We start from the raw sequence: 226,625 nt of genomic DNA, 5'->3' as shown, positions 1-226,625 counted from the left end.
CGCCAGGCCCAGCGCGCCGGTCACCACCCGGCCGGGACCGGCGCTGCCGGCCCGCTCGGCCAGGTGCAGCCGGTCCTGGAACGCGGGCTCCTCCAGCCGGGTGAGGCCGGGCAGCGCGTTCACGGCCGTGTAGAGCCGGTCGCGGACGAGCAGGCCGACCCGGCGTTCGAACTCGGCCCCGGCGAAGGTCATCACGTACGGGCCCGTCCCGGCGACCGCGGCCAGCGCCAGCAGCGCGGCGACGTACGGCGCCAGGGTCGCCGCCGTCGTGCCCCGCCCCGCCACCTCGTCCAGGACGAGCTTGGTGTACCAGGCGGTGAGCACCGGCGCCACGCCCGTCGCCGCGGTCAGCACGGCCTGCAGCACGACATACCACCGGCCCGCCTCCCAGGCGAGCGCCACGGCCTGCCCGAGCGTCCGCGCCGGGCTGCCGTCGCCCGGCCTCACACCGGCTCCGCGGCCGGCAGCGCGGCGGGCTCGGTGCCCGAACCGCTGATCACGCCGCGTTCGTCCAGAAGGTAGAAGGCGGGCAGCCCGCGCAGCCCGAACGCGCGCCACACCGGCCCCTCCGGCTCCTCCTCGATCACCACCCTGGCCGCCGGTCCGATCCTGGCGGCCAGCTCCGCCACCTCGCCGGGCGTGCCGATGAGCACCGCCAGCACCTCGTCCCGGCGGAACCGGCCCCGGCGCACGTAGTCCAGGAGGCCGGGCAGGCGCTCGCCGCACAGCGAGCAGGCGGGGCTGAAGAAGCCGACCAGGCGGATCCCGCCGGCGTCCACGACCTCGCCGTCGCGCGTCGTGGCCGTGAACGGCGCGGGAGTCGTCCTGGGTGGGAGCACCGGCAGGGGGATGTGTTCCGGCGCGGGCCCGGCTCCGCGGGCGTCCCCGCCGCCGCGGAGCCGGGCGATGAGCGCCAGCACCAGCAGGAGGTTCAGCACGCTCAGCACGGTGACGAAGATGATCAAGTACGTCATCGGAACACGCTCCTGAGGTCGTCGATCTTGATGAGCAACAGCGCCGCCACGGCTCCGGCCAGCCCCGCGACGGCGCTCTGCGCCAGGGCCCCGGCCAGGACCGCCGCCGCCGGAGCACCGCCGGCGACGTACCCGAGGACGCTCACGCCGGTGAGCAGCACGTTCCTGACCACGTGCACCGGCCCCAGCGTGCGCGGCGGGCCGCCGAAGCACAGGCAGGACGCCGGCGTACGCCGGGCCACGGTGAACGCGACGGCCCCCGCTAAGACCGCGCTCACCGCCACGGCCAGGGCGAAGCCGTAGCGCGGCGGCACCGGCGCGACCAGCAGCACGACGACCGCCGACTCGGCCGCCACCACGGCGCCCGCCGCCCACCCGCGCCACCGGCGGCGGACGAGCCCGCCCGCCTCCAGCGACCGCGCGAAGGCGGGCAGGTCACGGGCCTTGCCCGCGACCGCGGCGCCGAACACCACGACCAGGGCGACGCCACATCCGACGGCGAGAAGGTCCATGCGCCGAACCGTAGAAAACCGGCGCCTCGGATTTACTGGCAAGCTTCTTAACTATTTGCCAGTATGTCCACCAGGCACACGGGGTGTCTGCGGCGGGGCGACCGGCAGGAATCGCGGCGGGAATCCATATGAGCTCGGGCGGTGAAGCGCTCCGGCGCAGGCGGGTGGCGGCGGGGTGGAGTCAGCTCGAACTGGCCACCCGCGCCGGTGTAGGCGTGCGCACGCTGCGCGACATCGAGCGGGGACACGTACGCCGCCGGCAGCGCGCCTCCCTGGAACGCCTGGTCGCCGCGCTGCCCCTGGCCGACGCCGACCGGGCCGAGCTGCTGGCCGGCTTCGAGCGCGCCGCGCCGCCGTGGATCGGGGTGCTCGGCCCCCTCGCCGTCCGACAGGGCGGCGTCGAGCTGGACGTCGGCGCGGCGATGCCCCGGGCCCTGCTCGGCCTGCTGGCGCTGCACGCCGGGCGGCCGGTCCCGTCCGACGAGATCGTGGACGTGTTGTGGGAGGACCGGCCGCCGCGCACGTACGACAACCTCATCCACGTGTACGCGGGCCGGCTGCGCGCGGTCCTCGGCAGGGAGGCGATCCGGCGCACGTCCGCCGGCCACCTCCTCGCGCCCGCCGCCGGGTCCCTGGACCTGGCCGCCTTCGAGGCGCTGACCACCCGCGCCGGCACGCTCCCCGACGAGCCCGTGGGCGACGACCTCGCGGCGGCGCTCGCGTGCTGGCGCGGTCCCGTGCTCGCCGGGTCGCCCGGCCGCCTGCGCGAGCACCCGATCGCGGTCGCCGCCGCCAGGACGCGCGCCGCCGCCGCCCTGGCCTACGCCGACGCCGCCCCCGACGCCGGGCCGGAGGTGGTGGCCGCACTGTGGCGGGTGGTGCACGACGAGCCGCTGCACGAGGGCCTGGCCGCCAGGCTGATGACGGCGCTGGCCGAGCAGGGCGAGCAGGCGGCGGCCCTGCGCCTGTACGGCGAGATGCGGGCCAGGCTGGCCGCGGAGCTGGGCGTGGAACCGGGGAACGATCTGCGCCGGGCCCGCGAACGCATCCTCACCCGCCCGCCCGAGGTCCCGGCCGGACGGCAGCCGGAACGGGCGGTGACCGTGCCCGCGCAGCTGCCCGCCGCCGTGGCCGCCTTCACCGGCCGTACCGCCGCGCTGCGCCGCCTGGACGGGCTCCTGGAGGGGCGGCGGGAGAGCGCGGCCATCGCGGTGCTCACCGGCACGGCGGGCGTCGGCAAGACGGCGCTCGCCGTCCACTGGGCACACCGCGCCCGCGACCGGTTCCCCGACGGCCAGCTCTACGTCAACCTGCGCGGTTACGCCGCCGCGCACCCGCTCGGCCCGATCGACGCGCTCGCCCGTTTCCTGCACGCGCTCGGCGTGCCGCCCGAGCAGGTCCCCGCCGACCCGGACGAGGCCGCCGCCCTCTACCGGACGATGCTGGCGGGCAAGCGGGTGCTGGTCGTGCTGGACAACGCCTCGGACCCCGGCCAGGTGCGCCCGCTGCTGCCCGGCGCGGCGGGCTCGGCCACGCTGATCACGAGCAGGGACACGCTGGCCGGGCTGGTCGCGCTCGACGGCGCCCGGGTGCTGCCGCTGCCGGCGCTCACCGAGGTGGAGTGCCGCGACCTGCTCGCCCGGCTGCTCGGCCGCGCGCAGGTCAGGGCCGAGCCGGCGGCGGTGGCCGAGCTGGCCGCCCTGTGCGCCCACCTCCCGCTCGCCCTGCGCATCGCCGCCGCCAACCTGCTCGGCGCGCTCGCGCCCGCCGCCTCCAGGCAGTCCGTACGGCCCGCGCACCGGCCCGTCGCCCGGCCCGTCGAAGGGCCCATCGCTCGGTACGCCGAGCGGTTGCGCGCCGGTGACCGGCTGGACGTGCTCCAGGTCCCCGGGGATGTCGAGTCGGCCGTGCGGACCGCGTTCCAATTCTCCTACGCCGCGCTCACGCCGCCCGCGCGCCGCCTGTTCAGGCTGCTGGGCCTGATCCCCGGCCCCGACATCACCGTCCCGGCCATGGCAGCGTTCCTGGGGACGACCGAGGAGGAGGCCGAGGCGCTGGCGGCCGTGCTGCGCTCGGCGAGCCTGCTGGACGAGCACCTGCCCGGCCGGTTCGCCCAGCACGACCTGCTGAGGTTGTGCGCCGCCGAGTACGCCCGCGACGAGCGGGCCGAGCTGGTCCGCCTGCACCGCCACTACCTCGACCGGGCCGACGCGGCGGCTCGTACGCTGTACCCGCAGTTCCTGCGGCTGCCCATGCCGCCCGCCGCCGAACGGTTCCCCGACCACACGGCCGCGTCCGGGTGGCTCGACGCCGAGTTGCCGAACCTGCTGGCCACGGTGACCCACACCGCCGAGCACGGCCCGTACGAGCTGGCCTGGCTCATCGCCGACACCCTGCGCGGCTACTTCTTCCTGCGCCACCAGGTGGCGGAGTGGCGCACGATGGGCTACACCGGCCTGGCGGCGGCCCGGGCGGCCGGCGAGCGGCGGGCACAGGTCGCGCTGCTGCTCAGCCTGGCCGGGCTGAACGGTTTCCAGGGCCGCCAGCAGCAGGCGCTCGACCACTACGCGGAGGCCATGCGCCTGTCGGAGGAGACCGGCTGGCACGAGGCGCTCACCGCCGCCCTGTGCAACGCCGGCGCCACGTACGCCGACCTGGGCATGCTCCGCGAGGCCGTCGACCACCTCGAACGCGCGCTCGCGCTCAACGAGGCCCTCGCCCACACCCCGGCCAAGGCCGTGAACCTGGGCAATCTCGGCTGCCTCTACCTGGAGATGGGCCGCCTGCACGACGCCGAGACCAGCCTGACCCGTTCGCTGAGCCTGTGCCGCGAGCTGGAGCACCGGGCCAGCGAGGCGAACGGCCTGGCGATCATGGGCGAGGTGCTGCACGGCCTGGACCGGCTGCCCGAGGCCCGCGACACCCTCCTGGCCGCGCTGGACCTGCACCGGGAGATCGGCAACCGCGGCAACGAGGCCGACACGCTGCGCAACCTGGCCGCGGTCGAACGCGACGACGGCAACCTCGGCGAGGCGCTCAGGCTGGCCGTCACGGCGCTCGACGCCTCCCACCAGACCGGGCACCGCAGGCTCGTCGCCGACACCATGAACACCCTCGGCCTGATCCACCTCGCGCTCGGCGACGTGGACGCCGCGCTGGACCACCACGGCCGGGCGCTGGAGCTGGCCAGGGCGGCGGGCAACCGCTACCCGGAGACGAAGGCGCTGCTCGGCCTCGCCGCCGGGGAGGACCTGCGCGGCGCCCGCGAACCGGCGCTCCGCCACGCCGACCTGGCCCTGGCGCTGGCCCGTACCGCCGGGTACCGCCTGCACGAGGGCGTGGCGCTGGCCCTGCGTGCCCACATCGGCGGGGACGCCGGCGACGCGCGCAGGGCCGGGGAGGTGTTCACGCAACTCCGCCTCCCGGCGAAGGCGTGGCGACGCGCCCTCCTCCCCCCGGCCCGCTGACCGGGCGCCGGGTCGGTCCTCCGGGGCTTCGTTGCCAGGGTCACGCGCATGCGATCGAGTCACCTCGCCCGGGACGACGCCGTGGACCTGTTCGAGCGGCGCGGGCTGCCGAAGGAGACGTACCGGAACCGCTCGACCGCCTTCTGGTGCCCGAACTGCTGGTCGCCGGCCTCCCCCTCACCACGCTCTCCTGACCCACGTCCGCGCCGCGACCGCCGTGGTCACGGCCGTCGGAACCGGGCTCTGCCCGGCGTTCCCCGTGCCTCGTCACCGGCCGCGGCGCGGACGTGGGCCTCGCGGACGAAGGTCAGCGCCACGGCGCCCGCGACGGGCCCGGCGGCCAGGGTGGCGAACGCGGCGGAGAAGGAGCCGGTCGACTGGTAGACCGCCCCCACCACGACCGGCACGGTGACGCTGCCCAGTTGCGCCAGAGCGTTCGTCACGCCCGCCGCCGAGCCCGCCAGCGCCGTTCCCGACAGTCCGGGCACCATGGCGATCAGCAACGGCGAGTACAGGTACGCGCCCAGCCCCGCGAACCCGGCCATCACCAGGAACGCCGTCTCCGTCTCCATGCCGCCGAACAGCAGCAGGCAGACCGCGAAGGCGACCAGCACCGCGACCGCCGGGCGTTTGCGTCCCCGTCCGGCCAGGTCCGTGGCCAGGCCGATGACCGGTTTGCCCACCGCGCCCGCCGCCGCGAACACCACGACCACCGTGCCCGCCGCCACCGGGTCGATCCCGCGCCTTGTCACCATGAGGGTGTTGGACCAGGTCACGAAGCCGTACGTGCCCCAGAGCCCACCGAACCCGGCCAGGCCGATCAGCAGCAGGTTCCGGTCGCGGACGAGCCCGCGCAGCGGCGGGCGCGCGGCGGACGGCTCGCGCCGGTCGCGCAGCAGCGTCAGGCACACCAGCGCGAGCCCCATCGACACGATCCCGAACAGGTGGTACGAGGCCCGCCAGTCGTACCACTGGATCAGCCTGGGCACGAGCGCGTTGGCGATCATCGTGCCGAGCGAGGAGGCCATGGTGAAGACGCCCATCGCCAGCCCGCGTTCCCGCTCGCCGAACCAGGACGCGATGAGCTTGACCCCCGCCGCGAAGTCGGCCCCCGCGCAGAGCCCGATCAGCGCCTGGACCGCGATCCCGGCCCCGGCGGACGGCACGGACCCGAACACGATCATGAAGCCGCCGGCCGTGAACAACGACCCCGACAACACCACCCGGCTGCCGATCCGGTCGCCGAGCAGCCCGCCGCCGATGTTGGACAGGACGTAACCGACGTAGTACGCCGTCGCGAACGCGCCCAGCCCCGCCAGCGACACCCCCAGCGCCTCGCCGGCCTGCAGCGACGCGGGCCCCCAGGTGGACCGGTCGACGGAGGTCATGGTGAGCGAGGCCCAGCACAGCAGCAGCACGACCCACCGGCGCGTCGACCGGCCCCCGACGGATGGTGACGCTGAGTAGTCGCTCACACGCGGTCACGCTACAGCCCGCGACCGCGCCCCGCCCCTCGATCCGGACGGAGAGGGCCCGTCCGGCCGTACGCCCGCGAGCTCAGGAGCGGCGCGGGTCGTAGTTCTGGTACTCGAACAGGCGGACGTCGCTCTCCGGCAGCAGGGGCACGCCGCTGCCGGAGTCCAGCACCACCCGGCGTCCCAGGGGCTCGCGCAGCGTGACGTCGATCCGGCCGGTCTTCCCCATGGCGTTGCAGAACTCCACGTCGTCCTCCCGTACGTCGACGTCCACGACCACCGCCTCGGGCGTCTCATGGACGCGGGAGCCGTACGTCGTGTCGCAGGTGCCGTGCAGGTAGCTCAGCCGGAGCCGGGCCGGCGCGCGCAGCTCGTAGGTGCTCACCTCCTGGATCCCGCCCTCCAACGGCCGGGGCGGCCCGCCCATCGCGGCCGGGTCCACCGCGACCCGCCGGAACGACCCCGGCACGCCCTCGACGGTGAAGTCCCACGTGGGGACCCGTACGTCCCCCCGGCTGCTCGGCATCGTGGCCTCCCCCCTGGCCACCGCGATCACCCGCAGCGGCCGGCAGCCCTTGCCGGGTGGGCACTCCTCGTCGGCGAAGGACTTGGGCCTGCTCAGCCCGGCGTAGGCGGCCGTGGCCGGCAGGACCGGCACGCTCAGCGTGCTCCCGTCGGCCCAGCGCAGTTCGGCGGGGGCCGGCGCGTCGGCCGGGAGCCGGGTCTCCAGCTTCCAGGCGCTGTTGATCATGCTCCGCCCGGCCCACCGGGGCACGCGTCCCTGGCCGGGCTCCAGGGTCAGGTTCCGCAGCGGTACGAACCCCTCGACCCAGGGGCCACGCTCCGCCGAACTCCGCCAGTGTCCGGCGACCTCACGGGCACGGTCGGCGAACTCGTCGGCGAACTCGTCGGCGGCGCCCGACGCCCGTAAGGAACCGCAGGCCGCCACGAGCACGGCGAGCGCCGCGACTGAGAGCATCCGCATATCCCGTAGACGCGCGGGCCGACGACACGGTTCGCCCGCCCGCGACCGACACGCTCGGATTCGCCGCGCCGGACGTGCCGTCGCCATGACGCCGAGCGTGCCGTCGCCTTGACACCAGAGGTGCCGTCGCCTCGGCGTCGGACGTGCCGTCGCCTCGGCGGCCGGGCCGCCGGTGATCAGCCGGGCCGGTTGCCGGTGGGGATCACGATCTTGGTCTGCGCGCCCTTGGTGAGGTAGAACGTGGTCCACTTCTTGATCATCTCGTCGAGCAGCCAGGCCGCGGCGGGCACCAGCGGCAGCCCGATCAGCCCCTCCCTGAACTGCACCAGCAGCGGCCAGGCCGTCTTGACCACCGGGTCCCACAGCGGCTCGCGCGGGATGCCGTTCCAGTCGGCCGCCTGGTTGCCGGTGAGGTACCTGGAGAACGCGTTGACGAGGGGCTTGTCGATGCTGCCTGGGCTGGTCAGCTCCGCGAGCATGTTCCGCAGGATGCCGTTCAGCTCCACCCCCTCCGAGGTCGGGCCCATGTTCCTGGGCAGGACGATGTCCGACTGCGTGTAGGAGGTGTCCCAGGTGGCGGGGATGAACTCGTCCCTGATGCCGAGCATGTGCGCCAGCAGCTGCAACGAGTGCAGGTACGCCGTGGACTCGGCGGCGGAGATGCGCACCTTCCACTCGCGCATCCCGCGCATGGAGTACGTCGCCAGCGTGTGCCACGTGACGAGCATGTCCTCCTGGCTGATCGGGATGGGCCCGGACCAGGGGGACGACTTGAGCAGGTGCCGTACGGCCGCGTGCACCAGCCGGGTCTTCACGGCCTCGACCACGGCCGTGCCGCCGGGCCCCCACGCGTTCTGGGGCCTGACCGCGTACGCCAGGACGTTCGTCTTGGCGACCCGGTCCTTCAGGTCCGCGCCGCCGGCCGAGTAGTAGACCGCGCGGGCCTCCTTGGGGATGGCGGTGGCCAGCATGCCGGCGCCGACGATGGTGAGGACGACGATGTAGTTGCCCTTGAGCGCGTGGAAGCGGGACGCGGCGTCCAGTTTGGCCTGGTCGGCCCATGACGGGAGCCGGCGTGCCTGCTCGATGAAGGCCCGCAGGTCGTCCGGCAGCCCGGCGGGCAGGGGCTGGTCGTTGCGGTTCCAGTCGTACAGCAGCCGGTTGACCTCGGGGATGGCGCCGCGGTCGAACAGCGAGGCGAGGAGCGGGTCGGCGACGTCGTCCCAGACCCAGCGGGGGTCGGCGCCGGCGCCGGTGCCGGAGCCGGCGACCGAGCCGGAGGCCGGCCAGGTCCAGCCGTCCGCGAGGGCGTCCGCCTGGGCCGGAGAGGTGATCCCCAAGGCGCCGAGCGCTCCCAGGGCGGTGCCCGAGATCAGTATCTCGCGCCTGCTCAACTCTGCCATGTCCTGCACTCCTTCGAGGTGGGGGTCCCGTTCAGGGCAGTCCTGACCGGCTCGCCGGAGATCCACCGAGCAGGGGGCACGCGTCGGCGTCGTCGCCTGGTCCACGCCTGCCGGGCTCTCCCATGCCGCTTCCTCCTTCTCGTCCGATGCCGAGAAGTGGGTGATACTGAGAAGTGGGTGATACTGAGATACAAACTTTGAGTCCGTGTATCATCATCAGAGCACGTTGTGACGGACATCACAAGACCCGCTCTTGAGGGAGAATCGACCCAGGAGGTGATCGTGGAATCCGTGTTGTCCGGCGTCATGGCGCCCTCGGGCTCGGAGTCGTTGCTGGAGCGCGCCTACGTCGACGCCGTCGAACGTGTCGACGACCTCGACGAGCTGCGGACGCGCATCCTCGACGCGGCCTACGAGCAGTTCTGCCGGATGGGCATCAGACGTTCCACCATGGAGGACGTCGCCCGGCTGGCCAAGGTGTCGCGGATCACCGTCTACCGGCGCTTCGACTCCAAGGACACGCTGGTCGAACACGTGGTGCGCCGGGAGTTCCGCCGCTACTTCGACCAGTTCCTCATCGACATCGAGCAGGCCGGCACCGCGGCCGACCGGGTGGTTCTCGGCTTCGTCAGCTCGTTGCGGGCCATTCGCGGCAATCCGCTGATCGGCGGGCTCATCGTCACCGAGCCCGACCTGCTCGTCCCGTCCATGATGACCGACGGGGGCCGGACTCTGGCCACCGTGCGGCAGTTCGTCGCCGGTCAGCTCCGCCGCGAGCAGCGCGCGGGCAACGTGGCGGCCAGTCTCGACGCCGACCTCGTGGCCGAGATGATGGTGCGCATCTCCACCTCCTTCCTGGCGATCCCCAGCGCCGTCATCGACCTGAACGACGACGCCCAACTGGCCTCGGTGGCCAGGCGCTTCCTCGTGCCCATGCTCGACCCGCCCGGCTGATCCCCCGCTGCTCCCGCCGCGGCTCAGGACAGATGACCGGGCAGGTCGGTGAGGCGTTCGACGCGGAGCACCGTACCGTCCGCCGCCGGTGACGGTCCGCCGGTGACGAAGTCGATGCCGCGGTCCAGCCAGATGCCGGTGAGCCCGGCGAGGGCGGCCGCGTGCACGTCGCTGTCCAGCATGTCGCCCACGTTGACCGCCCGCGCGGGGTCCGTACGCATCCAGCGGCAGGCGGCGGCGTAGGCGGCGGGCTTGGCGGCGCCGAGCTCGGCCGGGGTCAGCACGGCCTCGAAGTATTCGAGCAGGCCGAAGCGGGCGAGCTTGGCACGCTGCTGCCCCGGGTCGCCGTTGGTGAGGACGGCCAGTCGCGGCCCCCGGGGCAGCGCCTTCAGGGCCTCCAGGCACGGCCGTACGTCGGGATAGCTGCGCCAGGACCGCTCGAACGCGGTGAGGTAGCGCTCGGCGATCCAGGCGTCCAGCAGGCCGGGATCCTCGGGGACCGGCTCACCGAGCAGCGGCATGAAGGCCCGCGCCCTGCGCCGGTGATGCTCGGCGAAGGAACACTGACCGGCCAGGTACTCCCGCATGTGGCGCCCCTCCAGCGTCCACCACGCCGCCACGAGCTCCTCCGGCGCGGCCGTCGCGTCCGGCGCGGCCGAGACGATCTGCCCGATCGTCTCCATGACCGCGCTTCGGTGATCGACCAGGGTGCCGTCCAGGTCGAAGAAGATCACGTCCGCCATCGGGCGATCATCTCAGTGGGGCGGGCAGTTCGACGACGATCCGGAGCCCGCCCTCGGGGCGCGCGACGATGGCGAGGGACCCGTCGTGCACCTGGACGATGCTCTTGACGATCGCCAGGCCGAGGCCGACGCCCGCGTGGTCGTCGTCGCGCGTCCTTCCGGTGCCCCGCTGGAACGGTTCGGTGAGGGTGGAGACCAGTCGCGGGGACAGCCTCTCGCCGCTGTTCTCGACCGTGAGCACCACGGTCCCGGGCCGTACGCCGGTCCCGACCCGTACGGTGCCCTGCCGGGGCAGGTTGTGCACGATCGCGTTGTGCACCAGGTTCGTCGTCATCTGGAGCAGGAGCGCCTGCGACCCGGAGGCCGGGGCGACCTCACCGGAGGTCTCGACGGTGACACCGCGTCTTTCGGCGAGCGGCAGCAGCGTCTCGGCGGCCTCCTCCACGAGCAGCGACAGGTCGACGGGTTCGCGGGCGAAGGACCTCCGGTCGGCACGGCTGAGCACGAGCAGCGCCTCGGTGAGGTCGATCGCCCGGCTGTTGACGGCGTGCAGGCGCTCGACGAGTTCGCCGTGGTCGTGCGCCGGGTCCTTGCGGGCCACGTCGAGCAGCGACTGCGAGATCGCCAGCGGGGTGCGCAGCTCGTGCGAGGCGTTGGCGGCGAACCTCTGCTGCTCGGCGACGTGTGCTTCGAGCCGGGCGAGCATGGCGTCGAAGGCGTCGGCGAGCTCGCGGAGCTCGTCCTTGCGGCCCTCCAGCCGGATCCGGTGGGAGAGCGAGCCGTTCGCGGCCACGCGGGTCGCGTCCGTGATGCGGGTCAGCGGGGCGAGCATGCGGCCGGCGAGGATCCACCCGCCCACGAGGCCGAACACCAGCAGGAAGACCAGCACCGTGCCGGTGGCGGGCAGGAAGCTGCGCAGGAGGATGAACCGGTTGGGCACGAATCCCGTGGTGTTCCTGACCGTGTCGTCGGGCATGACCCGCAGGAACACCCATCCGGCCGTGATCAGCATCGCGCCGGCGAGCATGAGGAACCCGGCGTAGCTGAGGGTGAGCTTGAGCCGGACGCTCAACCCGGGCGCCCGGCCCGCGGTCTCCTCCCCCACGTCAGGCGCCGGGTGCCGGATCGATGCGGTAGCCGGCGCCGGGCACGGTGGCGATGATCCAGGGTTCGCCGAGGCGTTTGCGCAGCGCCGAGACCGTGATGCGCACGGCGTTGGTGAACGGGTCGGCGTTCTCGTCCCACGCCCGCGCGAGCAGCTCCTCGGCGCTGACGACTCCGCCCTCGGCGGCGACGAGGACTTCGAGCACGGCGAACTGCTTCCTGGTCAGCGCGACGTACCGGCCGTCGCGGTAGACCTCGCGGCGGAACGGGTCGAGCCGCAGGCCCGCGATCTCCCGTACCGGCGGTCTGCTGTAGGCGCGCCTGCGGTCGAGCGCCCTGAGCCTGAGCACGAGTTCGCGCAGTTCGAACGGCTTGGTGAGGTAGTCGTCGGCGCCCAGCTCGAACCCGGTGGCCTTGTCGTCGAGCCGGCCGGCGGCGGTCAGCATGAGGATCGGCATACCGCTGCCGGAGGCGACGATGCGCTTGGCGATCTCGTCCCCGGAGGGCCCGGGGATGTCCCGGTCGAGGACGGCGATGTCGTAGGCGTTGACGCCCAGCAGTTGCGTGGCGGTGTCGCCGTCACCGGCGATGTCGGCGGCGATCGCCTCCAGCCGCAGGCCGTCGCGGATGGCTTCCGCCAGATAGGGCTCGTCCTCGACGATCAGCACACGCATGCTTCCGAGGCTACGAGCCGGCGCCGCATATCGTCGGCATATCGAAAACCTGATACGTGCTGACAACACCGCGCCGCGTTGACTGGGGGCATGGTTGTCGTCGAACCGGTACGCACGCCCCCGCTCGCCGCAGGACGGCTTTGAAGCAGGCATGCGCGTGCCCGGGCAGGGCCTTCAGCCGCCCTCCGTGACGTGACGGCCTCCCGCATCGATCCCCGTACGACTCCAGCCGCCGACCGAAAGCTCCAGATCATGACGACCTCCACCCGGCAGGGCATCCAGGAGACCGTGGCCGCCAGCGCGCGGAAACTGACCAAGACCTACGGCCAGGGCGACGCCCAGGTGCATGCCCTGCGGGGCATCGACCTCGACCTCCCGCGCGGCAGGTTCACCGCGATCATGGGGCCGAGCGGGTCGGGCAAGTCCACCCTGATGCACTGCCTGGCCGGGCTCGACCAGCCCAGCGGCGGAAGCGTCACCGTGGCCGGCACCGACCTCGGATCGCTCGACGACGACGCGCTCACGATCTTCCGCCGCGAGCACATCGGCTTCGTGTTCCAGGCGTTCAACCTGCTGCCGATGCTGACCGCGGGCGAGAACATCCTGCTCCCGCTCGAACTGGGCGGCCGCCGGGCCGACGACGCGGCGCGGGAGCGCGCGCGCGTGCTCGCCGACGTCCTCGGCGTGGGCGACCGGCTCGGCCACCGGCCCGCGGAGTTGTCCGGCGGCCAGCAGCAGCGGGTCGCGATCGCGCGGGCCCTGATCAGCCAGCCGGACCTGCTGTTCGCCGACGAGCCCACGGGGAACCTGGACAGCACCACGTCGGCCGAGGTGCTGGAGCACTTGCGCCGGTCGGTGCGCGAGCTCGGCCAGACCATCGTGATGGTCACCCACGAGCGGGACGCGGCGACGTACGCCGACTACGTGGTCACCGTGCAGGACGGGCGGATCGCCTGATGCGGACCGTCTTCCTCGCCTCGCTGCGCACCCACATCCGCAGGTACGTCGCGGCGGCGATCGCGGTGGCCGTCGCGGTCGCCCTCGTCGTCGTGGTCGGCGTGCTCACCTCGGGGGCGCAGAGAGGGCTGATGGACGGCCTGGGGGCGCCGTACCGGAATGCCGACCACGTGGTCTCGGCGGCGGTGTGGCCGGCGTCCGAGCTGAACGCGAAGGCCGCGATCGCCTTCACCGAGCAGCACGGCGAGAACGCGGCCGCGACCGGCCGGGCGACGCTGCCGGTCCGCGCGAACGGCCGGCAGCTCACCGGGACGACGGTGGGCCCGATCGCCACCTCGGAGTCGTGGCGCTGGCAGAAGCTCAGCTCAGGGCGTTTCCCCGAACGCGCGGGCGAGGCCGTGGTGGACGTGTACTCCGCCCAGTCCGACAACATCGACGTGGGCGACCGGGTCCGGATCGGCGACGGCTCCGCCGCGGCCGACGTGCGGGTGGTCGGTGTCGTGGAGTCGCCCTCGCCCCCGGCCCAGGCCTCCATGTACGTCACCTGGCCCCAGTTGCTGCGCTGGCGCGACCGCCTCCATGTGAGCGCGGTGGCGGTGCGCGGCGACGTGGGCCGGCTCCCGGAGGGCGCGAAGGCGCAGACGCCGGAGGGGTTCGCCGCGGAGCGGCTGACCTACGTGCAGAACAGGGTGGACAGCCTGTCGGTGATGTTGCTGCTGTTCGCCGGGATCGCGCTCTTCGTCTCGGTCCTGGTCATCGCGAACACGTTCTCCATCCTGTTCGCCCAGCGGCTGCGCGACTTCGCGTTGCTGCGCTGCATCGGCGCGACCCGGCGGCAGGTGGTGCGTTCGGTGCGCCGCGAGGCGGCCGTCGTCGGCGTGCTCGCGTCGCTGACCGGGACGCTGCTCGGCGTCGGTCTCGGCTACGGGCTGATCGCCCTGATCAACGCCCTCGCGCCCACCACCCCGATGGGCGCCGCCGCGCTGCCCACGCTCTGGCTGCTGGGGGGCTTCGCCGTCGGCCTGGTGGTCACCTTGGTCGCGTCCTGGTTGCCGACCCGGCGGGTGGTCCGGGTGAGCCCGCTGGCGACGCTGCGCCCGGACGCCGCCGTGGACATGCACTCGGCCACCGGCCGCGTCCGGCTGGCGCTGGCCGCGATCCTCCTGGCCGGCGGGCTGGCCCTGCTCGGGGTGGCGATGGTCCGGGACAGTACGGCGCTCATGCTGGCGGGCGGCGGATCGGTGTTCGCGGGGGTGCTGCTGTTCGGGCCGGTGGTCATTCCCCGCCTGGTCTCGCTCGCCGGCGCGCTGCTCGGCCCCGCCGGGCGGCTGGCGACCAAGAACGCCGTACGCAATCCGCGGCGGACCGCCACCACCACCGCGTCCCTGCTGATCGGCGTCACCCTGACGACCGCCGTACTCACCGGGATGGCCACGTACCAGTCGTCGCTGGACAACCAGATCGGCCGGGACCACCCCATCGACGTCGCGCTCGCCTCGCCCAAGGGTCCGGTCACCCCTGACCTCCTCGACCGGGTGCGCCGGACCGCCGGTGTGGAGCAGGCCGTTCCGCTGGACGGCGCGGTGGCCCGGGTGGCCGGGCTCGACCGAGCCATCCCGGTCGTCACCGCGAAGGGCGTGGAGCGGGTGGCCCGCGACGGCGGGGCGTTCGCCCGGGTCGAGCCGGGAAAGATCAGGATCGACTCCGGGGCGTTCGGCAAGAACCTGGCTCTGCGGCCCGGCGACCGGGTCACGGTACGGGTCGGCGAGCGGCGTACCCAGTTGCAGGTCTCCATCGGCACCGGCTGGGGCCCGGTGGGCGTGGTCGCGCCCGAGACGCTGGCGACGCTGACCGACGCCCCCGAACCGCGCGCCGTCTGGATCCGCGCCTCCCCCGGCACGGACGCGGCCCGGCTCGGCGGCGCCCTCGACGAGCTGGCGGACCCGGCCGGCGCGACGATCGAGAACGGGTTGCGGACCTGGGAGTCGCTGAACCAGCAGCTCAGCACCTACAGCTGGGCGGCGCTCGGCCTGCTCGGCATCGCCGTCGTGATCGCCCTGATCGGGATCGCGAACACCCTGGGCCTCTCCGTGCTCGAACGCGCCCGCGAGCACGCGATGTTGCGCGCGCTCGGGCTCACCCGCGGGCAGTTGCGGCGGCTGCTGGCGACCGAGGCGGTGTTGCTGTCGGTGGTGGCCACCGCGCTCGGCACCGTGATCGGCCTCGGGTTCGCCTGGGTCGGCTACGAGACGCTCGTGACGCGGGCGCTCAGCGAGGCCACCATGCGGATCCCCTGGACGTCCCTCGGCCTCGTGGTCCTCGCCGCCGCCCTGGCCGGGCTCCTCGCCGCCGTCCTCCCGGCCCGCCGGGCCCGCCGGGTGACCCCGGCCGCGGGACTGTCCCTCGACTGACCTCGGGCTCTCCATGATCGGGGAGCCCGTCGCGGCCCCGGCCATACCATAAGGTACGGTATGTCGTGATCATCTGGAAGGAGATCGTTTCAGTGATGACGACGACGACCGCCGGCAAGGTACGCGGGGTCGACCAGGACGGCATCGCCGTCTTCCGGGGCATCCCGTACGCGCGGAGTCCCTTCGGGCCGCTCAGGATGGCCGCCCCGGTCCCCGCCGAACCCTGGGACGGCACCCGCGACGCCACCGGCTTCGGCCCCCGGCCGCCCCAGCCGCCGATGTTCCCCGGCCTGCCCACGTGGAGCTCCGCCGACGGGCTCGACTGCCTCACCCTCAACGTGTGGTCGCCCGATCCCGGTGGTTCCGGCCTCCCGGTGATGGTGTGGATCCACGGCGGCGCCTACCTCACGGGCTCGGCCGACCTCCCGGAGTTCGACGCGCGCCTGCCGGCGGGCGAGGGCGTGGTGGTGGTCTCGTTCAACTACCGGGTGGGGATGGAGGGCTTCGGCCAGGTCGACGGCGCCCCGCCGAACCGCGGGCTGCTGGACCAGGTCGCGGCGCTGCGCTGGGTCCAGGAGAACATCGCCGCGTTCGGCGGCGATCCCGGCCGGGTCACGCTCTTCGGCGAGTCGGCCGGGGCCGGCTCGATCGCCTGCCTGATGACGATGCCTTCGGCCGCCGGGCTGTTCCGGCGGGCGATCGCGCAGAGCGTGCCCGGCCTGTTCATCACTCCTGAACTGGCCGCCCGCGTCACCGCGGCCGTGCGCGCGCGGCTGGGTGGCGCGTCGCCGTACGAGAGCGCGCCGGAGGCGCTGATCACGGCGGCGAACGCGGTGGTCGCCGAGGAGTTCGCGGCCGAACCCCGCCGCTGGGGGGCGTTGGCGTTCGCGTCGATCCCGTTCCTGCCGGTGGTGGACGGCGACGTCCTGCCCTCGCTGCCGTGGCCAGCCCTGGCCGCCGGCGCCGCCCGGGACGTGGACCTGGTCGTGGGGTTCAACAAGGACGAGTTCGCCCTCTTCCTCGCCTCGGACCCGACGCCGGACGACCTGCTCGGCCACCGGTTCGACGCGGCCCTCGCGACGCTGGCCCCGCCCGGCGCGGACGCGGCCTACCGCGCCGCGCTCCCCGGGGCGTCCGTCCGGGAGTTGTACGGCAGGCTCATGTCCGACTGGCTGTTCAGGATGCCGAGCGCGTTGCTGGCCGACGCGCACGCCGGGCGCACCTTCGCGTACGAGCTGGCGTGGTCGCCCACCCCGCTGGGCGCGTGCCACGGCCTGGACGTGCCACTGACCTTCGGCACCCTGGACACGCCGCTGGGCACGATGCTGACCGGCGGCGCTCCCGAGGCGGAGACGCTCTCGCGGCGCTTCCGTACGGCGTGGACCCGGTTCGCGGCCACCGGCGACCCCGGCTGGCCCCGCCACGAGCCCGGGACGGCCATCACCCACGTCTTCGACGTCCGCCCCTCGGACGTGTCCGACCCGGAGGCGTCGTCCAGGGCGCTCTGGTCCACCACCGGCATCACCGTGACGGGCTGAACGATCATGGCAGGCAAACGCGACTGGCTGGAGACCGGGCTCGGCCTCCTGACCACGGACGGCGCCCGCGGGCTGACCATCGAGCGGCTGTGCGGTGAGCTCAACCTCACCAAGGGCTCCTTCTACCACCATTTCAAGGGCATGACCGGCTTCAAGCGGGATCTGCTCGAACACTTCGAGGCCGAGCACACCACCCGCTTCATCGCCGCGGCCGACAACTCCGGCGAGCACCCCCAGACCAGGCTGAACCTCCTGCTCGACCTCGTCCTGGACGACAAGGGCGGCAGCCAGGATCTGGAGATCGCCATGCGTTCCTGGGCTCTCCAGGATCCCGACGTACGCGCCGTGCAGGAGCGGGTCGACCGGACCCGCGTCGAGTACCTGCGTACCCTGTGGCGCGACCTCGGCGGCCGGGAGTCCGATGTCACTCCCATGGCCAAGCTGCTCTACCTGATCCTCGTCGGCGCCCAGCAGATCATCCCGCCCGTCCCCGCGGCCGAGCTGCGCGACGTCTACCTGCGGGCCCTGCGGCTCGTCCCTCAGGAGAACGGGGATGAGATCTCATGACGGGACAACCCGTGAGCACGGCGGCCCGGTGGGTCCCACGGCTGATGATCGCCACCGCGCTGCTCCACTTCGTCTGGGCCTTCGTCCAGCCGAACGCCTGGGCCGCGATCGCCGCCGACGGCTTCTGGCGCGGCGTCGCCGACACGGACGCCGCCGACTACTCCGCACGCGAGTCGAGCGTGTGGTTCATGGTCTCCGGCGTCGCCCTCCTGGCCCTGGGCACGCTCGCCCGGCACGTCCTCCGCACGACCGGCCGGCTGCCCGCCCAGCTCGGCTGGTACCTGGTGGCCATCGGCCTCGCGCTGTGCGTGCTCTACTTCCCCGTCACCGGCGGCTGGCCGCTGCTCGCGATCGGGCTGCTCAGCCTCGTGGCCGCGCGCCGTACCGGCTGACCGGACGCGAGAGCTGACCGAATCCATGAACAACCTGATCAAGGCCGCCCTCGCTTCGCGCTGCGCTGCCGCGACGTCGTGACGGTGGTGCTGGCGGGCTTCACGTTCACCAACACCTTCCATGCCTACAACCACGCCGTCGATCTCGGCCTGGGCGGCAACGCCTCCGACCCGTGGGTGCTCCTGCTGGTCTCCCTGGTCGGCGCGGCCGGGCTCGTCGCCAGGCTGCGCGTCCTCCGTCACCGCGGCAGGCGCCGGGCCGGCCCGCCGAGGAAGGAACCGTACACATGAACGTCCTGCTCGCCGGTGCCACCGGCACACTGGGCTCGGTCCTGGTCCGCCAATTGCTCGACGCCGGGCACTCGGTGCTGGGCATCACGAGGTCCGAGGCGGGGGCGAGACGCGTCGCCCAGGCGGGCGGCGTCCCCGTGGTCGCGGACGTGATGGACCGGGAGAGCCTGCTGACCGCGCTCGACGGCGTACGGGCGCACGCCGTGGTGCACCAGGCCACCGCGATCAACGGCCTGCCGCTGTTCCACCGCGCCCTCTACGCGACCGACGCCCTCCGCGACCGCGGCACCGCCCACCTCGTCGAGGCCGCGGGGGTGGTCGGCGCGCGCAGGTTCGTCACCCAGTCGTTCTTCCTCGGGTACGGCTACCGCGACCACGGCGACGACCTCGTCACCGAGGACCGGCCGTTCGCGGAACCCGGGCAGGGGGCCTTCGACCCGCACATGCGGTCGATGCGGGCCAACGAGGAGCAGGTGTTCGCAGCCCCGGGGATCGACGGGATCTCCCTTCGCTACGGCATGTTCTACGGGCCGGAGCCGTCCACCAGGAAGCTGATGGACATGACCAGGAAGCGCCTGCTTCCGGTGCCGGACCCCGCGGGCACGGTCTCGCTGATCCACATCGAGGACGCCGCCTCGGCCGCGGTGTCGGCCCTGGAACGCGGCACGCCGGGCCGTCCGTACAACATCGCCGACGATCGTCCCGTCCGCTTCGACGTCTATGTCAGGGCGCTGGCGCGGGCGGCCGGCGCGCCTGTCCCGTGGGCGGTGCCGGGCGGGCTGCTGCGCGCGATGCCGTACATGCACGCGCTCATGGTCGGCACCCGCATCAGGATCAGCAGCGAACGGGCGAAACGCGAGCTCGGCTGGACACCCCGCTACCCGTCCTACCGCGAAGGGCTCGCCACCTGCTGAGCCGCGGCCGTCCGCCCCCTCCGCCGGACGGCACCCGCCCGCTCGGCGTCCTAGCCGCGCTTGGGCCAGATGAGGCCCTGGTCGGTCCAGACGACGCCCTTGTTGCGGCAGAGGCAGAACGGGTGGCCGACGGGGTCGGTGTAGACGCGCCAGCCGTAGCCGTTGGGGCCGATGGAGTCCTGCTTCAGGGACGCGCCGAGGGCCAGGACGCGGCTCTGCTCGGCCTCGATGTCGTCGACCTCGAAGTCGAGGTGGAACTGCTTGGGATGCTCACTGTCGGGCCACCGCGGGGCGCGGTAGTCCTCCACCGGGTTGAAGGCCAGCTCGATCTCACCGAACTGGACACCGGCCCAGTTCTCGTGGCTGCCCTCCTTGATCGGGCGACCCGTCACCTCGGAGTAGAAGGCCGCCAGTTTCATCGCGTCCGGGCAGTCGATGATGAAGTCGGTGAGTCGCAACATCCCGCGATCCTGCCACAAGATCAAATGCCCAGGACTTCGAGACAGGCCCTACCCGAGGAATTCCCGCAGCGACCGTGGCCGGCGGCCCAGGATGTCGGACACGGTCGTGGTCGTGCTCGCCCAGCGTCCGTCCCCGATCTGCGCCATGAGCTCGGCCAGGTCCCGGGCGGCGGGGGCGGGCATGCCGCGCTTCTCCAGGCGCGCGGCGGCCTCATCGACCGGCAGGTCCACATACCGTACGGTCCGGCCGGACGCGCGGGTGAGCTCGGCGGCGATCTCGTCATGGGTGTAGGCCGCCGGCCCGGTGAGCTCGTACGTGGCGTCGGCCCCCACGGGACGCGTGAGCAGCACGGCCGCCACCGCCGCGATGTCACGCGCGTCGATGTAGCCGACCCTGCCCCTGCCGTACGAGCCGAAGATGCGTCCCTCCTCGTCGACGTCGCCCGCGAGGTTCTGCATGAAGCCGACGGGCGCCAGGATCGACCACGGCACCCCCGACGCCTTGAGATGGTCGTCGACCCGTCCGTGCATGCCGAACCCGAGCAGGCTGCCCGACGTCACACCGCGTACGGAGACGGTCACCACCTGCGCCGCGCCCGCGGCCGCCGCGTGATCGACGACCGCCCGGTGGGCCGCCACGAAGCCCGGCCACTGCGCGCTGTTGAGAAAGAGCCTGTCGCCCGGCTCGACCGGAATGCTCTCCGGCCGCTCCAGGTCGCCGACCACGTAGTCGTAGCCCAGCTCCTCGCCCTGGTCCGCACGCCGCACGACGGCTCGCGCCGCGCCGCCCAGTTCCCCGATCAGCGCACGCCCGATCGTGCCCGTCGCGCCCGTCACCACGATCATCACGAACCTCCTGAGTAGAACGTCCCGTTCCAGCTTAACCGGAAGATCGTCATCCACTTAAATCGTCAGGCACTCCGTACCGGGCGGCGAGGGCGGCGGCGCGGTCGCGCAGGGAGGTGCGCAACCACTGCGGGGACAGGGCTTCCGCGCCCATGCCGAGCTGCCACAGCGCCCATACGGCGTGCCGCGCATCCTGGAAGGTCAGCTCCAGGCGCAGCCGGCCGTCCGGGTCGCTTTCCTCGGCGAGGACGGTCAGCGCGGTGCCCACCAGTTCCTCCCGCCGTGCCGGGTCCATCCGCACCAGGACGGTGACCTGGTCGCCACCGGCCCGAAAACGGGTGCTGCGTTCCTGCCAGGCGCGGTCCAGATCGACCCGGTCCGGTCGCTGCGCGGGTTCGGGGAGCTCCTCGGCGGCCGAGATCCGCGACAGCCGGTAGGTACGGTCCTCACCGGACCTCGTGGCCAGCAGGTAGCCCCGGTCCCGTACGGTGACCAGGCCGATCGGGTCCACCGTGCGCCACTGCGGGGCCTGGTCGAGGGCCGCGTACCGGATGCGCAGCCGGTGTCCGGCGAACACCGCGCGCAGGACCTCGGCCGCGACGGCGTCAGGCACCTCCTCGTCCACCAGCCGGCGCGAGAGGAGGTCGGTCTCCGGGTCGATGAGCAACCGCTCGGCCGCCCCGGCCGCGGTGTTCCGGTAGCTGTCGGGGAGCGCGTCGACCACCTTGAGCATCGCCGAGGCCAGCGCCGAGCCGAGCCCGAACCCGTGCGCGCCGCGCCGCGATCCGGCGACCAGCAGGGCCAGGGCCTCGTCGTGATTCAGCCCGGTCAGCTCGGTACGGAAGCCGGGCAACAACGCGAAACCGCCGTGCCGGCCGCGTTCGGCGTAGACCGGGACGCCCGCCGCGGACAGCGCCTCGATGTCGCGCAGCACGGTACGGGTGGACACCTCCAGCTCGCGGGCCAGCGCCGCCGCGGACAACCGGCCGTGCTGCCGCAGCAGCAACACCAGGGACACCAACCGGTCGGCACGCATACGAAAACCCTAAAGGCATATACGACACAAGATGTCGTGATTTGCCGGGAGGCTTGTCCACACGACGACGACGGCGGTCATCAAGCTGTTGGACGTCCTGATGTCGACTATTCGAACGGAGCTGATATGGCAATGGAGCGAACGGCGGTCAACCCGTGGGCGTGGTCGGTGGAGATGGGCTACAACCAGGGCGAACTCGTCTCCGGGAACACCCGGACCCTGTACTGCTCCGGGCAGACCGCGATGAGCAGCGAGGGCAAGCCCCAGCACGCCGATGACATGGCGGCACAGCTGACGCTGAGCCTCGACAACCTGGAGGCGGTGCTCGGCGAGGCCGGCATGTCCCTCGCGGACCTCGTCCGGCTGAACGTCTACACCACCGACGTCGACCGGCTCTTCGAGCACTACGGCGTGCTGGCGGCCCGGCTGGGCGCGGCCGGGGTGGCGCCGTCCACCACGATGCTCGGGGTGACCCGGCTGGCGATCCCCGGCCTGCTGGTCGAACTTGAGGGCACCGCCGTCGCCTGACCCGGCCGGGCGATCGGCGCTTGACCAACCGGACCGCAGTCCGTTAGCTTGGGAGCTCTACTCGGACTGCGGTCCGCTTAACGTCTCGCGGCAGGAGATCGCCCATGCTCAAGAAGATGATCCTGGCCGGCCTGGCCGGCACGGTGGCCCTCATGACACTCGGAACGGCCGGTTCGTACGCCGACTCGCGCCCCGACCAGACCGTCTACCACAGCCACAAGGAAGGAGGCTCGCCCTGCGAGGGGCTTGAGGGATGCACGTTCGTACAGCTGAAGGGTGACCCGAGGACCGGGGCCTCGGAGGCCATGTTCACCCTCAAGGCGGGCACCCCCTTCCCGCCGCACTGGCACACCAGCCCCGAGCACGTCGTCGGGGTCTCCGGGGTCATGTTGTGGCACGTCAAGGGGCGAAAGACGTACCGGGTCGGTGCGGGCGACTACCTGTACTACCCGTCCAAGGCCGTGCACTGGGGCAAGTGCGCACCGGGCGCCGACTGCGTCTACTACGTGTACGACTCCAAGCCCTACGACTTCCACCCCGCCGAACGCAAGTAAGGGAGGCCCGAACCGGACGTGGCCGGTTGTGGACGCCGTCGGCCCGGTGACGGCGGGCGGGGGCGGGTGGATGCTGGGGGACCCGCGGACCGGCCGCGCGTCCGCTCACCCCAGACGGAAAGCACGATCATGGCCATTCCCGGCAGAGATCCCCAGCCCCCGACCGAGCTGACCCGGCTGATCGACGAGGCCGTCGCCCGGACCATTCCGGACCAGAAGAGCGACCCCGAGTGGGCTCTGGCCGGCCCGGACCAGAAGGTGGACTTCGACGCCACCTACCAGGTGGACAAGCCGGGCAGCGAGGTCCCGGTCTGGAGCCTGCGCCCGTACGCCTTTCTGGAGGCTCCCGAAACCCGCCCGTACACGGTCAACCCGAGCCTGTACCGCAACGCGCAGCTCAACATGAACTGCGGTGGTGAAGCGGGCCGAGGTCATCTGGGAGAACAAGGCGGCGACGGTCGAGGACTACCGGTGGGCGGTCGAGATGCTGAGCCATGTCGTCTTCGCCGACCCGCACTACGAGGACGCCCGGCTGCTGGAGGCCGCCTTCCTGGAGCAGCTCGGCTACCAGGCCGAGAGCGGCCCCTGGCGCAACTACTACCTCGCGGCGGCGCGGGAGCTGCGCGTGCGTCCCGTCCCCGCGCCCAAGGGGAAGAAGAAGGAGAAGGAGAAAGTCAAGGCGCACTCGATCATCAGCCCCGACGTGATCGACGCGATGCCGCTGGACATGGTCTTCGACTACATGGGCATCCGGCTCGACGGTCCCGCCGCCGCCAAGGTGCCGCAGCCGCCGTTCATCCAGATCTACGTCACCGACGACCCGACGGTCGAGGGCGCGACGATGGCGCGGCGACGGTCCCGCGGCGGGGAAAACCGGTTGAGCGGCCCTTTCGCGTTCCCCTAGATTGTCTGCCGCCCATCGCAGTGAGGACAGAGGACATACCCGCGTGACCCCGCCTGCTCTTCAGATCTGACACCTTCTTCCGTTCACCTTCAAGCCGGCGTCGCCGCCGGCTCCGCCGGGCTGCCCGCATGCGCCCGGTCATACAGCGTTTGAGGCCGCGCGTAATCGGTCTCGTGTCAGATCTAGAGAGATCATGTCTTCACAACCTCATATCGTGCTGCCCTGGATCGTCCGCCGGACCGGGCTGCCACTGCTGTCGCTGCGGTGCGTGGACTGCCGGTCACGGTCCGCCACCGTCGGCGAGGGCAGGTTCCGCGTCAACGCCAACGGCAAGCTGCTGGACGTGTGGCTGCTGGTCCGCTGCGTGTCCTGCGACCGTACGCGCAAGCTCACCCTGCACGATCGGGCGCCGGTCAGATCGTTCGATCCGGTCGAGCTCGACGGCTACTACGCCAACGATCCGGAGCTGGTGGCGTCCAGGCTGCTGGACCCGCTGCTCGCCCGGCGCAACCGTTTCACCCTCGACTGGAAGGGGGTTTGGCGGCTGGACACGCCGTCGGCCTGGCTCGACCAGGCGTGGCCGGTCCAGGTGGAGGTCACGTTCCAGGATCCGGTGCCGGTGCGCCCGGACCGGCTCATCGCGCGGGAACTCGGCCTCAGCAGGAACGAGGTGCTGCGCCGGGTCAAGTGCGAGATACCGCTGCATCGTCCGACGAGCACCGGGTTCACCTTCATGGTGATCGCCGCCGACTAGCGGGCACGTAGCCGCTGTCGGGCGGGCCGGAGGCGGAGAACCTCCGGCCCGCGCGCGCCCGGCCCGACGAGCGCCGCCGGGGCAAAACGTACTATATTCAGAGAATGGTGAAACTAACCGGCAATCTGCGCCGTCCGGACGCGGAGCTCCGATTCGCCGACAGGGGCGGGGACGGCCCGGCGGTGGTGTTCACGCACGGCGCCGGCATGGACCACACGATGTTCGAGGCCCAGGCAGACGCCCTCGGGCAGGCAGGACACCGTACGGTCCTGTGGGACCTGCGCGGGCACGGCGAGTCCGCGCAGCACCCGGGTGCGCGCTTCACGGCGGCCGGCGCGCTCGCCGACCTGGCCGCCCTGCTCGACAAGCTCGGAATCGACCGTCCCGTGCTCGTGGGGCACTCGCTCGGGGGCAATCTCTCCCAGACGTTCGTACGCCGGCACGCGGGACGGGCCGGCGGGCTCGTCGTCCTCGACTCGACCTGGAACACCGGCCCGCTGAGCGGCGTCGAGCGCCTCGGGCTCGGCCTGTCCGTCCCCATGCTCAGGCTGATCCCGGCCGCCCGGCTGCCCGGTCTCATGGCACGCGCCTCCGCCGTCTCGCCGGAGGCCGTCGCGCGGATCGAGGCGACGTTCAGGCGTATGCCGAAAGCCGCTTTCCTGGACGTCTGGCGCGCGACCGTCTCACTCGTCTCGCCCGACCCGGCCTACCGTACGCCGGTGCCCCTGGGGTTGATCAGGGGGGCCGAGGACCGTACCGGCAACATCGCCGCGGCGATGCCGCGATGGGCACGGGCGGAAGGCGTATCCGAGCAGGTCATCCCCGGCGCGGGCCATGTCGTCACCCTCGACGCCCCGGACGCGACCACGCGAGCGCTCCTGCGCCTGCTGGAACAGTGGCGGCTCGACGAGGCCATCGACGGGGCCCGCGACGGGGCCCGCGACGAGCGGAGCGCCGGGTGATGGACGAGGAGCAGACGCGGTTCGTCGACGCGATGGGCGACACGCTGGCGTCCTGGAACCTGCCGAGGGCCACCGGCCGCGTCTACGGGTATCTGCTGCTGCGCGGGGAGCCGTCCACGTCCGAACGCCTGCGCGCCGACCTCGCGCTCAGCGCGGGGGCCGTGAGCACCTCGACGCGGGAACTGGTCTCCTGGGGGCTGGCCAGGACGATCGCCCAGCCCGGCAGCCGCCGCCTGCTCGTCGAGGCCGCCGGCGGGTTCGAGCAGCTCCTGTCCGCGAGCCACGTACGCGCCCGCGCGTTCATCCGCACCCTGCGCGCGGCGCAGGAGCTCACGGACGACGACCGGGCCGCACGACGCCTCCGGGACGTCACGGACCTCTTCGCCGCGTACGTCGAGGCGGGCGAACAGATGCTCCGCGGACACACTCAGACCTGAGCCCGACCGGTCCGCTCCGGCCGCCGGGATCGCCCTCTCAGCCGGTGTGGAGGACCCGGAACCGGCCGGGCCGCGCCGGGTCCCGTTCGACGACCTGGATCGGCGGCCAGGCCCACTGCCAGACGCCGATGCCGGGCGTACGGGAGAACCGGATCTGCCCGCGGGTGCCCTCGACCGCGACCCGCGGCCAGGCTTCGGCGACGCGATCCCGGTCCGTACCGTGGGAACGCAGCACCTCGGCCAGGACGGCGACCGTGTCGTAGCCCTCGAAGGCGACGAAGGACGGTGATCCGGCCAGCCGTTCGCGGAGGGCCGTCTCGACCCGGGCCCCGAGCGGGCCGAGGCGTTCGGGCAGGTAACGCAGGAACGGGATCGCGGCGCCGTCGTCGCCCAGCAGCTCCGCCCACTCGGCGAACTCCGGCTGCCCGGCCGGCGCGCCGATCAGGATCCCGGCGAGCCGCCGGTCGCGGCGGACGCACTCGACGATCGGGACCGCCGGCTCCGGATGTCCGACCAGCAGAAGGAGGGCCGTCGCGCCGTCGCCGGCGAGTTCGTCGCACACGGCCTCGGGGGTGAGCGTGCCCATGTCGAGTTCGAGGACGGTGCCGCCGCGTACGGCGAGGTGGTCCCGCAGGATGCGGGTCCCGGACGCCCAGTAGACACTCGGCTGGGCGGCCACGGCGATCCGCGTGTGGCCCGCGCCGAGGAGGAAGTCGGCGTAGATCCGCCAGCCCCGGGACTGCGCGGGGGCGAGGCGCGCCACCCGTTCCGTCGGCTGCTCGGTGAGCGCGTCGAGCACCGCCGACGAGCACAGGAACGGCAACCCGAGGGCGTCGGCCCTGGCGGCGGCGGCGCGGGCGACGACGCTGTGGTACTCCCCCGCCACGGCGGCCACGCCGATACCGGCCAGCTCGTCCACTGCCGCCGCGGCCCTCAGCGGATCCGCCGCGGTGTCCCGGACCACCAGTTCGAGCGGCCGTCCGGCGATCCCGCCGGTGTCGTTGACGTCCCGGACGGCCAGTTCGAGGCCGGCGAGCAGGTGCCGGCCCGCCTCGACCCAGCCGGGGCGGGTCAGCGGGGCGAGAGCGCCGATCCGTACAGGTGGTCGGCCGGTCCGGCCCGTACCCGGCGGTGGTGGTGGGGTGTTCATACGTTGGCGTCTCCCGTGTGGTGATTCCTTGCAGTATGCCGCGAAGATCCCTTCTCGGCGGTCACGCTGAAGTGGGTTCCTTCCTCGGCGGTCACGCCGAGGCCGGCCGTTCCGCCGCGCGGTCCGGTGATCGACGGCCCGGTGATCGACGGCCTGGGCACAGGAACGGCCCCTGACCACGATCGTGGTCAGGGGCCGGTCGTTCCGTGCGGGCCTCTTCGGCTCAGGCGACCCGCTCGTCGACGCCCACGGCGCCGACGCCGGAGCCGAGCCGGCCGCAGACGCCCTGCGACTGACCGGAGCCGCCCGGCGCGAGGGTGACCCACTCCCCTACGACGTCCGGCGCCCAGCCGCAGGTGACCACGGCCCGGAAGCGCCAGGTCTGGCCCGTGGGATTGCTGCACATCGCGATGCCGAGGTAGTTGTCGTTGTTGTGCACGAAGGTGTCGCAGTCGAGGACGGTGGCGGCCGAGGCCGGCGCGGTGAACCCGAGCGACAGCAGCGTGACGGCTCCGGCGACCACCGCCGCGACCTGCTTGGTCCTGAGCATTGCCCCTCCTGGAGAAGTAGTTGAATGTCACTTTGCGTTATAGAGCGTACGCAAAGAGTGGCCGGGAGGGAACTCTCCGTACCGCCGGATCGCCGGTCACGCGGTGCCTGCCGCCGACGGGCGTGACCGGCCGCTTCCCGTCCATGGGCGCTCGCCGGGGACGGGGATGGCGGGGGCGAGGTCGTACAACAGTCGTTGTGAACCCCGGTAGACGGCGGTCAGCAGTGGCGGGGCCGCCTCCAGCTCGGCGGCCAGCGCGTCGAGCGCGGCGGGCAGTTCCACGTCCCCGGCCGCGACCGCGACGCAGGCGCAGCCGGGCAGTTCGGCGGCCAGTGGCCGGATGGTCCCGGTGAACAGGGCGGCGACCGGGTCCGGGACCACCTCCTCGCGTACCGCGTCCATGACGAGCGCGGCGACGCTGCGCAACTGGGGGAAGCGGACCGCGGCGGCGAACATGGTCTCGTGCACCAGCTCCGCGCCCGGCCCGGGGCGGGCCACGACCCGCAGGTGCCGCGGGGTCAGCGGGAGCCAGTTCCAGTCGATGGTGTCGGCGTCGGCCACCACCACGTCGTCACGGTCGTCGGTCAGCGCCCGCAGGAGCGCGGCGTCGGCGTGCCCGCACAACAGCAGCGTCGCGGGGGGCAGGGCGCGGTCGGGGGCCGGTAAGAGGGGCGGCGCGGGCGTGAGCCGCAGCCGCATCACCTGCTCAAGGCCGGCCACGTCTCCCCCGTCGCTCCACCGCCGGCCGGAGTGGCCTTTCGGGCCGGGGGTGGGGGCGAGGTCGGCGCCGTCCGGCGCGGGCACAGGACCGTTGCGAGCGGGACCGTTGAGGGGAGGGACGAGCGGGGCTGAGGCAGTTGGAGTCGGGACGGTGGGAGCCTGGGCGGCTGGAGCCGGCGTACGCGGGGTTGGGGCGGTCCGGGCTGAGGTGGGCGGGGTGGAGCCGTTCGGGGGTGGGGTGGGGGTGGGTACGGGGGGTGGGGGCCAGCGGCCGTCGGCGAGCGGGGAGCTTACGGTGGCGGTGGGGACGATGGCCCGGACCAGCTCGGCGGCGTCCTCGCGGGCCCCGCACTCCACGAAGACCTCGGCCCCGCGGGCGGACAGCACGGTGATGGCCTGGTGGAAGTGGACGGTGACCACCATGGCGTTGGCGGTAACGGCGACCGGGTCGTCGTCCGAGGTGAGCATGCGCCGCAACGTCGGCGAGAACACCGGCCAGCGCGCCGCCGCCGCCTCGACACCGCGCAGGCGGCGTCTCAGGCCGGTGGCCGCGGCGGCGACGGCGGGCGTGTGAGCGGGGTGTGGCACCTGAAGCCCCCTACCCATCCAGCCCGGCTGCTCAGCGGCCCTCCAGTTCGGTTGGTCGGTGGTGGTCCAGCCCAGTTGCTCGGCGATTCGTGCCGCGAGCGGCATCATCTCTCGTGGCCCGGACAGTACGCACTGCCGCGGGCTGTTGTCGCAGCCGACCACGAGATCGGGATGGTCGAGCAGGCCGACCAGGTGCCGTCCGCGTACGGCGGACACGCCGAGGGGCATCATCGTGCCGTCCCAGCCCAGTTCGGTCAGCGCGCGGCTGCGTTCGCAGGCCAGGCGCGCGCCGTCGCGCACGCTCAGGACGCCGGCCGCCACCAGGGCCCACAGCTCGCCGAGCCCCTGGCCCACCAGCGCGTACGGCTGGAGGCCCTCCCGTGCCAGGGCGTCGAAGGTGGCTAACGACACCGCCATCAAGGCCAGATAGTGGGCCTCGGGGCCGGGCGGGCGGGGCGCGTCCGGCGTGAGGAGGTACGCGCTGACCTGCGAGGCGCCGTACTCGGCGGCGACGGCGTCGATGTCCGACAGGAGCGCCGGGACGGCCGGCGTACCGGCGGCGAGGGCCGTCAGTGCGCCTGAGGGGGGAATGGCTACGCTGCCCGGGAATACCGCGACGACTTTGCTGCGCATGCAGCCCCTTCCTGGAGCGGGCTTCGCGACACACAAGGAAGGACCGGCATGGGGTACGGCCATGAGCTGCCGTACCTCATCGCCGGCCCGTTCGGCCGAACGACTGATACCGCTCGCACACCATGAGTAGTCGTTCCATCGCGACACGTCACCCTATCGCCGGAGAAACTCGCCTATAGCCGCCCTCACCTCTTGTAATGGCGAAATGCGGCCTTTGCCGCGTTCCTCATAACGGCGATCACCAACCCCCTCCGCCCGCGCGCCCGTATGGCACCGCCCGGAAGGGCGCGCCGGGTTCGGGGGCCGGCGCGGCCTTCGCAGGGGGTCAGCGGGTGGTGATCTCGCTGGCGGACAGGTTGCCCCAGGTGTGGTTGGCGGCCTTGACGACCAGGCGGACCTGGGTGGTCGTGACCGGGGCGGGAAGCGGCACCGAGCGGCGTTCGACCGTGGCGGTGTTGCTCGCCCAGGTGATCGCCGCGCCGGCCGCCTGGGTCACCCAGGCGGAGCCGTTCCAGGTCTGGACGTCGAGGGAGGTGATGCCCTGGCCCTGGCCGAAGTGGGTGGCCAGGGCGACCTCGCCGACCGTTCTGGGGTTGGGGAAGGTGAGGGTGACGGTGCCCGGGTAGGTCACGCCGGTGGACGGGCTGGCCCAGGTGGTGTAGTCCCAGCCGTCGGTGAGGGCGGCGGGGGTGGTGCTCTGGCCGTTGCCGAAGGACGTGGTCACGGTCGCGGCCGGTTCGGACAGGCCCGCGCCCGCGACCCGCTGGACGGCGCCGAGGTCGGGCATGCCCGAGGGCAGGGCCGTGCCGGAGACGTCACGGCCGCCGTCGGAGGGGATCTCCAGGCCCTGCCGCAGGACCGGGGAGGACGCGGCCGGGAGGTATCCGGACAGGTCGGCCAGCGTGGTGGCGGTGCCGGGGGCGGTCAGCAGCGGGTTGCCGGACAGGGCGGCCTTGTCGCCGCCGGGGACCGGGCCGGAGTAGTAGAGGTTGCGGTCGTACTGGACGGCGCCGCCGTCGTTGTAGGGGAGGTTGGCGCCGTTGTGGATGACGTTGTTGCGCAGCCGGATGTTGCTCACCGAGCTGCTCCACACCTTGACCAGGCTGAACGACGCCCGGTCCGGGTGGTTCTGGATGAACGGCGTCAGCGGCACCCAGATGGTGTTGTTGTAGGCGTCGATGTTCCTGGTGTTGGTGGAGAAGGCGAAGACCTGGTTGGCGTCGTTCTGGCTGACGTTGTAGCGGATGGTCGCCTCGGCCGGTCCGGTGCCGGTCGAGACGGCGATGAAGAAGCCGCCCTCGTTGTCGTGGCTGAAGTTGTACTGGACCAGGCTGCGGTGGACGGAGGCGTCGGCGTCGAAGGCGTTGCCGTCGCTGGCCAGGCCCCAGTACTTCGTCCCGGACACCTCGTTGAACTGGACCACGGTGTCGTCGGCCCCGGCCCACCAGATGCCGACGTTGCCGTGGTTCTGGGCGGTCCTGCCGACCCGGTTGCGTTCGATGAGCGCGCCCTGGGCCTGCATGACGGTGATGCCGCCGGCGGAGATGTCGTGCACGTCGTTGCCGCGGACGACGACCCCCGTGCTGGGCGTCCAGGGCCGGTAGTCGGCAGCGGGGATGCCCATGAGGTCGCTCCACAGGGACGTCCAGCCTTCGCGCTGCATCCACTGGGACCAGGTGACGATCCCGTAGGAGCGGGAGTCGGCCACCTCGTTGTTCTCGATCAGCAGGTCCTGGTAGTAGGTGGCGGTGTTCTTGCCCAGCGCGCTGACGATGATCCCGCCCGCGGAGGGGTTGGAGGACTGCGAGCCGGAGGTGGCGCCCTGGATCGCGTGCACGTAGTTGCCGCGCACGGTGATCCGGGGGACGGCGCCGAGGTCGGTCGCGGTGACGGCGATGCCGATGCGCGGCGTGCCGCCCGATCCGGTGTTGGTCACCTCGAACCCGTCGAGGACGACGTCGTGCAGGTCGGCGAGCTTGACGGCCGCGTCCACGACGCCGCCGCCCGCGATGGACGGCCGGGCGCCGGTGCCGTAGGAGGTGAAGGTGACCGGACTGCCGGCCGAGCCCGAGCCGCGCGGCGCCAGGCGGCCGGTCCACTGGCCTCCGGCCTTGAAGCGCACGGTGTCGCCGGGCTGGAAGGTCTGCGCGTTGACCTTGTCCAGGGTGCGCCAGGCGGTGGACGGGGAGTGCCCGTCGGCCGAGTCGTTCCCGGCGGGGTCGACGTAGTAGGCGGTGGCGGCGTAGGCGGGGGCGGGCACGAGGGCCGGGGCCAGGAACAGCGCGGCGCACGGTAAGAGGACTCGGAACACGGCAACTCCTTGGGAGGTGACGGTCGGGCGCCCGAGTTACTAATTAATCAAGGTTTAATATCTTGCCTGAAGAGGGTCAGGTCAAGAGGGAGATCCACGTCGTAGAGAAGCTCGTCCACGTGGTTGAGCGCGTGCCGTACGGCGCCGAGCACCACGGCCTGGTCGGCGAGCGTGGAGATCGCCACGGCGGGCGGTTCGAGGCACAGCGGGTCCAGGTGCCGCCGCAGGGGCTCCATGAGCACGTCGCCCGAGCGCGAGACGCCGCCGCCCACCACCACAAGGTCGGGGTCCACGGTCAGCACGATGGCGGCGATGCCCTCGGCCAGGTCGTGCGCGTACTGCTCGATCGCCCACCGGGCAGCGGGGTCGCCCTCCCTGGCCGCGGCGAAGACCAGCCGGGCCACCTCCTCCGGCGCGGCGTCGGGGGCGAAGCGCGCCAGGTGGTCGGGGGCGCGGTGCCAGCCGATCAGGTGCAGCGCGCCGATCTCCCCGGCCATGCCGCGCCCGCCGCGGTGCAGCTCGCCGCGGATCAGCATCCCGGCGCCGGTGCGTACGCCCGACAACACGAACAGCACGTCGTCGACCTCGCGGGCCACGCCGGCCCACCGCTCGGCCAGGGCCGCGAGGTTGCAGTCGTTCTCCACCAGGATCCGGCAGCGGTAGTCGCGCCGGATCTCGGCCGCCAGGTCCAGGCCCGTCCACTCGGGCAGCCCCACGCACAGGCGGACCGTGCCGGACTCGCTCACGACGCCGGTGGTGCCCACGGCCACCGACAACACCTGGTCCTCGGTGACGCCGGCCTCCCCCAGCGCGGCCGCCATCGTCGCGCGTACGGCCGCCAGCCGTTCGGCCCTGCCGTAGTCGGCGTGGACGCGGGTGAAGCCGAGGCCGACGGCGTTGCCCTCCAGGTCGCTCACCTGGGCGCGGACGCTGGAGGAGCCGATGTCGACGCCGATCACGTAGCCGGTCGCGGACCTGAAGCGGTAGAGGCGGGCGGGCCTGCCCATCTGGCCGGCCTCGGGCGCCACCTCCTCCAGCCATCCCTGGCCGTGCAGCTCCTCGACCAGGCCTTCCACGGTGGGCCTGGACAGCCCGGCGCGGCGGGCCAGGTCGGTGAGCGGGACCACGCCCGCAGCGCGGACCGCCCGCAACGTGGCGATCATGTTGATCCGCCGCAAGCGATGTGCGTCGCTTCCCTGGAGCGCGACCTTCCGCATGGACCCCCCTTGACAGTGCTGCCTGGCGACCAATACAAACAGGGACTAATAAAAACAGCTTTAATTACTAAGTGGCAAGCCGGAAGGACATCGATGTCGGAACCCGACGTCACGCTCGCCGTGGCAGGCGCTGGGCTGCGAAGCATCATCTACGCCCGCCGAGCCCTGACGAGCGGGCGGGCGAGGATCGTGGCCGTCGCGGAACCTGATCCGCGCCGCCGCGCCGCCTTCGCCGCCGAGCACGGCATCGCGCCCGCCAACGTCTTCGCCGACTGGGCCGACCTGCTGGCGGCGGGCAAGCTGGCCGACGCCATCATCATCGGCACCCAGGACCGCATGCACGTCGAACCCGCCGTCGCCGCGGCCGACCTCGGCTACCACATCCTGCTGGAGAAGCCGATGGCCCCGACCGAGGCGGAGGCCGGCCGCATCGCCGAGGCCGCCGAACGCAACGGGGTCCTCCTGGCCGTCTGCCACGTCATGCGGTACACGCGCTACACCCGGGCCCTCAAGTCGCTGATCGACGAGGGCGCCGTCGGCCAGATCATGAACATCCAGCACCTGGAGCAGGTCGGCTGGTGGCACCAGGCGCACTCCTTCGTCCGCGGGAACTGGCGCAACGAGGCGGAGTCGGCGCCGCTGCTGCTGGCCAAGGCCTGCCACGACCTCGACTGGATGGCCTACATCAAGGGCAGTCTGCCGCAACGGGTGTCCTCCTTCGGCGATCTCGTCTACTTCCGCAAGGAGCAGGCGCCGGCCGGCGCCACGGACAACTGCCTGGACTGCCCGGTCGAGGCCACCTGCCCGTACTCGGCCAAGCGCCTCTACCTGGGCTGCCTGGGCGACCCGGAGAAGGAATGGTGGCCGCTGTCGGCGGTCACCACCGACCACACGACCGACGGCGTGCTGACCGCGCTGCGCGAGGGCCCGTACGGCAGGTGCGTGTTCGCCTGCGACAACGACGTGGTCGACAGCCAGGTCGTGAACCTGCAGTTCGCCGACGGCACCACCGCCTCGCTCACCGTCACCGCCTTCGCCGCCCTGGAGCACCGCAAGACCCGCGTCTTCGGCACGCATGGCTCCATCGAGGGCGACGGCGTGCACCTGCGCCTGCACGACTTCCTCACCGACAGGATCACGGTGATCGACACCCAGGCCGGCCCCGGGGCCTCGATGGCCGGCGGCCACGGAGGCGGCGACGACGGCCTGATGGACGCCTTCCTCGACGCCGTGGCCAGCGGCGACCCGACGAAGATCAGTTCCAGCGGTCACGAGAGCCTGGCCACGCACCGCGTGGTCTGGGCGGCCGAGCTCGCCCGCCTGTCCGGCACGGTGATCACTCTCCCCGAGCCCTCCCCCCTTGAAAGGTGACAACCATGACCAACGTCCTCTCCCGGACGACCGCACTGGTGGCGGTCGGCGCGCTGGCGTTCGGCGTGGCCGCGTGCGGCAACAAGAACAGCGGCGCCCCGGCCGGGCAGTCCGAGCAGAAGTCCCTGGTCTACCGCTCCTCCTGGGGCGAGCAGGAACCACAGGCCAAGATCTTCAAGGCGATTCTGGACGACTTCGCCAAGCAGAACAACGTCAAGGTGGACGCGAAGTTCGTCGGCCGTAAGGGCACCGAGAACCTGCCCACCGAGATGGCCGCAGGACAGGGCCCCGACCTGTTCGACGCCGCGACCGACAACCTGCCCGGCTGGCGCGCCCAGAACCTGGCCGCCCCGCTGGAGGACCTGCTCACGATGCAGGTGCCCGGCGAGGGCAAGACCGTCGGCGACGTGCTGCCCGACTCGGTCAGGCAGGCCGCCTCCGACGACAAGGGGATGGGCATCCTCCCCCACACCGTGATCTCCACCGCCGTCTGGTACGACGCCGCCAAGCACCCCGACCTCGGCACCACCCCGCCGCGCAGCTGGGCGGACCTGATCGCCTTCCTCGACAAGGAGAAGGCCGCCGGCCGGACCGCCATCGGCCAGGACGGCACCATCCCGTTCTACAACGTCTACTGGTTCTACTCGGCCTTGGTCCGCGCGAACGGCGCCGGCAGCCTGCTGGCCCTGTCCAAGGACGCCGCCGCCTGGGACAAGCCCGAGGTGCTGGCCGCCGGCAAGCAGGTCGAGCAGCTGACCAAGGGCGGCTACTTCCAGAAGGACCACATGGCCACCAAGTACCCGGCCGCGCAGGACGACTGGGCGCAGGGCAACTCCAGCCTGAACATCAACGGCACCTGGCTGGCCAGCGAGGTCAAGACGAAGACCCCGCCCGGCGCCAAGATCCGCTCCTTCCAGCTCCCGGTCGGCGGCAAGGACTCCGTCGAGGTCGGCGCGCTCGGCTGGGGCGTCAACGTCAAGGGCAAGAACGTCCAGACGGCCAAGGAGTTCCTGGCCTTCGCGCTGCAGAGCAAGTACCTGAGCCGCATCTCCACCGAGGCGCTGAACATCCCCTCGCGCCCCGACATCCCCGCGCCCGACTTCCTCGCCGACGTCCAGAAGGCGATCGCCGAGGCCCCCGCGGTGCACAAGACCTACGACACCCTCGCGGCCGACAAGGCGTACTGGGTCGACCTCCTGCTGCCCCTGGACGACCAGCTCCTGGCGGGCAAGATCGACGCCGCCCAGTTCGTCGCGCAGGGCAAGAAGAAGACCGCCGACTACCTCGCGACCAAGGGCTGACATGGCATACGGCTCCCTCGTTGCGGAGACGGCGCTCCCGTCGCGGGATCCGTACCGCGGCAAGGTTCTGCGGCCGGCGCGGGAACGGGCCTTCTGGCCCTTCCTGCTGCCCGCCCTCGCGCTCTACGCGCTGCTGTTCGTCGCGCCCTCCTTCTACGGCGTGTGGGTCAGCCTGTACCGCTGGGCCGGCCCCGGCGCCGAGATGGAGTGGCGCGGCCTGCGCAACTACGAGGCGCTGCTGCGCAACGGCGCGTTCACGCAGTCGTTCGTCAACACGTTCGTCCTGGCGATCGCCGGCGGCGCACTGGTCTTCGGGATCACGTTCCTGTCGATGATGGCGCTGCGCCACCTGAAGGGACGGGCCTTCATCCGGTCCGTCGTCTTCCTCCCGATGATCATCTCGGCGATCGCGGTCGGCGCCGCCGTCGGGTTCCTGCTCAACCCCGGCGGCGTCGTCAACCAGATCCTCGGCTGGGCCGGCATCGACGGGCTCCCCTGGCTCGGCCCCGACCTGGTGCTCAAGTGCATCATCGGCGGGCTGGTCTGGTCCTCCACCGGCTTCTACATCGCGCTGATGATGTCGGCCGTGGACGGCATCCCGCCCCACCTGTACGAGGACGCCGTCCTGGGCGGCGCGACCAAGTGGGAGCAGTTCCGCCACATCACGCTGCCGCTCACCTGGGACGTGTTCGCGGTCGCCGCCGTGTTGTGGGTGGTCAACAGCCTCAAGGTGTTCGAGATCGTGATCGCCTTCACCACCGGCGGCACGCCCGGCGCCCCGCCGCTGCAGGCCAGGACCGTGGCCGTGCAGCAGTACACGGTGATCACCGGGGGCGGCGTGCCCGAACTGGGCTCCGGCGCCGCCATGGGCGTGGTGGTGACCCTGATCACCATCGTGCTCATCGTCCTGGTACGCCGCATCACCCGCCGAGAGAGCGTGGAGCTGTCATGACGACCGTCCCGGTGAGGCGTCCCCTGGCCCGGCTGGTGGGCGACCTCCTGCTGCCCCGCCTGACGGCGGTCGCCCTGTGGGCCTGGGTGGTCTTCAACCTGGCCCTGGTCGGCTGGGTCGGCCTGCAGTCGCTGAAGACCTCCGGCGAGGTGTGGCTCTCCCCGTTCTCGCTGCCCGCCTCGGCCGCGTGGGAGAACTACGACTCGGCCTGGCAGGCCGGCCAGTTCTCGATCGCCGCGCTCAACAGCGTCGTGCTGACCGCGCTCGGCTCGTTGCTCATCGTCGTGATCGCGGCGCCCGCCGCCTACGCGCTGTCGCGCTCGTCGCGGCGGATCGCCGGTCCGATCACCGGGTTCTTCGCCGCCGGGCTCAGCATCCCGCTGCAGACCATGGCCATCCCGATCGTGGTGGCCAAGCTGTCGCTCTACACGTTCATGGTGGACTGGGTCACCGGCTGGTGGGACAACCGCATCACGCTGCTGGTGTTCGAGGTCGTCCTGTCGCTGCCGTTCGCGGTGTTCGTCCTGACCGGCTACTTCCGGTCGCTGCCCAAGGAGGTCGAGGAGGCCGCCGAGCTCGACGGCGCCGGGCCGCTGACGGCGTTCGTCCGCGTCATCGCGCCGCTGGCCCGGCCCGGGCTGACCACCGTGCTCGTGCTCAACGTGATCGGCCTGTGGAACTCCACCCTGCTGGTCCTGCTCATCACCCCGCTGCCCGAGGAGCGCACGCTGCCCGCGGCCCTGCTCAACCTGTACTCGACCATGCAGTACAGCTCCGACTGGGGCGGCCTGTTCGCCGGAATCGTGATCCTCATCTACCCGATGGTCATCCTCTACATCTGGCTCGGCCGCCGGGTCGTCGAAGGCATGACGGCCGGGATCGGCAAATGACCTGGAAAGGACGCACCCCCTTGCGTGTCATCGTCACCGCGTCGGCCTTAGTGGCCGGACTCCTGGCCGCCCCCTCGGCCCAGGCCGCCACCGGCACCACCTACTACGTGGACGCCACGGCCGGGAACGACGCCGCCGCCGGATCCAGCCCGGCCACCGCCTGGCGCAGCCTGGACAAGGCCGGCGACCTGACGCTGGGCCCCGGCGACCGCCTGCTGTTCAAAGCCGGGCAACGCTGGAGCGGCCGGCTCACCCTGAAGGGCGCCGGTACGCCCGGCAACCCGGCCACGGTCGGCGCCTACGGCCAGGGCGCCAAACCGCTCATCGAGGGCGGCGGGATCACCGGCGCCGCGGTCACGATCAGCGACGTGCACGACTTCGTCGTCGACGGCCTCCAGGTGACCAACACCGACGGCCAGGCCGTCTACCGCACCGGCGTCAACCTGTCCGCCAAGGACTCCGGCAGGCTGGCGAACGTCACCCTGCGCAACCTGAGCATCCACGACGTGGACGGCGCCGGCGGCCACAGCGTCGCCACCGCCGGCCTGCTCGTCTCGATCAGGGGCAACCGCACGCCGACCTTCTTCGACCGGCTCGTCATCGAGAACAACGAGATCTCCGAGATCGGCTCGTACGGGATCATCATGTGGTCCACCTGGTCCCGCCGCAACGGCATGACCAGCCTCTACCCGGCCGAGACCGGCATCCCCGACAGCGAGGTGTCCACGTGGACGCCGAGCACCGGCGTCGCCATCCGCGGCAACCGCGTCCATGACGTGACCGGCGGCGGCATCACCCCGATGCACACCAAGGGCGCCCTGGTCGAGGGCAACAAGGTCGAGCGGGCGGTGACCGGCCGTACCAAGCCGACCGGCGGCAACGTCGGCATCTGGTGGCAGGGCAACGACGATCTCGTCGTCCAGCGCAACGAGGTCAGCGGCACCGGGTTCAACGGCCCCGGCTCCGACGGGCACGGCTTCGACTCCGACGCCGACAACAACCGCAGCCTCGTGCAGTACAACTACAGCCACCACAACGACGGCGGCTTCTTCATCGCCGTCTCCTTCGCCGGCGCGCCCACCCGCGACACCGTGGTCCGCCACAACGTCAGCGAGAGCGACGGCTACGAGGTCTTCGGCCTGTCCACCGCCACCCAGGGCACCGACATCCACAACAACACCGTCTACGCCGACGGCCGGGTGGTCGAGGTCAAGCCGCCGCTGGCCGGCGCCGGCCGCTACCCCCTGGGCAAGGTCGTGCGGATCTACAACGACGCCGCCGGCGTCAAGGTGCGCGACAACGTGTTCCTCAACACGGCCGGCGCCGGGTTCGACGGCAAGAACGGCGCGATCTACGACCACAACCTCTACTGGGGCACGCCTCAGCCGCCGACCGGCCCGGACCACAAGGCGATCGTGGCCGATCCCGAGCTGGCCTCGCCCGGCACCGGCGGCCTGCCCGGCTACCGGCCGCTGGACGGCTCGGCGGTGTTCGACGCGGGCGTGAGCGTGCCCGCCGGCACCGACCTGGCCGGTACGCCCGTCCCCGACGCGGCCCCCGACCTCGGCGCCTACCAGCGGGCCGTCCCGCCGCCCCGGGTGAGCAGCACGTTCACGCCCAAGGGGCACCTGGAGCGGCTGGCCGACCGCGACCCCGCCACGTCCTGGCGAAGCGTCCCCAAGCCGCGTTTCCCCGGCACCGTCGACCTGACGTACGCACTCGACCGCACCTTCAGCACCGTCGAGCTGACCGGCTCGCCGGACATCGAGTACGACGTCCAGACCTCCGAGGACGGGACCACCTGGCAGACCAGGGCGACCGGCGTCAAGGGCGCGGCCACGCTCCCCGCCGAGGTCACCACGCGCCGGGTACGCCTGGTCGTCACCGGCCAGGGCCGCATCCAGATCGACGAGGTACGCCTGGGCGTGCCCGCCGCCACCGGCCCCTACCTGCCGCCCGGCGGCGCGCCCGTGGTCACCACGTCGTTCCCGTCGGCCTCGGCGCTGGACAACCTGATCGACGGCGACCCCGGCACGCCGTGGGCCTCGGCCGCGACCGGGGTCACCTTCCCCGGCGACATCACCGTCGACTACCGCGCGCCGCGCAACATCTCCGAGGTCACCCTGCACACCGCCTGGGCCAAGGGCCAGGGCGTCACGGACGTGTCGCTGCAGACCTGGGACGGCGCCGCCTGGGTGACGCGGGTCGACCACCACCTCATCGACTGGCCCTCCAGCAGCGCCACCGTCGAGACCAGCACGATGCGGCTGCCCGCGCCGGTGTCCACCGACAGGATCCGGCTGATCGTCCACAAGGCGAACCTCGAATGGGGCAACCTCGCCCTCTACGAGATCGCCACCCGCTGACCGGATCAGGAGAACAACGCATGACTCAGGTGCTGTCGGGAGCGATGCACTACTTCCGGGTCCTTCCCGAGCAGTGGCGGCAGCGCCTGGCCATGCTGCGGGCCATGGGCCTGGACACCGTCGAGACCTACGTCGCGTGGAACCTGCACGAACCGCGGCCCGGCCACTTCGACTTCACCGGCCGGGCCGACCTGGGCCGCTTCCTGGACCTGGCGGCCGAGGAGGGACTGTCGGCGATCGTCCGGCCGGGGCCGTACATCTGCGCCGAATGGGACAACGGCGGGCTGCCCTGGTGGCTGCTCGCCGACCGCGGGGCCCGGCTGCGCTGCCACGACGAGACCTTCCTCGGCCACGTCGGGCGCTTCTTCGACGAGGTGATCCCGATCGTCGCCGACCGGCAGGTCACCCGCGGCGGCAACGTGAGCATGGTCCAGGTCGAGAACGAGTACGGCTCCTACGGCTCCGACCGCCGCTACCTGACCTGGCTGGCCGACGGGCTGCGCGAACGGGGCCTGGACGTGCCCCTGTTCACCTCCGACGGCGCGATCGACCACATGCTGACCGGCGGCACCCTGCCCGGCGTACGCGCGACGGTGAACTTCGGCTCCGACCCCGAAGGCTCCTTCGCCGAGCTGGCCCGCCACCTGCCCGGCGACCCGCCGGCGTGCATGGAGTTCTGGAACGGCTGGTTCGACCACTGGGGCGACACCCACACCACCAGGGACGCCGCCGAGGTCGCCGGCCTCCTGGAACGCATGCTCGCCGCGGGCGCCTCGGTCAACCTCTACATGGCGCACGGCGGCACCAACTTCGGCACCTGGGCCGGCGCCAACCTGGGCGGCGACCTCCAGGACGGCGACTACCAGCCGACCGTCACCTCCTACGACTACGACGCCGCGATCGACGAGCGCGGCGCCCCGACCGAGAAGTTCTGGGCGTTCAGGAAGGTGCTGGCCGCCCATCAGGAACGCCCGGTGCCCGAGCCGGAGCCGCTGCCGCCGACGCTCCCGCCCGGCACGGTCGAGCTGACGCAGTCGCTGCGGCTGTTCGACGCGCTCCCGGAGACCGCGGTCCGCTCGGCCCAGCCGCCGACCTTCGAGGAGCTCGGGCTGCCCCATGGCCTGGTGCTCTACCGGGCCACCCTCCCGGGGCCGCGGCGGCCGTACGCGCTGTGTGTGGACGGGCTGGCCGACCGGGCCCACCTGTTCGTCGACGGCGAGCCCGGCGCGGTCCTCGAACGGGACCGGCTGACCGGTGTGCCCGTCGCGGTGCCCGGCCCGTCAGCGGTCGTCGAGCTGCTGGTCGAGTCGATGGGCCGGGTCAACTACGGCCCCCGGCTGGGCGACCGCAAGGGCATCGCCGGCGGCGTGCGGCACGAACGGCAGTACGTCCACGACTGGGAGGCCGTCCCCATCCCGCTGGAGGACGTGTCCGGGCTTCCGTGGGGCCGTACGGGCGCCACGACCGGGCCCGTGTTCCACCGCGGCACGCTCACCGTGGCCGAGCCGCGCGACGCCTACCTCGCCCTGCCCGGCTGGACGAAGGGCTACGTCTGGGTCAACGGGTTCTGCCTGGGCCGCTACTGGGACCGCGGGCCGCAGCGCACCCTCTACCTGCCCTGGCCGCTGCTGCGCGCGGGCGGCAACGAGATCGTCGTGCTCGAACTCGACGGCTGCCGGCAGCCGGTCGTGGAGATCCGGGAACAGGCCGACCTTGGGTAACCCGGCACCGGTCGTCATCCCCCGCCTGCAACAGTGGGACGGCGGCACCGGTTTCCTCCCGGCGAGCAGCCTGGCCAGGGTCGTCGCCGACGACACCGTCCTGCGTGACCGCCTCGTCAGGGAGATCGGGCACGTCGCCGGCCTGACGCTCACCGCGTCCGGCGGGCCGGCGCGCGACGGCGACATCGTCCTGACCCTCGACCCCGCGCCCGCGGGCCAGGCGGGGGGCGTCCGCTTCGCCGAGGAGGGCTACCTGCTCGCCGTCACCTGCGGGCAGGTGCGGATCTCCGCGCCCACGCCCATCGGCCTGTTCTACGGCACGCGCAGCCTGCTGCAGATCCTGCGCACCACCACCGACCTGCCGCTGGGCACCGCCGCCGACTGGCCGGACTACCCGGTGCGGGCCTTCATGCTGGACGTGGGCCGCCGCTTCTTCACCCCCGCCTTCATCCGCGAGCACCTGGCCCTCATGGGCTGGTTCAAGCTCAATGAGCTGCAGCTCCACCTCAACGACAACGGCTTCCTGGCCCCAGAGGGCACCTGGCAGGACGTACCGGCGGGCTTCCGGCTGGTGCCCGACGACCCCGCGCTGGCCGGGCTCGCCTCCACCGACGGCGCCTATGACCGCGCCGACTGGGACTCCTTCGAGGAGACGGCCGCGGCCAACGGTGTCACGCTCGTCCCCGAGATCGACGCGCCCGCCCACGCGCTGGCGTTCGTCCGGTTCCGGCCCTCGCTCGGGCTGGGCGACGACCACCTGGACCTGTCGAAGCCCGCGGCCACGCAGTTCGTCAAGGACCTGTTCACCGAGTTCACCCCCTGGTTCCGGGGCCCGCACGCGCACTTCGGCGCCGATGAGTACCTCGCCGACGAACCCCGCTACAAGGACTTCTTCAACACGATGGCGGCCCACCTGCGCGCCCTGGGCAAACGCCCCCGCGCCTGGGGCAGCCTGACCAGGATGGCGGACGGCGTCCCCGAGGGCTACGACCGCGACGTGGTCATCAACTGCTGGGCCACCGTCTGGTACGGCCCCCACGAGGCCAGGCGGGACGGCTACTCCTTCGTCAACACCAGCGACAGCCTGCTCTACGTCGTCCCGGCCGCCACCTACTACCACCCCGACGGCCTGGACGGCGAACACCTCTACGACCACTGGGCGCCGCACGTCTTCCCCGACGGCCAGAGCGTCGAACCCGGCGACCCGGACCTGCTCGGCGCCATGTCGGCGGTGTGGAACGACATCACCGCGGCGCCCTACACCGAGGACGACGTACGCGCCCTGGTCGAGCCCACCTTCGCCGTCCTGGCCCAGAAGATGTGGAGCGGGGCGGGTGGCCTGCCGTACGCGGCGTTCATGCGGGCCGTCCGGGAGGCGGGCCCGCCGCCGCAGTGAGCGCGGGATCGGCGACCGGCGCGGAAATCGCGTCGACAACGCCGCCGCCCGCCCTCTAGGTTTGCGGGTCATGGCAGACAACCCCGGCGCCGTCCGGTGCGAATGCGGCGCGGCGGCCGGCCCGCTGGGCGTGTGCGTGGACTACTACCACGCGATCCTGTCCGAGGAGCAGGCCGACCCCGTGATGTACCGGTGGCACGCCCCCGTGGTCTGCGCGTACCTGCTGCAACATCCGTACCGAGGTCATGAGAAGTACCTCGACGGGCAGTTCCGGCAACTCCAGCTCCTCCTCGACAAGGGGCTGGACGCGCTGCTGCGCGCGGCCGCCCACCAGATCGCGCGCAACAGGCACGGGAGCCGCGCGGGCTACGACATGGAACCGCTGGCGGCCTACGAACCGCTCCCGCCGGGCGGGCCTCCCCGCGACTTCCGCGCCACGTTCAGCGGACTGCCCGTCAGGGACGGCAGCTTCGTCGCCGACGGCCACGCCGCCTACGGGCGGCACATCGAGGCCGTCGTCCGGGCCACGGTGGAGTCCTGGCGCTCAATGGAGAGCTGAGACCCCGGGGCCCCGCATGGTCCTGAGCTCCCCGAGCAGGTCGCGGATGAGGGCCGAGCCGGTCAGCTCCCGGGTGGTCACGTAGCCCACCCGGCGCTGCGGCGCGCCGTCGCCGAGCTCGGCCACGGCGACCCGGGCGGGCGCGTCCACCGTCGACAGCCGGGGCACGATCGCCGCGCCCAGGCCGTGCCCGACCATCGACATGACCACGCCGTCGTCCTCCACCGTGATGTCGCCCGGCGGGATCCACTCCTGCGCGGCCAGCCAGCGCCGGGTCTCGGCCGAGCAGTTCTCGTGCCAGTCGATCATGGGCAGCGAACGCGGATCCGGATGCCCGGCCGGGTGGGCCAGCACGTACGGCTCCGCGTACAGCTCCCGGCACACCAGGCCGTCCACGTACACCGGCAGGGACACCACGCCCACGTCGGCCCGCCCGTCGGCGACCTCACCGGCGATGCCCCGGCCCAGGTCCGGCACGATGCGCACGTCCACGGTCACCTTCGGGTGCCGCTGCCCGAACCGCACCAGCACGCGCGGCAGCAGATGGAAGGCCGCGCTGCGGAAGGCGGCCAGCCGGATCGTCCCGGCGGCCTGGCCGCGCGCCGCGTTGTGCGCGTCGGCGCGCATGACCTCCAGCAACCGCAGGATGTGCCGGGCGTGGCCCACGGCGGCCTCCCCCGCCGCGGTCGGCCGCGCGCCGCCGCGTCCCCGGTGGAACAGGACGGTCCCCATCTTCTGCTCGGCGGCGCGCAGGGCGTGGGAGATCGCCGACTGCGTCAGCCCCAGCCGTACGCCGGCCGCCGACACGCTGCCCTCGCCGTCCACGGCGACCAGGACCCGGAGCTCGGCGGGGGTGAGATCGTTCATGCGACGGCAACGTATGAAGAGCCTTCATACATTCCGCGTCACGTACGAACCACACCCGCTGGCTGGGCCGATGCGGCGCCTCTAGCGTCTGGCGCATGAGAATCATGCATGCGGAACGACGTGGCGGACCCGAGGTGCTGACCCTGGCCGAGGTGCCCGATCCGGTGCCGGGCCCCGGCCAGACCCTCGTGGACGTCGAGGCCGCCGGGCTCAACTTCGCCGACGTCGAACGGCTCACCGGCTCCTACCTGCCGCCCGCGTTGCCGTTCGTGCCGGGCAGCGAGGTGGTGGGACGTACCGCCGACGGCCGCCGCGTGCTCGCCTTCGCCGAGCGCGCCTACGCCACCAAGGCCCTGGTCGAGGACCCGTTGGAGATCCCCGAGGAGCTGCCCGCCGGGGCCGCGCTGGCGCTGTTGGTGCAGGGGCTGACCGCGTGGCATCTGGTCCGTACGGCCGCCCGGGTCGCCCCCGGCGAGAGCGTGGTGGTCAACGCCGCCGCCGGCGGGGTGGGCCACCTGGCGGTGCAGCTGGCCAGGGAGTCCGGCGCCGCACGGGTGATCGGCACCGCCTCCACGGCCGGCAAACGCGACCTCGTGCTGGAGCTCGGCGCCGACGCCGCGATCGACGGCGCCGCCGACGGTTACGCCGGGCGGGTGATCGAGGCCAACGGCGGCGCTCCCGTGGACGTGGTGCTCGACGCGGTCGGCGGACCGGTGTTCGACGCGGCGCTGCACGCCCTTGCCCCCTTCGGCCGCCTCATCACGTACGGCGCCTCGGGCGGCGCCGACCCCCAGCCGATCGACCCCGGCCTGCTCAGCGAGCGCAGCATCGCGGTGGGCGGCTACTGGCTCGGCGCCCACCTGCGCCGCCCCGGCAGCGACGCCGCCGCCCCGCTGAAGGAACTGATCGAGCTGACCCTCTCCGGCCGCCTGCGCCCCACGACCGGCGCCGAGTACGAGCTCGCGCAGGCCGGCCAGGCCCTGGCGGACCTCGCCGCGCGCCGTACCGTCGGCAAGGTCATCCTGCGCAACCGCTGACGGACATCCCGCCCACGCTCCCGCCGGTGGACGCCGGGTGTACGCTATGACCGAATGACCAAAGGAGTCATAGATATGGCAGTCGCGTTCACCGCCGAGGAGAAGGCGCGCATCACCGGCCTGCTGCTGGACACCGCCGAGGAACTGTTCACCACACAAGGTCTGAAGAAGACCTCACTGGACGAACTCGTCGCCCCGGCGGGCATCGCCAAAGGCAGCTTCTACGCCTTCTTCGAATCCAAGGAAGCCCTCTACCTGGAGATCATGCTCCGCCGCGCCCCACAGGTCGCCGCCTCCGTCACGGCGGCCCTGACCGGCCCCCCCGGGGAGGACGGCCTGGTCGCCGTCATGCACGCCATCACCGACGTCCTCACCGGCGACCCCCTCTACCGGCGGCTGCTCACCCGTCCCGACGAGCTGGAGGCCGTCACCCGGCGCGTCGGCCCCGAGCAGATCGCCCGCGTCGCCCCGCAGATCGTCACCCCGCTGCTCGACCACCTGGCCGAAGGCCAGCGCACCGGCGTCATCGTCGCCGACATCCCGGCCGAGATCCTCGTCGGCGTGATCCGCACGGCCGGCCTCGTCGTCGTCAACCAAGACCGCTTCGGCCCCGCCTACGAGCAGGTGCTCGAAGCCACCGTCCGAACTCTGGCTAGGGGGATGCTCGCATGAGCGCGCTGGACAAGTACGCCAAGATGGCCGGGATGAGCGAAGAGGCGTGGAAGCGCCACGCCAACCCGTGGAGCGTCTGGACCCGCTTCGCCGCCATCCCCCTCGCCATCGCCGCCATCTGGAGCCGGACCTGGATCGGCTGGTGGGCGCTGCTGCCGCTGGCCCTGGTCGCGCTCTGGTTGTGGGCCAACCCGCACGCCTTCCGCCCGATCGACAAGCCCACCGCCTGGTCCTCCCGGGGCATCTACGGCGAACGCCTGTGGATGGAGGACCGCTCCCGCATGCCCGCCGGGTTCGCCGTCGTCCAGCGGATCTGGGTGCTCGGCTCGCTGGTCGGCCTCGCCCTGCTGGTGTGGGGGCTGATCGCCCTGGAGATCTGGCCCACCGTCGTCGGCCCGGCCCTCATCGTGTACGGCCAGCTCTGGCGCATCGACCGCCTCGGCGTCTTCTACGACCAGGTCACGGCCGAACACTGAACCGTCGCGGGTGGCCGGCCGGCCACCCGCGACGGCGCCTTTACGATGTAGATCAACCCTTGAAGCTGTACGCCCGCTCGACCCGGGCGATCTGCACGTCGTAGTACTCGTACCACCGCTCGCGCCCGAGCCGCTGGGCCTCCAGGTGCTCGACGTCGGCCTTCCAGCTGGCGATGGACTCGGCGTCGGCGTAGTAGATCACGGTCAACTCGTGGCCGTCGGCCCTGGCGACGGACTCGCGACCCAGGTAACCCGGCCATTTGGTGCCGAGTTCGACCATCCGGGCCGCCATCTCGTCGTAGCCCTCCATGCCTGTGTCCTTCAGCTTCTGTGTGATGATCACCGCATAGTAGGGAGTTGTAAGTGGCGTCATGCCCCCATGCTACTGACTTCTACCCCGCCGCGATCGTCGCTCCCGGCGTCACCGCGGCCAGTCCCCGGCTCGTCGCGGCGAAGAGGGTTCCGTCCAGTACAGAGGCTCCCCGGTCGCCAGGTCCCAGGCCCACAGCCCGCCGTCGCCGACGACGGCCGCGATGACGGGGGCGCCGTCCGGGAGCCGGGCGGCGGCGAGGGGCCGGAGTGACCCCATGGGACACCGGCCACTGAGGGGCGGACCGGTCGCCGCGCGCTCCCGCGTTTCCGCCGGGCCCGGCTTCCCGGTGACGGACGATCTTGACCTCGGGCCGGGGAGCGGCGATCATCACAGCGGCGGGGGAGAAGGAGGCAGCGACATGCCCGGCGCACCCTTGTACGACTCGATCGGCGGCACGTACACCCTCACGCGGCGCACCGAGCCGCGGATCGCCGCGAGGATCTGGGCCGCGCTCGGCGACGCGCGGACAGTGGTGAACGTCGGGGCCGGCACCGGCTCCTACGAGCCCCCTGACCGTGACGTCATCGCGGTCGAGCCGTCGGCGCTCATGCGGGCCCAGCGTCCGGCCGGCGCGGCGCCGTGCGTGGCGGCCTCCGCGGAGGACCTTCCGTTCGAGGACGGCTCCTTCGACGCCGCGATGGCCGTCAGCACCGTTCATCACTGGCGGGACCCGATCGCCGGGCTGCGCGAGATGCGGCGCGTGGCCCGCCGGGTGGTGGTGTTCACGTTCGACGGCGGCGACGCGCAGTGGCGTCAGCGGTTCTGGCTCATCCGCGACTACCTGCCCGAGATCGCCGGCCTCCTCGCCGGCAAGCCGCCGCTGGCCGAGCTGGCCCGCGCGATCGGAGCCCGTACGGAGCCGGTGCCCATCCCGTGGGACTGCGCCGACGGGTTCTTCGAGGCCTACTGGCGCCGGCCCGAGGCGTACCTGGACGAGCGCGTACGCCGCGGGTTGTCGGCGTGGACCGCGGTGGGGCCGGAGGCCGAGCGGCGGGCGGTGCGCGACCTGCGGGCCGACCTCGACTCGGGCCGGTGGGCGGAACGCAACCGCGACCTCCTGTCCCTCGACGCGGCGGAGCTCGGCCTCCGCCTGCTCATCGCCTGACCCGGCCGGGCGAACCGGGCCTGGCCGGACCGGACGGCCGGTGTAAGGGTCCGGCTACGGTTCGCGCCAGCCCTGGCCCAGGGCCGAGGCCTGCCATTCGCCCAGCCGGTCCCACTCGGACCAGCCGCCGTCCGGCACCCTCTGCCAGATGTGCATCACCGCCGTGTCGTCGCGCCGTACGAACACCTCCAGCCGCCCGTCGGGGTTCATGGCGAGGACCGGGCTGCTGGACAGCCGCCCGCCCAGCGTCTGCCAGTCGGACCAGCCGCTGTTGGGCGCGATCTGCCACATGTGCCACAGCGCGCCGTCCTCGGTGATGGAGAACGCCTCCAACCGGCCGTCGGCGTTGCGTGCCACGGCCGGTTGCCCGGCCAGTCCGCCGCCGAGTGAGGACCAGAACGACCAGCCGTTGTTCGGCCGTGTCTGGTACGTGTGGATCAGCGCGTCGTCGTTGCCCCGGGCGAACACTTCGAGGCGGCCATCGGCGTTCTGGGCGACGGTCATGTCCTGCACCCCCTGCTGAGGAGACCCCGTACGCCTCCCGGCCCCCAGTGAACGCCTCGACGGGACGGGCGGCAAGAGCCCGCCGGCCCTCTTGCCAGAACCGCAAGAAATCGTGCCAGATCGCCGTACGCGTGGTGACACTGAACTCCCATCCACGCAAGGAGCCTCGATGAACGACACCGAAGCGGTCACGTTCTGGGACGGCGTGTACGCGGCCCGGCCACCGGTCACCGACCCGCGCCCCAACCTCCGCCTCGCCGAGACGGTCCCGGGCCTGCCGCCCGGCGACGCGCTGGACCTGGGGTGCGGCGACGGCGGTGACGCGCTGTGGCTGGCCCGCCAGGGCTGGAAGGTCACCGCCGCCGACATCTCGGCCGTCGCCCTCCGGCGGGTCGCCGGCCTGGCCCGTACGCATGGGCTGGACCACCGGCTGGCCACCGTACGGCACGACCTGGGCCGGTCCTTCCCGTCGGGCCGGTTCGACCTGATCTGCGCCCACTACCTGCACACCCCGCACGACCTGGACCGCGCGAGCGTCCTGCGCTCGGCCGCGCGCGCCCTGCACCCCGGCGGACGCCTGCTGGTCGTCGACCACGGCTCGACCGCGCCGTGGTCGTGGGACCAGGACCCCGGCCACCGCCACCCCGGCCCGCACGAGGTGGCCGCGGACCTCGACCTGGATCCGGCGGGCTGGACGGTCGAACGGGCCGACGCGCCCCGCCGGATCGCTACCGGACCGGACGGGCGCACCGCCGAGGTCACCGACCACGTGCTGCTCGTCCGCCGCGCCGCCTGACCCGCCGCCACCACCTTCGATCACCAGGAAGGGACCTTCGTCATGCCCCGCGACACCCCGCCGCCCCGCACCGGACGCACCGAGACCGAGACCCTGCGCGGCTTCCTCGACTACCTGCGCACCTCCGTCGCCGCCAAGGTCGAGGGCGTCCCCGAACCGCAGGTGCGAACCCCGATGGTGCCCTCCGGCACGAACCTGCTCGGCCTGCTCAACCACCTCATCTCCGTCGAACGCGCGATCTTCCTCGGCGAGGAGGTCACCGCCTGGCCGGACACCTTCCGGGCGGCGCCGTCCGACAGCGTGGGCGACGTTCTCACCCGTTATCGGGACACGGTCGCGCGCGCCAACGCCGTGCTCGACGGCTGCGCCGATCCGGCCGCACCGCTCCCCCGGCCGCCCTCCAGGCACGGGCCCGGCCGTCCGGCGCCCAGTGTCCGGTGGGCGCTCACCCACATGATCGAGGAGACCGGCCGGCACGCGGGCCACGCCGACATCCTGCGCGAACTGATCGACGGCACGACCGGCCGCTGACCCCATCCCCTTCCCAGGACAGGAACACATGACCACCGCAACCCGGCCGCCGTCGCGCCGCCGCCTCCTCAGGTCCGCGCGCACGGCGTCGACGATCGTGCTCGCCTTCCTGCTCACACTCGTCGCCACGGCCTGTGCCACACCGGCCGCGAAACCCGGGCCGACGGCGAAGTCCGCCCCCGCCGCCTCCTACGCCGCCGCCACCCAGGACGATCCGGCGTTCAAGGGCGCCTTCCGGCACGAGTTCGCCGACGTGGACGGCGTCCGCATGCACTACGTGACCGGCGGCAGTGGCACACCGGTGGTGCTGATCCACGGCTGGCCGCAGACCTGGTACGGCTGGTGGCCGATCATGCCGGAACTCGCGAAACGTCACACCGTCTACGCGATCGACCTGCCGGGACTGGGCGACAGCACCGGCTCGCCGACCGGCTACGACAAGGCCACCCTCGCCCGGTACGTGCACGAACTGATCGCCGGCCGGCTCGGGATCCGGGACGCCGCCGTCGTCGGCCACGACTTCGGCGCCGCGGTGGCCTTCCAGTACGCCGCCCAGTTCCCCGGCGACACCGGCCGCCTCGGCTACCTCGACCTGCCGCTCCCCGGGCCCGCCGTGGACGCGGCCACGTACCGCACGCTGAGCTGGCACATCGCCTTCCACTCCCAGCGGCGGGCGCCCGAGGCGGTCGTGGGCGACGACGTGCGCGACTATCTGGCGCTGTTCTACCCCCAGGTGGCGTTCGGCGGGACGGCGTTCGGGGGCACCTCGGAGCGGTCGCCGTTCACCGACCGCGAGATCGACGAGTACGCCCGGACCTACAGCCGGCCGCAGGCCCTGTCGGGCGGGTTCGAGCTCTACCGCGCGCTCGACCGGGACGTCCGCGACGCCTCGGCGGCCGCGCCGGTACGCGTCCCGGCCCTGCTCATGACCGCTCAGGGGCAGCTCGACGCGATCCGCGCCACGGTGGCCCCGCGGCTGACCAGGATCGTACGGGCGGTGGACGTGCCGCGCGCGGGGCACTGGCTCGTGGAGGAGAACCCGGCGTTCGTGACGGCGGAGCTGCTGCGCTTCCTCGCCAGGTGACACCGGCGACCCACAATGGCGGGAACGTTCGCGGTCAGCGGGCGGGGGGCACGCGGCCGAGTTTGCTCCAGCCGTCCCAGCCCCGCCGCCTCAGCAGCTCGATCAGCCGGCGGGCCGGTGGCAGGGCGTCGAACGCCAGGCTGTCCATCAACCGGACGAACGGCGGCTCGACGTCGAGGTCGTCGACGTAGTCCTCGCCCTTCTCCGCGGCCAGCCGTGTGATGTAGGCGGCCAGCCGGTCGGCCAGCTCCACCAGCCGCGGGCTGTCCCCGGGCTGGGCGAGGGCCTCGCCCAGGGTGAGGAAGAAGTCGATGAACTTCGGGTCGCCGAGCTGCTCCCGCTTGCGTGCCATCCACTCCGGCACCCGTCCGGGCGAGTGCGCGGCCAGCAGGATCCAGCCGTCGTGTTCGGCCTGGACGATACGTTCGTCCACCCCGAGCGCGCGCAGCCGGTCGAGGTAGGCGACGACCTCCGGCGGCAGTGCCAGGCTGTCCCCGGCGGCGAGCCGGGCCAGCCGTTCGCGGTGCCGCCGCCGCTGCCGGATCTCCTCCCGCAGCCGCCGGTCTATGTCGGCGAGCGCCGCAGCGAACTCCTCCTCGTCGGCCCGCAGCAGCTCCCGTATCCGGGCCAGCGGGACCCCGCTCTCGGCCAGGGTACGGATCCGGATCAGCTCGACCACCGCGCCGGCGTCGTACCTGCGGTAGCCGAGGGCGTCCCGCTCGGGCTCGGGCAGCAGGCCCTTGGCGTGGTAGTGACGCACCGCGCGTACGGTCACTCCGGCGTACGACGCCAGTTCGCCGATCGTCAGCATCGCACCAGCCTCCCAGGTGCCGTTACGAGGCCGTCCGACCGGCCCGGCCCGGGGCGCTCCGGACGAGCTGGGCGATCTCCGGGGCGTGCGTGAAGACCAGCCCGTGGTCGGCCGCCAGCCAGGACGTGGTGATGTGCGGCCGCTGCCGGACGAGCCGTTCGATCCCGGCGCGCCAGTTCCGGTTGAAGCGTTGTGCGATGCCGTCGCCGTCGCCGGCCATCGCGGTCGACATGATCATGCTGATCGGCACGTCGATCGCCCGGTAACGGTCGAGGATGGCGGCCCGGACCACGTCGATCTCGGCGTTCAGCCCGGCGATCTCATCCCCGCTGAGCAGGACCTGACGCGGGGTGCCCTGTCGGGCCTGCTGCCGCGCGGCCAGGTCCGTCCACATCGCGCGCAGCTCCGGCAGGACGTCCGGCGTGAGGAACGGCTCGGGCACGGGGTTCGCCCCGTCGATCAGGACGAGCCCGGCGATGCCGCCGGGATGCGCGGCGGCGAGGTGCACGGCCAGGTCGGCGCCCAGCGAGTACCCCACGAGCAGCGGCGCCGCACCGGAACCTCCCGGCGAGGACAGGACCGTCGCGAGGACCGCGCCCAGGTCGCCGAGGAACGACTGGAAGGAGTAGTCGCCCGCGGCTGAGGAGAGACCGTGGCCCCGCAGGTCGAAGGTCACCACGTCGTGGTCGCGCCGCAGCAGCCCGGCCAGCTCGTGCAGGTCGGCCTGGGTCGAGTTCAGCCCGGGGCACAACACCAGCGGCCGGCCCCTGCCGCCGCGGGACACCGCGATCGTGACGCCGTCGTGGTCGATGGTGAAGTGGTCGATCGTGCAGGGGTCGATCGTGCAGTGGTGGATCGTCATGCCGCCATGCTGGGACATTGACGCTGCGTCAGGGTCAAGCCGGACGGGCCGCCGATTGTGTCGCCGCCGCCCCGTCTGACTGTCGCGGGCGGGGCGGCGGTTGTGAGCGGTCGTGCAGCGGTGGGTCAGCCGGTGTAGGAGATCCAGCCGTACTCGTACTGGGTCCAGCCGTTCTCGTCGCCATCGTGGCGGATGCCGGTGATGACCTGGTTCGCCGGGGTTTGGTACTCATGCCGGTTCTCGTCCGTCACGGTGCCCCAGATGTCCAGCTTGACCACCGTGACCTGGACGTTGTCGATGTAGATGCGACCACACGTGAACGTGGTGTCGCCGTTCTCGTCGCCGCGGTGCCCGCGGCCGATCATCACCTCGTTGGTCGGACACCGCCGCCGCCAGCACGGCGGGCAGAGGCTTCTTGATCATGTACGTGTCCTTCGACGAGATCCTTCGGTGAACGGCATTCATGCTCGCCGTCCCGATTCCGTCCCGTCGTCCGCCTGCCGGATGAGCGCGCGTCCCCCTGAACGCTGATCCAATGCGCCTCCGGAGTTCCTATAGCGGAATTAAAGCGGCGCTGCCTAGATTCGCGGGAGAGCTGCGGGGCCGGTAAATCGACATGGTGCTTCCATACCAATTACTCATAGCATCCGCTGCCTGAGCGTCCGGCGCGGGGGATGGAACGGGATGGCACGCCTTTCGTACGGGGACTCATCCAGGCGGCAGCCGGCCGCGAACCTCTGTCGGAGGCATTCATGAACAGACCTGATGGCACACGGGTACCGATTCGGGACGGTGGCCGCGATCGGCTTGCGGACGGGCCGAATATGTCCGCAGGTCGTGCGTCTTATGGGCTGTCCCGCTGGTCGGAGGGCGTTCGGATGATGCCCGTTCACTGCGTGTAATGATTCTGCAAGCAAACTGCAAGGGGGTGTCCCGACATTCTCTGGCGACTGCCCGTTTGAGAGGCGCCGAGCCGCTCGACGCCCCGCATCTGCCGTGGTCCAAAAGTTGAACACGTCCCAGCCATTCACTCTTCTCGGCGACGGCTGAACGCGACCGCAGCGGGGGCGGTGCGGCCGGTCCGCGTTGTGTTCCCGGCCGTCGTCGCCGTAGTTCGCCCCGATTCCACGTCGCGGCTGCCCATGTCCGGGCCGGGTCCCGATTTGTCATGCGCTGCGCCGCGATTCGGCAGTGTGGTACTTCACAAGGGAGCAGGTTCGTGCAATTTCGCATACTCGGGCCGCTGGAAGTCAGGTCGGCAGAGGGCACGGTCGAGATCAGAGGCGTCAAGCGCCGCGCGCTGCTCGCGGCACTGCTGCTTCATCCCGGTCAGGTCGTCTCGGTCAACCGGCTCGTCGAGACGCTGTGGGAGGAGGCGCCGCGCTCGGCGGCCTCCAACATCCGCACCTACGTCGCCGATCTCAGGGCGTCCCTGGGGGCTCTGCGGGTGGTCAGCCATTCCTCCGGCTACCTCATCCGGGTGGAACCCGGCGAGCTGGACCTGCTGCTCTTCGAGACGCTGGCGGACAAGGGGCGTCAGGCGGCCAAGGACGGGGACGCCCCGGCGGCGGCGATCACGCTGGAACGGGCCGCCGGGCTCTGGCGCGGGGAGCCGCTGGCCGGCATGGAGCTGGGCGCCTGGGCCCAGGCCCGGATCACCCTGCTGGACGACCTTCGCTGGGGCGTGTTGTCGGCCCTGGTGGAGGCGGAGATGGCGCTCGGCCGGTACGAGGAGCTGATCGTACGGCTGCGCCGCATGCTGGAGGAACGCCCGCTGTGCGAACGGACCTGGGCGCAGCTCATGGTCGCGCTCTACCACCTGGGACGGAAGGCGGAAGCGCTGGTGGCCTTCGCGCAGGCGCGCGAGATCCTCACCCGTGAGCTGGGGCTGGAGCCGTGCCCGGAGCTGCGCGAGGTGCAGCGCGGCATCCTGGCGGGCCGCAAGGCCCTCCCCTGGAGCAGCCACCACTACACACCCCCACCCTCCCCCGCCACCCCACCAGGACGCCCACTCCCCCACGGGGTCGCGGGCGGGGCCGGGGCCGGGGTCGCGAGCAGGGCCGGGGTCGCAAGCGGGGGCGGGGGCGCGAGCGCGGCCGCCGGGGGGGCTTCGGGGGATAGCGGTGGGGGCAGGCGGGCGTGTCATCTGTCGCCGGTCGTCGCGGGCCTGGTCGGGAGGGCGGCCGAGCTGGGCGAGATCACCGGCGCGCTCACCCGGCCCCCCGGCGCCCCCGGCGGGGCCGCCGTCGTCGCGCTGTCCGGCTCGCCGGGCGCGGGCAAGACGGTCCTGCTGCTACGCGCCGCCCACGAGCTGGCGCCCCGGTTCGCCGACGGCCGCCTCGACCAGGTGCTCTGCGGCTCGACGGCACACCCCAAGCCCGTCTCGGCCGTACTGGCGGAGTTCCTGTGCTCCCTGGGGGTGCCGCCGCGGCGCCAGCCCGCCGGGGTCGAGGATCGAGCCGCCCTGTACCGGTCGTTGCTGGCCGGCCGCCGTGTGCTGATCGTGCTGGACGACGTCGAAGACGGCGCGCAGCTCCGCCCGCTGCTGCCGGGGCCGGGCGCGTGCCGGGTCCTGGCGGCCGGACGCACACGCCTGACCTCCCTGGACGGCGTACGCCCGGTGCGTGTCGGGCCGCTCGCCGAGGAGTCCGCGATCGAGTTGCTCGGCGACCTGATCGGCGACGACCGCGCGGACCGCGAGCCCGGCGAGGTCCGGCGCATCGCCGCGGCCTGCGCCGGGCTGCCCCTGGCGTTGTGGATCGCGGGGACGCGGCTGGCGGTGCGCCCCTCGTGGCCGCTCGCCCGGCTGGCCGAACGCCTGGCCGACGAGTCGGTACGGCTGAAGGAGCTGGCGATCGGGGAGCTGAGCGTCCAGGCCGCCTTCGCCGCCGGCTACGCCAAGCTGTCACCGCTCGCGCGGCGCGTGTCCTGGCTGGCGGGATCCCTGCCGCCGGAGCAGCCGGTCGTGCTGCCCGGCTCGCCGGACGGGGTGGTGGCCGAGCTGGTCCAGGCCAACCTGCTGGTCCCCGTGGAGGGCGGCTACCGGCTGGACGACCTGTTCCGGCTCTACGTACGCGGACGGGCGGAGACGGGCGAACCACCTGACCGGCCGCACCCGGGCGGACGCCCGACGGCCGTCGGCGCGGCCGTGGGGAGCCGGGGGGAGGCGGACGGCGATGCCTGACCAGAACGCGACCGGCAACCTGTTCCCGGCACAACACCGCATGTGGACCCACGACGACCTGGCCGCGCCGGAGTCGCACGTCGTGGCGGCGTACGAGATCGACGCGGACCTCGACGCCGCCGACGTGGAGCGGGCCCTGACCGCCGTCGTCCGCAGGCAGGAGGCTCTGCGGACGTACTTCCGGGTCCTCGACGGCGATCCCGTCCGGCTGGTGGCCCGCGGGGCCGTCGCCGCCGTGGCGGCGGCCGATCTGTCGGCGCTGGCCGGGCCCGAACGCTCGGCCGAGGTGGCGCGACGGCTCGCCACCGACGCCCGTACGCCGCTCACGCCGACGGCCGCGCCGCTGTTCAGGGTGTCCGTGCTGCGGCTGGACAAGGGGCACGTCGTGTTGTCCCTCGTCCTGCACCGGCTGATCGCGGACGACTTCTGCCCGGGGATCCTGCTGGCCGAGCTGTGGGACGCCCACACCCGCCCGCAGGCCGAGCGGCCGCCCCTGGCCCGCATGACCGACCTCGTCACCGCCGGGTGGGCGGCGCTCCGGGCCGAGCCCGACGACGAGGTCCGGGAGGAGGACGACCCGGGCAGTGTGCTGGTGGCCGGGGCTGTCGTGCTGCTGGGCCGGCTGACCGGGGACGCCGAGGTCGCGGCCGGTGTCCTGACTGCGCGGCGGGAGTTGCCGGGGACCTCGCGGCTGATCGCGCCGCTGGCCGTCCCGCGGGTGGTCCGCGTCGGTCTCGCCGGCGATCCCACCGTGGGTACGCTGCTTCAGCGTGTACGGGCGGGGCTGGCGGTGGCCGGCGACGGGCGGCCGGCGGTCATGGTCGTCCTCGACGACGGCGAGCCCCTGCCACCGGAGGTGCGCCCGATCGCGATCGGTCACGCGGGCCCGCCGACCGTGCGCGGCACCCGCACCCAGGGGACATGGCACCTCCGGCTCGACCACGACGGAACCAGGCTCGGGCCCGTCTCCGCCGACCGGCTCAGGGCGCGGTTGCTCACCGTTCTCGAAGGCATGGCGGCCATGCCCGACGAGGCGGTCTCCCGGCTGCCGATCCTCCCCGACGCGGAACGGCGGCTCCTGCTGGACGACTGGGCCACGGGACCGGCGGCCCCGGCGCCCGCCGGACACGTCCACGAGCTCGTCCGGGCCACGGCGGAACGGCGGCCCACGGCGGTCGCGGTGCGCTCCGACGGCCACGAGCTGACCTACCAGGACCTCGACGAGCGGGCCGACCGGCTCGCGCACGCCCTGCGCTCGCGCGGCATCGGCCCGGAGAGCCGCGTCGCGATCTGCCTGCCGCGCGGCCCGGACCTCCTCGTCGCGCTGCTGGCGGTGCTCAAAGCGGGGGCCGCGTACGTCCCGCTGGACCCCGGGCACCCGCCGGGACGGCTCGCCTTCATGATCGCGGACAGCGGCGCCGAGCTCGTGCTCACCTCGACCGGCCCGGCCGAGCGGCTGCCCGCGAGCCCGAGCAGGACCGTCGTCCTCGACCGCGTCCGGGAGTGGATCGACGGGTTCCCCGCGACGAACCCGGCGGTCGCCACACATCCGGACAACCTCGCCTACATCCTCTACACCTCCGGCTCGACGGGCGTGCCGAAGGGCGTGATGGTGCCGCACCGCGGGCTGGCGAACTACGTGCGGTGGGCCGTGGAGGCGTACGAGGCGGGCGCGGGCGGCGGTTCGACGCTGCACTCCTCGATCGCGTTCGACCTCACGGTCACCTCGATCTACCCCGCGCTGGCCGCGGGCGGCACGGTGACGGTGGTACGGGAGGACGCCGGACCGGCCGCGCTCGCCGAAGCCCTGCGCGAGGGCGGCCACAGCCTGGTGAAGCTGACCCCGGCCCACCTCGAACTGCTGTGTGACCACTTCACGCAGACCGGAACGGACGGGGACGCGGCGGACCTGACACGCAGGCTCGTCGTCGGCGGCGAGACCCTGCCGGGCCAGACCCTGCGGCGATGGGCCGGCCACTCCCCCGGCACCCTGGTCGTGAACGAGTACGGCCCCACGGAAACCGTCGTCGGCTGCTGCGCGTACGAGGTGGCGGCCGGGGACGCCCCCGCCGGGCCGGTGCCGATCGGCCGTCCCGTCGCCGGCACCCGCCTGTACGTCCTGGACGAGAGCCTGCGCCCCACCCCGGCCGGGCTGCCGGGCGAGCTCTACGTCGCCGGGGCCGGCGTGGCCCGCGGGTACCTGGGCAGGCCGGGGCTGAGCGCCGAACGGTTCCTGCCCGACCCGTACGGCCCGACGCCGGGGGCCCGGATGTACCGGACCGGGGACCTCGTCCGGCATCTGCCCGACGGCACCCTCGACTACCTCGGCAGGACCGACCACCAGGTCAAGGTGCGCGGTCATCGCATCGAGCCGGGCGAGATCGAGGCCACGCTCCTGCGCCACCGGAACGTGCGCGCCGCGGTCGTGGTGGTCAGGGAGGACCGGCCGGGCGACCGGCGGCTGGTGGCCTACGTCGTGCCCCGGGCGGACCCGGCTCCGACTGAGGAGCAGCTCGCCGCCCACCTGGGCCGGACGTTGCCCGCGGCCATGTTGCCCGCGCATTACGTGCCGCTGCCCGCGCTGCCGCTGACCGGCAACGGCAAGGTGGACCGCGCGGCCCTCCCAGCCCTGCCGGGCAGCGGGCCGGGGAGCGGGGCGCCGGGGCGGGCGCTGGCCGTGGCGGGCGCGGAGGACCTGGTCGCCGACGCGGCCGTCGAGGACGACCTCACCCCGGTGGGCCTGCCCGTCGCCGACCTGCTGACCCCCAGGCGGATCTTCATCACCGGGGTCACCGGCTTCCTCGGCGCGTTCCTGGCCGACGAGCTGCTGCGCACCGGCGAGGCCGTCCTGCACTGCCTGGTCCGGGCCGCCGACCCGGACCAGGCGTACCAGCGGGTCGAGCGCACGATGCGCGAGTACGGCATCTGGGACGAGTCGTACCGGGACCGCATCGTGGCCGAGCCGGGGACGCTGGAGGAGCCGCGGTTCGGGCTGCCGGAGCGGCGGTTCGACGAGCTGGCCGAGCTCGTCGACGTCATCTACCACTGCGGGGCGAAGGTGAACTTCGTCCACCCCTACCTCTCCCTGCGCAGGGCGAACGTGCTCGGCACCAAGGAGGTGCTCAGGCTGGCGTGCCGTACGCGGGTCAAGGCCGTGCACCACATGTCCACGATCGACGTCTTCGGCCACCACACCGACCGCCTGATCGCGGAGGACGACACCGTGGAGCCCGGGGACGTGACCGGCGGCTACGCCCAGACCAAATGGGTCGCCGAGCGGCTGGTCACGACCCTGGGCGAGCGCGGGCTGCCCGTGGTCGTCTACCGGCCGTGGATCGTCCTCGGGCACAGCCGTACGGGCGCGGCCCACACCACGGACTACACGTGTGTGCTGGTCAAGGGCTGCATCCAGCTCGGCGCGGGACCGGAGCAGGACATGGCGCTGAACTTCATGCCCGTGGACTACGCCGCCCGCGCCGTCGTGCACCTGTCGCGGCGGCCCGAGTCCTTCGGCGGCGTCTTCCACCTCGCCAACCCGGCGACGACGGCGCTCGGCGACGTGTGGGAGTGGGTGAAGGCGTTCGGCTACCGGTTCGAGGTGGTCCCGTTCGAGGAGTGGCGGCTCAGGCTGCGCGACGTCGGCGAGGACAACGCGCTCTACCCGGTGCTGCCGCTCATCGGCGACGAGCCCGGCGAGGACGCGCCCCGCATCGGCACCGCGAACACCGACGCCGCGCTGGCCGGCACCGGCATCGCCTGCCCGCCGATCGACCAGGACATGGGACGGCTGGTCCTGGCCTGGCTGGCCCGCGCGGGGTTCATCGAAGAGCCCTAGAAAACGGCGATATGCGCCGAATGTGCAACCGGGTTGAAGCATCTGTCCCAGATGTCCAGGACAGTCGATGGGGGTGCCCCGCGATGGGTGTGACGTTGCTCCACAGGTTGATCGAGCAGCAGGCCGACAAGAGCCCTACAGCCTGCGCGGTGACCTATCTGGGCGCCGATCTCACGTACGCCGAGCTCGACGCCTGGGCCAATCGGCTCGCCCACCGGCTGCGCCGGCTCGGCGTCGGCCCGGAGACCAGCGTGGCGGTGATCGCCGAACGCGACGTCCAGACGGTGGTGGCGCTGCTGGCCGTGCTCAAGGCCGGCGGCGCCTACGTGCCGATCGACCCGGGGAACCCGGCGCGCCGCTTCCACTACCTGATGTCCGACTGCGGCGCCTCCGTACTGGTGGCGCCGGAGTCGCTGAGCGGGGCCGTGCCGCAGGGCGGGTGGACCACGGTGCTGTCGGACCTCGACCAGCTCCAGGACGAGCCCGCCACCCGGCCCGACAGCCCGGTGCTGCCCGACAACGCCGCGTACGTCATCTACACCTCCGGCTCGACCGGCGAGCCCAAAGGCGTGACCGTCACCCACCGGCAGATCACGCACACCACGCTCGCGCAGTGGGAGCTCGGCCGCCCGGAGCCCGCCTGCTTCCTGCTGCTGGTGTCGTTCTCGTTCGACGCCAGCGCGGTCGGGCTCTACTGGACGCTCACCAGGGGCGGGCAGATCGTGGTGCCCTCGGCGGAGGAGCACCGCGACCCGCGCGCCCTGCGCGACCTGATCGCCCGGCACCGGGTCACCCACCTGGACTGCACGCCGTCGCTCTACTCGCTGATCCACGCCGACGACGCCGCTCCCCTGGCGAGCCTGCACTGCGTGATCGTCGGCGGGGAGGCGTGCCCGCGCTCGCTGGTCGAGCGGCATCACGCCCTGCTGCCCGAGTGCCTGCTCGTCAACAACTACGGCCCCACCGAGACGACCGTGTGGACGACGACGTCCACGCTGAGGCCCGAAGGCCCCGGGGCGGTCGTGCCGATCGGGTTCCCGATCGCCGGCTCGGGCATGCGGCTGCTGGACGAGGACCTGGACCCGGTCGGCGACGGCGAGGTCGGCGAGCTGTTCGTGGGCGGGGCGGGCGTCGCGCGCGGCTACCGCGGCCGGCCGGCCCTGACCGGCGAACGGTTCCTGCCCGACCCGTGGGCGCAGGCGCCGGGCGGCCGGATGTACCGGACCGGCGACCGGGTGCGGCGGCTGCCCGACGGGCAACTGGAGTTCTGCGGGCGGGTCGACCACCAGGTCAAGGTCCGCGGGTACCGGGTGGAGCTGGCCGAGGTCGAGCACGCCCTCGCCACGCACCCCGCGGTCCTGGAGGCCGCCGCCGACGTACGGGTCCTCGGCGAGAGCGCGGGGCTGGTGGCGTGGGTCGCGGGCGAGGCCGACCCCGAGGAGGTCAGGGCGCACGCGGCGGGGCTGCTGCCGGCGCACATGGTCCCCGGCCGGGTCGTCGTACTGGACAAGCTGCCGCGCAACGTGGCCGGCAAGATCGACCGCAGCCAGCTCGCCGACCCGCGGCCCGAGCCCGGGGCGGGCCGCGAGATGACCGCCCTGGAGACCGAGGTCGCCCAGCTCGTCACGGAGATCCTGGGCGTCGGCCGGTTCGGCGTCACCCAGAGCTACTTCGACCTCGGCGCCAACTCCCTGCACCTGGCCAGGCTCGCCCTCGGCCTGTGGAGCCGGTTCGGGGTCAGCGTGTCGATCCACCACCTGTTCGAGGTGCCGCACGTGGCCGGCACCGCCCAGATGATCGAGGCGGCCAGGCGCAGCGAGGCTCCCGCCGACGAGCCCGGCGACCTCGGCGAGGTGCTCGCCGAGACGACGCTGGACGAGTCGATCACCGTGACGCCCGGCCTGCCCGAGGCCGCCTGGGACGTCCCCCGGCACGTCCTGCTGACCGGCGCCACCGGCTACCTGGGCGCGTTCCTGCTCAAGGAGCTGGTCGAACGCACCGACGCGACCGTCTGGTGCCTGGTCCGCGCGTCGTCGTCCACCGAAGGCAAGAACCGCCTGCGCGAGGTCATGCGGCGCTACCTCATCTGGGACGACCGCTACGACGACCGCATCGAGGCCCTGGCGGGCGACCTGGCCGAGCCGCTGCTCGGGCTGGGCGAGGAGGGGTTCGTCCGGCTCGCCGGGGTGATCGACTCGATCTACCACTGCGGCGCCCTGGTCAACTTCGTCTACCCCTACAGCGCGCTCAAGCCCGCCAACGTGGACTCCGTCGCCGACGTCCTGCGCCTGGCCGTCACCGAACGGCTCAAGGCGGTGCACTACATCTCCAGCATCGACGTGTTCCTGCACACCGGGCGGGACCGGCCGTACCTGGAGAACGAGCCGCTGGTGCCGCTGGAGGCGCCCGAGGCGTACGCGCGCAGCAAGTGGGCCGGCGACCACCTGGTCCGGATCGCCCGCGAACGCGGCGTCCCGGCGGCGATCTACCGGCCCGGCATGATGATGAGCCACAGCGGCACCGGCGCCACCCAGACCAGCGACTACCTGCTGCTGCAGATCAAGGGCCTGCTGGAGTTCGGCGTGGTGCCGGACATGGACTACCTGTTCGACGCCATCCCCATCGACTACGCGGCCCGCGCCGTCGCGCACATCTCGCTCCGGCGGGACGCGGTCGGCCGCAACTTCCACCTGTGGAACCTCAACCCCGTGCCCCTGACCGAGGTGTACGGCTGGGTGCGCTCCTTCGGCTACGAGTTCGAGACCGTCCCGCTGGAGACCGCCGTCCAGCACCTGGTCACGCTCGGCCCGGACAATCCGCTCTTCCCGCTGCTGCCGCTGCTGTTCCAGGAACGGGTGCGGTCGGTCCTGCCCGCGTTCACCCCGGAGGTGCTCGGGCGTACCGATCTGCGCGCGGAGTGCGCCAACACGCTGGCGGCGCTGGAGGGCTCGGGCATCGCCTGCCCGCCCATGACGCCCGACCTGGCGCACAAGTGCTTCTCGTACATGGTGGACGTGGGCTTCATGCCCGACCCGGCCGGGCAGCGGGCCCGCCTCGCCGGCCCGCGGAGCCCGCGATGAGCCTGGTGCTGCTCCAGCCGACCCGGCTCCCGCTGCGCGACCGCGACCTGCCCGTCACCCAGGGTTCCCCGGCCCCGCTGCTGCTGGCCAGGCGGATGGCGGGCGGGCCGGCCGCGACCGATCTGCTCGACCGGCTGCGGGCGCTGCCGTCGCCGCCGTCCGGGACCGAGCAGCCGGAGGCCGCCGACAAGGCCCGCTCCTACGTCTACGACGACCGGCTGCGCGAGTACGACGCCTACTTCGGCGTGGTCAGGGCCGGCCGGCACACCGACGGCGTGTTCGCCCGCAGCCTGCTCATCGCCTACCGCTCGCTGCTGGAGGAGGGGCTCGGCGCGGGCACCCGCCTGAGCTGGGCCGACTGGTCGTCCCTGTGCTCGGCGCTGCGGACGATGATCTGCCTGTCCACCGGCGTGGACGCCCGGCCCGCCGCGGTGCCCGAGCCGCCGCTGCTGCGCTGGCACCTGGACCCGCTGCGGCGCTGGCGGGTGGGGCACCACGTGTTCTTCGCGCTGACCCAGTGCGTCATCGTGGCCCTGCAGTCCTTCCAGTCCGCGCTGGAGGAGGCGGACATGGCCGCCGCGCGCCGGAACCTGCGGCTGGCCACGCGCCTGCTGCAGGCCAGCGCGGCGGCGTTCGTGTTCACCGCGGAGTTCAGCGCGAACCAGTACCACGGCGGTGTCCGGCAGTCCATGGAGGCGCCGTTCGTGACCGACGGGTTCAGCGGCCTGCTCTCCCCCGACCACCAGTACCTGGTCAGGCTGTTCGCCCGGCTCCGCCCGGCGCTGCGCGGCCTGCCGGCGGAACTGGCCGCCGACCACCGGGCCTTCGCCCGCGCGCTCGGCACCGTCTACGACTCTCACAAGTACGTGTGCCGCAGGTTCGGCGGCGACACCGGGCCGAGCCTGCGTACCAGTGACACGACCGGGCTGCCCGCCGTGTCCGTGCTGCACGCGCTCAAGCTCGCCAGAACCAGGATCGTGGGGCGTACATGAACCTCGGACCTTCCTTCGCGCACGTCCTGTGGCAACGGGCGCAGGACACTCCGGACCGGATCGCGATCGGCTTCCGGGACGGATCAGGCGATCTCACCTACGGCGATCTGCACCACTGCGCCGCGGTGCTCGCCACCCGCCTGCGCCGGCGGGCCAGGCGCGGCGACCGCGCCCTGCTGCTGCTGCCACCCGGGCCCGACTACGTGACCGCCTTCTTCGGCTGCTTGTACGCGGGCGTCATCGCCGTCCCGACCTACCCGCCGCTGGACGAACGGCAACTCCCCCGGCTCGTCTCCGTCATGGCCGACGCCGAACCCAGCGTGGTGATCACCCAGGCCGGCCTGATCGACCTCGGCCGCGACGGCCTGGCCAGGCATGGGCTCACCACCTCGGCGTACTGGCTGGCGACCGACGAGGGAACGGGCGAGCCGCCCACCTCCACCCCGCCCGCCGGGCGCGCGGACGACGTGGCGTTCCTGCAGTACACGTCGGGCTCGACGAGCACGCCCAAGGGCACGATCGTGACCCACTCCAACCTGCTGGACAACTCGGCCGCGATCCGTACGCTGTTCGGCCACACCCGCGACAGCGTGGGCGTCATCTGGCTGCCGCCGTACCACGACATGGGGCTCATCGGCGGCATCCTCCAGCCCGTCTACGCCGGTTTCCCCGTCGTCCTCATGTCGCCGCTGGACTTCCTCGCCGACCCGAGGGCGTGGCTGGCCGCGATCACCGAACACCGGGCCACGACCAGCGGCGGCCCCAACTTTGCCTTCGACCTGTGCGTCAGGAAGATCCCGCCGGAGCGCCGCGAGGGGCTGGACCTGTCGAGCTGGTCGGTGGCGTTCTGCGGCGCCGAGCCGGTACGCCGGGACACCATGGACCGCTTCGCCGCCGCGTTCGGCCCGTACGGGTTCGCCCGCGAGACCGTCTACCCCTGTTACGGCCTGGCCGAGAGCACGCTGATCGCCACCGGCGGCGTCAAGGGCGCGGGCGTGCGCCTGGACTCGGGCGGCGCGGTCTCGTGCGGCACCGCCATCCCCGGCCACGTCGTCCGTACGCTGCCGCCCGGCGGGACGACGCCCCTGCCCGACGGGGAGGTCGGCGAGATCTGCGTGCGCGGGCCGAGCGTGGCCCAGGGCTACTGGAACGATCCCGACGGCACCGCGGCCACCTTCCCGCCGGACGCCGGCGGGCAGCGCCTCCGCCGCCGCGGCGACCTGGGCTTCCTGCGCGACGGCGAGCTGTACGTGACCGGCCGGCTCAAGGACGTCGTGATCGTCAGGGGCCGCAACCTCCAGGCCGAGGACGTCGAGCACGCCCTGGCCGGCGGCCTTCCCGCGGTCCAGGCGGGGCGGGTGGCGGCGTTCGAGCTGGAGGTGGAGCGGGAGCCGGCCCTGGCCGTGGTGATCGAGCTGACCTCCGGCGACCCGGCCGTCCTCGACGGGCTCGCGGCGGAGGTGCAGCGTACGCTGGTCGCGACCTTCGGCGTACGGGCCGAGCGGCTGGTGTTCACCCGGCGCGGCGCGATCCCCAAGACACCCAGCGGCAAGATCCGCCGCTCGGAATGCCGCCACCGCTACCTCACCGGCACCCTCACCCCCCTCACCACCACCCCGGCCGCCCCCACCCCCCTCGACACCGACGCGGCCGCGCGGGCCGAACGGGCCGCGCGGGCCGAGCTCGCGGCGGAGCTGGCGGCGCTGGCCGCGGTCGTGGTCGGCGTGTCCGGGCCGATCCCCCCGGACCGCCCGCTCACCTCGGCGGGCCTGGACTCGCTGCGCGCGGTCGAGCTGCGCCACGCCGCGCAGGAACGCCTGAAGCTGGAGCTGCCGCTACGCGACCTCCTCGCCGGCGCGACCGCGGACGAGCTGGCCACCGCGGTCGCTCGGGACGCCCTGGTCGACCGCGACGCCGCGGTCGTCCACGCCGCGACGGGCCGCCCCGACGCCGCGGTCGATCGAGCCGTCACGGGTGCCCTGGCCGAATCCGGGGCCCGGCCGCCCGAGGTGGCGGACAGCGGGGCGCTCAGCGAGGGTGAACGGGGGCTCTGGCTGGCCGCCCGCCTGTCGCACGACCCCGACCACTACGTGCTCTCCATCGCCCTCGACCTGACCCACCCCGTGGACCCCGCCCTGCTCAAGGAGTCCTTCGACCTGCTCAGCGCCCGGCACCCGGCGTTGCGCACCCACTTCCCCGAGGTGCTGGGCCGCCCCGAGCGCACCCCGCTCCCGTACGGCCTCACGCTGGACGTCCTCGACCTCGGCGACGTGACGCCCGGCGAACTGGACCGGGTGGTCCAGGAACGCGCCAAGGGCGGCCTCGACCCCATGGCAGGCCCCCTGTGGCGGGCGACGCTCGTCCGGGGGACGGCGGCGCCGGAGGGCGGGGTCCTCGTGCTCTGCGCCCACCATCTGGTCTGCGACGGCTGGTCCCTGGACCTGCTGGCCCGCGAGCTGGGCGAATGCTACGAACTGCTGGCACGCGGTGAACGGCCCGGCTGGCCCCCGGCCGGCGACCCGGCGGACGCGGCGGCCGGGCAGGCGCGCCTGCTGTCCGGCGACCACGGCCGCGAACTGGCCGCCTTCTGGCACGACACCCTGCACGACCTGCCCCCCTCCGCCGCCCTGCCCCAGGCCCACCGGCACCCCACCCCCTCGGCCCCCATGCCCACGGCCCCCACCGCCCAGCACCGCGTACGCCTGGACGGCGAGCTCGCCGGACGGCTGCTCGACCTCGCCCGTCAGGAGGGCATCACGCTCTACACCGCGATGCTGGCCGGCCTCGCCTGGACGTTGTACCGGTACACCGGCGAGCGCCGGTTCCTGCTCGGCATGCCCGCCTCGGGCCGGCTGGACCCCGGTACGGCCTCGGCCGTCGGGTACTTCGTCAACCCGCTCCCGCTGGTCTGCGAGATCGACTCGGACGACGACTTCCGCGCCCACCTGCGCCGCCTCGCCGACGCCGTGGCGGCGGGACAGGCCGGGCAGGAGTACCCGTACCAGCAGATCCTGGAGGAGTGTGTGCCCGCGGAGCGCGCCGCGGACCTCATCCGGATCATGGTGACGCAGCAGCAGGCGCCGAACGGGCTCGCGCCGTCCCTCCTGGACGGGAGCCCGGAGGCGCGGCGGATGGGCGGGCTGGAGGCGCGGCTGAGGTTCGCCGCGCAGCTCACCGCGCCGTTCGAGCTGACCGTGGAGATCGTCGCCACGCCGCAGGGGCTGACGTGGTCGTTCGTCCACGACACCGGCACGCTGGACGCCGCCGACGTACGGGCCTTCGCGCGGCACTGGGAACGCACGCTGGCGGCGGCCGTGGCCGCGCCCCGGCTGCGTCCCGACGAGGTCGACCTCCTGGAGCCCGGCGAGCGGGACCTGCTCCTGCGCGAGTGGAACGCGGCCATGGCGGACGTGGACGGGCCGCCGACGGTGCACGAGGCGGTGCTGGCGGCCGGGCGTACCGACGCGGTGGCCGTACGGGACGAGCACGGCACGCTCACCTACGGCGAGCTGGACCGGCGCGGCGCCGCGCTGGCGGCGGCCCTCGCCGCGCACGGCGCCGGCGGCGAGCGGCCGGTCGCGCTGCTGCTCCCGCGCTCGTCCGGGCTGGTGGTGGCCATGATGGCGGCCATGCGCGCGGGCTCGCCGTACCTGCCGCTGGACGTCGAGCATCCCGACGCCAGGCTCGCGGCCATCCTGGACGACGCCCGGCCCGCCGTCGTGCTGACCAGCCCCGACCTGGCCGCCCGCCCCGCCCTGCGGGGCCGTACGGTGCTGGTGGAGGACGCCGCCGCGGGCGGGGAGTGCCCCTCCGCCCCCGGCCACCCCGACGGGCTCGCCTACCTGATCTACACCTCCGGCTCCACCGGCACGCCCAAGGGCGTCGCCTGCGCCCACCGCGGCGTGCTCAACCTGGCCGCCGACTTCCGCGCGCGGGCGGGCGTCGAGGCGCTGGACCGGTGCGCGTGGTGGACCAGCCCGGGGTTCGACGTCTCGGTGCACGAGGTGTTCACCGCGCTCACCGCCGGCGCCACCGTCGAGGTGTGCCCGCCGTACGCCCGGCACGACGCCGGCGCGCTGGCGGATTGGCTCGCCGAACGCGAGATCACCGGCGCCTACCTGCCGCCCCACCTGCTGCCCGACCTCGCCGCCCACCTCGAACGGCAGGGCGCCCGGGTACGCCTGCGCTGGCTGCTGGTCGGCGTGGAGCCGATCCCCGAACCTTTGCTGCGACGGCTCGTCCGGCTCGTGCCCGGTCTCACCGTCGTCAACGGGTACGGCCCCACCGAGTGCACCGTCTGCGCGACGTTCCACGTGGTGGACCCGGCGGGCGCCGAGCCGGGCAGCACGCCGCTCGGCGGGCCGGTGCGCAACTGCCCGGTCTACGTCCTGGACGGGTTCCTGCGGCCGGTGCCGATCGGGGCGGTCGGCGAGGTCTACGTCGCCGGGCCCGGACTGGCGCGCGGGTACCACGGCAGCCCGGGGCTGACCGCCGAGCGGTTCGTCCCCTCGCCGTTCGCCCCGGGCGAGCGGCTCTACCGGACCGGTGACCTGGCCCGCCACCGCCGCGACGGCGTCCTGCTGTTCGCCGGGCGGGCCGACCGGCAGGCCAAGATCCGCGGCGTGCGGGTGGAACCGGGGGAGATCGAGGCCGCCATGGCCGGGCATCCCGCCGTGATCGCCGCCGTGGTGGAGACCGGCGGCGCACGCCTGATCGGGTACGCCCGGGTCGCTCCCGGCCGGGTCGAGGAGCCCGGCCTCGCCGCCGACGTCACCCGGTACCTGCGGGGCCTGCTGCCCGGCCCGATGGTGCCCGCCCGCGTCGTGCTCCTCGACGAGTGGCCGACGACGGTCAACGGCAAGATCGACCGGGCCCGGCTGCCGCGTCCCGCCCCGACCGAGTACACCGCCCCCGCCGGTACGACGGAGACGGCGATCGCCCGGGTGTGGAGCCGCCTGCTCGGCGTGCCCCGCGTGGGCCGTACGGACGACTTCTTCGAGCTGGGCGGCCACTCGCTGGCCGCGATGCGGATCGCGGCCGAGCTGGCCGGGCTGATGGCGCGGCCGGTGGACGCCCTGCACGTCCTGGACCACCCGACCGTGGCCGAGCTGGCCGTCGTCCTGGACGGGCTCCCCGAGGACCCGGACACCGGCCCGGACGCCGCCCTGACCGGCTCGGCGCTGCTCGACCACGTCGCCGCGCTGCCCACGGAGGCGCTGGACCTGCTCCGCCTGGAGATGGAGGAGGACCGGTGACCACGCTCACCGACGCCCAGCGCGTGCTGCTCGCCCGGATGAGCGCGGCCCCGGGAGAGCGCGAGGGCCTGTTCCCGGTGACGGCGGCGCAGCGCGGCCTGTGGTTCCTGGACCAGCTCGCGCCCGGCGGGACCGCGTACCACATGCCGGCCCTGCTGCGGCTGCGCGGGCCTCTGGAGGAGGCGGCGCTGGAGCGCGCGTTCCAGGCGGCCGTGGACCGGCACGAGTCGCTGCGCACGACGTTCGCGGCCGTGGACGGCCGGCCGTTGCAGCGGGTACGCAGCCGCCGCGAGCACCGGCTCACCACGCTGGACGCCACCGGACGTCCGTTCGCCGAGGTGGTGGCGGAGGCGACGGAGGCCGCGTACGAGCCGTTCGACCTGCGGCGCGGGCCGCTGGTCCGTACGGTGTTGTGGCGGCTCGGCCCCGAGGACCACCTGCTGCTGCTCGCGGTCCACCACATCGTGGCCGACGGCTGGTCGGTCGGCGTCCTGCTGCGGGAGCTGGCGGCCGACCTGGCCGGGCACCCGGCGGCGGCGCGTCCGGACGGCGCCGCCGAGCCCGTGGACCTCGCGCTGCGCGAGGCCGCGACGGCCGTCGACGGCGCGGCGGCGGCGTTCTGGGCCGGGGCCCTGGCGGGGGCGGAACCGTGCGGGCTGCCCGGACGGCTGGACGAGCCGCCGGAGCGGGCGTGCGCGACCGTCAGGGAACCGCTGCCCGCGAGCCTGCCGGAGCGGGTCAGGGCGTACGCGCGCTCGGCCCGCGTCACCGAGCACAGCGTCTACCTGGCGGTGCTGGCCGCCGCCTGCCATCGCATGACCGGGCGCCGGGACGTGGTGATCGGCGTGCCCCACGCCCGCCGGGACAACCCGCGTACGCAGCTCTCCGTGGGCTTCCTCGTCACCTCTGTGCCCGTACGCGTCGCCTGGGCGGGCGAGCCGGGCCTGACCGAGCTGACCGCGCTCGCCGCCAGGGCGCTGCGCGCGGCGGTCGCGCACGCCGACGTGCCGCCGGAGCCGGTGACCGGGCAGGGCGGGACCGGCGGGCGCGGGCCGCTGTTCGACCTCATGCTCACCGTCGATCCGCCGCTGCTGCCCGGCGGGCGGCTCGGCCACCTGGCCGCGGAACGGCTCCCGCTCGATCCGCGGGCGGCCAAGTTCCCGCTGGTGGCCGGGTTCGACCTCGGCGATCCGGCGCTGCGCTGCGAGTACGACACCGGCCGCTTCGACGCGGAGGTCGCCGGGGGGCTGGCGCGTACCGTGCGTACCCTGCTGGAGTCCGGGCTCGCCGCGCCGGACGTTCCGCTGGCCGCGTTCGACCTGATGGACGCCCGGGAGACGGGCGGTGAGCTGGCGCTCGGCCGTGGACCGGCCGCCCCGGACGTGCTGGCCGGGGCCGGGCTCGGCGAGGCGGTGGCCCGCGTCGCCGACCGCGATCCCGGCCGCGTCGCGCTGATCGAGGGGGAACGGCGGCTCACCTACGGCGAGCTGCTGGAGGACGCCGGGCGGCTGGCCGCGGCCGTACGGGCCCGTCTCGGCGGCGACCCGCCGGTGGGCCGTCCCGTCGCCGTCCTCCTCGAACGCGCACTCGACCAGGCGGTGGCCTGCCTGGCGACGGTCCTCGCGGGCGGCCACCATCTGGCGCTCGACCCGGCGCACCCCGCCGAGCACCACTGGGACGCCGTCGCCCGGAGCGACGCCTGCCTCCTGCTGACCTCGTCCGGGCATCTGGACGCCCTCGGCGCGGCGGGTGTGCCCGCCCTCTGCCTGGACCGCCTTCCTCCCGCAGGCTCCGATTCGTCTGTGCCGGCGGGGCATCCCGGGTTGCCGGCCGCCGTCGTGGGCACGGGCGCGCTGTTCACCCACGACGCCGTCGCGCGGGCCAGCGGCTCGGGGGCCCGTGGCGTACGCCTGCACACCGCGCCGGTGTCCTCGCCCGCGGCGCTCGCCGAGTTGTGGGGGACGCTGCTCACGGGGTCGCGCGGCGTGATCCTCGGGCCCGACGACCTCACCCCGGAGGCGGTGCGCGAAGCCGTCCGTACGCACGGGATCACCGACGCGCTGCTCACCACCCGGCTGTCCGGCCGCCTCCGGCACGAAACCCCGGACGCGCTGACGCCGATCACGAACCTCCTGGTCAGCCGCACCGCGCTCACCCCCCACGCCCTGCACGCGGCCGGGTGGAGGCCGCGGGCCGTCTATGGCCCGGCCGACGGTCCCGCCGTGGCGACGGCGGCCCCGCCTCCCCCGCCCGGCCGTGCCGCCGCCGGGGGTGGGGTTCCGTGCGGGCGGGCCGTCGCCGGGGTCGAGGTGTACGTGCTCGACGATCGGATGCGGCCCGTTCCCCCTGGGGCGGTGGGCGAGATCCACCTCGGCGGTCCCGGTCTCCCGCTCGGGTTCCCCGGCAGGCCGGGCCGGACCGCCGAGCGCCTGGTCCCCTCCCCGTACGGCCACGGGCAGCGACTGCTGCGCACCGGCGAACGCGCCCGCGTCCGCCCGGACGGGACGCTGGTCCCGCTCGGCGTGACACCGGAACGCCTGCTGGAGGAACGGCTGGCGGCACACCCGGGAGCCCGCGACGTCGTGGCCGTGGAACGCGACGGCCTCCTCGTCGCCTACGTGGTCCCCGCCACCTCCCCGCCCGCGGCCGACGAGCTGCGCGAGCTGGCGGGCGAGGCCGCCTCGGTCCTGCTGGTGGACCGCGTCCCGCTCGACGGCGACGGTGAGCCCGACCTCGACCTGCTCCCCGTCCCCGAGGCCCCGGCGCGCGCCCCGGCCGCGCCCGCCACCGAGCTGGAACGGCAGGTCGCCCAGGCGTGGGCCGAGGTGCTCGGCCGCGACGCCGCCGGCATCTCCCGTTCCGACGACTTCTTCCGCCTGGGCGGGCACTCCCTGCTGGCCACCCGCCTGGTCGCCCGGCTCGCGCAGCGGTTGTCCCGGCCGGTCCCGGTGCAGCTCGTCTTCGACCATCCCACCCTCGCCGCGTCGGCGCGGGCGCTCGCCGCCGTCCCCGAGCGGGACGCCGTTCCGCCGATCCGGCGGGTGGCCGACCGGGACCTGATCCCGTTGTCGTTCGCGCAGCGGCGGTTGTGGTTCATGCAGCAGTACGACCCGTCCGACTCGCTGTTCAACATCCCGCTGGCGGTCCGGCTGCGCGGCGAGCTGGCCGTCGCCGCCCTGCGCGGCGCGCTCGCGCTGGTCACGTCCAGGCACGAGACGCTGCGCACCACGTACGTCACCGAGGACGACCTGCCGAGGCCCCGGGTGCGGACCGGCCCCGGCCCCGCCCTGGAGATGGCCGACGCCCCGGACGAGGCCGCCCTCGCGCGCCTGCTCGACCGTGCCGCGCGCACCCCGTTCGACCTGGCGGAGGACCTTCCGCTGCGGGCTCTGCTGGTCAGGACGGCCCCGGCCGAGCACGTGCTGCTGCTGGTCGTGCACCACATCGCGTGCGACGGCTGGTCGGTCGGCGTGCTGGCGACCGAGGTCTCCCTCGCCTACACGGCCCTGACCGCGGGACGTGAGCCCGAGCTGCCCGGCCTGCCCGTCCAGTACGGCGACTTCGCCCTGTGGCAGCGCGACCGCATGTCGGACCGCGCCCTCGCCCCCGAGCTGGCGCACTGGTCACGGGTCCTGGACGGCGCCCCGAAGGCACTGGAGCTGCCCGCCGACCGGCCGCGCCCGCCCGTGTTCGCCCATCGGGGCGCGACCCTGCCGGTCGAGCTCGGGCCCGAGCTGAGCGCGGCCGTACGGCGGACCGCCGCGGCGCACGAGGTCACCCCGTTCATGGTCCTGCTGTCCGCGCTGGCCGTGGTGCTGTCCCGGCTGTCCGGCCAGGACGACCTGGTGATCGGCACGCCGGTCGCCGGGCGTTCCCGTCCCGAGGTCGAGGACCTCGTCGGCTGCTTCATCGACGTGGTGCCGCTGCGCCTGGACGTCTCGGGCGACCCGGCGGCCGGCGAGCTGCTGGCCAGGGCGCGGCGGGTGTGCCTGGAGGCGTACGCCCATCAGGACGTGCCCTTCGAGCGGCTGGTCGAGCACCTGAGGCCGGAGCGCGACCTGTCCAGGACGCCGGTCTTCCAGGTGATGCTCGCCCTGCAGAGCGGCGCGACGCCGGGCCTCGACCTGCCCGGCGTCACGGCGGCGCACCACCCGCTGGACACCGGCACGGCCCAGCACGACCTGACGTTCTGGCTGCGCGACGAGCCGTCGGGGATCGGCGGCTTCCTGGAGTTCGACACCGACCTGTTCACCGGGGACACCGCCGCCCGGTACGCGGGCCGCCTGGCCGCCGTACTGGACTGGCTGACCGGCGCGACGCCCGAGCCGGAGGCGCTGACGCCGGACGAGCGCGCGCTGCTGCTGGTTACCGGAACCGGCCCGAATCGTCCGATCCCCACCGGAACCGTCGCCGACGCGGTGCTGGCCTCCGCGCCACCCGACCGGCTCGCCCTGGTGGACGGCGGGGTCGGTGAGAACGGCGGCGGGGACGCGGGGCGGGTGCTGACCTACGGCCGGATGGGTGAGCTGGCCCGCCGGACGGCCGCCGTGCTGGCCGCCCGTGGCGTGCGCCGCGGTGACACCGTGGGCGTGCTGCTGCCCAGGTCGCCGCTGATGGTGCCGGTACTGCTGGGCGTGTGGCTGGCAGGGGCGGCGTACGTGCCGCTCGACCCGGAGTTCCCCCGGCGGCGGCTGGAGTTCATGATCGCCGACTCCGGGGTGCGCGTGCTCGTCGCGGAGTCCCCGGACGCGGCGCCCGTGCCCGGCCTGGACGTCGTGACGCCGGACGATCCGGCCGCCGGGCTCCCCGTCCCTGCGACGGGCGCCGGCGGGCGGGACCGCGCGTACGTGATGTACACCTCGGGCTCGACCGGCCGTCCCAAGGGGGTGGTGGTGCCGCACGCGGCCGTGCTGAACCTGCTGGCCTCCGTCTGCTCCGACCCCGGGCTCGGCCCGGACGACGTACTGGTCGCGGTGACGACGTTGTCGTTCGACATCTCGGTGCTGGAGCTGTTCGCGCCGCTGCTGGCCGGGGCCCGCGTCGTGGTCGCCACGGCGGCGCAGGCGGCGGACCCGGTCCTGCTGGGCGGGCTGATCGGGTCGTGCGCCGCGACCGTCGTACAGGCCACGCCGGCGACCTGGCGCATGCTGCTGGAGTCCGGCTGGCGGGCACGGCGTCCGCTGCGGGTCTGGTCCGGCGGCGAGGCCCTCTCCCCCGAGGTCGCCGGGGCGCTGCTGGCGGCCGGTCACCGGGTCGCCAACCTGTACGGCCCCACCGAGACGACCATCTGGTCGGCCACTGGCCCGGTGGAGGATCCCGCCGCGATCGCGCTCGGCGGTCCGGTGGCCAACACCCGGCTGCACGTCCTGGACCACAACCTGCGGACGTTGCCGGAAGGGGCCGTCGGCGAGCTGTACGTCGGCGGCGCCGGGGTGGCCGACGGCTATCTCGGCCGGCCCGCGCTCACGGCGGAGCGCTTCGTGCCCTCGCCGTTCGCCGCCGGTGAGCGGTTGTACCGGACCGGGGACCTGGTGCGGTTCCGGGGCGGGCGGTTGTCGTTCGCCGGGCGGGCCGACCAGCAGGTCAAGCTGCGCGGGCATCGTATCGAGCCGGGCGAGATCGAGGCACGGCTCGCCGAGCACCCGGACGTCGCCGAGGCCGTGGTCGCCGTGCACGACGACCGCCTGGTGGCCTACCTCGTCGCCACCCCGCCACCGGCCTCCGTGCCGCCGCCGGACGCTGGGCCGCCATCGGCTTCCGCCCCGCCGTCGGGTTCCGGGGTGCCGTCGGTCGCCGGGATGCGGGCCTTTCTCCGCGATCACCTGCCCGAGTACATGATCCCGTCGCTGGTCGTCCCGCTGGACCGCATGCCCCGCACCCTCAACGGCAAGACCGACCGGGGCGCGCTCCCCGCTCCCCCGGACACGGCCGGAACGCCCCGGAGCGCGGACCACGTCGCGCCGCGCACGCCGCTGGAGGCCGTCGTCGTGGAGACCTGGGCGGACGTGCTCGGCCTGGACGCCGCCACGGTCTCGGCCGAGGACGACTTCTTCGACCTCGGCGGCCACTCGATGCTGGCCACCCGAGCGGCCGGGCGGCTGTCACGGGTGCTGGGACGCCCGGTCTCGCTGCGGCGGCTCTTCGAGCACCCCACGCCCGCCGCGCTGGCCGCCTCCCTGGGCTCCGGCGACACGGCCGCCGACCAGCCGGACCGCCCGCCGCTCGCGCCCGTCGCGGACGGCGGCCCGGCCCCGCTCTCGTACGCCCAGGAACGGCTGTGGTTCCTGCACCGGCTGGAGGGACCGAGCCCCACCTACAACCTGCCGGTCGCGCTGCGCCTGTCCGGCCCCCTGGACCGGGCGGCGCTGCGTGCCGCGCTCGGCGACCTGATCGGCAGGCACGAGATCCTGCGCACGATCTTCCCCGACCGCCGGGGCACCGCCTGCCAGATCGTCCTGGACGCGGCCCCCGCCGACCTGGACGTGGTGGACGTGACGGCCGAAGACCTGCCGGCGCGCATGGAGTCGGCGGCCCGGCACGCGTTCGACCTGACCGCCGAGATCCCCCTGCGCGCCTGGTTGTTCGCGACCGGGCCGGGCGAGCACGTGCTGCTGCTGGTGATCCATCACATCGCCGGCGACGAGGGTTCGCTGCGGCCGTTCCTGCGCGACCTGGGTGAGGCGTACCTGGCCCGGCGGGCCGGGCGGGAGCCCGGGTGGCGGCCGCTGCCCGTGCAGTACCGCGACTACGCGATCTGGCAGCGCCGCGCCCTCGGCGACCAGCGCGACCCGGCCGGCGAGCTGCGCCGACAGCTCGACTTCTGGACGGACACGCTGCGCGACCTGCCCGCCGAGCCCCGCTTGCCCACCACCCGGCGGCGGCCCGCCGTGGCCGGCCACCGGGGCGGCTCGGTCGGCTTCACCCTCGACGACGAGCTGCACGAGCGGTTGAGGGACCTGGCCGGGCGGTCCGGCGCCACCATGTTCATGGTGCTCCAGGCCGCGGTCGCCGCGCTGCTCACCAGGCTCGGCGCGGGCACCGACGTCCCGCTCGGCACCGCCGTGGACGCCCGCGGCCAGGAGCAGCTGGACGGCCTGGTCGGGCTGTTCGTCAACACGCTGGTGCTGCGCGCCGACACCTCGGGCGACCCGGCGTTCCGCGACCTGCTGTCCCGGGTCAGGGCCGCCGACCTGGCCGCCTACGAGCACGCCGAGCTGCCGTTCGAGCGGCTGGTCGAGGCGCTCAACCCGGTGCGCTCGCTGTCGGCGCACCCGCTGTTCCAGGTCGCGGTCGCCTACCAGCACGCCGGGCCGCCGCCGCTGGACCTGGCGGGCCTGTCCGTCGAGGTGGCGGAGGTGGGTCCGGTCGCGGCCAAGTTCGACCTCGCCTTCACCGTGACCGCGCTGCCGGACGGCGCCGGGGCGGCGGGCACGCTCGGGTACGCGAGCGACCTGTTCGACCACGACGCGGCGGCGTCCCTGGTGGAACGGCTGCTGCTCCTGCTGCGCGGCGTGGCGGCCGAGCCGGACCGCCCGATCGGCGAGATCGACGTCATGGACGCGGCCGAGCGGCGCAGGCTGCTCCTGGACTGGAACGACACGGCCGCCGACCTGCCCGCCGCCTGCTGGGCGGAGACGTTCGAGGCGCAGGCGGCGCGGCGGCCCGGCGACGTGGCGCTGGTGCTGGAGTCGGAGCGGATGACGTACGGGCAGCTCGACGCCGCGGCGAACCGGCTGGCGCACCTGCTGGCCGAGCGCGGCGCGGGACCGGAACGGCTGGTGGCGGTGGCGCTGCCCCGGTCGCTCGGCCTGTTCGTGGCGCTGGTGGCGGTGCTGAAGACGGGCGCCGGCTACCTGCCGCTGGACCTGGACCATCCGGCCGAGCGGGTGTCGTACATGCTGGCCGACGCCCGCCCGGTGGTGCTGCTGGCCACCGCCGGCACGGCGGGCCTGCTGCCGCCCGGCGGCCCGCCGGTGCTGCTGGCGGACGACCCGGACATCGCCGGCCGCCCGTCGTCGCCGCCCGTCACGCGGCCTCCGACCCCGGGCAACACCGCGTACGTGATCTACACCTCGGGCTCGACCGGCCGTCCCAAGGGCGTGGTCGTCACGCACGCGTCGGTGCCGAGCCTGGTGGCGACCGCGGTCGAGCGGTTCGGCGTGGGCGCGGGCAGCAGGGTGCTGCAGTTCGCGTCGGTCAGCTTCGACGTGGCCTTCTGGGAGCTGAGCATGGCGCTGCTGACCGGCGCCCGGCTGGTCGTCGTCCCGGCCGCGCGGCGCGTGGCGCCCGAGCTGCTGACCGGGTACGTCGCCGAGCACGGGATCACCCATCTGGCGTTGTCGCCGTCCCTGCTGGCCGCGTTGCCACCAGGCTGCGACCTGCCGCCGGACGTGACCGTGCTGACCGGGTCGGAGACCGTGCCCGCCGAGGTGGTGACCCGGTTCGCCCCGGGACGGCGGCTGCTGAACGCGTACGGGCCGACCGAGGCCACGGTGAACTCCACGCTCTGGCCGGCCCCCGAGGGCTGGACCGGGGAGAGCGTGCCGATCGGCGGTCCCGACGTCGGCACCCGGGTCCACGTGCTGGACGCGGGCCTGCGGCTGCTCCCGCCGGGCGTGGCGGGCGAGCTGTTCATCGCCGGGGACGGGCTGGCCAGGGGCTACCTGGGTCGGCCGGACCTGACGGCGGCGGCCTTCGTGCCCGACCCGTTCGGGCCGCCGGGGTCGCGCATGTACCGGACCGGCGACCTGGTCAGGTGGAACGGCGACGGCGCGCTGGAGTTCCTCGGCCGGGCCGACGACCAGGTGCAGATCCGGGGGTTCCGGGTCGAGCCCGGCGAGGTCGAGGCCACCCTGATCCGGCATCCCGACGTACGGGAGACCGTGGTCGTCGCGGACGCGGCCCAGGGGCGCCTGGTCGCCTACGTCGGCACCGGGCGCGTGGACGAGGGCCTGCCGGCCGAGCTGAGGACCTTCACCGGCCGGTCGCTGCCGTCGTACCTGGTGCCGTCGGTGTTCGTACCGCTCGAAGCGCTCCCGAGGGCGGCCAACGGCAAGGTGGACCGCGCCCGGCTGCCCGAGCCGCGCCCGGCGGCGGGCAGGGTGCTGAACCCGCCCGCCACCCCCCTGGAACGGCAGATCGCCGAGGCGGTGTGCGAGGTGCTCGGCGTGGACGCGGTCGGCCTCGACGACGATCTGTTCGAGCAGGGCGGCCATTCGCTGCAGATACCGCGGATCGCGGCGGGCGTGGCCGAGCGGACCGGGGTGGAGATCGCCCTGCGGGACATCTTCCTGGCGCCGACGATCGCCGGGATGGTACGGGCCGTCGCCGGCGCCCGGGATTCGGGGGCGGCGCGGAGCACGCCGATCACGCGGGCCGACCGCCGGACGCGACGCCGCGGGCCGGACCAGTCACAGAACCCGGACCAGTCACAGAACGGGGAGAAGGAGCAAAATGGGTGAGGAATTCCTGTTCCCGCTGTCCTTCCAGCAGGCCCGGCTGTGGTTCCTCCATCAGCTCGACCCCGGGAACGCCGCCTACCACATGCCGGTCACGCTGCGTCTCGACGGCGAGCTGAGCATGGAGACGCTTCGCGCGGCCTTCCAGCACGTGGTGGACCAGCACGAGGCGCTGCGGACCCGGTTCGAGCCGGACACGCAGGTGCAGGCGGTCCTGGAGTCCTGGGCCGTCACGCCGGAGCTGGTGGACCTGTCCGGGCTCGACCCCGAGGCGCGGCGGCGGGAGCTGGACCGGGTCCGGCTGGGCGTGCTGCGGGAGCCGTTCGACCTGTGGTCGGCGCCGCCGCTGCGGGTCGTGGTGGTGCGCCTGGAGCCGCGCGTCCACGTGCTGCTGATCGTGATCCACCACATCGTCTGCGACGGCTGGTCGCTCGGCGTGCTGGCCGCGGAGCTGTCGGCCGCCTACACGGCGCTGCGCGGGGGACGCGCCCCCGAGCTGCCCGACCTGCCCGTCCAGTACGGCGACTTCGCGCTGTGGCAGCGCGAGCGGCTCTCCGGCGAGGCGCTGCGCGAGGAGCTGGACCACTGGTCGCGGGTGCTGACGGGCGCGCCCGCCGCCTTGGAGCTGGCCACCGACCGGCCGCGTCCGGACGTGCCCACGTTCGACGGGGCCCGGGTCGTCCGCGCTCTGCCGGAGCCGGTGGCGCTCGGCCTGGAGCGGCTGGCCCACGGGTGCGGCGCGAGCCTGTTCATGGCGGTCCTGGCCGCGTACGCCGTGGTGTTGTGCCGCCTGTCGGGCCAGGACGCGGTGATCGTCGGCACGGTGACGGCCGGCCGTTCCCGGCCGGAGCTGGAGGGCCTGGTCGGCTGCTTCATCGACGTGGTGCCGCTGCGCGTGGACGTCCCCGCCGGTCTGTCGTGGGCCGGGCTGCTGAGCCGGGTCCGCACGGTGTGCCTGGAGGCGTACGCGCATCAGGAGGTGCCGTTCGAGCGGCTGGTGGAGCACCTGCAACCGGTACGCGACCTGTCCAGGACGCCGATCTTCCAGGTGATGCTCAACGGCCAGGACACCCCGAGGCAGGACCTGAGCTGGCCCGGCGTCGAGGTGACCGGCGAGCCGCCCGAGCCCGGCGTCTCCAAGTACGACCTGACCCTCGACCTGCACAGGAACACGAGCGGGATGCTCCTCGACCTGGAGTACAACCGCGACGTGTTCGAGCCGGCGACCGCGTCCGGCCTGCTGGGGCAGGTGGCGGCGGTGCTGGACCTGATGGCCGCCGCCGCGCCGGACACGCCGGTCGAGGCGGCGCTGACCGGGCTCCGGCCCGCCACCGGCCACCGGGACGGGTTCTCCGGCCGCCGCATCGAGCCGCCCGCCCCCGGATCACGGCCCGGCGAGGGCTCCCGGGTCCCGCCGGACGACGCCGTCGAGGCGCGGGTGCTGCGGTGCGTCCGGGACGTGCTCGGCAAGGAGTGGCTGGGCGTCACCGACGACTTCTTCGACCATGGCGGCAGTTCCATGCTGGCCATGAAACTCGCGCTCGACATCGAGCAGGCGACCGGTTACCGGCTCGTCCTGCGCGACCTCTTCGACGACACCACCGCCAGGGGCCTGGCCGTCAAGGTGCGGGCCGCCACTGCGACGTACGAGTTAGGGGGCCACTGATGTGGCGACACCTGCGGCGGACCCTGGAGGTGGGCGGCGGCGTGATCCTCGCCGCGGCCGTCCTGGTCCCCTCCGCCACCGGCCTGGCGGGCCTGCCCGCTCTGGGGGCGACGCTGAACCCGGGCGGCGGGGTGTGGCGGCCGGCCGCCGACGCCGGGCCCGCCCGCGCCGAGACCGTCTCGCTGCCGGGCCTGAGCGCGCCGGCCACCGTGGCGTTCGAGGACAACGGCCTCGCGCACGTCACCGCGGGCGTCGACGCCGACCTGTTCAGGACGATCGGGTACGTCCACGCCCGCTTCCGGCTGGCGCAGATGGATCTGACCCGGCGCCAGGCCCAGGGCGAGCTGGCCGAGATCGTCGGCCCGGACGCCCTGGAGTCCGACCGGTTCGAACGCGACCTGGGCCTCCAGCGGGCCGCCCGGCGGGACTGGGCGGCGCTGCCCGCCGGTCCGGCCAGGGAGACGCTGACCGCCTACAGCCGCGGCGTCAACGACGCCATCCGCGAGCTGGTCCGCGACCACCGGCTGCCGACGCTGTTCACCGTGCTGGGTTACGAGCCGCGTGAGTGGACGCCCGTGGACAGCCTGGCCGTGCAGCGCCTGGTCGGCCAGAAGATCAGCTTCGACGAGCAGGCCGTACGGTTCTCCTTCGCGCAGAAGGCGCTCGGCCAGAAGGTGTTCGACCAGTGGTTCCCGGTCGTCCCGGGCAACCGGCAGCAGCCGTACGACAAGGGGCCGTTCAAGAAGCTGCCCCTGGAGCCCCTGCCGGTGCGGGCCTACCCGGCCGACGGGGTTCCGGCGGACGGGGCGCCCGGGCCGCTGGGCACGCCGCCGACGACGGTGCCGGCCGCCGCCGTCCACTCCCTGGGCAACAGCAACTCGTGGGTCGTCTCCGGCAGCAGGACCGCGTCGGGCGCGCCCATCCTGTCCGCCGACCCCCATCTGCCCTACAGCCTGCCCTCCATCTGGTACCAGCTTGAGGGCAGCAGCCCCGGCTACCACTTCAGCGGCGTCACCACCCCGGGCATCCCGGTGCCGCTGCTGGGCAAGACCGGCACGTTCAGCTGGGGGCTGACCGCCTCCCAACGCCCGACGACCCTCTTCTACGAGGAGCGGACCGACCCCGCGCGGCCGGGCCAACACTTCTACCAGGGCAAGTGGCAACCGCTGACCTCGGTTCCCGAGCCGATCAAGGTCCGCGGCGGCGCGACCGAACAACACCAGGTCCGCCTCACCGCGCACGGCCCGATCATGCGGGTGCAGGCCAGGGACTACGCCGTGTGGTGGGCGGGCACGCTGCCGAGCGACAACATGAGCAGCATGCTCGCCCTGCTGCGGGCCAAGGACCTGGGCGGGTTCCGGGCGAGCCTGCGCGGCTGGACCACCCCGGCGCTCAACTTCTCCTACGCCGACCGGAGCGGGAACATCGCGATGTTCAACGTCGGCGTCGCCCCGCAGGTGGCCTCGGGCAACCCCGCCCTGCCGCTGGCCGGGGACGGCTCGGGCGACGTCACCGGCTCGATCGCCCACGACGCGCTGCCCTCCTCGGTCAACCCGCCCGAGGGCTACATCGTCTCGGCCAACCAGCGCGAGGCGAGCGGCGACTACCCCTACCAGTACTCCACGTCCTACAACTTCGTGGAACGCGGCTGGCGCGACGGCGAGATCGTCGAGCAGCTCTCCCACCAGGACAAACTGACGCTGGCGCAGTCCGCCGCGCTCCAGAGCGACTGGCACGACAACCACGCCCGCCAGCTCGTGCCGCTGCTGCTCGGCGCCCTGAAGGGGGTCGAGCTGGACCCGTTCGAGCAGCGGGTCGCCGACCTCCTGGCCGCCTGGGACTACACCGCGAGCCCCGACAAGCCGCAGCCGGTGTTCTTCGACTCCTACAAGAACCGGCTCTCCTGGGCGACGTTCCAGCCCTGGTGGACGCACTACAAGGTGCCGCAGGACCCGGACAAGGGGCTGCTCCCCCGCAACGCCGACTCCGGCGCCTGGGCGAACGAGACCCTGCGCGGCACCGTGCTCGGCTGGATCCAGAACGACCCGGACAACGCCTTCTTCTCCCTGCCCGACGGCACCCGGCGCGACGCCACGGACGTGATGCGCGCCGCCTTCCACGAGACGGTCGCCAACGCCCTCAAGAAGTACGGCCCCGACTTCCGCAACTGGACCTACGGCAAGTACGAGTCCGTGTTGTTCCCCAACCTCGCCGGCATGTCCGCGCTGGACCTGGGCCCCTACCCCGGGTGGGGCGGCAACCCGCGCACGCCCAACGTCTCGGTCGGCACCAGGGACGCCGCCGACGGCCGCCCGCTCAGCAACCTGGCGACCGCCGGGGCCACCTGGCGCTTCGGCGTCGACTGGGGGACGGGCCAGATTCAGGCGGTCACCGCGGGCGGCCAGAGCGAGAACCCCATGTCCCCCTGGTACGGCAACGGCATCCCGCTGTGGATGAAGGGCCGCTACTGGCCGGTACTCGAAGGCGCGGCCGTCCAGGGGGCCCGCACCGTGCAGTGGAAGGTGACCTCATGAAGCGCCAGGCTCTCCTCGCGGCGGCCGTGGCCGTCGCCGATCTCGCCGGACTCTCGCTCGGCTGGTGGTGGGTGCTTCCGCTGGCCGGGCTGGTGGTGGGCGCCGCCGCGCCGGTCAGGCGGCCCCTGCCGGCCCTGCTGGCGGCGACGGCCGTCGCGAGCGCCGCGTCGCTGGTGTGGCAGGGCGGCGCCCGCACCCTCGACGCGGCCGACCTGGCCGGTGCGATGGCACTCAACGCCCGGGGGCTCGGCTGGGTGGTCGTCGCCGCCACCCTCGTCTACACCCTGCTGCTGGCGCTGGCCGGCGCGTGGATCGGCGGCGCGGCCAGGCGGCTGGGCGCCGACGTCCGGTCAGGCCGGGCCGCTCGACTCGGGCCGGGAAGCGGCTCGCTGGACACCAAGGAGGACGAACATGTCTGAGACGTTCACCGTCGTCGTCAACCACGAGGAGCAGTACTCCATCTGGCCGGCCGGCCGTCCCTGCCCGGAGGGCTGGCACGAGGTGGGGGTCGTGGGCGAGAAGCAGTCCTGCCTCGACCACATCGAGCGTGTGTGGACCGACATGCGGCCGCTCAGCCTGCGGCGGCACATGGACGGCGTGGCCCCCGCGGAGCCGCAGTGAGCGATGTGCGGCCGCAGGATCTGTCCGCGCCGGGCCTGCTGGCCCCGCTGCGGCACCGCGGCTTCCGCCGGCTGGTCGCCGGCCAGGTCCTGTCCACGCTGGGCGACATGGTGTTCGCGGTGTCGCTGCCGTTCGTCGTGCTGCGCATGGGCGACGCCAAGGACCTGGCCGTCATGCTCACCCTGCTCGGCGTCGGGCGCGTGGCGGGCGCGCCGCTCGGCGGCCTGCTGGCCGACCGGTGGAGCCCCAGGAACGTCATGCTCGTGGCCGACCTGGGGCGGGCCGGGGTGCTGGTCCTGCTGGTCGCGGCGACCGGTCCGGCGGGCGGGCTGCCGGCGCTCGGCGCGGGGATCGTGCTGCTCGGGCTGCTGGAGGGGGTGTTCCTGCCGGCGTACTGGGCCATCATGCCCACCCTTCTCGACGAGGAGGAGCTGGCCGGGGGGAACGCGGTCAGCGAGGCGCTGATGGTGACGGCCGCCATGGCCGGGCCGCTGGTCGGGGGGCTGGCCATGGCCTCGCTGAGCACCGCCGCGGTGCTCGCGGTGAACGCCGCGACGTTCCTGGTCTCCGCCGGGACGCTGCTGGCCGTACGCGCCCGCCGGGCCGCGCCGGCCGCCGCCCCGGCCGGTACGGGCTTCTGGGCGTTCGCCCGCCGGTCCAGGCTGCTGGTCGCGGTGTTGGTCATGGCCGCCCTGTCGCAGCTCACCTCGACGGCCATGATGAACGTGGCGCTGCCGATCTACCTCGACCGGCACTTCGACGACGGGCAGCGCGTCTACGGGCTGATGCTCGGGGCGCAGGGCGGCGGCCTGCTGCTCGGCACCCTCGCCGCCGGCCTGGTGTGGCGGCTGCCCAGGCGCGGCTACCTGGCCCTCGGCCTGCTCGTGGTCGACGGCCTGGTGCTCACGGCGTTCCCGCGGCTGCCCGGCCTGCTCGCGCCGCTGTCGGCGATGGTCGTGCTCGGGCTGGCGGCCGGCGTGCTGAGCGTCGTCGCGCTGACGCTCGTCCAGCGGATCTCGCCCGCCGAGATCCTCGGCCGCGTCATGGCGGCCTTCACCGCGGTCACGATCGCCGCCTTCCCGATCGCGGCCGTGCTCATCGGAGTGATCGTGGCCCGCCAGGGGCCGGAGTCGGCGTTCCTCGTCGGGGGGATCGGCGTGCTCGCCGTCTCCGTGATCGGGGCCGCCCAGCGTGCCATCAGAAACGCGTGAGGACAACAGATGATGATGCTGACCGTGGGACCGCCCCCGCTGCCGCCGCTCGGGCCGCCGTGGACGATACGGCGTGTCTCGCCCGAGGACGGCGACGCCCGGCTGGTGTGGCGCTGGATGAACGAGCCGCACGTGGCGACCGCCTGGGACCAGGCGTGGACCCTGGACAAATGGACGGCCGAGCTGACGGCCCAGCTCTCCGGCGACCACTCGCTGCCCTGCGTGGCCGCCCACGAGGGCCGGGACGTGGCCTACCTGGAGATCTACCGCGTACGACGCGACCGCCTGGCCGCCCTGTACGCCTCCGAGCCCAGTGACCTGGGCGTGCACATCGCCGTCGGGGAGGCCGGCGACACGGGCCGGGGGCTGGGCTCGCTGCTGCTGCGCGCGGTCGCCGACGGCCTGCTCGCCGCCGACCCGGCCGCCGAGCGGGCGGTGGCCGAGCCGAACGTGCTCAACCTGGCCTCGGTCAGAGCGTTCGGCAAGGCCGGGTTCCGGCGGGCCGGCGAGGTGGCGTTCCCGCACAAGACGGCGGCGCTGATGGTCCGGCCGCGCCCCGGACACGGACTGACGGGAGCACAGGGATGAACGACCCCCGCAGCTGCGACGTCGTGGGGATCGGGTTCGGCCCGTCGAACCTGGGCCTCGCCGTGGCGCTGGACGAGCACAACCGCGGCGGCGGGCGGCTGGCCGGCGTCTTCTTCGAACGGCAGGAGGAGTTCACCTGGCACCGGGACATGCTCATCGAGGGCGCGACCGTCCAGGTGTCGTTCCTGAAGGACCTCGTCACCCTGCGCAGGCCCACCAGCGAGTACAGCTTCCTGGCGTACCTGCACGCCAAGGAGCGGCTGATCGACTTCGTCAACCACAAGAACCTGTTCCCCTCGCGCATCGAGTTCAACGACTACCTGCGGTGGGTCGCGGGCCACTTCGCGCACCTGGTGGACTACTCCTGCACGGTCGTCGGCGTCCGGCCGGTCCGGCGCGGCGGGCGCGTCGAGGCGATGGACGTGACGGTCCGCAGGGGCGGGCCGCAGGGGCGGCTGGAGGTGCGCCGGGCCCGCAACATCGTGCTCGGCACCGGCCTGCGCCCGGCCCTGCCCCCGGGCACGCCGGTCTCGGCGCGCGTCTGGCACAGCGACGAGCTGCTGACCAGGATCGCCCGGCTCCAGGGCCCGCCGCCGCGCCGGATCGTCGTCGTCGGGGCCGGGCAGAGCGCCGCCGAGGTGGTGGAGTACGCCCACCGCACGTTCACCGACGCCGAGGTGTGCGCCGTGTTCGCCCGGTACGGCTACAGCCCGGCCGACGACAGCCCGTTCGCCAACCGCGTCTTCGACCCCGAGGCCGTGGACCTGCACTACGCGGCGGGCGAGGACGTCCGGCGGATGATGTCCGACTACCACCGCAACACCAACTACTCGGTGGTGGACACGGACCTGATCGACGAGCTGTACCGGCGTTTCTACCAGGAGAAGGTCAGCGGCCGGCGGCGGCTGCGCATCCTCAACCTGTCCAGGGTCGTGGAGGTGCTCGACACCGGCGACGGCGTGCGCGTCGTCGTCGAGTCGCTGCCGTCGGCCGAGCCAGACGTGCTGGACGCCGACCTGGTCGTCCTGGCCACCGGCTACCGCGAGAGCGACGTCTTCGGCCTGCTGGGCGAGATGGGCGAGCACTGCCTGCGGGACCAGCGCGGCAGGCCCAGGGTCACCCGCGACTACCGCGTCGAGACGGCCGACGACGTGGAGTGCGGCATCTACCTCCAGGGCCCGACCGAGCACACGCACGGCATCAGCTCGGGGCTGCTGTCCAACATCGCCGTGCGCTCCGGCGAGATCCTGCACTCGATCGCCGTACGGTCCGGCCAGAGCCCGCGCCCGGCCCCGGCGGGCAGGAACGGGTCGGCCGCCCAGGCCCGTACGGCCGCGCTGGCCGCCGCCGGGCCGTGGGAGCCGGGAGAGGAGGCATGAGCTTCGGGGTCGTCGCCTTCGGCCAGGCCCTGGGCGAGCCGGTGCCGGTGTCGGTGCTCATGGACGGGCACCCGGGCGACGCGCGGACGGTCCGCGGCTGGGGGTACCGCGCCTTCCACCGGGCCGCGCCGGACGTCGGACTGACGGACCTGGCCGTACGGGCGGGCGGCGAGGCGCTGGACCGGGCCGGGGTCGCGCCCGGTGAGCTCGACCTCGTCGTCCTGGCCGCCGCCGACCTGGCCGAGTACCTGTACTGGGACGCGGCCGCGGCGGTGCAGGCCAGGCTGGGCGCGCACCGGGCGGAGGCGCTGCTGGTCAACCAGGCGTGCGGCGGCGGGGTCACGGCGTTCGACACGGTCGCGGGCCGCTTCGCCACCCACGAGTCGCACGCCACCGCGTTGATCATCGGCGCCAACCGGGTGTGCGAGGAGTACTGCGACCGTCTGTCGGTCAACACCTGCGTCAACGGTGACGGCGCCGCCGCCGCGCTGGTCCGCCGCGGGGCAGGGAGCTGCCGGTGGCTGGTCACCGAGACGCTCACCGACGGCCGCTACGCCGACTTCTACCGGCTGGACGCCGGCGGCTCGGCCCGGCCGTTCACCCCGGCCAGGGCCGTGCCCGCCAGGATCGCCGCGCCCGCCGACCGGCTGCAGGAGTTCTTCGGCGGCGACATCATGGCCATGTTCGACTTCGCCCGTACGACCCTGGCCCGCAACCGCGAGGTGCTGGAACGGGCGTGCGCGCGGGCGGGCGTGACGACCGGCTCGATCGCCCGGATCGTCCACCTGCACGACAACCTTCCGGCCTTCACGGACCTGGCCGGCGAGCTCGGCGTACCGATCGGGCGGACGAACGCGGACCTGGCGATGGCGCACGGGCACCTCGGCTGCGCCGACCAGATCTTCGGGCTCGGCCGGCTGGTCGAGACCGGCGAGCTGGTCCCCGGCGACCTGGTGGCGCTGACGAGTGTGAGCAGCGGCATGCACTGGACGTGCACGCTGCTGCGGGTCTGAAGGAGCCCTTCATGGATGCCGACGATCTGCTGGACCGGCTGAGCGCGCTCGCCCTGCCGGGGGCCGCCGCCGACCTCGCACTGCCCGCGGCGCTCGACGACGAGACGCTTGACGTGCCCGTCCTGGTCGAGGCCGGGCTGCGGATGGCGGACGTGCCGAACGCCCTGCTGCTGCCGGCCGGGCGGCCGCTGCGGGTCGCGATCGCCGCGACGTTCACCGCCGAGGCCGTCGCGCCGCTGCTGCGCGTGCTGCTGCTGCGCGCGGGCATCGCACCCGAGCTGTACGTGTGCCCCTTCGGGCAGGCCGAGGCCCAGCTCGCCGATCCCGGCTCCGACCTGGCCGCGTTCGGCCCGGACGTGACGCTGCTCCTGCTGCACGACGAGGCGCTGCTGCCGGACGACCGCGACCCGGCCACCCTGCGCGCGGCCCTCGGCGAACGGCTGGCGGCGCTGCGCCGGGCCGTGGACGGCTTCGCGGGCCGTACGCGGGGCTCGGTGCTGCTGCACACGGTGCCGTTGTCGCGGCCGGAGCAGCGGGCGGTGATCTCCTTCCGGGACAGGGCGGCGCTCGGCCGGATCTGGCGGGAGCTCAACTGCGAGCTGCTGGAGCTGGGCGAACGGCCCGGCCCGGTCCACGTGGTGGACCTGGAGTCGCTGCTCACGGACCATCCCGGCGGGCTGCGCGACGAACGCCTGCACCGGTTCGCGAGCATGGCCTGGTCGGCGGGCGTGGAACTGCTGTACGCGCGGGAGGCCGCGACGTTCTGCCGGGCGGTCGCCGGGTTGTCGCGCAAGGTCCTCGTCCTCGACCTGGACGGCACGTTGTGGGGCGGCGTGGTCGGCGACGACGGCCTGACCGGGATCGACCTGGGCCCGCTCTACCCCGGCAACGCGTACGTGGAGGTGCAGCGCCGGGTCAAGGACCTGCGGCGGCAGGGGGTGCTGCTCGCGGTGTCGAGCAAGAACGAGCCGGAGATCGTGGATCGGGTGTTCGGCGAGCATCCCGGCATGTTGGTGCGGGCGGAGGACTTCGTGGCGCGCGCGACCGGCTGGCAGCCGAAGAGCGACCAGCTCCGCCACCTCGCCGGGAGCCTCGGGCTGGGGCTGGACTCGTTCGTGTTCGCCGACGACAGCCGGTTCGAGTGCGCGCAGGTGCGGCACGCGCTGCCCGAGGTCGCGGTGGTGCACCTGCGCGGCGACCCGGCCGGTCACGTGCGCGGGCTGCTCGACCCCGACCACTTCGCCGTCCTCGCGACCACCGAGGCCGACCGGGACCGTACCGGGCTGTACCGGGCCCGGTACGACCGGGAGCGCGAGGCGGAGTCGTTCACCTCGGCGGAGGAGTATCTGCGCAGCCTGGGGCTCCGCGTCACCGTACGGGAGGCCGACGACTACATGGTGCCGCGCCTGGTGCAGCTCGCCTCCCGTACCAACCAGTTCGCGATGGTCAAGGGCGCGCACTCCGAGGCCGAGACCGGGGCGTTCGCCCGTTCGGCCGACCGGGTCCTGCTCGGTTTCGAGGTGGCGGACCGGTTCGGCGCCGAGGGCATGGTGGGAGGCGTCTGGATCTCCCGGCGTCCGGGGCACTGGCTGATCGAGAACTTCGTGATGAGCTGCCGCGTCTTCTCGCGTGGAGTGGAGCACGCGGTCCTGCAGAGCGTGATCGACCGGGCGCTGGCGGACGGCGCCGCCCGCCTGGACGCCCGTCTCGTGCCCAGCTCCCGCAACCGCCCGGGGGCCGCCTTCTACCCCTCCGCCGGTTTCGCCCCGGCCGCCGGGGACCGGCTCACGCTGCCGCTCGTCCCCCGCCCCGACCTGCGGCCCGACTGGATCGACCTCGATGAGGAGAGTGCCCGTGCCTGAACCGCTGGACGACCTCACGCGGCTGATCGCCCAGACCACCCGCGAGCGGGGCCGGCCGATCACCGGCGAGTCACGCTTCGAGGGGCTCGGCAACTGGAGCAGCCTGGCCGCGCTCCGGCTGCTCACCCTGATCGAGCAGCGCTGGGGGGTGACGTTCGACCTGCGCGCCTATCTCGCCATCGAGACGGTGGGCGATCTGGCCGAGGCCATCAAGGCGGCCGAGCGGGCGAACCGGCCGGCGCCGGGCGCTCCCGTCCCTTGACGGTGACCGGCGTGCTCGCCGTCGCGCCCGGTCACACCCGCAGCGGGCGCAGCGCGGAGGCCCAGGCGAGGACCTGGTCGAGGACGAGGTTCAGCCGGTCCTCGTGGGCGGCGACGGGCTTGAAGCCGTCCGCGAAGTCGGCCTGGAGCGAGAACCCGACCTGCTGGGACACGGTGGCCACGCTGAGCAGGCCGAGGACGTGCCGCAGGTGCGAGATCGCCCGGGGCGCGCCGTCCACGCCGTAGCCGACGAACCCGGCCACCTTGTTGGTCCATTCCGCGTACAGGTAGTCGAGGGCGTTCTTGAGCGAGCCGGGGTAGGAGTTGTTGTACTCCGGCGTCACGATGACGAACGCGTCCAGCGACGAGACCGTGGCCGACCAGCGCTTGGTGTGCTCGTGCTGGTAATTGCCCATGGCGGGGTGCTCGGGCTCGTCGAGGTTGCCCAGGTCGTAGTCCTTCAGGTCGACGAGCTCGTACTCGGCGTCGCCCCGCTTGACCGCCAGGTCGCGCACCCAGTGCGCCACCGCCTCGCCGTTGCGCCCCGGACGGGTGCTGCCCAGGATGATGCCAACCTTCAGCATGTCGATCTCCCTCAGTCGGTTACGAGAACCACCGTAGGGAGGCCGGTCGAGATACTGAATGCGCTGCTGTCCACCATTTATGCTTCAGCGTCTCAGGTCTTAGACTGGCCGCCATGGATGTGCTGAGCGACGTGATGGCGTTCATGCGGTGCGGGCGTCCGGTCTCGGTCCGCGTCTCGTTCCGTGCGCCCTGGGGGGTGGCGTTCCGCTCGGCGCCCGGGTCCGCCGGGTTCCAGGTGGTGTTGCGCGGGTCGTGCTGGCTCCTCCCGCCGGACGGGGAGCCCGTTCCGCTGAGCGTGGGCGATCTGGTGTTCCTGCCCCACGGCGACCGCTACGGGCTGGCCGACGACCCCGCGCGGCCGCTGGCCGAGTCGGACTGCGCGCCGCACTCGGAGTTGTTCGCCTCGGCCGGCCACGGCGGCGGCGGGGCCGAGACCGTGATCCTGTCCTGCGGCTACCGGCTCGACCTCGACCGGACGCACCCGATCCTGAGCGCGCTGCCCGGCGTGATCCACCTGCCCGCCACGCTCGGCACCCATCCGGAGCTGCGGGCCGCCGTCGAGCTGCTGGCCGCCGAGATCGACAACCCGCGCCCCGGCACGGACACCGTCGTGTCGGCCCTGCTCGACATGTTGCAGCTCTACGTCCTGCGGGCCTACTTCGAGACCCAGGACGAGCCCTGCACGGTGTCGGGCTGGGCCGCCGCGCTGGCCGATCCCGTCGTCGGCCGCGCGCTCGACGCCATCCACCGCGACCCGGCCCGCCGCTGGACGGTCGAGTCGCTCGGCGCCACCGCGGGCATGTCGCGCGCCGGGTTCGCCCGCCGGTTCACGGGCCTGGTCGGGCAACCGCCGCTGGCGTACCTGACCTGGTGGCGGCTGATGAGCGCGGCCCGCCTGCTGCGCGAGTCCGACGCCTCGGTGGCGCAGGTGGCCGAGCGGGTCGGGTACGCCTCGGAGTTCGCCTTCGGCAACGCCTTCAAGCGCGAGTTCGGCGTGGCGCCGGGCCGCTACCGCCGCCAGTCCGCGGCCGCCTGAGCCCCGGCGGCGGCTGCGCAGGTCAGGGCCCCCAGCGGTCCTGGGCGGACTGACGGCGTATCCCGGCGGCTTCGCCGATCTGGGTCCACGAGCGGCCGTCCTCACGAGCCGCGTGCACGGCGGCGTCCAGGTGGCCTCGCGCACGGCGTACGGCCTCGGCCGCCTGGCGGACCGTGACGAGGGTCGGCGGGTCGAGGTGGGTCTCCCACTCGGCGCGTATGGCGACGGCGACGTCGTCCGGCGCGTCGCCGAACAGCAGGCCCTCGGTCAGGGCGTAGATGCGCCGGGCCGCGAAGTCGTGGCGGGCCTTGGCGACCCGTTCCCACAGCGGCCCCTGCCAGCCGCAGGCGCAGTGGCCGCGCCAGCCGATCGCGGTCCGGCCGTCCACGACGTCGCCGCGGTCGAAGCCGATGCGGCCGTCCGATCCGATCAGGTGCACTCTGACCCCGCCGTCGGCCGGTCCGGTGGAGACCCAACCGTCCGGGAAGACCGTGGCGCCCCAGCCTTCGTGCCGCCCGTCGTCGCCCTCCCACCTCATGGCCCGCCCCCTTCCGGAGATCGCCCGGACTCCCCGGGGACTCCATGGTGGCAGGCGATCCCGGCCCTTGCGAGAGCCCGCGAATTACGGCGTCGACCTGGAGGAATATCGGACTCCTCCGCCGTCGTCCGCCCGGGTCGGCGACGCTCAGAAGCGGTAGCGGAGAACGCGTGCTCCCTGCCGCGACACGGCGGTGCTGAGCGCGGTGAGACGGGTCAGCGCGCGCAGCGGCTGCGGGAACCGGGCGACTTCCGGCGCGCGGGTGAGCAGTTGCTCCTCGACCAGTTCGAGCCCCGCGCTCCAGGACTCCGGCTCACGGGCGTCGTCGAAGCCCTGGGCCGCCCTGATGCCGAGCGCCCTGATCGTCGGGTGGTACTTCATCGCCCAGGCGGCGAAGCGGGTGTAACCGTTGATCGCGAACTCGCCCGAGGGGAAATGCCGGGTCAGCTCGCGGGTCATCGCCTGGAAGGAGTCGCCGGGCATGAACGGGAGCAGCCCTTCTGCGACGATGACGGCCGGCCGGTCGTCGGGGACGCCGGCGAGCCAGCCGGACCCGGTCAGGTCGGCGCCGACCAGGTGCGAACGGCCGGGCAACCGCTCGGACCGCACCTCCACCACGTCAGGGAAGTCGACGTCGTACCAGTCGACGTCCGGCGGCGGGTCGCAGCGCCGCATCCTGGTGTCCAGGCCGCAGCCCAGGTCGAGCACCACGCAGCCGGGATGGGCGGCGACGAAGGCGCGTACGACGTCGTCGAGCATCCTGGCGCGCAGCGCGGTGGAGACGACGAGGCTGGGTTTGACCTTCAACTTGCCGAAGTCGTAGTCGATCCGGCCGGCCAACTCGGCGGAGAGCTCGTCGCCGAGGATCGGGCCGGGCAGCCCGGCGTCGAGGGCTCTGGCGTACAGGGTGAGCAGCAGGGTCTCCTGGACCAGCCCGAGTCGGGGTCGCCAGCGGTGCATGGGGTTTCCTTAACGGCGTAGCGGATGGCGGGCCGCGAGGTTCTGCAGCCACGTCAGGGAGTCGTGGGCGGCCTTGATGCGTTCGGCGCGGTGTCCCTCGCCGCCGACGATGCCGAGCCCCTCGTCGGCGATCTCGCCGAACGCGCTCAGGCCGTCGAGCTTGCGCTGGATGACCTTCTGCCACGCGTCGTCCTCGATGCGGTAGTAGGAGGTGCGGTCAGCGGGCCTGCGTACCTTCTTGACCAGGCCGATGGCGGTGAGGAAACGCATGTTCGAGGTGAGCGAGGCCCGGCTGGCCGAGATCGCGTCGGCGATCTGGCCGGCGGACTGCTCGGCGGGATCGCAGATCATGAGCCAGCCGAGGATGCGGCCGGTGATGGGCGGCAGCCCCCACTCCTCGACGCAGAAGGCGGTCACCCGCTCCACCCATCGAAGCAACCGGTCCTGCTGTTCCTCGCCGCTCATGTCGCGTGCTCCTTCGTCGATCGTGTGCCGGCTCACTGTGTCATGGCGGCGACCGTTTCGTAGGCGGGGACCGGGGTGACGGCGGCGAGCGGGGTCCTGCGCAGGTGGAGGTCGAACCAGTCGACCGCGAGCGTCATCGCCTCGTCCAGGCCGGGGCCGGTGTAGAGGCCGAGCACGTCGTACGGCAGCACCTCCAGCCGCTTGGGCTCCCCCGCCCGGTCGAAGGCGCTCTGCGCCTCCTCAAGGATGTGGTACGGATCCCAGGCGCCGTTGGCGATCATCAGCAGCGGTGTCGGGGCGAGCCGGTGGATGAGGTTCTCCGGCGCGAAGGTGAGCAGGTGCTCGACCGAGTCGAGGGTCTTCTCGTTGCGGTAGGTGGGGAACAGCCGGGTGGACATGTCCGGCGCGTCCTTGACGCTGTCGTGGTCCAGTGCCAGGTGCGGCACGCGCGCGCTCTGCCCGCCCTCGTAGCGCCGCTGCCAGTCCTGTCGCAGCTCGTCGCGCAGCGCGTGCAGGCCGGCGCGGCCCATGAGGCGTTCCAGGTAGCGCCATCCGTTCCACATGCTGGGGCTCTGGACGACGACGCACGAGATGCGCCGGTCGAGCACGGCGGCGGCGGCCGGCACCGAGCCGCCGACGCTGACCCCCCACACCCCGATCCGCTCCGGCCGCACCTCGGGCCGGGTCTGCAGGTACGACACGGCGCTGCGGAAGTCCTCCGCCTGCCGCTCCGGGTGGTCCAGCCCGCGGGGCTCGCCCTCGCTGGACCCGACCGTGCGGTAGTCGATGGCCAGCACGGCGAACCCGGCCCGCACGAAGTACGGCGCGAAGACCGCCAGCGCCTCCTTGACCATCACGCCGCTGTGCCCCAGCACCAGCCCGGGAACGGGCTCCCGGGTCGGCGGCAGGTACAGGTCGCCCGCGCAGCGCGTGCCCAGGCTGTTGAACGTCACGTGTTCCACGTGTTTCCGCCTCCTTGTGGCTAGTCATTTCAATCATGACTGAAATAACTAGCAACGTCAATCGACGCAAGGTGTTCCGCACCACGGCCGCACGGATCCCGCCGAGCCCGTACGACCCAAAAAGGGGATAATCCGGACCACGGGAAAGACCTACGACCGGATCGACGGCCGGTTGCGTGCCTTCATCGAGGCTCAGCCCGTCTTCTTCACCGCGACAGCTCCCCTGGCCGGCGACGGCACGGTCAACCTCTCACCGAAGGGGCTGAAGGGCTCGTTCGCCGTCCTGGACGAGCTCACCGTGGCCTACCTCGACTTCGCCGGCAGCAACGCCGAGACGATCGCCCACCTGCGCGAGAACGGCCGCATCACGCTCATGTGGTGCGCCTTCGACGGCCCGCCGAACATCGTGCGCGTGCACGGCCACGGAGAGCCCGTCTTCCGCGACGACCCGCGCTGGCCCGGCCTGATGCGGCACTTCCCGGACCTCGACCCGGCCCCCCACGGCCTGCGCGCGATCATCGTCGTGACGGCCACGCTGATCCGCGACACCTGCGGGTACGCCGTCCCGTTCATGACCTACGACGCCGACCGCCCGCTGCACGGCTCGCGCTTCGCCCGGGAGGACGACGAGTCGCTCGACGCCTACTTCCACAAGAAGGAGCACATCGCGACCAGCATCGACGGCCTGCCGGGCCTGCCCCTCCCGCTGCCGCCGCTCCCCCGCGACGCCTGAGCGGGCGGCGGAGTACGGACCAGGCCGCCCGCGCTCCCGCCGCCGCCGGGCGCCGTCAGATGACGGCGAGCGCCTTGGCGATGTTCCACTCGGCCAGGTCCAGCATCCAGCGGCGGTCTGGGAAGTCGGTGTCCGCGATCCGCAGCGGGCCCTCGATCAGCGAGAGCACCTGCGCGTACCGGTAGAGCTCCAGCCGGCAGGGATCGAGATCGACCGGGCGCAGCGCCGGGTACGCGTCCTCGAAACGCATCCGCAGCCAGGCGTGCTCCCATTCGACGTCGAAGTACGTCAGGCCCTCGAAGTCGATCAGTACGGGTTCGCCCGAGGGCGTGACGAGCACGTGGTCGGGTCCGAGTTCGCCGTGCACCAGCCCGTACCGCCGGCGGGGCGCGACCGCGTCACGGAGGCGGTGTACGTGGGCGGCGATCCGGTCACGCGCCCGGCCCAGCCGGGGGTCACGGGCCGCCCCGGCGTCGAGGTGGGCGAGCGCCCGGTCCATGACGACGTCCTCGGCGCGCCGGGTCCGGGCGACCACGCCGCGGGCGACGTCGGCGACCCTGCCGTAGGCCGGGCCGGACGTGGTGTGCATGCGGCGCAGGGCGTCGCCGAGCGTGGCCAGCGGCAGGGCGGCGGCGGCCGGGTCGCGTTCCATCAGCGCCTCCAGGGTCGTCGCGCCCGCGTCCTCGACCAGCGCGAGAGCGGCGCCGAGGTGGCGGCCGTCGCGGTCGAGCGTCAGCAGCCGCGGCACCCGTACGCCCGCCGCGGTCAGGGCCGCGTGCCCGGCGGCGAACAGGTCCGCGCCCGAGGCGTCGGTGAACGGGTCGTCCTCGACGGCCGGGGACGGCGGCCAGTAGTTCTCGGCGGTCGCCCACAGGTAGAGGATCACGCTGGTCGCGTCGTCCAGGCGCAGCCGGTAGACGCCCTTCTTGCTGCCGCCGGTCAGCCGGTCCAGCGCGGTCAGCCGCCGGTCGGCGCCGAACTGCTCGGCCACCAGGTCGTGCACGTTGTCCGGGGTCAGGAACGCCCTTGTCATGATCACCTTCCGTCGAACCGGCCGACCATGCTGCCCCAACCGCCGGTCCACCGCAATCCCGGGCGACCGCCCCGGCCGTACGTCGCCACGAGCTGCCCGGGTGTACGCCCCCGGCCGCGCTCGCGGACCGCGCCCCCTCCGGGAGGTGGAGATAACTACAGGGAGAGTGGAGGGTCATCCGCAATGGCGGGCGCCGCGCGGTCGGCGAGGCTCCTGTGCATGGCAAACACGTACTTCGCCACGGGTTGGCGGAAATACGGCTGGCTGGCGGCGGGCATCGCGTTCGGGCTCTTCGGCACGAACAGCGAATGGGCGGTCCCGGTCGCCGGCTGGCTGTTCTCCATCGGTCTGATGCGGTTCACCCGGAGCTCTGGGGTGCCGGCCGGGCTCGCGTGCGTCGGCCTGTCGGCGACGGCGACGACGGTCGTCTACGTCGCCGCGGCGGGTCAGCTCGGCGTCCCGCCCATCCTGCTCGGCTGTCTGCTGCTGAGCCTGATCCTGAGCCTCCCGCTGCTGGCCGACCGGCTGCTCTTCCGGCGGCTCGGCCCGTTGGCGGGCACGCTGGTCTTCCCGGCGGCGCGGGTGACGGTCGAGTTCCTGGTGGCGGCGATCAGCCCGCTCGGCACGATCTTCGGGCCGCTGGCCGCGACGCAGTCGGCGAACCTGCCACTCCTCCAGACGGTGTCCGTCACCGGCATCTACGGGATCAGCTTCCTGATGGCCTGGGCCGCCCCGGTCGTCAACCTCGCGCTGGAACACCGGCTCAACTGGCCCTCGATCCGGACCGTCACGCTCGCGTACGGGTCGGTGCTCGTTCTCGTCCTGGCCGGGGGCGGTCTGCGGCTGGCGGTGGCGCCGGCGGCGCCGGAGCTCGTACGCGTCGCCGGGATCAGCGCGTCGCTCGCGGCCGAGAAACGTATGCGGGAGATCGACAACTTCCACACGCCGCGGGTGCTGCCGGAGCAGAAGCCGACGCTGCGCGAGGCGTACGCGGTGCTCAACGACGACCTGTTCGCCCGCAGCCGGACCGAGGCGGACGGCGGCGCGAAGATCGTGGCGTGGGCGGAGACCGCGGCGGTCGTGCTCGGCGAGGACCTTCCGGGTTTCCTGCGCGAGGCGCAGAAGCTGGCCAAGGAGAAGCGCATATATCTGGACATGGGGATCGCGGTCATCCTCGACGGAGAGCCGCGCTCGCGCGACATCGCCGTACTCGTGACCCCCGCCGGCCAGGTGGCGTCGGTCTTCGACAAGGCGCATCCCGTGCCCGGCATGGAGAACCTGCGGCCGGGTGACGGGGTCGTGCCGGTGACCGCGACGCCGTACGGCAGGCTGGCCAACGTCATCTGCTTCGACGCCGACTTCCCCGGCACGTTGCGCACCCGGGCCGACGTCATGTTCGTCCCGGCCAACGACTGGAAGGGCATCGAGCGTACGCACGCCGCGAACGCGGTGTTCCGCGCCGTCGAGAACGGCTACACCCTCGTCCGGCCGACCAGCAACGGCCTCGCGATCACCGTCGACCCCTACGGCACGAGCCTGGCCAGGACGGACTACTTCGGCACCGACCGGCAGAGCATGGTCGTCTCCGTGCCGACCCGGGGCGTCTGGACGCTCTACGGCCTGGTCGGCGACCTGTTCGCCTGGCTCTGCCTGGCGGGCGTGGCCGGGCTGGGCGCGACGGCCGTGCTCCGGCGTACCGCACACCGGGGCTGACCATGGGATTTCCGAAGAAAGGTGCGATGATGCCACCGGCCCGGAACGGGAAGACGAGCACGACGGGGAGACGAGGGGTGAAGGCGAGACTCGCCACGCCGCTGCTGGCGCTGGCCATGATCGGCCTGTCGGTCGCCGGCGTCGGCGCGGCGCTGCTGGTGGTGATCAGCGCGGTGCCGATGGTGGCCGGCGTCGGGGGGCGGGTGTTCCCGCCTGCGGTGTCGCTGCTGCGCACGGTCGCGGACGCGGCCAGGCGGCTGGCGGGCCGCGCGGGTGTGGACGTCCCGCGCCCCTACGCCCCCCGGACGGACGCGCGGGCGCTGCTGCGGGAGAGCGCGACCTGGCGGGACGTGCTCTGGGGGTTCCTCGACCCGATCATGGGCACGTGGGCGTCCGCGCTGGCGCTCGGCATGCCGCTCTACGGCCTGTACGGCGCGGCGGTGCAGCCGTTCGTCTGGCAGGCCAACGCGCGGGCCGGCGGCGCCAACGCGTACGGCGTCATCCACGTGACCTCGACGGCCGCCGCGCTGGCGGCGATCCCGGTGGGGCTGGCGCTGATCGTGCTCGGCCTCTTCCTCGGGCCCCTGCTGTTGCGCGTACGCGCCCGATGGGCCGGCGCGCTGCTCGGGCCGTCGCGTACGGCCGCGCTGGAGCAGCGGGTCGAGACGCTGGTCGAGACCCGCGCGGGCAGCGTCGACGCGCAGGCCGCCGAGCTGCGCCGGATCGAGCGCGACCTGCACGACGGCGCGCAGGCGCGGCTGGTCGCGCTCGGCATGGGCCTCGGCCACGCCGAGCGGCTCTTCGACGAGGACCCGGACGCGGCCCGCGCCCTGCTGGCCACCGCCCGCGAGTCCTCCTCGAAGGCCCTGGACGAGCTGCGCGACCTGGTACGCGGCGTGCACCCGCCGGTCCTGGCCGACCGGGGCCTCGCCGACGCGATCCGGGCCCTGGCACTGGACTGCCTGCTCGACGTCGAGGTGTCCTCCGACCTGACCGGACGGCCGGCGCCGCCGGTGGAGTCGGCCGTCTACTTCGCCGTCAACGAGCTGCTGGCCAACACGAGCAAGCACGCCGGCGCCGCGCTGGTCCGGATCACCCTGCGCTACCGGAACGGCGTGCTGAGCTGCGACGTCGTCGACGACGGCGGCGGTGGCGTCGACCCGGCCGACGGCACCGGGCTGCGCGGCGTCCAGAGCCGGCTGGCCGTCTTCGACGGGACGATCACCGTCGACAGCCCGCCCGGCGGGCCCACCCGGGTGCATCTGGAGGTGCCGTGCGCGATCAGGTCCGAGTAGTCGTCGCCGAGGACCTGTTCCTCATCCGCGACGCGCTCGTCCGCATGCTCACCGAGGCCGGCTTCACGGTCGTGGCCGCCGTCGACAACGGGCCGTCCCTGCGCAAGGTGCTGGCCGAGGAGCGGCCCGACGTGGCGGTCGTCGACGTACGGCTGCCGCCGTCGTTCACGGACGAGGGGTTGCAGGCCGCGATCCAGGCGCGCCGCGAACGGCCCGGCTTCCCGGTGCTGGTCCTGTCGCAGTACGTCGAGCAGCTCTACGCCCGCGAGCTGCTGGCCGACGGCGCCGGGGCGGTCGGCTACCTGCTGAAGGACAGGGTGGCCAACACCAAGCAGTTCATCGACGCGGTCACCTCGGTGGCCCAGGGCGGCACGGCGATGGACGCGCAGGTCATCGCCAAGCTGCTGACCCGTGGGGACGCGCGGGGTCGTACCGCCGAGCTGAGCCCGCGCGAGCGGGAGGTGCTGAGCCTGATCGCCGCCGGGCGGTCCAACACGGCGATCGGTCATCAGCTCGCGATCTCCGCCAGCGCGGTCAACAAGCACATCTCCAGCATCTTCGGCAAGCTCCACCTGCCCGAGTCCGAGGACGACAACCGGCGTGTCCTGGCCGTCCTCGCCTACCTCAACCGCTGACGGCCTCACATTCCGGGGGGCTGTGGCGTCGGTATCTGTGGAGGCGCCGGTCCCACGGCCGGGCGCCCCGTCATAACGGTCCAGATGCCAGGAGGGGCGACATGTCCACGACCCAGGAAGACCGCGACAAGGAGACGTACGACCGGTTCCGCGAGGCCGTCAACAGCGGCGATCTGGAGGTCATCACCAAGGCGATCGACGAGTTCATCCACCCGGACGGGCGGTTCCACACGGCCGAGGGGAACGGCATGACGGCCGTGCAGGCGCAGAAACGGGTGTGGGACGTGCTGCTGCGCGCGTTCCCCGACATCCACGTCTCGGTCGAGGACGTGCTCGCCACGGAAGACAAGATCGTCGTACGGCAGACGGTCACCGGGACCAACACCGGCGAGTACCGGGGCAGGCCCGCGACCGGCAGGTCCGTCACGTACGGCGAGATCTTCATCGCCCGCTTCGCCGACGGCCGGATCACCGACCTGTGGGGGGTCGTCGACCTGTACTCCCAGCTCCAGCAGCTCGGGTTCACGGATCTCGCGGCCTGATCGGCAGGGCCGGGCGGGCGGGCTGGGCGGGCGGGCCGGGTGGGCGGCACGGAACCGCCCGGCCCGGCGCGCGGGGTGGTCAGGAGATGCGCGTCGCCTTGTCCGCCGTCCTGCGGAACTTCGTGCCGTCCCACTTGTAGGTCTGGCTGACGTTCAGGTCGGGGCAGCAGCGGGGGGCCTGGTCGCTGAGCGCCTTGCCGGTCAGGTTCACCAGCGGGCCCCGGGTCGTGACCTTCAGGGACTTGAAGTAGCGGTTGCCGCCGAGCTTGCCGAGCAGACGCGGGGCCGAGGGCTTGCCGGCTCCGTCGTAGACGAAGGCGATCAGCGGATTGCTGGAGGTCGGGCTCGGGCACGAGGACACGACGACGGTCTCCCGCTTCCCGTCGCGGGTGACGTCGGCGACGGCCGCGACGCGGGCGCGCACGACGTACCAGGCGGCCTTCGGGCCCGGTTTGGGGCAGTTGAGCGCCGGCTCCACCACGGACGCCCAGTCGACCCGGCCCGCCCGCTCGGCGGCCCGGGTCGTGCTCTCCGCGCCGGCGGGGGTGGCGACGACGCCTGCGGCCAGGACGGCCGCCAGGGTCGCGGCGGTCGTCCAGGCCGCGCGGCGGGCGGTCGGGTGGGTCCTGCGCTCGTTGAGTGAGGTCATGTTCTGTCTGACGCGGGAACCCCCGGAGATGTTGCGATCTTTGTTGCGTACGGGGGCGGGCGCGCCGGTGCGCCCGGCTCACGGACGCTAGGCGCAGGTCTTCTTCTCCGGGTCGCAGAACGTGACCTCGGGCATGCCGGCCGACGGCTTGTCCAGCAGCGGCTGGGGCTTCCCGCGCAGGTGCCGGTCGAAGAAGGCCGACACGTAGGCGCGGGTGACGTCGAGGGCGCGGGGGCCGGGGATGTCGGCGCCGTCCTCAAGGCCAAGCTGGCCGATCAGGACGCCCAGGTCGGTGAACGAGGTGTGCGCGGCCCCCGTCACCAGCAGCCAGCGTTTCCATCCGGTCAGCCGCGCCCAGACACGCTCCCATGTGGCGGCGGACTCGCCCTTGCCCGGCGTGTACGTGGCCGGCTTGCCCAGCAACAGGAACGGCCGGGCCAGTCCGGCGTCCGGGAGTATCGTCTCCACGCTTCCGTCGAGGTCGACTCCGGCGCGCAGCCGGCGGTCGGCCGCCATGGCCGCGACGGTCGCGGCGCCGCCCGCGGAGTGGCCCGCCATGGCGATCCTGGACCGGTCGATGAGCGCCGAGTCCTTCCACTTCGGACGCGCGCCGATCAGCTCGTCGAGCACGAAGGACACGTCGGCCGCCCGGCTCTTCTCCAGTTTCGCCCACCAGTCCGGGCCCTTGCCGTCGATCTCACAGGTGACGCAGGTGGTGACCCGGCCGTCCGGGAAGCTGGTGGCGACGTTCTCGTAGGTGTGGTCGACGGCAGCCACCACGTACCCCCGGCTGGCCAGCTCTTCGGCCAGGGCCGTGAGCTCGGTGCGGGGCTTGGCGTGTCCCGGGGACAGGACGACGAGGGGCAGGCTGTGGGGGCGTCCGGCGGGGCGGGCGTCGGTGAAGGCGTTGGTCCGCGTCCTGCTCAGCGTGTCGGCCGGGAGGCCGGTGAGCCCGCCGTCCTTCAGGAGCAGCTCGGACGCCTTGGGGGTCATGTACTGGGCCCGGCGGCGGCCCGGCGCGGCGGCCGGGTACCACAGGGAGACCATGAGCTCGCGGGCCTTGGCCGTGGGCACCCAGGGGTCGGGGCGCGAGGTGTCCTTCAGGTACAGGGACCTCGTCCCGACGGGCCGGGAGCCGGTCGGCGCCGGCAGGTACGTCACGGGCGCCCCGGACGCCGCCGCGGGCGAGGCGGGGACCAGCCCGCCGGCGGCCAGGACGGCGGTGAGACCGGCGATCGCCGCCGCCCTGCCGCGGCGCGAGGACCTGCGCGGGCCGCCGGTGCCGCCCGGTTTCACGTGTTCGATCAAGTAAGCCACGGTCGTCACTATAACCTGAGGGTATATACGCGGCGTATAAGAGGTCAGGCCGGTTCACGGCGGTGGCCGGTCGAGGTCGGACAGCAGGCGGCAGCCGTCCGCGGTGATGGTGACGACGTTGCGGCGGCTGCCGCTGGCCTGTCGGACGTACGGCTTCGCCCACAACATCCCGCCGCTCACGTCCTGAGGCGGAATGGGCGGCCGTCAAGGGGTTTGCGGGAACCCGCAACCGGTTGTGCCCCTCACGGCCGGAGCGTGACAGGATCGGCTCATGCTCAGCAGTGAAGTGGGCGACGACCTGACCAGCGCCTACGTGACCCGCGTGCCGCTGCTGGCCGGAGCCAACCCCTACGTCACCCTGTACGACGGCGACACGCCCACCGGGTACGCGTCGCTGTGGCAGGTCGACTGGTCCACGCACGGCTCGGGCTCGGTCCTGGTGGTCTGGACGCCGGCCGGGCTGCGCGTCGTGAGCGACGACCCGCGGCTGGGCGCGTGGATCGAGGAGCACTTCGTGCGGCACTTCGACGAGGCCAGGGCCCTGCCGTCCTGGCCCGCCGCACGGGTGGAGCGGGCCGCCGTGGAGCTGCGCGTCGATCCGGCCACGGGCGCGTACGCCGCGGCGGCCGGCTTGACGGTCGGCATCACCGGGCCCCTCGACGCCCGGCCCTTCGCGATGGCCGACTTCCCCCTGCGGGGCGCGAGCCACGGGCTGTCCATGCAGATCATCCCGTGCGCGCACGCCTCGATCACGATCGACGGCCGGGCCGTGCCGGGCGTTCCCGCCGTGACCTGGCCCGGCGGGCGGCCCAGCTCCTCGGCCATCACCACCGTCCACGAGGCGTGGAGCATGTGAGAATGAGCCACGTGCTGGTTCCGGCCGTCCCGCTCGGGCCTCAGGTGCGGCGCATCCCCGCCGGCCAGGCGGTCGCGCGCGAGCGCGAGTTGTTGTCCCGCGCCCGCCACGAGCATCTGGCCTTCTACGACGCCATGACCATCGACGACGAGGCGGTCCAGCGGGCCCTGCCCGGAGCCAGGGACCGCTGGGCGCGAGGGGTGCTGCTGCGCACGATGGCGCCGGTCGGGGCCGCCACGCCGGTGGTCACCGCCGACGACCTCATGGTGCTCGACGGCGACCACCGCAGGGCGGAGAGCCTGCCCACCTCGCTCATGGTCCTCGACCGCCGGGTGGCCCTGCTGCCCGCCGACCGGGACGACCCGGAGGCCGGCTGCCTGGAGGTCTGGTCGCGTCCGCTGGTGGCCGGGCTGATCGCGCTGTTCGAACGCCACTGGACGGCCGCCCCGCTGCCCGCGCTGACCCGGCGCGAGCGGGAGGTGGTGGCGTTGCTGGCCGACGGCTGCACGGACCCGGTCGTCGCCCGCCGCCTCGGGATCAGCGAGCGGACCGTCGCGGCGACCGTGCGCGCCCTCATGGACCGGTACGACGCCCGCAGCCGCTTCCAGCTCGCGCTGAGGCTGCCCGGCGTTCAGGACTGACCGGGCTCCCCCGGGATGCTCGCGATCACCTTCTCCGCCCAGGCGAGCTGCCCGCGCAGCCGGGTCGAGGCGCCGCCCTCGTGCCCGTTGAACGGGTGCACGACGATCTCGGCGGGCCCGGCGTAGGCGTTGAAGGCGGCGTACACGGTGGAGGGCGGGCACGTCTGGTCCATGAGGCCGACGGAGAACAGGGCGGGCGCGGTGGCCCTGGCCGCGTGGTTGACGCCGTCGACGTAGGACAGGGTGTCGAAGACGCGGTCGATCACGCCGCGGTTGGCCGCGCAGAACCGGGTGATCTCGGCGTACGGCTCGGTGCCGACCAGTTCCACGCCGCGCCTGAAGTGGCACAGGAACGGCACGTCGACGAGCGCGCCGGCCACGTCCGGCCGCATTCCCGCGACGGCCAGCGCGAGGCCGCCGCCCTGGCTCACGCCGGCCACCAGGACCCGCGCGGGGTCGACGGCCGGATGGGCGCGGGCCGCCTCGACGGCGAGCACGGCGTCGGTGTAGAGCCTGCGGTAGTAGTAGCCGTCGCGGTCGAGCACGCCGTGGGTCAGCATGCCCTGGGTCGCGCCGAGGGGGTCGGGGGTGGCCCCGAGGTGCTCGGCGGAGACCATGCCCTGTCCCCTGCTGTCCATGACGAGCGTGGCGTACCCGGCGGCGGGCCAGGTCAGCCACGAGTACGGCTCTCCCCTGCCCCGGCCGTAACCGAGGTACTGCACGACGCAGGGCACGGGCGCGGACGCGGGCGCGGCGGGCAGCACCAGCCAGCAGCGGATGGGGGCGCCGCCGTAGCCGGAGAAGGTGACGTCGTACACCTCGACCAGGGGCAGGCCGGCGTCCACGGGGGTGAAGACGGGGGCGGCCGGGCCCTGCGCGTCGAGGGTGGTCTTCCAGAAGTCGTCGAAGTCGTCCGGGCGGTGGACGGCGGGCCGGTAGCCGGCGAGCTCGTCGAGCGGCAGGTCGAACAGTGGCATGGGATCTCCCTCGGGTCTCAGGTGAGGTGGTAGACGGCCGTCGCCGTCCGGTGGAGCACGGCGGCGCGCTCGTCCGGCGACAGCGTGGCGATGAGGGCGTCGACCGTCCCGGCCCACGCCGCGTACGAGCCGCCGAGCAGGCAGAGCGGCCAGTCGGAGCCGTACATGAGCCGGTCGGGGCCGAAGGCGTCGAGCGCCACCTCGGCGTAGGGGCGCAGCAGGGCGGCGTCGCGGCCGGGACGGGCCAGGCCGGACAGCTTGCAGGTGACGTTGGGCAGCCGGGCCAGCTCCCTGAGGCCGTCCGCCCAGGGGCGCGGGTCCCCGTTCCCGACGGGCGGGTTGCCCAGGTGGTCCAGTACGAAGGCGACGCCGGGCAGCGCCCTGGCCGTCGCGGCGGCCAGGGGGAGCTGGTGCGGCCCGATCACCAGGTCGTAGGCGAGGCCGCGGCGGCCGAGCAGGGCCAGGCCGCGCCGTACGTCGTCGCGGCCGAGCCAGCGCGGGTCGGGGTCGGCGAAGGCCAGGTGCCGCAGACCGGCCAGCCTGCCGCCGCCGGGCGCGGCGGCGAGGGCGTCCAGCTCGCCGGCCAGGTCCGGCGCGGCGAGGTCGGCCCAGCCGACGACGCCCGCCACCAGCGGCCAGGCCGCCGCCACGGCGAGGAACTCCCTGGTCTCGGCCGGGTCGTGCAGCACCTGGACCAGGACCGCGCCGCTCACCCCGGCCGCCGCCGCCTCGACGGCGTAGGCGGCCGGGGTGCAGTCGGCCCGGACGGGAGCCAGCGCGGGGTCCTCCAGCCACCGGTGCGGCCGTCGTGCCAGCTCCCACACGTGGTGGTGGGCGTCAATCCTTGACGGTGACCGCAACGCCGTACCTCTCCTGGGTGTCCCAGGTGCGGGGGATCATGTACGGGTGGGTCGCCGGGTTGCTGGAGGTGACCACCCACACGCCGAAGTTCATGATCGCGATCATGCTCGGGTGTTTCCTGGCCATGCTGTAGTAGATCTGCTGGACCGCCTCGATCTTCTCGTTGGTGTCGTACCGGCCGGTGTAGGGGGCGACCTCGGTCGGCGGGAACAGGTAGGTGCGCTTGGTGCCGCCGGTCATCCGTTCGATGGTGGTGAGCAGGCTGTCGAGCCTGGCCTCGTCGGCGGTGTACTCGTCCACGCCGACCCAGTCGACCTCGGCGGGGACGAGGGTGTTGGGCTTCACGTCCCCGCCGGCCAGGGTCAGCATGATCGGGTACGGCCCGAAGCCCTTGCCGGGCCCCATCGACTCCTTGACCGCCGTGGCCATGGTCTGCAGGTCGGCGTTGGTGACGCCGTAGCCCTGCGGCTCGTCCTTGAGGTAGATCGCCCCGATCCGGTCCTTGTACGGCTTGACCATCTCGACGAACGCCTTCCAGCGCTTGAGCGAGGCGTCGATGGGGCAGGGGCCGCTCCACTTGCAGTTCTCCGCCGGGAAGAACTCCTCGCCGACGTACAGGGCGCAGGAGCGGGGCGGGCAGCCGGCCAGGTCGGCGATCCGGTAGCTGCTGCCGGGGGTGTCCCAGTCCGGGGAGACGCTCACCCAGTGCAGGTTGGCGAAGCCGGTGACCTCGGGCAGGTGGTTGCCCCATTTCGTCAGGGCGTCGGTGGCGAAGTAGCCGAAGTACTCCAGGTTGGGGTAGAGGTCGACGCGGCTGACGGCCAGGTCGTCGGCGGTGCTGACCTGCTTGTCGTTGCTGACGTACGCGCCGAGGTAGAGGTAGGGCTTGGGGACCGGCGTGCCCAGGCCGGTGGTTCGGCTGACACCGTTCACGGTGACGGTGACGGACGGGTCGGCCTTGGAGGCACCCGTCACGGCGAGGGTGACGCGGAAACCGTCGGCGGCCCTGGTGGTCTTCAGGGGGCTGCTCCACAGCGCGTTGCCGGAGCGGAAGAGCTGCACCTCGCCGTTGCGCGCCACCGTCAGGCCCAGCCGTACGTCGCCGTTGGTCACGTAGCCGCTGGAGTCCCGGTTCTGGGACAACATGACCGAGCTCCAGTCGCCTTCGGTGCCGCGCAGCTTGGGATCGGGGTCCACGGTCACCGACACCGTGAAGGCGTCGTCCTTGCCGGGCGCGACGGGTGCGTCCAGGCGGACGGCCGAACGGCGCAGCGCGAACGACAGCTTGCCCGGATAGTCGGGATGGTTGACCTGCGAGTAGTACGGCGGGGGCGAGTCGAAGGACTGCCAGTCGCCGGAGACCCTGGTGTAGGACGAGGTGCCGAGCGGCGGCTGCCTCTTGGCCAGGGCGTCGTTCAGGCCGTAGCCGGGGTCGGTGTCCTGGGCCTCGTCGAAGGTGTCGGCGAAGCGGGAGACGCGGCTGACGGTCAGGTCGTCGGCGGTGCTGACCTGCTTGTCGTTGCTGACGTACGCGCCGAGGTAGAGGTAGGGCTTGGGGACCGGGGTGCCCAAACCGGTGGTTCGGGTGGCGCCGTTCACGGTGACGGTGACGGACGGGTCGGCCTTGGAGGCACCGGTCACGGCGAGGGTGACGCGGAAACCGTCGGCGGCGCGGGTGGTCTTCAGGGGGCTGCTCCACAGGGCGTTGCCGGCGCGGAAGAGCTGTACCTCGCCGTTGCGCGCCACGGTGAGGCCGAGCTGGACGTCCCCGCTGGTGACGTAGCCGACCGAGGCCGGGCTGCGCGACAACATGACCGAGCTCCAGTCGCCTTCGGTGCCGCGCAGCTTGGGGTCGGGGTCCACGGTCACCGACACCGTGTAGGCGTCGTCCTGGTCCTGGTCGAGGGGGGCGTCCAGGCGGACGGCCGAACGGGCCAGCGCGAACGACAACTTGCCCGGGTAGTCGGGATGGTTGACCTGCGAGTAGTACGGCTCGGGCGGGGTGGTCGTGGTCCACGAGCCCGACACGCGGCTGTACGTGACGCCGCGCGCCTTGCCGCTCTGCCGCGTGGCGAGGGAGTCGTTGAGCCCGTAGGTGGGGTGGGTGTCGTGGGCCCGCTCGAAGGTGTCGGTGAGCTGCGGGGTCACCGCGGCGGTGGCCGGTGCGGGCAGGGCCGTCAGGCAGGCGGCCACCAGGGCCAGGGGTAACAGGGTGCGTTTCATCGGAGCGCCTTTCGCAGGTCGTGGCGGGCGAGGCGGGCCGCGGCGACGGCGCCGTCGCCCGCGTGGGTGATGGTGGCCGCGGGCCAGCGGACGGCGGCCTGCCGCCGTACGGCCGTGGCGAGCGGGGTTCCGGCTGCCAGCAGGCCGCCGCCGAGGACGAGCGGCGTGCGTTCCTCCGGGTCGCGGACGACGCCGAGCGTGACCAGCAGGTGCCCGGCGGCGCGCGCGAGCACGCCACGGGCGTCGGGATCGTCCTGGAGCGCCAGGCGGACCACCACGGGGGCCAGCGCCGCCATGGTGGGGACCGGGGCGGCGTGCACCGTCTCGATCACCGTCCCGGCGGCGGCCCGGTCCGCGGCGAGGCCGCCGGTGAGCTGCTTGAGCACGGCCGCGGCCAGCGGCGAGGCGGTGCCGAGGTCGATGGCGCGCAGCGCGTGGCGGATCGCCTGGCGGCCGATCCACACCCCGGAGCCGACGTCGCCGAGCAGCCAGCCGTGCCCGTCGGCGCAGCGGGCCGTCGTACCGCCGGTGATGCGGCAGGCGGCGGCGCCGGTCCCGCAGACCAGGACGGTGCCGGAGTCGTGCTCGGTGCCCGCGGCGAAGGCCAGCTCGACGTCGCTGACCAGCCGGGGCGCGCCGCCGAGCCCGAGCCGGGCCCAGAGGCGGTCGAACCCGGCCGCGTACGGGCCCGTGCCGCCGGCCAGCCCGATCACCCCGGCGCGCACCCGGGCCGGGTCGAGCCCGGTCAGCGCCTCGCGTACGGTCGCCCCGACCCGGTCCACGGCCGCCGCCCCGTGGGCGACCGGGTTGCCGCCCTGGCCCGACGCCCTGGCCAGCACCGTGCCGTCCAGGTCGGTCACCAGGGCGCGGGTGGTGGTGCCGCCGACGTCCAGGCCGAGGACGAGGCTCATTTGACCGCCCCTTCGGTCATGCCGGCCTGGATGTGCCGGTGGAAGGCGACGTAGACGGCCAGCATCGGCAGGATCGACATGCTGAGCGCGGCGAACAGGGCACCCCAGTCGGCGCTGTAGCCGGTGGCGGTGGAGATGTCGGCGATGCCCTGCGTGAGCACCCATTTGTCCCGGGCGTTGCCGCTGAGCAGGATCAGCGGCAACTGGTACTGGTTCCACTGGCCCAGCACGTTGAAGACGGTGATGCCGGTCAGGGCGGGCCGCGCCATGGGCAACATCACCTGGAAGAACACCCGCGTGTGGGAGGCGCCGTCCATGAACGCCGCCTCGGCCACCGAGCCGGGCAGCGTACGGAAGAAGGCCGTCAGGAAGAACACGGTGAACGGCAGCGAGTAGGCGATGTAGACCAGCACCAGGCCGCCGCGCGTGTCCAGGCCGATGAGCGGGCCGATCAGCGGGAGCGAGCCGCTGTTCCTGACCACGAAGAACAGCGGGGTCAGCGCCAGGTAGACCGGGAAGGCCATGCCGGAGACGAACAGCAGGTACACCGCGCCGCTGCCGCGGAAGGGGTAGCGGGCCAGCACGTACGCGGCCATCGACCCCAGCATCATGGTGCCCGCCGTGGACAACACCACGACGATCACCGTGTTGACCAGGTACGTACCGATGTGGGCCTGTTCGAAGGCCCGGACCCAGTTGTCGAACCGGAGCCGGGCGGGCAGCGTCCAGGCGGGGCCGAAGATCTCGGCGGTGTCCTTGAAGGAGGCCAGCAGGGTCCAGGCCATCGGGACGACCACCAGGACCGCCCAGAGGCCGAGCACCAGGTGCATCGACCGCCGGAGCCGCGGTTCGCGGCGGGCCGGGCTCGCGGCGCGCCGCCGCACCGCGGGACGCACGTCGACTGCCATCGTCAGTACTCCAGTTTGTCGCGCCGGGTCAGCCGGAGGGTGAGCGCGGCGAAGGTGATCGTGCAGAAGAACAGGGCCACCCCGATGGCCGAGGCGTAGCCGAACTTGGCGTAGCCGAAGGCGTTGCGGTAGACCTCGTTGGCCAGCACGGTGGTGCTGTAGTCGGGGCCGCCGCGCTCGGCCGACAACACGAACACGATCGAGAACGCGTCGAAGGCGGCCACCCCGAGATAGACCCAGCCGACCTGCACGGTGTGCCGCAACAGCGGAAGGGTCACCTGGAAGAAGGACGCCGCCCGCCCGGCCCCGTCGATCTGCGCCGCCTCGTGCAGCTCCCGCGGGATGGCGGCCATGCCGGCCGAGAACAGCACGACGTAGAAGCCGACCGCCTGCCAGACCAGCACGCCCAGGATCGACCACAGGGCCAGGCCCGGGTCGGTGAGGAAGCCGACCGGTTCCAGGCCGAGCTGCATGAGCAGCCCGTTGATCACGCCGCTGCGGTCGGGCCGGAGCACCGACTGGAACATCACCGCGACGATCGTGACCGACAACACCTGCGGGAAGAAGAACACCACCCGGTAGAAGCCCGACCCGGCGATGCCGGTTCCCGGCCGCACGCCGCCCGCGTTCAGCAGGTACGCGAACAACAACGCCAGCCCGAGGGTGATGACCGGCAGCGCGGCCAGCAGGATCGCGTTGTGGCTGATCGCCTTCCAGAAGACGGGGTCGGCCAGCAGGCGCCGGAAGTTGTCCAGCCCGACGAACGCGGGCCTGGCGTCGATCCCGCGCCAGTCGGTCATCGAGATCTGGAACGCCTGCGCGTAGGGAGAGATCACGTAGACGACATAGAGCAGGACGGGTAACGCCAGGAAGGTGGCGGCGAAGCGCCGCCGTCCGTGCCGCACGGCGGGTTACCTCGAGAACTTCTTGATCGAGGAGTCCTTCTTGACGGCGTCGGCCTGGCGCTGCAGCCGTTCGGCCCACTGGACGGCGGTGATGCCGCCGGTCATGAGCTGCCCGGTGGCGGCGTCCAGCTCGGTGGCGATCTCCTTGTACCACTCGTGCACCCGCCAGTTGACCAGGCTGGTCCCGGCGGCTTCGAGCGCGGCGGCGGCGCTCTTGAGCCCTGGCCCGGCCTGCGGCGGCAGCGCCGCGCCGCGGACCGTGGTCAGCGTGCTGACCAGGCCGCTGTACTTGCCCGCGCCCTCGCGGGAGACCATCGCGCGCAGGTACTCCATGCCCGCCGCCGGGTTGCGGCTCTTGGCGGCGACGACGAAGCCGGAGCCGGGCATGGCGTGCAGGGCGGCGCCCGGCATCGCCTCGGCGGCCTCCAGCGCGGGGACGGGGAACATGGCGTAGCCGAAGTCGGCGGGGGCGACCTTCTTCTGCTCGTTCTCCAGCCAGGAGCCGTTGGGGATGACGGCGACCTCGCCGCCGTTCTGCCTGGCCTGCGACTCGGTGTGGTTGAGCCCTTCGGTGCCCTGGAGCAGGAATCCCCTGGCGTGCAGCTCACCGAACGCGGTGGCCGCCTTGGTCAGCGCGTCGGCCTTCCAGGCGCCGTCCTCCAGGTTGTCGACCCGCTGCATCACCTCGGGGCCGCCGTGCTTGACGGCCATGGTGAGGATGGCCTCCCACACGTATCCGGGGTACTTGCCGGCGTAGGCGAACGGCGCGATGCCGTCCTTCTTCATGGCGGCGCACAGGGTGAGGAACTCGTCCCAGGTGGCGGGGGCCTTCCAGCCCTTCTGGGCGAACAGCTTGGCCGAGTGCCAGAAGCCGAAGAGCATGAACACGTACGGCACGCTGTAGGGCTTGCCGTCGAAGGAGCCGGCCTCGACGGCGGCCGGCAGCAGGACGTCGCGCACCTTCGTGCCCGGGTCGTCCCAGGAGGGGGCGTCCAGGAGCGGTGTCAGGTCCTGGAGCTGGCCGGCGCGCACCAGCGCGGCCAGGTCGAGCGACTGGGCGCCGTCGTTGTTGATGACCTCGGGCGGGTTGCCGCCGACGAAGCGCGGCTGGAGGGTCCCGGAGATCTCCTTGGTGCTGGAGTGCTTGAGCCGTACCTTGGGGTGCCGGCTGAGGAAGAGCGGCTCGTGGATGGTGGTGGCGTAGGCGTCGCCGAGGCCGCCGTCGAAGATGACGACCTCCAGGGGGCCGTTCTCGTCGAGGCCGAGCGGGTTGGCGGCGCTGACGGCGCCGGTGGCGGCCGGCTTCTGGGCGGCGGGGTCGCCGGGGGTGGCGCAGGCCGCGGCCAGCAGGCCGGCCCCGGTCAGGGCGGCTCCGCGCAGGAGCTGCCGCCGGGAGAGGTGGTTCATGGTGGTACTCCTGGTTACCTGGTGGTACGGCGGATGCGCCCGTCGTACCGCTCTTCGAGGCGGCGGTTGTGCTCGTCGCCGCCCTGGACGTTCGCCGACAGGTACACCGGCGGCCGGGCCCCCGACTCCTCCATCCGGCGGGCCACCTCGGCCACGATCTGCTGGGCCAGCAGGGCGCCGGTGATGGAGGAGACGCCGCAGACGCGCCCGCCGTCGCGCAGCGGCAGGATCGCGTCCCCGTACGGCGCGCCGTTGTCGAGCACAATGTCGGCGTGATCGCGCAGACGCAGTCCCGAGGGGTGCCGGGAGGACATGCGGCCGGAGTGCTCGGCCGAGGTGACCGCGATCAGCGGATGGCCGTGCTCCTTGACCAGGGCGGCGAACTCGACGATCGAGCCGTTGACCCCGGAGTTGGAGGCGATGACGAACACGTCGCGCGGGTGTGGCGCGGCCAGCTCGTACAGGCGGGAGGCGACGGTCGGGTCGCGTTCCAGCAGCGGGTCGGACAGCACGCCGGGGTCCGCGCCGCCGAGCAGCACGAGGTCGCGCAGTTCGATGCGGTTGGCCGCGACGAGCCCGCCGGCCCGGCCGCTCAGCTCAAGCGCGAAGGCCTCGGAGTGGCCGCTGCCGAAGGCCTGCAGCACTCCTCCGGCCTCGACCGCGTCGGTGATCAACGCCGCCGCCTGGTCCACCAGCGGCGCCTGGGACGTGTTCACCTTGGTCAGGACGTCCTGGAGCGCGCTGAAATAGCCGGACGCGGAGAGGAAGGACATCGGCATCCTGTTCTGGTAGCGATGAATTTTTCTCTGTGGCCGCTAAGGTGCGGGATGCTCAGCCCTGTCGTCAAGGGGGTTCCGGTAACGAATTCGGTGTTGACTGAAGAAATGAAGATAAATTATTCTCCGTTGCGATGATGAGAGGTAGAACACCCATGCAGAGCCCGTTGGAGGGCGTCGTCGACCGGATCGCCGCCATGGCCCCGTCGATGCCGGAGGCGCAGCGTACGATCGCCGACCTGGTGCTGGCCGACCCCGGCGCGGTGGCCCGGCTGACGATCCTCGACCTGGCCGACCGGTGCGGCGTGTCGACCGGCAGCGTCACCCGGCTGTGCCGCTCGCTCGGCCTGAACGGCTACGCCGAGCTGCGCCTGGCGCTGGCCTCCGACAGCGGCCGGTCCAAGTCCGAGCCGTGGAGCGTCAGCATCGGCGCCGACGTGACCGAGGACGACGCGCTGCCGCGCATCACCGAGGTGGTCTCGGCCGCGATCGCGCAGGCGACCACCGAGACCCTGTCCGGGCTCGACCTGGAGGCGGCCGAACGCGCCTGCGCGCTTCTCGCCACAGCCCGCAGGGTGTGGGTGTTCGGCGCGGGAGGCAGCTCGACCGTGGCCTCCGAGCTGCAGCAACGGCTCTACCACGTCGGCGTGCCGGCCTGGACCTCGACCGACACGCACATCGCGCTCAGCGGCACCGCGCTGCTCGGCCCCGGCGACGTGGTGGTGGCCATCTCCCACAGCGGCCGTACCAAGGAGGCCGTCGACCTGCTCACCGAGGCGATGTCGCACGGCGCGGCGACCATCGCGATCTGCAACGATCCCGGCTCGCCGCTGGCCGCCCGCGCCGAGCTCACGCTGCTGACCAAGGTGGCCCAGACCGGGTTCCGCACCGAGGCGATGGCCGCCAGGCACGGCCAGCTCGCGGTGATCGACGTGGTGTTCATCACCGTCGCCCAGCGCACCTTCGACCAGGCCGGCGAGACCATGGCCGCGGCCCAGCAGGCCGTCCAGCCGTACAAGAACCAGGGGAGCTGATGGACCGGATCACCGACGTCCGCGTCTACGTCGCCGACTACGTCAACCTGCCGCCCGCGACGCCCGACCCGGGCGACGGCGAGGCGTTACGCCAGTGGAAACGCCGCAAGGTCGCCAGTCCCATGACCCAGCACGCCGACTTCCGCGACGACCGCATGGCCGCCATCGGGCCCAACTCCCAGCAGACCGTGGTCGTCCAGGTCGAGAGCGCCTCGGGGCACGTGGGCTTCGGCACCACCAACGGCGGCCTGGTCGTCGCCACGCTCGCCGCCCTCCACCTGGCCTACCTCGTGGAGGGGCAGAGCCCCTTCGACCACGAGCGGCTGTGGGACCGGATGTTCAACAGCACCCTGCACTACGGGCGCAAGGGCCTGGCCCTGCACGCGATCTCCGCCGTCGACCTGGCGATCTGGGACCTGCACGGCCGCATCACCCAGACCCCGGTGCACACCCTGCTCGGCGGCGCGGTGCACGACGGCGTCGACCTGTACGCGACCGGCCCGCGCCCCGAGGCCGCCCGCAAGCTCGGCTTCCGGGGCGCGAAGATCCCGCTGACCTACGCCCCCGTCGAGGGCGAGGACGGCTTCCGCGCCAACGTCTCGATCGCCGAGCAGGCCCGCCAGGCCGCCGGCCCGGACTTCCCGCTCATGTACGACTGCTGGATGTCGCTCGACGTCGACTACGCCGCCCGCCTCGGCCACGCCGTCGCCCCGCTCGGCTTCGACTGGATCGAGGAGCCGCTGCGCCCCGACGACTACGCCGCCCACCGGCGCCTGCGCGACCGCCTGCCGGCGCGAATGGCACTGGCCTCGGGCGAGCACGAGTACACCGCGGCCGGCTTCGGGCTGCTGTGCGAGTCGGGGGTGGACGTCATCCAGCCCGACCCCAACTGGTGCGGCGGCCTCACCGAGCTGCGCCGGATCTCGACGGTGGCCCGCGCGCACGGCGTACGGCTCGTCCCGCACACCGGCGGCCACTACGCCTACCACTTCATCGCCACCCGGCCCGAGACACCGCTGGCCGAGTTCGGCATGTTCGTCGGCGACTGCGACTGGCTCGTCCCGCAACATCCCCTCTGCACCGGCGAGATCTTCCCCGTCGACGGCCGGGTGCGGCTCGGCGACGCGCCCGGTTTCGGGCTGGAGCTCGACCCGTCCGTACCGTTGCGGCGGGTTTCGTGACCGTCCGGCTGGGGGTGATCGGCCTGGGGTGGTGGGCCCGGTTCGCCCATCTTCCGGCCATCGCGGCGGCTCCCGGCCTGCGCCTGACCGCCGTGTGCGACGCCGACCCGGGACGCGCCGACCCCGTACGCGCCGACCTCGGGGTACCCGTCTTCACCGACCCGGCCGAGTTGTACGCCTCCGGTCTGGTGGACGGCGTCGTCATCGCCACCCCGCACGCCACACACCACGCGCCGGCCAAAGCCGCGCTGGAGTCCGGCGTCCACGTGCTGGTCGAGAAGCCCATGACGACCAGCGCGGCCGAGGCGTGGGACCTGGTGGCCACGGCCGAGCGCACGGGGACGCACCTGTCGGTCGGCTACACCGGGCAGTACAGCGCCGCCGCTGCACGGGTGCGGCAGGCCGTACGGGAGGGGGAGATCGGCGAGCTCGTCTGCGTCAACGGCGACTTCTCCTCCGTCATGATGAACCTGCTGACCGGCACCCCCACCTACGCCGCCCCCGGCGCGGGCGGGCAGGGCCACTCGCAGCTCACCCACCTGGCCGGCGCCCTGACCAGGGTCACGGGACAGGGCGCCGAGCAGGTCTTCGCCTACATGGACCACCGCTCGCTGCCGGTCGACGTGGTCGACGCGCTCACCTTCCGCCTGGCCGGCGGCGCGGTGGGGTCCCTGACGGCGACCGGGACCGTGCCCGAGGGCCTGCCCACCCGCCAGCGCCTGCGCCTGTACGGCACGTCCGGCATGGTCGAGCACGACCTGCAGTACGGTACGGCCACCGTGCACCGGCCGGACGGCACCCGGGTCCGCCTGTCCCCCGATCCAAGCCGGCCCGCGTGGGGCAAGCACGCGCCGGTGGAGGCGTTCGGGGAGCTGATCGCGGGCCGGGGCCCGAACCACGCGCCGGGTGACGAGGCCGCCGCGGCGGTGGACCTGGTCGAGGCCGCCTACCGGTCGGCCCGTACGGGCCTCCCCGTCACCATCACCCCGGCCTTCCGCGGGTGACCGATGGCGGGGGTCCGGGGGACCTTCGCCCCTGACCAGGGGTCCGTACGGCCCGGAAGGGTGGAAGGCGGGATCCGGCCGCCGCGGCACGCGCGCCCGGACCGCCACGCCGGGAGGACGTGACCATGTGCAATTACTGTGGCTGCCGGGACTTTCCGCTGATCGGCCGCCTGTCCCAGGAACATTGGGACATCCAGGAGAGCGCGGGGGCGCTGCGCCGCGCCATCGGCGAGGCACGGCACGGCGAGGCCGTGACGCTGCTGGAGGACCTGGTGGCCCGGCTGATCCCGCACACCGACACCGAGGAGAACGGTCTGTTCGCCGAGCTGCGCGCCGAAGGGTCGCTGGCCGAGGAGGTCGAGCGGCTGTGCGCCGAGCACGCCGACATCCACGGCGTGGCCGAGGCGCTCGACCGGGCGGCGCCCGACTGGCCCGCCGTGCTGGACGCCCTGGAGCGGCTCCACCGGCACATCGACCACGAGGAGCACGGCCTGTTCCCGGCGGCCGTCATCATGTTGCCGCTCGCCGCCTGGGACCGCATCACGCCGGCCCGACACCCGGTCGGTGGCGCTCATGACGGGCATGCACCCAGCGGGTGGCGAGCCGTTCTTGTGAGGGCCCCGTCTCCCGGCTCGCCGCCCCTCGGGTGAAGCCGCCGCGATCTGTCGCGGCGGCTTTCCGCGTTCCGGCGGGGGTGGTCAGTCCTTCTGGCGGGCGCCGACCTTGAACACGCCGTGCGCGCCCGCCTCGGCCTGGCGCATCGTGTGGTCCACGATCGGGTACGTGCCCGCCTCGGGGAAGACGAGCTCGGCGAAGCCGCCCTGCGCAGGGGCCAGGTCGAGCGCCTGCGCGCCGCCGGCGTCCCGGGTGCGCAGCCGGTAGGCGCCCTCCTTGTAGACCGTGTCGAACGGCGCGCCCACCACGTGCAGCGACGTGCCGGAGCTGGGCCCGGCGGACACGGCCCAGATGCGCACCCGCTCCCCCGCCTCGGCCGTCAGCGGCGCGTGGTCGTAGCCGGCGGCGGTGCCGTTGAACATCCAGCCGTCCGGGTCGCCCTCGCGGATCTTGGCGACCTGGGCCTGGCCGCCCGGCTCGCCGAGATACAGCTCGCCCTGGACCAGCAGGTACTCGCGGTCCACCGCGGGCAGATCCGGTGGGTCGATGACGACGGCGCCGTACATGCCGTTGGCGATGTGCTGGGTCATCGGCATGGTCGAGCAGTGGTAGAGCCAGGCTCCGGCGTAGTCGGCGCGGAAGCGGTAGGTCAGCCGTTCGCCGGGCTGGATCGTGCGCATCGGGCCGTCCGGCGCGGTCGCGCCGGCGTGGAAGTCGATGCCGTGTCCCATGGTCGCGGCGTTGACGAACGTCACGACGAACACGTCCCCGACCTTGCCGCGCAGCACCGGGCCGGGCATGGTGCCGTTGAAGGTCCAGACGCGTTGCCGTACCCCGGGCGCGACCTCCTGGACGAGCCTGTCGTCGGCGCGGATCTCGACGTGGTGCTCAGTGCCGCCGGGGGCGGGCTTGAGCGTCGCGTCGTACGGCTTCCAGCCGGGCGACATGGGCGCCGCCAGGTCGAGCGGCGCGGCGGGATCGGTGCCGGTCATCGTGTGGCCGTCGTGGCCGGTGACCGATCCGGCCGGTGAGGCCGGTGGGGCCGGTGGGGCCGCGCGCGTGCCGCCGGTCGGGACCAGGCGCATGGTCATGCCCGCGGCGCGGTGCCCGGCGACCGTGCACCAGCCGTCCACGGGCGCGCCCAGCGGGGCCAGGGTCAGGGTCGCGTTCTGGCCGGGGCCCAGCAGCGGGGTGCGTTCGCCGGTCGCCAGGCGCAGGTCGTGCCGCTGGGCGTCGGCGTTGGTGACCCGCAACGTCAGTACGGTCCCCACGGGGGCCTCGATCACGGCGGGACGGATCCTCATCCCGGACAGCGTCACCTCGACCGTACGGGAGCCGGTCGCGGTGACCGTGGCGGGTGCCGTACCGCTGGTCGTGGCGGCGACGACGGCGGCGGCGGTCAGCAGACACCCGACGGCCACCCCGGCGAGCGCGGGCAACGCCCCCCGCCACCCCGCGCCCGACCGGCCGGAGCCCGCCTGCTCTCCTGGAGCCCCCGCGGCCGTCCGATGCGGGGCCGGGCGGTGGGCGCGGGTCAGGGCGGTCACGGCCAGTACGACGAAGGCCGTCGCCGCCGCCAGCACCAGCCCCCACCCCAGCAGCCTCACCGGCGGCGGCACCGGCAGCACCAGCAGCGGCACCCCGAGATTCAGCGCCACCAGCCGGACCACCCAGCCGCGCTCCAGCAGCGCCGCGTTCTCCTTGAACCGGACCGGCCCGCCGCCCAGCACCGCGGGCAGCAGGTGCAGCAGCGAGCCGAGCAGCACCTGCGCGACGAACCCGGCCAGCACCAGCGGCAGCAGCGGCGCCAGCGCGGCGGCGACCTCATGCGCCGGTCTGGTGGCCACGACCACGAGGTCGGCGGCCAGCGCCACCTCGAACCAGACGATCGCCGCCCCCAGCATCCACGCCGCGCCCGTGTGCGGCCTCCTGCGCCGCAGCGCGTCGGCCAGCGGTACGAGCACCGCCAGCCCACCGGCCGCGTACGCGACCAGCCCCGCGAACGCGACCCACCGCCAGCCGGCCAGCAGCCCGGCGACGGCGACGGCCAGCCCCGGCGCGGTCAGCCACAACCCCACCCGGGAGGCCCGGCGGGTCCGGTCCGACATACGGGTGCGCAGGACCGTCGGCCACAGCGTGAACAGGGTGCCGAGCACGGTGAGGCCGATCCAGCCGAAGACGTTCACCTGGGCGTGCGCGGCGCTCATCCGCTCGTGGACCGCGCCCTGGACGGTCTGGGCGGCCATCAGCCCGCCGAGGACGCCGCCGGTGGCGAGCGCGCAGCCGGCGGTGACGTACCAGCCGATGACGTGCCCGAACCGGCCGGGCAGCGCCGCGCGGACGAGCAGGACGAGGACGGTCGCGTGCCACCCGACCACCCCGGCCAGCAGCGCCGCGCCGGCCGCCGCCACCTGCCAGGGCCCGTACGCGACCCCGGCCAGGACCGCGATCGTGGCCGTGTTGAGCAGGGCCAGCCGGGTCAGGCTGCCCCGCTCGGACGGGCCCCGGACGCGCAGCAGCGCCACGGTGAAGTGCTCGCTCCAGATGAGGACGGCCGTGCTGACCGCGCCCAGCAGGAACACGTGGATCAGCAACCACGACGGCGCCGGCAATACGTCGCCGGCCAGTGCCACCGCGACCGTCAGGGCCAGCCAGGCGACGACGATCGCGTTCGCGCGCAGGTGCCAGGACGCGCGGGGACGTTTCGGCGGCGGCGGCAGGTCGATCGGTCTGCTGTTTTCTATGCGGATATCGACCGGCATTCCGGACACCTTCCTTTCGCGGCCGGAGAGCGTCAGCACGATCGCGCATCCGGCGAACATCAGCAGAGCGAGGGCCGCCAGCACGCCGCCCAGCGTGCGTACGGGCCCGGCGGAGGCCAGGTCCCCGGCCACGCGGACCGCCACGGCCGCGTGCAGCACCGCCGGGGACGCGTACAGGACGGGCCGGTACGGCAGCCGCACCCGCAGCAGCGCGGGCAGGATCACCGGGGCGTGCGCGAAGACCATGGACATGACGAAACCGAGGAAGAGCGCGTGCAGCCCGGCGTCGTACAGGAACGGCCCGGACACCGCCGCGGCCCCCGGTCCGGAGGCCGGTCCAGTGGTCGGTGCGGTGGTCGGTGCGGTGGTCAGTGCGGTGGTCGCCCACAGGAGTCCGGCCACGGCCAGCCAGGCGTATCCGGCCAGCAGGCAGAAGGCCGCGTACCGGGGCAGGCCGGAACCGCGTACCGTGCGGCGGGCCACGTCGTGGACGGCGAGCCATCCGGCGACCGCCGCCATCCCGACCCCGGCCGTACGCACGCCCGCGCCCGGGAACACGAGGGACACGGCGGCGCCCGCGCCGACCACCCCGGCCGCCACAGGAACGTCTCGCGGGACCGTCGGCGGCCGAGCAACGCCACGTAGATGCCCACCAGCCAGCCGCCGGCGGCGGTCATCGCGACCTGGCCCGCCCGCTCGGCGCCCACGGCCAGGGCGAACGCGCCCGGCACCGGAAGGCCGGCGACCAGCAGCGCCAGCCCGCCGTGGATCCCGGCGGCGAGCGCGACCCCGGCCCCGGCCACCAGCGGCAACCGCCGCCACGCCACCCCCTGCTCCCCAGGAGCCCGAACGGGGGTCTGGACGGGGGGCCGGGTGTCGGGTGGGTGGGTCAGGCATGTCGGCGGCCTCGGCGGTCGAGGACTTCGTAGACCGGGCGGCGGGGGACGCGCGGGACCGGTGGGCCGTAGCCGAACCTGATCAGCATCTGCACGTGCCCGAACGGTCCCGCCTTGTCACCGCGGTGCTGCGGCGGGCGCAGGTCGAGCGGCTGGCTGAACATCGAGGCGGCCACGCCGTGCGCGGTGGCGGTGAGCAGGACGCGCTGCAACGCCTGCCCGGCACGCAGCCAGTCGCCCGGACCGTCCCCACGGGTGAACAGGGCGGCCAGCTGCGGATCCGCCTCGAAGTCCGCGACCTCTCCCCTCGTCCCGGGAGCACCGTCGTGGAAGGGGGTGGTGGGGGTGGCCGCGGGTGGGGTGCCGTTCCGGAGGGGGGTGGTGGTGAAGTCGCGCATGGGAAGGGTGGCCATTCGGGGGCGGGGGCCGGCCGCGTGGCCGGGGACGCCGTCGGGGCCACTCTCGGAACGGGTCCAGCGGGCCAGCTCGGCGCGGTACGCCGGGTCGGCCGTCAGCGTGTCGTCGGCCTCGGCGACCATGTCCAGCACGCGCCTGGCCGTCCCGCCCTTGACCAGGAGCAGCGTGGCGCCCTCGTCGTGGGCGGCGTTGACCAGGTCGACCAGGACGTTCCTGGGCAGCGGGCGCCCGTCGAAGGGAAAGCGGTTGGTACGCCGGTGCGGGATCATGTCGTGCAGCAGCCGCTCGACCGCGCTGGGCGGGCCGCCGGACGCCGCGCGTACGGTCGCCAGCAGCTCGGGCCGGTCGGCGGGGTCGGGCAGCGGCAGGACGCGCGGGTCGTGCCCGGTCATCCGGACCGCCAGCCGCAGGTTGAACAGCGCGGCCCCGCAGCTGATGCCGAGCCCGCGCCCGAGGGGGTCGGTGACGGTGAGCAGCCGGTCGAGGTCGGCGTACAGCTCGACGGTGGTGTCGTCGACGCGGCGGAAGCGCCATGGCTGGGTGTTGTGCACCGAGGGCGCCGCGACGGCGGCGGCGACGACCCGGCGCAGGCCGGCACGCGAGGCGAAGGGCATGTCTCCACGATGTCGCGGCGGCCGTGCGCCCGGCAGGGACGAAAGTCCCTTCCCGTACGTCCGATCGGCCATGATCAGGTGGCGGGCAGCGCGGCGGCCAGCAGGACGACGCCGATCGAGCCGACCAGCGCGCCGACCGCCATCGTCCGGGCGAACCCGGCCCGGCCCGAGGCACTGGCCCAGCCGTGCAGGCCGGCGGCGGCCATGACCGCGCAGAACAGCAGCAGTTTGGCGGCCAGGATGCGCCCGTAGCCGGGCTCGGCCAGGGAGGCCCAGGTGACGCCCTTGTGCCAGGCGATGGCGACGCCGGTGGCGAGCTGGAGGGGCAGGAAGAGCGCGCCGGTGAGCATTCCGAAGCGGCGTCCGACGGCGTTGAGCATCTCGGCGCGCCGGCTCTCGTCGAGCAGGCGCCGGGCCAGGGGCAGCACCACGAGGGAGACCGCGAGCTGGCCGCCGACCCACAGCGCGGCCCCGAGCACGTGCAGGAAGCGCACCACCGACCACCAGGTCATCGCGCGCCCGCCCGGTCCGCCGGGGCCTGGCGGGGGATGCCGGTGGCTCCCAGGTGGAGCCGGGCGTAGAAGTCCTCGATGGCGGCCAGGGTGCTGTTGATCGTGCTGGGGGCGTAACGGCCGCCGAGCTCGCCGTGGTAGGCGTGCGCGGTGCGTACGGCGACGATCGTGTCGGCCAGCGGTTCGCGGGCGAGCAACCCTTGGTCCGAGGCCGAGGCGACCCAGGTCAGGTAGCGGCCGACGCGGCGCAGGTAGCTGGCCCTGCTGGAGGCGGCCAGCGGCGAGCCGGCCAGCGCGGCGGCGTACGCGGCCAGCATGGTGTCGTAGGGTGCGGCCAGCCCGCGGGCCGCCCTTCTCTCATACATGGGCGGCCAGTTCCTGCTGGTAGGGGAAGCTGCCCGGCTCGTAGGCGCACCAGGGCTCCTCGCCGAGCACGTCGCCGGAGCAGGCGTAGGCGCGGGAGCGGGAGCCGCCGCAGATCGTCCGGAACTCGCACGCCCCGCACCGGCCGCCCAGCCGGTCGGCGTCGCGGAGGGCGGTGAACAGCGGCGCCGACCGGTAGATCTCGGTCAGGGGCCGGTCGCGCACGTTCCCGGCGTCCACCGGCAGGAAGCCCGACGGGTGCACGGACCCGGTGTGGGAGACGAAGACGAAGCCACGTCCGGCGTTGACGTCGACGGGCGGGCGGCGGGTGCGTCGTTCCTCGACCAGCCCGGCCTGCTCGGCGCGGAGCCGCAGGGTGCGGTAGAGCGGGCCGAGCCGGAGCGCGTCGGCGTGGTCCACGCCGTGTCCGTCCAGGACGAGCCGCTGTACGGCGACCCGGCGGAAGTGGTGGGCCTCGGTGGTCTTGACCGGGATCGCCGTGCCGACGTCGTGCAGGAAGTGCAGGACGTCCTCGGTCTCCTGCGGGGTCAGCGCCGACAGGTCGCGGCCCCGGCCGGTGGGCACGAGGAAGAACACGCTCCACAGCAGCGCGCCCTCGTCGCGTACCAGGGTGGCGATGTCCGGCAGGGAGGCCAGGTTGTGGCGGGTCACGGTGGTGTTGATCTGCACCTTGAGCCCGGCCTCGCGGGCCGCCCGCCAGGCCCGCAGCGTACGGGTGAACACGCCGTCGTACCCCCGGAAGGCGTCGTGGACGGGGGCGGTCGCGCCGTCGAGGCTGAGCGAGACGGCGGCGGCCCCGGCCTCGCGCAGGCCGGCCAGGTTCGCCGGCGTGAGGGCCGGGGTGGCCGACGGGGACACGGCGGGGGCCAGGCCGTGGGCGCGGGCGTACCGGACCAGGTCGAGCAGGTCGGGCCGCTCGAACGGGTCGCCGCCGGTGATCACGAACAGCGGCGGCGGCGTGGCGAAGGCGGCCACCTGGCGCATGAGCCCGTGGGCCTCCTCGGTGGTCAGCTCCAGCGGGTGCCGGTCGCGTACGGCCTCGGCACGGCAGTGCAGGCAGGCCAGCGGGCAGGCCCGGGTGGCCTCCCAGATCACGATGAACGGGCTCGCGGCGACGTCGCGCCGGATGCGGCGCAGCGGCCGCCGCCCGGGTGGTGCGGTCATGCGGGTGCTCCTCGCAGGATGTGGTCCACGACGTCGGCGGCCGAGTGGTCGTCGGGCAGGCCGTCCAGGAAGTCGAGGTCCTGGCCCAGGGTGAGCAGGGCGGGCTCGTGGTATCCGTCGGCGCGGCGCTGGCCCAGGCCGATGGCGGCGGTCAGCCCGTTGCACAGGCACTGGCGGCCTTCGGCCTCCTCGGCGGGCCGGCCCTTGCGGGCGTAGGTGTCGACGGGTTCGGCGGGACAGCGGTAGCCGATCGAGCCGCCGGTCCGGACGTACGGGGTGCGCAGGTAGCCGAGGTCGCACAGCCGGGGGCGCCGTTCGTGCAGCTCGGGCTCCGACAGCGTGCCGGGCACGCGCGCGACCTTGAACGGGAAGCCGGTCGGCGAGGCGCGCGGGTCGTTGCGGACCTCAAGCGCGCCGTCGCGGGCCCGGCGCAGCAGGCTGCGCCTGTGGTCGTCGTCGAGGCCGGACTCCCGGCACAGCGCGAACGCCGACCCGACCTGGATGCCGGTGGCCCCGGCGGCCCGCGCCCGGTCCGCCCCGCCGGGGGTGGCGTAGCCGCCGGCCAGCCAGAACGGCAGCCCGAGCGCGGCGACCTTGCCGGTGTCGGCCTCGTCGCGCGGCCCGTAGACGGGCTCGCCGCCCTCGTCCAGGCGCAGCCGTCCGCGCGGCGGCGCGCTGTGCCCGCCGGCCACCGGCGTCTCCAGCACGAACCCGTCGGGCCTGGTGGCGGGCGAACGGGCCAGGTAGACGGCCAGCACGTGGGAGGAGACGATCGCCAGCAGCCGGGGACGCCGCAGCGGCCGGGCGGGCGCGGGCCACAGCGCGGCCGGGTCGAGCCCGGTCGTGTGCCGGGCGTCGCCGGCCTCGGCCACGGCGACGGAGATCTCGGCCGGGCGGTGCGCGGCGAAGGCGTCGAGCAGCGCCGGGATCTCGGCCGGGATGCCGGCGCCCATCAGCACGTAGTCGACGCCGGCCAGCATCGCCCCGTAGGCGGCGGCCGGCGTGGCGAGCTGGATCTTCTCCAGGTAGTTGACGCCGACCGGCCCGTCGTGGCCCTGCTTGGCCAGGAACACCTCGGCGAAGTTGGCGACCACGGCCAGCTCGTCGCGGGCCGGGCTGGGCCGCAGCCCGAGCCGGGGCACCGGCCGGTACGGCGTCCCCGGCGCGATCCCGCCGGGCACGAAGTAGCGTCCGAGCACGCGTTCGGCGATCGCCGGGATCGGGAAGCAGGCCAGCGCCCGGCGCAGGTCGCCGCCCGGGTCGCCGAGTTGCAGGCGGCGGGCCAGGGTGACGTCCAGGGCGGTGCCGGACACCACACCCATCTGCCCGGTACGGGCGACCGCGCGGGCCAGCCGCCACCCCGACACCCCGACGCCCATGCCGCCCTGGATCAGGACGGGGAGCCGGGCCTCAGACACGCCGCGCCCGCAGCGTCCCGGCCCACGTCAGCACGTCGGCGTTGATCTCCCTGGCCACCTCGCGGGTGGCCAGGATGTGCACGACGTCGTCCTCGGGCAGCGTCTCCACCATCAGGGACAGGCCGTCGCAGTCGCTGAGGTGCGGCAGGATCTCCCGTACCAGCGCGATGCCCCAGGCGGCCTGGTTCTCGCCGATCGTTCCCAGGGTGTCCACCTCGGCCGTCTCGGCCAGTTCGGCCAGCTCGCGGATGTTGCGGATCGTGTCGTCGTGGTCGCTGAGCAGTTTGTCCATGTAATGCGCGCCGAAAACCGGTTTCAGGCCGGGGTACATGGCCTCTTCCTCGTAGCGGAAGTGGGGCCCGATCGCCGCCGACAGGGCCTCCACCAGTTTCCTGACCTGCGCCGCGTCGCCGCCGGTGAAGGCGTCGATCAGCGCGAGCAGCAGGTCCCTGACCTCGCGGTGCTCGGCGTGGAAGGTCTCGGTGAAGTGATGGGCGATGGACAGCACACAGTCCTCCAGCTGTGTCGTTCCGGACGGTCGCACGGGTGGCCGTCCCGTCACTCGGCGAGTGTGGCGCCGGTGGCCAGCAGGGCGGCGCCGGTGGCGGTGAGCAGGTCGCCCAGGCCGACGACCAGGGTGCTGAGCTGCCAGGCCTGGTAGGCGTTGAGCAGGGAGGCGCGCAACATCTGGCCGGTGAAGGCGGTGCGCCGCAGCTCCTCCAGCTTCTCGTCCGCGCCGCCCGCGGCGAACAGGTCGGCGCTGACCTGCGCGTACGTCCGGCCGCCGGTGGCCGTCAGGACGTTGCGCCCGATCACCTCGGCGTACGCGCGGGCCTGCGGGCCGGTCAGGACCGTACGGCCGTGGTGGGGGGCCAGCTCGGCGGGCAGCCCCTTGCCGGGGAAGGTGATGTCCTGGCGGCGCAGTTCCGCCCGGATCTCGCCGCGTGCCTGGATCCCGCGGGCGGCCATGACGGGCCCGGCCGTCACCATCGCGGCGCCGGCCGCGCCCAGCAGCGCCCTGGCCGCGCCTCGGACAACGCTCATGTCATGCTCCTTGTCGGGTGAACACCTGGCGGGCCGTCAGCCGGCGGCGAGCCACAGGTCGGGGCCGAAGACCTCGTAGTGCACGTCGCGCGCGGCCACGCCGGCCCTGAGCAGCGCGGCGCGGGCCTCGCGCATGAACGGCAGCGGGCCGCACAGATAGGCGACCGCGCCCGCCGGGATCTCGACGCCGTCCAGGTCCATCAGGCCGCCGCGGTCGGGGCCCTCGGCGTCCTGCTCGTACCAGAAGTGGTGCTCGGGGGCCAGCCGGGCCATGTCCTCGCGCAGCGCGTGCCGGTCGGGCGAACGGTCGGCGTGCAGGGTCAGGACGCGGCGGCCGGAGCCGGTGGCGGCGAGGTGGTCGAGCATGGCGACCATGGGCGTGCAGCCGATGCCGGCGCTGACCAGCACCAGCGGCGCCTGGGAGTCGTCCAGCGTGACGTCGCCGAAGGGCGCCGACAGCGTGAGCTCGTCGCCCGCGCGAACGGTGGCGTGCAGCAGCGTGGACACCTCGCCGGCGGGGTCGTCGTCCACGCGCTTGACGGTGATCCTGCGGGCGCCGCCGCCGGCGTTGGACAGCGTGTACTGGCGGAGCTGGCGTACGCCGTCGGGCATCTCGACCTGGACGCTGACGTACTGGCCGGGGCGGGCGGGCGGGGGCGGCTCGTCGCCGACCGGGGTGAGCAGGAAGGAGACGACGTCGGGCGTCTCGTCGCGGCCGGCCGCCACGCGCCAGCGCCGCCAGGTGCTCCCCTCGTTCGCGCCGGCGTCGGCGTAGATGCGGGCCTCCATGGCGATCAGCGCGCCGGCCATCAGCCAGTAGACCTCGTCCCAGGCGGCGGCCACCTCGGGGGTGACCGCGTCGCCCAGCACCTCGGCGATCGCGCCGAACAGGTACTTGTGCACGATCACGTACTGGTCGTCCGTCACGCCGACCGCGGTGTGCTTGTGCGCGATACGCGCGAGCAGGTCGTCGGGGCGCTCGTCGGGGTGTTCCAGAAGCATGGTGGCGAAGGCGGCGATCGAGCCGGCCAACGCCCTGCGCTGCTCGCCGCTGGCCTGGTTGCCCCGGTTGAACAGGCCGTCGAGCAACTCCGGCCGGTCGGCGAACATCGTCGCGTAGAACCGCTCGGTGATGGCGTCGAGGGAGGCGCCGACGACGGGAAGCGTGGCGCGGACGACGGCGGCGGATTCCGCGGACAACATGTGACCTCCAGGGGAAGAGACCCGCACAGTGCGGGCGAATTCAGGCTAGGAGCGCGGGTGGTGCCGTTCACCGGGGCGAACGTCCGCACTTGGAGGGCCGAAAGTCCCGGACAGGACATCCGGGCGGGAGCGGTTGCGGGCCGCCCGGCGGGGAAGATGGGACTTTCGTCCCTGCCGCGGGCGGGGTCCGGCCAGGGATCCTGGAGACCATGCAACTCGACTCGTCCGGACTTCAGGTGCTCTCCGAACAGGAGTGCTTCCTGCTGCTGTCCTCGGTGCCGATCGGGCGGATCGTGTTCACCGATCGTGCCCTGCCGGCCGTCCAGCCGGTCAACTTCTGCCTCGACGGCCGTTTCATCGTGATCCGTACGGCGACCGGGTCGAAGCTGGCCGCCGCGACCCGGCATGCCGTGGTGGCCTTCGAGGCCGACGAGTTCGACGCGGCCATGCGTACCGGCTGGTCGGTCACGGCGGTGGGGCACGCGCGGGAGGTGAGCGACGCCGCCGAGCTCGACCGGCTGGCCCGGCTGCCGCTGACGACGTGGGCGCCGGGCAACCGGGACCACTACATCGTGATCGAGGCCGAGCAGATCTCCGGCCGCCGCATCGCCGCGGTGACCGCCGGCGCGTGAGGGTGACGCGCCGCCCCCGCCCCGGGGGCGGCGCGCCCGGTCAAGCCTCGCGCGCCGTGGTGACCAGGCCGTAGTCCCCGTCGTCGCGGCGGTAGAGCAGGCAACCCGCGCCGGTGCCGGAATCGGCGAAGAACACGAACGCGAAACCGGTCAGCTCCAGCCGGTCGACGGCCTGCGCGACGGTGAGCCGGGCGGCGGGCAGCGGGCTGACCGAGATGTCCGCGCAGGTCGGGGCCGGCAGGTCCGGGCGGGGTTCGAGCTGGGCGAGCCGGTAGCCGTCGTCGGTGCGGTAGATCACGCTGTCCTGGCCCGTCGCGGTCTCGGTGAACAGCAGGAAGTCGTAGTCGAGGTCCTCCATGTCCACCGCCGCCTCATCGGGCACGGCGCGGGCCGCGGTGAGGGTCCGGACGATCCGGTGCTCGACGGCGGGCCGGGCCGGGTGCTGCGGCCGGGGGTGGCGTCCGCGCCGGTTCTCCCAGTCCCTGGTGCTCTCCAGCAGGCGCGCCCGCAGCCGGTCGCCCAGCAGGTGGATGGCCGCGCGGGTGGAGTCGGCGCCGGCCCTGGCCCTGATGAGCCGGCCCTGGACGTCCAGGACGGCCTCGGCCGTACGCCGTTCGCCCGCGGGCCGCGGGGTGGCGGCGAGCTTGACCGTCGCGCCCAGGACCGGCTCGTGGGCGAGCTTGGTCAGGTCGGCCACGGTGTGCCTGGCACGCCGTACGTCCGCCGACCGCACGCCGCCGCCGCGGATCCTGACCTGCACGTCGTCGGCGTCAAGGGCGATGGGCCTGTGCCTCATTCGTGAACACCTTCTTCGCATCCGGTGGTGATGACCCAAGCCTCTGACCTGAGCGGATGCGGCTGCCAGAGCCGTAGGTCCCACCCGGCCGGGACCTACGGCCCACCGGGGACGCGGGCGTCAGGACCGGCGGTAGCCGGGGTGCACGCCCGGGGTCAGGCCCTGGTCGTCGGCGACCAGTTCCAGCAGCGTGAGGAGTTGCCCGCGCTGGTCGGGGCTGAGGCACGAGGTCAGGTCGGCCTCGTGCGCCATCGCGGTCCTCTTGACGTCCTCCATGACGCGCGTGCCCTCCGCCGTCAGGTGCAGCTCGTGGTTACGGCGGTCGCCGGCCGACCGGCGCCGCTCCACCAGGCCCGCCCGGTCCAGCGGGTCGAGCATGGCGGTGACCCGGCTGGGCACGACGCCGAGGTCGGCGGCCAGCGACTGCTGGCTGCGGCCGGGCTGGAAGGCGATCATCCGCAGCAGCCCGACGTCGGCGGGTGACAGGCCGAGCTCGGCGACCCGCGCGGCGAACCGGCCGGCGGCGTGCGCGCCGAGCTGCGCGAGCAGGAACGCGACGCCGATCGGGCGGTTGCGGGATTCGGACACAGCGCATACTGTACTCCCCACAGAACCATTCACAAGGGTGAACCTTTCTCTAGAGAGAAGTAATATGCGATGACCACCGACTGGCCCATCCATCCGGGACTGGCAGGCAGGGTCGCCCTCATCACCGGCGGCTCGCGCGGCATCGGCGCGGCGACCTGCCACGCCCTGGCCGCCAACGGCGTCAAGGTCGCGGTCACCGGCCGCGACGCCGAGGCCGTGGCCCGCGTCGTCGCCTCGATCACCGGCGAGGGCGGGCAGGCCCTGGCCGCCCCAGGCGACGTCACCGACGCCGCCGCCCTGGCCCGCATCCGCGCCGAGGTCGAAGCCGGGCTCGGGCCGGTGGAGATCCTCGCCCCGTTCGCGGGCGGGCAGGGCGCGCCCGCCCCGACCGCCGGCCTCGACCCCGAGCGCTGGCGCGCGGTGCTGGAGTCCGACCTGACCTCGGTGTTCCTCACCGTCCACGAGTTCCTGCCGGGCATGCTGCACCGGCGCGCCGGGTCGATCATCCTCATGTCGTCCACCGCCGGCCGCCGCCCCGGCGGCGCCAACGCCGCCTACGCCGCCGCCAAGGCCGGCGTCGTCATGTTCGCCCAGCACCTGGCCGCCGAGGTCGGCGGCGACGGCGTACGGGTCAACTGCCTGGCGCCCTCGGCCGTGCTCAACGACAAGCTGGCCGCCCTGCCCGCCGAACGGCTCGCCCAGCTCGCGGCCACGTTCCCGCTCGGCCGGGTCGGCCACCCCGACGACGTCGCCCAGGCGGTCCTCTATCTCGCCTCGCCCGCGTCCTCCTGGGTGACCGGGGCGACGCTCGACCTCACCGGCGGGCGGGTGGCCGGATGAACGCCGCCCCGGTCCCGCCGTACCCCGCACGTACCGTCCTGACGGAGAGCCTGTGATGATCGACCCCATGACCGAGCGGCTCGTCCGCTTCCAGCGGCCCGGCGCCCTCCCCTATCTCATCGGCGCCGACGAGACCCGCCTCGCCGCCCTGTTCGGCCTCGACGCCGCCGCCTACCGGACGCTGCTCGACGGCTTCGACCAGCAGACCCACCAGGCCGCCGAGACCCTGCTGACCCGGCCCGGCCTCGCCGACGCGGTGGACCGGCTGCCCCTGCACGGCCAGGACGCCTTCCACGTCGCCGCCGTCGGCGAGCGCACCACCGCCGACCGCCTGTCGTGGTTCGAGATCCTGCGTCACCTCGTGGCGCTGCGCCGTCCCGGCGACGCCGTCCGCTTCACCAACCTGGCGATCTCCGGCAGCACCACCACCCAGGCGCTCACCCAGCTTCCCATGCTCGGCTTCCAGCGGCCCGACCTGGTGCTTTGCATGATCGGCGGCAACGACTCCCAGCATCTCGCGCCCGACGCGCCGACCCTGGTCAGCGCCCCGGAGACCGAACGCAACCTGGCCATGCTGCACGACCTGGCCCAGCGGCGGGGGCCCGCGCGCTGGGTGTGGCTCACCCCGAGCCCGATCGACGAGGCCCGCGCCGGCGACTACCAGCACTTCCGGCGTGCCGGCATCACCTGGGCCGGCAAGGACGTCGACGCCATCGCCGACCACCTGCTGAACCGTCCCGAGCTGACCGTCGACACCAGGACGGCCATCACGGCCGACCACCACTTCCTCGACGACGGCGTGCACCTGAGCATCGAGGGCCACCGCGAGATCACCGCCGCCGTCGTCCACGCCCTGGCCGGTGCGGCATGAAGCTGACGGTCTTCGGCGCGACCGGCGGCACCGGCCGCCAGGTCGTCGCGCAGGCCGTCGCCGCCGGCCATGACGTCACCGTCGTGGCCCGCGACCCCGCCCGCGTCCCGGCGGCCGACCGGGCGCGCGTGATCGGCGGCGACGTGCTCACCCCCGGCCCGTGGCAGGCGGCCCTCGCCGGGCAGGACGCCGTGCTGTCGTGCCTGGGCAGCACCGACCGCGGCAATCCCACCACCGTCTACTCCGGCGGCACCGCCGCCATCGTCGCCGCGATGCGTGAGGGCGGGGTGCGCCGCCTGCTCTGCCTGTCCTCGGCGGGCCTGGAGATCCCGCCCGGTACGCCGCTCGGCCGGCGCCTGGTCACCCGCTTCGTGATCCAGCGCCTCTACCGCCACGGCTACGCCGACATGGAACGTATGGAACGTGCCCTGGCCGACGTGCGCGACATCGACTGGACCGTCGTACGGCCGCCGATGCTGACCGACGGCCCGCTGACCGGCGTCTACCGCACCGCCGTGAACGCCAACCTGGCCAAGGCGGGCACGATCTCCCGCGCCGACCTGGCCCACTACCTGATCGCCCAGGTCACCGACGACCGGACCAGGCACGCCGTCGTGGAGATCTCCGGCGGTTCCTGACCCGTCCCGCGCCCCCGGTGCTCGCGTCCCGGGGGCGTCAGCCGCGCAGCAGGTCGAGGATGTGGGGCCAGGCGTCGGCGCCGAGCCGGGCGTCCGCGGCGGCGTCGCCCCCGTACAGGAAGTCGGGCGACTCCGGGGCGGGCCCCTCGCCGGGAAGGCGCGGACGGTGGCCGGCGTCGGCCCGGCTCACCAGCCGAGCCGTACGACCGGCGGCGCGGCGCCGGGCGACCAGCCGCTCGGCGTACGGCAACGACGGCCACATGGCGTCGTCCCCGCCCGCCACCAGCAGCATGTCGGCCTCGGCCGTCTCGACGGGGATCTCCGCGGCCGGCAGCAGGCCGGCGAACGTGCGCTCGCTCAGCTCGTACAGGGCGCGAAGAGCCAGCGGGCCGCGTTCCGGCTCGGCCTCGGCCCAGTCGTCGTCGTACGGGACGAAGGGCACCGGCCGCCCCTTCCACGTCCAGGACGACCGGTACGGACGTTTCTCCCCGTCCGGCCCCGGACCGACGTTGCCCCACACCAGCGAGGTCGGCGACATCGCCACCACCCCGCCCACCCGCCGGTCACGGACGCAGGTGAGCAGGGCGGCCTCCGCCCCCTTGGACATCCCCAGCAGGCAGATACGCCGCACTCCGGTCGATTCCAGTAGATCGACGGCCGACACGAACGTCTCCAGCGGGATTTCGCAGATGCCAGGAGACTGCCCCGGACCGCCGAACCACCGGATCGACAGCGCGGTCATGCCCTCCCGGGCGAGAATCCGGGCCCTGTCCCGTTCGATCCGCCCGCTCGACCCCGCCAGGACGAGGACGCCGGTGTGACCGGCCGAGCCCGGGGTGACCAGGACCCCTTCCCACGGGGAACTCAGCTCCTGCTCGTCCATGGAACCGCATTCTACTGAGCACGCCTCGCCACGCCTGCAAACCGCTATCAATGGGACACTGGCCCTGCAACACCCCATGAAGACTGGAGAAAGCCATGTCGTTCCAGGCGTATCTGGACAACATTGAAGAAAAGACCGGACTGACGCCCCGCCAGTTCATCGCCCTCGCCCAGGAACGCGGCTTCGACGACCCGTCCACCAAGGCGGGAACGATCACCGACTGGCTCAAGCAGGACTACGACCTCGGACGCGGCCACGCGATGGCCCTGGTGCACGTGATCAAGAAAGGCCCGAAGATCGACGCCAAGCACGTCGGCACCACCGGCGTCCACCGGGACGAGTCCGACACCCTGTGGCTGGACGGCAAGGACAACCGCCCAGAAGCGGGCTGACACACGAGGGTCCCGGGACGAACGACGCCCGGCCTCCCGGGACCATCACCCCCGCCGCGCCGCGGGGCGAGGTTCGGACCTCACCAGCCACAGGCCGGTCAGCACGGCGCAGGCCAGCGTGACGACACCGGCCACCACGAACGCGCTGCCGAGCCCCGCCTCGAACGACGCCCCGCCCGCCTCCCGCGCGCGGACGACGGCTCCCAGCACCGCCACGCCGAGCACCGCGCCGATCTGCCGGGTCGTGCTGCTGACGCCCGACGCCAGGCCGCCTTCCTGCGGGCCGACCGCCTGGATGGCGGCGCCGGTCAGCGGGGACATGGTCAGGGCGAACCCGACGCCGGCGACGGCCAGCCGCCACCACACGTTGCCGTAACCGGTGTCCGCGTGCACGAAGCCCAGCGCGACCAGCCCCAGCCCGGCCAGCACCAGGCCGGCGGTGACCACGACGCGGAAGCCGTACCGGGCGGCGAGCCGGCCCGCGTACGGGCTGACGACCACCATGGCGAGGGTGGCGGGCAGGGTCTGCACGCCGGCACGCAGGATCGAACTGCCCTGGACGTACACGAAGAACTGGGAGAAGAAGAACGACGAGCCCATGAGCGCGAAGCCCACCACGACCATGGCCGTGTTGGACACCGTGAACAGCCGCTGCCGGAACAGCCGCAGCGGCAACATCGGCGCCGGGCGGCGTGCCTCGACGACGACGAAGGCGGCCAGGATCACCACCGCGGCCCCGAAGCTGCCCAGGATCATCGGCGAGGTCCAGCCACGTGCGCCGCCCTCGATCAGCCCGAAGGTCAGTGCCCCCACACCCAGGACGGACAGGACCGTCCCCGGTACGTCGATCCTCGGCGCCGCCGGGTTGCCGGACTCGCCGAGAACCCGCAGACCGGCCACCACCAGCACGGCCCCGATGGGCACGTTCACGAGGAAGATGGCGGGCCAGCCGAAGACCTCGACCAGGACGCCACCGGCCAGCGGCCCGGGCGCCAGCCCGATCCCGCTGAACCCGGCCCACAACCCGATCGCCCTGACCCGTTCCTGCGGGACGGGGTACGCGGCGCCGATCAGGGCCAGCGAGGCGGGGCTCAGCGCGGCGGCCCCGACGCCCTGCGCCACCCGTCCCGCGATCAGCCAGCCGAGCGAGGGGGCGAACGAGCACAACACGGACGCGAGGGTGAACACCACGACCCCGGCCAGGAACAGCCTCCTGCGGCCGAAACGGTCGGCGAAGACGCCGCCGGACAACAACAACATGGCCACCAGCAGCACGTAGGCGTCGACGATCCACTGCAGGCCGGTCAGCCCGGTGTGCAGTCGTCGCTCCATGTCGGGCAGCGCGGCGCCGACGATCGTGCTGTCGAGCAACACCATGAACTGGCCCAGACAGGCCACTGCGAGTAACACGGCCCGGTTCGATCGAACGCCCGCGGCCTCGGGCGACTCGGGTCTCGTCGTGCTTTCCTGCGCGGTCAACACTGCTCCCTCTCGTCAGGCGGATGCTCCGGCACACCATAGTTCGATACTTCCGAAATGTCGAAGTATTGATACCATGAGGGCATGCGACCGCTTCCCGAGCCGCCGCGCGAGTCGCTGACGCTCGCGCCGGTGCTGCACGCGCTCAGCGACCCGGTCCGCCTGGAGCTCGTACGCCGCGCCTGGGCCAGCCCCGAGTCGACCTGCTCCGCCCTCGCCGACGGCCTGGGCGTGCCGCTCTCGACGTTGTCCAACCACTTCCGGATCATGCGCGAGGCCGGGCTGATCAGCATGACCGTCGACGGCCGCAGCCGGCGGGTCCGGCCACGCACCCGCGACCTGAGCGAACGTTTCCCCGGCCTGCTCGACCCGATATTCCGCCTGGCCGCCGCCGAGAACGCGTAGCCGCCACCCGGACGGTCGAGCTGCCGCCCTTCGAGCTCACCCTGACGACCGAGACCGTCCTCGTCCCCGCCTCGGTGGCGCTGTTACGACGGATCCAACCAGGTGAAGTCCGGGCGGATGCCCCGTCCGATGAGATCCTGGCCGGTTGATTTCAGATCGAACATCGCCGACAGGTCCGGTTCGGTGCCCGGCGTCGTCCAGCAGGACTCCAGACTGGTCAGCAGGCCGCTCAGAACGCGCCGGAACTCCAGCGACAGGTCCGGCGCCGCCGTCGAGGGCATGAAGTCATGCACTTCCGGCAGGGTGATCGGCGCGCCACTGAAACTCCACACCCCATCGACCTTGACCAGCCGCTTCTGAACGAACAGCTCCTTGAACAGGTAGTAATGCGCATGGTTCGTCCCCTCGCTGGCGGGGACGTCGGGCGAGCCGGGAACGCCTTCCCCTTCGCGCTTGATCCGGTCGATCGTCTCGATCGCGTCGTCGACGGTCCGGATCGGCGGCGCGAGGGGAACCTCCACCGCGAGCGCGTTCTGGTCGATCGCCGGCTCGGTCTCCCGGAACGTCTCGATGATCGTGTCGTAGAAGGCGCCGATCGTCGGCGGTGGCGGCGTGTCCCGACGGGCGACAGGAGGAAAGTCCGGATGCTCGATCTGCATGAACACCGCAAGCTGGTCCTTGACCAGTGGCTTGAGATCGACCGGTCGCTCCTGCGCGATGCCGCCGGGCAGCTCGTTCGCCGGGTAGACGGGCAGGAAGTCCGCGTGGGCGATCGACGGCGTGCCCCCTACGGCAGTCAGCAGGTTGCCCGCCAGCGCGAAATGGTGCATCTCCTGGATCACCACTTGGTGGACGACGGTCCGGGTGTGGTCCGGATCGTGCCCGACCGACCACTCGGCGCACAGATACGGCGGGATGGTGGCGAACTCCAGCCGCATCGCGAGTTGCAGAGCGCCTCGCAGGTCGTCCCGCGAGAGAATTCGTGCCTCGACGTACTCCCTGAGCGTCTTCATGGGAGAAGTCCCCGTCGTCATCGAGCTCATCGCACAACGCCACTCTCGGTTCACCGGGGCCGCGAACTTTCGCCGGTACCGGCGTCGCGTCCGCATTTTTCTCAGACGCCGGGGATTTTTCCCGGGTTCATTCGGGCTCATGCGTCAGCATTGTTTTGCCGAAACCCGGAATACGGGAGACGGAAGCGTTCTGCCCGACGGTCCGGCCCAGGGTGCGCTGGGGTCGCGTCTGGTGTCCGTGGAGGGTCTCCGCCCGGCCGGGGGACGGGCGGCGCCACGGACGCCGTGTCGTGCGTGGTCAGGGACGGCGTGGCCGCCCCGCTCGCCGCCTCCGCCGCCCGCACGTGGCACCGCGGCGCCCGGGTCCTGCTCCTGCTCCTGCTCCTGCCCGCGATGGCCAGGCCGCTGACGTGGCCGACGGGCAGGAGCAGGAGGGACGTCACGCGGCGGCGACGTGTCGTGATCAGCCGGTGTAGCGCGGCTTGACGGCGACCGGCTCCTTCGGCCCGGCCGTCCGCTCGACCTCGGGCCGGCTTTCGGTGGGCGCCGGGGAAGGCGCCGCAGAGGGGGCCGCGGATGGGACCGCGGAGGGGGCTGCGGCGGGCACCACGGCGGGCTTCTTGGGCTCGGCCGAGGCCGTCCCCGAGAGCCCGGCCAGGCCCGCGGCCACGGCCAGCGCCGCCCCGGCGCCGACGAGCATGGTTCTGATCTTCATATGGATTCCTCTCATCCTTCGAGCAGGGCCTCAGCCCTTCACGACGACCGGAGTGCCGATCGCCAGGTTCTTCGCCATCCAGGTGATGTCGTCGTTGCCGACCCGGACGCAGCCGTGGCTGGCCCGCGTGCCGATGGCGGAAGGCTTGTTCGTCCCGTGGATCGCCAGCTGGCCGGGGCCGCCGGCGAAGCTCTTCAGCACCGGCGAGAAGCCGCTCAGCCCGAAGGCGTAAGCGCCGTAGGCCCCGCCGTCACCGGTGGGCTTCACCAGCTCGGTGAAGAAATAGCGGCCCGGAGGCGTCGGCGTCCCGGCCTCGCCGGTCGCGACCTTGCCCGTCCTGACGGGCCGGTCGCCGTCGTAGACCGTGAAGCGGAACGCCCCGCGATCGATCTCCACGCGGTGGGAGGTCTCCGCGAGCGTCACGTCGGCGGCCTTGATCCAGCCCTTGCTGCCGTTCGGCCGGATCGGCAGCAGCACCTGGAGCCAGTCGCCCTCGTCGCGTTCCACCAGGAAGACGCGCGTCGCGCCGTAGTCGTTGGGGCTGGTGATCGTCCTCTCGGCCGCCCCCTGTTTGTCCCGGTAGATCCTGATCCGGGCCCCCTTGGCGCTCGCGATCTTCGATCTGGCGCCGCCCGCCGGCTCGGCGCGCACGACGGTGCTCGCCGGGTCGGGTCGTACGGCGCTGCCGGCGCTGTCGGTGCTGCCCGTGCTGCCGGTGCTGCCCGCGCAGCCCGCCAGCAGGAAGGCGAGCGTCGTCGCCGCGGCCGTACGAAGCAGGTTGGTTCTCACCCGGCGCAGCCTGGCGACAGAATGTGTGGAACCTGTTCGCCTGTCATGCGGATCCCGTATGCACTCGTGGAGTGCGCATAACCTCGGGCCATGTGCGCGTACGTACTGGTCGCCGAGGACGACCCCAAGCAGGCCGAACTGCTCAGGCGCTACCTGGAGCGGGAGGGCCACGAGGTCCGCGTCGTGCACGACGGACGTTCGGCGATCGACGAGGCCCGGCAGAGAGATCCCGGCCTCGTGCTGCTCGACGTGATGATGCCGAAGGTCGACGGGCTGGACGTCTGCCGGGTGCTGCGCGCCGAGTCCGACCTGCCGATCCTGATGCTGACGGCCCGGTCCACCGAGGACGACCTGCTGCTCGGGCTCGACCTCGGCGCCGACGACTACATGACCAAGCCGTACAGCCCGCGCGAGCTGATGGCCCGCGTGCGCACGCTGCTGCGCCGTACGGGCAGGTCGCCGGAGGCCGGCCGGCTGTTCCAGGCGGGCGACCTCGCCGTCGACCCGGTCAGGCACACCGTCACCGTGGCGGGCACGCCGGTGGACTGCACGCTCGCGGAGTTCCGGATCATCGAGACGCTGACCGCCGAGCCGGAACGGGTGTTCACCAGGAAGCAGCTGCTGGAGCGCATCCACGGCTTCGACCGGTTCATCACCGAACGCACGGTCGACGTGCACGTGATGAACCTGCGCAAGAAGATCGAGCCCGACCCGCGCCGCCCGTCCCGGCTGTTGACCGTGTACGGCGTCGGCTACAAGCTGACCCAGGCATGAGGTCGCTGTTCGTCAGGCTGCTCACGAGCTCGGCCGTCGTGGCGGTCTGCTCGATCACGGCGACGGCGTGGCTGGCCGCCAACAGCACCTCCGGCGCGATCCAGCGCGAGCAGGGCCAGACGCTGGCCAGCGACACCCAGATCAACAACAGCCTGCTCGGTTACGCCTCCCGCCATCCCGACTGGTCCGGCGTCGCCGCCACCGTACGCGACCTCGCCGCCGCCAACAGCCGCCGCATCGCGCTGACCACCGAGAAGGGCGCCCTCATCGCGGACTCGGCGGCCGCCGGGACCCCGCTGCCCGCCAGGGTGTCGGCCGTCGTCGATCCGCTGGCCGTGGACGTGACCCTGGTGCCGGGGGCGGCCGAGGACCGCATCGATCCGCGCGCGGTGGGCCCGTTCCTGCTGCCCGACCGTGATCGTGTCCGGCTGGGGAAGGCCGCCGAGGCCTACGCCGTCTGCATGAGACGTACCGGGCAGGCCGTACGGACGACCGTCTCCCACACCGGCAGGCCCTTCGTGACGACGACCGGCGAGGGTGTCCCGCAGGAGCCGAGCCCGGTCCCGGCGGTGACGGCTCCTTGCGACGCCGTCACCTTCAGCACGCCGACGCGCACCGAGAAGTCCGCGTTGAAGCAGCTCAACCTCCTGGTCGGCAGATGCCTGAAGGGCAAGAGCGCGGAACGCGGCTCGGTCGGCCTCGACTTCACCTGGGTCTCCAAGGAGAGACGGCCCGCGTCGTCGGCCGCCGAACCCGGCCAGACGATCTCCTCCTGCATCGTCACCGCCCGCAAGGAACAGCTCGATCCCTACGTCGCCCCGGCCGCCTACCTGTACATCGGATCCCCCGCCGAGGCCACCGGCCCGCGCATCCCGCTGCCCTCGATCGCCGGCGCCGCCCTCCTCGTGCTCGTGCTGACCGTCGGCGTCAGCGTCATGGCGGCCAGACGCCTGGTCGGCCCGGTCAACGCGCTCACCCACGCCGCCCGGCGGATGCGCGACGGGGACAGCTCCGCCCGCGTCCAGGTCAGGACGACCGGCGAGATCAGCGAGCTCGCCACGGCGTTCAACGAGATGTCCGAGCACCTCCAGCGCATGGAGGAGCAGCGCAAGGCCATGGTCAGCGACGTCTCCCACGAGTTGCGCACCCCGCTGAGCAACCTCAGAGGCTGGCTGGAGGCGGCACAGGACGGCGTCGCCGAGCTGGACCCCGCACTGATCGCCTCCCTGGTCGAGGAGCTCCTGCTGTTGCAGCACATCGTGGACGACCTCCAGGACCTGGCCCTCGCCGACGCGGGCAAGCTCCGCCTGCACCTCGAACCCGTCCACCTCGGCGACCTCCTCGACCAGGTGGCCACCGCCCACCGGGGCCGCGCAGAAGCCGCCGGGCTCACCCTGACCACCGCCATCGCCGGCGCCCCCACCCTGACCGCCGACCCCGTACGACTCCGCCAGGCCGTCGGCAACCTCGTCACCAACTCCCTGCGCTACACGCGGGCCGGCGGGCACATCACGCTGGGCGCCCGCCACGACGGCGACCACGTGATCATCGAGGTGACCGACACGGGGATCGGCATCCGCGCCGAGCACCTTCCGCACGTCTTCGACCGGTTCTGGCGGGCGGAGAAATCCCGCAACCGCCGTACCGGCGGCAGCGGCCTCGGCCTCGCCATCGTCCGCGACCTGGCCGAGGCGCACGGCGGCACCGCCACGGCCACCAGCACCCCGGACGTCCGCACTACCTTCACCTTGCGCCTTCCGGCACGACCGTGATCCTTTGAGGACACGTCCTGACGGTACGGACGCTGCCGCCCTGCCCTGGACGCGGATGTGTTCGTCGTCCAGGGCAGGGCGCCGCACACATAGGCGGTCTCGAATACCAGCGGTGACCGATGATGCTCATCTTCTCGAAATCCTCATCTGCGTGATGTCGATCTCGAATGCGGAAGCTTGTGGGTGAATGGCAAAATTGCCCGAATGCCGATTGATTTGCACCTGCTCGCCGTGTTCACGGCGACCACTATCGTGGCTTTGATCACCCCTGGCCCCGACATGCTGTTCGTCATGGGATGCGGCATGCGGGGCGGCGCCCGGGCCGGGCTACTGGCCACGCTCGGCGTGATCACGGGTGACGCGTTGTACGTCGCCGCGGCCGCAGCCGGGCTCTCCATGCTGCTGACGGCGTTTCCCGTCGTGTTCACGGTGCTGCGGCTCGCCGGCGCCGCGTACCTGATCTACCTCGGCGTACAGATGATCCGCAACCTCAAGAAGGGGCAGGCCACCGATTCGGCCGGCGGGATGACCGGCAGGCGCGCCTTCCTCAACGGCGTGGTGTCCTCTGCGGCCAACCCGCAGACGTTCGCGTTCATGGTCGCTTTCCTGCCCCAGTTCATCGATCCCGGGGCGGGGCCTGTCTGGCTGCAGTTCACCATCCTGGGCGCGGTTTTGATCATCTTGGAGTTCCTGGCCGACGCGACGGTCGGCGTACTGGCGGGGCGGCTCGGTGGCTGGCTGCGCAATCGGCAGGCGGTGCGCCGCCGGCTCGACGCCGCGACCGGGACCGTGTTCATCGGCTTGGGCATCACCCTCGCGACCCAACGCTAGGATTCGAGCCCCTCGCTCCGCCTCGTCGACCGGATCGAACGCGTACTGGAGACCCACATCGACAACCGCGCACGACGCTCGCCTTCCGATGAGCGGGGACACGGCCTTGTGGGCGGCCCGCTGATGTGGGGGTGTCTCAGGCGGGGACGTCGGTCAGGCGGCGCAGGGTGAACGGCTCAGCGAGCTCAGCTCGCTCACCAGCACCGTCACGGTCAGCGCTGGGGGGCGACGCGGCCGGACCGCCCGGACGGGGCGCCGGGCTGGATCACGGCGGCGCTGGTCATGGCCGCCGCCGGATCCCTTCTGGCGATGTTCGCCGACGTCAGAAGTCGGCGTCGAAGCTGACCGAGCCGGTCACCCCCACCTGGTACGCGGACACGCGCCGCTCGAAGAAGTTCGACAACTCCTGCACGTCCTGCAACTCCATGAACGCGAACGGGTTCTTCGCCCCGTACAGCGGCTCGATGCCGAGCTGGGCGAGCCGCCGGTCGGCCACGTGCTCCAGGTAGGTGCGCATGTCCCCGGTCGACATGCCCGGCACGCCCTGCCCGAGCAGGTCCTCGGCGAACTGGGCCTCGCAGTCCACCGCCTCGGCGAGCATCTCCTTGACCTGGGTGGCCATCTTCTCGTCGAAGAGGTCCGGCTCCTCCTGCCGTACGACGTCGACCACGTCGAACGCGAAGGCCATGTGCATGGACTCGTCGCGGAAGACCCAGTTGGTGCCCGAGGCCAGCCCGTTCAGCAGGCCGCGCGAGCGCAGGAAGTAGACGTAGGCGAAGGCGCCGTAGAAGAACAGGCCCTCGATGCAGGCGGCGAAGCAGATCAGGTTGAGCAGGAAGGCACGCCGGTCGTCGCGGGTCTCCAGCCGCTGGAGGTTGCCGATCGAGTCGATCCAGCGGAAGCAGAACTCGGCCTTGCGCCGAATGGACGGGATGTTCTCCACGGCGGCGAACGCCGCGAACCGCTCCTCCTCGTCCGGCACGTACGTGTCGAGCAGGTTCAGGTAGAACTGGACGTGCACGGCCTCCTCGAAGAGCTGCCTGCTCAGGTACAGGCGCGCCTCGGGCGCGTTGACGTGCTGGTAGAGGTTGAGCACCAGGTTGTTGGCGACGATCGTGTCGCCGGTGGCGAAGAAGGCGACCAGGCGGCTGATCAGGTGACGCTCGGCCGCCGACAGCCTGGCCAGGTCCTTGAGGTCGGAGTGGAGGTCCACCTCCTCGACCGTCCAGGTGTTCTTGATCGCGTCGCGGTAGCGGTCGAAGAAGAGCGGGTAGCGCATGGGCCGCAGGGTCAGGCTCATGCCGGGGTCGAGCAGCATCGGGTTCTCCTGGGGGTTCACTGGCAGGCCTCGCAGGACTCGGGGTTCTCCAGCGAGCAGACCAGAGCCTCCTCGGACTTGTTCACGAGGGGCACGGTGGCCTGCTGGATGCGGGTGGCCGGTCGCGAGCGCAGGTAGTAGGTGGTCTTCAGCCCGGACTTCCAGGCGTACAGGTACATCGAGGAGAGCTTGTCGATCGTCGGCGCGCTCATGAACAGGTTGAGCGACTGGCTCTGGTCGATGTACGGCGAGCGCGCGGCGGCCATGTCGATCAGCGCCCGCTGGGGCAGCTCCCAGGCGGTGCGGAACAGCCGGCGCACGTCCTCGGGCAGTTCGGCGATGCCCTGCACCGAGCCCTCGGCCTGCTTGATCGCGGCCCTGACCCGCTCGGTCCACAGTCCGCGCGACTTCAGCTCGGCCACCAGCGCGTTGTTGATCTGCAGGAACTCGCCGCTCAGCGTCTCGCGCTTGAAGAGGTTGGACACCTGCGGCTCGATGCACTCGTAACAGCCGACGATCGAGGCGATGGTGGCGGTCGGCGCGATCGCGATCAGCAGCGAGTTGCGCAGCCCGTACGCGGCGACACGCTCGCGTACCGCGTCCCACCGCTCGGTCTGGGTGCCGCTCTCCCCCCACAGGTCGTGCTGGAGCCTGCCGCGCGCCGCCCACGTCTGGTCGTAGGCGGGGTGGGCGCCGAAGCGCTCGGCGAGACCGGCCGAGGTCTCCAGCGCCGACAGGTAGATCTCCTCGGCGACGCGGGTGGACAGCTCCTTGGCCTCGGCCGAGTCGAACGGCAGGCGCAGGGCGAAGAGCACGTCCTGGAGGCCCATCACGCCGAGGCCGACCGGACGCCAGCGCGGGTTGCTGGCCGCGGCCTGCTCGCTCGGGTAGTAGTTGATGTCGATCACGCGGTCCAGGAAGGTCACCGCGGTCCGTACGGTGGCGCGCAGGCGTTCCCAGTCGATGCCGTCGCCGGTCACGTGGGCGGCGAGGTTGACCGAGCCCAGGTTGCAGACCGCGGTCTCGGCGTCGCTGGAGACCTCGATGATCTCGGTGCACAGGTTGGACAGGTGCACCACGTTGCCGGGCTCGGCCGCCTGGTTGCACAGGCGGTTGGCGGCGTCCTTGAAGGTCATCCAGCCGTTGCCGGTCTGGGCGAGGGTGCGCATCATCTTGGCGTACAGGTCGCGGGCCTTGACCTGGCGGACGTACCGGCCCGCCGGCTCGGCGGCGCGGTAGGCCTCCTCGAACGCCTCGCCCCACAGGTCGGGCAGCTCCGGCACCTCGTCCGGGTCGAACAGCGACCACGTGCCGTCGGCCTCGACGCGGCGCATGAACTCGTCGGGGATCCAGTTGGCCAGGTTGAGGTTGTGGGTACGGCGGGCGTCCTCGCCGGTGTTGTCGCGCAGTTCCAGGAACTCCTCGACGTCCGGGTGCCAGGGCTCCAGGTAGACGCAGGCCGCGCCCTTGCGCCGGCCGCCCTGGTTGACCGCGGCCACGGACGCGTCGAGCGTGCGCAACCACGGGACGATGCCGTTGGAGTGCCCGTTCGTGCCGCGGATCAGCGCGCCGCGCGAGCGCACCCGCGACCAGGAGATGCCGATCCCGCCGGCGAACTTCGACAGCTGGGCCACCTGCGCGTAGCGGTCGTAGATGGAGCCGATCTCGTCCAGGGGCGAGTCGACCAGGTAGCAGGAGGACATCTGCGTGTGCCGCGTACCGGAGTTGAACAGCGTCGGCGAGCTGGGCAGATAGGCCAGCGACGACATGAGCCGGTAGAACCCGACGGCCTCGGCGGGCGTCTCGGCCAGCCCGCACGCCACACGCAGCAGCCAGTACTGCGGCGTCTCGACCACCAGCCGGGTGGTCGGGTGGCGCAGCAGGTAGCGGTCGTAGACCGTGCGCAGGCCGAAGTACTCGAAGCGCAGGTCGGCGGTGGCGTCGATGGCGTCGTCCAGCTTGCGGGCGTTGGCTTCGACGAACGCGGCGGTCTCGTCGCCGATGAGCCCTTCGGCGTGGCCCAGCCGGATCGCCTGGCTGAAGGAGGCCACGCCCTGCCCGCGGACCTCCTTGTCGACGTAGCCGGCCAGCAGGCGCGCGGCCAGGCGTGAGTACTGCGGCTCCTCACCGATCATCTCGGCGGCGGTCTGGATCGACAGGCGGTCCAGCTCGGAGGTGGTCGCCCCGTCGTAGAGCCCGCTGATCGTCTTGGTGGCCACCCGCATCGGGTCGATGTCGGTCAGATCGGTCGCGCAGCGTTCAACCGCGCGTACGATCTTGTTGACGTCGACCGGCTCGGCGGTGCCGTTGCGCTTGCGCACCTGCATCTGGACGCGCCGCGGTGCGCGCTTGTCGCCGTCCGCCCGCGCCGTCTCGGCCAGGTCGATCGATGGGTCCCCGGTGACCGTCACTGCGCTCTCCCCTCGTGAACTCGGTCAGGTACTCCGAGAACACGCGCAGGAGGCGCCGGCAAGGACGCCGCACAGCCCTCGCGCCGGTGCCGTCAGCCGTCCCGCGCGGCCTCGGAGCAGCCGCGCACGCATGATCGTGCACGGCGCGCCGGCAGGTCTTCGGACTCGTGGGCATGTCGCTGCTGCCTACTGGCCGTCGCTTCCCAGGCCCTTGGCCCAGTGCGCCTGACGGCGGTCGTTCCCACTCACCGCTGCGGGGCAGTCCCGGATTTCCACCAGGTTCCCTCTTGCCTCGACCGCCCTGGATGGGCGACCGAACCGGCTGCAGGGGACACCATATATAGGGCGGATCAAAAAGTCACACCCAACATGTCGTGTTGAAGGACACCCGCCTCGACCCCCGAGACCATCGGGCACGACCGCCGCCACACCGAACGTCCACGACGTCACGCCCCGCTCACCACCATGGCCGGCGCGAGGAAACCGGTGCCCCGCCTCCCCCGTTTGACGGAACGGCAGGGCGGCCGCGCCAGGTCACCTTCCGCGTTCGGGACAGGGTGGTACTCCGTCACCAGTACGGCCAGGCCGGGGATGAACAACAAGGGGACGCGCAGCCGGTGCAGGCGTTCCAGCTTGCGTTTCTCGGCCTCCCCAAACGCGGCGAGCGTGCGGATTCTCGACGCGCGGCGCCGGTTCTCGCGGAGGTTCTCCAGCACGGTCAGCACTTTCGCCCAGGCCGCCCGTTCCTCCGGCGGCAGCGCGGCGAAGTCGACTTTCTTGGCGATTTCCCCGAGATCGGCCACGCCCGCGAAGCGACGCACGACTCCCGACCTGCGGGAACACCGCTCCCAAGGCGATCGAGAATGCCCTTTCCCATCGCACGCCAAAACGGTGAACCACCCGAGCGAACACCGGCGACCTCGGCCTCCAGATGGCTTTCCACCAGCATGCTCACCCGCAAAAGGGCGGCCGGCGTCACTCCGACGAAGAAGAACTCAGGATCCGGATCCGCCATCATTTCCCCTCCTGACAAAGGAACGGCCGCGCCGCACCCCGGGAAACGAACCAGGCCCGCCGTTCACTCCGCGTTTCGGTGAGTGCCCTCGATCTGGCGGAGAATGTGCTCGTCGGTGATCTTGCTGTCGGCGGCCAGCAGGAACGCCTTGCTGAGGATGAGCGACAACTGCCCGTCCTCCTCGAAGGGGAGGAAGAGCCGGGAATCGCGTTTGCGGGCCGGGACCAGGCACAGGTAGGCGTCGTCCGGGTCCATCAGGACGTTCGCGCTGCCCAGATGGATCTTGTACATGCGCAGATCCCCCTGGACCACGAGGAACCGGTCGGCGAGGGTGAGCCGGTCGGCGATGGACGTACGCGGGATCAGCCGGGCCAGCGCGTCATGCCGCACCTCGGCCGACGGCGGCAGCGGGCCGGTGGAGGTGTGGCGCCAGTAGGTCCGGTGGTCGTCCTCGCCGCGGTCCTGCCAGTCGGGGTCGGCGGCGATCGAGGTGAGGGCCACGAAGAGGTCGGCGTCGCGCATCGCCTCGCTGAACACCAGTGGTGGCACCTCGGCCAGCTCCGCCTGCGCGAACCCGCGCCCCTGCCGCCGGGCGAAGCGGATCGGGCCGGTGGCGGCCAGCGCCACCTCGCCGCCTTCGACGTGCGCGCTCTCGTAACGGAAGCCGACCTGCCAGACGCCTTCGGCCAGCTCCTTCTTCGCCTCGGTGGCGTGGCCGTCGTAGAAGGCGCCGAGCCAGGTCGTGCGCCACTGGCGCTGTCTGAGCAGCGCGTAGAGGCGGGGGTGGTCGACGATGTGGGCGGCGAAGCGGTCGGAGTGGACGCGCGTCTGCTCCTCGGCCGGGGTGAGCAGGTAGACCTCGCGGTACGCCTGCTTGAACGGCTGCCGCAGCCGCCGCGCGGTCACCGTCCCCCGCCAGGCGGCGATCTCCTCCAGGGAGGCGCGGGCGGGATGCCACAACCGGACCTCCGAGCCGGGCCCGACCTCCTCCGGCAGGACGCCGTGCCCGCCGGACCGCCAGATCAGCCCGCGCGTCACCGCGCCGGTGATCGGATGGTCCCGGTAGTGGCGGGCCCACTCCTCGTACGGCCACGCCCGGTCCGCGGTGAACAGCGACTCCAGGCGGGCGCGTTCGGCCGAGAGCGTCTGGCGGATCTCCTTCCGCACGGCCTTGAGCGCCGCCAGGTCGTCGCTGTCCTTGAGCGCGGCGGGCACGGTACGCACCGTCGCGCCGTCCGGCGACCGGAAGCCGAGCCGTACGGTCATGGCGTCCCCGACGGACAACACCGCGGTCCAGTCGCCGATGGCGCGCGTCAGCGTGCCGTCGGCGGCGAGCCCGTGGTCGGGGATACTGCGTTCCAGCAACTGGCCGGGCGTGATGCCGGAGCGGCGGGCGGCGGCGTCGAGCGCGATGTCGATCTGTTTGCGCAGCGCCCGGTGCCTGATCAGCCCTCGCAGCCGCCACAGCGCCCCCACGGCGGCCGGGTCGGCGCAGTCGCCCAGCGCGTTGATCGCGGCTCCGGCGAGCTTCAGGTCCTCCCGCATCCCCCGCGGGACTCCGGCGGCCCGCGGCACGAGCTCCGACAGCGCCGCCACGGCGTCGTCGGCCTCCAGCAGGACGACCGCCCAGACGAACCCCCTGGCGACGTCGGCGTTGACGTCGGAGACGATCGACCGGACCGTCCCCCAGTGGCGCTGTAGCTCGGTGTCCTCGCCGAAGGCGCGCATCGCGGCGTGTACGAGGTCGCCCGCGCCATCGGCGCGCAGCAGCTCGCGGCAGCGTACGCGCCACCGCTGGGTGGGCCGCGGCTTGTCGAGCTCGGCGAGGTGGTGGACGAGCCGCACCAGGCCCTCCGGCGGCGCGTCACCGAGACGGTCGCGCAACGCCACGGCCCACTCGTCGACGGGCACCAGCGCCGCCAGGGGCATCGCCTCCGGGCCCGTGCGGAAGACGCGCCCGATCAGGCGATAGAGCCGGGGGCGGGCCCCGGCGTCGATGCCGCCCTCGCACACCGCGTCGATGACCGGCCGCAGGTGTTCGCCGACCGTCGCGCGCCCTTTGTCGTCGAGGCCCGCCGCCGGCTCCAGCGCGAGCACGAGCCACTCCTCGTCACGGAAGCAGAGCCCCCGCTCCCCCAGGACGGTGAAGAACGCGGCGAGCTCCGGCGCCGTCCACCCGTCGCAGCCGGAGAGCGCCAGGCGCAGCTCCTTGGCGTGACCGTCGAACGCGGGCTGGGCCAGACAGACCGCGGCGGCCCGCCGGGCGAAGCCCCGCTCCTGGGACAGCCGGCTCGCCACGCGGCGGCGGTCGGCCGTCCGCGTGATCCAGGCCGCTTCGGCGAGCGCGGCCTCGATCGCCGCCGCCACCTCGGGGCTCGGGAGTGGTTGACGCATGGCCGGAAGCATGTCAGGCCGGGCCGACAGTTCCCGTCGTACGGGCGGGCCGGGTGATCGGGCTCTCGCGCGGGGGTGGGTTCTGCTTCATGATGCGGAGTGTCACCCGTTGCCCCCCGGATGGGACGGTCAGTGAAACGCATCCTTGCCTGGATCGGCGTCAACGTCGACATCCTCGTCGCGCTGGCGGTGGCGGTCGTCGTGAGCGTGCTGGACGTGGCGGGCATCGCCACCGCGGAGGCCGTCAGCAACGCCACGGTGGCCACGCTGGCCGTGCTCGCGTTCGTCATGCTGCGCAGCCGTATGCGCGCGGAGTCGGCGGAGAACACCGTCGAGCGGGCCGTCCAGGCCGCCGACCGCAAGATCGACCTCCTGCCTTCCCTCCTTCAGGAGCAGTCGGCCGTCCGGCTGGTCAAGGGTGAGGAGTTCAACCGGGTGCTGGCCGAGGCGCGCGGGGACACCGACCGGTGGATCTTCAAGGGCTCGACCGGGGCGTACGTGCGCGCGGTGACGCTGCCGGAATGCCTGGACAAGGCCCGCCAGGGGCGGCGGGCGCTGCTGATCCGCCTGGAGATCCTGGACCCGGACGACCTCGGGCTCTGCGAACGTTTCGTCCGGCTGCACCAGAGCCTGGCGTTGAGCCCGGACAGCCCGGAGTCGACCTGGACCGGCGACGGCACCCGCAAGGAGCTGTACGCGACCGTGCTCTCGGCCTGCTGGCACCACCAGCGCTACGAGCTGCTGGACATCGAGATCGGGTTCTCCTCGATCGCCTCGACGTTCCGCTACGAGCTGTCCTCCCGCCACATGTTCATCACGCAGCGCGGGCCCGACTTCCCCGCCACGGTGATCACCGGGAACGCCCTCGCGCTCGACTGCTGGGCCACCGAACTGCACGCCAGCCTCCGCCAGGCGCGCTCGCTCGACATGCGGCTCAGCAAGGAGGTGACGTTGTCGTACGCGCCGACCGCCGACGAGGTGCGCGCCCTCTTCGACCGGCTCGGCCTCGCCTTCCCCGGCACGTACGGGGACGACGACATCGACGAGATCATCGGGATGGCCTTCAAGAACGTCGATCCGTACGACAAGGCGGCGGCCTGGGGCTGACGTCCCGGGCGGGGCGCCCTGCCCCCTCCTACGCGGTGCTGTCGGTGATGCCGTGCGCCAGCCGGGTCAGGGCCGCGGTGATCTGCTCCGGTGTGAGGCTCTGCCTGCGCTGTTCGGCGTAGACGTCCGGGCTCAGCGGGGCGAGGAGGATGTCGGCCAGCGCCTCGGGCCACGGGATGCCCGCCTCGGTCAGCAACACCCGTACGTGCGCCCGCCAGAACCCGTACGCGCCGGTGGCGTAGCGCAGCGCGCCCTGCTCGGCGCCGAGGACGAGTGAGATGTGCTCCTCCAGCAGTTCCACCATCGCCGCGTAGAAGGCGGCGAGCCGGTCGCCGGGGGGCGCGCCGGGGCCGAGCGGCGGGTCGCCGCGCAGCAGGCGCTCCTGGAGGGCGCGTTCGTGCTCGTCCAGCAGCGCCTGGGCGATCGACACGGTGTCGGGGTAGCGGCGGTAGAGCGTGCCCCGGCCCACGCCCGCGGCCTTGGCGATGTCGTCCATCGTCACGCCGCGCGGGTCGCGGGCGGCGAACAGCTCGGCCGCCGCGGCGAGCACCTTGGCGCGGTTGCGGGCGGCGTCGGCGCGTTCGCGCGGGCGGCCCGCCTCCTCCACGGGACGTCCGGTGAGCAACTCGGTACGGGACTCCATGCCGGCGACTCTAGCCGACCCTCAGCTAAGTGGACAACGTGCCCACTTAGTTGCTACGTTCACGTCGACACCAAACCGGACGTGATGTCCACTTACCGAAGGAGCCCCTCATGCCCGCACTGCTGCACCTGGACGCCAGCGCCCGCCGCCGTTCGATCAGCCGCGAGATCGGCGACGCCTTCGCCGAGTCGTGGCGGGCCTCGAACCCCGAGGGGACCTACGTCCACCGCGACCTGGCGGCCGAGCCCGTGCCGCACATCGGGGAGGCGTGGACCGAGCTGTGCGACTACGTCATGGCCAACCGCATCACCCAGATCGGCCGCTACCACGAGGCCGTCCGCACCCCGGAGCAGGCCGCCGCCTGGGCGGTGACCGAGCCGCTGCTGTCCGAGCTGGTGGCCGCGGACGTGGTGCTGATCGCCACCCCGATGTACAACTACTCGATCCCCTCGTCGCTGAAGGCGTGGCTCGACCAGGTGACCTTCCCCAAGATGTCCCTCGCCGGGCGGCGTTTCGTGGTCGCCACCGCGCGCGGCGGGGCCTACTCGCCGGGCGCCCCCAAGGAGAAGTTCGACCACCAGGAGCGCTACCTGCGGGACTTCTTCGCCGGCCACTTCGCCGTCGAGGACACCACCGTCGTCGCCGCCGAGTGGGCCAACTCCCGCGTCGACCCGGACCTCGCCCACCTGCGCGACAAGCACGACGAGCTGTACGCCGACGCGCTGCGGACCGCCCACGGGCTGGGGAAGGAGTTCTGACGATGAACTGGCTCATCCTCGGGCTGGCCGGGCTGATCGAGATCGCCTGGGCGCAGAGCATCAAACCCACCCAGAACTTCACCAAGCCGCTGCCCACCCTGCTCTGCTTCGTCCTCATGGTGGCCGCGGTCTGGTTGTTGTCGTACTCGATGAAGACCCTTCCGGTCGGCACCGCGTACGCGGTGTTCACGGGCATCGGCGCGGTCGGCGCGATCGCCCTCGGGGTCGTCGTCCACAAGGACCCGCTGTCGGTGGGCCGGATGATCGCCCTGGCGCTGATCGTGGGCGGGATCGTCCTCGCCCGGATCACCAGCCCCGAATAGCGGCGCCGACGTCACTCCGGAATCCGCGTCCAGGGGGCCTTCAGCGTGGGCCGAACCAGCGGGTGAGGGCGGCCTCCAGGCCGTCGGGGTCCGCGCCGGCCCAGGCGACGTAGCCGTCGGGCCGGACGAGCAGCGCGGGCGCGGGGGCGCCGGCGGCGGTCGCGGGCACGTGCCGCACCCGGTCGTTCCAGGGCCGCGCGGTGGCCGCGAGGGCGTCGCCGCCGGTCAGGTCCAGGAGCAGCGGGCGGGCGTCGCGCAGCAGCTCGGCCAGACGCCGCGGTCGCCCGTCGCCGGTGACCAGGTCCAGCGGCGGCACGAACCAGCCGGTCGGCGCGGCGGGCCGTTCCTCGCCCATGTCGTGGCGGACGTCGCCGCCCGCCATCAGGCCGGCGATCATGCGCAGGTTCTCCGTACGGCCCAGGAGCTCGGTGAACAGGCTGCGCAGCGCGGTGACCTCGGCCCCGGGGGCCAGCAGGGCGGTGGCGGCCAGGGTGTGCGTGACCACCCGTTCGGCGCAGGCGCGGCGTTCGGTCCCGTAGCTGTCCAGGAGCCCTTCGGGGGCGTGGCCGCGCAGCGTGGCGGCCAGCTTCCAGGCCAGGTTGGCCGCGTCCTGGAGGGCCAGGTTCAGGGTCGGGCCGTGGCTCACCTGCGCGGCGTCGCCGGCGAGGAAGACCCGGCCGTCGCGGTAGCGCTCGGCGAGCCGGGTGTTGCGCCCGGACAGGCGGCGCAACATCGTGGGCGCGCCCTCGGGCGGCGCGGTCAGGGGCACGCGCACGCCGAGGACACGTTCGACGCTCTTCTCCATCTCGGCCAGCGTCATCGGCGCGCCCGGCCCCGGGAAGGCGCCCGCCGGGTGGTCCTCCCATTCGGCCGTGTTGATCAGCGGCCGTCGCGGGTCGTGCGCCAGGAGGGTGAAGACGCCGCGGTCGGTACGGTGGAAATGCGCCGGGATCTCGCCGAGGCCGTCGATGTGCACCCGTCCGCCGGGCAGGATCCTGATGTGGTCGCTCGGGCCGACTAGGGCCGAGCGGTCGACGACATGGTCGTCGCTGACGCCGGGGAAGGCGATGCCCGCCTGCTTCCTGACCAGGCTGTGGCCGCCGTCGCAGCCGACGAGGTAGCGGGCCGTGAGGGTCGTCTCGGTGCCGTCCGGGGCGCGGGTCAGCACGTCCACCTGGTCGTCGGTCTGATCGAAGGAGATCACCTCCCAGCCGCGCCGGACGTCCGCGCCGAGTTCGGCCGCGCGTTCGGCGAGGACCCGTTCCAGGTCGCGCTGGTCGCAGGGCAGGAGGTACATGGGGTTGTCCGCGCCGAGCGTGTGCAGCGGGAGCGGCATCCCGCCGAAGAAGAACCCGGGCGCGGGCGCGGGCACGCCGCGGCCTCCGCAGCGTTCGTACAGGCCGCGGTGGTCCAGGAGCCGTACGACCTGGCCGGCCAGGCCGTGCGCCTTGTCCGACAGGTCCGGCTCGGGGCGTCGTTCGAGGACCAGCGGACGGGCTCCGGCCAGACGCAGCTCGCAGGCGAGGAAGAGACCGGCGGGCCCGCCGCCGACGACGATGGCGTCGAAGATCACTAACGTTCCTTAAGGTACGCGAATGTATCTAACGGTGGCCCACCGTAGGGCGGAGCGATAAGATACGCAAGTGAATCTCAAGCACGAGGGGACGGGGAGCCGTACCGCCGGGGGCGCCTCGCGCCGGCGCGGCGCCGCGCTGGCGGACGCGATCCTCGACGCCGCCTGGGACGTGCTGGTCGAGCACGGCTATCACGGCTTCACCTACGAGGCGGTCGCCGCCCGCGCCGGCACCAGCCGCCCGGTGCTCTACCGGCGCTGGCCGCAGCGCGACGACCTGCTGCGGGCCACCCTCACCAAGTTCTGGCGGCTGATCGAGGTGCCCGACACCGGCAGCCTGCGCGAGGACGCGATCGGGTTCCTGCGCAACGCCGGCGACGACCGCGCGGGCATGATCACGCTGATGAGCGTGCGGCTCGCCGACTACTTCCGCGAGACCGGCACCAGCCTCACCGAGCTGCGCGACTCCCTGCTGCCGCCGGGCCACGCGACCGCCTTCGAGACGATCGTGGCCCGCGCGGTCGAACGCGGCGAGCTGCCCGACCTGCCGCGTACGCCCAGGGTGGTGAACCTGCCGCTGGACCTGCTGCGGCACGACATGCTCGTCATGATGCGCAAGGCGCCGGACGAGTCGATCGTCGAGATCGTGGATGAGGTGTGGCTGCCGCTGCTGGGCGTCCGGGAAGGCCGGGGGCCCGGCCGGAGGTGAGGCCGCCGGCCGGCCCCGCGTCACCCCTGGTAGTCGCGGATCTCCCAGTACCGCGACGGGTGGCCGTCGCAGGTGTACTGGACGGCCTCGAGGTTGTTGGCGCTGCTCACCCCGCCGGCGATGGTGAGGCATTTGCCGGTCTGCACGTTCCGGAACTCGACGTACTGGCCGGCGCGGTTGCCGAGCGCCCAGTAGCGCGAGGGGTGGGTGTCGCAGGTGTACTGGAGGGCGACGACGTTGTTGTCGGTGCTGACGCCGCCCGCGATGGTCAGGCACTTGCCGGTCTGCCGGTTCCTGACCTGGAGGTACGCGCTGGAGTAACCCCAGACGTCCCAGCGGCGGGAGGGGTGGCTGTCGCAGGTGTACTGGACGGCGTGGACGTTGTTGTCGGTGCTGACGCCACCCGCGATGGTCAGGCACTTGCCGGTCTGCCAGTTCACGAGCTGGACGTTCGAGGCGGCCCAGACGGCCGTGGCGGACGCCGGGGCGGCCGGGGCGGTGGTGACGCCGAGGACGAGGAGCGGTGCGACGACGGCTGCCGCGCGCAGCCCGGTCGAACGGAAGATGTGTGGCTTCATGTGACCAAGCGTGCGCGCGCGGACCCGGTACGGCCTGAGTACCGGCTACTCAACAGGCGGCGGCCCGGTCGAGGAAGCGGCGCAGCCCGAGCCGTACGCCGTCGGTGGGGACGGTGGCGGCGAAGCAGGCCGCCTCGACCGCGAGCCCTTCGTCGATCGGCAGGTTGACGCCCCGGGTGACGGCCCGTAGGCAGGCCGCCACGGCGGTGGGCGCGTGCCGGGTGATCCGCGCGGCCAGGTCGCGCGCGGCGGCCAGGAGTTCGCCCTCGGGCACGACGGCGTTGACGAGACCGAGTTCGGCGGCCCGACGGGCCGGGATCGGGTCGCCGGTCAGGATCATCTCCAGGCCGCGCTTGCGTCCGGCGTGGCGCGGCAGCCGCTGCGAACCGCCGAACGGCGGCGGGAAGCCGAGGCCGATCTCGGGCTTGGCGAACGTGGCGTGCTCGGCGGCGATCGCGAGCGGGGCGGCCTCGACGAGCTCGCAGCCGCCGCCGTAGGCCAGGCCGTTGACGGCGGCGATCACGGGTTTGGGGAACTCCTCGATGCACCGGGTGAGCCCCTGCCCGCGCCGGACGATCTCCCGCAGGGCGCGTTCGGTCCCGCCCTCGATGCTGCGCGCGAGCGACGGGATGTCGGCGCCCGCGCTGAACGCCCTGCGCCCGGCGCCGGTCAGGACGACCGCGCGTACGGAGTCGTCGGCCTCGACCCGGTCGAGCGCGGCGAGCACCTCGTCGATCGTGGGGTGGTCGAGGGCGTTGAGCTTGTGTTCCCGGTCGAGGGTGAGCGTGACGAGGTGGTCGTCCCGGTCGAGGTGGACGGTCATGGGCGGGGTGCTCCGTTCCGCTCGGGGGTGGAGGCACCAGGCTAGAAGCCGTAAATTAGGACGATCCACTTATTGTCCTAGATACAAGGCCCGGTATGCGCCCCGCGTCCTACAAGGCCGTCGTCGACGAGTTCGCGGCGGCGATCCGGGCCAGCGCCCTTCCAGCGGGCGCCCGGCTGCCCACGCACCGCGAGCTGGCCCGCGAGCGGCGGGTCGCGCTGGCCACCGCCACCCGGGTCTACGCCGAACTGGCCGCCATGGGGCTGGTCGTGGGCGAGCCGGGACGCGGGACGTTCGTCCGCGACCGGTCCGGCCACGACGGGCTGGAGCCCTCGCGCGAGCTGCCGGTGCCGCGCGTGGCCGACCTGTCGTTCAACCAGCCCCTGGCCCGTGGGCAGGCCGACCTGCTGCGCCTGGCACTGCGCGGCCTGTCCACCTCGGGCGAGGTCGAGTCGCTGCTGCGCCAGCACCCGCCCGGCGGCCGCCGGCACGACCGGGCGGCCGTGGCCACGTACCTGCTGGGACGCGGGATCGACAGCGCGCCGGCCAACGTCCTGCTGACCGGCGGGACACAGCAGGCGCTCGACACCGTGCTGCGCGCGCTCACCCGGCCCGGCGACGTCCTGGCCGTGGACGCGCTCACCTATCCCGGCGTCAAGCTGATCGCCCGGGAGCAGGGGCTCGACCTCGCCCCGGTGCCCGTGACGGCGGCGGGACCGGACCTCGACGCCCTCGACCGGCTGTGCCGGGCGCGGCCCGTACGGGCGGTCTACACGATGCCCACCGTGCACAACCCGCTGGGCTGGGTGCTCGACCGGGGATCGCGCGACCGGCTCGTGGCGATGGCCCGCGCCCGCGACTTCGTGATCGTCGAGGACGGCACGTACGCGTTCCTCGACGCCGCGCCTCCTCCTCCCCTGCGTGCCCTGGCCCCCGAGCGCACCTGCTACGTCGCCGGGCTGTCGAAGAACGTGGCGACCGGCCTGCGGTTCGGCTTCGCCGTGGTGCCCGACCGGCACGTCCCGGCGGTCACCGCGAGCCTGCGCGCGGCGGCGTGGGGCGTACCGGGGATCGTCACCGCGCTGGCCACCGGCTGGATCGCCGACGGCACGGTCGCGCGGCTGGAACGGGACCGCCGCCGGGACGCCGCCGCCCGCCAGGCCCTCGCCCGCGCCGCGCTCGCCGGTCTGGACGTCACCGCGCATCCCGCGTCCTACCTGGTGTGGCTCGGCCTGGAGCCGTACCAGCGTCCCGACCGCGTCGCGGCCCTGCTGGCCGGGCAGGGCATCCTCGTCTCCACGGGCGACGCCTTCGCCGCCGGCCCGTACCGTCCCCACGCGCTCCGGCTGGCGCTGGGCAGCCCGCCGCTGGACGAGCTCGGGCCCGCGCTGCGCCGCCTCAGGACCGCGATCGAGACGATCCCGCCGTGATCATGATCGTAGGATCGGGCACATGACAACAGAACGGATTCAAGGAAGGGTTTTCGGCGAGGTCGCCGACGAGTACGACAGGGTCCGCCCCGGCTACCCCGCCGAGCTGCTGACCGACGTCCTGGCCTACGCGGGCGGCCCGGCGCTGGAGGTGGGCGCGGGCACCGGGAAGGCGACGGAGCTGTTCGCGACGGGCGGCATCGACGTCGTGGCCACCGAGCCCGACCCGGCCATGGCCGCCGTGCTGGCCCGGCGGGTCGCCGACCGGCCCAACGTGACGGTCACCGTCTCGACGTTCGAGGAGTACGTGCCGCCGCGGCCGTTCGGGCTGCTGTACTGCGCCCAGGCGTGGCACTGGGTCGACAAGGACGTGCGCTGGCAGCGGGCCGCCGCGGCGCTCGCCCCCGGCGGCGGCCTCGCCCTGTTCTGGAACGGCGACTGGCCCGCCGACGCCGGTGTGACGGCCGCGCTGCTGGCCGCGCACGAGGAGCTCACCCCGCACCTGCGGCCGAACCTCGGACCGATCAGCAGGCCGATCGGCGAGGAGGCCGGGGCGCTGGAGTGGGCGGCCGAGATGGGCCTGCCGCCCGAGTTCGGGGACGTCGGCACCCGCCTCTACCAGTGGGAACGCACGGTGTCCGGGGCCGACTACGTCGCCCTCCTGTCCACCCAGTCCGCCTACCGGATCCTGGCGGAGGACGTGCGCGAGCGGTTGTTCGCCAGGCTCGGGGACGTGCTCGGCGCGCAGGTGAGGCTGAACGTCGAGACCGCCCTGTACCTGGCCCGCCACCTGCCCTGACGCGGGCGCGGCGGGCTCAGGGCTCGGCCCTGCCGGTCGCCCACGCCCACGCGGCGATCATGACGCGGTTCCTGGCGCCGGTCTTGCGCTGGACGACGGCGATGTGGTTCTTGACCGTGCCCGGCGACAGGTGGAGCTCGGCGGCGATCTCGGCGTTGGTCCGCCCCTGGGCGACCAGGGCCGCGATCTCCTCCTCCCTCCCGCTGAGCACGACGTCGGACGCCTCCCGCCGAGGGGCGTTCTGCCGCAGCAGCTTGACGGTGAGCTGGGGGCTGATGAGCATGTCGCCGTTCATCGCCGCCCGGACGGCCTCGACGAGCAGCGCGGGGCCGGAGCGTTTGAGCACGAACCCGGCGGCGCCGTGCCGGAGGGCGGCGTGGACGTACTCCTCCAGGCCGAAGGTGGTGACGACCACCACATGGATGCCGGTGCCGGCCAGGGCGCGGGTCACCTCGATGCCGTCGGCGCCGGGCATGCGGACGTCGGCGAGCACGACGTCCGGCCGTACGGCGAGCGCGGTGTCGATCGCGGCGCGGCCGTCGCCGGCCTCGGCCACCACGGTCATGTCGGGCTGGGCGTCGAGGATCAGGCGGAAGGCGGCGCGGATGCCCTCCTGGTCGTCGGCGATGAGGATGCGGATGCTCACCCAGGAGATTGTGGCAGCGGCAGGCGGGCGGCCAGCGACCACCCGTCCGGTACGGCGTGCGCGACCAGCTCCCCGCCCTGCCCGGCCACGAGCGCGGCCAGGCTGGGCAGCCCGGAACCGCCGCGCCGGCGGCGTGGCGCGCCGGACACCCCGTCGTTGGCCAGCGTGATCTCCAGGACGCCGCCGGGAGTCGTGACGGACAGGTCGATGCGCCGGGCGCGCGGCGCGTGCCGCCGGATGTTGGTGAGCCCCTCGATGACGATCCGGTACGCCAGCGCCGCCGTCTCCGCCGGAACCGCCACGGTGGGCCCGGTACGCAGCCGCACCCGCGCGGGACCGGCGGCGGAGAAACGTTCGGCGGCCTCGGCGATGCCGGCCAGGTCGCCGGCGGGGCCGGGTGGCCGGTCGTGGTGGAGCATGTCGAGCGTACGGTCGAGCGTGGACAGGGCCCGCTGGCCGGCGGCCTCGACGCGCCGGAGCGCCTCCAGCGGATCGCCCGCCACGGTGCCCGCCTGGGCGTGGGCGACCATCTCGCTGATGTCGTGGGCGAGGAAGTCGTGCAGGTCGCCGGCCAGCCGCAACCGCAGGACGGTACGGGTGTCGGCCACGGCGCGCTCCCGCCGTACGTCGAGCAGGCGCAGGTAGGCGCCCACGGCGGCGGCCAGCAGCGCGCCGAGGCCCCAGAACGCGCCCGCCCCCACCGTCTCCAGCGGCGAGGCGGGCGTGAACACGCGCGGCACCCACGCGGCCGCGGCGAGTCCGGCCAGGAGCGCGGCCGGCACGGCCCGGCGCACCGGCGCGTGACGGACGACCAGGCCGATCGCGACCATCAGTCCCGCGCTCTCGGCCATCCCCAGCACGCCGACGGCACCGCCGGCCGCGCCGGGCCGTACGCCCGAGGCGAGCAGGCCGGCCGTGACGGCCAGCGACAGACCCGCGGCCGCCAGGGTCAGCGCGGGAAGCAGCCGGTCCCTGCGCCTGGGCAGGAACGACCCGACCGCGGCCACCACGACCGCGACCGACGCCGGCAGCGAGGCGGCGACCACCCACAACACGTTCACCCGGGCAACGATATGCGCCCACACCCGCGCGCCCCCACGTGCCGAACGGCACCACCGCAGGCCAGGACAGGTGCCGAACGGCATCTGGCCGCCTGTCCGCCCGCGCTGGAACGCTCGTACCATGACGATCTTCACTTCCGGCCGGTACGGCCACGCGGCGGCGCTGTGGGCGGTCGCCTACGGCCTGCTCGGTGCGGCGTGGGCGCTGGGGGCGCCCGGCTTCCCCTGGGGTTCCGGCGATCCGGACCCCGACGGCGCGCTGTCGATCCTGGCCGGCACCGCGCCACCCTTCGGCTGGTGGATCGCCGCGTTCTCGGCGGTCGTGGCCGTCACCGGGGCGGCGCTGGCCCGGCCCGGCCGCGGCCAGTCGCCCGTCCTGGTGGCCTGGCCGCTCGCCGCGCTGCTGGTGCTGGTGGTCCCCGACTCGCGGCTGATGATGGGCGTCGCCTACACGCCGCTGCTCCTGGTCGCCCCCGTGTTCGGCTGGGGGCTGGGCGGGGCGACGTTCGCCGACGCCTGGCCGTGGCCGGTGCTGAACCAGCTCGTGTGCGTGCTGGGCGGCCTGCTGCTGGCCGCCGCCGCGCTGTCCCGCGGGCGCGACCGGGATCGCGGGAGCTGGTTCACCCCGGCGCGCGGGCGGATCGCGGTGTACGTGGCGGTCGCGGTTCCGCTGGTGTACTGCGCCACCCGATGGGCCTGGGCGCTGGGCGTCCCGCTCGGCGTGAGCGCGGAGTTCCTGGCCGAGGGCGAGGACGGGTTGTGGCTGGCGGGGGCGTACCTGGCGACGTTCGGCGCGTTCGGCGGCGTGCTCACCCTCGGGCTGATCCAGCGGTGGGGCGAGGTGTTCCCGCGCTGGATGCCGGGGCTGCGCGGGAGGCGGGTGCCGCCGATGCTGGCGGTCGTCCCGGCCGGGTTCGTCTCGATCGTGGTCACCGTGGCCGGGCTCACCTACGTCCGCTGGACCGTGGCCGGCCGGTTCGAGCTGGACGAATGGGGCGCCTGGCTGCCGGAGTGCTTCTGGCCGGTGTGGGGCGCGGCGCTGGCCACCGCCACGGTCTGCTACCGCCGCCGCCGCGCGCGGGCTCAGGAGAAGAGGCGCCCGACGACCGGCTCGGGCCGTCCCTCGGAACGGTAGTGGCCGCCTTCGAGCTGCGTCCCGCTCTGGCACCACCCGGCTTTCGTCACCGAGTGTGTCTTTACCGTTCCTTGGCGTTACGATCGGGAGGTCGTCCCCCCGATCGATCACGGAGTGCCGCATGGAGCGAACGGTTCTGGCCGCCGTCACCGAACACCCCGACGCCGACTCCGCGCTCGCCGAGCAGATCCGCCGGGTGTGCGCGGCGATGGACGAGCTCGGGCTGCAGGTGCGCTGGACCCACCGCACGTCCGACGCGCTGGCCGTGGTCGGCTCCGACGCCTCGCTCACGGCGATCCTGGCGGCCTGGGACGCGCCCGGCGCCGAAGACCTGCTCGGCGCGGTGGCCAAACGTTTCCGCGGCCTGCCGGTCTTCCTGATCACCCAGGACCAGGAGCTCCCGCTGTGGGTGTACGAGGTCATCCAGGGCTACGTCTTCCCACTGGAGGACACCCCGCAGTTCATCGCCGGCCGCATCGCCCACGCCGCCGACCAGTACGCCGACCAGATCCTCCCGCCGTTCTTCCGCGCGCTGCGGGACCTGGAGGACCATCACCCCTACTCCTGGCACACCCCGGCGCACGCGGGCGGCGTGGCGTTCCTGAAGTCCCCCGTGGGCCGGGCCTTCTTCGACTTCTACGGCGAGCGGCTGCTGCGCACCGACCTGTCGATCTCCGTCGCCGAGCTGGGCTCGCCGCTCGACCACACCGGCCCGATCGGCGAGGCCGAGCACAACGCCGCCCGCGTCTTCGGCGCCGACCGCACGTTCTTCGTGGTCAACGGCAACTCCACGGCCAACCGTGTCGTCGGCCACCACGCGATCGCCCGCGACGACACCGTCCTGGTCGACCGCAACTGCCACAAGTCGGTCCAGCACGCGCTGGCCATCAGCGGGGCGCGGCCGGTCTACCTGGTGCCCGAACGCAACGGGCTCGGGCTGGCCGGGCCGATCCCGGCCGCCGCGCTGGAGGCGTCCGCCGTCCGGGAGCGGGTGGCCGCCCATCCGCTCGCGGCCGGCGACCCGTCGTACGCGGTGGTCACCAACTCCACCTACGACGGCGTCTGCTACGACGCGGTCCGCGTCGCCGAGCTGCTGGGCGCCAGCGTGCCGCGGCTGCACTTCGACGAGGCGTGGTTCGCCTACGGCCGCTTCAACCCGCTCTATGCCCGCCGCTACGCCATGGCGGTCGACGAGCACACGCTGCCCGGCCCCGGGCGGCCGACCGTGTTCGCCACGCAGTCGACCCACAAGCTGCTCGCGGCGCTGTCGCAGTCGGCGATGTTGCACGTCCGCCCGTCGCCGCGGGCGCCGGTCGACTACGACGCCCTCAACGAGACCTACCTCATGCACGCCTCGACCTCGCCGCTCTATCCGATGATCGCCTCGCTCGACGTGGCGGCGGCGATGATGGACGGCCCGTCGGGGTCGTTCCTGACCGGGGAGGCGATCGTCGAGGCGGTCCGGTTCCGGCAGGCGATGACCCGGCTGGCCGCCCGCATCCGCGAGGACGGCCGCCGTCCCGAGTGGTTCTTCGGCCTCTGGCAGCCACCCGCCGTCGTCGACCCGCGCACCGGCCTGACCGGCGCGTTCGCCGACGCCGATCCCGCGCTGCTGTGCGCCGAGCCGCGCTGCTGGGTGCTGGAGCCGGGGGCCGCCTGGCACGGGTTCGACGGGATGCGCGACGACTACGCCCTGCTCGACCCGGTCAAGGTGACGATCACGTGCCCCGGCGCGGACGCCGCCAGAGGCACGCTGGAGTGGGGCGTCCCGGCCCGGATCGTGGCCGCCTACCTGCAGCGGCGCGGCATCGTGGTGGAGAAGACCGGCGACCACACCCTGCTGGTGTTGTTCTCGATGGGCATCACCAAGGGCAAGTGGGGCACGCTGATCGACGCGCTCACCGACTTCAAGAACGCCTACGACGACGACCGGGCCCTGGCGGACGTGTTGCCCGGGTTCGGGCCGCCCGGGGTCTCGTTGCGGGCGTTCTGCGCCGAGGTCCACGGGAGGCTGCGCGAGTCGGAGGTGGGCGCCCTGCTAGACCAGGTCTTCAGCGCGCCGCCCGAGCCGGTCTCGACGCCCGCCGAGGTCTACCAGGCCATGATCAGGTCCCGTACCGAGCGGGTCCCGCTGGACCGGCTGGCCGGGCGGGTCGTGGCCGCCACCGTGGTGGTCACGCCGCCCGGCATCCCCATGCTGATGCCCGGCGAGGCGACCGGGCCGGCCGACGGCCCGCTGATGCGCTACCTGCGGGCCCTGGAGGACTTCGACCGGGCCTTCCCCGACCTGGCCACCGACATCCACGGCGCCCATCGCGACGGCGAGGGCCGCTACCGGGTGGAGGTCGTCCGCGACTGACCGGCGGCCCCGGCGGGGGTCAGGACAGAGCCGGCACGACGGGCTGCGCGTCGGTCCAGCCGACCTCGGCCAGCGTCGTCACGTACGTCTTCCCCGCCAGTCCCTTGTCGTCGCGATTGGCCTTCTGCTCGTGTGTCAGCAGCACCATCCTGGCGGTGTCGACGATCAGCCTCTCGCTGAACGGCTCCGGCGCCTTCCCGTCCCCGTCCAGGGTCTGGATCACGACGGCGGCGCCGGGGCGGCCGAGCTCGTCCTTCCCCTGGCCGTCGGCGCGTACGCCCGGCATCGTCAGCAGTCCCCGGTAGGCGGCCTCGCGGACCTCCTTCGGGGCGGGCACGTCGTACATGAGCCGGGTCAGTTCCGGGGTGATCCAGCCGGACAGGGCGCGGTCGGGGACCTGGCCGACCCGGGCCGCCCGGGTGAGCCAGTCCTTCAACCGGGCGGGGTCGGCGGGCAGGCGCTGGACCTCGTCGTAGGTCAGGTACTGTTGCGCCACCTCGAACTTGCCGGTGTTGCGTCCGGGCGACACGTGACCCTTGGTGGGCGCGGTGGACAGCCGCACGGTCTTGCCGTCGATCGACCTGTCCCACTTGGCGGGCGAGCCGTCACGCTGCCACGCCTTCCTGTCGGCCGGGGTCTGCGGTGTCGTCGCCAGCTCGCGGTAGCCGACCCAGTTCCTGCCGTCGGGGGCGTTCCACCGTTCCATGACCGTCCGCTGGGTCAGCGAGTACGGGTTCGCCTTCGTGCCGAACCGCCCGGACTGCGGTGTGGTCATCACCTCTCTGACATGCCAGTACGCGCCCTCCGGCGGGGCCGCCGCGACGGGCGCCGGCGTCACCAGTGCGGCTCCCAGGGCCAGCCCGAGGCCCAGGATCATCCCCCTCCGGGACACCGCCGCTCTCCTCCATGAATACGAAGTCATGACCATCCATACGCCTGGGCCACCCGCATGGTTGCCCGCCGCACCGGGGCAACCATGCGGAACGGCCCAGGCGTATAAGGAAGCGTGAAATCGGACAGACTGCCGTGACCGGCAAGGAACATGACTTCGGCGCCTTCGTGGCCGCGCGCGCCACGAGCCTGCTCCGGGTCGCCTATCTCGCCTGCGGGGACGAGTCGGAGGCCGAGGACCTGCTGCAGACGGCGCTGGAGCGCACCTACAGGAACTGGGACCGGGTACGCCACGACAGCCCCGAGCCGTACGTGCGCCGGGTCATCGTCAACGCGGCCATCAGCCGGGCGCGCCGCCGGGCGATCCTCAGGTTCATCCCCATGCACAGCCCGCCGGACACCCCGGCCCGCTCGACGGACACCGACCTGCGCCACGTGCTCATGGAGGCGATGCGCGCCCTGCCGCCACGGCAGCGGGCGGTGATCGTCCTGCGGTACTGGGAGGACCTCAGTGAGACGCAGACCGCCGAGGTGCTCGGCTGCTCGCTCGGCACGGTCAAGAGCCAGGCGTCGAAGGCGATGGCCAAGCTCCGTACGGCCCTCGGACACGAAACGATGAAAGGAGTGATCAGGAATGCCCACGCTTGAGGAGAACCTCCTCCGGCTCATGACGGAGGAGACCGCGCGACTGCACGCCGCGCCGGACCTGGTGGAACGGGTGATGCGCTCCTCGCGGGGCAGGCGGATCAGGGTCAGGATCGCGGCCTTGTCCGCGTCCCTGGCGGTGGTCGCGGTGCCGGTCGCGTACCTGACGGCCGGGTCGGTGGCCACGTCGGGCACCGAGGTGACGATGTCGCCGGCGCCGGAGCCGCCCGCCATCGACGACACCCCGGCCCCGCGCACCGAACCGCCGAGCCTGGGCGACCTGGGTGACGGCAAGGCGTTCGGGCGCGTCAAGGTGGGATACCTGCCCGAGCGGCTGCAGTGGTCCCGCTGGTCGCTGGACTACGGCGAGGTGTACACGACGTCCTACTTCTACAAGGGCGACGACCCGGGCTCCTACCGGGTGCAGATCTTCATGTACGAGGACAAGTCCATCCAGGAGATCCAGAACCGGATCCAGGTGTACCGCGACGAGGAGGACGGCGAGGAGATGACCATCGGCGGCCGGCCCGGTTACCTGGTCGTCCAGAACGTCGGCGAGGACGGCATGAGCGGCACCCCCACCGCCTACGTCCAGGTGAGCGACCGGCAGTGGGCCGAGATCATGTTCAGCCCGGTGTACGCCAAGGAGTTCTCCGGAGCCGACGCCGTCAGCGCCGAGCTGAAGAAGATCGCCGAAGGGCTCACCTCCACCCTGTGAACAGCGCGACCGGACCAGGCCAACCGGGGCGGCCCGGTCCGGACCCGCGTCACCCGGCCCCCGCGCCCCGGTAGGCGGTCTTGCGGCTCTGGCAAGATGGCCGTCGTGGCCGACGACATGGACGAGGTGCTGGACGCGGTGGGGCCGCGGCTGCGGGCGCTGCGCCGCGACCGCGGCCTGACGCTGGCCGACCTCGCGGCGACGACCGGCGTGTCGGAGAGCACGTTGTCCCGGCTGGAGAGCGGGCAGCGCCGGGCGACGCTGGAGTTGCTGCTGCCGCTGGCCCGCGTCTACGACGTCCCGCTGGACGACCTGGTCGGCGCCCCGCCCACCGGAGACCCGCGCATCCATCTGCGGCCGATCACCCGGTTCGGGATGACCTTCGTGCCGCTGTCCCGGCGGCCGGGCGGGGTGCACGCGTTCAAGATGATCATTCCGGCCCGGCCGCGGCCGCTCGACCCGACCCCGCAGACCCACGAGGGCTTCGAATGGCTCTACGTGCTCAGCGGTCGCCTGCGGCTCGTGGTCGGCGAGCGCGACCTGACGCTGCCGTCCGGTGAGGCGGCCGAGTTCGACACGTCCGTGCCTCACTGGCTGGGCAGCGCCGACGGCGGCGCGGTCGAGTTGCTCATCCTGTTCGGCCTGCAAGGGGTGCGCTCGCACGTACGGCCCGGCGCCGGGTCCCGCTGAGGAGCGTACGCGGCATCTTACCCCGGGGGGTATATTGGCCGTGGAGGTGGATCTGATGGACATGAACGCGGCCGTCCTGGCCGAGGCGCTCACCCGGCTCAAGCGGGCCCACGGCCAGCTCGGCGGGGTCATCGGCATGATCGAGAACGGCGACGACTGCGAACGGGTGCTGACCCAGCTCGCGGCGGTGTCCAAGGCGCTGGACCGGGCCGGATTCAAGATCATTTCTACGGGTCTCCAGCAGTGCCAGGCGGCCCGCGAACGCGGCGAGGAGCCGCCCATCACGCCGGAGCGGCTGGAGAAGTTGTTCCTGGCCCTGTCCTGAGACCGGCGGGGGGCGACGTGCCCATGTCTTTGCCCTGCATATACCCCCTCCGGGTATTAGCGTCAGAGCACCCCCGCGACCGGAGACCGACACCGACCACACGAAGGCGGCGAAGACGATGAGCACGATCCACATCGAGGTGGTGGCGACCTCGTCCCTGGGCGACCGCAGCTATCTCGCCCACGACGGACAGGTCGCCCTGGTCGTCGACCCGCAGCGCGACATCGACCGGATCCTCGCCCTGGCCGGGCGCCTCGGCGTGCGCGTCACCCACGTGGCCGAGACCCACCTGCACAACGACTACGTCTCGGGCGGCCTGGCCCTGGCCCGGCTGACCGGCGCCGAGTACCTGGTCGCCGCCGACGAGACCGTGGGCTTCGCCCGCCGGCCGATCGCCGACGGCGACGAGATCGCCCTGTCCGACACCATGAGCGTCAAGGCGGTGGCCACCCCGGGCCACACCTTCCACCACCTGTCGTACGTCCTCACCGGTCCCGGCGGTCCCGAAGGCGTCTTCACCGGCGGTTCCCTGCTCTTCGGCACGACCGGCCGTACCGACCTGCTCGGCGCCCAGCACGCCCACGCCCTGGCCCACAGCCAGCACACCTCCGCGCGCCGCCTGGCCGACCTGCTGCCCGACGGCGCCCAGGTCTGGCCCACCCACGGCTTCGGCAGCTTCTGCTCGGCGACGCAGTCCGACGCCCCGGCCTCCACCATCGGCCGCGAGCGGCAGGCCAACCCGGTGCTGCGACTGGAGGCCGACGACTTCGTCGCCCAGACCCTCGCCGGTCTCGACGCCTACCCCGCCTACTACGCCCACATGGGCCCCCGCAACGCCGAAGGCGCCGGGCCGATCGACCTCACCCCCGTACAGGCCGCCGACCCCGACCGGCTCAGGGAGCGGATCGCGGCCGGCGAGTGGGTGGTCGACCTGCGCTCCCGCAAGGCGTTCGCCACCCGCCACCTGACCGGCACTCTCAGCTTCGGCCTGGACGGCCCCATGGCGACCTGGCTCGCCTGGATGGCGCCCTGGGGCACGCCGATCACGCTCCTCGGCGAGGACGCCGACCAGGTCGCCGCCGCCCAGCGCGAACTGGCCCGCATCGGCATCGACCGCCCCGCGGCCACCGCGACCGGCTCCCCCGAGCAGTGGGCCGGCGGCCAGGAGGACCGGCTGGACGAGCTGCCGGTGGCCACGTTCGCCGACCTGGCCGCCGCCCGCGCCGGACGCGCGCCCGCGCACCTGCCCGCCCCGGACGTCGTCCTGGACGTGCGCATGACCAACGAATGGCGGGCCGGTCACGTCGAGGGCGCGACCCACATCCCCCTGCCCGACCTGCCGTCCCGCCTGGCCGACGTACCCGGCGGGACGGTGTGGACGCACTGCGGGTCCGGCTACCGGGCCGCCGCCGCCACCAGCCTGCTCGCCCGCGCCGGACGCCGCGTGGTGCACATCGACGACGCCTTCGCCGCCGCCGGCGACGCGGGCCTGACCATCACCGACGCCTGACCTGCGACGACTGCTGGAAGCCGGTGACCCGCCCCGGCTGATCGACGTACGCACCCCCGGCGAGTTCGACGCCGCCCACATCCCCGGCTCCCGCAACGTGCCGCTCGACCTGAGGCGCGCGCACGGGGACGTGCTGCGCGCCCACCTGGACGAGCGGGCGGTGCTCGTCTGCCACTCCGGCCGGCGGGCCGGCCAGGCCGGGCGCGTCCTCGCCGACGCCGGTCTGCCCGGTCTGCGTGTGCTGGCGGGTGGGATCAGCGCCTGGCAGGACGCCGGAGCCCCGCTGACCACCGGGAAGCCCCGCTGGGCCCTGGAACGCCAGGTGCGGCTGGTGGCCGGCTCTATCATGCTCGGCTCGGTGCTGACCAGCGCGCGCCTTCCGCGGGCCAAGTGGGTCGCCGCGGGCATCGGCGCCGGGCTCACGTACGCCGCCCTGTCGAACACCTGCGCCATGGGCATGCTGCTGTCCAGGCTCCCCTGCAACCGCGGCCCCCGCACCGACCTCACCACCGCGCTGGACGCCCTGGCCACCGGCGGGCGATGACCGTACCGGATGCCTGGTCGCGGTGAAGGCGGCCCCTGAGGGGGGCGATGGCGTCGCCCCCTCAGGCGTGCAGAGAATCCAGCAGGCGGGACAGGGCCGCCTGGGTGTCGGCCAGGTCGCCGGGGGCCGACTGCGCCAGCCACAGCGCGGCCTCGTTCATCGCCCCCGACAGCAGGCGGGCCAGCGGCGCGACCGGCTGGGCGGGGATGCGGCCGTCCGTGACGAGGACGGTCAGGGCCTCGGTGAGGTGCCGGACGCTGGTGGCCTCGTCGATCGCGCGCCACTCGTTCCAGCCGAGCACCGCGGGGCCGTCGATGAGCATGATCCGCCGCACCCGCGGATCGGCCCCGGCCGCGACGAAGGCCGCGCATCCCGCCTTGAGCTGCGCCCACGGGTCGTCCTGCGCGTCGGCCGCCGCGGCCACCCGGTCGGCCACCTCGCGCTGCACCTGTTCCAGTACGGCCCGGAACAGGTCGGTCTTGCCGCTGAAGTGGTGATAGAGCGCGCCTTTGGTGACGCCGGACTCGCTGACGATCTCCGCCAGCCCCACCCCCGCGTACCCGCGGGTCGCGAACAGCCGCCGCGCCGTGTCGAGCAACGTGCGCCGCGTGCGTTCCTTCTGCTCCGTCCTGGTCACTGCACCCCTCTTTGACATACCGACGGTATCCCAACTAGCGTACGCCCACATACCGTTGGTACGTGAAAAGGAGGAGCGCATGGAGCTGAGCAGCGTGTACCCGGTGGTGTGCACGGCCGATGTCGCCGCGTCGAAGGACTTCTACGTCCGCCTGTTCGGATACGAGGTGACCTTCGAGGCCGACTGGTACGTGAGCCTGCGCCGCGGGCCGTACGAGCTCGCCCTGCTCGACCATCAGCACCCGACGCTGCCCGCCGCCTACCGCCGGCCGGTCGCGGGGCTTCTGATCAACTTCGAGGTCGCCGACGTGGACGCCGAATGGGAGCGGCTGGTCGTCCGCGAGGGGCTGACGCCGGAGCTGACGTTGCGCGACGAACCCTTCGGCCAGCGCCACTTCATCGTCGCCGACCCCGGCGGCGTGCTCGTGGACGTGATCACGCCGATCCCGCCGTCGCAGGAGTACGCGGCGCAGTTCGCCGCCCAGTAGAGCCGGCCGCGAGCGCCCACCCTCGGGGGCAGGCCGGCGTGCTTCCCGCCGCCCGGACGCGGAACGCCTCCGGGCGGCCCTCGCGGCTGCCGGCTACTGGCCCAGCATGCCCCTGAACAGCTCACGGACTCCCAGCCGGATGTCCTTCTCGGTCGGCTCGGGCCCGGCCCCGGCCAGGGCGTCGAACATCACACCTTCCAGGAACGCCACCGCCTGCTGGCCATGCCGGGCCGGATCCGGCGAGCCGAGTGCGGTGAACATCGCCATCACCGGATCGCGCAGCCGACGGCTCACCGCGTCGTAGAGTTCACGCAGTCCCGGGTGCCGCGTGGCCTCCATCGCCAGCTCGTAACGGGCGATGCTCTGGCGGCGCTCGGACGTGAGCCGGGTGTGAAGCGTCCTGGCGGTCATCGCGGCGAACACGTCGAGCACCGCCGCCGCGGCCATCCCCTCCAGCGCCATCGGCTCCGCGCCGAACCCGAACGCCGCCGTGTCGAGTTCGGCGAGCCGTTCCAAGGCCAGCTCCAGCAGCGCCAGCCGGGTTCGGGCCACGTTGGAGGCCGACCCCGGAGCGAGGCCGGCCGCCTCGTCCACCGTGCGGTGGGTCAGGCCGTGGACGCCGCCGTCGGCCAGCACGGTGATGGCCGTATCCGCGACAAGTGCGGCACGTTGCGATTTCATGGCCCGGCTCCCTTTGTGATACTACGATCATAGTAAATCAAACTACGTCCGTAGTAAGGAGATGTCATGGGACACGCTGTGGTGATCGGGGCCGGGATCGGCGGGCTGGCGGCCGCGGTGGCGCTCCAGCAGCGAGGATGGGAGGTGACGTCCCTTGAGCGCGCGCCGTCCATCGAACCCGTGGGCTCGGGGCTGTCCGTCTTCGCCAACGCCCTCAAGGCACTGAGTGTGCTCGGCGTCGACGACCAGGTGAGGGCGTTGTCGGCGATCCGCGGTGTCGGAGGCGTACGGCGCGCCACCAGCGGACGCTGGCTGGTGCACATGAACGAAGAGGCCGCCGCCCAGCACGGCGACCCGGTGGTCCTCCTGCGCCGCGCCGACCTGGTGGAGGCGCTGGCGGCACGCCTCAAGCCAGGCACGATCCGGCTGAACACCACGGTGACCGGCGCCGATCCCGACACCGGCCGCGTGACCTTCCGGACCGGCCAGGAAGGACAGGACAACGGGCCGGGCGGAACGGGTGAGGTGACAGGCGATCTCGTGGTCGCCGCCGACGGAATCCATTCACCCATCCGGACAGCCCTGTTCCCCGGCCACCCGGAACCTCGCTACGCCGGCATCACCGCCTGGCGCATGCTCGTCCCCGGTCACGGCGTGCCGGGCCAGACCTTCGAGACGTGGGGCAGCGGCAAGGTCTTCGGCTACATGGCGCTCGCCGACGGGCTGGCCTACTGCTACGGCACCGACGCCGTTCCCGCCGGCGGCGGCGGGGGCGACCAGCGGGAGGAACTGCTACGGCTGTTCGGCGGCTGGCACGACCCCATCCCCGCCCTCGTGGCCGCCACTCCGCCGGCGAACATCATCAGGAACGATGTCTACTACCTGCCGACCCCGCTGCCCGCCATGCATCGGGGCAGAATCGCGGTGCTCGGCGACGCGGCCCACGCCATGACGCCCAACATGGGCCAGGGCGCCTGCCAGGCGATCGAGGACGCCGTCGTACTGGCCCATGTCGCGGGTCAGGAGCACGGCCTGGCCGCCTACACCGCCGCCCGGCTGGCGCGTACCGCCAAGGTGGTGGCCCGGTCCGCCGCGATCTGCCGCGTCATACGCTGGCGCAACCCGCTCGCCGTGCGGCTGCGCGATCTCGGCGTGGCGACGACCTGGCGATTCGCTCCACACCTCCTGACCGGCCCGCTGGACGACCTCCTGACCTGGACCCCGCCCACCGACGACGACAGCTACGGCGGCGGACTGCAGACTGTGATCAACCATTGATCTCTACCGCATACGGGAGAAGACGGATGAAGCTCGCCTGCTCGGACTACACCTTCCCACTTCTCGACCACGAGACTGCCTGTGCCCTCATCGCGAGCCTCGGCTTCGCCGGGATCAACATCGGCGTGTGGGGCTCGACCACCCAGCTGCGGGCCGACGAGGTCGCGGCCGCCCCGAGCACCCACGGGCGCCAGGTGGCCGAGCGGCTCGCCCGCCACGGCCTGCTGCCCGCCGACGTGTTCCTGATGGCCGACCCGGACTTCTCGGTCCTGGCTGTGAACCATCCGGACCCCGAGGAGCGGGCCCGCTCCAGGGAGCGCTTCCAGCGGTGGATCGAGTTCGCCGACGCCGTGGGGGCGAGCGGGCTGACGATCCTGCCCGGCCTCGACTTCGACGGTGTCGCCCACGAGGACTCGCTCTCCCGGGCGGCGGAGGATCTGGCCGTACGCGTCCAGGCGGCGCGGGAGGCCGGGCTGGAGGTCTCGGCGGAGCCGCACGCCGGCTCGATCGTCGCCGCTCCCGACGACACCCGGCGTCTGGCCGAGCTCTGCCCGGGCCTCGGGCTGACCCTGGACCACTCGCACTTCGTCATGCAGGGGTACGCCGTACCCGAGCTGGACCCGGTGTTCGGTCGGGTCCGGAACCTGCACGCCCGGGGAGCCCGGCCGGGCCGCCTCCAGGTCGGGATGAAGGAGAACGAGATCGACTACGAGCACGTCGTGGGCGGCCTGCGGGACGCCGGCTTCGACGGGTTCCTGATCACCGAGTACATGTGGATCGACCAGGCCCGCTGCGACGAGTGCGACACCCTGTCGGAGACGATCCTGATGCGCGACAGGCTGCTCGCCGCCGCAGCCTGACCCCGGGGCTCCCCCACCACTACTTGACGCCGACCGTCCAGTACTTGATACTCGGCGTCAAGTAGTCCGGAGGTGGGCATGGGCGAGGAGCTCCCGTCCTGGGGAGAGCTGGCTGCGCAGTTGATCGGTCTGGTGGAGGTCCGCCTGCTCGATCCGCTGGAGATCCTTCTGGAGTCGCACTCGGACCTGTCCCGGGTGCGCGGCAGGGTGGTCGAACGGGCGGGTGCGTGGGCCCTGGCCCTGCTGGGCGAGGACGAGGTCCTGGCCCGGCACACCGCGATCCGGCTGGTGATCACCCTGTATCCCGGCGACGGGGGCTTCGACCCGCCACCGGGCTGGTGGCAGACCCCGCTGGGTCAGGTCATGGTCCGCAGGGTCGGGCATCCGGCGGCGGAGTCCGTGTCGTACGCGGTGGCGGGCGCGATGCTCGGCATCACCCGGCAGGGGGTCCACGACCTGGTCACCCGGGGCAAGCTCGACCGGCACGAAAACGGGGGCGTGACCACCGCCTCCGTGCAGCGACGTATCACTTCGTCCGCCGGGCGGGACACCCGCCCGCGCGTCTCACGAGAAGAGGCCATCGGTGAGCCAGGAGAATGAGCCCGCCGCCGTCGCGGGACGCTTCCAGCCGGCCGCGAACCTGAGCGTCAACAGGATCGGCTACGGCGCCATGCAGCTTCCCGGACCGATGATCTGGGGCCCGCCCGCCGACGAGGACGCGGCGCTCGCGGTGCTGCGCCGGGCGGTGGAGCTGGGCGTCGACCACATCGACACCAGTGAGGCCTACGGCCCGCACGTGGCCAACGAGCTGATCCGCAAGGCGCTCCACCCCTACCCCGGGCACCTGGTGATCGCGACCAAGGTCGGCGTCGTCCGCGACGAGTTCAAGACCTTCAACGCCGAGGCAACTCCCGAGGGCCTGCGCGACCAGGTCGAGGAGAACCTGTCGACGCTCGGCGCGGCCCGCCTCGACCTGGTGTACCTGCGGGTCGGCGGCGACGGCATGATGTTCCCGGCCGAGACGCCCTTCGAGGAGTCGTTCGGCGCGCTCGTCCGGCTCCGGGAGCGGGGCCTGATCCGCGACCTGGGGCTGAGCGGGGTCACCGTGGCGCAGTTGGAGAAGGCCCGTGAGATGGCCCCGGTGACGTCCGTGCAGAACCGTTTCCACCTGCTCGACCGGGCCGCCCATGACGTCCTGCGGTACTGCGAGCGGAACGGCATCGCGTTCGTGCCGTACTTCCCGCTGGCGGCGGGGATGCTGAACCCGGGCATCGACAGGTCCCTGCTCCCGCCGGGGATGGGGATGTCGGACGCCCAGGAGTCCTCCCTTGACGCGATCGCGGCCAGGCACGGCGCCACCCGCTCCCAGGTCGCGCTGGCGTGGCTGCTCGCGCTCTCCCCGGCGACCCTCCTGATCCCGGGCACCAGGTCGATCGCCCATCTTGAGGAGAACATCGGCGCGGGGACCGTCCGGCTCACCGACGACGACATCGCCGAGCTGGACAAGTTCGCCTCCTGAGCGGTGGCGACCGCGCGGCCGTGACCAGGGCGGAGTCAGCGCGCCATCACGCCGGGATGCGCGGCCTCGAACGCGGCGAGCCCGTCGGCGGTGAGCCTCAGATGAAGGCCACCGGCGACGTCCACCATCAGAGGCTCGCCCTTGCCGTAGAAGACAAGGGAGACATCCAGCTCAAGGTAGGTGTTGTCGTGCTGTTCCTCCAGGAAGTTGCGTTCGACGATGTTGGCGTTCCGCGACGCGGCCTCGTCCGCCGTCTTCGTGCTGCCGCCGACGCCGCCGAAGCCGAGGCTCCCGTCCTGCGAGCCGCCGGACCCGCCCGCTCGGGCCGCCACGCCCCGGCCCTGCTCCTGGCCGTGCCCGACCGTGCTCATGGTCTGGGCGTAGACACGCTGCTTGACCAGCGCGGTGGCGATCTCACGCGCTCCGGTGACGTCGATGCCCACCCTGCCGATCCCCGGGAGCTCGTACTCGTGCGCGAGCAACTGCTCCAGATGGGCGCGCATGGTCCGTTCCTTGGTGGCTTCGGCGAGTGACATGCCGGCCGGGCGGGAGAGCTCGAATCCGTCGGGCCGGTCGGCCAGGGACGGGACCTCGCCCCGGAGTCTCGGCGGTACCGCGCTCACCGGCGCCCATTGCTCGACGAGCGTGGCGGCCGGGAACGCGACCTGGCTGACGTCCCCCTTGGGAACACCGCCGCCCAGGGTGGCGGACATGGAGTTGGGCCCCACCGGGTCCGCCCAGCGCGGATCCGCGGCGACGACCGGCGTACGCCCCGCGACCGGCGTGCCCTGCGGCACCTCCGTGGTGAGGTGGCCCGGCACCAGGAGGCCGACCTCGCCGTCCGCGACCGCCCGGGACGTCGAGGTGACCCCGGTATGCCGGTCGAACAGCCTCCCGGCGCCGTCGTGCCCGGTCACCTCGCCCACCTTGAGCAGCACGTTGCGGGCCACGTTCTGCACGGGCTCCAGGAGCGGGCGGACCGGGACGTGTTCGAGCGTGATCTCGAACCTGACCGGGTGCTTGAACTCCTGCGGGGCCTCGCGCGTCTGGAAGCGGTTGATCTCCTTCGCGATCGTGCCCCGCCCGTCCACGGTGTGGGAGTCGCGGTTGTTCGCGATCCCCGCCTCGGCTCCCCTGAGCTCGCCGTCCGAGGACTCCATGTAACGCGCGATCGCCTCCGCGCCGCGGTCCGTTCCCGCCTCGCGCACGCTCAGGTCGCCGCTCAGGCGCTCGTTGCGCAGCATGAGGGCGGCGTCAGGACGCTCACCGACGTGTACGCCCTTGCCGACCTCGGCCGTGACCCGGATGCCCACGCGTTCGATGACCCGGTGGTTCTCGTCCGTGATGAACAACCAGGAGGACACGCCGTTCCCGCGAAGTTCGCCCAGCTTGGTGCCGAGCGCACCCTGGCTGTAGTTGCCGCGCAGGTGTTCGGCCACCGGATGGTTCGTGAACTCCTGGCCGGGCGGGATGAGGCCGTCGCGGCGGAGCAGCCCCACGATCTCCGGCAGCACGGCCTGCGCGTCGAGGTGCTGGACGAAGGCGGTGTTCAACGCCGCCTCGGGCGCCACGTAGACCCGCGTCGTGTCCCCGGCCCGCCCGGCGGGCTCCACCGCCTCCGGGCCGTCGAGCCCGTGACGGCGTGCCACCTCGTCGGGAAGCACGAGGTCCATGATCTCCTCCACCCGGACGTACGTGGTCGGGCCCTGTTCGACCGTTCCTCCGCTGGTCCTGCTGGGGGTGACCTCCAGGACCAGGTCCGCGCGGTACCAGTGGGAGGTGCTGCCGTCGGAGTAGGTGACCCGGGACACGTCGCTGCTGCCCAGATAGGAGCTCTCCACGGCACTGCGTTTCGCGGCGCCGTGCACCCCCGCTCGCGCCACGATCTTGCGCTCGGTTCCGCCGGCTTCCCCGGCTCCGTGCGGGGTTCCCGCGGCCTCGCCGTCGCTGAGGGTGACGCGCAGGCCGGTCCTGACGTGCCCGCCGACGCCACGCCTGCTGCGTTCGCCGTCCAGCGACCTGGAGTTGCTGCTGGAGTAGCTCTCGTGCTCCACCCCGGTCTCCGACTTGACGTGCCTCACCCCGGCCACGTGGGCCTTCACGTGCACGTCGTGCCGCGATCCTGAGCGGTCCGACACGGTGTAGTGCAGGCCGTCGGGATGAGACGTGATCATGGTTTCCAGGTTGATCACGTCGGTGGCGGTCTCGAACACCGGCGGCACGTCCAGCCGCTCCGCGGGCGCCCGCAGTCCCGCCGACCGGTGGTAGACCTCGGCCAGCGTCGAGGGCAGGTCGGGCATGGCCCCCATCCGGACGATGGCCGACAACTCGTCGGCACCGGGCCGCCACAGGTCTGCGGGCCGCTCGGCCGACGACTCGATGCGTCCCAGACGCGCGACGTCCTGGGCGAGCACCGGCCGCTGCGGCAGGTGGACGTCCGGAACGAGGACCTCCGCCCTGCTGCCGTGCACCTCCCACGAGGTGTTCAGCGTCTCCGTGCCGTCCCGCGAGATCCTCATCCTGACGTCGAAGGAGAGATCCCGCGTGATGGTGAAGCCACCGCCGGTCTCCGTACGGTCGTATCTCGTGTGACCCGAGGAGAAGCCGGTGCTGTCCGACTTCGTGCCGCTCCCGGTGAGGGACAGGTTCAGCGGGTCGATCTTGAGTCGTTCGTTCACGTCGAGGCGCGCGACGCCACGCACCTCCGCCCGGCCCGTGCGGGAGCTCTCCCGCTGGCTGGTGTCGGTACGCGAGGTGATCCGGCGCTCGTTGACCGTCAGGTCGGACGCGCCGACCTCGTGCCGCTTGCCCAGCGTGCCCTCGGCCAGGATCTCGACGGTGTAGCCGCCGATCGTCTTGTCGTACCTGATGCCGTGGAGGGCGTGCGTCAGGTCGGCTTCCAGTGCGGCGATGCCGAAGCGGGCCTCGACGTCCCGCATGATCTGCCGTCCGATCTCCGGCGGGAGGCCGAGCAGCGCCTGGTCGACGGCCTGGCGGATCTGCGTGCTGAGCAGCGTCTCGCCATGGACGCGGACGCCGCTGCCTAGGCCCGTCCCCCGGCCGGCCGCGAGCGTCTCCGGCTCCAGGACGTGCGGGTCGTAGCCGCGGTTCGGGTGCTCGCCCCTGGCCGGGTACTCGCCGACCGGTTCGCTCCGTGCGAACTCCGCCCGTACGTCGTCCATCTCCCGGTGGAGGTCGGCGAGCTTGCGCTGGATGTCGTTGAACTCTCCCAGCGGGCGCAGGTCGTGCCCGAAGACGTCCTGTTCCATCCGGGACGCGTCGCGGGTCGGGACGATCAGCTCGGCGTTCACCTCCACCTCGAAGCTGCCGAGCCTTTCGGTCTCGACCTGCAGCCGCATGCGGGCGTCGTACATGGTGACGTCGCCGCGCCTGGTCAGGACGGTGTGGTTGCCGTGCGCCCTGTTGGTGGACGTGACATGGTCCGTCCCGTAACCGAGCCCGCCGACGGCTCTGGCGACGACCTCCGCGCGCTCACCCAGCGGCAACCCGATCTTGCCGCCCGCGTGGACGCCGACGCTCGCTCCCTGCCGGCGCGACGTGCCCTCACTCTCGCGCCGCCCGAGGTCGTCCCGGAACATCGTCTCGACCGGCGCGCGCCCGCTTCCGTCGATCGGCTCGACCCGCGTGATCTCGCCGGCGATCCTGACGGAGTCCTCCTCCGACCGCAGCAGGGACGTCTTGTACCGGATCGCCTCGGAGGAGACCCCGCTCGACAACATCGACTGGCTGCGGTTCTTCATCCCCTGCTCGCTGAGCAGGCTGGAGGTGAGATGGTCGGTGATCCTGACCACCTCGCCCGCGGGCAGCCCCGCCGCCAGTCCCCGGCGCTGCACCTCCAGTACGAGAGGCGTGACGTCCAGTCCGGTGATGGCGATCCCGTGGTCACGGAACCTGTGCCCGGCCCCTTCCGGCACCTCGTGGCGAGGGAGCGGCGACGGGTGGTCGGCGCTCAGCAGCGGCCCTTCCCGGGTGAACTGCTTGGGGAAGGGGATGGTCAGCGACAGGTCGGGGACCGCCGCGGTCTGTGTGACCTTCTCGCCGTCACGGTAGATGTCGAGGGCGATGTCCGTGGCGAAGTAGTCATGGGCCGGGGAGATGGCCTTGTGCCCGCTGATGACCTCGGTGCCGTTCGTGTGGGTCGTCCGTACCGTGTTGCTGATGCCCGAACGGGGCAAGGCGTTCGCCTCGGCCTCGTCCGGCGACTGGTAGAGCCCCTTCATCAGCCCCGCGGTCCGATCCAGTGAGGTGCCCCGCGAGGACTTGCCCTCCACGCCGTCCCCGCCGAAGGCGACCGGCTTCTCCGGGGCCAGACTCGGCTGCTCCACGTGCGTGAACTCGCTCGGCCTGAGCTTGAGGTAGATCACCTTGTCCCCGACGCCGAGCGCCACGCCTCTTTGGAGGTGGTTGGTCCATACGTCGCGGTCGCCGCTGGACAGCGCCTCGGTCAGCCAGAGGCGGATCACGGCTCGTTCCCGCGGAACGATGCCCGTGATGCCGGCGGTCATGGCGTGAGCCGTCGCCCTCGGATCCACCGGCACCCTGACGTCGTGCACGGCGGTCTCGCCCAGGGCGCCGATCTCGACGACGCGAGGCGGATGGATCTCGGGCTTCGGCAGCCCCGCGTCGGCGGACGCCAGCTGGGACGTCAGCCCTTGGAGCACGTCGGAGGGAAAATCGGGGCTGTGCCAGGCGGGCGACTGGATGGTCTGCCGGTTGTGGTTCACCGCCGCCTGGACCGCGTCCGCGCCGGTCCTTGGCCCGTGCCCGGGACCTCCGTCCGGGCCGGAAGGCGGACGGCCGGACGAAGAGGACGAGTGGGGCGCGGACGGGCCGTCGGCGCCGTGCGTCAGAGGCGAGGCCAGGTGTTGCCCGTCCGCGCCGAGCGCGCTGGACGTGATGCCCTTGGCCAGCAGGTCCCAGCTGAAGTTGCCCTGGAAGATCATGGTGCCGGCCGTCGTGATCCCGCCGGCCAGGGCGAACTGCCCGGCCTGGCCGTACAACGAGGAGTGGGCCGCCGCCAGCAGCTTCTCGGCCGTGGACATCTCGGCCCTGGTCAGACCGGCCCGCAGCGTGGGGGTGGCCAGGCTGCTCAGCCCGCCCGAGGCCAGTCCCATGAGACCGCCCATGGCGGCGCCGCTCACCACCGAGATCGCGAGCTGACGGAGATCGATGTCGTCCCTGCGGCCCTGCAGCATCTGCGCGCCCTGGATGCCCAGGTCCATGCCGGTCACGATCCCGGCGAACAGCAGCATGTTGCGCCGGCACTGCCTGGCGAACTGCCCGACCGTCAGCCGGGCGAGCTGCAGCCGCGGTGGGATGAGCGCCAGACTCGCCCCACCGCTGGCCAGGGCCGCGGCCAGCAGATATCCCAGTTGCACGATCAGCAGCCAGACGGTGACCTCGATCATGTACTTGGTGTACTGGATCTGCACGCCCACGCCGTTGAGCGCCACCGCGGTGTCCACGAGCCGCTTGACCGCGAGAGCGATCTGACCGCCCGCCACCTTGCCGACATGGGCGGCGAAGGCGAGATGGGCCTCCCCGTCCCAGTCCTTGCCGATCCTGCGCGCGCTGCCCGGCAGGTCGGCGCCCGTGCCCTCGACGAGCCGGTGTGCGGCGATCACGCAGGCGTCGGCCAGCCGGAAGCAGCCGGTCTCGTCCCCCTCCGGCCAGTCCATGCCGACCACCCAGCCGATGTACGGCTTGGCGAACTCGGGCACGAGGAACCCGTCGAACCCCATGGACGATCAGTTCCGCGTGACGGGAGGAGGGTATTCCGCCGCCTTGTAGTTACGGGCGCTCGTGCTCAGCCCCGTGGCGACGTCCTCGAGCTCGTCGATGTACTTCGTCAGGACGTCGAAGATGCCGCGCTCCATCTCGGGCAGCTTCTTGGCCAGCTCCGCGCCGTACTCGTCGTCGCCGAGCGTGTTCCTGTCCCGGTTGAAGGCGGCGCGGAGGTCGGCGCACACCTGCTCCACGTTCCCCGCGAACAGCTCGTACGTCCTGGCTTCCCGGTACAGCGCCTCCCGCCGCACGTAGTAGCCGCTCACGGGGCCGGCTCCACCGGGCTGGGGAAGAACGCGTCGAGCGTGGCCCGCTCCCCGAAGACCTCCTCGTACGGCACGCCGTCCGGCATGAGGGGGTTCAGCAGCTGCCTGCTCTGCTCGGAGACGGCGGCGGTGGCCTCGTTGGCCTGCCGCATGATGGCTTCGGCCAGCTGGGTGGGAGACAGGCTGCGATATGCCCGGGGGTTCAGCTCGACGCCGCGCAACTGGCCGTGGCGGCCGACGGTCACGCTCACCATTCCGTCCGCCGACCGTGCGGTGTGCTCCAGGGCGGAGAGCTCTCCGAACGCTTCACGTACGCGGGCCACCTGCTGGTTGATCTCGCCCGCGAGCGCGCTGACTTCCGCCTCGAACGCATCCGCCACAAAAAACACCTTTCACCCGCCTAATACCGAAAGGCATCATACGTCACCTTTTTTCACAGAATTTGAGGGTGTCAGCATCGTTTGCCTACTGTTAACAAAACTGTCATGAGACGACCGAGTAACGTCCTTCTCTGCGGGGCGCGGCACCCAGCAACCCTGGGCGCGACGTGCCCCTGTCATCGGGTGAGTTCCTCCGCGGCTGCGGGTTCGACCGTGGGAGCCGGCCGGTTCTTCATGGTCAGGGCCAGGAGGATGGCGCCCGCGGTGAACACCGCTGCGACCGTGAAGGCCGCGGTGACTCCCTCGGTGAGGATCTGATGGGCCGGTCCACGCGAAGCGCGCGTGGCTGCGCCGAACACCGTGACGAGGACGGCCAGCCCCAGCGCGCCACCGATCTGCTGCATGACATTGAGCAGGCCGGAGGCGGCACCGGCATCCTCGGCCCGGATCCCGGAGGACAGCACGGTGGTGGCTCCCACCAGCAAGACGCCCATGCCAAGACCCGCCGTCATCATCGGGCCGAGCAGCGCGGTGGCGTAGTCGGACTGAGGCGTCATCCGCGTCATCCAGAGCAGGGCCAGGCTGATCGCCCCGGCGCCGACGCCGATCAGCGTCTTGGCACCCAGACGCGACAGCAGCCGGGCCGCCACGCCGGAGGAGACCAGGATCACGAGGGCCAGCGGCACGAAGGCGAATCCCGCCTGCAGAGGGCTGTACCCGCGGACCTGCTGCAGGAACTGGGTGAGAAAGAAGAACATGCCGTTGCCCGCGGCCAGGACGAACAGCAGCACGACATAGCCGCCGGCGCGGTTGCGGTCAGCGAACAGCCGCAGCGGGACGATCGGCTGCCGGGCACGGGACTCGACGGCCACGAACAGGACCAGCAGGACGGCCGCCACGCCGAGCGCGCCGAGCGCGACCACGTCACCGAAGCCCTGCTCGGCGGCGCGGATGAAGCCGTAGACGAGGATGGACATGCCGAGTGTCGAGGTCAGCGAACCCGCCAGGTCGAATCGGCCCGGGTGGCGATCGGTCTCGGCGATGAACAGCGGGGCCAGGATCAGCAGGACGACGCCGATCGGCACGTTGACGAACAGCACCCACCGCCAGGAGATCCAGTCGGTGAGCATGCCACCGGCGATGAGGCCGATCGCGGCGCCGGAGCCGGAAACCGCCGCATAGGCCCCCAGCGCCCGAGCCCTGCGTGCGGATTCCGGGAAGCCTACGGTGATGAGGGCGAGCACGGTTGGCGCGGCGATCGCGGCGCCGACCCCCTGACCGGCACGGGCCGCCAGCAGCGTCCCGGCCGAGGTGGCCAACCCTCCGGCCAGCGAGGCGACGGTGAAGATGATCACCCCGCCGATGAGCGCCCGCCGTTGGCCGACGATGTCGCCCACGCGACCGCCGAGCAGCAGCAGACCGCCGAAGGCCAGCATGTAGGCATTGAGCACCCAGGACAGGCCGGCCGCGGAGAAGCCGAGGTCGCGCTGGATGTCGGGAAGGGCGATGTTCACCACGTTGGTGTCCAGGATGAACATCGTCTGGCAGATCAGCACGATGGCGAGCACCAGGCCGGGGTGGCGCTGGGAGCGGGTGGCGCCGGCGGGCGCGGGTCCCGCTGTCGCCACGTGCGTGCTCTGTTCGGTCATGGCACTCCTCAGGATGGTACGCAACAAAGCGAGGAAGCTCCTCGTTTTCTGATGGGCTAAGATATGAGGAGGTTCCTCGTTTTGGCAACTGGGTGGAGGGTTCCCCGTGGTGGCTCGATCGACGCAGGCCCGGCCCGCAGGGCGCAAGGATGCGCGACGCAATTACGAGCGGCTCTTGACGACCGCCCGGACGGCCTTCGCCGAGCACGGCGTCGGCGCCTCCTTGAACGACATCGCGCGCACCGCCGGCGTCGGCAACGTGACCCTCTACCGGCACTTCCCGACCCGCCAGGCGCTCCTGGAGGCATTGCTGGGCGAAAGCCTGCGTGGCCTGAAGGCCCGCTCGGACGAACTGCTCGCCTCCCCGTCCCCGCACCAGGCCCTGGCCACCTGGATGACGGCCGCGGTCGAGCACGCCATGGCCTATCGCGGCCTGGTCGACGCCCTCGTCAACAGCCTCGCCGACCCCACGTCCGAACTCCACGCCACCTGCCAAGCCGTCAAGGCCGCCGGGGCGCAACTACTGACCAGAGCCCAGCACGCAGGGACGATCCGACCTGATATTGACGCTTCCGCCCTTTTCTCCCTGATCGCTTCAGCAGCCTGGGCGGCGGAGCGGACCCCCGCATATCGTGATCAGCTTCTGGCCGTCATGATCGACGGGCTCCGCCGCCGGACGGATGAGCCGATGTGAACCTGCCGGTCCGACGAGGGGGTTGGCGCGAGAGCCGGGCTTCGATCATCTTCCCGGTCTCACCGTCGATCTTGAAATCGCGGCACGTGCTCCGCGCCGGCCCACCGGACGAGGCCCCTTGCCATGCACCCGGCACCGCATCGTCGGCACCCGCGATCGAGACGACCGCAGCGAGTACGGTCTCACCATGACTGCGGGCTTACGTCCCTCTCCACGCGAGGTAGTCGCCCAAGTGGTCGCAGAGCTCGCCACCGACATCGACGGGATCCGGCGCTACTTCCAGCTCCCCGACCCGCCCATGCAACTGACGGCCCCCCAGTCACCTCGGCACCGGCGCCGGCCACGAGCGCGGCCGAGGAGTGGATCGTCCAGGGCTACGCGCCGGCTGAAGCGGTCACAGCCGGGCTGTGGTCGTCAGGGTGACAGCGGTCAGTGCGGCGAGCAGGGCCCAGGCGGGGGCGAAGCTGCCGGTCAGGTCCGTGAGCAGGCCGAGCAAGGGTGGCGCCAGGATGACCGCCACCTGGTTGACGGCCATGGCCAGGCCGAGGGCGAATCCGGTGTGGTCCGGCGGCGCCGATTCGACTGCAGCAGGCCCAGTTGGGTCGTGTTCAGCTCCAGGTCTCGTCGCAGGTGGACGCTCATCGCGCCGATGCCCTGCACGAAGAACGAGGCCGCGGCCTGAGTGAACGTCGCGACACCCAGAATGACCCAGCGGTATCGCGACGTCTTCACGGCTTCCAGCACAACAGAGGATCAGGGTGGTCGGCGAAGCCGAGCTGCCGGTAGAGCGGTTCCGCCTCGCGGGAGGCGGTGAGGTCGACCCGTACGGCGTCGCGGTCGCGGAACCAGCCGAGCAGACCGAGCATGATCGCCCGGCTGTGCCCACGCCGCCGGTACGACGGGTCGGTGACCATGCCGATGACGTGGCCGATCCTCCCGTTGCGGGAATGGGGACCGGGGAACCACTGCTCGATCGTGCCGATGCCGCAAGCGGCCAGGCCGGTGTCGCCGTCCACGACCAGGATCTGGCAGTCGGGTTCGGTCAGCTTCTGTTTGAGAACCCGTGCGAGCGTGTCACGCCAGTCGTCACCGGCGTTCGCGGGGTTGAAGAAGTCGCCGCCAAGGTCGCCGAAGAGCAGTGACCGGAGGCGGACGAGCTCCGGAATGTCAGCTTCTGTTGCTGTTCGCGTCATGACGTACAGGCTGATGTAATGGGCTTGTGCACCTCAACCCTTACGGCGCGGACGTGGTGAACTTCGCCGCGGAACTGGCGAACCGCCCACCGGCGAGCGCCCATGAGCTCGCCGACCGCTGCCGCACGGCCGGCCTGGTGCTGGAACGCCCCGTCCAACCGTCGGATCTCGACCAGACCCTCGCCGTCATCGACGCCTGGACGAAGATCGTCGACGCCCCGGGCGAGCGCGAGAAGGCCGGCCTGGTCAACGAGATGCTGGCCCGGTCGGCCGCCTATCCCCGGCTGACCGACCACGCTCATGGCTGGCACCTGCACTATCGCGACGACCTTCAGCCGCTCGGCGCGGTGCTGTTCGCGCTGATCTCCGTGGGCACGGCGCTGCACCTCGTGAGCCGGGGCATGGACCGGCTCGGACGGTGTGCCGCCGCCGATTGCGAGATGATCTTCGCGGACACCTCACGCACCGCCCGGCAACGTTACTGCTCCCAGCCGTGCGCCAACAGGGACGCGGTACGCCGCCACCGCGCCCGGCAGTCCACGCCCGGCACCTGACCGGCCGGCAGGCGACGGCGGCTGATGATGTCGCCCCGCCGGTCGCGGCCTTGTTCCAGGACGCTGCCGTCGCGGCCGCCTCCGCGGCCCATCCAGCCGCTCCTGGCGCGGGCCCGCGTCAGGGGTGGGCGTGGCGGTTGAGGCCGAGGGTGGCTATGAGGTCCTCGTGGAGTTCGAACCAGACGCGGTGGCAGGAGTCGACGTCGCTGCCGTCGACCCAGGAGCCCTCCCCGCCCCGGACGCGCGCCAGGGCCGCGGCGAAGCGGGTGTCGTAGCCGCCGAACCGGGCGAGCACGCCGGTCAGCCGTTCGGCGAGCGGGGCGAGCGCGCGGCCGACGACGGTGAGCTCGTGGAGGATCCGGGCGTCCCAGGCGGGGTCGGAGTGGTCGTTGACGGCGAGCCGGTCGCGGCCGTCGGGCCGGAGTTGCCAGTCGGTGCAGGCACGCAGCAGCAGGGCGTTCAGCGGGAGGAACTCGCCGTAGACCTCGCGGACGACCTCCGCGCCGCCGGCGAGATCGAGCTCGGCGGCGAGCCGGCGCTCGTCCTCGGCCTTGCCCGCCTCGCTCAGCGACCAGCCCCCCGTGCCGGCGAACTCGCTGCGCGTCACCCAGCCGCACGCCTGGGCGTCGAGCAGTTCCTCGCGGGTCTCGGCCGCGCCGAGCCCGTACCGCCGGGCGATCACCGGGGTGTCGGCGTAGCCGGTGACACGTACGGCATGCAGGACCAGGAGGTCCTGCGGTGAGTTCCGGGTCATGAGCCCGCCTCCTGCCGCGTCGTCAGGCGGGTGTAGTGCTGCTGGCACGCCTGCGGCGAGTTGAACCCCATGGCCTGCGCCATCTGCGCCCAGGTCAGCCCCGCGCTCCGGGCCGTGAACAGCAGGGCCGACTCGATCGCCTCGACCTCGGCGCGCGCGGCGGGCAGGAAGGCGAGCGCGCTCAGGATGTCCTCCGGTTCGAGGACGGCGCCGCGCCAGAGGGCGAAACGCGCCAGGTCGACCGCCGACGGCGGCACGGGCGGTGGTTGCCACGGACGGGGTTCGAGAGCGTCCGCGCCCAGGTCCAGCAGGCGGCGGCGGGCCGCCGCCTCGCGTTGGGCCTGGAGTTGGTCGGCGTTCGTGGTGTCGGAGAGGTCGTGGTTGCGTGGCATGCAGGACATGATTCACAATCGGCGGAACATCGTCAACATTTTGTTGAAAGGCGGGGCGGATGTTCGTACCCCTCAAGGAGGCCGTCGCCGGGACCTGTGGGGGCAAGGCCGGCGCGCTCGGCGCGCTGCTGCGGGCGGGCCTGCCCGTCCCCGACGGCTTCGTCGTCCCGTTCGGCGCCTACCTGGCCGCCGTCAGCGATCTCGACCTCGGGCGGTACGCCGCCGAGCCGGACGCCCAGGACGCGGCCCGCCGGGCGATCGAGGCCGGCCCGGCGCACCCCGGATTGACCGCCGCGCTGGGACACGCGCTCGGCGAACTCGGCGACGCGCCCATGGCCGTACGCTCGTCGGCGGCGGACGAGGACACCGGCCAGACCTCCGCGGCCGGCCGGTACGAGAGCTTCCTCGCCGTACGCGGGGCCGCCGTGGTCGCCGACGCCGTGCGTGCCTGCTGGGCCTCGTTGTTCTCGCCGCGCGCCCTCGGCCATCGGCCCTTCGACGACCTGAGGATGGCCGTCGTCGTCCAGCGTCACCTGGACGCCGAGGTCTCCGGGGTCATGTTCACCCCCTTCGAGCCGGACGACCCGGCCGAGATCGAGGCGTCCTGGGGCCTCGGTCCCAGCGTCGTCGGCGGGACGGTCACCCCCGACGCCTACCGCGTCGCCGCGGACGGAACGGTCACCCGTACCGTCGCCGACAAACGCACCCGGCTCGATCGGGACGGCGACCGGCTCGTCGTCCGCGACGTGCCCGCCGAGGCCCGGGAACGGCCGGCGATCGACGACGACACCGCCGTACGGCTCGCCGGGCTGGGCAGGCGGATCGCCGCCGAGCGCGGCGGGCCGCAGGACGTCGAGTGGGCGGTCGCCGACGGCCGCCTCTGGATCCTCCAGGCCCGCCCGATCACGGCCGCCCTCCCCTCACCGGCCCAGGCAGGTCCGGCGGGCGGCGGGGAACGTGGGGCGGCTGATCGAGATGAGGTGCTGGCGGGGACGCCGGGGAGCCGGGGAGCCGTCACCGGGATCGCGCGGGTCGTGCGGGGGCCGGACGACTTCGCGCGGGTGCGGCCGGGCGACGTGCTCGTCTGCCCCTTCACCGATCCGGCCTGGACGCCGCTGCTGCGCATCGCCGCCGGCGTCGTCACCGAGACCGGCGGCGTGCTCTCCCACGCGGCGATCGTCGCCCGCGAGCACGCCATCCCCGCCGTGCTCGGCATCCCGTACGCGACGAGCAGGCTCCGCGACGGCGCCGTCGTCACCGTGGACGGCACCGCAGGCACCGTCACGCCGGCCAACGCGTAACCGACCATCCCTGACGAAAGGAGAAGGGAGGCCGACCCCGTACGGACGCCGCCTCCCGACCGCCAATGGCGACCCGACACCTCTACCTGGCCCGGCACGGCGCCGCCGACGCCTTCGGGCAGCTCACCGACGCCGGCCGCCGGCAGGCCGGCCTGCTGGGCGAACGGCTGGCCGGCAGGCCGGTCGACGCCGTGTGGCACTCCCCGCTGCCGCGCGCCGCGGCCAGCGCGCGCGAACTGGCCCGGCACCTCCCCGGCGTGCCCGTGGCCGAGGCCGCCGAGCTCATCGACCAGGTGCCCTACGTGCCCGGCCCGGCCGAGACGCCGCAGTCCTGGGTCGGCTACTTCGACGGCTACGACGAGGCCGAGGCCGCCGCGGGCCACAGGCTCGCCAAGGCCTTGGTGGCCCGGTTCGCCGAGGCGCCCGGCCCGGCGGCGGACGGGCCCCCGTCCGACACGCACGAGGTGCTGATCACGCACGCCGGGCCGATCGCCTGGCTGGTACGGCACGCGCTGGACGCGCCGCCGGCCCGGTGGCTCGGGTTGAACAGCGCCAACACCGCGCTGACGATCATCGAGTACCGCACCGGCCTGCCGCCGACGATGGTGATGTTCAACGACCTGAGCCACCTGCCGGCCGACCTGCGCTGGACCGGCTTCCCGCAGGGCATGTGGCCATGAGGCAGGTGGCCCATCACCGAGGTGAACCGGTCAGGAGATGCTGCGTCCTTCCACCGCGTCGAGCACCAGCGGGCTCGGTCCGGCGTCGCCGCGTACGCCGAAGCCGTAGCGGTAGCCGGCCCTGACCTCGGGGTCCGACAACTTGGGCAGGTGTTCCAGCGTGGCCGCGGTGACGAGCTCCCAGCCGGAGCCGGTGTCGGCGTACATGGCGGCCCGCTCCCCCACCAGCGACAGCGCGAAGCGGCCGCCGTCGGGGATGGTGACGCCCTGCTTGACGCCGAAGACCGCCAGTCCGCCCGGCACCTGCGGGCCGCGTACCTCGAAGCCGGCGAACTTCTGGGTGTTGACGTAGAACGCCGCGATGTCGGTCTTGCCGTCCTTGACCAGGCCCGTGTAGACGGTGTCCATGTCGGTGGAGTCGCCCTGGAACTTCTTGACGGTGATCGCCGTGGCGAACGCCGGGTTGCGCGGCGAGACGCCCGACGACAGCAGCCCGAACCAGGACGCCGACGGGTGCCCGGCCGACAGCGCGCCGCCCGCGTACGTCACCTGCGGCAGCTCCTTGGCCTCCGGCTCCACCCGGTGCGCCTGGTAGTCGCCGGGCCGGTCGAAGCCGTCGGCCAGCTCCTGGTTGGCGAAGGCGTCGGGGGCCGGCGGCACGTACGCGGCCTGCGGCGGCAGCCGGAACGTCACCCGCCGCGCGTCTCCCAGGTAGGACGCGCACACGACCGGGTACTCCTGGTCGGCGGGCGCGTACGCGGTCAGCGCGGTCTCGAACGTGCGGCTCTCGCCCGTGCGCAGCCCGGTCACCCGCAGCGCGGACGGGTCCACGCCCACGCCGTCGCAGGCGGACAACGTGACCTTGCCGGCCATCGGCAACACGTCCCGGTTGGTGACGGTGAAGGTGACCTTCGAGCCGACCCGGCCGCGTTCGGCGGTGGACGCGCTCACCTCGACGTTGCGCCGCTCCAGGCCGGGCACCGCCGCCGCGGCCAGGCTCAGCCGGTCGAGGTCGTACGAGCCCGCCCAGTCGGAGCCGACCGAGCCGCGTACCCACACCTTGACGCGGGAGATCGCGGCGCGCGGGGCCCAGCGGGACAGGTCGAGCGTGAGCCGGTTCCAGCCGAGCGCCGGGTCGATCGTGCCGGTCCCCTCGGCGACCGCGCCGCCGCGGCCGTACGCGCGGACCTTGGCGGTGAAGACGTTGCCCGGCTTGAAGCCGGCGGCGGCGTCGGCCGGCACCCGGACCGACACCGACAGCTGCGGCGTGCGCGAGGCGTCGAGCGGCGTGCCGAACAGCACGTCCGCGCCCTTGTACGACTTGGCGTACCGCGACCAGCCGGGCAGGTCGCGGTCGAAGCGCACGCGCAGCGCGTGCCCGCCCTCGACGGCCAGGCGCTCGACGGCGGCGGCGTTGTCCGAGGGCCGCCAGCCGCCGGTGTCGGTCTCGAAGCCGGAGATCACGCGCTCGGCCACGGGCCGGGCGCCGAGCTGGGTGCCCACCACGGCGGGCGGCTTCCTGACGGCCAGCTTGGCGGGGTCGAAGCCGGGGATGACGTCCTTCCAGTCGGAGATGCCGATGATCTTCTTGGCGAACTCGGTCACCTCCAGCGACCGTTCGGTGTCGATGGCGGCGAACACCTCGTGCAGCGGCTTGCGCTCGCCCGCGTTGGAGGGCGCGCTGTGCTCCTCGTCCCACGTCCACAGGCCGAGCCGCAGGCCGCCCTCCTGCTTGTGGTCGACGTGCCGGTGCAGGATGAAGGAGTCGATGCCGTCGGCGAAGGCGATCTTGTAGTAGGCGTAGGCGTAGGCCGCGGCCTGGAGCTCAAGCTCCTTGGCGGAGTAGTCCTGGGAGTTCAGACCCTGCTCGGAGAGGATCACCCGCCGCCGCTGTCCGCCGTAGGTGAGGTGGTCCTGGGCGAGGTAGCGCGGCAGCAGCTCGATGTTCTTGAACGTGATCCGCATCGTGTCGAAGCTGTCCGTGGCGGTCTTGTCGTTCCAGAACGCCGGGTTGAACAGGTTCTCCGGATAGGGGTGGTAGGCGATGTTCCAGTCGAAGTCACCCTGGCGCTTGGTCAGCGCGTTGAGCCCGTCGACCACGTCGCGGCCCTTGTAGGTGTACTTCGGGTCGTCGTTGGCCGCGCCCGTCCAGAAGTGCGTCAGCGAGGTGTAGACGCGGGCGGCGGCGTCGGCCTTGCGCACGGCCTGCCAGGTCAGCCGCATGGCGCGGGCGTACTGGTCGAGGAACACGTCGCGGTCCTGGCGGCCCATGTTGTACCAGAACTGCTGGGCGTCGATCTCGTTGCCGACGATCCAGCCCCACGCCCGGCCGTAGCGGCCGTCGGCCTGGCTGTAGCGCTGGGCGAAGAACTCCATCGCGGCGGTGAAGTGCGCCTCGCCCTCGGCCGTCTTGGTGTTGAACGCGTACACCGTGCCCTTGCCCAGCTCGGCGTCGGGGTGGATGAGCGTGCGGGCGGCGGAGTTGGGGGCGCCGCTGTTGTAGACCAGCACGATCATGTTGACCAGCACGCCGTTGTCGGACAGCGGCTTGACCTGGGCGTCGAGCCCGGCGACCGCGCCACGGTCGAAGTAGTACGTCTTCCCCTGCGAGACGAACTCGATGGTGTTGCCAGGGGCGCCGGGCCCGGCCATCATGACGGAGTCGAGCGCCAGGTTGATGCCGGCGTGCTGGACGCCGATCTCCTCGGCGTCGTCGGTCATCTGAACCTGAAGCCCCTTCTTCCCCGGTATCTCGGGATAGGGGGTCCGGTTGGCGGCGGCGAAGCCGAGCTTGTCGGCGTAGTGCACCTCGCCGAGCGGCCCGTCCGCGCCGACCGCGAGGAACTTGTCGTAGAGCCGGTCCTGGTCCCCGTCCATCCGGGGCACCTCGACGCGGAACTCGCCGGCCTCGACGGTCGCGACCGGCTTCTCCCCGGCGGGTGTGTTCTGCCAGGTGTCCAGCGCGTACAGCTCGGCCGGTCCGGGGGCGGTGCCGGTGACGACGATCGTGCTCTCGCCGACCTCGACACCGCTCACCCCGCCGGTCTCAGCGCCGGTTCCCGCGGACGCGGGCCCGCTCACGGCCAGCATCGGCACGGCCAGCGCCAGGGCGATCAACATTCGCATGGTCATCTCCTACTTGGCCCAGTCCTCGTCGCCCCAGGCGTTCTTCTTGATCCCGGCCTCGATGCCGCGCTTCCACCACTTGTCCAGGTCGGTCAGCTCCTCCTCCAGCGAGCGCCGGCCGAGCAGGTAGCCGTCGAACACGTCGCGGAAGGAGGTCCCCTCCGGGCCGCCCGGCAGAGCCACCACCCGGAACGGCTTGCCCCACTCGCCCTCCAGCAGCCCGGCGGTCTCGGCCGACGGCTCGACGCCCTCGATGGCGGGCAGGCCGCCGGTCGCGTCCAGCCAGGGCTTGATCGCCGGGGAGCTCATGTACTGCAGGAACTTGACCGCCGCCGCGTACTTCTCGCCCTTGACGGTGGAGGGGATCATGTAGCTGGTGCCGCCGATCGAGGCGCCGTAGCGGGCCGGGGCCTCCGACGACAGCGGCGTGCTCTCCTTGGTGATCGTCGGGAACGGCATCGTGCCGAGCGGGAACTTCGCGTCCGTCTTCAGCGCCTCGACGGCGAAGTCGGTGCCCCACGACATGGCGGCCTTGCCGGAGACGAAGTCGCGGTAGCCCACGGTCGCGCCGCCGTCGGCCACACCCGTCCAGTTCGGCGTGCCGCAGTCGAAGAACTCCTTGTAGATCTTGAGCGCCTCGGCCACCTCGGGGGTCTTGGTGGTGAGCGTGCCTTCCTTGATGGCCTTGCTCATCGACTTCTCGGTCACGGTCGGCGCCTTGCCGGGCTTGCCGGTGGCGTCGAAGAAGTTCCAGTCGTCGTAGTACTTGTCGATGAGCTGGGTGCTGACCGCCTCCCACGTCCAGCCGGTGGCCAGGCCGCCCTTGTCGAGGGCGACGGGGTCGTAGCCGGCCGCCTTGAGCTTGGCGCAGGCGCCCTTGAAGTCCGCCCAGGTGGCCGGGGGCCCGTCGAGGCCCGCCTTGGCGAAGGCGTCCTTGTTGTAGAACAGGCCGATGGCGACCAGGTTGAACGGGACGTACTCCAGCTTGCCGCTCTCCTTGCTCAGCGCCTTGGAGACGCCGGGGCCGTAGTACTCCTTCCTGAAGACGTCGATCCAGCGCTGGTTGCCCGCCACGTACGGGTTGGGCTTCTGCAGCTCGTCGTCGAGCGCGTGCACCTCGTGGGCCTTGTGCGGCGGCTGGTTGAAGACCAGCTCGGGCGCGGTGCCGGCGGCGAGCTGGGTGGTGATCGTCTGCATGAAGCCGTCGAGGGGCAGCACCTGCGTCCTGACCTCGATGCCGGGTTCGCGCTTCTCGAAGGAGTCGACCAGCGCCTCCCATGCCGGTCCGAAGCTGCTGCCGCTCGCGTTCCACTGGTTGGGGCCGGCCAGGGTGATGGTGACCTTGCCGCCGCCGTCCGGGGCGTCCGTCCCGCCGGTGCCGAGCAGGCCGCAGCCTGTCAGCGCGAGCAGCATGGCCGAGGCCGCGAGCCCGCTCTTGGGGGGTGTTCTCATCGGGATACGGGTCCTTTCTAATTGATACGTTTCAATCGAGCACGCGGCTCACTTGCCGGAGACGATGCCGCCCTGGATGCCCGCCAGGAACCACTTGGACAGGAAGGTGAACAACACCACCAGCGGAAGGCTGGCCAGGACGTAACCGGCGAACAGCGGCCCCCATTGCTGGGCGTTCTGGTTGGCGAAGAAGGCCAGCCCCGCGGGGATCGTCCGGTAGGTGTCGGTCTGCACGGTGAGCAGCGGCCAGAAGTAGTCGTTCCACACGCCCAGCACGGTCATCAGCGCCACGGTGCCGATCACCGGCCGGGCCAGCGGCAACATGAAGGCCAGGAACAGGCGGACCCCGCCCGCGCCGTCCACCCGCGCCGCCTCGAACATCTCCTCGGGGATCTGCGCCATGTACGTGCGCATGACGACGATCCCGAAGACCGTGTTCGCGGTGACGTGCGGGATGATCAGCACCAGCCGGCTGTCGAGGATGCCGAGGTCGCGCATCAGCACGAAGAGCGGGATCAGGCTGGTGATCGAGGGCACCATCAGCAGCGCCGCGACCATCCCGAACAGCACGCCGCGCCCCGGGAAGCGGTAGCGGGCGAACACGAACGCCGCGGCCGGGGCCAGCACCATCGTCCCGGCGATGGCCAGCACCGCCACCACGAACGAGGTGAACAGGTACGGGCTGACCTGCTCCCAGGCCGCCGCGTAGTTGTCCAGGTGCAGCGGCCAGGCCGGCGACCAGTAGCTGGCGAAGAACTGCTCGTTGTCCTTGACCGAGGCGGCCAGCATGAACAGGTACGGGAACAGCCCGGCGAACGCCAGCACCGCCAGCACGCCGCCGGCCACCAGGTCGGTCCTTCTGGTACGGCTCACGATCCGGACCTCCTGCCGAGCATCAGCGCGACGAGGCTCACCCCGAGGGTCAGCGCGAACAGCACGGTGCCGAGCGCGGCGGCGTACCCCCAGCTCGTGTCCACGAAGGCGGCGTCGAGCATGCGCAGCACCGGCACCTGCGTGGCGTTGTCAGGCCCGCCGCGGGTCATGATGTGGGCCTGCATGCCGTACTGGAGCACCGAGATCACCGCCAGCACGAACAGCAGCTTGACGTCGCGGAACATCATCGGCAGGTCGATGCTCCAGAAGCGGCGCAGCCGGCCGGCGCCGTCCACCTCGGCGGCCTGGTAGATCTCGGCCGGCACGTTCTGCAGCGCCGACAGGAAGACCAGGAACGGCAGGCTCGCCACCCACGGGAAGCCGATCGTCATCAGCGCGACGAGCGCCGTGCGCGGGTCGCCGATCCAGTTGCCGGCCAGCCCGTCCAGGCCGGTCGCGCGCAGCAGGCTGTTGACGACGCCGTCGCGCGGGTCGTACATGAACTGCCACAGCAGCACGTTGACCACGGCGGGGAAGGCCAGCGGGAGGATGAGCAGGGTGCGGAAGACGAAGCGCAGCCGCTCACTGGACAGCGACATCACCAGCTCGGCGGCCAGCAGCGGGAACACCCACATGAGCGTGACGGCCCAGACGAAGATGATCCCGACGTTGCGGAAGGAGGCCCACCACAGGTCGTCGCCGAGCATCGTCAGGTAGTTCTCCAGGCCGACGAACGGCGAGTCGAAGCCCGGCCGCCACTCGTACAGCGAGTGGATCATGCCGTTCAGCGCCGGGTAGTAGGCGAACGCCGCGAGCAGGGCGAAGGTGGGAAGGAGGACGAGGTAGACGCCCCACGGGATCCGGCGGCGCGCTTTCATGCTGGTCACGATCGAACTGCCTCTCAGCCGTCACAGGGTCCGGAACGCGTACGAGCCGGAGCCGACCCGGTAGACCGCGTCCCCGTCGTCGAGGCGGTCGAAGGTCACGCCCGCCGCCTCGCCAGCCGGCCGGCCGCCCTCGGTCACCCGCTCCGGCGGCGCGGGCACGTGCACCTCGGCCCGGGTGTTGGGCGGCACGACCACGTCCAGGGCGAAGCCGTCGTCGGCCAGCCGCCAGGAGATCTCCACCTGGCCGTGCCGGGTGCGGTGGGCGGTGCGCGCCCAGCCGATCCCGCCGCCGGGGCGGGGGCGTACGACGATGTCGGCGTAGCCGGGCGAGCCGGGGGCGAGGCCGCCGACCGTCCGGTACATCCAGTCGCCGACCGCGCCGTAGGCGTAGTGGTTGAAGGAGTTCATGCCCGGGTCCTGGAGGCCGCGGTGGTGGCTCCAGGAGTCCCAGCGCTCCCACATCGTCGTCGCGCCGCCGTGCACGACCGGGTAGAGCCAGGACGGGAAGGTGTCCTGCGTCAGCAGCCGGTAGGCCACGTCCAGCCGCCCGGTCGAGGTGAGGGCGTCCAGCAGGTACGGCGTGCCGAGGAAGCCGGTCGACAGGTGGCCGCCGCGCGCCTCGATGTCGCGGACCAGCCGGGCCGCGGCCCTCGGCAGCTCGTGCTCCTCCAGCAGCCCGGCCGTGATGGCCAGCACGTACGCGGTCTGCGTGCCGCTAGCCACCACGCCGGGCCCTTCGACGAAGGTGGCGCGGAAGGCCCGCCGTACCCGCTCGTACAGCTCCAGGCAGGCCCGCTCGTCGGCGTCGCGGCCGAGCGCGGCGGCGAGCCCGGCGAGCTGCCGGGCCGACAGCGCGAAGATCGCGGTGCCGACGAGCCGTTTGGGGGTCTCGGCGCCGATCGACAACCAGTCGCCGAACCCCTCCTCGGGGAAGATCCCGCCGTCGGAGCGTTTGTCCAGGTACGCCAGCCAGCGCGACATCGGCTCGAAGCAGGCCGCGACCAGCTCCGCCTCGCCGCGCAGCCGGTGCAGCGCCCACGGCAGCTTCACCAGCGCGTCGCCCCAGCCGGGCGAGCCGGCCTCCTTGGGGTTGGGCGACAACCCGCGGCCCGACAACACGTCGGGCACCACGTGCGTGACCGCGCCGTCGTCGCCCTGCGCGGCGATCACGTCGGTCAGCCAGCTCCGCAGGAACGCGGCGGCGTCGTAGTTGAACAGCGCGGTCGGGGCGAAGGCCCAGATGTCGCCGGTCCAGCCGAGCCGCTCGTCCCGCTGGGGGCAGTCGGTGGGGACGGCCAGGAAGTTGCCCCGCTGCCCCCACACGATGTTGCGCTGGAGCCGGTCGAGCCGCTCGTCGGAGCAGGTGAACTCGCCCGCCGGCTCCATCGCGGCGTAGGCCACCCGGGCGGTGACCGCCTCGGGGGCCGCGCGCAGCCCCGAGATCTCGGCGTAGCGGAAGCCGTGGAAGGTGAACCTCGGCTCGAACGTCTCGGCCTCCTCGCCGCGCGGCAGGAACTCGTCGGTCGCGCGGGCCGAGCGCAGGCTGGCCAGGTGGAGCCCGCCGTCGTGGTCGAGCACCTCGGCGTGCCGCAGCACGACCGGGCGGTCGCGGGCGGCGCGGACGGTGAGCCGGACCCAGCCGACCAGGTTCTGCCCGAAGTCGGCGATCCACACACCGGGCCGCTGCTCCCACAGCGCCACCGGCTCGATCTCCTCGTGCACCCGGATCGGCGGCGCGACGGAGGCGGTCAGCCGGCCCGCGGGCGGGCTCACCGGGACCGCGGGCGCCCAGCCGGAGTCGTCGAACCCGGCCGCCGTCCAGCCGAGCGGCTCGGCGGCCAGGTCCTGGCGCTCGCCGTTCTGCAGGTCGGCGTACCGGATCGCGCCCGAGCCCGCCCGCCAGTCGGCGTCGGTGCGCAGGCGGGTACGGGTGCCGTCCTCGTGCAGGATCTCCAGTTCGGCGCGGAAGGCCAGGCGGCGGCCGTACTGGAAGGAGCCGAACCAGCTGATGTTGCCGGCGTACCAGCCGTCGGCCAGGACCGCGCCGATCGTGTTGTGTCCCTCCGACACCAGGGCCGTCACGTCGTAGGTCTGGTATGTCACCCGATCGCGGTAGTCGGTCCAGCCCGGGGCCAGATGGTCGGCGCCGACCCGGGTGCCGTTCAGGTGGATCTCGTAGACGCCGAGCGCGGTGGCGTACAGCCTGGCCCGGCGCACCGGCGACGGCACGCCGAACTCGCGCCGCAGGTACGGGCTCGGCCGGTCGCCGACCGGTTCGCGGCCCAGCGGCGGGTCGCCGTGCAGCCCGACCTCCTCGGCCAGCCGCCAGTCCGCGTCGTCGAACCCGGGCTGCTCGAACCCGTCGCCCGGCCGGTCCTCGGCCCGCCACCGGCCGCCGGAGGTGACGGTCACCGTGCTCTCGCCGGCCACGGGCACGAGCTGCGGGAGCGCCGGCCGTCCCTCGACCACGACCTCCAGCCGTACGCACAGGCCCGAGCCGGTGGCCCTGATCGCCAGCACGTTCTCGCCCGAGGCCACCAGGTCGCCCGCGTCGGCCACGAACGCCCCGTCCCGCCGCTCCCCCGCGACCGGCGTGCCGTTCACGTACGCCTCGATCTCGTCGCCGCCGCCGATCACCAGCCACGCCGACAGCGGCCGGGCGCCGCCCGGCACCGAGAACCGCGTCCTGAACGCCCCGGACGGCGAGTCCGAGGGCCCGAGCGGGCCGGCGACCCAGATGCGCGGCACGTTCTCCAGCGACGGCAACCGCTCCGAACCGGGCACCACCGGGGTGCCGATCCAGCCCGCCATCCATCCGCCGGCCTCGCCGAGCCCGGTCTCGAACCAGTGCGCCGGGCTCCAGCCGGACCACTCACCGCTCTCGTCGGCCACCTTGACCCGCCACTGGTAGCGCGTCCTCGGGCGCAGCTCCGCGCCGCCGTACGGGAGGCCGTACGTCGCCGCCGAGGCCACGACGCCGCTGTCCCAGACCGGCTCGGCCCCCTCATCAACCGGGTCGCACTCCTGCCCCACGACCAGCCGGTACGCGCTCTGGGCCCGTCCCCGTCCGGCCCCGGTGATCCGCCAGGAGAACTCCGGCGCGCTCACGTCGAGGCCCAGCGGTTCGGCCAGTCCTTCCACGCGCATGTCGGTCACGGCGAGATGCATCAGAGGGGCTCCCCGAGTAGTTGAAACATTTCAAGCACTGGGCACGGTAGGCATCCCGAGGTATTCCCGTCAATGCCTCGGAACCAGATGCTCACATCACGGACGTTCGACTGAAACATTTCAACCAGTAGACTGGCAGTCTCTGCCAGGTGATCAGAAGGGGCTGTCCACCGGTGACCGACATCCTCAAGCCGGCCGGGCGCCGCCGGCTCAGCATGGTCGACGTCGCGGCCCATGCCGGCGTGTCCGTGGGAACGGTCTCCAACGTGCTCAACCGGCCCGAGCTGGTGGCCGAGCGCACGCTGCGCCGGGTGCGTGCCTCCATCAAGGCGCTCGGGTTCGTGCCCAGCGCGCCGGCCCGGCAACTGCGCGGCGGCTCCGGCCGATCCGTGGGCGTCATGGTGCGCGACATCGGCAACCCGTTCTTCAGCGAGGTGCTGCCCGGCATCGAGACCAGGTTGTCGCAGGAGCAACTGCTCCTGGTGTTGTGCAGCTCCGGCGACTCGGCCGAGAAGGAGGCCCACTACCTGCAGATCCTGGAGCAGCACCGGGTGCCCGGCATCCTCATCACACCCGCCGGGCCAGACATCTCCCATCTGGTGGAGCTGCGGGCGCGCGGCGTCGGCATGGTGCTGCTCGACCGGCCGGGCGCCGACGCCCAGCTCTGCGCGGTGGCGGTCGACAACGTCAGGGGCGGCGAGCTGGCCGGGGCCCACCTGCTCTCGCTCGGCCACCGGCGCATCGCCTTCCTCAACGGGCCGCCGATCGTGCGGCAGTGCGCCGACCGGCGCGAGGGGCTGAACCGGGCGGTGCGCGCCGCCGGGCTCGACCCGGACGAGGTGATCACCGAGGTCACGCTGCCCGCGCTGACGCCGCGTGAGGGCGAGGCGGCGCTGGAGCGGCTGCCCGCGCGCAAGGGGCCGACGGCGCTGTTCTGCGTCAACGACACGGTGGCGCTGGGGGCGCTGCGCGGGCTGGAGCGGCGCGGCGTGCGCGTCCCGCACGACATGGCGGTCCTGGGCTACGACGACGTGGAGTTCGCCGAGCTGCTGTCGCCGTCGCTGACCTCGGTCCGCCAGCCCAAGCACCAGCTCGGCCAGGCGGCGGCCGAGCTGCTGCTCACCGACGCCCGCGGCGACGTGAACCACTGGCACCAGGAGATCGTCTTCCAGCCGGAGCTCATGGCCAGGGCGTCGACCGTCCCTCAGTGACGTTTCAAATCGGGCTGCCGCAGGAAATCGGGTCTTGCTCGGCGAGCTTCTGGGCCTCATTGTTGAGACGTTTAAATCCAGGAGGTCCCATGCGTTGGGTTGCCCGTCTCGCCGCCGCCCTGTTACTGCTCCTTCCCGCCGCTCCAGCCGTCGCGGCCGCCGCGCTGCCGTACCCGGTCCGGTCCGACTACCGCATCAAGGGTCTGCAACCGGATTTCTGGCCCGACAAGAACGAGATCGCCGGCAACAACGCCGGCGGCGTCGCCATGAACCTCATCTGGGCCGAATGGGAGCCCAGCGTCAAAGCGCCGCCGTGCGCGGCGGGCGCGCAGGAGTTCGGCGGTCGCTGCTACACCGTCAATTCCGCCGTCGACGCCGCCATCAAGGACTGGACCGCCCGCGGCCTGGTCGTCACCGCCGTCGTCTACGGCACCCCGGCCTGGGCGCGTCACACCCGTCCCTGTACGCCGGCCGCCCCCGGGTTCGAGAAGTTCTGCGTGCCCGACGACCCCGCCGAGTACGGCCGCTTCGCCGGCATGCTGGCCCAGCGCTACGACGGCCAGCACGGCAACGGCCGCATCGCGGACTTCGTCGTCATGAACGAGGTCAACAGCAACACCTGGTTCGACATCGGCTGCGGCCAGGGCACGGCGTGCGACACCACCGCCTGGCTGGACGCCGTCGCCGCGAACTACAACGCCGCCTACGACGCGGTCATGGCCCAGCAGTCCACGGCGAAGGTCCTCACCTCGCTCGACCACTACTTCGGCACCGCCTACGACCAGCCGGCCGCCTACGAGGCCAAGCTGTCGGGCATGACCGTGCTCAAGGGCCTGGCCGCGCGGGCGGGCAACCGGGCCTGGCGGGTCGCCTACCACCCCTACCCGCCCGACCTGCTGGCGCCCGGGTTCTCCGCCGACGACTTCCCGCGCGTCACGTACGGCAACATCGGCGTGCTGGTGGGCTGGCTGCGGCAGCAGTTCCCGAACACGCCCTCGGCCTGGCAGGTGCAGCTCACCGAGAGCGGCGTGAACTCGTTGTCGCCCTCGTCGGAGGCGGCGCAGGCGTCCCAGCTGTGCAACACCTTCCGCAACGTCCTCGGCACGCCGGGCATCGAGAGCTACATCTGGCACCGCATGAGCGACCACCCGGACGAGACGGCCGCCGGCCTGGGCGTGGGCCTGCGCCGTACCGACGGGTCGGCCAAGCCGGCCTGGTCCACGTGGGCGCTGGCCAACCGGGCCGACCTGTCGCCGCCGCAGCTGTCGTGCGGCTTCGAGCTGCTGCCCCACACCCAGCTCCGCCGCGGCTACCAGTCGAGCAAGGGGCACGTCGCCAGCTCCCGGCTGCTGCCGCCCGGCTTCACCCAGGAACGCGTCTGGAAGCTGCTGCGTAACCAGGCGGCCGGCACCGTGCCCCTGTACGAGTGCAAGGTCGGCGCGCACACCATGCTCACCCGCGACCCCGGCTGCGAGGGGCAGTTCCCGATGGGCCCGGTCGGGCACATCTACACCAGCCAGGTGTCCGGCACCGTCCCGCTGTACCGGTGCCGGGCCGCCGGCGGCGACCACCTCGTCACCGACCAGTCGACCTGCGAGGGCCTGACCCGCGAGCAACTCCTCGGCTACGCCCTGACCTGACCCTGACCTGGCTGACCGGGCCGGTGGCCGTCCGCGCGACGGCCACCGGCCCGGCGGCTACCCGGTCTTACCGGGTCTCGCGGGGCGGATCAGGGTGAGGTCGTCGACGTCGAAGTTCGCCCCGGTGAACACCAGGTACAGCCGGGCCGTGCCGGCCGGGACGCCGGTCAGCGCGGTGGAGACATCGGCGTAGGACTCCCAGCCGCCGGTGTTCGGCACGGTGACCGCGCCGAGCACCGGGCCGGTCGGGGACCCGGCGCGGATCTCGAAGCCGCCCGACGGTCCGGGCGAGGCGACCCGGGCCCTGACGGCGGTGACGCCGGTGAGGTCCACGTCGTAGGCCGCCCAGTCGCCGGGGTTGACGTAGCCGAGCACCGTGCCGCCGTGCGCGGGCGCGTGCGGGTACGTGGCCACGCCACTGGCCTGCGCCCAGGTCTCCGCCTGGACGACGGTGTCGCCGGTGGGCGGGCCGAGGTCCTTGATCCGGATGTTGCGGAACGCCACCTCGTCGCCGTCGCCGTGGTTCTGGATGCCGATGTGCCCGTTCCTCAGCGAGCGGGCGGGGTCGGTGTTGGTGAAGTCGTTGATCCGCACGCCGTTGAGGAAGACCTGGAGGCGCTCGCCCTCGACGCGGATCTCGTAGGTGTTCCACTGCCCCGGCGGGTTCAGCGCGGCGTCGCGGGCGGCGGTGTCGGCGGCCTTGAACCCGTAGACCGAGCCGGTGGTCCGGTCAGGGGCGTCGGTCGCGTCGATCTGAATCTCGTAGCCGTTGTCCACCGCCGACGCCGGGTCGGTCGAGGGCGGGAAGCCGACGAAGACGCCGGAGTTGTCGTCACCGGCCAGCTTCCAGTCCAGTTTGAGGGAGTAGGAGGTGGTGTACTCCTTCGCCTTGTACCAGAGCAGGCCCATGCCGCCCTGCGAGGTCAGCGTGCCGCCGGCGTTGGCGAAGCTGCCGGGACCGGCCTGCTCCCAGCCGGTGGTCGAGCCGTTGTAGAGGGCGGTGTACCCGCTCTCGGGGCGGCAGTCGGCCTTCGCCTCGCCGGTGGCGTAGGCCAGGCCGCCGCGCAGGTGCTGCCGGAAGGCCGGCTCGGCGAAGGACTCCGCGGTGTGCCCGCCGCCGGTGTAGAAGGACCGCCCTCCGTCGTACGGCTTGCACCAGGCGATCGGGTGGTCGGCGCCCATCGTGCCGCCCGAGTAGGTGGACTCGTCCAGGGTGGCCAGTACGTGGGCGCCGGTCCTGGCGTTGGTCCGGTAGTCGTACCATTCGTCCGTACGCTGCCAGGCGGCGTCCAGGTGGGCGGTGGCCGGGTTCGCCCGGTCCTCGACCTTGACCGTCGCCTTCTGCACGGCCGGGTGGGCGGCGAACCAGGCGCCGGCGAGGCCGCCGTACCAGGGCCAGTCGTACTCGGTGTCGGCCGCCGCGTGCACGCCCGCGTAGCCGCCGCCCGCCTTCACGTACGTCTCGAACGCGGTCTGCTGCGCGGCGTCGAGCACGTCACCGGTGGTGTTGAGGAAGACGACCGCCTTGTAGGCGGCCAGGTTCGCCGCCGTGAACGCGGCCGGGTCCTCGGTGGCCGTCACGGTGAACCCGAGTTCCCTGATGGCCTGCACGCCCGCGGCGATCGAGTCGTGCCGGAACCCCGCCGTGCGGGAGAAGACCAGGACGGCGGCGCCCCCGGCGGCGGGGGTCGCCGTCGTGAACCTCTGGCTCGCGCCGCCGGTGCACGCCCTGATGACGAGCTGGGCCGGGTCGGCGGCGTCGAGGCACTTGCCGAGCGCCTTCAGCGCGCCGCCCTCGGCGGTCCACTTCTGCGCGCCGGTGCCGTTGCAGGTCCAGATCTGCACCTTGGTGCCGTCGGCGCTGTTGGCGCCGGCCACGTCGAGGCACTTGCCGAGCGCCTTGACGGTCTGGCCGTCGATGAGCCAGCTCTGGGCGTTCGTGCCGTTGCAGGTGTAGAGCTGCACCTTCGTGCCGTCGGCGGTGGCGGCTCCGGCGACGTCCACGCACCTGCCGTCGGCGGCGTGGATCGGGCCGACGGCCAGGGCCGCCTTGTCCAGGGTGAAGTCGTCGAGGGCGAACGGCGCCCCGGCGCCGCCGGTGAAGACCAGGTAGAGCGTGGTGGTCGCGGCCGTCGCGCCGCTCAGCGGGGCCTGCACGTCGGTGAAGGTCTCCCAGCCGCCGGTCACCGGGACGGCGGCCTTGCCGAGCAGGGGTCCGGTCGGCGAGCCCGCGCGCACCTCGATCGAGCCGCCGACGCCGCCCGAGGAGACCCGCGCCCTGAACGTCCTGGCGTCGTCGAGCCGGTAGGGCTGGAAGGCGATCCAGTCGCCGTTGTGCACGTCGCCGACCGTCTTGCCGCCGTGCGCGGCCGCCTTGGCGATCTGCGAGACGCCGGACATCGTCGCGTAGTGCTCGGCCTGGCGGTGGCGCGGCTGGAGGATGTGCTGGGTGTGGGTGGTCAGGCCGCCCTTGTCGGTGTACTCGGCGTCGAACACGGCGAAGATGTTGGCCGCGTCGTCGTGCTCGCCGTCGGCCGGGATCGTCAGCTCGCCCGAGCAGCCGTTCTTGGAGGTGATCTGGTGGCCGTGGCTGTCGTGGCCGAGCACGTACGTCATCTTGACCTTGGCGCAGTCGACGGCGGTGTCCTCGGGGTCGGTCACGGTGATCGTGAACGGCACGGTGTCACCCCAGGTGAACAGCGTTCCGGGGGCGGGCGTCCCGATGGTCACGGTGGGGGCGGTGTTGCCGGCCGTGATGACCACGCTTGCCGTGCCGGCGTTGCCCTGCGGGTCGCGTACGGTGAGCGTGGCGGTGTACTCGCCCTCGGTGGTGTAGGTCTTGGAGGGGTTGGCCGCGGTGGAGGTGCTGCCGTCGCCGAAGTCCCAGGCGTAGGTGAGGGCGCCGCCCTCGGGGTCGGCGGACCCGGCGCTGGAGAACGCCACGGTGAGCGGGATCTTTCCGGAGGTCTTGTCCGCCCCGGCGACCGCGACCGGCGAGCGGTTCCTGTCCTTGATGTACTCGACGCGGTAGAGCGCGGAGTTGGCGTCGCCGCCGAAGTACCCGGAGCCGTAGTCGAGCACGTAGAGCGCGCCGTCGGGGCCGAACGCCAGGTCCATGACCTGGGTGCCGGTCCAGGGGAAGGCCGCCATCGCCCCGCGCGAGCCGTCGGCGGCCACGTCGATGGCCTTGATCCACTTGCGGCCGAACTCGCCGGCGAAGAAGTGCCCGTCGAGGTCTTGAGGGAACTTGACGGCCGAGTTCAGGGCGGCGTCGTACCGGTAGAGCGGGCCGCCCATCGGCGACTCCGAGCCGCCGCCGAACTCGGGCGGTGAGCCGGCGTCGCCGCCGTACCTGATCCAGGCGGCCTTGGCGGGCGGGAGCTTGGCCAGGCCGGTGTTACGCGGCGAGTCGTTGGCCGGGCCGCCCGCGGCGCAGTCGTACTTCTGGCCGGAGGGGCCCGAGGGGAAGGTGTAGTCGTTGTAGGTCTCGGTCAGGGTGTTGGTCCCGGTGCAGTACGGCCAACCGTAGTTGCCGGGCCCGGTGACGCGGTCGAACTCGACCTGCCCGGCGGGCCCGCGGTTGGGGTCGGTGCTGCCGGCGTCGGGGCCGTAGTCACCGACGTAGACCACGCCGGTGGCCTTGTCCACGGTCATCCTGAACGGGTTGCGGAAGCCCATGGCGTAGATCTCGGGCCTGGTCTTCGCGGTGCCCGGCGGGAAGAGGTTGCCCGCGGGGATCGTGTAGGTGCCGTCGGCCGGGTTCACCTTGATACGCAGGATCTTGCCGCGCAGGTCGTCGGTGTTGCCGGCGCTGCGCTGGGCGTCGTAGACGGGGTTGCGGCCGGGCCGCTCGTCGATCGGCGCGTAGCCGGCCGAGTCGAAGGGGTTGGAGTCGTCCCCGGTCGACAGGTACAGGTTGCCCTGGGCGTCGAAGTCCATGTCGCCGCCGACGTGGCAGCACATGCCGCGGTCGGCGGCCACGTCGAGCACGGTCCGCTCGGAGGCCGTGTCGAGCGTCCAGTCGGCCTTGACGGTGAACCTGGCCAGGCGGTTGACGCCCTGCCAGGCCGACCAGTCCGTGCCGGTCGCGGGCGCGTCGCCGGCCGGGGTGCTCAGGCGGGGGGCGTAGTAGAGGTAGATGGTCCGGTTGGTGGCGAAGCCGGGGTCGGCGGCGACGCCCTGCAGGCCCTCCTCGTCGTGGGTGTAGACCGGCAGCGTGCCGACCACGGCGGTCTGGCCGCGGGCGTCGGTACGCCGCAGCGTCCCGTCGCGCGCGGTGTGCAGCACCGACAGGTCGGGCAGCACCGCCATGGTCATCGGCTCGCCCATCTCGGCGACGCCTTTGGCCAGCTCGACGCGCTGGTAGTCGGCCGGGTCGATCACGGCGTGGGCCTGTGCGGGCGCGGCCACGGTGAGCGTGGTGAGCACGGTCGCGCCCGACATGGCCAGGAGTAAGGCGCTGGTCCGCGCCACCCATCGGGAGGCACGGCTGAACCTGCTGGGGGACATCGCGGAGGTTCCCTTTCACTTGGGGGGTGGGCCGGGAAGGAAAGGCTTCCATTGGCTGACGATCGAAGAACCTTCGTAAATCCGGAGATTAGAACCGGCTTTTGATGATTGTCAACGAAAGTCCGCCAAGTCCCAGACGTAACGGTCCTCCGGAACGACGAAGGCCGCCCCGGCCCTGGACGAGGGCGGGGGCGGCCTTCTGGACGTTCAGCCGGCCAGGCTGCTGTCCACCGCGTCGGGGGCGAGGACGTTCTCCAGCACCATGACGGCCGCCCCCACGACGCCGGCCCGGTCGCCCAGCTCGCTGACCTGGATGCGCAGGTGCTGCGTGGCCAGCGGGAGCGAGCGCTTGTAGATCGCCTCGCGGACCCCGGCGAGCAGGTGTTCCCCCGCGTCGGCGAGGTCGTCGCCGCCCTCGATCGCCGCCGGGTTGAAGAAGTTCACGATCGTGGCCAGCACGTCGCCGATCTCGCGGCCCGCCTGGCGGACGAGCTGGGCGGCGTCGCGGTTGCCCGCGCGCAGCAGGGTGACGACGTCCCGGCCGCCCTGGGCGGGCACGCCCGTCGAGGAGATGCGGGCGGCCAGCGCGGCCCCGCCCGCCAGGGCCTCCAGGCAGCCCACGTTGCCGCAGTGGCACAACACGTCGTCGCCGGCGGTGGCGACGCGGATGTGCCCGATGTCGCCGGCCGCGCCCTGGGCTCCCCGGTGGAGGCGGCCGTCGGAGATCACGCCGCAGCCGATGCCCGTACCGATCTTGACGAAGACGAGCTGGCCGGCCTCCTGCCGGCCGGCCCGCTGCTCGCCGAGCGCCATGATGTTGACGTCGTTGTCGACGAAGACCGGCGCGCCCAGCCGCTCCCCCAGCCACTCGGGCACCGGGAAACGGTCCCAGCCCGGCATGAGCGGCGGGTTGACCGGACGTCCCGTGGAGTACTCGACGGGCCCCGGCAGGCGGATGCCCGCGCCGCACACGTCGGCCAGGTCGCGCCCGCTCTCCTCCAGCAGCTCGGCGAACGTGCGCGCGAGCCGCCCGAGCGTCGCCTCCGGACCCCGGCCGATCGGCACGTCGGCGGTCCGCTCGGCCAGCACCGCGCCGCCGAGGTCGGTGAGCGCGACCCGCTCGTGCATGACCCCCAGGTCGGCGGCCAGGACGAGCCGCGCCGTACGGTTGAAGGCGAACATCGCCGCCGGACGCCCGCCCGAGGACACGACGTCGTCGGCGGGCAGCACCCAGCGGTGGCGCAGCAGCGCGTCGAGTCGTTGCGAGACCGTGGAGCGGGCCAGGCCGGTGAGCTGAACCAGCTCGGTCCGGGTGCGCGGGGGTCCCTCCCGCAGCAGGGAGAGCAGCGCGCCGGCCCCCGCCGTCGCGCCGTGGAGCGTGTCCAGAGTCAACACCAGCCTCTCCGCCGATGACGGCAGCCACTTCAGAGGCTTCCAAGTCTATCTACGACGGCAAAAACCATACTTATGGCTGACCATCGGCAAAAGTGATGGAGCTAGGACGCCAGCGGGAGCCGCAACACGAACCGGGCGCCGTCCGGGTGATCGGCCACGAAGAGGTCGCCCCCGTAGGCGTGGGCGATCTCGCGGGCGATCGGCAGGCCGAACCCGGAGCCGCCGGAGTCCAGGGCGCGTGCCTGGTCCTGGCGGTACAGCCGGTGGAAGATGCGCTCCCGCTCCTCGCGCGGGATGCCCGGCCCGTCGTCGACGACCTCCAGCACCGCGTACGGCGGGGCGGCGGCGACCACGAACTCGATCCTGCTGGTGGTGTGGCGCTCGGCGTTGGCCACCAGGTTGGACAGCAGCCGGGCCAGCCGCACCCGCGAGGCCCGGACGACCACGTCCTGCTCCAGCCGGGTGACGACGGCGGCGCTGGGCGGGTGGGTGTCCAGCTCCTCCACGACCAGGCGGGCGAGGTCGACGAGGTCGGCGCCGGGCGGCGGGGCGGTGTACAGGCGGGCCAGGGCGAGCAGGTCGCCGACGATGTCGTTGAGGCGTTCCGCGTCCCGGTGCAGGCTGTGCAGGGTCCGGCGCAGGTCGGCTTCGGGGTCGGACAGCGCCTCCTCCAGCTCGGTCAGCAGGCCCGTGATGGGGTTGCGCAGGTCGTGGGCGGCGTCGAACACGAACCGCTGCTGGTGCTCGATCGTCTCGTGCAACATCGAGACCTTCTGCTGCTCCTGGCGGTAGGCCTGGTGGAGCAGCGCGTTCGGCTTGAGCGGGCCGGAGACGCGCCCGCCGGGCGGGACGTTCGCGGGGCGTCCGCGTTCGAGGGCGCCGGTGATCTCGCCGAAGACGACGACGATCGTGCGCACCTCCCCCGCCGGGTCGAGCACGGGCGCGTTCGTCAGGCGCCAGTGGCGCTGGTCGGGCGGCTCCCAGTCGTGCCGCAGCAGCGGTACGACGTCGCCGACGCCCGTACCGGCCACCCGCTCCAGCGAGGCGCGCAGCTTCGCCGCCCCGGACCCGCTCAGGTCGCCGAGGACCGGCGGCTCGCCCAGCAGGCCGCGGCCGACGATCTCCTCCCGGTCCTGGCCGGTCATCCGCAGGTACGCGTCGTTGACGGCGAGCACGACCTGCCCGCGCGTGAGCACCACGCAGGGACACGGCAGTGCCTCGAATGCCGCCTGGTAGTCGACCGACGCTCCCATCACCGGGTCCCCCTCAGCCGCCATCTACCCTCACAGGGCCCTTGACATGCGGGAACGCCATCCGGTTGTCATTCTCATTCTCGATAGTGATAACGTATGAAACGTGAGGATCTCGACAGAGCGCTGGGCCGAGCTGGCGCTGCATCCCGTGCGCATCCGCATCCTGCGCGCCGTCGCGGGCGGCCACCGTACGGCCTCCGACCTGGCGGGCCTGCTGCCCGACGTGCCGCAGGCGACGCTCTACCGGCAGATCGCGACGCTGGCCAAGGCCGGGCTGCTGGAGGTGGTCGAGGAGCACAAGGTCGGCGGAGCGACCGAACGGGTGTACGCGGTGCCCGAGGGCGGCGTCACCCCGTCCCCCGAGGCGCTGGCCTCGGCGACCCCGGACGATCACGCGCGGTGGTTCACCGCGTTCGCCGGGAGCCTGCTGTCGGAGTTCTCGCGCTACCTCGACCGGGATCACGTCGACCTGGCGGCCGACGGCGCCGGCTACCAGCAAATGGTGCTGCACCTGGACGACGAGGAGTTCATCGCTTTCGCGCAGGGGTTCGCCGAGCTGGTGCGGCCGCTGCTGGCGAACGAGCCGGGAGGAGGGCGTACGCCACGGCTGCTGGCGACGGTCCTGCTCCCCCTGAAGGAAGGCTGAGCTGTGGCGACGGTAATGGTCAACGAGGGTCGGGTCACCATCGGACTCGGCCGCTGGGAGCGGCTGCTCGCCGGTCGCGGCGGGTACGTCTTCCCGCTCGAGGCGGTGCGGGAGGTGCGGGTCGCCGGGGAGCCGCTGCGCGTTCCGCGCGGCGCGCGGCGGGGGCTCGCCGTGACGGGTCACACCAAGATCGGTGTGTGGGGCCTGTACGGCGGCCCGCGGCAACTCGTGTCGGTCACCCGCGACGTCCCGGCGGTGCATCTGCTGCTGGACCGCGCCGCGGCCGGCGGCGAGTTCGACGAGGTGGTCATCTCGCTCCCTGACGCGGCCCGGGTCGCCGCGACACTCCGGGCCGTGGTCGCGTGACCGGCGTCGAGGTCCGCGACCTCACCAAACGGTACGGCTCCTTGACCGCGGTCGACGGCCTCAGCTTCACGGTCAGGCCGGGCGCGGTCACCGCGTTCCTCGGCCTGAACGGGGCCGGGAAGACCACGACGATGCGGATGATGGTCGGCCACATCACCCCCACGCGCGGCGGCGTGACCATCGGCGGGCGGCGTTACCGCGACCTGCCGCGCCCGACCACGGTGGTGGGCGCGATGTTCGACGCCGCGTCCTTCCATCCCCGGCATTCGGTCAAGGACCATCTCCGGATATATGCCGCGATGGGCGGTCATCCTGACGGGCGGGTCGACGACCTGCTGGGCCTGGTGGGCCTGGCCGGGGCCGCCGGGCGGGCGACGGGCGCCCTGTCGACCGGCATGCGCCAGCGGCTCAACCTGGCCACCGCCCTGCTCGGCGACCCGCGCGTGCTGCTGCTGGACGAGCCGGGCAACGGGCTCGACCCCGAGGGGGCCGCCTGGTTGCGCTCGTTCCTGCGCGGGCTGGCCGCCGAGGGCCGTACGGTCCTGGTGTCCAGTCACGTGCTGGCCGACGTGCAGCAGGTCGCCGACGACGTGGTGGTCATCGGGCGAGGGCGGCTGCTGGCCGCCGGGCGCCTGCGGGAGTTGTGCGGCGCCGAGCCGGACGTGCTGGTACGCACCCCCGACGCCGCCGGGCTGCGCGCGGTCCTGGTGGCCGAGGCCGAGCTGGTGGAGCTGACCGGGCCGCACGACCTGCGGGTCCGCGGCCTGGCTCCGGCGCGGGTGGCCGAGCTGGCCGCGGCCCACGGGCTGCCGGTCCGGGGCCTGACAGCCGAGCAACCGACCCTGGAGCGGCTGTTCCTCGGGCTCACCGGGGCGGCGGCATGAGGGCCTTCGTCCGGGCGGAGTTCCGGCGGCTGCTGGCCACGCGGATGTGGTGGGCCATGCTGCTGGTGGCCGTCCTGCTCGGGGGCGGGCTGATCGGGCTGCTGGCCGTCGTCGGGCCGGAGAACTTCGAGCCGCCGATGCCGGGGCTGCACACGGAGGCGGGGGTGCGGGCCGTCCTGGGGTTCCTGGGGTTCACGGCCTTCGTCCCGGCCGCGGTCGGCACGCTCGCCGTGACGTCGGAGTACCGGCACCGCACGGTGAACTTCACGTTCCTGTTCGCGCCGGACCGGTGGCGGGTGCTGGTGGCTAAGCTCGTCACCTACGCCGTGGCGGGCCTGGCGTACGGGCTGGTCCTGGCCGGGTCGGCCGGCGCGGCGCTGTTCGGCGCGGCCGCGGCCCGCGGCGTCGGGCTCGGGCTGCCCGCCGCGACGATCGTGGAGCTGCTGGCCCGGCTGGCGGTGGCGATGGCGGTCTACGTGGTGCTCGGCGTGGGGCTGGGGGCGCTGCTGCGCCACCAGGTCGCCGCGCTGTGGGTGGTGATCGGCTACCTGTACGGCGGGGAGCTGCTGCTGATCATGATCCCCGGGGTCCGGGAGCTCTACCCGTGGCTGCCCGGGGGCGCGACCTCGGCGCTGACGGACTTCACCGCCGTGGCCGACGCGCTGGCCGCGCAACTGTCCAGCGAGCCGGTACGGCTGCTGTCCCCGGCGGCCGGAGCCCTGGTCCTGCTGGCGTACGCGGTGCTGGCGAGCACGGCAGCCGTCCTGCGGCCGTTGCGCCGCGACGTGGCCTGACCGGGAACATTCGTCCAATCCGGCGGGCGGCGGGGGCGGCCACAGTGTCGTCATGAAGACTTCCCTAGAGGTCCACACCTCCGCCGTCCGGACGGGCGCGCGGCGCGCGGGAGGGCGACGCAGGCGCCGCCTCGTCGTCGCGGGCCTCCTCCTGGCCGTCGCCGGGCTGCTCCTGGTGAACACGCTGACGGTGTCGGGCCAGGAGGCCGCGGCCACGGGCGAGTCGATCGTGCCCGTCGACGGCGGCGGCCTGTACGTCCGCCAGGACGGCCCCGCCGGCGCCCCGGCGCTCGTGCTGATCCACGGGCTGGCCGGATCGACCCGCTGGTGGGACGTGGCCGGCCACTCCACCGGCGGCTCGGTCGCCACGGCGCTCGCCGAGCAGCGGCCCGGCCTGGTGAGCGCGCTCGCCCTCATCGACGCCGGGCCCCGCCTCGACGCCTTCATCTCGGACGGTTTCGTCGGACAGTTGCTGTTCGTGCCCGTCGCCGGGCAACTGCTGTGGCGCCTGCGCACCGTCGAGCTGCTGCCCGGGGTCGGGCACTCCCCCATGCTGGAGGAACCGTCCCGGACGGCGGCCTCTCTCCTGGCCTTCACCACGGCCCACGACGTCCGGGCGGACGCGACGGCCGGGTGAGCCACGGGCGCGAGGGCCGGGGTGCGGTCCTCACGCCCGTGGCCGGGGATCAGAACATGCCGCCGAGGAGGTCGTCCAGACCGCTCTGGTCGATCCAGCGGGTGACGCGGGCGCCGGTCTCGGCGATCGTGCCGGTCCGCGTGTTCTCCGGTTCGACCTTCTCGGGTCTGAAGATCTGCTTCTCACCCTGTCCGGAGCCGCCGGGCCTGGTCAGGCTGGGCGGCGGCGGCCCGTCCGGGTACATCCTGCCGTCGCGGTAGACGGTGTAGGACTGCGTCGGCTGCCTGGTGCCGTCGTTCCGGTAGACGTGGCTCGGACGCGGCTGCGCCGGCTGCCTGCTGGCCTTCGGGGGCGACTGCCGCTGCACCGCTCTGTGGCTGGTCGGACGGCGTGCCGGGCGCTGCGCGGCCTCGGCGCGCCGGGCCCGCTCCGCCCGGTAGCGGTTGCGCGCCCTGGCCGCCGCCGAGGCCCGCCGCTTCGCCGCCGCCTCGGCGGCCTTCCTGCGTGCCTCTCTCCTGGCCGCCGCTGCGGCCCTTCTCCTGGCCGCGGCCGCGGCCGCCTTCTTGGCCTTCTCCGCGGCCTTCTTCCTGGCCGCGGCCAGCGCCTTGCGCTTGGCCGCCGCCGCGGCCTTCTTCTTGGCCGCCTCCAGCGCCTTCTTCCTGGCCAGCGCCGCCGCCCGCCGCTTGGCCGCCGCGATGGCCGCGCGCCGCGCCGCCGCCCGCGCCGCCGCGAGCGCCGCCCGCCGGGCCGCCGCCTGGGCCAGCTTCCTGGCGATGATGCGGGCCGCGATCCGCGCCGCGATGCCGACCGCGATCCAGAACAGCTGGCCGTCGGGGTCGCTCATGGTGACGGGGCTGTTGTTGGCGTAGGCGTAGGCGTTGAGCTGCTGCGGGTCCTCCTCGTCGATGATGGGGTCGACCGACAGGAAACGGCCGTTCTTGGGGTCGTACTCGCGGGCGCCCAGGTGGACGAGCCCGGTCGTCGGGTCCTTGGTGCCGCCGACGAAGGCCCGTTGTCCGGGCCACCATGGCGGCGGCGACCCCCGGTCCTCACCGAACGGCGTCATCCGCCGTACGGCCAGCTCCCCGGTGCCGCCGTTCACCGCGGCCTGCGCGGTGCCCTGGTGGTCGGCCGCCAGGAAGTACACCTGGTTGTCCGGCGTACGGACCGCGATCGGCTCGCCGTTGATGGTGTAGTAGCGGGTCTGCTCGACGGCGTCCTTGGCGAAGTCGAAGCGCAGCTCCATGTCGTCCACGTACAGGGTGGCGTCCGTCGGGGTCTTGCGCAGCAGGCGGTCGCCGTCGGCGTCGTAGACGAACGACGTGGTCTTGCCGGCCTCGGTGACCGACTCCAGGTTGCCTTCGGCGTCCCAGACGAGGGTCTGGTCGGCGGTGCCGACCTTGCGCCGGGTGGTGTTGCCCGCCTCGTCGTAGGTGAACAGGTCAGCGCCGATGTTCTGCACCGCGTGCGGCTGCTTGGCCCCGGCGGCCGGGTAGGCGGAGGTGCGCACGGTCTCGGGCGCGCCGCCCCAGGCGTGCTTGGTCTCCTTGATCCGGTTGCCGGTGGCGTCGTAGCCGTAGCTGACCGCGTACGGGGCCACGCCGCCGATCTTCCCCGAGGTCGGCGTGCCGCTGGCGCAGTCGTCGGTGGCCGTCCACGCCGAGGTCATCCGGCGCAGGTGGTCGTAGGTGAAGCACTGCGTGTCCTGGCCGCCCGCCTTCTCGGCGATCTTGGTGATGTTGCCGGCGGCGTCGTAGTCGTAGTTGAGGTCGAGGTCGGTGGCGGCGGCGCCTTCCCTGTCCAGCCGCATCCTGGTCAGCCTGCGGGTGGACTCGTCATGGGTGTAGGTGAGCCAGGTCTTCTTGCCGCCCGAGCCCAGCTCGTACTGCAGGGTCTCGCCCAGCTTGGAGTAGCGGGTCGCGGTCACGTACGACGACAACCCGCTCACCTTGGTCGGCTGGCTGAGCTCGTCGTAGGAGTAGACGACCGACTCGGCCTCCAGTCCGCCCCCGGCCGGGAAGCTGACCGACTGCACCTGGTCGTCGAGGGTGTAGCGGGTGTTGAGCACGTACGAGCCGGCCAGCTTGCCCTCCCGCGCGGGGACGGTCACGGTCTCGCGCAGCGTGCGGTAGTCGGCGTCGATCGCGTTGATCTCCGCCACGTACGCCTGCCCGCCCGCGTACCGGACGCTGGCGTTCATGTGGCCCTTGGCCAGCGCGTCGTACTTCCACTCGGCCAGCAGCGTGCCGGTGGCCGAGCCGTCGCGCAGTTCCTTCTTGCGCCCGAGGTCGTCGTAGACGTACCAGAGGGTCTTGCCGCGGGAGTCGGTGGTGCTGACCAGGTCGTCGGCGTCGTTGTACGTCATCGTGGTGACGCCCTTGTCCGGGTCCTCCGTCTTGATCTCCCGGCCGCGCACGTCGTAGTTGTGCCGCCACACGTTGCCCGCCGGGTCGGTGACGGTGGACAGGCGCCCGGCGCGGTCGTAGGTGTACTTGGTGGCCTCGTACGCGCCCGTCGGGGTCGCGCCCTTGTACTGGCGCAGCTCGATCAGGCGGTCGTCGGCGTCGCCGATCCGGGTCGTGGCGGTGCCGCCGGCCGGCGGCGTCACGTGGACGCGGTCGCCCTCCTGAGTGGCCGAGACCCGGTACTTCTCCACGCCCTTGGCCTTGAGAGCCTGGGCGTTGACCTCGCCGGCGCCGTCGAAGAACGACACGACCTGCGTCGGCACGTCGGTGTCGGCGACCGCGAGCAGATCGGTGGCGGGCGTGCCGGTGGCGAAGTAGCCGGTGTTGGACTTGCTCACCTCGCCGAGCGAGTTGTAGTAGGTGTCGGTGATCGTGCGCCCGTCGCGCAGCGCGGGGTCCTGTGTCTGGTCGTCGCGGGGCGCGGGTTCCTGCGTCTGGCGCTCGCGCATGAGGCCGTCGTACAGCTCGTGGCTGACGGTGTAGCCGCCGTCGGCGCGCAGCGTCTTGGTGGTGACGTAGCTGGGGCCGTCGGTGCGCATGGTGTAGGCGAACTCGGTGCTGGGCGACTGCCCGGCCGCCTTGCTGCGGTCCGGCTGCCACACCTTGACCAGGCGGCCGAGCGCGTCGTGCTCCATGTCGACGCGCCGGTTGTTGGCGTCGACCTCGGCGACGGGCTCGCCCCAGGCGGGTTCGAGCATGGTGCGCTCGACGTGGCCGAGCTGGTTGGTCTCGACGACCTCGGTGGCCGGGGCGCCGGTCGCCGGGCTGTAGGTGGTGGTGGACCTGGTCCCGACCGGGTCGGTCTCGCTGGTCTCGCGGCCGTAGACGTCGTAGGTGTGGGTGCTGTCGGTGACGGTCGAGCCGTCCGCGGCGGCGAGCTGCTGGACGGTGGTCACGTCGCCCTTGGTGGGCGCCTGGCCGTACGCCTTGTCGTCGTACTGGACCCGCTCGTCGGAGATCACCTCACCGGCGGCCAGCGCCGAGACGGCGGTGCCGCAGCTCGCGGCGACCCTCTGGATCCTGCTGGTGTAGTCGAGCATCCAGGCGGTGTCGTTGCGGGCGTAGGTGTAGCGGGTGCACTCGTCGTCGTCGGCGGTGGCCAGGTCCCCCTTCTCCTCCACCTGCGTGAGCAGGCCCTTGGCGTCGTACGAGCGCTCCTCGCCGGTACGCCGCCACGCGCCGCCCGCCAGCGCCGTACGGGTCACCATCGACTTGGGCTCGACCACGTACGCGGTCTTGGTGACGCCGCCTTGCGTGGACTCGGCGGTCTTGAGCGACCACGGTTCCTCGGCGGTCGCGGTCAGGATCGCGCCGCCGTCGCCGTTGTAGAGGATCTCCTCACGCTCGAAGCCGGAGAGCTGGTCGAGGTCGTCCAGCTTGACGCCCTCGGTGTCGACGACCTGCGCGCTGCGCTTGGAGCCGTCGGCCTGCTTGTCGCCGTGCATGCCGCGGAAGTACCTGAACTCGGTGAGCGTGCGCTTGGTGTCCTGCCCGTCGCCCTCGCGCACCCGTACGCGGCCGAACCCGCGCCAGTCCGCCCACGTGCGCTGCTCGGGCTTGACCAGGATGTTGTCGGCGTAGCGCCAGGCCGCGCCGTCGAGGTACTCGTAGTCCTTGACCACGTTCGGGGAGCCCGCGACGCGGTCCACCTCGATCGTCTGGGTCACGACGTACTTGTGGAACCAGTCGGTGACCTCGCCCTCGGCCGGCGGCGCCCAGCGCTGCGGGAAGCAGAGCCGGGTGTTCTTGTCGGCCGCCGCCGGCACGTCGCCGGGCTTGCAGTCGGCCGCCGCGTAGTTGACCCGCAGCTCGCCGCCGCTCTCGTTGTTCACGGCCTGCACCCGCCACTTGACCAGCGGCGCGCGTCCTTCGTTGCCGTCCACCCGGTTGGGCAGCTGCACGCCGGTGAACGTGACCTTGGGAAGGGTGAGGGTGCCGCCCACGTGGCCGCTCTGCTGGAGCGAGGCCAGCCACAACGACGGGCTCAGGCCGTCGCCCGTGGCGGGGAACTGGTGGGCCAGCGTCCAGGAGTCCACCGCCGCGTACTGGCCGGCGGGGTTGAGGATCTGCGTGGTGACCTTGGCCAGGCGCTTGCGCGAGAAGAACGTCGGCGACAGGCGGTCGGTGCACTTGACCCCGGAGTCGCAGATCTGGTCGAACGGCACGTCCGGCCAGGACGCCGCGGTCTCCTTCTTGAGCTGGTCGGGGGCGCAGGTGATCGTCCCGGAGGGCAGGCAGCGCTCGGCCACGTCGAAGACCACCCGGGCCGCGGGCGACCTGGTGAACAGCTCGTTCTGCAGGTAGCCGTAGTCGATGCGGGTGAGGTACGCGCCGCGCACGTATACGGTGCCCAGTTCGGGCTTCATGTTGCGGCCGTAGTAGTTCTTCTCGTTCTCGTACCAGTACGTGGTGGCGTTGCCGTGGGTGTCGACCGCGTAGTCGAGGTTCCACCGGTAGCCCTGCTGGCACCAGGCGTTGGCCGGGGTGCTGGAGTAGCAGGGCTCACCGCTGTTGTTGCCGAACACCGGCACGGTCTGCACCGACTTGGTCTCCGGCTTGCCGGTCGCCCAGCCGGGCAGGCGGTTCAGGCCGAAGCTGTACTGGGTGCCGTCGGCGGTGGTGACCCGCCAGTACTCGCCGTTGTTGTCGCCGTTGGTGGCCCCGGTCAGGTACTCGACGCGGGTGCCGTCGTCGCGCTTGGGCCGCCACTGCTTGGAGGTGGCGTCCTTGACCAGCTCGACGGCGGAGTTGCCGAGCGACAGGGTGGCGTTCTCCTGGTCCCAGCACAGGTCGCCGGTCTTCTTGCCGTCGATCATGCAGGCCTTGTAACGGCGCTCGACGTAGCCGCTGGGGTTCAGCTCGAAGCCCTCCCCCACCCACGACGGCTGGTTGTTGGTGGAGACCGTACGGCCGTCCACGCTCTGGGAGGAGTAGTCGAGCGACAGGTCGGGCTCGTCGCCGCCCAGGGCGGGCGGCGTGCGCAGGCCGTAGCTCCAGGAGAAGTCGCCGGACTGGTTGCCGACGCTCCAGCTCGCCGAGGGGGCCAGCGAGGTGGCGGCGTGGTCGCCGGACGGGCCGGAGGCGGCGGCGGTGACGGCGTACAGGCCGGTGGTCTCGACCTCGGCGGTCAGCGTGCCGGCCTTGGGGTCGTTGTCGCTCTTGACCGGCTGCGGCGCGGCGCAGCCGGTCGCCGCGGCGTCGAGCGCGCACTCGGGCAGCTTGACGACGCGCAGGCGGGCGCCGTAGTCGCCGCCGGAGGCGTAGCGGAAGCCGGAGTAGTCGATCTCCAGCCGGGTCCTGCCGGACGCCTTTGCCGCCGCGACGCCCTGACCGGGCGACAGGCGCATCGCGACGCCGAGCAGGTCCGTCTTGAGCAGCTCGACCTTGACCGGGGTGGCGGCCGCCGCGGCCACGCCCTTGGCGGGGGCCAGCCGCACCGGGAACCCGGCGGCCAGCGTGGCGGTCGCCGTGCCGCCCAGCTCGGCCGTCTGCGGCGCGGGCCAGGCGACCGCGGGCGGGGCCTTCCACGCCCGTTCGGCGACGGGCTCGGCGAGCGGGCGCAGCACGGGCACCTTCCCGCCCTTGACCGGCGTCTCCTTCTGCACCGACGGCGCCTTGCGGGGCGCGGCGGAGGCGGGCATCGCGTACGCCATCGGCACCAGGAGCACGACCGCGAGCACGGTCGCCAGCCGGCGCGGCCAGGCGGCTTCGGGCGTCACGCCCTCGAAGCGGTTCCAGCGGGGATCGGGGGCGTCGGGTTCGTCGGCGGGCTGCTGAAAACGATTCCAGCGGGATTCTGGCAGCTCTAACTCACTGTCCACGGTTTCTCCCAGGGAGGGGCTACTGGGCTGCTAGCTGGGCTATCTGCTCGGCGCTGAGCACGCCGTCGTACGTGCGGACGTCATCGACGGTCCCCGGCCAGTAGCCGGTGAAGACGCCCGCGGTCCTGGTCCGGCCCAGTTGCAGCGGGCCGGTGGCGTTCCAGGTGCTCACGTGGGGAGTGACGGTGGTGGCCGACAGGCGGCCGTTGACGTAGACGCGCAGTTCGCCGGCCAGGGCGTCGTACACGCCGGCGATGTGCGTCCATTCCAGCGGGGCGGGTACGGCGTCGGAGCGGGTACGGACGAGGGCGGCGGCATCGGTGTCGGCGGCGGCCATGCCGAGGACCCACCGCCCCTGTTCCTTGTCGAAGCCGAGCTGGAAACCGGCCGCCCTGGTACCCGGCTGGGCCACGGCGGCGGTGTCCTTGGCGGGCAGGTAGTCGAGCTGGGTCCAGGCGGCGACGGTGAACCCGGACCCGGTGACGACCGCGGGCGCGGCGGCCTGGGCGTACCCGGTGGCGCCGTCGAGCGCGAGGGCGCCGTCCAGCCAGCCGGCCGGGCCGGTGGCGGCGCCGGCCAGCGTGGCGGGCGTGGCCCGGCCGGAGGAGTCGGCGGCCGACAGGCCGCTCCCGTCGTCCAGCTTCCAGTGGCCGACCAGCGTGGCGGCGCTGTTGACCAGGTCGGCGATCTCGTCGGCGAACAGCGCGCGGCCGTAGAGCCGGACCTCGTCCACGTCGCCGGGCCAGAAGTCGGCCGCCGCGCCGGCCATCCTGCCGCGGCCGATGGTCAGCGGGCCGGCGGCGTTCCAGGGCGCGGGGACGGCGACCGTGGACTCCAGCCGGCCGTTGACGTAGAGGGAGATCTGGCCCGCGGCCGAGTCGTAGACGCCGGTCAGGTGGGTCCACTCGTTCAGGCGGGGGGCGGCGGCCGACAACGCGCGCGCGACCGGGGCGGCGTCGGTGTCGGCGCCCGTCACGGCCAGCGCCCAGCGGTTGTCGGCCTTGGCGTACTGGAGGGAGAACGCGCCGGTCCTGCCGCCTTCCTGGGTGACGGCGGTGGCGGAGGCGGTGGTGCCGGTCAGGCGTACCCAGGCGGTGACGGCGAAGTTGCGGCCGGTGTCGGCGACCGGGCCGGTGGTCTGGGCGTAGGCGCCGGCCAGCCGCAGCGCCGAGCCGGTCCGGCCCGGGGTCCAGGTGGCGCCGTACAGGGTGGCGGGGTGGGTTCCGGCGGCGTCGGCGGCGGTGCCGCCCTGGCCCTCGTCCAGGGGCCAGTGGCCGGCCGGCGCCCGGCCGGCGTTGACGTTGAAGACGTACGTGCGGATCGGGCCGAGTTGTCCGGCGCGGTCCTTGCTGCGCACCGACAGGACGTTCGGGCCGTCGTGGCGGGGGGTGAGCGTGATCGCGGCCGTGCCGTCCTGGGCGGGCGGGATCTCGATCTTGGGGGCGGTGTCCAGGCCGTAGACGTAGGCGGCGACGTCGGTGACGCCGTTGGGGGCGAAGGTGAACCCGCCGGCCAGGCCGACGCCGTCGCTCCAGCCGTTCTCCGCGAACTGCGCCGAGGACACCTCGGGCTCCCGGCCGGGGGCGGTGGCGTCCACGGTCGCCTCGCACCAGGGGCTCCACGCGCTGTTGGCCTTGCCGTCCTCGGCGCGGACCCGCCAGCGGACCAGCGCGCCGTCGGCGTACAGGCTCTGCGGGACGACGGCGCTGAAGGCCGTGCCCGTCGATCCGACGGGGGTCAGGTACTCGCCCGCCTTCGTCCCGTCGGCCCGGTACCACTCGAAGCGGCCCCTGACCGAGTTGTCGACGTCCTTGAGCCGGGCCCACAGCTTGGGGGTGGGGGTGCTGATGACCGGCCGCCCGTCGCCGGAGACGCACGGGCCGCCCGGGTCGGACCAGGCGTCGGCCGCCACCGGGTCGGCGGGCAGCGAGTTGTACTCGATGACCAGGCTCGGGTTGTTGCGGAACTTCTTCCAGGCGTACTGGTCGGTCTCGCTGGTGGCGCGCAGGCCGACGGTGATGTTGGGCCACTTGTTGGCGGCGGCGTCCACGACCTGCGAGGTGACGTCGAACTCGACGCCGCCGGGCAGGCAGGCCGAGCCCCAGCCCTTGGCCACGTTCACCGTGGAGAGCTTCTTGACCCACTTCGGCTGGTTGCTCCAGGTGGTGCTCTTGCTGATCGTGTTGGTGGACCACGCCTCGACCGCGCGGGCGCTGCACGAGTACGACCACGTCTCGTACGTGCGCAGCGTGCCCTTGATGATCTGCTTGCCGTGGATCGTGGAGCCGGTGTTCATCTGGAAGAAGGAGCGGTTGGTCTGCGAGTTGACGTGCCCGACGCGGGCGACGTCGCTGGAGTTGAGGTAGTTGGAGCTGGGCCAGTTGCTCCACACGGCGGTCCAGGCGCCGCGCGCGGCCGAGAAGTACGGGTCCAGGAACACCGGGTAGCGCGTCTTGGGGTCGTTCATCATCGCGCGGTCCGGCCGCAGCCGCAGTTTCCTGCCTTCGAGCGAGACCCCCATCGTGGCCTGCCGGGCCTCGGGGGCGCGGCCCTCCTTGACCTCGGCCTGGCTCGGGGCGCCGGTCGAGTCCCACATCGTCGGGGTGGGCGCGATGAAGATCGTGCCGCCGGTCCGGTCGACCGCCTCCAGGTTGCCCGCCTTGTCCGAGGTGAGCGACAGGCCGCTGACCGACAGCGGGAAGTCCAGGTCGGGCAGCGTCCTCGCGGCGGCCCGCGTCTTGACCACCAGGACGTGGGAGAACCCGTCCACGTCGGCGGTGACCCGCAGGTCCACGCCCGGCAGCACCTCGGGGTAGGTGGCGGTGTCGCCGTTCAGGGTGGGCTTCGGCAGCGTGCCGGGCCAGCTCAGCTCCAGGGCCTTGCCGCCGCGGGACAGGCGGGCGAGCGGCTGGCCGAGGCCGCCGGAGAAGGTCAGCCCGGCCGCCGTCGCCACGGGCTCCACCGCGCCGTCGGGCCGCAGGCGGAGCGTCGTGTCCACGGGCACCCAGCCGGTGGCCTGGCGGACGCGGACGGGACGGGCGTGTTGTTCGAGGGTGAAGGTGCCGTCCGGGCGGGCGAAGACCTGGCGGGTCTCGCTCCGCATCGACTCGATCTCGACCGCCGCGCCCGTACGCCTGGCCGTCGCGACCGCCGCCTCTTCGGCGGCCGGGGGCACGCTCACCGCGGGCGTGCCCGCGTCCGGCGGTTCGGCTCGGGCGGGCGGCACCGCCGGAATCGTGAATGCCAAGAAGGCCGCGACAAGCCCACGCACAACCCGCATCGGTCCTCGCATGTCGACCAGAGGTCCGCGCGGGACCAGGTGATCTTCGATTGACGAACGGATTGTCACCCGCGTAAGTGCATACGTCTAGATCTTCTGGCGAATTTCGCCAAAAGTCGGTACACGTCTGGAAGGAACCGTCGCTACCCGCCAGTAGCCCTTCGCCGGGGACAGCCACGGCCCGGCCGCCGCGCCACCCGCTGCGGCGGCCACACCGAGGGCCACCAGTCCCTGGTCCGGCGGCAGGCGGTCAGCTCACGGCCTGGCCCGCTCGATGAGCGCCACGGCGGCGTGGGGGTCGGCGACCTGCACCACGAGCCGGGCGTAACGTTCGTCGGCCAGCTCGATGACCACGGCCTTGGCCGCGTCGTGCACGTCCCAGAAGACCTTCTCGCCGTTGAGGTGGAAGGTGCCGGCCGTGATGACGCCGGGCAGGTGCGCGCCGGGCGCGCGCAGCCCCTTGGGCTCGCCGACGATCCCCGGGTCGGCCGTGGCACCGCGCACGTTGGCCAGCGGGATGACCAGCCGGCTCTTGAGCGCCCACAACTTGTCCAGGCCCTCGATCTCCACGACCAGGTTCTGCCCGTCGATGCTGATCTCTGCCATGTTCGTACTCCTTACGCGTGTTGGGTGAGCCGGCGGGCCAAGGCGGCGCCGGCCTGGTCGATGTCGGTGCCCGCGGTGCCGGACCGGGCCCGCAGGCGGAGCCCGAGGACGGCCGCGGTGACCGCGAAGGCCAGGTTTTCCTCGCCGCCCTGGGCGGGGGGTTGCGGCCCGGCCGCCGCCCTGGCGGCCCGGTCGAAGGCGGCCAGCACCGTGGAAAGCTGATCGGCGACCTCCTGGTCCACCGGCGCGCGTTCGACCGCGGCCAGCAGCAGCAGGTTGAGCCCGACCTCGGCGGCGGGCTCGGCGACCGCCACGCGCAGCGCCTGGTCCAGGTCGCCGGCCCCGGCGACCTGGTCGATCAGCGGGGCGATGTCGTGCTCCAGCGACCAGCGCAGCGCGGCCTGGTAGAGCCCGCGCTTGCTGCCGAACGTCTTGTACAGGCTGTTGCGATGGACGCCGAGGTGGGTCACCAGATCGTCCATGGAGATGCCGTCGTAGGACCGGGTCGAGAACAGCTCTGCCGCCGCCCGGATCACCGTGACCTCGTCGAATCCTCTTGGTCGTCCCATGGGTCGATCGTAGCCAGTTTAGGAACAATCAGTCAAGAACGTTCGTTCCTCAATTCTGCGACGGGTCGTCGTACGGCTGGGCGGGCTCAGACCGCCTTGCGGACGCGTGAGGTCTCGGCGGAGAGCGGCTCGCCGTCCTGGCCGAGCGGGCGGAGCGGGGCGAGCTCCCGGCCCTGGTCGTCGACGAGGACGGAGTGGGTCTCGTCCGGGGCGAAGGCGTGGCGTTCGCCCCACTGGCGCAGCGCGACGACGGCCGTGAAGAGGTCCCGCCCGGCGGCGGTGAGCAGGTAGGCGTGCCGCCTGCCGTCGCCGGCGGCGCTCTTGGCCAGGATGCCGTGCTCGACGAGCCTGCGGAGCCGGTCGGTGAGGATGTTGCGGGCGATCCCCAGCCGCTGGTGGAACTCGGTGAAGGTGCTCGCACCATCCATCGCGTCGCGGACGATCAGCAGGCTCCACCGGTCGCCCACCAGGTCGACGGCCCGCGCGACCGGGCAGGACGGATCGGTCCAGGCGCTTCCCGCAGCGAGTGTGACGTCCACCGAACCCCTCCTCGATGAGTTGCAATCTGAAACCATTATGCCCTAACCTCCGATCGGTTGCACTTTGAAACTTATTGGAGGTTGTCATGCCGGCAGGATTGACCCGGCGGCAGCGGGTCCTGCTCGCCCTGGTGTGCGCCGTGGCGGTGGCGCCCGTCTACGGCATTCAGCCGGTCCTCCGGGCCGCCGGCCAGGATCTCGGGCTGACGGAAGGAGCGCTGGGATGGCTGGTCGCCGCCGGCCAGATCGGCTATCTCGCGGGGCTGGTGCTGCTGGTCCCGCTCGGCGACCTGTTCGACCGCCGCAAGCTCATCACGGCCCATCTGGTGCTCGTGGCGGCCGAGGCGGCGGTGACCGCCGTCGCGCCCGCCGGCGGCGTCGCCATCGCCGGGCTGGCCCTGGCCGGGCTGTTCGCCGTGGTCGTCCAGATCACGGTGGCCTACGCCGCCGCCGTCTCACCCGCCGCCGAACGCGGCCGTACCATCGGCACGATCACCTCGGGTGTCGTCGCCGGCATCCTCGGGGTGCGGATGGTCGCCGGCGTGCTGGGCGAGCTGGCCAACTGGCGGGTGGTCTACCTGGTCATCGCCGGGCTGTGCGCGGTGCTCGCGTTCGCCGTCCGCCGCACCCTCGACGCCGACGTCCGCAGCCCCGGCGCCCGGTACGGCGCCATGCTGTCCTCGCTGGGCCGGCTGGTCACCGGCGACCGGCTCCTGCTCAGCCGGGGACTGGTCGCCTTCTTCCTGTTCGCCTCCTTCGGTACGTTGTGGAGCGGGCTGGCGCTGCCGCTCGCCGACGCGCCGTGGCATCTCGGCACGACCGCGATCGGGCTGTTCGGGCTCGCCGGTCTCACCGGTGCGCTGGGCGCGGCCCGGGCCGGCCAATGGGCCGACCGGGGCCTGGCCTCGCGGGTCACCTGCTGGTCGCTGGCCCTGCTCACGGCGTCCTGGCTGCTGATCGGCCAGGCGGGGTGGTCGTTGTGGCTGCTGATCGCCGGCGTCATCGTCCTGGACTTCGCCGTGCAGGCCGTACACGTCAGCAGCCAGCACCTGCTGACCACGGCCCGCCCCGACCGGAGCAGCAGCGTCATCGGCGCCTACATGGCCTTCTACTCGCTGGGGTCCGCGCTCGGCGCGGTCACCACGACCTCGGCCTACAGCATCGGGGGATGGCCGGCCGCCGCCGTGCTGGGCGCCGCGTACGGCGCGCTCGGACTCCTCGTGGCGGTCCTGTCCAGGCGTCTGGCCACGCAGCCGCGGCCGCACGCCGAAGACCAGCCCGCCGTCTCCCGCTGACGGCCCCGGCTCAGGCGAGGTCGAGGATCGGCACGAGCTGCTCCTCCTCGTACGCCAGGTGCGCCTCGAGCTCGTCGACCAGCCGCTCGATCTCGGCGCGCACCCGCAGCGGGTCGTCACCCGACAGGGCCTGCCTCAGCTCCTCCACCAGCACGCCGATGCGCTCGTGTTCCCTGGACAGCCGCTCGATGGTCGGGGCGAGCGAGGGATGCCGTTCGGCCAGGGCCGGGAACATCATCAGGTCCTCGCCGGTGTGATGGTGGTGCAGCCCCTGGCACATGGTCAGGCAGTTGATCCGCAGCTGCACGCCCAGGCCGGGGCGGCCGGAGCCGGTCAGCTCCTTGCGGATCAGCGCCAGCTCGCGGCGGAAGCCGTCGTGCACCTGCTTGAGGTACGCACCGCCCGAGGACGCGTTCGACCGGGGCGGCCCCGGTTCCACCTTGAGCGCGACGACCGGGATGGTACGCGCGGTCCTGGCCTGGTAGTCGGCCCAGCCGGGATCGCTCTCCACGGCGCGGGCGAAGGCGGCGTCACGCTCGGCGCCCTCCAGGATCTCCGCCTCGACGTCGAAGACGAAGACGCCGCTCTCCACGGTGGCCCGGGGGTCGGCCCGCAGGTTGCGGTACCAGTGGGGATCGTGCGGCGCTCCCCCGGCGGAGGCGATGACCAGCATGCGCTCGCCGCCGTCGGGGAGGTAGCCGAGGGGGACCGTGTGCGGCCTGCCCGAACGGGCGCCCGTCGTGGTGAGCAGGAGCAGTCTCGCCCCCTCGAAGGGGCCGCCGACCTGGCCGTTGTTGGCGCGGAACTCCTCGATGACCTGCTTGTTGAAATCCACTCTTCTCCATGGTGTCGGTACTTGCACTGACATGCTGAATGGAGAAGAGGAACGGCGGGCCGCGGGCCCGCCCGGCGATCACGCGAGGGCCGGGCTGCTCTCTGGTTCGTGGCCCAAGGCCGACCCGGCAGTCACGGGGTCAGGCTACTTCATCAAGATTTTCTTCGCAAAGCGGGACGACACCGGCCTCGGAGGGGGGCAGGGGGCGCCGTCCCGCGCCCCCATCCGCTCCGGAAACGCTACTCGGCGTACGGCTGGTCCTCTCCCTCGGCGCTGTAGCCGAGGCTCCAGACGTAGCCGTCGGGGTCGGCGAAGGTGCCGCCGTACCCGCCCCACGGCAGGGCGCCGGCGGGCTTGAGGATCGTGGCGCCGGCCTTCTCGGCCTCGTCCATGATCTCGTCGACCCGCGCCTCGCTGCGGACGACGTACGTGAGGACGACCCCGCTGAAGCCGCTGCCCTCCGGGCTCAGGCCCACCAGGCCGGCCAGACCTTCGCGGCCGTAGAAGCCGACGGGCGAGGCGCCGTCGGACTCGAAGAACACCGAGATGCCGTAGTCGTTCTCGATCTTCCAGCCGAGCCCCTCGGTGTAGAACCGCTTGGCCCGGTCCATGTCCTGTACGGCGAGGAGGATCGAGCTGACGTGCGCCTTCATGTCATATCTCCTTGGTGCGGAAGAGCTCCTGTCGATGCACCCCACGCTACGGAGGCCGCCGCACCCGGCGCTTCTCGATTCCTGACCGGTTACCGGGCCGGCTCCGGGATGAGCTCGCGGCGCAGGGCCTGGCTCGCCGCGCGGTGCTCGGCCGCGGCGGCCGGGTCGGTCGCGTCGAGCACGGCCGCGATGCCCTCGTGCGCCAGCACCTCCTTGTGCCGCGCGCCCACCTTGGGGGCCAGCTCCAACGCCTGGCGGTGCAGGCGCAGCGCCTCCTCGGGCAGGCCGGCCAGCCGGCAGGTCTCGCCGTAGCCGTAGAGGAAGTGCACCTTCCAGTGCTCCTCGAACAGCTCGTCCAGGAGCGCGAACGCCTGCCGGTGGCTGTCCAGCGCCTCCTCGTGGCGGCCCATCTGGCGCAGGGCGACGCCCAGGCAGTTGAGGCACCACGCCTCGTTGTGCTTGTGGCCGTCCTCGCGGGCCAGCTCCAGGGCCTGGCGCAGGTGCCGCGCGGCCTCGTCGGGCTGGTCGTGCACGATGGCCATGCCGAGCGTGATCCGGGCGGACAGCGTGGCGGGCCAGCCGGGCTCGCCGCCGGTGTGGCCGAGCACGTCGCGGGCCAGCCGCGCCGCCTCCTCGGGCCGTCCGAGCTGCAACATCGCCCACGCCTCGTCGGCGGCGGCGTGGGCCGCGCCCGTCGGGCAGCCGGCGTCGGCGTACCGCCTGCCGGCCTGCCTGAAGAGGTCGAGCGGCGCCTCGACGTGGCCCTCGTCCCAGCTCAGGTGGCCGCGGCGCATCATCAGGTCCGCCTCGGAGCGCGGGTCGCCGACCTCCGACACCAGGGGCGCCGCCGCCTCGTACGCGGCGCCGGCCTCGGCCATGCGGCCCGCGTTGTAACGGGCGAAGCCCAGGTCGCTGTGCGCCTCGGCCAGTTGCCACGGGTCGCCCAGGCGTTGCGCCGCCGCCAGCGACCGTTCGAAGAGCACGTTGAGGTGGGTGGTGCCGCAGCGCCGCGCGAAGAACGTACGCATGAAGCGGGGCAGCTCGCAGGCGTGCGCGTCGGCCCCGGTCGCGACCGCCACCTCGAACGCGCCCATCAGGTTGGTGTACTCCGCGACGAACCAGCCGAGGGCCGCGTGCTTGCTGCCGAACGCCGGCAGCTCGGCCGGCGGGCTGCCCGCGGAGGCGGCACGGCTGCCCGACTCGTACGGCATCGCGGCGTCGGCGGCGGCCGCCGCGTGCACGTAGTAGTCGAGCACCCGGCCGAGCGCCTGCTCCCGCTCGGCCGGCGTGTCCTGCTCCTCGGCGGCCCGCCGCGCGTGCTGGTGGACCAGGTCGTGCAGGGTGTAGCGGCCGGGCGAGGGCTGCTGGACGAGGTGGGCGTCGAGCAGGTCCTCCAGCATCGCCCGCGCCCCGCGCAGCGGCACGCCGGCCAGCGCCGCGGCCACGTACTCGTCGAAGGAGGACCCGGACAGCAGGCCCAGCAGCCGGAACAGGCGGCGCTGCGCCCGGTCGAGCTGCCGTACGGACATGGCGAAGGCGGTGTCGAACTCGCTCGCGCCCTCGGCCATGCGTTCGACGAGGATGCCGACGGTCCAGCCGGGCCGGTGGCGCAGCCGGGCGCCGGCCAGGCGCAGGGCCAGCGGCAGGTGGCCGCACAGTCGCAGCACCTCGGCCGCCGCCTCCGGGTCGCGGCCCAGCCGGCCGTCCGGCCCACTGGGGTCGCCGCTGGCGCGGGCCAGCAGTTGGGCGCTCTCGTCGGGGGTGAGCACGTCCAGCGAGACGGGCGGCACCTCCTCCAGGCCCAGCAGCCGGTTGCGGCTGGTGATCAGGGCCACGGACTCGCCCGCGCCGGGCAGCAGCATGCGGACCTGGTCCGCACTGGCGGCGTTGTCGAGGACGACCACGGCCCGCCGGGCGGCCAGCTCCGACCGCCAGCACGCGGCCAGCGGCTCGATGCCGCCCTCCTGCGGGATCTTCTCCGAGGGGACGTCGAGCGCGGCGAGCAGGGTCCGCAGCGCGGGGTCGGGATCGAGCGGTTCGCGCCCGTCGGTGAACCCGTGCAGGTCCAGGTAGAGCTGGGCGTCGGGGTAGTCGGCGGCGAGCCGGTGCGCGGCGTGCACCGCCAGGCACGTCTTGCCGACGCCCGCCATGCCGTCCACGGCCACCACCCGGCTGCCGGCGACCGCGGCGAGCACGGCGTCGAGCTGGGCCTGGCGTCCCGTGAAGTCGGGCACGTCGCGCGGCAGGTCGTTGCGGGGCGGCCGGGGCGCGCCGGCGGGCGGCGACGGCGGCTGAACCTGCCGGCTCGCCTTCGGAGGCGCGGGCAGGGGGTTGGCGGCCCGTTCCCACAGGGGCCGCAGCGGGCGGGGGTCGCGCTTGACCAGGCGGCACAGCTCGATCACCGCGGGCCAGGGCGGCACCGACTGGCCGCTCAGGTAGCGCGACAACGACGACGAGCTGAGGCCCGTCTCGCGCGCGAGTGCCCGTACGCCGTGCCCGGACAACTCCTGGAGCAGGCGCAACCGGGCGGCCAGCTCGTCCTGAGGGTCCGCCTTGAGCGTCTGTCGTCCCACGTGATCCTGCCTCTCTGTCCCGTCGCGGAAGAAACTTACCGGGACGAATCGCCGCAGGCCAACGGCGTTCCGGCTGTCCCACGGTGTCCCACGGGCATCGTGGTGGCGCGGGCGTTCGGCTGAGATGGAGTCACGCCCCGGGGGACGGGGCGGCGGACCAGCAAAAACAGGAGAACGACCATGCAGTCCCGTATGAAGAACCCGGCCTTCGTCCTGTCCGGCGCGATGCAGCCCATCCAGGATCTGTTCAAGGCGGTGCACTCCGGCGGCGTGGACGCCCAGACGCTGGAGCTGGTGCACCTGCGGGTCAGCCAGATCAACGGTTGCAGCGCCTGCATCGACGCGGGTGTCAAGACCGGCCGCAAGGCCGGGGTGAGCGAGGAGCGGCTGGCGACGGTCGTGGCCTGGCGCGAGGCGCCGTACTTCAGCGAGGAGGAGCGGGCGGCGCTGGAGCTGGCCGAGGCCGCCACGCGCCTGGCCGACCGGGCCGACGCGGTCAGCGACGAGGTCTGGGACCGGGCCGCCACCTACTACGACGAGAAGCAGCTCGCCGCGATCGTGCTGATGATCGGCGTGACCAACCTGTTCAACCGGCTCAACGCCACGACCCGGCAGATCGCCGGCGCGTGGGGCTGAGCAGCACACCCCACAAAACGGTCAGTACTAGCATTCACCCCCAGAAAGAAGGAGATTTCACCGTGAGCAGCACCGAGAACACCGCCACCACGGGCAAGGGCTTCGACGGCTTCAGCGACGACGAGCGCGCGGCGATGAAGGCGCACGCCAGCGAGCTGAAGAAGGCCGCCCGGCGCGGCGGGAAGGCGTCGGCGGCCGACGGCGAGCGCGACGTGCTGGAGAAGATCGCCGAGATGGCCGAGGACGACCGCGTGCTGGCCGAGGCGGTGCACGCCGTCATCAGGGCCGCCGCCCCGGACCTTACCCCGAAGACCTGGTACGGCATGCCCGCCTACGCCAAGGACGGCGCCGTCGTGTGCTTCTTCAAGCCCGCGGCGAAGTTCAAGACCCGGTACGCCACCCTCGACTTCAACGACGGGGCGACCCTCGAGGACGGCGCCATGTGGCCGAGCGCCTTCGCGCTGAAGGAGCTGACCCCCGACACCGAGGCGCGCATCGCCGCCCTCGTGCGGCAGGCCGCGGGCTGAGGTCCCGCGAACCCGCCGGTTCTGCTCCACCGCAGCGCGCCGGACCCGGCTCCGGCCCGGCCCGCCGCAGTGGAGCAGGGGACCGTCAGATTTCTCCCTCAGATTTCTTCCACGCTGCTCGGCTCACGCCGGGACAGATCGATACCGAGTTCCTCCGCCGCGCGGAAGACGTCCTCGTCGGTGTCGCGCATCTCGATGGACATGCCGTCGCTGGACAGCACCTCGACATTG

General features: G+C 72.8%; 194 protein-coding genes and 1 riboswitch (1 of these 195 running past the window's edge). Of the genes, 100 read left to right on the top strand and 94 right to left on the bottom strand.

The window, feature by feature from the left end; translation table 11 throughout:
• The 3 genes in view from DMB42_RS13310 to DMB42_RS13300 are tightly spaced (each overlapping or abutting the next) and all read right to left on the bottom strand, a layout consistent with a single transcriptional unit that may run on beyond the window.
• Nucleotides 1-447: the beginning of an ABC transporter ATP-binding protein gene (locus DMB42_RS13310; protein WP_125634251.1), read on the bottom strand. 1,374 nt of this gene lie to the left of the window's left edge; the window shows 447 of its 1,821 coding nt (coding positions 1-447); its start codon is at nt 445-447; its stop codon lies off the left edge, out of view.
• Entirely contained in the window at nt 444-974 is a 531-nt protein-coding gene (locus DMB42_RS13305; protein ID WP_125634249.1) for a hypothetical protein, read from the bottom strand. The genes DMB42_RS13310 and DMB42_RS13305 overlap by 4 nt, the downstream gene beginning before the upstream one ends.
• A complete protein-coding gene (locus DMB42_RS13300; protein ID WP_185844627.1) occupies nt 971-1,486 on the bottom strand; it encodes a MauE/DoxX family redox-associated membrane protein in 516 nt (171 codons plus the stop codon). Before DMB42_RS13300 ends, DMB42_RS13305 begins: the two co-directional genes overlap by 4 nt.
• Before the next feature lie 128 nt (nt 1,487-1,614).
• Here DMB42_RS13300 and DMB42_RS54190 point away from each other — a divergent pair, with 128 nt between their 5' ends.
• Entirely contained in the window at nt 1,615-4,953 is a 3,339-nt protein-coding gene (locus tag DMB42_RS54190) for a tetratricopeptide repeat protein (RefSeq protein ID WP_125634243.1), read from the top strand.
• Between the two features lie 221 nt (nt 4,954-5,174).
• On the opposite strand, the gene DMB42_RS13285 is transcribed toward DMB42_RS54190, so the two are convergent.
• The 3 genes from DMB42_RS13285 to DMB42_RS13275 all read right to left on the bottom strand — a co-directional run bounded on the left by DMB42_RS13285 (nt 5,175) and on the right by DMB42_RS13275 (nt 8,816).
• Nucleotides 5,175-6,428 carry an MFS transporter gene (locus DMB42_RS13285; RefSeq protein ID WP_221762125.1) on the bottom strand — a complete coding sequence of 418 codons (1,254 nt, stop codon included), beginning with the start codon at nt 6,426-6,428 and terminating at the stop codon, nt 5,175-5,177.
• 82 nt (nt 6,429-6,510) lie between these two features.
• On the bottom strand, nt 6,511-7,407 hold the full coding sequence (locus DMB42_RS13280; protein WP_125634242.1) for a hypothetical protein: 897 nt from the start codon (nt 7,405-7,407) through the stop codon (nt 6,511-6,513).
• Between the two features lie 182 nt (nt 7,408-7,589).
• Nucleotides 7,590-8,816 carry an oxygenase MpaB family protein gene (locus DMB42_RS13275; RefSeq protein ID WP_125634240.1) on the bottom strand — a complete coding sequence of 409 codons (1,227 nt, stop codon included), beginning with the start codon at nt 8,814-8,816 and terminating at the stop codon, nt 7,590-7,592.
• A gap of 282 nt (nt 8,817-9,098) precedes the next feature.
• Between DMB42_RS13275 and DMB42_RS13270 the strand changes: the two genes are divergently transcribed.
• Complete coding sequence (locus DMB42_RS13270; protein ID WP_260477667.1) at nt 9,099-9,770, top strand: TetR/AcrR family transcriptional regulator; 672 nt, start codon at nt 9,099-9,101, stop codon at nt 9,768-9,770.
• A 23-nt stretch (nt 9,771-9,793) separates the two neighbouring features.
• On the opposite strand, the gene DMB42_RS13265 is transcribed toward DMB42_RS13270, so the two are convergent.
• Genes DMB42_RS13265 through DMB42_RS13255 form a run of 3 tightly spaced genes read right to left on the bottom strand, consistent with a single transcriptional unit; the run spans nt 9,794 to nt 12,291 of the window.
• Nucleotides 9,794-10,513, bottom strand: coding sequence for an HAD family hydrolase (locus DMB42_RS13265; RefSeq protein ID WP_125634238.1), 720 nt, complete (start codon nt 10,511-10,513; stop codon nt 9,794-9,796).
• 7 nt (nt 10,514-10,520) lie between these two features.
• Entirely contained in the window at nt 10,521-11,618 is a 1,098-nt protein-coding gene (locus DMB42_RS13260) for a HAMP domain-containing sensor histidine kinase (RefSeq protein ID WP_260477666.1), read from the bottom strand.
• A 1-nt stretch (nt 11,619) separates the two neighbouring features.
• Nucleotides 11,620-12,291: a response regulator transcription factor gene (locus DMB42_RS13255; protein ID WP_125634236.1), complete on the bottom strand. Its 672-nt coding sequence runs from the start codon at nt 12,289-12,291 to the stop codon at nt 11,620-11,622.
• A gap of 252 nt (nt 12,292-12,543) precedes the next feature.
• On the opposite strand from DMB42_RS13255, the gene DMB42_RS13250 reads away from it, so the two are divergent.
• The 7 genes from DMB42_RS13250 to DMB42_RS13220 all read left to right on the top strand — a co-directional run bounded on the left by DMB42_RS13250 (nt 12,544) and on the right by DMB42_RS13220 (nt 19,361).
• Nucleotides 12,544-13,248 carry an ABC transporter ATP-binding protein gene (locus DMB42_RS13250; RefSeq protein ID WP_125634234.1) on the top strand — a complete coding sequence of 235 codons (705 nt, stop codon included), beginning with the start codon at nt 12,544-12,546 and terminating at the stop codon, nt 13,246-13,248.
• Nucleotides 13,248-15,659 (top strand): ABC transporter permease, encoded by a 2,412-nt coding sequence (locus DMB42_RS13245; protein ID WP_125634232.1) that lies wholly within the window; start codon nt 13,248-13,250, stop codon nt 15,657-15,659. The genes DMB42_RS13250 and DMB42_RS13245 overlap by 1 nt, the downstream gene beginning before the upstream one ends.
• 95 nt (nt 15,660-15,754) lie before the next feature.
• Nucleotides 15,755-17,197 (top strand): carboxylesterase/lipase family protein, encoded by a 1,443-nt coding sequence (locus DMB42_RS13240; protein ID WP_125634230.1) that lies wholly within the window; start codon nt 15,755-15,757, stop codon nt 17,195-17,197.
• A 6-nt stretch (nt 17,198-17,203) separates the two neighbouring features.
• Nucleotides 17,204-17,764, top strand: coding sequence for a TetR/AcrR family transcriptional regulator (locus DMB42_RS13235; RefSeq protein WP_125634228.1), 561 nt, complete (start codon nt 17,204-17,206; stop codon nt 17,762-17,764).
• Nucleotides 17,761-18,156, top strand: a complete 396-nt coding sequence (locus DMB42_RS13230; RefSeq protein WP_125634226.1) for a DUF6463 family protein — start codon at nt 17,761-17,763, stop codon at nt 18,154-18,156. Before DMB42_RS13235 ends, DMB42_RS13230 begins: the two co-directional genes overlap by 4 nt.
• A 78-nt stretch (nt 18,157-18,234) precedes the next feature.
• The gene (locus tag DMB42_RS13225; protein WP_125634224.1) at nt 18,235-18,447 is read left to right on the top strand and encodes a hypothetical protein; all 213 of its coding nucleotides are present in this window, start codon (nt 18,235-18,237) and stop codon (nt 18,445-18,447) included.
• On the top strand, nt 18,444-19,361 hold the full coding sequence (locus DMB42_RS13220) for an NAD(P)-dependent oxidoreductase (RefSeq protein WP_125634222.1): 918 nt from the start codon (nt 18,444-18,446) through the stop codon (nt 19,359-19,361). The genes DMB42_RS13225 and DMB42_RS13220 overlap by 4 nt, the downstream gene beginning before the upstream one ends.
• A 50-nt stretch (nt 19,362-19,411) precedes the next feature.
• Here DMB42_RS13220 and DMB42_RS13215 read toward each other — a convergent pair whose 3' ends face one another.
• Genes DMB42_RS13215 through DMB42_RS13205 form a run of 3 tightly spaced genes read right to left on the bottom strand, consistent with a single transcriptional unit; the run spans nt 19,412 to nt 21,704 of the window.
• Nucleotides 19,412-19,822 (bottom strand): VOC family protein, encoded by a 411-nt coding sequence (locus DMB42_RS13215; protein WP_125634220.1) that lies wholly within the window; start codon nt 19,820-19,822, stop codon nt 19,412-19,414.
• 48 nt (nt 19,823-19,870) lie between these two features.
• Nucleotides 19,871-20,668, bottom strand: a complete 798-nt coding sequence (locus DMB42_RS13210; protein ID WP_125634218.1) for an NAD(P)H-binding protein — start codon at nt 20,666-20,668, stop codon at nt 19,871-19,873.
• A 49-nt stretch (nt 20,669-20,717) separates the two neighbouring features.
• Nucleotides 20,718-21,704, bottom strand: coding sequence for a YafY family protein (locus DMB42_RS13205; RefSeq protein WP_125634216.1), 987 nt, complete (start codon nt 21,702-21,704; stop codon nt 20,718-20,720).
• A gap of 132 nt (nt 21,705-21,836) precedes the next feature.
• Here DMB42_RS13205 and DMB42_RS13200 point away from each other — a divergent pair, with 132 nt between their 5' ends.
• The 6 genes from DMB42_RS13200 (at nt 21,837) to DMB42_RS13175 (ending at nt 25,843) form a co-directional block, all read left to right on the top strand.
• Nucleotides 21,837-22,232 carry a RidA family protein gene (locus DMB42_RS13200; protein ID WP_125634821.1) on the top strand — a complete coding sequence of 132 codons (396 nt, stop codon included), beginning with the start codon at nt 21,837-21,839 and terminating at the stop codon, nt 22,230-22,232.
• A gap of 104 nt (nt 22,233-22,336) precedes the next feature.
• Nucleotides 22,337-22,786, top strand: coding sequence for a cupin domain-containing protein (locus DMB42_RS13195; protein ID WP_125634214.1), 450 nt, complete (start codon nt 22,337-22,339; stop codon nt 22,784-22,786).
• Between the two features lie 412 nt (nt 22,787-23,198).
• The gene (locus DMB42_RS13190) at nt 23,199-23,690 is read left to right on the top strand and encodes an alkyl sulfatase dimerization domain-containing protein (RefSeq protein ID WP_221762124.1); all 492 of its coding nucleotides are present in this window, start codon (nt 23,199-23,201) and stop codon (nt 23,688-23,690) included.
• A gap of 214 nt (nt 23,691-23,904) precedes the next feature.
• On the top strand, nt 23,905-24,444 hold the full coding sequence (locus DMB42_RS13185; protein WP_260477665.1) for a DUF1062 domain-containing protein: 540 nt from the start codon (nt 23,905-23,907) through the stop codon (nt 24,442-24,444).
• Nucleotides 24,445-24,548: 104 nt separating this feature from the next.
• The gene (locus DMB42_RS13180) at nt 24,549-25,406 is read left to right on the top strand and encodes an alpha/beta fold hydrolase (RefSeq protein ID WP_125634210.1); all 858 of its coding nucleotides are present in this window, start codon (nt 24,549-24,551) and stop codon (nt 25,404-25,406) included.
• On the top strand, nt 25,406-25,843 hold the full coding sequence (locus DMB42_RS13175; RefSeq protein WP_125634208.1) for a GbsR/MarR family transcriptional regulator: 438 nt from the start codon (nt 25,406-25,408) through the stop codon (nt 25,841-25,843). Before DMB42_RS13180 ends, DMB42_RS13175 begins: the two co-directional genes overlap by 1 nt.
• Before the next feature lie 37 nt (nt 25,844-25,880).
• Here DMB42_RS13175 and DMB42_RS13170 read toward each other — a convergent pair whose 3' ends face one another.
• The 5 genes from DMB42_RS13170 to DMB42_RS13150 all read right to left on the bottom strand — a co-directional run bounded on the left by DMB42_RS13170 (nt 25,881) and on the right by DMB42_RS13150 (nt 33,012).
• A complete protein-coding gene (locus DMB42_RS13170; RefSeq protein ID WP_125634206.1) occupies nt 25,881-26,993 on the bottom strand; it encodes an ABC transporter substrate-binding protein in 1,113 nt (370 codons plus the stop codon).
• 223 nt (nt 26,994-27,216) lie between these two features.
• The gene (locus tag DMB42_RS13165) at nt 27,217-27,543 is read right to left on the bottom strand and encodes a hypothetical protein (RefSeq protein WP_125634204.1); all 327 of its coding nucleotides are present in this window, start codon (nt 27,541-27,543) and stop codon (nt 27,217-27,219) included.
• 96 nt (nt 27,544-27,639) lie between these two features.
• The gene (locus DMB42_RS13160; RefSeq protein WP_185844625.1) at nt 27,640-29,484 is read right to left on the bottom strand and encodes an acyltransferase domain-containing protein; all 1,845 of its coding nucleotides are present in this window, start codon (nt 29,482-29,484) and stop codon (nt 27,640-27,642) included.
• Nucleotides 29,485-29,809: 325 nt separating this feature from the next.
• Nucleotides 29,810-31,795, bottom strand: coding sequence for a right-handed parallel beta-helix repeat-containing protein (locus tag DMB42_RS13155; RefSeq protein WP_125634200.1), 1,986 nt, complete (start codon nt 31,793-31,795; stop codon nt 29,810-29,812).
• A 47-nt stretch (nt 31,796-31,842) separates the two neighbouring features.
• A complete protein-coding gene (locus DMB42_RS13150) occupies nt 31,843-33,012 on the bottom strand; it encodes an ROK family transcriptional regulator (RefSeq protein WP_125634199.1) in 1,170 nt (389 codons plus the stop codon).
• A 93-nt stretch (nt 33,013-33,105) separates the two neighbouring features.
• Here DMB42_RS13150 and DMB42_RS13145 point away from each other — a divergent pair, with 93 nt between their 5' ends.
• The 8 genes from DMB42_RS13145 to DMB42_RS13110 all read left to right on the top strand — a co-directional run bounded on the left by DMB42_RS13145 (nt 33,106) and on the right by DMB42_RS13110 (nt 43,568).
• Entirely contained in the window at nt 33,106-34,383 is a 1,278-nt protein-coding gene (locus tag DMB42_RS13145; protein WP_125634197.1) for a Gfo/Idh/MocA family protein, read from the top strand.
• Nucleotides 34,384-34,388: 5 nt separating this feature from the next.
• A complete protein-coding gene (locus DMB42_RS13140) occupies nt 34,389-35,684 on the top strand; it encodes an ABC transporter substrate-binding protein (RefSeq protein WP_125634195.1) in 1,296 nt (431 codons plus the stop codon).
• Nucleotide 35,685: 1 nt separating this feature from the next.
• Nucleotides 35,686-36,636 (top strand): carbohydrate ABC transporter permease, encoded by a 951-nt coding sequence (locus DMB42_RS13135; protein ID WP_125634193.1) that lies wholly within the window; start codon nt 35,686-35,688, stop codon nt 36,634-36,636.
• Entirely contained in the window at nt 36,633-37,526 is an 894-nt protein-coding gene (locus tag DMB42_RS13130) for a carbohydrate ABC transporter permease (protein WP_221762123.1), read from the top strand. The genes DMB42_RS13135 and DMB42_RS13130 overlap by 4 nt, the downstream gene beginning before the upstream one ends.
• Nucleotides 37,527-37,546: 20 nt before the next feature.
• A complete protein-coding gene (locus tag DMB42_RS13125; protein ID WP_125634191.1) occupies nt 37,547-39,892 on the top strand; it encodes a discoidin domain-containing protein in 2,346 nt (781 codons plus the stop codon).
• Between the two features lie 20 nt (nt 39,893-39,912).
• Nucleotides 39,913-41,613 (top strand): beta-galactosidase family protein, encoded by a 1,701-nt coding sequence (locus DMB42_RS13120; RefSeq protein ID WP_125634189.1) that lies wholly within the window; start codon nt 39,913-39,915, stop codon nt 41,611-41,613.
• Nucleotides 41,606-43,009, top strand: a complete 1,404-nt coding sequence (locus tag DMB42_RS13115) for a family 20 glycosylhydrolase (protein ID WP_125634187.1) — start codon at nt 41,606-41,608, stop codon at nt 43,007-43,009. Before DMB42_RS13120 ends, DMB42_RS13115 begins: the two co-directional genes overlap by 8 nt.
• 70 nt (nt 43,010-43,079) lie before the next feature.
• Nucleotides 43,080-43,568 (top strand): DUF5946 family protein, encoded by a 489-nt coding sequence (locus DMB42_RS13110; protein WP_125634185.1) that lies wholly within the window; start codon nt 43,080-43,082, stop codon nt 43,566-43,568.
• Here DMB42_RS13110 and DMB42_RS13105 read toward each other — a convergent pair.
• The gene (locus tag DMB42_RS13105) at nt 43,554-44,435 is read right to left on the bottom strand and encodes a LysR family transcriptional regulator (protein ID WP_125634183.1); all 882 of its coding nucleotides are present in this window, start codon (nt 44,433-44,435) and stop codon (nt 43,554-43,556) included. The genes DMB42_RS13110 and DMB42_RS13105 overlap by 15 nt on opposite strands.
• 95 nt (nt 44,436-44,530) lie before the next feature.
• Between DMB42_RS13105 and DMB42_RS13100 the strand changes: the two genes are divergently transcribed.
• The 3 genes from DMB42_RS13100 to DMB42_RS13090 all read left to right on the top strand — a co-directional run bounded on the left by DMB42_RS13100 (nt 44,531) and on the right by DMB42_RS13090 (nt 46,620).
• Complete coding sequence (locus DMB42_RS13100) at nt 44,531-45,472, top strand: zinc-binding dehydrogenase (RefSeq protein ID WP_125634181.1); 942 nt, start codon at nt 44,531-44,533, stop codon at nt 45,470-45,472.
• Between the two features lie 75 nt (nt 45,473-45,547).
• On the top strand, nt 45,548-46,144 hold the full coding sequence (locus DMB42_RS13095; protein WP_185844624.1) for a TetR/AcrR family transcriptional regulator: 597 nt from the start codon (nt 45,548-45,550) through the stop codon (nt 46,142-46,144).
• On the top strand, nt 46,141-46,620 hold the full coding sequence (locus DMB42_RS13090; protein ID WP_125634177.1) for a DUF6653 family protein: 480 nt from the start codon (nt 46,141-46,143) through the stop codon (nt 46,618-46,620). The genes DMB42_RS13095 and DMB42_RS13090 overlap by 4 nt, the downstream gene beginning before the upstream one ends.
• A gap of 52 nt (nt 46,621-46,672) precedes the next feature.
• On the opposite strand, the gene DMB42_RS13085 is transcribed toward DMB42_RS13090, so the two are convergent.
• Both DMB42_RS13085 and DMB42_RS53150 read right to left on the bottom strand, forming a co-directional pair.
• Nucleotides 46,673-46,930 carry an antibiotic biosynthesis monooxygenase gene (locus DMB42_RS13085; protein ID WP_221762122.1) on the bottom strand — a complete coding sequence of 86 codons (258 nt, stop codon included), beginning with the start codon at nt 46,928-46,930 and terminating at the stop codon, nt 46,673-46,675.
• A 111-nt stretch (nt 46,931-47,041) separates the two neighbouring features.
• Nucleotides 47,042-47,209 (bottom strand): hypothetical protein, encoded by a 168-nt coding sequence (locus tag DMB42_RS53150; protein WP_185844662.1) that lies wholly within the window; start codon nt 47,207-47,209, stop codon nt 47,042-47,044.
• Between the two features lie 142 nt (nt 47,210-47,351).
• Here DMB42_RS53150 and DMB42_RS13080 point away from each other — a divergent pair, with 142 nt between their 5' ends.
• Entirely contained in the window at nt 47,352-48,098 is a 747-nt protein-coding gene (locus DMB42_RS13080) for a class I SAM-dependent methyltransferase (RefSeq protein ID WP_221762121.1), read from the top strand.
• Between the two features lie 54 nt (nt 48,099-48,152).
• Here the strand turns inward: DMB42_RS13080 and DMB42_RS13075 are convergent, their stop codons facing one another.
• The gene (locus DMB42_RS13075; protein WP_125634172.1) at nt 48,153-48,602 is read right to left on the bottom strand and encodes a hypothetical protein; all 450 of its coding nucleotides are present in this window, start codon (nt 48,600-48,602) and stop codon (nt 48,153-48,155) included.
• Between the two features lie 169 nt (nt 48,603-48,771).
• Between DMB42_RS13075 and DMB42_RS13070 the strand changes: the two genes are divergently transcribed.
• Genes DMB42_RS13070 through DMB42_RS13060 form a run of 3 tightly spaced genes read left to right on the top strand, consistent with a single transcriptional unit; the run spans nt 48,772 to nt 51,013 of the window.
• Nucleotides 48,772-49,398: a bifunctional 2-polyprenyl-6-hydroxyphenol methylase/3-demethylubiquinol 3-O-methyltransferase UbiG gene (locus DMB42_RS13070; protein WP_125634170.1), complete on the top strand. Its 627-nt coding sequence runs from the start codon at nt 48,772-48,774 to the stop codon at nt 49,396-49,398.
• 42 nt (nt 49,399-49,440) lie between these two features.
• A complete protein-coding gene (locus tag DMB42_RS13065; RefSeq protein WP_125634168.1) occupies nt 49,441-49,929 on the top strand; it encodes a DinB family protein in 489 nt (162 codons plus the stop codon).
• Nucleotides 49,930-49,957: 28 nt separating this feature from the next.
• Entirely contained in the window at nt 49,958-51,013 is a 1,056-nt protein-coding gene (locus tag DMB42_RS13060; protein WP_125634166.1) for an alpha/beta fold hydrolase, read from the top strand.
• Nucleotides 51,014-51,047: 34 nt separating this feature from the next.
• Here DMB42_RS13060 and DMB42_RS13055 read toward each other — a convergent pair whose 3' ends face one another.
• From DMB42_RS13055 to DMB42_RS13045, 3 genes are all read right to left on the bottom strand, one after another.
• Nucleotides 51,048-51,824, bottom strand: coding sequence for a MerR family transcriptional regulator (locus DMB42_RS13055; protein ID WP_125634164.1), 777 nt, complete (start codon nt 51,822-51,824; stop codon nt 51,048-51,050).
• 22 nt (nt 51,825-51,846) lie between these two features.
• Complete coding sequence (locus DMB42_RS13050; RefSeq protein WP_260477664.1) at nt 51,847-52,686, bottom strand: alpha/beta fold hydrolase; 840 nt, start codon at nt 52,684-52,686, stop codon at nt 51,847-51,849.
• Nucleotides 52,687-52,811: 125 nt separating this feature from the next.
• Complete coding sequence (locus DMB42_RS13045) at nt 52,812-53,051, bottom strand: hypothetical protein (RefSeq protein ID WP_125634160.1); 240 nt, start codon at nt 53,049-53,051, stop codon at nt 52,812-52,814.
• An 854-nt stretch (nt 53,052-53,905) separates the two neighbouring features.
• On the opposite strand from DMB42_RS13045, the gene DMB42_RS13040 reads away from it, so the two are divergent.
• From DMB42_RS13040 to DMB42_RS12965, 16 genes are all read left to right on the top strand, one after another.
• Nucleotides 53,906-55,870, top strand: a complete 1,965-nt coding sequence (locus DMB42_RS13040; protein ID WP_185844623.1) for a BTAD domain-containing putative transcriptional regulator — start codon at nt 53,906-53,908, stop codon at nt 55,868-55,870.
• On the top strand, nt 55,863-59,705 hold the full coding sequence (locus DMB42_RS13035; protein WP_125634156.1) for an amino acid adenylation domain-containing protein: 3,843 nt from the start codon (nt 55,863-55,865) through the stop codon (nt 59,703-59,705). The genes DMB42_RS13040 and DMB42_RS13035 overlap by 8 nt, the downstream gene beginning before the upstream one ends.
• Before the next feature lie 83 nt (nt 59,706-59,788).
• The gene (locus DMB42_RS13030; protein WP_185844622.1) at nt 59,789-62,785 is read left to right on the top strand and encodes an amino acid adenylation domain-containing protein; all 2,997 of its coding nucleotides are present in this window, start codon (nt 59,789-59,791) and stop codon (nt 62,783-62,785) included.
• On the top strand, nt 62,782-63,777 hold the full coding sequence (locus DMB42_RS13025) for a hypothetical protein (RefSeq protein ID WP_125634152.1): 996 nt from the start codon (nt 62,782-62,784) through the stop codon (nt 63,775-63,777). The genes DMB42_RS13030 and DMB42_RS13025 overlap by 4 nt, the downstream gene beginning before the upstream one ends.
• Nucleotides 63,774-69,032, top strand: a complete 5,259-nt coding sequence (locus tag DMB42_RS13020; protein ID WP_125634150.1) for a non-ribosomal peptide synthetase — start codon at nt 63,774-63,776, stop codon at nt 69,030-69,032. Before DMB42_RS13025 ends, DMB42_RS13020 begins: the two co-directional genes overlap by 4 nt.
• The gene (locus DMB42_RS13015) at nt 69,029-78,493 is read left to right on the top strand and encodes a non-ribosomal peptide synthetase (RefSeq protein ID WP_125634148.1); all 9,465 of its coding nucleotides are present in this window, start codon (nt 69,029-69,031) and stop codon (nt 78,491-78,493) included. Before DMB42_RS13020 ends, DMB42_RS13015 begins: the two co-directional genes overlap by 4 nt.
• The gene (locus tag DMB42_RS13010; protein WP_125634146.1) at nt 78,486-80,156 is read left to right on the top strand and encodes a condensation domain-containing protein; all 1,671 of its coding nucleotides are present in this window, start codon (nt 78,486-78,488) and stop codon (nt 80,154-80,156) included. Before DMB42_RS13015 ends, DMB42_RS13010 begins: the two co-directional genes overlap by 8 nt.
• Complete coding sequence (locus tag DMB42_RS13005; protein WP_125634144.1) at nt 80,156-82,690, top strand: penicillin acylase family protein; 2,535 nt, start codon at nt 80,156-80,158, stop codon at nt 82,688-82,690. The genes DMB42_RS13010 and DMB42_RS13005 overlap by 1 nt, the downstream gene beginning before the upstream one ends.
• Nucleotides 82,687-83,109: a hypothetical protein gene (locus DMB42_RS13000; protein ID WP_125634142.1), complete on the top strand. Its 423-nt coding sequence runs from the start codon at nt 82,687-82,689 to the stop codon at nt 83,107-83,109. Before DMB42_RS13005 ends, DMB42_RS13000 begins: the two co-directional genes overlap by 4 nt.
• A complete protein-coding gene (locus DMB42_RS12995) occupies nt 83,102-83,311 on the top strand; it encodes an MbtH family NRPS accessory protein (RefSeq protein ID WP_125634140.1) in 210 nt (69 codons plus the stop codon). Before DMB42_RS13000 ends, DMB42_RS12995 begins: the two co-directional genes overlap by 8 nt.
• Complete coding sequence (locus DMB42_RS12990; protein ID WP_185844621.1) at nt 83,308-84,522, top strand: MFS transporter; 1,215 nt, start codon at nt 83,308-83,310, stop codon at nt 84,520-84,522. Before DMB42_RS12995 ends, DMB42_RS12990 begins: the two co-directional genes overlap by 4 nt.
• A gap of 9 nt (nt 84,523-84,531) precedes the next feature.
• Nucleotides 84,532-85,110, top strand: a complete 579-nt coding sequence (locus DMB42_RS12985; protein WP_125634137.1) for a GNAT family N-acetyltransferase — start codon at nt 84,532-84,534, stop codon at nt 85,108-85,110.
• The gene (locus DMB42_RS12980; protein WP_125634135.1) at nt 85,107-86,489 is read left to right on the top strand and encodes a lysine N(6)-hydroxylase/L-ornithine N(5)-oxygenase family protein; all 1,383 of its coding nucleotides are present in this window, start codon (nt 85,107-85,109) and stop codon (nt 86,487-86,489) included. Before DMB42_RS12985 ends, DMB42_RS12980 begins: the two co-directional genes overlap by 4 nt.
• Nucleotides 86,486-87,502 (top strand): 3-oxoacyl-ACP synthase III family protein, encoded by a 1,017-nt coding sequence (locus DMB42_RS12975; RefSeq protein WP_125634133.1) that lies wholly within the window; start codon nt 86,486-86,488, stop codon nt 87,500-87,502. Before DMB42_RS12980 ends, DMB42_RS12975 begins: the two co-directional genes overlap by 4 nt.
• Before the next feature lie 11 nt (nt 87,503-87,513).
• Entirely contained in the window at nt 87,514-89,364 is a 1,851-nt protein-coding gene (locus tag DMB42_RS12970) for an HAD family hydrolase (RefSeq protein WP_125634131.1), read from the top strand.
• Complete coding sequence (locus DMB42_RS12965; RefSeq protein ID WP_185844620.1) at nt 89,357-89,626, top strand: acyl carrier protein; 270 nt, start codon at nt 89,357-89,359, stop codon at nt 89,624-89,626. The genes DMB42_RS12970 and DMB42_RS12965 overlap by 8 nt, the downstream gene beginning before the upstream one ends.
• A 31-nt stretch (nt 89,627-89,657) precedes the next feature.
• On the opposite strand, the gene DMB42_RS12960 is transcribed toward DMB42_RS12965, so the two are convergent.
• Nucleotides 89,658-90,209, bottom strand: a complete 552-nt coding sequence (locus tag DMB42_RS12960) for an NADPH-dependent FMN reductase (RefSeq protein ID WP_125634127.1) — start codon at nt 90,207-90,209, stop codon at nt 89,658-89,660.
• A 113-nt stretch (nt 90,210-90,322) separates the two neighbouring features.
• Between DMB42_RS12960 and DMB42_RS12955 the strand changes: the two genes are divergently transcribed.
• Nucleotides 90,323-91,246 (top strand): AraC family transcriptional regulator, encoded by a 924-nt coding sequence (locus tag DMB42_RS12955; RefSeq protein ID WP_125634125.1) that lies wholly within the window; start codon nt 90,323-90,325, stop codon nt 91,244-91,246.
• Nucleotides 91,247-91,268: 22 nt separating this feature from the next.
• On the opposite strand, the gene DMB42_RS12950 is transcribed toward DMB42_RS12955, so the two are convergent.
• The 4 genes from DMB42_RS12950 to DMB42_RS12935 form a co-directional block, all read right to left on the bottom strand.
• The gene (locus DMB42_RS12950; RefSeq protein ID WP_125634123.1) at nt 91,269-91,784 is read right to left on the bottom strand and encodes a hypothetical protein; all 516 of its coding nucleotides are present in this window, start codon (nt 91,782-91,784) and stop codon (nt 91,269-91,271) included.
• Nucleotides 91,785-91,931: 147 nt separating this feature from the next.
• Complete coding sequence (locus DMB42_RS12945) at nt 91,932-92,744, bottom strand: class I SAM-dependent methyltransferase (protein ID WP_125634121.1); 813 nt, start codon at nt 92,742-92,744, stop codon at nt 91,932-91,934.
• Nucleotides 92,745-92,753: 9 nt separating this feature from the next.
• Complete coding sequence (locus DMB42_RS12940; protein WP_125634119.1) at nt 92,754-93,209, bottom strand: GbsR/MarR family transcriptional regulator; 456 nt, start codon at nt 93,207-93,209, stop codon at nt 92,754-92,756.
• 32 nt (nt 93,210-93,241) lie between these two features.
• Complete coding sequence (locus DMB42_RS12935; protein WP_125634117.1) at nt 93,242-94,171, bottom strand: alpha/beta hydrolase; 930 nt, start codon at nt 94,169-94,171, stop codon at nt 93,242-93,244.
• A gap of 172 nt (nt 94,172-94,343) precedes the next feature.
• Between DMB42_RS12935 and DMB42_RS12930 the strand changes: the two genes are divergently transcribed.
• Nucleotides 94,344-94,904, top strand: coding sequence for a pyridoxamine 5'-phosphate oxidase family protein (locus tag DMB42_RS12930; protein WP_260477663.1), 561 nt, complete (start codon nt 94,344-94,346; stop codon nt 94,902-94,904).
• Between the two features lie 55 nt (nt 94,905-94,959).
• Here DMB42_RS12930 and DMB42_RS12925 read toward each other — a convergent pair whose 3' ends face one another.
• Nucleotides 94,960-95,937, bottom strand: a complete 978-nt coding sequence (locus DMB42_RS12925) for a phosphotransferase family protein (RefSeq protein ID WP_125634113.1) — start codon at nt 95,935-95,937, stop codon at nt 94,960-94,962.
• Nucleotides 95,938-96,156: 219 nt separating this feature from the next.
• On the opposite strand from DMB42_RS12925, the gene DMB42_RS12920 reads away from it, so the two are divergent.
• From DMB42_RS12920 to DMB42_RS12905, 4 genes are all read left to right on the top strand, one after another.
• On the top strand, nt 96,157-97,650 hold the full coding sequence (locus DMB42_RS12920) for a nitrilase-related carbon-nitrogen hydrolase (RefSeq protein WP_185844619.1): 1,494 nt from the start codon (nt 96,157-96,159) through the stop codon (nt 97,648-97,650).
• Nucleotides 97,651-97,727: 77 nt separating this feature from the next.
• Nucleotides 97,728-98,945 carry a histidine kinase gene (locus tag DMB42_RS54940; RefSeq protein WP_260477662.1) on the top strand — a complete coding sequence of 406 codons (1,218 nt, stop codon included), beginning with the start codon at nt 97,728-97,730 and terminating at the stop codon, nt 98,943-98,945.
• 44 nt (nt 98,946-98,989) lie between these two features.
• Nucleotides 98,990-99,580 carry a response regulator transcription factor gene (locus DMB42_RS54935; RefSeq protein WP_260477687.1) on the top strand — a complete coding sequence of 197 codons (591 nt, stop codon included), beginning with the start codon at nt 98,990-98,992 and terminating at the stop codon, nt 99,578-99,580.
• A 101-nt stretch (nt 99,581-99,681) separates the two neighbouring features.
• Nucleotides 99,682-100,122, top strand: a complete 441-nt coding sequence (locus DMB42_RS12905; protein WP_125634107.1) for an ester cyclase — start codon at nt 99,682-99,684, stop codon at nt 100,120-100,122.
• 79 nt (nt 100,123-100,201) lie between these two features.
• On the opposite strand, the gene DMB42_RS12900 is transcribed toward DMB42_RS12905, so the two are convergent.
• The 3 genes from DMB42_RS12900 to DMB42_RS54930 all read right to left on the bottom strand — a co-directional run bounded on the left by DMB42_RS12900 (nt 100,202) and on the right by DMB42_RS54930 (nt 102,268).
• Complete coding sequence (locus DMB42_RS12900; protein ID WP_125634105.1) at nt 100,202-100,771, bottom strand: hypothetical protein; 570 nt, start codon at nt 100,769-100,771, stop codon at nt 100,202-100,204.
• Nucleotides 100,772-100,858: 87 nt separating this feature from the next.
• Entirely contained in the window at nt 100,859-102,088 is a 1,230-nt protein-coding gene (locus tag DMB42_RS12895) for an alpha/beta hydrolase (protein ID WP_221762120.1), read from the bottom strand.
• Between the two features lie 54 nt (nt 102,089-102,142).
• Nucleotides 102,143-102,268, bottom strand: coding sequence for a hypothetical protein (locus DMB42_RS54930; protein WP_260477661.1), 126 nt, complete (start codon nt 102,266-102,268; stop codon nt 102,143-102,145).
• A gap of 91 nt (nt 102,269-102,359) precedes the next feature.
• Here DMB42_RS54930 and DMB42_RS12890 point away from each other — a divergent pair, with 91 nt between their 5' ends.
• Together DMB42_RS12890 and DMB42_RS12885 are read left to right on the top strand one after the other, a co-directional pair.
• Nucleotides 102,360-102,944 carry a hypothetical protein gene (locus tag DMB42_RS12890; RefSeq protein ID WP_125634103.1) on the top strand — a complete coding sequence of 195 codons (585 nt, stop codon included), beginning with the start codon at nt 102,360-102,362 and terminating at the stop codon, nt 102,942-102,944.
• 2 nt (nt 102,945-102,946) lie between these two features.
• Entirely contained in the window at nt 102,947-103,585 is a 639-nt protein-coding gene (locus DMB42_RS12885; protein WP_125634101.1) for a helix-turn-helix transcriptional regulator, read from the top strand.
• Here the strand turns inward: DMB42_RS12885 and DMB42_RS12880 are convergent.
• From DMB42_RS12880 to DMB42_RS12845, 8 genes are read right to left on the bottom strand one after another with little or no spacing between them, the layout of a single operon-like run.
• The gene (locus DMB42_RS12880; protein WP_125634099.1) at nt 103,576-104,562 is read right to left on the bottom strand and encodes an acetylxylan esterase; all 987 of its coding nucleotides are present in this window, start codon (nt 104,560-104,562) and stop codon (nt 103,576-103,578) included. The two genes, DMB42_RS12885 and DMB42_RS12880, sit on opposite strands and share 10 nt — an antisense overlap.
• 17 nt (nt 104,563-104,579) lie before the next feature.
• Complete coding sequence (locus DMB42_RS12875; RefSeq protein ID WP_125634097.1) at nt 104,580-105,422, bottom strand: amidohydrolase; 843 nt, start codon at nt 105,420-105,422, stop codon at nt 104,580-104,582.
• On the bottom strand, nt 105,400-107,646 hold the full coding sequence (locus DMB42_RS12870; protein ID WP_125634095.1) for a hypothetical protein: 2,247 nt from the start codon (nt 107,644-107,646) through the stop codon (nt 105,400-105,402). The genes DMB42_RS12875 and DMB42_RS12870 overlap by 23 nt, the downstream gene beginning before the upstream one ends.
• Nucleotides 107,643-108,557, bottom strand: coding sequence for an N-acetylglucosamine kinase (locus DMB42_RS12865; RefSeq protein ID WP_125634093.1), 915 nt, complete (start codon nt 108,555-108,557; stop codon nt 107,643-107,645). Before DMB42_RS12865 ends, DMB42_RS12870 begins: the two co-directional genes overlap by 4 nt.
• On the bottom strand, nt 108,554-109,465 hold the full coding sequence (locus tag DMB42_RS12860) for a carbohydrate ABC transporter permease (protein ID WP_125634091.1): 912 nt from the start codon (nt 109,463-109,465) through the stop codon (nt 108,554-108,556). The genes DMB42_RS12865 and DMB42_RS12860 overlap by 4 nt, the downstream gene beginning before the upstream one ends.
• A gap of 2 nt (nt 109,466-109,467) precedes the next feature.
• A complete protein-coding gene (locus DMB42_RS12855) occupies nt 109,468-110,370 on the bottom strand; it encodes a carbohydrate ABC transporter permease (RefSeq protein WP_125634089.1) in 903 nt (300 codons plus the stop codon).
• 6 nt (nt 110,371-110,376) lie between these two features.
• Nucleotides 110,377-111,777, bottom strand: coding sequence for an N-acetylglucosamine/diacetylchitobiose ABC transporter substrate-binding protein (ngcE, locus tag DMB42_RS12850; protein ID WP_125634087.1), 1,401 nt, complete (start codon nt 111,775-111,777; stop codon nt 110,377-110,379).
• 14 nt (nt 111,778-111,791) lie between these two features.
• The gene (locus DMB42_RS12845; protein ID WP_125634085.1) at nt 111,792-112,550 is read right to left on the bottom strand and encodes a sugar isomerase domain-containing protein; all 759 of its coding nucleotides are present in this window, start codon (nt 112,548-112,550) and stop codon (nt 111,792-111,794) included.
• Nucleotides 112,551-112,708: 158 nt separating this feature from the next.
• On the opposite strand from DMB42_RS12845, the gene DMB42_RS12840 reads away from it, so the two are divergent.
• The 4 genes from DMB42_RS12840 (at nt 112,709) to DMB42_RS12825 (ending at nt 116,422) form a co-directional block, all read left to right on the top strand.
• Nucleotides 112,709-113,587 (top strand): MurR/RpiR family transcriptional regulator, encoded by an 879-nt coding sequence (locus tag DMB42_RS12840; RefSeq protein ID WP_185844618.1) that lies wholly within the window; start codon nt 112,709-112,711, stop codon nt 113,585-113,587.
• Nucleotides 113,587-114,768 (top strand): L-rhamnonate dehydratase, encoded by a 1,182-nt coding sequence (gene rhmD / locus DMB42_RS12835; protein ID WP_125634081.1) that lies wholly within the window; start codon nt 113,587-113,589, stop codon nt 114,766-114,768. The genes DMB42_RS12840 and rhmD overlap by 1 nt, the downstream gene beginning before the upstream one ends.
• Nucleotides 114,765-115,772 carry a Gfo/Idh/MocA family protein gene (locus DMB42_RS12830; RefSeq protein ID WP_185844617.1) on the top strand — a complete coding sequence of 336 codons (1,008 nt, stop codon included), beginning with the start codon at nt 114,765-114,767 and terminating at the stop codon, nt 115,770-115,772. Before rhmD ends, DMB42_RS12830 begins: the two co-directional genes overlap by 4 nt.
• Before the next feature lie 125 nt (nt 115,773-115,897).
• Entirely contained in the window at nt 115,898-116,422 is a 525-nt protein-coding gene (locus DMB42_RS12825; RefSeq protein WP_125634077.1) for a hemerythrin domain-containing protein, read from the top strand.
• Nucleotides 116,423-116,470: 48 nt separating this feature from the next.
• On the opposite strand, the gene DMB42_RS12820 is transcribed toward DMB42_RS12825, so the two are convergent.
• From DMB42_RS12820 to DMB42_RS12780, 9 genes are all read right to left on the bottom strand, one after another.
• Complete coding sequence (locus DMB42_RS12820; RefSeq protein WP_260477660.1) at nt 116,471-119,749, bottom strand: multicopper oxidase domain-containing protein; 3,279 nt, start codon at nt 119,747-119,749, stop codon at nt 116,471-116,473.
• Between the two features lie 289 nt (nt 119,750-120,038).
• The gene (locus tag DMB42_RS12815; RefSeq protein ID WP_125634075.1) at nt 120,039-121,076 is read right to left on the bottom strand and encodes an Acg family FMN-binding oxidoreductase; all 1,038 of its coding nucleotides are present in this window, start codon (nt 121,074-121,076) and stop codon (nt 120,039-120,041) included.
• Between the two features lie 74 nt (nt 121,077-121,150).
• A complete protein-coding gene (locus tag DMB42_RS12810) occupies nt 121,151-121,588 on the bottom strand; it encodes a hypothetical protein (RefSeq protein ID WP_125634073.1) in 438 nt (145 codons plus the stop codon).
• Nucleotides 121,585-121,953, bottom strand: coding sequence for a hypothetical protein (locus DMB42_RS53145; protein WP_185844616.1), 369 nt, complete (start codon nt 121,951-121,953; stop codon nt 121,585-121,587). The genes DMB42_RS12810 and DMB42_RS53145 overlap by 4 nt, the downstream gene beginning before the upstream one ends.
• Complete coding sequence (locus tag DMB42_RS12800; RefSeq protein WP_125634071.1) at nt 121,946-123,136, bottom strand: TIGR04053 family radical SAM/SPASM domain-containing protein; 1,191 nt, start codon at nt 123,134-123,136, stop codon at nt 121,946-121,948. The genes DMB42_RS53145 and DMB42_RS12800 overlap by 8 nt, the downstream gene beginning before the upstream one ends.
• A complete protein-coding gene (locus tag DMB42_RS12795; protein WP_221762119.1) occupies nt 123,133-124,554 on the bottom strand; it encodes a nitronate monooxygenase in 1,422 nt (473 codons plus the stop codon). Before DMB42_RS12795 ends, DMB42_RS12800 begins: the two co-directional genes overlap by 4 nt.
• Nucleotides 124,547-125,062 carry a hemerythrin domain-containing protein gene (locus DMB42_RS12790; protein ID WP_185844615.1) on the bottom strand — a complete coding sequence of 172 codons (516 nt, stop codon included), beginning with the start codon at nt 125,060-125,062 and terminating at the stop codon, nt 124,547-124,549. The genes DMB42_RS12795 and DMB42_RS12790 overlap by 8 nt, the downstream gene beginning before the upstream one ends.
• Before the next feature lie 50 nt (nt 125,063-125,112).
• Complete coding sequence (locus tag DMB42_RS12785) at nt 125,113-125,598, bottom strand: hypothetical protein (protein ID WP_125634067.1); 486 nt, start codon at nt 125,596-125,598, stop codon at nt 125,113-125,115.
• Nucleotides 125,599-125,634: 36 nt separating this feature from the next.
• Nucleotides 125,635-126,801 (bottom strand): globin domain-containing protein, encoded by a 1,167-nt coding sequence (locus tag DMB42_RS12780; protein WP_125634065.1) that lies wholly within the window; start codon nt 126,799-126,801, stop codon nt 125,635-125,637.
• A gap of 209 nt (nt 126,802-127,010) precedes the next feature.
• Between DMB42_RS12780 and DMB42_RS12775 the strand changes: the two genes are divergently transcribed.
• Nucleotides 127,011-127,433 (top strand): pyridoxamine 5'-phosphate oxidase family protein, encoded by a 423-nt coding sequence (locus DMB42_RS12775; protein WP_125634063.1) that lies wholly within the window; start codon nt 127,011-127,013, stop codon nt 127,431-127,433.
• Between the two features lie 40 nt (nt 127,434-127,473).
• On the opposite strand, the gene DMB42_RS12770 is transcribed toward DMB42_RS12775, so the two are convergent.
• A complete protein-coding gene (locus DMB42_RS12770; RefSeq protein WP_260477659.1) occupies nt 127,474-128,229 on the bottom strand; it encodes a sigma 54 modulation/S30EA ribosomal C-terminal domain-containing protein in 756 nt (251 codons plus the stop codon).
• 120 nt (nt 128,230-128,349) lie between these two features.
• The gene (locus DMB42_RS12765; RefSeq protein ID WP_260477658.1) at nt 128,350-128,817 is read right to left on the bottom strand and encodes a MarR family winged helix-turn-helix transcriptional regulator; all 468 of its coding nucleotides are present in this window, start codon (nt 128,815-128,817) and stop codon (nt 128,350-128,352) included.
• Between the two features lie 69 nt (nt 128,818-128,886).
• Between DMB42_RS12765 and DMB42_RS12760 the strand changes: the two genes are divergently transcribed.
• The 3 genes from DMB42_RS12760 to DMB42_RS12750 are packed head-to-tail and all read left to right on the top strand — an operon-like array spanning nt 128,887 to nt 131,166.
• Entirely contained in the window at nt 128,887-129,657 is a 771-nt protein-coding gene (locus DMB42_RS12760; RefSeq protein WP_125634057.1) for an SDR family NAD(P)-dependent oxidoreductase, read from the top strand.
• A gap of 55 nt (nt 129,658-129,712) precedes the next feature.
• On the top strand, nt 129,713-130,528 hold the full coding sequence (locus tag DMB42_RS12755) for an SGNH/GDSL hydrolase family protein (protein ID WP_125634055.1): 816 nt from the start codon (nt 129,713-129,715) through the stop codon (nt 130,526-130,528).
• Complete coding sequence (locus tag DMB42_RS12750; RefSeq protein WP_125634053.1) at nt 130,525-131,166, top strand: NAD(P)-dependent oxidoreductase; 642 nt, start codon at nt 130,525-130,527, stop codon at nt 131,164-131,166. The genes DMB42_RS12755 and DMB42_RS12750 overlap by 4 nt, the downstream gene beginning before the upstream one ends.
• A 37-nt stretch (nt 131,167-131,203) precedes the next feature.
• Here DMB42_RS12750 and DMB42_RS12745 read toward each other — a convergent pair whose 3' ends face one another.
• Nucleotides 131,204-132,049: an acyl-CoA thioester hydrolase/BAAT C-terminal domain-containing protein gene (locus DMB42_RS12745; protein ID WP_125634051.1), complete on the bottom strand. Its 846-nt coding sequence runs from the start codon at nt 132,047-132,049 to the stop codon at nt 131,204-131,206.
• Between the two features lie 95 nt (nt 132,050-132,144).
• On the opposite strand from DMB42_RS12745, the gene DMB42_RS12740 reads away from it, so the two are divergent.
• On the top strand, nt 132,145-132,441 hold the full coding sequence (locus DMB42_RS12740; RefSeq protein WP_125634049.1) for a DUF4287 domain-containing protein: 297 nt from the start codon (nt 132,145-132,147) through the stop codon (nt 132,439-132,441).
• Between the two features lie 45 nt (nt 132,442-132,486).
• Here DMB42_RS12740 and DMB42_RS12735 read toward each other — a convergent pair whose 3' ends face one another.
• A complete protein-coding gene (locus tag DMB42_RS12735; RefSeq protein ID WP_221762118.1) occupies nt 132,487-133,851 on the bottom strand; it encodes a DHA2 family efflux MFS transporter permease subunit in 1,365 nt (454 codons plus the stop codon).
• A 153-nt stretch (nt 133,852-134,004) separates the two neighbouring features.
• Here DMB42_RS12735 and DMB42_RS12730 point away from each other — a divergent pair, with 153 nt between their 5' ends.
• On the top strand, nt 134,005-134,325 hold the full coding sequence (locus DMB42_RS12730; RefSeq protein ID WP_125634047.1) for a helix-turn-helix transcriptional regulator: 321 nt from the start codon (nt 134,005-134,007) through the stop codon (nt 134,323-134,325).
• Nucleotides 134,326-134,408: 83 nt separating this feature from the next.
• On the opposite strand, the gene DMB42_RS12725 is transcribed toward DMB42_RS12730, so the two are convergent.
• The 3 genes from DMB42_RS12725 to DMB42_RS12715 all read right to left on the bottom strand — a co-directional run bounded on the left by DMB42_RS12725 (nt 134,409) and on the right by DMB42_RS12715 (nt 136,842).
• A complete protein-coding gene (locus DMB42_RS12725) occupies nt 134,409-135,338 on the bottom strand; it encodes a ferritin-like protein (protein WP_185844614.1) in 930 nt (309 codons plus the stop codon).
• Nucleotides 135,339-135,801: 463 nt separating this feature from the next.
• Nucleotides 135,802-136,053, bottom strand: a complete 252-nt coding sequence (locus tag DMB42_RS12720) for a hypothetical protein (RefSeq protein WP_125634043.1) — start codon at nt 136,051-136,053, stop codon at nt 135,802-135,804.
• Between the two features lie 30 nt (nt 136,054-136,083).
• Nucleotides 136,084-136,842, bottom strand: coding sequence for a L,D-transpeptidase family protein (locus DMB42_RS12715; RefSeq protein WP_260477657.1), 759 nt, complete (start codon nt 136,840-136,842; stop codon nt 136,084-136,086).
• 90 nt (nt 136,843-136,932) lie between these two features.
• Between DMB42_RS12715 and DMB42_RS12710 the strand changes: the two genes are divergently transcribed.
• From DMB42_RS12710 to DMB42_RS12700, 3 genes are all read left to right on the top strand, one after another.
• Nucleotides 136,933-137,616, top strand: coding sequence for a response regulator transcription factor (locus DMB42_RS12710; protein WP_125634040.1), 684 nt, complete (start codon nt 136,933-136,935; stop codon nt 137,614-137,616).
• The gene (locus tag DMB42_RS12705) at nt 137,613-139,388 is read left to right on the top strand and encodes a cell wall metabolism sensor histidine kinase WalK (protein WP_125634038.1); all 1,776 of its coding nucleotides are present in this window, start codon (nt 137,613-137,615) and stop codon (nt 139,386-139,388) included. The genes DMB42_RS12710 and DMB42_RS12705 overlap by 4 nt, the downstream gene beginning before the upstream one ends.
• Before the next feature lie 183 nt (nt 139,389-139,571).
• Nucleotides 139,572-140,219: a LysE family translocator gene (locus tag DMB42_RS12700; RefSeq protein ID WP_221762117.1), complete on the top strand. Its 648-nt coding sequence runs from the start codon at nt 139,572-139,574 to the stop codon at nt 140,217-140,219.
• Between the two features lie 322 nt (nt 140,220-140,541).
• Here the strand turns inward: DMB42_RS12700 and DMB42_RS12695 are convergent, their stop codons facing one another.
• The 4 genes from DMB42_RS12695 to DMB42_RS12680 form a co-directional block, all read right to left on the bottom strand.
• Nucleotides 140,542-141,537, bottom strand: coding sequence for a ribonucleotide-diphosphate reductase subunit beta (locus tag DMB42_RS12695; RefSeq protein ID WP_125634036.1), 996 nt, complete (start codon nt 141,535-141,537; stop codon nt 140,542-140,544).
• A 17-nt stretch (nt 141,538-141,554) separates the two neighbouring features.
• Complete coding sequence (locus DMB42_RS12690) at nt 141,555-143,948, bottom strand: ribonucleoside-diphosphate reductase subunit alpha (protein WP_260477656.1); 2,394 nt, start codon at nt 143,946-143,948, stop codon at nt 141,555-141,557.
• Nucleotides 143,949-144,080: 132 nt separating this feature from the next.
• A riboswitch (cobalamin riboswitch) is annotated at nt 144,081-144,286 on the bottom strand.
• Between the two features lie 108 nt (nt 144,287-144,394).
• Nucleotides 144,395-144,769: a hypothetical protein gene (locus tag DMB42_RS12685; protein ID WP_125634034.1), complete on the bottom strand. Its 375-nt coding sequence runs from the start codon at nt 144,767-144,769 to the stop codon at nt 144,395-144,397.
• A 257-nt stretch (nt 144,770-145,026) separates the two neighbouring features.
• Complete coding sequence (locus tag DMB42_RS12680) at nt 145,027-147,357, bottom strand: DUF4132 domain-containing protein (RefSeq protein WP_125634032.1); 2,331 nt, start codon at nt 147,355-147,357, stop codon at nt 145,027-145,029.
• A gap of 132 nt (nt 147,358-147,489) precedes the next feature.
• Between DMB42_RS12680 and DMB42_RS12675 the strand changes: the two genes are divergently transcribed.
• Entirely contained in the window at nt 147,490-148,464 is a 975-nt protein-coding gene (locus DMB42_RS12675) for a hypothetical protein (protein WP_125634030.1), read from the top strand.
• 28 nt (nt 148,465-148,492) lie between these two features.
• Here the strand turns inward: DMB42_RS12675 and DMB42_RS12670 are convergent, their stop codons facing one another.
• Complete coding sequence (locus tag DMB42_RS12670) at nt 148,493-149,107, bottom strand: TetR/AcrR family transcriptional regulator (RefSeq protein WP_125634028.1); 615 nt, start codon at nt 149,105-149,107, stop codon at nt 148,493-148,495.
• A 110-nt stretch (nt 149,108-149,217) separates the two neighbouring features.
• Here DMB42_RS12670 and DMB42_RS12665 point away from each other — a divergent pair, with 110 nt between their 5' ends.
• Nucleotides 149,218-149,865 carry an FMN-dependent NADH-azoreductase gene (locus DMB42_RS12665; RefSeq protein ID WP_125634026.1) on the top strand — a complete coding sequence of 216 codons (648 nt, stop codon included), beginning with the start codon at nt 149,218-149,220 and terminating at the stop codon, nt 149,863-149,865.
• Nucleotides 149,866-149,867: 2 nt separating this feature from the next.
• A complete protein-coding gene (locus DMB42_RS12660) occupies nt 149,868-150,188 on the top strand; it encodes a multidrug efflux SMR transporter (protein WP_125634024.1) in 321 nt (106 codons plus the stop codon).
• 40 nt (nt 150,189-150,228) lie between these two features.
• Here DMB42_RS12660 and DMB42_RS12655 read toward each other — a convergent pair whose 3' ends face one another.
• The gene (locus DMB42_RS12655; RefSeq protein WP_125634022.1) at nt 150,229-151,761 is read right to left on the bottom strand and encodes an FAD-dependent monooxygenase; all 1,533 of its coding nucleotides are present in this window, start codon (nt 151,759-151,761) and stop codon (nt 150,229-150,231) included.
• Nucleotides 151,762-151,831: 70 nt separating this feature from the next.
• Between DMB42_RS12655 and DMB42_RS12650 the strand changes: the two genes are divergently transcribed.
• Nucleotides 151,832-152,470 (top strand): TetR/AcrR family transcriptional regulator, encoded by a 639-nt coding sequence (locus DMB42_RS12650; RefSeq protein ID WP_125634020.1) that lies wholly within the window; start codon nt 151,832-151,834, stop codon nt 152,468-152,470.
• A gap of 20 nt (nt 152,471-152,490) precedes the next feature.
• Here DMB42_RS12650 and DMB42_RS12645 read toward each other — a convergent pair whose 3' ends face one another.
• Both DMB42_RS12645 and DMB42_RS12640 read right to left on the bottom strand, forming a co-directional pair.
• Nucleotides 152,491-153,048 (bottom strand): RICIN domain-containing protein, encoded by a 558-nt coding sequence (locus DMB42_RS12645; RefSeq protein ID WP_125634018.1) that lies wholly within the window; start codon nt 153,046-153,048, stop codon nt 152,491-152,493.
• A gap of 49 nt (nt 153,049-153,097) precedes the next feature.
• Nucleotides 153,098-153,871: an enoyl-CoA hydratase-related protein gene (locus DMB42_RS12640; protein WP_125634016.1), complete on the bottom strand. Its 774-nt coding sequence runs from the start codon at nt 153,869-153,871 to the stop codon at nt 153,098-153,100.
• Between the two features lie 95 nt (nt 153,872-153,966).
• On the opposite strand from DMB42_RS12640, the gene DMB42_RS12635 reads away from it, so the two are divergent.
• Together DMB42_RS12635 and DMB42_RS12630 are read left to right on the top strand one after the other, a co-directional pair.
• Entirely contained in the window at nt 153,967-155,301 is a 1,335-nt protein-coding gene (locus DMB42_RS12635) for a PLP-dependent aminotransferase family protein (RefSeq protein WP_125634014.1), read from the top strand.
• A 22-nt stretch (nt 155,302-155,323) separates the two neighbouring features.
• Complete coding sequence (locus tag DMB42_RS12630) at nt 155,324-156,100, top strand: trans-aconitate 2-methyltransferase (RefSeq protein ID WP_125634012.1); 777 nt, start codon at nt 155,324-155,326, stop codon at nt 156,098-156,100.
• A gap of 16 nt (nt 156,101-156,116) precedes the next feature.
• On the opposite strand, the gene DMB42_RS12625 is transcribed toward DMB42_RS12630, so the two are convergent.
• Nucleotides 156,117-156,746 (bottom strand): response regulator transcription factor, encoded by a 630-nt coding sequence (locus tag DMB42_RS12625; protein WP_125634010.1) that lies wholly within the window; start codon nt 156,744-156,746, stop codon nt 156,117-156,119.
• Nucleotides 156,743-157,807, bottom strand: a complete 1,065-nt coding sequence (locus tag DMB42_RS12620) for a sensor histidine kinase (RefSeq protein WP_125634008.1) — start codon at nt 157,805-157,807, stop codon at nt 156,743-156,745. The genes DMB42_RS12625 and DMB42_RS12620 overlap by 4 nt, the downstream gene beginning before the upstream one ends.
• Nucleotides 157,808-157,928: 121 nt before the next feature.
• Here DMB42_RS12620 and DMB42_RS12615 point away from each other — a divergent pair, with 121 nt between their 5' ends.
• On the top strand, nt 157,929-158,942 hold the full coding sequence (locus DMB42_RS12615) for a hypothetical protein (RefSeq protein WP_125634007.1): 1,014 nt from the start codon (nt 157,929-157,931) through the stop codon (nt 158,940-158,942).
• Nucleotides 158,943-159,063: 121 nt separating this feature from the next.
• Nucleotides 159,064-161,301, top strand: coding sequence for an Orn/Lys/Arg decarboxylase N-terminal domain-containing protein (locus DMB42_RS12610; RefSeq protein ID WP_125634005.1), 2,238 nt, complete (start codon nt 159,064-159,066; stop codon nt 161,299-161,301).
• Between the two features lie 19 nt (nt 161,302-161,320).
• Here DMB42_RS12610 and DMB42_RS12605 read toward each other — a convergent pair whose 3' ends face one another.
• Entirely contained in the window at nt 161,321-162,193 is an 873-nt protein-coding gene (locus DMB42_RS12605; protein ID WP_125634003.1) for a hypothetical protein, read from the bottom strand.
• A 134-nt stretch (nt 162,194-162,327) separates the two neighbouring features.
• On the opposite strand from DMB42_RS12605, the gene DMB42_RS12600 reads away from it, so the two are divergent.
• From DMB42_RS12600 to DMB42_RS12575, 6 genes are all read left to right on the top strand, one after another.
• Complete coding sequence (locus tag DMB42_RS12600; protein WP_125634001.1) at nt 162,328-162,840, top strand: SigE family RNA polymerase sigma factor; 513 nt, start codon at nt 162,328-162,330, stop codon at nt 162,838-162,840.
• Nucleotides 162,827-163,555: a hypothetical protein gene (locus DMB42_RS12595; RefSeq protein WP_125633999.1), complete on the top strand. Its 729-nt coding sequence runs from the start codon at nt 162,827-162,829 to the stop codon at nt 163,553-163,555. Before DMB42_RS12600 ends, DMB42_RS12595 begins: the two co-directional genes overlap by 14 nt.
• A gap of 96 nt (nt 163,556-163,651) precedes the next feature.
• The gene (locus tag DMB42_RS12590; protein ID WP_125633997.1) at nt 163,652-164,245 is read left to right on the top strand and encodes a helix-turn-helix domain-containing protein; all 594 of its coding nucleotides are present in this window, start codon (nt 163,652-163,654) and stop codon (nt 164,243-164,245) included.
• A gap of 55 nt (nt 164,246-164,300) precedes the next feature.
• Nucleotides 164,301-164,570: a metal-sensitive transcriptional regulator gene (locus tag DMB42_RS12585; RefSeq protein WP_125633994.1), complete on the top strand. Its 270-nt coding sequence runs from the start codon at nt 164,301-164,303 to the stop codon at nt 164,568-164,570.
• 118 nt (nt 164,571-164,688) lie between these two features.
• Nucleotides 164,689-166,080 carry a rhodanese-like domain-containing protein gene (locus DMB42_RS12580; protein ID WP_125633992.1) on the top strand — a complete coding sequence of 464 codons (1,392 nt, stop codon included), beginning with the start codon at nt 164,689-164,691 and terminating at the stop codon, nt 166,078-166,080.
• A gap of 1 nt (nt 166,081) precedes the next feature.
• Nucleotides 166,082-166,624: a rhodanese-like domain-containing protein gene (locus DMB42_RS12575; RefSeq protein WP_125633990.1), complete on the top strand. Its 543-nt coding sequence runs from the start codon at nt 166,082-166,084 to the stop codon at nt 166,622-166,624.
• A gap of 61 nt (nt 166,625-166,685) precedes the next feature.
• Here DMB42_RS12575 and DMB42_RS12570 read toward each other — a convergent pair whose 3' ends face one another.
• A complete protein-coding gene (locus DMB42_RS12570; RefSeq protein ID WP_125633988.1) occupies nt 166,686-167,279 on the bottom strand; it encodes a TetR/AcrR family transcriptional regulator in 594 nt (197 codons plus the stop codon).
• A gap of 61 nt (nt 167,280-167,340) precedes the next feature.
• On the opposite strand from DMB42_RS12570, the gene DMB42_RS12565 reads away from it, so the two are divergent.
• Entirely contained in the window at nt 167,341-167,748 is a 408-nt protein-coding gene (locus DMB42_RS12565) for a VOC family protein (RefSeq protein WP_125633986.1), read from the top strand.
• 93 nt (nt 167,749-167,841) lie between these two features.
• Here DMB42_RS12565 and DMB42_RS12560 read toward each other — a convergent pair whose 3' ends face one another.
• Nucleotides 167,842-168,429 carry a TetR/AcrR family transcriptional regulator gene (locus DMB42_RS12560; protein WP_125633984.1) on the bottom strand — a complete coding sequence of 196 codons (588 nt, stop codon included), beginning with the start codon at nt 168,427-168,429 and terminating at the stop codon, nt 167,842-167,844.
• 66 nt (nt 168,430-168,495) lie between these two features.
• On the opposite strand from DMB42_RS12560, the gene DMB42_RS12555 reads away from it, so the two are divergent.
• The 4 genes from DMB42_RS12555 (at nt 168,496) to DMB42_RS12540 (ending at nt 172,086) form a co-directional block, all read left to right on the top strand.
• Nucleotides 168,496-169,707: an FAD-dependent monooxygenase gene (locus tag DMB42_RS12555; RefSeq protein ID WP_125633982.1), complete on the top strand. Its 1,212-nt coding sequence runs from the start codon at nt 168,496-168,498 to the stop codon at nt 169,705-169,707.
• Between the two features lie 26 nt (nt 169,708-169,733).
• Nucleotides 169,734-170,567, top strand: a complete 834-nt coding sequence (locus tag DMB42_RS12550; protein ID WP_125633981.1) for a sugar phosphate isomerase/epimerase — start codon at nt 169,734-169,736, stop codon at nt 170,565-170,567.
• 78 nt (nt 170,568-170,645) lie between these two features.
• A complete protein-coding gene (locus tag DMB42_RS12545; RefSeq protein WP_125633979.1) occupies nt 170,646-171,167 on the top strand; it encodes a hypothetical protein in 522 nt (173 codons plus the stop codon).
• A complete protein-coding gene (locus tag DMB42_RS12540; RefSeq protein ID WP_260477654.1) occupies nt 171,151-172,086 on the top strand; it encodes an oxidoreductase in 936 nt (311 codons plus the stop codon). The genes DMB42_RS12545 and DMB42_RS12540 overlap by 17 nt, the downstream gene beginning before the upstream one ends.
• A gap of 35 nt (nt 172,087-172,121) precedes the next feature.
• Here the strand turns inward: DMB42_RS12540 and DMB42_RS12535 are convergent, their stop codons facing one another.
• The 4 genes from DMB42_RS12535 to DMB42_RS12520 all read right to left on the bottom strand — a co-directional run bounded on the left by DMB42_RS12535 (nt 172,122) and on the right by DMB42_RS12520 (nt 180,186).
• A complete protein-coding gene (locus tag DMB42_RS12535) occupies nt 172,122-177,848 on the bottom strand; it encodes a hypothetical protein (protein ID WP_125633977.1) in 5,727 nt (1,908 codons plus the stop codon).
• A 6-nt stretch (nt 177,849-177,854) separates the two neighbouring features.
• Nucleotides 177,855-178,157, bottom strand: coding sequence for a hypothetical protein (locus DMB42_RS12530; RefSeq protein ID WP_125633975.1), 303 nt, complete (start codon nt 178,155-178,157; stop codon nt 177,855-177,857).
• The gene (locus DMB42_RS12525) at nt 178,154-178,537 is read right to left on the bottom strand and encodes a YbaB/EbfC family nucleoid-associated protein (protein ID WP_125633973.1); all 384 of its coding nucleotides are present in this window, start codon (nt 178,535-178,537) and stop codon (nt 178,154-178,156) included. The genes DMB42_RS12530 and DMB42_RS12525 overlap by 4 nt, the downstream gene beginning before the upstream one ends.
• Before the next feature lie 176 nt (nt 178,538-178,713).
• Nucleotides 178,714-180,186, bottom strand: a complete 1,473-nt coding sequence (locus DMB42_RS12520; RefSeq protein ID WP_125633971.1) for an MFS transporter — start codon at nt 180,184-180,186, stop codon at nt 178,714-178,716.
• A gap of 106 nt (nt 180,187-180,292) precedes the next feature.
• Here DMB42_RS12520 and DMB42_RS12515 point away from each other — a divergent pair, with 106 nt between their 5' ends.
• On the top strand, nt 180,293-180,880 hold the full coding sequence (locus tag DMB42_RS12515) for a TetR/AcrR family transcriptional regulator (protein ID WP_125633969.1): 588 nt from the start codon (nt 180,293-180,295) through the stop codon (nt 180,878-180,880).
• 394 nt (nt 180,881-181,274) lie between these two features.
• On the opposite strand, the gene DMB42_RS12510 is transcribed toward DMB42_RS12515, so the two are convergent.
• Together DMB42_RS12510 and DMB42_RS12505 are read right to left on the bottom strand one after the other, a co-directional pair.
• A complete protein-coding gene (locus DMB42_RS12510; RefSeq protein WP_221762115.1) occupies nt 181,275-181,415 on the bottom strand; it encodes a hypothetical protein in 141 nt (46 codons plus the stop codon).
• 193 nt (nt 181,416-181,608) lie between these two features.
• The gene (locus DMB42_RS12505; protein ID WP_125633967.1) at nt 181,609-182,073 is read right to left on the bottom strand and encodes a GNAT family N-acetyltransferase; all 465 of its coding nucleotides are present in this window, start codon (nt 182,071-182,073) and stop codon (nt 181,609-181,611) included.
• Between the two features lie 26 nt (nt 182,074-182,099).
• On the opposite strand from DMB42_RS12505, the gene DMB42_RS12500 reads away from it, so the two are divergent.
• Nucleotides 182,100-182,627: a CGNR zinc finger domain-containing protein gene (locus DMB42_RS12500; RefSeq protein WP_125633965.1), complete on the top strand. Its 528-nt coding sequence runs from the start codon at nt 182,100-182,102 to the stop codon at nt 182,625-182,627.
• Nucleotides 182,628-182,745: 118 nt separating this feature from the next.
• Here DMB42_RS12500 and DMB42_RS12495 read toward each other — a convergent pair whose 3' ends face one another.
• Together DMB42_RS12495 and DMB42_RS12490 are read right to left on the bottom strand one after the other, a co-directional pair.
• Nucleotides 182,746-183,381 carry a transcriptional regulator gene (locus DMB42_RS12495; RefSeq protein ID WP_125633963.1) on the bottom strand — a complete coding sequence of 212 codons (636 nt, stop codon included), beginning with the start codon at nt 183,379-183,381 and terminating at the stop codon, nt 182,746-182,748.
• A complete protein-coding gene (locus tag DMB42_RS12490; protein WP_125633961.1) occupies nt 183,378-183,773 on the bottom strand; it encodes a DNA-binding protein in 396 nt (131 codons plus the stop codon). Before DMB42_RS12490 ends, DMB42_RS12495 begins: the two co-directional genes overlap by 4 nt.
• Before the next feature lie 59 nt (nt 183,774-183,832).
• Here DMB42_RS12490 and DMB42_RS12485 point away from each other — a divergent pair, with 59 nt between their 5' ends.
• Together DMB42_RS12485 and DMB42_RS12480 are read left to right on the top strand one after the other, a co-directional pair.
• Entirely contained in the window at nt 183,833-185,074 is a 1,242-nt protein-coding gene (locus tag DMB42_RS12485) for a PEP/pyruvate-binding domain-containing protein (RefSeq protein ID WP_125633959.1), read from the top strand.
• 65 nt (nt 185,075-185,139) lie between these two features.
• Complete coding sequence (locus DMB42_RS12480; RefSeq protein ID WP_125633957.1) at nt 185,140-185,754, top strand: histidine phosphatase family protein; 615 nt, start codon at nt 185,140-185,142, stop codon at nt 185,752-185,754.
• A gap of 30 nt (nt 185,755-185,784) precedes the next feature.
• Here the strand turns inward: DMB42_RS12480 and DMB42_RS12475 are convergent, their stop codons facing one another.
• The 5 genes from DMB42_RS12475 to DMB42_RS12455 are packed head-to-tail and all read right to left on the bottom strand — an operon-like array spanning nt 185,785 to nt 195,260.
• Nucleotides 185,785-188,880: a DUF5722 domain-containing protein gene (locus DMB42_RS12475; protein WP_260477651.1), complete on the bottom strand. Its 3,096-nt coding sequence runs from the start codon at nt 188,878-188,880 to the stop codon at nt 185,785-185,787.
• Nucleotides 188,881-188,889: 9 nt separating this feature from the next.
• Nucleotides 188,890-190,332, bottom strand: a complete 1,443-nt coding sequence (locus DMB42_RS12470) for an ABC transporter substrate-binding protein (RefSeq protein ID WP_125633953.1) — start codon at nt 190,330-190,332, stop codon at nt 188,890-188,892.
• 48 nt (nt 190,333-190,380) lie between these two features.
• On the bottom strand, nt 190,381-191,205 hold the full coding sequence (locus DMB42_RS12465) for a carbohydrate ABC transporter permease (protein ID WP_260477650.1): 825 nt from the start codon (nt 191,203-191,205) through the stop codon (nt 190,381-190,383).
• Nucleotides 191,202-192,083 (bottom strand): carbohydrate ABC transporter permease, encoded by an 882-nt coding sequence (locus DMB42_RS12460; RefSeq protein ID WP_125634795.1) that lies wholly within the window; start codon nt 192,081-192,083, stop codon nt 191,202-191,204. Before DMB42_RS12460 ends, DMB42_RS12465 begins: the two co-directional genes overlap by 4 nt.
• Before the next feature lie 30 nt (nt 192,084-192,113).
• Complete coding sequence (locus tag DMB42_RS12455) at nt 192,114-195,260, bottom strand: glycoside hydrolase family 78 protein (RefSeq protein WP_125633951.1); 3,147 nt, start codon at nt 195,258-195,260, stop codon at nt 192,114-192,116.
• Between the two features lie 173 nt (nt 195,261-195,433).
• Between DMB42_RS12455 and DMB42_RS12450 the strand changes: the two genes are divergently transcribed.
• Nucleotides 195,434-196,471: a LacI family DNA-binding transcriptional regulator gene (locus DMB42_RS12450; RefSeq protein ID WP_260477649.1), complete on the top strand. Its 1,038-nt coding sequence runs from the start codon at nt 195,434-195,436 to the stop codon at nt 196,469-196,471.
• Between the two features lie 89 nt (nt 196,472-196,560).
• Nucleotides 196,561-198,111, top strand: a complete 1,551-nt coding sequence (locus DMB42_RS12445; protein ID WP_221762113.1) for a DUF5722 domain-containing protein — start codon at nt 196,561-196,563, stop codon at nt 198,109-198,111.
• Between the two features lie 57 nt (nt 198,112-198,168).
• On the opposite strand, the gene DMB42_RS54925 is transcribed toward DMB42_RS12445, so the two are convergent.
• The 3 genes from DMB42_RS54925 to DMB42_RS12430 form a co-directional block, all read right to left on the bottom strand.
• Nucleotides 198,169-202,620 (bottom strand): ThuA domain-containing protein, encoded by a 4,452-nt coding sequence (locus DMB42_RS54925; protein WP_125633949.1) that lies wholly within the window; start codon nt 202,618-202,620, stop codon nt 198,169-198,171.
• Between the two features lie 207 nt (nt 202,621-202,827).
• Entirely contained in the window at nt 202,828-204,015 is a 1,188-nt protein-coding gene (locus tag DMB42_RS12435) for an ROK family transcriptional regulator (RefSeq protein ID WP_221762112.1), read from the bottom strand.
• A 101-nt stretch (nt 204,016-204,116) separates the two neighbouring features.
• Entirely contained in the window at nt 204,117-205,292 is a 1,176-nt protein-coding gene (locus DMB42_RS12430) for a cell wall metabolism sensor histidine kinase WalK (RefSeq protein WP_125633947.1), read from the bottom strand.
• 79 nt (nt 205,293-205,371) lie between these two features.
• Here DMB42_RS12430 and DMB42_RS12425 point away from each other — a divergent pair, with 79 nt between their 5' ends.
• From DMB42_RS12425 to DMB42_RS12405, 5 genes are read left to right on the top strand one after another with little or no spacing between them, the layout of a single operon-like run.
• Nucleotides 205,372-205,914, top strand: a complete 543-nt coding sequence (locus DMB42_RS12425; protein WP_125633945.1) for a helix-turn-helix domain-containing protein — start codon at nt 205,372-205,374, stop codon at nt 205,912-205,914.
• Nucleotides 205,915-205,917: 3 nt separating this feature from the next.
• Nucleotides 205,918-206,280, top strand: coding sequence for a hypothetical protein (locus DMB42_RS12420; RefSeq protein ID WP_125633943.1), 363 nt, complete (start codon nt 205,918-205,920; stop codon nt 206,278-206,280).
• The gene (locus tag DMB42_RS12415) at nt 206,277-207,164 is read left to right on the top strand and encodes an ABC transporter ATP-binding protein (RefSeq protein WP_125633941.1); all 888 of its coding nucleotides are present in this window, start codon (nt 206,277-206,279) and stop codon (nt 207,162-207,164) included. The genes DMB42_RS12420 and DMB42_RS12415 overlap by 4 nt, the downstream gene beginning before the upstream one ends.
• Nucleotides 207,161-207,958: an ABC transporter permease gene (locus DMB42_RS12410; protein ID WP_125633939.1), complete on the top strand. Its 798-nt coding sequence runs from the start codon at nt 207,161-207,163 to the stop codon at nt 207,956-207,958. Before DMB42_RS12415 ends, DMB42_RS12410 begins: the two co-directional genes overlap by 4 nt.
• A gap of 52 nt (nt 207,959-208,010) precedes the next feature.
• Complete coding sequence (locus DMB42_RS12405) at nt 208,011-208,595, top strand: alpha/beta fold hydrolase (RefSeq protein WP_125633937.1); 585 nt, start codon at nt 208,011-208,013, stop codon at nt 208,593-208,595.
• 49 nt (nt 208,596-208,644) lie between these two features.
• Here the strand turns inward: DMB42_RS12405 and DMB42_RS12400 are convergent, their stop codons facing one another.
• The 5 genes from DMB42_RS12400 to DMB42_RS12380 form a co-directional block, all read right to left on the bottom strand.
• Nucleotides 208,645-214,881: an RHS repeat domain-containing protein gene (locus tag DMB42_RS12400; protein WP_125633935.1), complete on the bottom strand. Its 6,237-nt coding sequence runs from the start codon at nt 214,879-214,881 to the stop codon at nt 208,645-208,647.
• Nucleotides 214,882-214,900: 19 nt separating this feature from the next.
• Nucleotides 214,901-218,107, bottom strand: coding sequence for a LamG-like jellyroll fold domain-containing protein (locus DMB42_RS12395; RefSeq protein WP_260477648.1), 3,207 nt, complete (start codon nt 218,105-218,107; stop codon nt 214,901-214,903).
• Nucleotides 218,108-218,416: 309 nt separating this feature from the next.
• Nucleotides 218,417-218,767: a hypothetical protein gene (locus DMB42_RS12390; protein ID WP_125633931.1), complete on the bottom strand. Its 351-nt coding sequence runs from the start codon at nt 218,765-218,767 to the stop codon at nt 218,417-218,419.
• A gap of 11 nt (nt 218,768-218,778) precedes the next feature.
• Nucleotides 218,779-219,336, bottom strand: coding sequence for a TetR/AcrR family transcriptional regulator (locus DMB42_RS12385; RefSeq protein WP_125633929.1), 558 nt, complete (start codon nt 219,334-219,336; stop codon nt 218,779-218,781).
• 86 nt (nt 219,337-219,422) lie between these two features.
• Nucleotides 219,423-219,875 (bottom strand): helix-turn-helix domain-containing protein, encoded by a 453-nt coding sequence (locus DMB42_RS12380; protein WP_125633927.1) that lies wholly within the window; start codon nt 219,873-219,875, stop codon nt 219,423-219,425.
• Between the two features lie 86 nt (nt 219,876-219,961).
• On the opposite strand from DMB42_RS12380, the gene DMB42_RS12375 reads away from it, so the two are divergent.
• Nucleotides 219,962-221,170 carry an MFS transporter gene (locus DMB42_RS12375; RefSeq protein ID WP_125633925.1) on the top strand — a complete coding sequence of 403 codons (1,209 nt, stop codon included), beginning with the start codon at nt 219,962-219,964 and terminating at the stop codon, nt 221,168-221,170.
• Nucleotides 221,171-221,180: 10 nt separating this feature from the next.
• Here DMB42_RS12375 and DMB42_RS12370 read toward each other — a convergent pair whose 3' ends face one another.
• From DMB42_RS12370 to DMB42_RS12360, 3 genes are all read right to left on the bottom strand, one after another.
• Nucleotides 221,181-222,005, bottom strand: coding sequence for a nitroreductase/quinone reductase family protein (locus tag DMB42_RS12370; protein WP_260477647.1), 825 nt, complete (start codon nt 222,003-222,005; stop codon nt 221,181-221,183).
• 239 nt (nt 222,006-222,244) lie between these two features.
• Nucleotides 222,245-222,658: a VOC family protein gene (locus DMB42_RS12365; RefSeq protein ID WP_125633921.1), complete on the bottom strand. Its 414-nt coding sequence runs from the start codon at nt 222,656-222,658 to the stop codon at nt 222,245-222,247.
• Between the two features lie 89 nt (nt 222,659-222,747).
• Nucleotides 222,748-225,231 (bottom strand): tetratricopeptide repeat protein, encoded by a 2,484-nt coding sequence (locus DMB42_RS12360; protein WP_125633919.1) that lies wholly within the window; start codon nt 225,229-225,231, stop codon nt 222,748-222,750.
• A gap of 180 nt (nt 225,232-225,411) precedes the next feature.
• On the opposite strand from DMB42_RS12360, the gene DMB42_RS12355 reads away from it, so the two are divergent.
• Both DMB42_RS12355 and DMB42_RS12350 read left to right on the top strand, forming a co-directional pair.
• A complete protein-coding gene (locus tag DMB42_RS12355) occupies nt 225,412-225,867 on the top strand; it encodes a carboxymuconolactone decarboxylase family protein (RefSeq protein ID WP_125633917.1) in 456 nt (151 codons plus the stop codon).
• Between the two features lie 62 nt (nt 225,868-225,929).
• Nucleotides 225,930-226,394, top strand: coding sequence for an iron chaperone (locus DMB42_RS12350; RefSeq protein ID WP_260477646.1), 465 nt, complete (start codon nt 225,930-225,932; stop codon nt 226,392-226,394).
• Nucleotides 226,395-226,625 lie beyond the last annotated feature (231 nt).

This window comes from Nonomuraea sp. WAC 01424 (genome assembly GCF_003947315.1).
Taxonomy (GTDB): domain Bacteria; phylum Actinomycetota; class Actinomycetes; order Streptosporangiales; family Streptosporangiaceae; genus Nonomuraea; species Nonomuraea spiralis.
Note: the sequence above shows the minus strand (reverse complement) of the source record. Positions and strands in the feature narration are given on the sequence as shown.

What these genes read in the sequence shown, in the direction of transcription:
- DMB42_RS13045 (WP_125634160.1), bottom strand. Translation starts at nt 53,051, where the DNA reads ATGATCGGCCGCGGGCACCGCGGCGACGAGAACGGCGACACCACGTTC.
- DMB42_RS13265 (WP_125634238.1), bottom strand. Translation starts at nt 10,513, where the DNA reads ATGGCGGACGTGATCTTCTTCGACCTGGACGGCACCCTGGTCGATCAC.
- DMB42_RS12785 (WP_125634067.1), bottom strand. Translation starts at nt 125,598, where the DNA reads ATGAGCGTTGTCCGAGGCGCGGCCAGGGCGCTGCTGGGCGCGGCCGGC.
- DMB42_RS13020 (WP_125634150.1), top strand. Translation starts at nt 63,774, where the DNA reads ATGAACCTCGGACCTTCCTTCGCGCACGTCCTGTGGCAACGGGCGCAG.
- DMB42_RS12585 (WP_125633994.1), top strand. Translation starts at nt 164,301, where the DNA reads ATGGACATGAACGCGGCCGTCCTGGCCGAGGCGCTCACCCGGCTCAAG.
- DMB42_RS13145 (WP_125634197.1), top strand. Translation starts at nt 33,106, where the DNA reads ATGTCGGAACCCGACGTCACGCTCGCCGTGGCAGGCGCTGGGCTGCGA.
- DMB42_RS13025 (WP_125634152.1), top strand. Translation starts at nt 62,782, where the DNA reads ATGAGCCTGGTGCTGCTCCAGCCGACCCGGCTCCCGCTGCGCGACCGC.
- DMB42_RS12510 (WP_221762115.1), bottom strand. Translation starts at nt 181,415, where the DNA reads ATGGCCGTCAACCAGGTGGCGGTCATCCTGGCGCCACCCTTGCTCGGC.
- DMB42_RS12645 (WP_125634018.1), bottom strand. Translation starts at nt 153,048, where the DNA reads ATGAAGCCACACATCTTCCGTTCGACCGGGCTGCGCGCGGCAGCCGTC.
- DMB42_RS12630 (WP_125634012.1), top strand. Translation starts at nt 155,324, where the DNA reads ATGACAACAGAACGGATTCAAGGAAGGGTTTTCGGCGAGGTCGCCGAC.
- DMB42_RS12825 (WP_125634077.1), top strand. Translation starts at nt 115,898, where the DNA reads ATGTGCAATTACTGTGGCTGCCGGGACTTTCCGCTGATCGGCCGCCTG.
- DMB42_RS12800 (WP_125634071.1), bottom strand. Translation starts at nt 123,136, where the DNA reads ATGACCGCACCACCCGGGCGGCGGCCGCTGCGCCGCATCCGGCGCGAC.
- DMB42_RS12545 (WP_125633979.1), top strand. Translation starts at nt 170,646, where the DNA reads ATGGGCGAGGAGCTCCCGTCCTGGGGAGAGCTGGCTGCGCAGTTGATC.
- DMB42_RS12610 (WP_125634005.1), top strand. Translation starts at nt 159,064, where the DNA reads ATGGAGCGAACGGTTCTGGCCGCCGTCACCGAACACCCCGACGCCGAC.
- DMB42_RS13085 (WP_221762122.1), bottom strand. Translation starts at nt 46,930, where the DNA reads ATGGAGGGCTACGACGAGATGGCGGCCCGGATGGTCGAACTCGGCACC.
- DMB42_RS12750 (WP_125634053.1), top strand. Translation starts at nt 130,525, where the DNA reads ATGAAGCTGACGGTCTTCGGCGCGACCGGCGGCACCGGCCGCCAGGTC.
- DMB42_RS13120 (WP_125634189.1), top strand. Translation starts at nt 39,913, where the DNA reads ATGACTCAGGTGCTGTCGGGAGCGATGCACTACTTCCGGGTCCTTCCC.
- DMB42_RS12355 (WP_125633917.1), top strand. Translation starts at nt 225,412, where the DNA reads ATGCAGTCCCGTATGAAGAACCCGGCCTTCGTCCTGTCCGGCGCGATG.
- DMB42_RS12445 (WP_221762113.1), top strand. Translation starts at nt 196,561, where the DNA reads ATGCGTTGGGTTGCCCGTCTCGCCGCCGCCCTGTTACTGCTCCTTCCC.
- DMB42_RS12840 (WP_185844618.1), top strand. Translation starts at nt 112,709, where the DNA reads ATGCAGAGCCCGTTGGAGGGCGTCGTCGACCGGATCGCCGCCATGGCC.
- DMB42_RS12695 (WP_125634036.1), bottom strand. Translation starts at nt 141,537, where the DNA reads ATGCTGCTCGACCCCGGCATGAGCCTGACCCTGCGGCCCATGCGCTAC.
- DMB42_RS12635 (WP_125634014.1), top strand. Translation starts at nt 153,967, where the DNA reads ATGCGCCCCGCGTCCTACAAGGCCGTCGTCGACGAGTTCGCGGCGGCG.
- DMB42_RS12975 (WP_125634133.1), top strand. Translation starts at nt 86,486, where the DNA reads ATGAGCTTCGGGGTCGTCGCCTTCGGCCAGGCCCTGGGCGAGCCGGTG.
- DMB42_RS13090 (WP_125634177.1), top strand. Translation starts at nt 46,141, where the DNA reads ATGAGCGCGCTGGACAAGTACGCCAAGATGGCCGGGATGAGCGAAGAG.
- DMB42_RS13060 (WP_125634166.1), top strand. Translation starts at nt 49,958, where the DNA reads ATGACCACCGCAACCCGGCCGCCGTCGCGCCGCCGCCTCCTCAGGTCC.
- DMB42_RS13220 (WP_125634222.1), top strand. Translation starts at nt 18,444, where the DNA reads ATGAACGTCCTGCTCGCCGGTGCCACCGGCACACTGGGCTCGGTCCTG.
- DMB42_RS12570 (WP_125633988.1), bottom strand. Translation starts at nt 167,279, where the DNA reads ATGTCAAAGAGGGGTGCAGTGACCAGGACGGAGCAGAAGGAACGCACG.
- DMB42_RS13055 (WP_125634164.1), bottom strand. Translation starts at nt 51,824, where the DNA reads ATGCTGACGATCGGCGAACTGGCGTCGTACGCCGGAGTGACCGTACGC.
- DMB42_RS13135 (WP_125634193.1), top strand. Translation starts at nt 35,686, where the DNA reads ATGGCATACGGCTCCCTCGTTGCGGAGACGGCGCTCCCGTCGCGGGAT.
- DMB42_RS13210 (WP_125634218.1), bottom strand. Translation starts at nt 20,668, where the DNA reads ATGATCGTGGTGACGGGCGCGACGGGCACGATCGGGCGTGCGCTGATC.
- DMB42_RS13080 (WP_221762121.1), top strand. Translation starts at nt 47,352, where the DNA reads ATGCCCGGCGCACCCTTGTACGACTCGATCGGCGGCACGTACACCCTC.
- DMB42_RS12520 (WP_125633971.1), bottom strand. Translation starts at nt 180,186, where the DNA reads ATGACCGAACAGAGCACGCACGTGGCGACAGCGGGACCCGCGCCCGCC.
- DMB42_RS13030 (WP_185844622.1), top strand. Translation starts at nt 59,789, where the DNA reads ATGGGTGTGACGTTGCTCCACAGGTTGATCGAGCAGCAGGCCGACAAG.
- DMB42_RS12900 (WP_125634105.1), bottom strand. Translation starts at nt 100,771, where the DNA reads ATGACCTCACTCAACGAGCGCAGGACCCACCCGACCGCCCGCCGCGCG.
- DMB42_RS12955 (WP_125634125.1), top strand. Translation starts at nt 90,323, where the DNA reads ATGGATGTGCTGAGCGACGTGATGGCGTTCATGCGGTGCGGGCGTCCG.
- DMB42_RS13230 (WP_125634226.1), top strand. Translation starts at nt 17,761, where the DNA reads ATGACGGGACAACCCGTGAGCACGGCGGCCCGGTGGGTCCCACGGCTG.
- DMB42_RS13100 (WP_125634181.1), top strand. Translation starts at nt 44,531, where the DNA reads ATGAGAATCATGCATGCGGAACGACGTGGCGGACCCGAGGTGCTGACC.
- DMB42_RS12470 (WP_125633953.1), bottom strand. Translation starts at nt 190,332, where the DNA reads ATGAGAACACCCCCCAAGAGCGGGCTCGCGGCCTCGGCCATGCTGCTC.
- DMB42_RS13235 (WP_125634228.1), top strand. Translation starts at nt 17,204, where the DNA reads ATGGCAGGCAAACGCGACTGGCTGGAGACCGGGCTCGGCCTCCTGACC.
- DMB42_RS13150 (WP_125634199.1), bottom strand. Translation starts at nt 33,012, where the DNA reads ATGCGGAAGGTCGCGCTCCAGGGAAGCGACGCACATCGCTTGCGGCGG.
- DMB42_RS12845 (WP_125634085.1), bottom strand. Translation starts at nt 112,550, where the DNA reads ATGTCCTTCCTCTCCGCGTCCGGCTATTTCAGCGCGCTCCAGGACGTC.
- DMB42_RS12405 (WP_125633937.1), top strand. Translation starts at nt 208,011, where the DNA reads ATGAAGACTTCCCTAGAGGTCCACACCTCCGCCGTCCGGACGGGCGCG.
- DMB42_RS12960 (WP_125634127.1), bottom strand. Translation starts at nt 90,209, where the DNA reads ATGCTGAAGGTTGGCATCATCCTGGGCAGCACCCGTCCGGGGCGCAAC.
- DMB42_RS12730 (WP_125634047.1), top strand. Translation starts at nt 134,005, where the DNA reads ATGCGACCGCTTCCCGAGCCGCCGCGCGAGTCGCTGACGCTCGCGCCG.
- DMB42_RS12535 (WP_125633977.1), bottom strand. Translation starts at nt 177,848, where the DNA reads ATGGGGTTCGACGGGTTCCTCGTGCCCGAGTTCGCCAAGCCGTACATC.
- DMB42_RS12945 (WP_125634121.1), bottom strand. Translation starts at nt 92,744, where the DNA reads ATGCACCGCTGGCGACCCCGACTCGGGCTGGTCCAGGAGACCCTGCTG.
- DMB42_RS54935 (WP_260477687.1), top strand. Translation starts at nt 98,990, where the DNA reads ATGCTCACCGAGGCCGGCTTCACGGTCGTGGCCGCCGTCGACAACGGG.
- DMB42_RS12920 (WP_185844619.1), top strand. Translation starts at nt 96,157, where the DNA reads ATGGCAAACACGTACTTCGCCACGGGTTGGCGGAAATACGGCTGGCTG.
- DMB42_RS12670 (WP_125634028.1), bottom strand. Translation starts at nt 149,107, where the DNA reads ATGGAGTCCCGTACCGAGTTGCTCACCGGACGTCCCGTGGAGGAGGCG.
- DMB42_RS13105 (WP_125634183.1), bottom strand. Translation starts at nt 44,435, where the DNA reads ATGAACGATCTCACCCCCGCCGAGCTCCGGGTCCTGGTCGCCGTGGAC.
- DMB42_RS12925 (WP_125634113.1), bottom strand. Translation starts at nt 95,937, where the DNA reads ATGACAAGGGCGTTCCTGACCCCGGACAACGTGCACGACCTGGTGGCC.
- DMB42_RS12890 (WP_125634103.1), top strand. Translation starts at nt 102,360, where the DNA reads ATGCTCAGCAGTGAAGTGGGCGACGACCTGACCAGCGCCTACGTGACC.
- DMB42_RS12760 (WP_125634057.1), top strand. Translation starts at nt 128,887, where the DNA reads ATGACCACCGACTGGCCCATCCATCCGGGACTGGCAGGCAGGGTCGCC.
- DMB42_RS12710 (WP_125634040.1), top strand. Translation starts at nt 136,933, where the DNA reads ATGTGCGCGTACGTACTGGTCGCCGAGGACGACCCCAAGCAGGCCGAA.
- DMB42_RS13070 (WP_125634170.1), top strand. Translation starts at nt 48,772, where the DNA reads ATGAACGACACCGAAGCGGTCACGTTCTGGGACGGCGTGTACGCGGCC.
- DMB42_RS13250 (WP_125634234.1), top strand. Translation starts at nt 12,544, where the DNA reads ATGACGACCTCCACCCGGCAGGGCATCCAGGAGACCGTGGCCGCCAGC.
- DMB42_RS12580 (WP_125633992.1), top strand. Translation starts at nt 164,689, where the DNA reads ATGAGCACGATCCACATCGAGGTGGTGGCGACCTCGTCCCTGGGCGAC.
- DMB42_RS13005 (WP_125634144.1), top strand. Translation starts at nt 80,156, where the DNA reads ATGTGGCGACACCTGCGGCGGACCCTGGAGGTGGGCGGCGGCGTGATC.
- DMB42_RS12780 (WP_125634065.1), bottom strand. Translation starts at nt 126,801, where the DNA reads ATGTTGTCCGCGGAATCCGCCGCCGTCGTCCGCGCCACGCTTCCCGTC.
- DMB42_RS13035 (WP_125634156.1), top strand. Translation starts at nt 55,863, where the DNA reads ATGCCTGACCAGAACGCGACCGGCAACCTGTTCCCGGCACAACACCGC.
- DMB42_RS12495 (WP_125633963.1), bottom strand. Translation starts at nt 183,381, where the DNA reads ATGACCCGGAACTCACCGCAGGACCTCCTGGTCCTGCATGCCGTACGT.
- DMB42_RS13170 (WP_125634206.1), bottom strand. Translation starts at nt 26,993, where the DNA reads ATGAACACCCCACCACCACCGCCGGGTACGGGCCGGACCGGCCGACCA.
- DMB42_RS13215 (WP_125634220.1), bottom strand. Translation starts at nt 19,822, where the DNA reads ATGTTGCGACTCACCGACTTCATCATCGACTGCCCGGACGCGATGAAA.
- DMB42_RS12475 (WP_260477651.1), bottom strand. Translation starts at nt 188,880, where the DNA reads ATGCGAATGTTGATCGCCCTGGCGCTGGCCGTGCCGATGCTGGCCGTG.
- DMB42_RS12755 (WP_125634055.1), top strand. Translation starts at nt 129,713, where the DNA reads ATGATCGACCCCATGACCGAGCGGCTCGTCCGCTTCCAGCGGCCCGGC.
- DMB42_RS13050 (WP_260477664.1), bottom strand. Translation starts at nt 52,686, where the DNA reads ATGACGATCCACCACTGCACGATCGACCCCTGCACGATCGACCACTTC.
- DMB42_RS13305 (WP_125634249.1), bottom strand. Translation starts at nt 974, where the DNA reads ATGACGTACTTGATCATCTTCGTCACCGTGCTGAGCGTGCTGAACCTC.
- DMB42_RS12985 (WP_125634137.1), top strand. Translation starts at nt 84,532, where the DNA reads ATGATGATGCTGACCGTGGGACCGCCCCCGCTGCCGCCGCTCGGGCCG.
- DMB42_RS12880 (WP_125634099.1), bottom strand. Translation starts at nt 104,562, where the DNA reads ATGCCACTGTTCGACCTGCCGCTCGACGAGCTCGCCGGCTACCGGCCC.
- DMB42_RS12460 (WP_125634795.1), bottom strand. Translation starts at nt 192,083, where the DNA reads ATGAAAGCGCGCCGCCGGATCCCGTGGGGCGTCTACCTCGTCCTCCTT.
- DMB42_RS12555 (WP_125633982.1), top strand. Translation starts at nt 168,496, where the DNA reads ATGGGACACGCTGTGGTGATCGGGGCCGGGATCGGCGGGCTGGCGGCC.
- DMB42_RS12505 (WP_125633967.1), bottom strand. Translation starts at nt 182,073, where the DNA reads ATGACGCGAACAGCAACAGAAGCTGACATTCCGGAGCTCGTCCGCCTC.
- DMB42_RS13195 (WP_125634214.1), top strand. Translation starts at nt 22,337, where the DNA reads ATGCTCAAGAAGATGATCCTGGCCGGCCTGGCCGGCACGGTGGCCCTC.
- DMB42_RS12455 (WP_125633951.1), bottom strand. Translation starts at nt 195,260, where the DNA reads ATGCATCTCGCCGTGACCGACATGCGCGTGGAAGGACTGGCCGAACCG.
- DMB42_RS13175 (WP_125634208.1), top strand. Translation starts at nt 25,406, where the DNA reads ATGGACGAGGAGCAGACGCGGTTCGTCGACGCGATGGGCGACACGCTG.
- DMB42_RS12595 (WP_125633999.1), top strand. Translation starts at nt 162,827, where the DNA reads ATGCCCACGCTTGAGGAGAACCTCCTCCGGCTCATGACGGAGGAGACC.
- DMB42_RS54925 (WP_125633949.1), bottom strand. Translation starts at nt 202,620, where the DNA reads ATGTCCCCCAGCAGGTTCAGCCGTGCCTCCCGATGGGTGGCGCGGACC.
- DMB42_RS13110 (WP_125634185.1), top strand. Translation starts at nt 43,080, where the DNA reads ATGGCAGACAACCCCGGCGCCGTCCGGTGCGAATGCGGCGCGGCGGCC.
- DMB42_RS12665 (WP_125634026.1), top strand. Translation starts at nt 149,218, where the DNA reads ATGCCCGCACTGCTGCACCTGGACGCCAGCGCCCGCCGCCGTTCGATC.
- DMB42_RS53150 (WP_185844662.1), bottom strand. Translation starts at nt 47,209, where the DNA reads ATGGGGTCACTCCGGCCCCTCGCCGCCGCCCGGCTCCCGGACGGCGCC.
- DMB42_RS13205 (WP_125634216.1), bottom strand. Translation starts at nt 21,704, where the DNA reads ATGCGTGCCGACCGGTTGGTGTCCCTGGTGTTGCTGCTGCGGCAGCAC.
- DMB42_RS53145 (WP_185844616.1), bottom strand. Translation starts at nt 121,953, where the DNA reads ATGTATGAGAGAAGGGCGGCCCGCGGGCTGGCCGCACCCTACGACACC.
- DMB42_RS13095 (WP_185844624.1), top strand. Translation starts at nt 45,548, where the DNA reads ATGGCAGTCGCGTTCACCGCCGAGGAGAAGGCGCGCATCACCGGCCTG.
- DMB42_RS13275 (WP_125634240.1), bottom strand. Translation starts at nt 8,816, where the DNA reads ATGGCAGAGTTGAGCAGGCGCGAGATACTGATCTCGGGCACCGCCCTG.
- DMB42_RS12480 (WP_125633957.1), top strand. Translation starts at nt 185,140, where the DNA reads ATGGCGACCCGACACCTCTACCTGGCCCGGCACGGCGCCGCCGACGCC.
- DMB42_RS12365 (WP_125633921.1), bottom strand. Translation starts at nt 222,658, where the DNA reads ATGAAGGCGCACGTCAGCTCGATCCTCCTCGCCGTACAGGACATGGAC.
- DMB42_RS12375 (WP_125633925.1), top strand. Translation starts at nt 219,962, where the DNA reads ATGCCGGCAGGATTGACCCGGCGGCAGCGGGTCCTGCTCGCCCTGGTG.
- DMB42_RS12865 (WP_125634093.1), bottom strand. Translation starts at nt 108,557, where the DNA reads ATGAGCCTCGTCCTCGGCCTGGACGTCGGCGGCACCACCACCCGCGCC.
- DMB42_RS12565 (WP_125633986.1), top strand. Translation starts at nt 167,341, where the DNA reads ATGGAGCTGAGCAGCGTGTACCCGGTGGTGTGCACGGCCGATGTCGCC.
- DMB42_RS12615 (WP_125634007.1), top strand. Translation starts at nt 157,929, where the DNA reads ATGACGATCTTCACTTCCGGCCGGTACGGCCACGCGGCGGCGCTGTGG.
- DMB42_RS13300 (WP_185844627.1), bottom strand. Translation starts at nt 1,486, where the DNA reads ATGGACCTTCTCGCCGTCGGATGTGGCGTCGCCCTGGTCGTGGTGTTC.
- DMB42_RS13255 (WP_125634236.1), bottom strand. Translation starts at nt 12,291, where the DNA reads ATGCGTGTGCTGATCGTCGAGGACGAGCCCTATCTGGCGGAAGCCATC.
- DMB42_RS13240 (WP_125634230.1), top strand. Translation starts at nt 15,755, where the DNA reads ATGACGACGACGACCGCCGGCAAGGTACGCGGGGTCGACCAGGACGGC.
- DMB42_RS12860 (WP_125634091.1), bottom strand. Translation starts at nt 109,465, where the DNA reads ATGGCAGTCGACGTGCGTCCCGCGGTGCGGCGGCGCGCCGCGAGCCCG.
- DMB42_RS12740 (WP_125634049.1), top strand. Translation starts at nt 132,145, where the DNA reads ATGTCGTTCCAGGCGTATCTGGACAACATTGAAGAAAAGACCGGACTG.
- DMB42_RS12680 (WP_125634032.1), bottom strand. Translation starts at nt 147,357, where the DNA reads ATGCGTCAACCACTCCCGAGCCCCGAGGTGGCGGCGGCGATCGAGGCC.
- DMB42_RS54190 (WP_125634243.1), top strand. Translation starts at nt 1,615, where the DNA reads ATGAGCTCGGGCGGTGAAGCGCTCCGGCGCAGGCGGGTGGCGGCGGGG.
- DMB42_RS12815 (WP_125634075.1), bottom strand. Translation starts at nt 121,076, where the DNA reads ATGCCCTTCGCCTCGCGTGCCGGCCTGCGCCGGGTCGTCGCCGCCGCC.
- DMB42_RS12660 (WP_125634024.1), top strand. Translation starts at nt 149,868, where the DNA reads ATGAACTGGCTCATCCTCGGGCTGGCCGGGCTGATCGAGATCGCCTGG.
- DMB42_RS12385 (WP_125633929.1), bottom strand. Translation starts at nt 219,336, where the DNA reads ATGGGACGACCAAGAGGATTCGACGAGGTCACGGTGATCCGGGCGGCG.
- DMB42_RS12745 (WP_125634051.1), bottom strand. Translation starts at nt 132,049, where the DNA reads ATGGACGAGCAGGAGCTGAGTTCCCCGTGGGAAGGGGTCCTGGTCACC.
- DMB42_RS12410 (WP_125633939.1), top strand. Translation starts at nt 207,161, where the DNA reads ATGAGGGCCTTCGTCCGGGCGGAGTTCCGGCGGCTGCTGGCCACGCGG.
- DMB42_RS12550 (WP_125633981.1), top strand. Translation starts at nt 169,734, where the DNA reads ATGAAGCTCGCCTGCTCGGACTACACCTTCCCACTTCTCGACCACGAG.
- DMB42_RS13010 (WP_125634146.1), top strand. Translation starts at nt 78,486, where the DNA reads ATGGGTGAGGAATTCCTGTTCCCGCTGTCCTTCCAGCAGGCCCGGCTG.
- DMB42_RS13075 (WP_125634172.1), bottom strand. Translation starts at nt 48,602, where the DNA reads ATGACCGTCGCCCAGAACGCCGATGGCCGCCTCGAAGTGTTCGCCCGG.
- DMB42_RS13200 (WP_125634821.1), top strand. Translation starts at nt 21,837, where the DNA reads ATGGAGCGAACGGCGGTCAACCCGTGGGCGTGGTCGGTGGAGATGGGC.
- DMB42_RS13280 (WP_125634242.1), bottom strand. Translation starts at nt 7,407, where the DNA reads ATGCTCTCAGTCGCGGCGCTCGCCGTGCTCGTGGCGGCCTGCGGTTCC.
- DMB42_RS12970 (WP_125634131.1), top strand. Translation starts at nt 87,514, where the DNA reads ATGGATGCCGACGATCTGCTGGACCGGCTGAGCGCGCTCGCCCTGCCG.
- rhmD (WP_125634081.1), top strand. Translation starts at nt 113,587, where the DNA reads ATGGACCGGATCACCGACGTCCGCGTCTACGTCGCCGACTACGTCAAC.
- DMB42_RS13130 (WP_221762123.1), top strand. Translation starts at nt 36,633, where the DNA reads ATGACGACCGTCCCGGTGAGGCGTCCCCTGGCCCGGCTGGTGGGCGAC.
- DMB42_RS13165 (WP_125634204.1), bottom strand. Translation starts at nt 27,543, where the DNA reads ATGCTCAGGACCAAGCAGGTCGCGGCGGTGGTCGCCGGAGCCGTCACG.
- DMB42_RS12940 (WP_125634119.1), bottom strand. Translation starts at nt 93,209, where the DNA reads ATGAGCGGCGAGGAACAGCAGGACCGGTTGCTTCGATGGGTGGAGCGG.
- DMB42_RS13000 (WP_125634142.1), top strand. Translation starts at nt 82,687, where the DNA reads ATGAAGCGCCAGGCTCTCCTCGCGGCGGCCGTGGCCGTCGCCGATCTC.
- DMB42_RS12485 (WP_125633959.1), top strand. Translation starts at nt 183,833, where the DNA reads ATGTTCGTACCCCTCAAGGAGGCCGTCGCCGGGACCTGTGGGGGCAAG.
- DMB42_RS12705 (WP_125634038.1), top strand. Translation starts at nt 137,613, where the DNA reads ATGAGGTCGCTGTTCGTCAGGCTGCTCACGAGCTCGGCCGTCGTGGCG.
- DMB42_RS13065 (WP_125634168.1), top strand. Translation starts at nt 49,441, where the DNA reads ATGCCCCGCGACACCCCGCCGCCCCGCACCGGACGCACCGAGACCGAG.
- DMB42_RS12775 (WP_125634063.1), top strand. Translation starts at nt 127,011, where the DNA reads ATGCAACTCGACTCGTCCGGACTTCAGGTGCTCTCCGAACAGGAGTGC.
- DMB42_RS12590 (WP_125633997.1), top strand. Translation starts at nt 163,652, where the DNA reads ATGGCCGTCGTGGCCGACGACATGGACGAGGTGCTGGACGCGGTGGGG.
- DMB42_RS13140 (WP_125634195.1), top strand. Translation starts at nt 34,389, where the DNA reads ATGACCAACGTCCTCTCCCGGACGACCGCACTGGTGGCGGTCGGCGCG.
- DMB42_RS12770 (WP_260477659.1), bottom strand. Translation starts at nt 128,229, where the DNA reads ATGAGGCACAGGCCCATCGCCCTTGACGCCGACGACGTGCAGGTCAGG.
- DMB42_RS13160 (WP_185844625.1), bottom strand. Translation starts at nt 29,484, where the DNA reads ATGCGCAGCAAAGTCGTCGCGGTATTCCCGGGCAGCGTAGCCATTCCC.
- DMB42_RS12870 (WP_125634095.1), bottom strand. Translation starts at nt 107,646, where the DNA reads ATGAAACGCACCCTGTTACCCCTGGCCCTGGTGGCCGCCTGCCTGACG.
- DMB42_RS12430 (WP_125633947.1), bottom strand. Translation starts at nt 205,292, where the DNA reads ATGGCGGCTGAGGGGGACCCGGTGATGGGAGCGTCGGTCGACTACCAG.
- DMB42_RS12905 (WP_125634107.1), top strand. Translation starts at nt 99,682, where the DNA reads ATGTCCACGACCCAGGAAGACCGCGACAAGGAGACGTACGACCGGTTC.
- DMB42_RS12640 (WP_125634016.1), bottom strand. Translation starts at nt 153,871, where the DNA reads ATGACCGTCCACCTCGACCGGGACGACCACCTCGTCACGCTCACCCTC.
- DMB42_RS13245 (WP_125634232.1), top strand. Translation starts at nt 13,248, where the DNA reads ATGCGGACCGTCTTCCTCGCCTCGCTGCGCACCCACATCCGCAGGTAC.
- DMB42_RS12885 (WP_125634101.1), top strand. Translation starts at nt 102,947, where the DNA reads ATGAGCCACGTGCTGGTTCCGGCCGTCCCGCTCGGGCCTCAGGTGCGG.
- DMB42_RS12980 (WP_125634135.1), top strand. Translation starts at nt 85,107, where the DNA reads ATGAACGACCCCCGCAGCTGCGACGTCGTGGGGATCGGGTTCGGCCCG.
- DMB42_RS12950 (WP_125634123.1), bottom strand. Translation starts at nt 91,784, where the DNA reads ATGAGGTGGGAGGGCGACGACGGGCGGCACGAAGGCTGGGGCGCCACG.
- DMB42_RS12995 (WP_125634140.1), top strand. Translation starts at nt 83,102, where the DNA reads ATGTCTGAGACGTTCACCGTCGTCGTCAACCACGAGGAGCAGTACTCC.
- DMB42_RS12720 (WP_125634043.1), bottom strand. Translation starts at nt 136,053, where the DNA reads ATGAAGATCAGAACCATGCTCGTCGGCGCCGGGGCGGCGCTGGCCGTG.
- DMB42_RS12560 (WP_125633984.1), bottom strand. Translation starts at nt 168,429, where the DNA reads ATGAAATCGCAACGTGCCGCACTTGTCGCGGATACGGCCATCACCGTG.
- DMB42_RS12490 (WP_125633961.1), bottom strand. Translation starts at nt 183,773, where the DNA reads ATGCCACGCAACCACGACCTCTCCGACACCACGAACGCCGACCAACTC.
- DMB42_RS13180 (WP_125634210.1), top strand. Translation starts at nt 24,549, where the DNA reads ATGGTGAAACTAACCGGCAATCTGCGCCGTCCGGACGCGGAGCTCCGA.
- ngcE (WP_125634087.1), bottom strand. Translation starts at nt 111,777, where the DNA reads ATGAACCACCTCTCCCGGCGGCAGCTCCTGCGCGGAGCCGCCCTGACC.
- DMB42_RS12810 (WP_125634073.1), bottom strand. Translation starts at nt 121,588, where the DNA reads ATGACCTGGTGGTCGGTGGTGCGCTTCCTGCACGTGCTCGGGGCCGCG.
- DMB42_RS12725 (WP_185844614.1), bottom strand. Translation starts at nt 135,338, where the DNA reads ATGAAGACGCTCAGGGAGTACGTCGAGGCACGAATTCTCTCGCGGGAC.
- DMB42_RS12390 (WP_125633931.1), bottom strand. Translation starts at nt 218,767, where the DNA reads ATGGCAGAGATCAGCATCGACGGGCAGAACCTGGTCGTGGAGATCGAG.